Source organism: Nocardia australiensis (assembly GCF_020733705.1).
GTDB classification, from domain to species: Bacteria; Actinomycetota; Actinomycetes; order Mycobacteriales; family Mycobacteriaceae; genus Nocardia; species Nocardia australiensis.
The window spans coordinates 399,365-630,050 of the sequence record NZ_JAJFZM010000002.1 but is presented as its reverse complement, the minus strand read 5'-3'; the positions used below and the strand labels follow the sequence as shown (position 1 = coordinate 630,050).

Annotated in this window: 200 protein-coding genes, 4 pseudogenes and 1 riboswitch (2 of these 205 cut by a window edge); of the genes and pseudogenes, 92 read left to right on the top strand and 112 right to left on the bottom strand. The window is 64.9% G+C overall.

Translation table 11 applies throughout. The features are described from left to right. Window positions 1–2,089 carry the 5' portion of an aminomethyl-transferring glycine dehydrogenase gene (gcvP, locus tag LKE06_RS17690; RefSeq protein WP_228000336.1) on the bottom strand. The gene continues 881 nt to the left of window position 1, outside the view, so 2,089 of the gene's 2,970 nt are visible here — the first part of the coding sequence; it begins with the start codon at window positions 2,087–2,089; its stop codon lies off the left edge, out of view. 124 nt (window positions 2,090–2,213) lie between these two features. Then, a riboswitch (glycine riboswitch) is annotated at window positions 2,214–2,321 on the bottom strand. A 355-nt stretch (window positions 2,322–2,676) separates the two neighbouring features. Here gcvP and lipA point away from each other — a divergent pair. Both lipA and lpdA read left to right on the top strand, forming a co-directional pair. Continuing rightward, a complete protein-coding gene (lipA, locus tag LKE06_RS17685; RefSeq protein WP_228000334.1) occupies window positions 2,677–3,627 on the top strand; it encodes a lipoyl synthase in 951 nt (316 codons plus the stop codon). 56 nt (window positions 3,628–3,683) lie between these two features. Further along, window positions 3,684–5,057 (top strand): dihydrolipoyl dehydrogenase, encoded by a 1,374-nt coding sequence (gene lpdA / locus LKE06_RS17680; RefSeq protein WP_228000333.1) that lies wholly within the window; start codon window positions 3,684–3,686, stop codon window positions 5,055–5,057. 162 nt (window positions 5,058–5,219) lie between these two features. Here lpdA and LKE06_RS17675 read toward each other — a convergent pair whose 3' ends face one another. Beyond that, window positions 5,220–6,758 (bottom strand): PucR family transcriptional regulator, encoded by a 1,539-nt coding sequence (locus LKE06_RS17675; RefSeq protein ID WP_228000332.1) that lies wholly within the window; start codon window positions 6,756–6,758, stop codon window positions 5,220–5,222. Between the two features lie 681 nt (window positions 6,759–7,439). Here LKE06_RS17675 and speB point away from each other — a divergent pair. Continuing rightward, on the top strand, window positions 7,440–8,441 hold the full coding sequence (gene speB / locus LKE06_RS17670; RefSeq protein WP_228000330.1) for an agmatinase: 1,002 nt from the start codon (window positions 7,440–7,442) through the stop codon (window positions 8,439–8,441). A 324-nt stretch (window positions 8,442–8,765) separates the two neighbouring features. Here speB and LKE06_RS17665 read toward each other — a convergent pair whose 3' ends face one another. From LKE06_RS17665 to LKE06_RS17645, 5 genes are all read right to left on the bottom strand, one after another. Continuing rightward, entirely contained in the window at window positions 8,766–10,268 is a 1,503-nt protein-coding gene (locus LKE06_RS17665) for an aldehyde dehydrogenase family protein (protein ID WP_228000328.1), read from the bottom strand. 236 nt (window positions 10,269–10,504) lie between these two features. Beyond that, window positions 10,505–11,938: a purine-cytosine permease family protein gene (locus LKE06_RS17660; RefSeq protein ID WP_228000326.1), complete on the bottom strand. Its 1,434-nt coding sequence runs from the start codon at window positions 11,936–11,938 to the stop codon at window positions 10,505–10,507. A 66-nt stretch (window positions 11,939–12,004) separates the two neighbouring features. Further along, window positions 12,005–12,397 (bottom strand): gluconate 2-dehydrogenase subunit 3 family protein, encoded by a 393-nt coding sequence (locus LKE06_RS17655; RefSeq protein WP_228000325.1) that lies wholly within the window; start codon window positions 12,395–12,397, stop codon window positions 12,005–12,007. Window positions 12,398–12,407: 10 nt separating this feature from the next. Then, entirely contained in the window at window positions 12,408–14,048 is a 1,641-nt protein-coding gene (locus LKE06_RS17650) for a GMC family oxidoreductase (RefSeq protein ID WP_228000323.1), read from the bottom strand. A 354-nt stretch (window positions 14,049–14,402) separates the two neighbouring features. Beyond that, the gene (locus LKE06_RS17645; RefSeq protein WP_228000321.1) at window positions 14,403–14,573 is read right to left on the bottom strand and encodes a hypothetical protein; all 171 of its coding nucleotides are present in this window, start codon (window positions 14,571–14,573) and stop codon (window positions 14,403–14,405) included. A 421-nt stretch (window positions 14,574–14,994) separates the two neighbouring features. Here LKE06_RS17645 and LKE06_RS33235 point away from each other — a divergent pair, with 421 nt between their 5' ends. Further along, the gene (locus LKE06_RS33235) at window positions 14,995–15,090 is read left to right on the top strand and encodes an HAD family hydrolase (protein ID WP_228000319.1); all 96 of its coding nucleotides are present in this window, start codon (window positions 14,995–14,997) and stop codon (window positions 15,088–15,090) included. A 380-nt stretch (window positions 15,091–15,470) separates the two neighbouring features. On the opposite strand, the gene LKE06_RS17635 is transcribed toward LKE06_RS33235, so the two are convergent. Then, window positions 15,471–17,309 (bottom strand): AMP-dependent synthetase/ligase, encoded by a 1,839-nt coding sequence (locus LKE06_RS17635; protein WP_228000318.1) that lies wholly within the window; start codon window positions 17,307–17,309, stop codon window positions 15,471–15,473. A gap of 703 nt (window positions 17,310–18,012) precedes the next feature. Here LKE06_RS17635 and LKE06_RS17630 point away from each other — a divergent pair. Next, window positions 18,013–19,416, top strand: a complete 1,404-nt coding sequence (locus tag LKE06_RS17630) for a wax ester/triacylglycerol synthase domain-containing protein (protein WP_228000316.1) — start codon at window positions 18,013–18,015, stop codon at window positions 19,414–19,416. 292 nt (window positions 19,417–19,708) lie between these two features. On the opposite strand, the gene LKE06_RS17625 is transcribed toward LKE06_RS17630, so the two are convergent. Further along, window positions 19,709–20,911: an IS110 family RNA-guided transposase gene (locus LKE06_RS17625; protein ID WP_228000312.1), complete on the bottom strand. Its 1,203-nt coding sequence runs from the start codon at window positions 20,909–20,911 to the stop codon at window positions 19,709–19,711. A 236-nt stretch (window positions 20,912–21,147) separates the two neighbouring features. Between LKE06_RS17625 and LKE06_RS17620 the strand changes: the two genes are divergently transcribed. From LKE06_RS17620 to LKE06_RS17595, 6 genes are read left to right on the top strand one after another with little or no spacing between them, the layout of a single operon-like run. Continuing rightward, window positions 21,148–22,269 (top strand): 4Fe-4S dicluster domain-containing protein, encoded by a 1,122-nt coding sequence (locus LKE06_RS17620; protein ID WP_228000310.1) that lies wholly within the window; start codon window positions 21,148–21,150, stop codon window positions 22,267–22,269. After that, complete coding sequence (locus LKE06_RS17615) at window positions 22,256–22,762, top strand: Crp/Fnr family transcriptional regulator (protein ID WP_228000308.1); 507 nt, start codon at window positions 22,256–22,258, stop codon at window positions 22,760–22,762. Before LKE06_RS17620 ends, LKE06_RS17615 begins: the two co-directional genes overlap by 14 nt. Continuing rightward, the gene (locus LKE06_RS17610) at window positions 22,759–23,634 is read left to right on the top strand and encodes an FAD/NAD(P)-binding protein (RefSeq protein ID WP_372477375.1); all 876 of its coding nucleotides are present in this window, start codon (window positions 22,759–22,761) and stop codon (window positions 23,632–23,634) included. The genes LKE06_RS17615 and LKE06_RS17610 overlap by 4 nt, the downstream gene beginning before the upstream one ends. Continuing rightward, complete coding sequence (locus LKE06_RS17605; protein WP_228000306.1) at window positions 23,634–24,422, top strand: NADH-quinone oxidoreductase subunit B family protein; 789 nt, start codon at window positions 23,634–23,636, stop codon at window positions 24,420–24,422. Before LKE06_RS17610 ends, LKE06_RS17605 begins: the two co-directional genes overlap by 1 nt. Beyond that, the gene (locus LKE06_RS17600; RefSeq protein ID WP_228000305.1) at window positions 24,406–25,698 is read left to right on the top strand and encodes a Ni/Fe hydrogenase subunit alpha; all 1,293 of its coding nucleotides are present in this window, start codon (window positions 24,406–24,408) and stop codon (window positions 25,696–25,698) included. The genes LKE06_RS17605 and LKE06_RS17600 overlap by 17 nt, the downstream gene beginning before the upstream one ends. Next, window positions 25,695–26,168 carry a hydrogenase maturation protease gene (locus LKE06_RS17595; RefSeq protein WP_228000303.1) on the top strand — a complete coding sequence of 158 codons (474 nt, stop codon included), beginning with the start codon at window positions 25,695–25,697 and terminating at the stop codon, window positions 26,166–26,168. The genes LKE06_RS17600 and LKE06_RS17595 overlap by 4 nt, the downstream gene beginning before the upstream one ends. Before the next feature lie 150 nt (window positions 26,169–26,318). Here the strand turns inward: LKE06_RS17595 and LKE06_RS33230 are convergent, their stop codons facing one another. Continuing rightward, window positions 26,319–26,510, bottom strand: coding sequence for a phosphoribosyltransferase family protein (locus LKE06_RS33230; RefSeq protein ID WP_228000301.1), 192 nt, complete (start codon window positions 26,508–26,510; stop codon window positions 26,319–26,321). A gap of 184 nt (window positions 26,511–26,694) precedes the next feature. Between LKE06_RS33230 and LKE06_RS17585 the strand changes: the two genes are divergently transcribed. Continuing rightward, complete coding sequence (locus LKE06_RS17585) at window positions 26,695–27,549, top strand: universal stress protein (RefSeq protein WP_228000299.1); 855 nt, start codon at window positions 26,695–26,697, stop codon at window positions 27,547–27,549. 234 nt (window positions 27,550–27,783) lie between these two features. Here the strand turns inward: LKE06_RS17585 and ppsA are convergent, their stop codons facing one another. After that, on the bottom strand, window positions 27,784–30,063 hold the full coding sequence (gene ppsA / locus LKE06_RS17580) for a phosphoenolpyruvate synthase (protein WP_228000297.1): 2,280 nt from the start codon (window positions 30,061–30,063) through the stop codon (window positions 27,784–27,786). Window positions 30,064–30,650: 587 nt separating this feature from the next. Between ppsA and LKE06_RS17575 the strand changes: the two genes are divergently transcribed. Beyond that, on the top strand, window positions 30,651–31,628 hold the full coding sequence (locus LKE06_RS17575; RefSeq protein ID WP_228000292.1) for an Acg family FMN-binding oxidoreductase: 978 nt from the start codon (window positions 30,651–30,653) through the stop codon (window positions 31,626–31,628). Window positions 31,629–31,753: 125 nt separating this feature from the next. On the opposite strand, the gene LKE06_RS17570 is transcribed toward LKE06_RS17575, so the two are convergent. The 9 genes from LKE06_RS17570 to LKE06_RS17530 are packed head-to-tail and all read right to left on the bottom strand — an operon-like array spanning window position 31,754 to window position 39,435. Beyond that, window positions 31,754–32,392, bottom strand: a complete 639-nt coding sequence (locus LKE06_RS17570) for a V-type ATP synthase subunit D (RefSeq protein WP_228000291.1) — start codon at window positions 32,390–32,392, stop codon at window positions 31,754–31,756. 20 nt (window positions 32,393–32,412) lie between these two features. Then, window positions 32,413–33,882 (bottom strand): V-type ATP synthase subunit B, encoded by a 1,470-nt coding sequence (locus LKE06_RS17565; protein WP_228000290.1) that lies wholly within the window; start codon window positions 33,880–33,882, stop codon window positions 32,413–32,415. Then, window positions 33,879–35,621 (bottom strand): V-type ATP synthase subunit A, encoded by a 1,743-nt coding sequence (locus LKE06_RS17560; RefSeq protein WP_228000288.1) that lies wholly within the window; start codon window positions 35,619–35,621, stop codon window positions 33,879–33,881. Before LKE06_RS17560 ends, LKE06_RS17565 begins: the two co-directional genes overlap by 4 nt. Continuing rightward, window positions 35,618–36,142, bottom strand: a complete 525-nt coding sequence (locus LKE06_RS17555; protein WP_228000287.1) for a V-type ATP synthase subunit E family protein — start codon at window positions 36,140–36,142, stop codon at window positions 35,618–35,620. Before LKE06_RS17555 ends, LKE06_RS17560 begins: the two co-directional genes overlap by 4 nt. Beyond that, window positions 36,139–36,357, bottom strand: a complete 219-nt coding sequence (locus LKE06_RS17550) for a hypothetical protein (protein ID WP_228000285.1) — start codon at window positions 36,355–36,357, stop codon at window positions 36,139–36,141. The genes LKE06_RS17555 and LKE06_RS17550 overlap by 4 nt, the downstream gene beginning before the upstream one ends. Before the next feature lies 1 nt (window position 36,358). Further along, entirely contained in the window at window positions 36,359–36,778 is a 420-nt protein-coding gene (locus LKE06_RS17545) for an ATP synthase subunit C (protein WP_228000283.1), read from the bottom strand. Next, on the bottom strand, window positions 36,775–38,070 hold the full coding sequence (locus LKE06_RS17540; protein WP_228000281.1) for a V-type ATPase 116kDa subunit family protein: 1,296 nt from the start codon (window positions 38,068–38,070) through the stop codon (window positions 36,775–36,777). Before LKE06_RS17540 ends, LKE06_RS17545 begins: the two co-directional genes overlap by 4 nt. After that, complete coding sequence (locus LKE06_RS17535) at window positions 38,057–38,983, bottom strand: V-type ATPase subunit (protein ID WP_228000279.1); 927 nt, start codon at window positions 38,981–38,983, stop codon at window positions 38,057–38,059. The genes LKE06_RS17540 and LKE06_RS17535 overlap by 14 nt, the downstream gene beginning before the upstream one ends. After that, window positions 38,980–39,435, bottom strand: a complete 456-nt coding sequence (locus LKE06_RS17530; RefSeq protein WP_228000277.1) for a hypothetical protein — start codon at window positions 39,433–39,435, stop codon at window positions 38,980–38,982. The genes LKE06_RS17535 and LKE06_RS17530 overlap by 4 nt, the downstream gene beginning before the upstream one ends. Between LKE06_RS17530 and LKE06_RS17525 the strand changes: the two genes are divergently transcribed. After that, a complete protein-coding gene (locus LKE06_RS17525; RefSeq protein ID WP_228000275.1) occupies window positions 39,426–39,638 on the top strand; it encodes a hypothetical protein in 213 nt (70 codons plus the stop codon). The genes LKE06_RS17530 and LKE06_RS17525 overlap by 10 nt on opposite strands. A gap of 316 nt (window positions 39,639–39,954) precedes the next feature. Here LKE06_RS17525 and LKE06_RS17520 read toward each other — a convergent pair whose 3' ends face one another. After that, window positions 39,955–40,554: an Rv1733c family protein gene (locus tag LKE06_RS17520; protein WP_228000273.1), complete on the bottom strand. Its 600-nt coding sequence runs from the start codon at window positions 40,552–40,554 to the stop codon at window positions 39,955–39,957. A gap of 199 nt (window positions 40,555–40,753) precedes the next feature. Beyond that, window positions 40,754–42,100: a phosphoribosyltransferase gene (locus tag LKE06_RS17515; RefSeq protein WP_228000271.1), complete on the bottom strand. Its 1,347-nt coding sequence runs from the start codon at window positions 42,098–42,100 to the stop codon at window positions 40,754–40,756. 228 nt (window positions 42,101–42,328) lie between these two features. Here LKE06_RS17515 and LKE06_RS17510 point away from each other — a divergent pair, with 228 nt between their 5' ends. Then, window positions 42,329–42,883 carry a DUF2267 domain-containing protein gene (locus tag LKE06_RS17510; protein ID WP_228000269.1) on the top strand — a complete coding sequence of 185 codons (555 nt, stop codon included), beginning with the start codon at window positions 42,329–42,331 and terminating at the stop codon, window positions 42,881–42,883. Window positions 42,884–42,890: 7 nt separating this feature from the next. Beyond that, window positions 42,891–43,226, top strand: coding sequence for an Ig-like domain-containing protein (locus LKE06_RS17505; RefSeq protein ID WP_228000267.1), 336 nt, complete (start codon window positions 42,891–42,893; stop codon window positions 43,224–43,226). A 68-nt stretch (window positions 43,227–43,294) separates the two neighbouring features. Here LKE06_RS17505 and LKE06_RS17500 read toward each other — a convergent pair whose 3' ends face one another. The 3 genes from LKE06_RS17500 to LKE06_RS17490 are packed head-to-tail and all read right to left on the bottom strand — an operon-like array spanning window position 43,295 to window position 44,799. Further along, a complete protein-coding gene (locus LKE06_RS17500) occupies window positions 43,295–43,678 on the bottom strand; it encodes a hypothetical protein (protein ID WP_228000265.1) in 384 nt (127 codons plus the stop codon). A 49-nt stretch (window positions 43,679–43,727) separates the two neighbouring features. Further along, window positions 43,728–43,988, bottom strand: coding sequence for a DUF1918 domain-containing protein (locus LKE06_RS17495; RefSeq protein WP_228000264.1), 261 nt, complete (start codon window positions 43,986–43,988; stop codon window positions 43,728–43,730). A gap of 10 nt (window positions 43,989–43,998) precedes the next feature. After that, entirely contained in the window at window positions 43,999–44,799 is an 801-nt protein-coding gene (locus tag LKE06_RS17490; RefSeq protein WP_228000262.1) for a sigma 54 modulation/S30EA ribosomal C-terminal domain-containing protein, read from the bottom strand. Window positions 44,800–45,317: 518 nt separating this feature from the next. On the opposite strand from LKE06_RS17490, the gene LKE06_RS17485 reads away from it, so the two are divergent. From LKE06_RS17485 to hypE, 7 genes and pseudogenes are all read left to right on the top strand, one after another. Continuing rightward, entirely contained in the window at window positions 45,318–46,295 is a 978-nt protein-coding gene (locus LKE06_RS17485) for a 1-phosphofructokinase family hexose kinase (RefSeq protein ID WP_228000261.1), read from the top strand. A gap of 553 nt (window positions 46,296–46,848) precedes the next feature. Further along, window positions 46,849–47,004 carry a DUF6893 family small protein gene (locus LKE06_RS33225; protein ID WP_372477374.1) on the top strand — a complete coding sequence of 52 codons (156 nt, stop codon included), beginning with the start codon at window positions 46,849–46,851 and terminating at the stop codon, window positions 47,002–47,004. Window positions 47,005–47,021: 17 nt separating this feature from the next. Further along, window positions 47,022–47,233 (top strand): annotated as a pseudogene (locus tag LKE06_RS17475) (hydrogenase maturation protease); the annotation flags it as partial. A gap of 41 nt (window positions 47,234–47,274) precedes the next feature. Next, complete coding sequence (gene hypF, locus LKE06_RS17470) at window positions 47,275–49,548, top strand: carbamoyltransferase HypF (RefSeq protein WP_228000259.1); 2,274 nt, start codon at window positions 47,275–47,277, stop codon at window positions 49,546–49,548. Between the two features lie 16 nt (window positions 49,549–49,564). Continuing rightward, on the top strand, window positions 49,565–49,930 hold the full coding sequence (locus LKE06_RS17465) for a HypC/HybG/HupF family hydrogenase formation chaperone (RefSeq protein ID WP_228000257.1): 366 nt from the start codon (window positions 49,565–49,567) through the stop codon (window positions 49,928–49,930). After that, entirely contained in the window at window positions 49,927–51,039 is a 1,113-nt protein-coding gene (gene hypD, locus LKE06_RS17460) for a hydrogenase formation protein HypD (RefSeq protein WP_228000256.1), read from the top strand. Before LKE06_RS17465 ends, hypD begins: the two co-directional genes overlap by 4 nt. Further along, window positions 51,032–52,120: a hydrogenase expression/formation protein HypE gene (hypE, locus tag LKE06_RS17455; RefSeq protein ID WP_305082806.1), complete on the top strand. Its 1,089-nt coding sequence runs from the start codon at window positions 51,032–51,034 to the stop codon at window positions 52,118–52,120. The genes hypD and hypE overlap by 8 nt, the downstream gene beginning before the upstream one ends. Before the next feature lie 443 nt (window positions 52,121–52,563). Here hypE and LKE06_RS17450 read toward each other — a convergent pair whose 3' ends face one another. The 3 genes from LKE06_RS17450 to LKE06_RS17440 form a co-directional block, all read right to left on the bottom strand. After that, window positions 52,564–53,133 (bottom strand): P-loop nucleotide/nucleoside kinase family protein, encoded by a 570-nt coding sequence (locus tag LKE06_RS17450; protein ID WP_228000254.1) that lies wholly within the window; start codon window positions 53,131–53,133, stop codon window positions 52,564–52,566. A 199-nt stretch (window positions 53,134–53,332) separates the two neighbouring features. Further along, window positions 53,333–54,556 (bottom strand): FAD-dependent monooxygenase, encoded by a 1,224-nt coding sequence (locus tag LKE06_RS17445; RefSeq protein ID WP_228000252.1) that lies wholly within the window; start codon window positions 54,554–54,556, stop codon window positions 53,333–53,335. Beyond that, window positions 54,553–55,947 carry an MFS transporter gene (locus tag LKE06_RS17440; RefSeq protein ID WP_228000250.1) on the bottom strand — a complete coding sequence of 465 codons (1,395 nt, stop codon included), beginning with the start codon at window positions 55,945–55,947 and terminating at the stop codon, window positions 54,553–54,555. The genes LKE06_RS17445 and LKE06_RS17440 overlap by 4 nt, the downstream gene beginning before the upstream one ends. A 144-nt stretch (window positions 55,948–56,091) precedes the next feature. On the opposite strand from LKE06_RS17440, the gene LKE06_RS17435 reads away from it, so the two are divergent. Continuing rightward, the gene (locus LKE06_RS17435; RefSeq protein WP_228000247.1) at window positions 56,092–56,772 is read left to right on the top strand and encodes a TetR/AcrR family transcriptional regulator; all 681 of its coding nucleotides are present in this window, start codon (window positions 56,092–56,094) and stop codon (window positions 56,770–56,772) included. A gap of 55 nt (window positions 56,773–56,827) precedes the next feature. Here the strand turns inward: LKE06_RS17435 and LKE06_RS17430 are convergent, their stop codons facing one another. After that, window positions 56,828–57,004, bottom strand: coding sequence for a group II intron maturase-specific domain-containing protein (locus LKE06_RS17430; RefSeq protein ID WP_228000656.1), 177 nt, complete (start codon window positions 57,002–57,004; stop codon window positions 56,828–56,830). A gap of 176 nt (window positions 57,005–57,180) precedes the next feature. Between LKE06_RS17430 and LKE06_RS17425 the strand changes: the two genes are divergently transcribed. After that, window positions 57,181–58,071 carry a tyrosine-protein phosphatase gene (locus tag LKE06_RS17425; RefSeq protein ID WP_228000245.1) on the top strand — a complete coding sequence of 297 codons (891 nt, stop codon included), beginning with the start codon at window positions 57,181–57,183 and terminating at the stop codon, window positions 58,069–58,071. Between the two features lie 349 nt (window positions 58,072–58,420). Then, window positions 58,421–59,020, top strand: coding sequence for a Uma2 family endonuclease (locus LKE06_RS17420; RefSeq protein WP_228000243.1), 600 nt, complete (start codon window positions 58,421–58,423; stop codon window positions 59,018–59,020). A 278-nt stretch (window positions 59,021–59,298) separates the two neighbouring features. Here LKE06_RS17420 and LKE06_RS17415 read toward each other — a convergent pair whose 3' ends face one another. After that, entirely contained in the window at window positions 59,299–59,922 is a 624-nt protein-coding gene (locus LKE06_RS17415) for a TetR/AcrR family transcriptional regulator (RefSeq protein WP_228000241.1), read from the bottom strand. Window positions 59,923–60,277: 355 nt separating this feature from the next. Here LKE06_RS17415 and LKE06_RS17410 point away from each other — a divergent pair, with 355 nt between their 5' ends. The 3 genes from LKE06_RS17410 to LKE06_RS17400 all read left to right on the top strand — a co-directional run bounded on the left by LKE06_RS17410 (window position 60,278) and on the right by LKE06_RS17400 (window position 64,149). Beyond that, the gene (locus LKE06_RS17410; protein WP_228000655.1) at window positions 60,278–62,269 is read left to right on the top strand and encodes an alkyl/aryl-sulfatase; all 1,992 of its coding nucleotides are present in this window, start codon (window positions 60,278–60,280) and stop codon (window positions 62,267–62,269) included. A gap of 340 nt (window positions 62,270–62,609) precedes the next feature. Next, complete coding sequence (locus LKE06_RS17405; protein WP_228000239.1) at window positions 62,610–63,296, top strand: class I SAM-dependent methyltransferase; 687 nt, start codon at window positions 62,610–62,612, stop codon at window positions 63,294–63,296. Window positions 63,297–63,429: 133 nt separating this feature from the next. After that, the gene (locus tag LKE06_RS17400) at window positions 63,430–64,149 is read left to right on the top strand and encodes a hypothetical protein (RefSeq protein ID WP_228000237.1); all 720 of its coding nucleotides are present in this window, start codon (window positions 63,430–63,432) and stop codon (window positions 64,147–64,149) included. Window positions 64,150–64,899: 750 nt separating this feature from the next. On the opposite strand, the gene LKE06_RS17390 is transcribed toward LKE06_RS17400, so the two are convergent. Beyond that, entirely contained in the window at window positions 64,900–65,778 is an 879-nt protein-coding gene (locus LKE06_RS17390) for an alpha/beta fold hydrolase (protein WP_228000235.1), read from the bottom strand. Window positions 65,779–65,857: 79 nt separating this feature from the next. On the opposite strand from LKE06_RS17390, the gene LKE06_RS17385 reads away from it, so the two are divergent. Continuing rightward, the gene (locus LKE06_RS17385) at window positions 65,858–66,427 is read left to right on the top strand and encodes a TetR/AcrR family transcriptional regulator (protein ID WP_228000234.1); all 570 of its coding nucleotides are present in this window, start codon (window positions 65,858–65,860) and stop codon (window positions 66,425–66,427) included. Between the two features lie 608 nt (window positions 66,428–67,035). On the opposite strand, the gene LKE06_RS17380 is transcribed toward LKE06_RS17385, so the two are convergent. Beyond that, window positions 67,036–67,434, bottom strand: a complete 399-nt coding sequence (locus LKE06_RS17380) for a winged helix-turn-helix transcriptional regulator (RefSeq protein WP_228000233.1) — start codon at window positions 67,432–67,434, stop codon at window positions 67,036–67,038. Window positions 67,435–67,517: 83 nt separating this feature from the next. On the opposite strand from LKE06_RS17380, the gene LKE06_RS17375 reads away from it, so the two are divergent. From LKE06_RS17375 to LKE06_RS17360, 4 genes are read left to right on the top strand one after another with little or no spacing between them, the layout of a single operon-like run. After that, window positions 67,518–67,913 (top strand): PPOX class F420-dependent oxidoreductase, encoded by a 396-nt coding sequence (locus tag LKE06_RS17375; RefSeq protein WP_228000231.1) that lies wholly within the window; start codon window positions 67,518–67,520, stop codon window positions 67,911–67,913. Window positions 67,914–67,948: 35 nt separating this feature from the next. Next, window positions 67,949–68,215 carry an alcohol dehydrogenase catalytic domain-containing protein gene (locus tag LKE06_RS17370; protein WP_228000229.1) on the top strand — a complete coding sequence of 89 codons (267 nt, stop codon included), beginning with the start codon at window positions 67,949–67,951 and terminating at the stop codon, window positions 68,213–68,215. Continuing rightward, window positions 68,194–68,502 carry a transposase gene (locus LKE06_RS17365; RefSeq protein WP_443678133.1) on the top strand — a complete coding sequence of 103 codons (309 nt, stop codon included), beginning with the start codon at window positions 68,194–68,196 and terminating at the stop codon, window positions 68,500–68,502. The genes LKE06_RS17370 and LKE06_RS17365 overlap by 22 nt, the downstream gene beginning before the upstream one ends. A 49-nt stretch (window positions 68,503–68,551) precedes the next feature. Then, a complete protein-coding gene (locus LKE06_RS17360; protein WP_228000228.1) occupies window positions 68,552–69,487 on the top strand; it encodes a hypothetical protein in 936 nt (311 codons plus the stop codon). Window positions 69,488–69,491: 4 nt separating this feature from the next. Here LKE06_RS17360 and LKE06_RS17355 read toward each other — a convergent pair. The 12 genes and pseudogenes from LKE06_RS17355 to LKE06_RS17300 all read right to left on the bottom strand — a co-directional run. After that, window positions 69,492–69,627: pseudogene (locus LKE06_RS17355) on the bottom strand (TetR family transcriptional regulator); the annotation flags it as partial. A gap of 92 nt (window positions 69,628–69,719) precedes the next feature. Beyond that, entirely contained in the window at window positions 69,720–70,670 is a 951-nt protein-coding gene (locus tag LKE06_RS17350) for a hypothetical protein (RefSeq protein WP_228000227.1), read from the bottom strand. A 485-nt stretch (window positions 70,671–71,155) separates the two neighbouring features. Further along, entirely contained in the window at window positions 71,156–72,625 is a 1,470-nt protein-coding gene (locus LKE06_RS17345; protein ID WP_228000226.1) for a beta-ketoacyl [acyl carrier protein] synthase domain-containing protein, read from the bottom strand. Window positions 72,626–72,642: 17 nt separating this feature from the next. After that, the gene (locus tag LKE06_RS17340) at window positions 72,643–78,927 is read right to left on the bottom strand and encodes a type I polyketide synthase (protein ID WP_228000225.1); all 6,285 of its coding nucleotides are present in this window, start codon (window positions 78,925–78,927) and stop codon (window positions 72,643–72,645) included. After that, the gene (locus LKE06_RS17335; protein WP_228000224.1) at window positions 78,924–79,976 is read right to left on the bottom strand and encodes an alpha/beta fold hydrolase; all 1,053 of its coding nucleotides are present in this window, start codon (window positions 79,974–79,976) and stop codon (window positions 78,924–78,926) included. The genes LKE06_RS17340 and LKE06_RS17335 overlap by 4 nt, the downstream gene beginning before the upstream one ends. After that, a complete protein-coding gene (locus LKE06_RS17330) occupies window positions 79,973–81,367 on the bottom strand; it encodes an NAD(P)/FAD-dependent oxidoreductase (RefSeq protein WP_228000222.1) in 1,395 nt (464 codons plus the stop codon). Before LKE06_RS17330 ends, LKE06_RS17335 begins: the two co-directional genes overlap by 4 nt. Further along, window positions 81,364–82,224 (bottom strand): class I SAM-dependent methyltransferase, encoded by an 861-nt coding sequence (locus tag LKE06_RS17325; protein WP_228000221.1) that lies wholly within the window; start codon window positions 82,222–82,224, stop codon window positions 81,364–81,366. The genes LKE06_RS17330 and LKE06_RS17325 overlap by 4 nt, the downstream gene beginning before the upstream one ends. Next, window positions 82,221–83,747 (bottom strand): flavin-containing monooxygenase, encoded by a 1,527-nt coding sequence (locus tag LKE06_RS17320; RefSeq protein WP_228000219.1) that lies wholly within the window; start codon window positions 83,745–83,747, stop codon window positions 82,221–82,223. Before LKE06_RS17320 ends, LKE06_RS17325 begins: the two co-directional genes overlap by 4 nt. After that, window positions 83,744–84,325, bottom strand: coding sequence for a hypothetical protein (locus LKE06_RS17315; protein WP_228000218.1), 582 nt, complete (start codon window positions 84,323–84,325; stop codon window positions 83,744–83,746). The genes LKE06_RS17320 and LKE06_RS17315 overlap by 4 nt, the downstream gene beginning before the upstream one ends. Beyond that, on the bottom strand, window positions 84,322–84,552 hold the full coding sequence (locus LKE06_RS17310) for a hypothetical protein (RefSeq protein WP_228000216.1): 231 nt from the start codon (window positions 84,550–84,552) through the stop codon (window positions 84,322–84,324). The genes LKE06_RS17315 and LKE06_RS17310 overlap by 4 nt, the downstream gene beginning before the upstream one ends. Then, window positions 84,549–85,490 (bottom strand): metallophosphoesterase family protein, encoded by a 942-nt coding sequence (locus LKE06_RS17305; protein ID WP_228000215.1) that lies wholly within the window; start codon window positions 85,488–85,490, stop codon window positions 84,549–84,551. Before LKE06_RS17305 ends, LKE06_RS17310 begins: the two co-directional genes overlap by 4 nt. Continuing rightward, a complete protein-coding gene (locus tag LKE06_RS17300; protein WP_228000213.1) occupies window positions 85,487–91,885 on the bottom strand; it encodes a type I polyketide synthase in 6,399 nt (2,132 codons plus the stop codon). Before LKE06_RS17300 ends, LKE06_RS17305 begins: the two co-directional genes overlap by 4 nt. Before the next feature lie 340 nt (window positions 91,886–92,225). Between LKE06_RS17300 and LKE06_RS17295 the strand changes: the two genes are divergently transcribed. The 5 genes from LKE06_RS17295 to LKE06_RS17275 are packed head-to-tail and all read left to right on the top strand — an operon-like array spanning window position 92,226 to window position 97,056. Further along, on the top strand, window positions 92,226–92,666 hold the full coding sequence (locus LKE06_RS17295) for a type II toxin-antitoxin system Rv0910 family toxin (protein WP_228000211.1): 441 nt from the start codon (window positions 92,226–92,228) through the stop codon (window positions 92,664–92,666). Beyond that, window positions 92,666–93,391: an ABC transporter ATP-binding protein gene (locus LKE06_RS17290; RefSeq protein ID WP_228000210.1), complete on the top strand. Its 726-nt coding sequence runs from the start codon at window positions 92,666–92,668 to the stop codon at window positions 93,389–93,391. Before LKE06_RS17295 ends, LKE06_RS17290 begins: the two co-directional genes overlap by 1 nt. Further along, the gene (locus LKE06_RS17285; RefSeq protein WP_228000208.1) at window positions 93,388–95,880 is read left to right on the top strand and encodes an FtsX-like permease family protein; all 2,493 of its coding nucleotides are present in this window, start codon (window positions 93,388–93,390) and stop codon (window positions 95,878–95,880) included. The genes LKE06_RS17290 and LKE06_RS17285 overlap by 4 nt, the downstream gene beginning before the upstream one ends. A gap of 20 nt (window positions 95,881–95,900) precedes the next feature. Beyond that, window positions 95,901–96,404 (top strand): WKL family lipoprotein, encoded by a 504-nt coding sequence (locus tag LKE06_RS17280; RefSeq protein WP_228000207.1) that lies wholly within the window; start codon window positions 95,901–95,903, stop codon window positions 96,402–96,404. A 16-nt stretch (window positions 96,405–96,420) separates the two neighbouring features. Beyond that, complete coding sequence (locus LKE06_RS17275) at window positions 96,421–97,056, top strand: ester cyclase (RefSeq protein WP_228000205.1); 636 nt, start codon at window positions 96,421–96,423, stop codon at window positions 97,054–97,056. A 101-nt stretch (window positions 97,057–97,157) separates the two neighbouring features. Here the strand turns inward: LKE06_RS17275 and LKE06_RS17270 are convergent, their stop codons facing one another. From LKE06_RS17270 to pruA, 8 genes are all read right to left on the bottom strand, one after another. Next, window positions 97,158–97,841: a GntR family transcriptional regulator gene (locus LKE06_RS17270; protein ID WP_228000204.1), complete on the bottom strand. Its 684-nt coding sequence runs from the start codon at window positions 97,839–97,841 to the stop codon at window positions 97,158–97,160. A 76-nt stretch (window positions 97,842–97,917) separates the two neighbouring features. After that, a complete protein-coding gene (locus tag LKE06_RS17265; protein WP_228000202.1) occupies window positions 97,918–98,874 on the bottom strand; it encodes an ornithine cyclodeaminase family protein in 957 nt (318 codons plus the stop codon). Then, window positions 98,871–99,890: a proline racemase family protein gene (locus tag LKE06_RS17260; RefSeq protein WP_228000201.1), complete on the bottom strand. Its 1,020-nt coding sequence runs from the start codon at window positions 99,888–99,890 to the stop codon at window positions 98,871–98,873. The genes LKE06_RS17265 and LKE06_RS17260 overlap by 4 nt, the downstream gene beginning before the upstream one ends. Before the next feature lie 73 nt (window positions 99,891–99,963). Then, window positions 99,964–100,770, bottom strand: coding sequence for an amino acid ABC transporter ATP-binding protein (locus tag LKE06_RS17255; RefSeq protein WP_228000200.1), 807 nt, complete (start codon window positions 100,768–100,770; stop codon window positions 99,964–99,966). Between the two features lie 68 nt (window positions 100,771–100,838). Then, window positions 100,839–101,567, bottom strand: a complete 729-nt coding sequence (locus tag LKE06_RS17250) for an amino acid ABC transporter permease (RefSeq protein ID WP_228000198.1) — start codon at window positions 101,565–101,567, stop codon at window positions 100,839–100,841. Window positions 101,568–101,573: 6 nt separating this feature from the next. Then, window positions 101,574–102,476: a substrate-binding periplasmic protein gene (locus LKE06_RS17245; protein WP_228000196.1), complete on the bottom strand. Its 903-nt coding sequence runs from the start codon at window positions 102,474–102,476 to the stop codon at window positions 101,574–101,576. A 178-nt stretch (window positions 102,477–102,654) separates the two neighbouring features. Next, window positions 102,655–103,620, bottom strand: a complete 966-nt coding sequence (locus tag LKE06_RS17240; RefSeq protein ID WP_228000194.1) for a proline dehydrogenase family protein — start codon at window positions 103,618–103,620, stop codon at window positions 102,655–102,657. Further along, on the bottom strand, window positions 103,620–105,278 hold the full coding sequence (gene pruA, locus LKE06_RS17235; RefSeq protein ID WP_228000192.1) for an L-glutamate gamma-semialdehyde dehydrogenase: 1,659 nt from the start codon (window positions 105,276–105,278) through the stop codon (window positions 103,620–103,622). Before pruA ends, LKE06_RS17240 begins: the two co-directional genes overlap by 1 nt. 220 nt (window positions 105,279–105,498) lie before the next feature. Between pruA and LKE06_RS33220 the strand changes: the two genes are divergently transcribed. Further along, window positions 105,499–105,807, top strand: coding sequence for a hypothetical protein (locus LKE06_RS33220; protein ID WP_372477389.1), 309 nt, complete (start codon window positions 105,499–105,501; stop codon window positions 105,805–105,807). Here the strand turns inward: LKE06_RS33220 and LKE06_RS17230 are convergent. Next, the gene (locus LKE06_RS17230) at window positions 105,717–106,265 is read right to left on the bottom strand and encodes a TetR/AcrR family transcriptional regulator (RefSeq protein WP_228000653.1); all 549 of its coding nucleotides are present in this window, start codon (window positions 106,263–106,265) and stop codon (window positions 105,717–105,719) included. The two genes, LKE06_RS33220 and LKE06_RS17230, sit on opposite strands and share 91 nt — an antisense overlap. Before the next feature lie 203 nt (window positions 106,266–106,468). On the opposite strand from LKE06_RS17230, the gene LKE06_RS17225 reads away from it, so the two are divergent. From LKE06_RS17225 to LKE06_RS17160, 15 genes are all read left to right on the top strand, one after another. Then, complete coding sequence (locus LKE06_RS17225; protein ID WP_228000190.1) at window positions 106,469–107,611, top strand: acyl-CoA dehydrogenase family protein; 1,143 nt, start codon at window positions 106,469–106,471, stop codon at window positions 107,609–107,611. 68 nt (window positions 107,612–107,679) lie between these two features. Beyond that, on the top strand, window positions 107,680–109,617 hold the full coding sequence (locus LKE06_RS17220; protein WP_228000189.1) for an AMP-binding protein: 1,938 nt from the start codon (window positions 107,680–107,682) through the stop codon (window positions 109,615–109,617). Between the two features lie 70 nt (window positions 109,618–109,687). Continuing rightward, the gene (locus LKE06_RS17215; protein WP_228000652.1) at window positions 109,688–110,167 is read left to right on the top strand and encodes a MaoC family dehydratase; all 480 of its coding nucleotides are present in this window, start codon (window positions 109,688–109,690) and stop codon (window positions 110,165–110,167) included. Beyond that, window positions 110,164–111,699: an acyl-CoA carboxylase subunit beta gene (locus tag LKE06_RS17210; RefSeq protein ID WP_228000187.1), complete on the top strand. Its 1,536-nt coding sequence runs from the start codon at window positions 110,164–110,166 to the stop codon at window positions 111,697–111,699. The genes LKE06_RS17215 and LKE06_RS17210 overlap by 4 nt, the downstream gene beginning before the upstream one ends. A gap of 127 nt (window positions 111,700–111,826) precedes the next feature. Then, window positions 111,827–113,614, top strand: coding sequence for an acetyl/propionyl/methylcrotonyl-CoA carboxylase subunit alpha (locus LKE06_RS17205; RefSeq protein ID WP_228000186.1), 1,788 nt, complete (start codon window positions 111,827–111,829; stop codon window positions 113,612–113,614). Window positions 113,615–113,768: 154 nt separating this feature from the next. Further along, complete coding sequence (locus LKE06_RS17200; protein WP_228000185.1) at window positions 113,769–114,992, top strand: CaiB/BaiF CoA transferase family protein; 1,224 nt, start codon at window positions 113,769–113,771, stop codon at window positions 114,990–114,992. A gap of 264 nt (window positions 114,993–115,256) precedes the next feature. Then, complete coding sequence (locus LKE06_RS17195) at window positions 115,257–115,745, top strand: PaaI family thioesterase (RefSeq protein ID WP_228000184.1); 489 nt, start codon at window positions 115,257–115,259, stop codon at window positions 115,743–115,745. Window positions 115,746–116,858: 1,113 nt separating this feature from the next. After that, window positions 116,859–117,113, top strand: a complete 255-nt coding sequence (locus LKE06_RS17190) for an IS110 family transposase (RefSeq protein ID WP_228000183.1) — start codon at window positions 116,859–116,861, stop codon at window positions 117,111–117,113. 65 nt (window positions 117,114–117,178) lie between these two features. Continuing rightward, complete coding sequence (locus LKE06_RS17185; protein WP_228000182.1) at window positions 117,179–118,522, top strand: DUF4158 domain-containing protein; 1,344 nt, start codon at window positions 117,179–117,181, stop codon at window positions 118,520–118,522. Beyond that, window positions 118,509–118,814: a hypothetical protein gene (locus LKE06_RS17180; protein ID WP_228000180.1), complete on the top strand. Its 306-nt coding sequence runs from the start codon at window positions 118,509–118,511 to the stop codon at window positions 118,812–118,814. Before LKE06_RS17185 ends, LKE06_RS17180 begins: the two co-directional genes overlap by 14 nt. Before the next feature lie 48 nt (window positions 118,815–118,862). Then, window positions 118,863–119,444, top strand: a complete 582-nt coding sequence (locus LKE06_RS32610; RefSeq protein ID WP_255649259.1) for a Tn3 family transposase — start codon at window positions 118,863–118,865, stop codon at window positions 119,442–119,444. Further along, on the top strand, window positions 119,356–120,084 hold the full coding sequence (locus LKE06_RS32605; RefSeq protein WP_255649258.1) for a Tn3 family transposase: 729 nt from the start codon (window positions 119,356–119,358) through the stop codon (window positions 120,082–120,084). The genes LKE06_RS32610 and LKE06_RS32605 overlap by 89 nt, the downstream gene beginning before the upstream one ends. Window positions 120,085–120,299: 215 nt before the next feature. After that, a complete protein-coding gene (locus tag LKE06_RS17170) occupies window positions 120,300–120,689 on the top strand; it encodes a hypothetical protein (RefSeq protein ID WP_228000178.1) in 390 nt (129 codons plus the stop codon). Next, complete coding sequence (locus LKE06_RS17165) at window positions 120,690–123,374, top strand: DUF4132 domain-containing protein (RefSeq protein ID WP_228000176.1); 2,685 nt, start codon at window positions 120,690–120,692, stop codon at window positions 123,372–123,374. Window positions 123,375–123,546: 172 nt separating this feature from the next. Beyond that, entirely contained in the window at window positions 123,547–124,476 is a 930-nt protein-coding gene (locus LKE06_RS17160) for a recombinase family protein (protein ID WP_443678131.1), read from the top strand. Window positions 124,477–124,512: 36 nt separating this feature from the next. Here the strand turns inward: LKE06_RS17160 and LKE06_RS17155 are convergent, their stop codons facing one another. From LKE06_RS17155 to LKE06_RS17125, 7 genes are all read right to left on the bottom strand, one after another. Continuing rightward, window positions 124,513–124,662, bottom strand: a complete 150-nt coding sequence (locus LKE06_RS17155; RefSeq protein ID WP_228000173.1) for a hypothetical protein — start codon at window positions 124,660–124,662, stop codon at window positions 124,513–124,515. Window positions 124,663–125,077: 415 nt separating this feature from the next. Next, window positions 125,078–126,280 (bottom strand): M20 metallopeptidase family protein, encoded by a 1,203-nt coding sequence (locus tag LKE06_RS17150; protein WP_228000171.1) that lies wholly within the window; start codon window positions 126,278–126,280, stop codon window positions 125,078–125,080. A 102-nt stretch (window positions 126,281–126,382) separates the two neighbouring features. Next, window positions 126,383–127,399 carry a succinylglutamate desuccinylase/aspartoacylase family protein gene (locus tag LKE06_RS17145; RefSeq protein WP_228000169.1) on the bottom strand — a complete coding sequence of 339 codons (1,017 nt, stop codon included), beginning with the start codon at window positions 127,397–127,399 and terminating at the stop codon, window positions 126,383–126,385. A 26-nt stretch (window positions 127,400–127,425) separates the two neighbouring features. Then, the gene (locus LKE06_RS17140; RefSeq protein ID WP_228000167.1) at window positions 127,426–129,270 is read right to left on the bottom strand and encodes a hydantoinase B/oxoprolinase family protein; all 1,845 of its coding nucleotides are present in this window, start codon (window positions 129,268–129,270) and stop codon (window positions 127,426–127,428) included. Continuing rightward, window positions 129,263–130,993: a hydantoinase B/oxoprolinase family protein gene (locus LKE06_RS17135; protein ID WP_228000166.1), complete on the bottom strand. Its 1,731-nt coding sequence runs from the start codon at window positions 130,991–130,993 to the stop codon at window positions 129,263–129,265. Before LKE06_RS17135 ends, LKE06_RS17140 begins: the two co-directional genes overlap by 8 nt. Beyond that, entirely contained in the window at window positions 130,990–133,050 is a 2,061-nt protein-coding gene (locus LKE06_RS17130; RefSeq protein WP_228000164.1) for a hydantoinase/oxoprolinase family protein, read from the bottom strand. Before LKE06_RS17130 ends, LKE06_RS17135 begins: the two co-directional genes overlap by 4 nt. A 12-nt stretch (window positions 133,051–133,062) precedes the next feature. Further along, window positions 133,063–133,797: a hypothetical protein gene (locus LKE06_RS17125; RefSeq protein WP_228000162.1), complete on the bottom strand. Its 735-nt coding sequence runs from the start codon at window positions 133,795–133,797 to the stop codon at window positions 133,063–133,065. Between the two features lie 236 nt (window positions 133,798–134,033). Here LKE06_RS17125 and LKE06_RS17120 point away from each other — a divergent pair, with 236 nt between their 5' ends. Further along, window positions 134,034–134,819, top strand: a complete 786-nt coding sequence (locus LKE06_RS17120) for an IclR family transcriptional regulator (RefSeq protein WP_228000161.1) — start codon at window positions 134,034–134,036, stop codon at window positions 134,817–134,819. A gap of 27 nt (window positions 134,820–134,846) precedes the next feature. On the opposite strand, the gene LKE06_RS17115 is transcribed toward LKE06_RS17120, so the two are convergent. The 3 genes from LKE06_RS17115 to LKE06_RS17105 are packed head-to-tail and all read right to left on the bottom strand — an operon-like array spanning window position 134,847 to window position 137,819. Further along, complete coding sequence (locus LKE06_RS17115; RefSeq protein WP_228000159.1) at window positions 134,847–135,749, bottom strand: PaaX family transcriptional regulator; 903 nt, start codon at window positions 135,747–135,749, stop codon at window positions 134,847–134,849. Beyond that, window positions 135,727–136,962, bottom strand: coding sequence for a kynureninase (locus LKE06_RS17110; RefSeq protein WP_228000157.1), 1,236 nt, complete (start codon window positions 136,960–136,962; stop codon window positions 135,727–135,729). The genes LKE06_RS17115 and LKE06_RS17110 overlap by 23 nt, the downstream gene beginning before the upstream one ends. Window positions 136,963–136,964: 2 nt before the next feature. Beyond that, window positions 136,965–137,819 (bottom strand): tryptophan 2,3-dioxygenase, encoded by an 855-nt coding sequence (locus LKE06_RS17105; protein ID WP_228000155.1) that lies wholly within the window; start codon window positions 137,817–137,819, stop codon window positions 136,965–136,967. Between the two features lie 224 nt (window positions 137,820–138,043). Here LKE06_RS17105 and LKE06_RS17100 point away from each other — a divergent pair, with 224 nt between their 5' ends. Beyond that, window positions 138,044–138,301 carry a hypothetical protein gene (locus tag LKE06_RS17100; protein WP_228000154.1) on the top strand — a complete coding sequence of 86 codons (258 nt, stop codon included), beginning with the start codon at window positions 138,044–138,046 and terminating at the stop codon, window positions 138,299–138,301. Then, window positions 138,298–139,095, top strand: coding sequence for an alpha/beta hydrolase (locus tag LKE06_RS17095; RefSeq protein WP_228000152.1), 798 nt, complete (start codon window positions 138,298–138,300; stop codon window positions 139,093–139,095). Before LKE06_RS17100 ends, LKE06_RS17095 begins: the two co-directional genes overlap by 4 nt. Before the next feature lie 91 nt (window positions 139,096–139,186). On the opposite strand, the gene LKE06_RS17090 is transcribed toward LKE06_RS17095, so the two are convergent. After that, complete coding sequence (locus LKE06_RS17090; RefSeq protein ID WP_228000151.1) at window positions 139,187–140,443, bottom strand: NAD(P)/FAD-dependent oxidoreductase; 1,257 nt, start codon at window positions 140,441–140,443, stop codon at window positions 139,187–139,189. A gap of 395 nt (window positions 140,444–140,838) precedes the next feature. Between LKE06_RS17090 and LKE06_RS17085 the strand changes: the two genes are divergently transcribed. Further along, a complete protein-coding gene (locus LKE06_RS17085) occupies window positions 140,839–142,215 on the top strand; it encodes a PucR family transcriptional regulator (RefSeq protein ID WP_228000149.1) in 1,377 nt (458 codons plus the stop codon). Window positions 142,216–142,278: 63 nt separating this feature from the next. Here the strand turns inward: LKE06_RS17085 and LKE06_RS32820 are convergent. From LKE06_RS32820 to LKE06_RS17070, 4 genes and pseudogenes are all read right to left on the bottom strand, one after another. Then, window positions 142,279–142,422 (bottom strand): annotated as a pseudogene (locus tag LKE06_RS32820) (acyl-CoA dehydrogenase family protein); the annotation flags it as partial. A gap of 323 nt (window positions 142,423–142,745) precedes the next feature. Next, window positions 142,746–143,597, bottom strand: coding sequence for an acyl-CoA thioesterase (locus LKE06_RS17080; protein WP_228000147.1), 852 nt, complete (start codon window positions 143,595–143,597; stop codon window positions 142,746–142,748). Then, window positions 143,594–144,034, bottom strand: coding sequence for a cupin domain-containing protein (locus LKE06_RS17075; protein ID WP_228000146.1), 441 nt, complete (start codon window positions 144,032–144,034; stop codon window positions 143,594–143,596). The genes LKE06_RS17080 and LKE06_RS17075 overlap by 4 nt, the downstream gene beginning before the upstream one ends. Then, a complete protein-coding gene (locus LKE06_RS17070; protein WP_228000144.1) occupies window positions 144,031–144,903 on the bottom strand; it encodes a fumarylacetoacetate hydrolase family protein in 873 nt (290 codons plus the stop codon). The genes LKE06_RS17075 and LKE06_RS17070 overlap by 4 nt, the downstream gene beginning before the upstream one ends. A 175-nt stretch (window positions 144,904–145,078) precedes the next feature. On the opposite strand from LKE06_RS17070, the gene LKE06_RS17065 reads away from it, so the two are divergent. Next, window positions 145,079–145,483: a RidA family protein gene (locus LKE06_RS17065; protein ID WP_228000142.1), complete on the top strand. Its 405-nt coding sequence runs from the start codon at window positions 145,079–145,081 to the stop codon at window positions 145,481–145,483. Window positions 145,484–145,510: 27 nt separating this feature from the next. On the opposite strand, the gene LKE06_RS17060 is transcribed toward LKE06_RS17065, so the two are convergent. Next, window positions 145,511–146,365, bottom strand: a complete 855-nt coding sequence (locus tag LKE06_RS17060; protein WP_228000140.1) for a PaaX family transcriptional regulator — start codon at window positions 146,363–146,365, stop codon at window positions 145,511–145,513. A 160-nt stretch (window positions 146,366–146,525) separates the two neighbouring features. On the opposite strand from LKE06_RS17060, the gene LKE06_RS17055 reads away from it, so the two are divergent. From LKE06_RS17055 to LKE06_RS17045, 3 genes are all read left to right on the top strand, one after another. After that, window positions 146,526–148,142 (top strand): AMP-binding protein, encoded by a 1,617-nt coding sequence (locus LKE06_RS17055; RefSeq protein ID WP_228000139.1) that lies wholly within the window; start codon window positions 146,526–146,528, stop codon window positions 148,140–148,142. Then, window positions 148,139–148,633, top strand: a complete 495-nt coding sequence (locus LKE06_RS17050; RefSeq protein ID WP_228000137.1) for an acyl-CoA thioesterase — start codon at window positions 148,139–148,141, stop codon at window positions 148,631–148,633. Before LKE06_RS17055 ends, LKE06_RS17050 begins: the two co-directional genes overlap by 4 nt. A 61-nt stretch (window positions 148,634–148,694) precedes the next feature. Beyond that, window positions 148,695–151,034 carry a bifunctional salicylyl-CoA 5-hydroxylase/oxidoreductase gene (locus tag LKE06_RS17045; protein WP_372477372.1) on the top strand — a complete coding sequence of 780 codons (2,340 nt, stop codon included), beginning with the start codon at window positions 148,695–148,697 and terminating at the stop codon, window positions 151,032–151,034. Window positions 151,035–151,134: 100 nt separating this feature from the next. On the opposite strand, the pseudogene LKE06_RS17040 reads toward LKE06_RS17045, so the two are convergent. The 5 genes and pseudogenes from LKE06_RS17040 to LKE06_RS17020 form a co-directional block, all read right to left on the bottom strand. Then, a pseudogene (locus LKE06_RS17040) lies at window positions 151,135–151,515 on the bottom strand (CoA transferase subunit A); the annotation flags it as partial. Beyond that, the gene (gene fahA, locus LKE06_RS17035; protein ID WP_228000134.1) at window positions 151,512–152,696 is read right to left on the bottom strand and encodes a fumarylacetoacetase; all 1,185 of its coding nucleotides are present in this window, start codon (window positions 152,694–152,696) and stop codon (window positions 151,512–151,514) included. The gene fahA and the pseudogene LKE06_RS17040, both read right to left, overlap by 4 nt. 143 nt (window positions 152,697–152,839) lie before the next feature. Continuing rightward, window positions 152,840–153,757 (bottom strand): hypothetical protein, encoded by a 918-nt coding sequence (locus LKE06_RS17030; protein WP_228000132.1) that lies wholly within the window; start codon window positions 153,755–153,757, stop codon window positions 152,840–152,842. Beyond that, a complete protein-coding gene (locus LKE06_RS17025; RefSeq protein ID WP_228000130.1) occupies window positions 153,754–154,953 on the bottom strand; it encodes a homogentisate 1,2-dioxygenase in 1,200 nt (399 codons plus the stop codon). Before LKE06_RS17025 ends, LKE06_RS17030 begins: the two co-directional genes overlap by 4 nt. Before the next feature lie 282 nt (window positions 154,954–155,235). After that, complete coding sequence (locus LKE06_RS17020) at window positions 155,236–155,799, bottom strand: MarR family winged helix-turn-helix transcriptional regulator (protein ID WP_228000128.1); 564 nt, start codon at window positions 155,797–155,799, stop codon at window positions 155,236–155,238. A 230-nt stretch (window positions 155,800–156,029) separates the two neighbouring features. On the opposite strand from LKE06_RS17020, the gene LKE06_RS17015 reads away from it, so the two are divergent. The 4 genes from LKE06_RS17015 to LKE06_RS17000 all read left to right on the top strand — a co-directional run bounded on the left by LKE06_RS17015 (window position 156,030) and on the right by LKE06_RS17000 (window position 161,273). Then, a complete protein-coding gene (locus LKE06_RS17015; RefSeq protein ID WP_228000126.1) occupies window positions 156,030–156,713 on the top strand; it encodes an IclR family transcriptional regulator in 684 nt (227 codons plus the stop codon). A 237-nt stretch (window positions 156,714–156,950) separates the two neighbouring features. Then, complete coding sequence (locus tag LKE06_RS17010) at window positions 156,951–159,284, top strand: cytochrome P450/oxidoreductase (RefSeq protein ID WP_228000124.1); 2,334 nt, start codon at window positions 156,951–156,953, stop codon at window positions 159,282–159,284. Window positions 159,285–159,322: 38 nt separating this feature from the next. Continuing rightward, a complete protein-coding gene (locus tag LKE06_RS17005; RefSeq protein ID WP_228000122.1) occupies window positions 159,323–160,663 on the top strand; it encodes an MFS transporter in 1,341 nt (446 codons plus the stop codon). A 307-nt stretch (window positions 160,664–160,970) separates the two neighbouring features. Further along, window positions 160,971–161,273, top strand: coding sequence for an alpha/beta fold hydrolase (locus LKE06_RS17000; protein ID WP_228000120.1), 303 nt, complete (start codon window positions 160,971–160,973; stop codon window positions 161,271–161,273). A 78-nt stretch (window positions 161,274–161,351) separates the two neighbouring features. Here the strand turns inward: LKE06_RS17000 and LKE06_RS16995 are convergent, their stop codons facing one another. From LKE06_RS16995 to LKE06_RS16960, 8 genes are all read right to left on the bottom strand, one after another. After that, a complete protein-coding gene (locus tag LKE06_RS16995; protein ID WP_228000651.1) occupies window positions 161,352–161,705 on the bottom strand; it encodes a carboxymuconolactone decarboxylase family protein in 354 nt (117 codons plus the stop codon). 44 nt (window positions 161,706–161,749) lie between these two features. Next, on the bottom strand, window positions 161,750–163,333 hold the full coding sequence (locus tag LKE06_RS16990; protein WP_228000119.1) for a long-chain-fatty-acid--CoA ligase: 1,584 nt from the start codon (window positions 163,331–163,333) through the stop codon (window positions 161,750–161,752). Window positions 163,334–163,376: 43 nt separating this feature from the next. Then, the gene (locus LKE06_RS16985) at window positions 163,377–165,422 is read right to left on the bottom strand and encodes an acetoacetate--CoA ligase (RefSeq protein WP_228000117.1); all 2,046 of its coding nucleotides are present in this window, start codon (window positions 165,420–165,422) and stop codon (window positions 163,377–163,379) included. A gap of 18 nt (window positions 165,423–165,440) precedes the next feature. Beyond that, complete coding sequence (locus LKE06_RS16980) at window positions 165,441–166,028, bottom strand: RBBP9/YdeN family alpha/beta hydrolase (RefSeq protein WP_228000115.1); 588 nt, start codon at window positions 166,026–166,028, stop codon at window positions 165,441–165,443. Beyond that, window positions 166,025–167,365, bottom strand: coding sequence for an MFS transporter (locus LKE06_RS16975; RefSeq protein ID WP_228000113.1), 1,341 nt, complete (start codon window positions 167,363–167,365; stop codon window positions 166,025–166,027). Before LKE06_RS16975 ends, LKE06_RS16980 begins: the two co-directional genes overlap by 4 nt. Before the next feature lie 196 nt (window positions 167,366–167,561). Continuing rightward, a complete protein-coding gene (locus tag LKE06_RS16970) occupies window positions 167,562–168,614 on the bottom strand; it encodes a beta-keto acid cleavage family enzyme (protein ID WP_228000111.1) in 1,053 nt (350 codons plus the stop codon). Window positions 168,615–168,661: 47 nt separating this feature from the next. After that, on the bottom strand, window positions 168,662–169,558 hold the full coding sequence (locus tag LKE06_RS16965) for a TauD/TfdA dioxygenase family protein (protein WP_228000110.1): 897 nt from the start codon (window positions 169,556–169,558) through the stop codon (window positions 168,662–168,664). A gap of 113 nt (window positions 169,559–169,671) precedes the next feature. Continuing rightward, entirely contained in the window at window positions 169,672–170,646 is a 975-nt protein-coding gene (locus LKE06_RS16960) for a quinone oxidoreductase family protein (protein ID WP_228000108.1), read from the bottom strand. A 187-nt stretch (window positions 170,647–170,833) separates the two neighbouring features. Here LKE06_RS16960 and LKE06_RS16955 point away from each other — a divergent pair, with 187 nt between their 5' ends. After that, window positions 170,834–171,862 carry an AraC family transcriptional regulator gene (locus LKE06_RS16955; protein ID WP_228000107.1) on the top strand — a complete coding sequence of 343 codons (1,029 nt, stop codon included), beginning with the start codon at window positions 170,834–170,836 and terminating at the stop codon, window positions 171,860–171,862. Between the two features lie 239 nt (window positions 171,863–172,101). Here the strand turns inward: LKE06_RS16955 and LKE06_RS16950 are convergent, their stop codons facing one another. The 6 genes from LKE06_RS16950 to LKE06_RS16925 all read right to left on the bottom strand — a co-directional run bounded on the left by LKE06_RS16950 (window position 172,102) and on the right by LKE06_RS16925 (window position 177,660). Beyond that, on the bottom strand, window positions 172,102–172,590 hold the full coding sequence (locus LKE06_RS16950; RefSeq protein ID WP_228000106.1) for a nuclear transport factor 2 family protein: 489 nt from the start codon (window positions 172,588–172,590) through the stop codon (window positions 172,102–172,104). A 77-nt stretch (window positions 172,591–172,667) separates the two neighbouring features. Next, on the bottom strand, window positions 172,668–174,017 hold the full coding sequence (locus LKE06_RS16945) for an MFS transporter (protein WP_228000105.1): 1,350 nt from the start codon (window positions 174,015–174,017) through the stop codon (window positions 172,668–172,670). A 13-nt stretch (window positions 174,018–174,030) separates the two neighbouring features. After that, on the bottom strand, window positions 174,031–175,512 hold the full coding sequence (locus LKE06_RS16940; RefSeq protein WP_228000104.1) for an FAD-dependent oxidoreductase: 1,482 nt from the start codon (window positions 175,510–175,512) through the stop codon (window positions 174,031–174,033). Continuing rightward, on the bottom strand, window positions 175,509–176,294 hold the full coding sequence (locus LKE06_RS16935; RefSeq protein WP_228000102.1) for an SDR family NAD(P)-dependent oxidoreductase: 786 nt from the start codon (window positions 176,292–176,294) through the stop codon (window positions 175,509–175,511). The genes LKE06_RS16940 and LKE06_RS16935 overlap by 4 nt, the downstream gene beginning before the upstream one ends. Further along, the gene (locus LKE06_RS16930; protein ID WP_228000100.1) at window positions 176,287–177,123 is read right to left on the bottom strand and encodes an SDR family NAD(P)-dependent oxidoreductase; all 837 of its coding nucleotides are present in this window, start codon (window positions 177,121–177,123) and stop codon (window positions 176,287–176,289) included. Before LKE06_RS16930 ends, LKE06_RS16935 begins: the two co-directional genes overlap by 8 nt. A gap of 81 nt (window positions 177,124–177,204) precedes the next feature. After that, window positions 177,205–177,660, bottom strand: a complete 456-nt coding sequence (locus LKE06_RS16925) for a nuclear transport factor 2 family protein (protein WP_228000098.1) — start codon at window positions 177,658–177,660, stop codon at window positions 177,205–177,207. A gap of 138 nt (window positions 177,661–177,798) precedes the next feature. On the opposite strand from LKE06_RS16925, the gene LKE06_RS16920 reads away from it, so the two are divergent. After that, window positions 177,799–178,539 carry an IclR family transcriptional regulator gene (locus LKE06_RS16920; protein ID WP_228000096.1) on the top strand — a complete coding sequence of 247 codons (741 nt, stop codon included), beginning with the start codon at window positions 177,799–177,801 and terminating at the stop codon, window positions 178,537–178,539. Window positions 178,540–178,993: 454 nt separating this feature from the next. Here the strand turns inward: LKE06_RS16920 and kstD are convergent, their stop codons facing one another. Then, window positions 178,994–180,715, bottom strand: a complete 1,722-nt coding sequence (gene kstD, locus LKE06_RS16915; protein ID WP_228000094.1) for a 3-oxosteroid 1-dehydrogenase — start codon at window positions 180,713–180,715, stop codon at window positions 178,994–178,996. A 358-nt stretch (window positions 180,716–181,073) separates the two neighbouring features. Between kstD and LKE06_RS16910 the strand changes: the two genes are divergently transcribed. Continuing rightward, the gene (locus LKE06_RS16910) at window positions 181,074–182,591 is read left to right on the top strand and encodes an acyl-CoA synthetase (protein ID WP_228000092.1); all 1,518 of its coding nucleotides are present in this window, start codon (window positions 181,074–181,076) and stop codon (window positions 182,589–182,591) included. A 218-nt stretch (window positions 182,592–182,809) separates the two neighbouring features. Here the strand turns inward: LKE06_RS16910 and LKE06_RS16905 are convergent, their stop codons facing one another. From LKE06_RS16905 to LKE06_RS16880, 6 genes are all read right to left on the bottom strand, one after another. Then, entirely contained in the window at window positions 182,810–184,060 is a 1,251-nt protein-coding gene (locus LKE06_RS16905; RefSeq protein ID WP_228000091.1) for a thiolase family protein, read from the bottom strand. Between the two features lie 59 nt (window positions 184,061–184,119). Beyond that, window positions 184,120–185,466 (bottom strand): phenylacetate--CoA ligase family protein, encoded by a 1,347-nt coding sequence (locus tag LKE06_RS16900; RefSeq protein ID WP_228000089.1) that lies wholly within the window; start codon window positions 185,464–185,466, stop codon window positions 184,120–184,122. Between the two features lie 45 nt (window positions 185,467–185,511). Continuing rightward, a complete protein-coding gene (locus LKE06_RS32920) occupies window positions 185,512–186,684 on the bottom strand; it encodes a thiolase family protein (RefSeq protein WP_228000088.1) in 1,173 nt (390 codons plus the stop codon). Continuing rightward, window positions 186,681–187,094 carry a Zn-ribbon domain-containing OB-fold protein gene (locus tag LKE06_RS16890; protein ID WP_228000087.1) on the bottom strand — a complete coding sequence of 138 codons (414 nt, stop codon included), beginning with the start codon at window positions 187,092–187,094 and terminating at the stop codon, window positions 186,681–186,683. The genes LKE06_RS32920 and LKE06_RS16890 overlap by 4 nt, the downstream gene beginning before the upstream one ends. Window positions 187,095–187,161: 67 nt before the next feature. Then, complete coding sequence (locus LKE06_RS16885) at window positions 187,162–188,058, bottom strand: enoyl-CoA hydratase/isomerase family protein (protein WP_228000086.1); 897 nt, start codon at window positions 188,056–188,058, stop codon at window positions 187,162–187,164. A 390-nt stretch (window positions 188,059–188,448) separates the two neighbouring features. Then, a complete protein-coding gene (locus tag LKE06_RS16880; protein WP_228000085.1) occupies window positions 188,449–189,159 on the bottom strand; it encodes an IclR family transcriptional regulator in 711 nt (236 codons plus the stop codon). Window positions 189,160–189,440: 281 nt separating this feature from the next. Here LKE06_RS16880 and LKE06_RS16875 point away from each other — a divergent pair, with 281 nt between their 5' ends. Then, window positions 189,441–190,220: an SDR family NAD(P)-dependent oxidoreductase gene (locus LKE06_RS16875; RefSeq protein WP_228000084.1), complete on the top strand. Its 780-nt coding sequence runs from the start codon at window positions 189,441–189,443 to the stop codon at window positions 190,218–190,220. Window positions 190,221–190,339: 119 nt separating this feature from the next. On the opposite strand, the gene LKE06_RS16870 is transcribed toward LKE06_RS16875, so the two are convergent. After that, window positions 190,340–191,101 (bottom strand): AraC family transcriptional regulator, encoded by a 762-nt coding sequence (locus tag LKE06_RS16870; protein ID WP_228000082.1) that lies wholly within the window; start codon window positions 191,099–191,101, stop codon window positions 190,340–190,342. Window positions 191,102–191,187: 86 nt separating this feature from the next. Here LKE06_RS16870 and LKE06_RS16865 point away from each other — a divergent pair, with 86 nt between their 5' ends. Continuing rightward, window positions 191,188–192,012 carry a sulfite exporter TauE/SafE family protein gene (locus LKE06_RS16865; protein WP_228000080.1) on the top strand — a complete coding sequence of 275 codons (825 nt, stop codon included), beginning with the start codon at window positions 191,188–191,190 and terminating at the stop codon, window positions 192,010–192,012. 160 nt (window positions 192,013–192,172) lie between these two features. Here LKE06_RS16865 and LKE06_RS16860 read toward each other — a convergent pair whose 3' ends face one another. The 4 genes from LKE06_RS16860 to LKE06_RS16845 are packed head-to-tail and all read right to left on the bottom strand — an operon-like array spanning window position 192,173 to window position 197,606. Then, window positions 192,173–193,477, bottom strand: a complete 1,305-nt coding sequence (locus LKE06_RS16860) for an MFS transporter (protein ID WP_228000078.1) — start codon at window positions 193,475–193,477, stop codon at window positions 192,173–192,175. A 30-nt stretch (window positions 193,478–193,507) separates the two neighbouring features. Then, window positions 193,508–194,725, bottom strand: coding sequence for a CaiB/BaiF CoA transferase family protein (locus tag LKE06_RS16855; RefSeq protein WP_228000076.1), 1,218 nt, complete (start codon window positions 194,723–194,725; stop codon window positions 193,508–193,510). Between the two features lie 11 nt (window positions 194,726–194,736). Beyond that, entirely contained in the window at window positions 194,737–196,197 is a 1,461-nt protein-coding gene (locus tag LKE06_RS16850) for a dihydroorotase (RefSeq protein ID WP_228000074.1), read from the bottom strand. A 41-nt stretch (window positions 196,198–196,238) separates the two neighbouring features. Next, window positions 196,239–197,606 (bottom strand): FAD-dependent oxidoreductase, encoded by a 1,368-nt coding sequence (locus tag LKE06_RS16845; RefSeq protein ID WP_228000073.1) that lies wholly within the window; start codon window positions 197,604–197,606, stop codon window positions 196,239–196,241. A gap of 235 nt (window positions 197,607–197,841) precedes the next feature. Between LKE06_RS16845 and LKE06_RS16840 the strand changes: the two genes are divergently transcribed. The 6 genes from LKE06_RS16840 to LKE06_RS16810 all read left to right on the top strand — a co-directional run bounded on the left by LKE06_RS16840 (window position 197,842) and on the right by LKE06_RS16810 (window position 206,924). Then, window positions 197,842–198,636 (top strand): IclR family transcriptional regulator, encoded by a 795-nt coding sequence (locus LKE06_RS16840; RefSeq protein ID WP_228000071.1) that lies wholly within the window; start codon window positions 197,842–197,844, stop codon window positions 198,634–198,636. After that, window positions 198,633–199,475: an HpcH/HpaI aldolase/citrate lyase family protein gene (locus tag LKE06_RS16835; protein WP_228000069.1), complete on the top strand. Its 843-nt coding sequence runs from the start codon at window positions 198,633–198,635 to the stop codon at window positions 199,473–199,475. Before LKE06_RS16840 ends, LKE06_RS16835 begins: the two co-directional genes overlap by 4 nt. Then, window positions 199,472–200,311 (top strand): cyclase family protein, encoded by an 840-nt coding sequence (locus LKE06_RS16830; protein ID WP_228000064.1) that lies wholly within the window; start codon window positions 199,472–199,474, stop codon window positions 200,309–200,311. The genes LKE06_RS16835 and LKE06_RS16830 overlap by 4 nt, the downstream gene beginning before the upstream one ends. Continuing rightward, window positions 200,308–201,744, top strand: coding sequence for an MmgE/PrpD family protein (locus tag LKE06_RS16825; protein ID WP_228000062.1), 1,437 nt, complete (start codon window positions 200,308–200,310; stop codon window positions 201,742–201,744). Before LKE06_RS16830 ends, LKE06_RS16825 begins: the two co-directional genes overlap by 4 nt. 811 nt (window positions 201,745–202,555) lie before the next feature. Then, window positions 202,556–203,407, top strand: a complete 852-nt coding sequence (locus LKE06_RS16815) for an alpha/beta fold hydrolase (protein WP_228000060.1) — start codon at window positions 202,556–202,558, stop codon at window positions 203,405–203,407. Between the two features lie 502 nt (window positions 203,408–203,909). Further along, window positions 203,910–206,924 (top strand): Tn3 family transposase, encoded by a 3,015-nt coding sequence (locus tag LKE06_RS16810; protein ID WP_308188379.1) that lies wholly within the window; start codon window positions 203,910–203,912, stop codon window positions 206,922–206,924. A 191-nt stretch (window positions 206,925–207,115) separates the two neighbouring features. On the opposite strand, the gene LKE06_RS16805 is transcribed toward LKE06_RS16810, so the two are convergent. Genes LKE06_RS16805 through LKE06_RS16795 form a run of 3 tightly spaced genes read right to left on the bottom strand, consistent with a single transcriptional unit; the run spans window position 207,116 to window position 209,676 of the window. Then, window positions 207,116–207,973 (bottom strand): ABC transporter permease, encoded by an 858-nt coding sequence (locus LKE06_RS16805; protein WP_228000059.1) that lies wholly within the window; start codon window positions 207,971–207,973, stop codon window positions 207,116–207,118. Continuing rightward, the gene (locus tag LKE06_RS16800; RefSeq protein ID WP_228000057.1) at window positions 207,970–208,983 is read right to left on the bottom strand and encodes an ATP-binding cassette domain-containing protein; all 1,014 of its coding nucleotides are present in this window, start codon (window positions 208,981–208,983) and stop codon (window positions 207,970–207,972) included. Before LKE06_RS16800 ends, LKE06_RS16805 begins: the two co-directional genes overlap by 4 nt. Before the next feature lie 33 nt (window positions 208,984–209,016). Beyond that, window positions 209,017–209,676 (bottom strand): TetR/AcrR family transcriptional regulator, encoded by a 660-nt coding sequence (locus LKE06_RS16795; RefSeq protein ID WP_228000056.1) that lies wholly within the window; start codon window positions 209,674–209,676, stop codon window positions 209,017–209,019. Window positions 209,677–209,818: 142 nt separating this feature from the next. On the opposite strand from LKE06_RS16795, the gene LKE06_RS16790 reads away from it, so the two are divergent. Together LKE06_RS16790 and LKE06_RS16780 are read left to right on the top strand one after the other, a co-directional pair. After that, entirely contained in the window at window positions 209,819–210,487 is a 669-nt protein-coding gene (locus LKE06_RS16790) for an HXXEE domain-containing protein (protein WP_228000054.1), read from the top strand. A 346-nt stretch (window positions 210,488–210,833) separates the two neighbouring features. Beyond that, on the top strand, window positions 210,834–211,412 hold the full coding sequence (locus LKE06_RS16780; RefSeq protein ID WP_228000052.1) for a recombinase family protein: 579 nt from the start codon (window positions 210,834–210,836) through the stop codon (window positions 211,410–211,412). A 363-nt stretch (window positions 211,413–211,775) separates the two neighbouring features. On the opposite strand, the gene moeZ is transcribed toward LKE06_RS16780, so the two are convergent. Next, window positions 211,776–212,960 (bottom strand): adenylyltransferase/sulfurtransferase MoeZ, encoded by a 1,185-nt coding sequence (moeZ, locus tag LKE06_RS16775; RefSeq protein ID WP_228000047.1) that lies wholly within the window; start codon window positions 212,958–212,960, stop codon window positions 211,776–211,778. 647 nt (window positions 212,961–213,607) lie between these two features. On the opposite strand from moeZ, the gene LKE06_RS16770 reads away from it, so the two are divergent. The 5 genes from LKE06_RS16770 to LKE06_RS16750 all read left to right on the top strand — a co-directional run bounded on the left by LKE06_RS16770 (window position 213,608) and on the right by LKE06_RS16750 (window position 216,667). Continuing rightward, window positions 213,608–214,792 carry an acyl-CoA dehydrogenase family protein gene (locus LKE06_RS16770; RefSeq protein ID WP_228000045.1) on the top strand — a complete coding sequence of 395 codons (1,185 nt, stop codon included), beginning with the start codon at window positions 213,608–213,610 and terminating at the stop codon, window positions 214,790–214,792. A gap of 40 nt (window positions 214,793–214,832) precedes the next feature. Further along, window positions 214,833–215,099, top strand: coding sequence for a MoaD/ThiS family protein (locus tag LKE06_RS16765; protein ID WP_228000044.1), 267 nt, complete (start codon window positions 214,833–214,835; stop codon window positions 215,097–215,099). A gap of 32 nt (window positions 215,100–215,131) precedes the next feature. Beyond that, window positions 215,132–215,926, top strand: coding sequence for a class I SAM-dependent methyltransferase (locus tag LKE06_RS16760; protein ID WP_228000039.1), 795 nt, complete (start codon window positions 215,132–215,134; stop codon window positions 215,924–215,926). A 31-nt stretch (window positions 215,927–215,957) separates the two neighbouring features. Next, window positions 215,958–216,149 carry a hypothetical protein gene (locus LKE06_RS16755; RefSeq protein ID WP_228000038.1) on the top strand — a complete coding sequence of 64 codons (192 nt, stop codon included), beginning with the start codon at window positions 215,958–215,960 and terminating at the stop codon, window positions 216,147–216,149. Window positions 216,150–216,388: 239 nt separating this feature from the next. Beyond that, complete coding sequence (locus LKE06_RS16750; protein ID WP_228000035.1) at window positions 216,389–216,667, top strand: YciI family protein; 279 nt, start codon at window positions 216,389–216,391, stop codon at window positions 216,665–216,667. A 326-nt stretch (window positions 216,668–216,993) separates the two neighbouring features. Here the strand turns inward: LKE06_RS16750 and LKE06_RS16745 are convergent, their stop codons facing one another. From LKE06_RS16745 to LKE06_RS16730, 4 genes are all read right to left on the bottom strand, one after another. Beyond that, window positions 216,994–217,551 carry a GNAT family N-acetyltransferase gene (locus tag LKE06_RS16745; RefSeq protein ID WP_228000034.1) on the bottom strand — a complete coding sequence of 186 codons (558 nt, stop codon included), beginning with the start codon at window positions 217,549–217,551 and terminating at the stop codon, window positions 216,994–216,996. 194 nt (window positions 217,552–217,745) lie between these two features. Continuing rightward, complete coding sequence (locus LKE06_RS16740) at window positions 217,746–219,179, bottom strand: aminobutyraldehyde dehydrogenase (RefSeq protein WP_228000032.1); 1,434 nt, start codon at window positions 219,177–219,179, stop codon at window positions 217,746–217,748. Between the two features lie 574 nt (window positions 219,180–219,753). Further along, window positions 219,754–220,263, bottom strand: coding sequence for a GbsR/MarR family transcriptional regulator (locus LKE06_RS16735; protein WP_228000030.1), 510 nt, complete (start codon window positions 220,261–220,263; stop codon window positions 219,754–219,756). A 47-nt stretch (window positions 220,264–220,310) separates the two neighbouring features. Further along, window positions 220,311–221,180: an alpha/beta fold hydrolase gene (locus LKE06_RS16730; protein ID WP_228000029.1), complete on the bottom strand. Its 870-nt coding sequence runs from the start codon at window positions 221,178–221,180 to the stop codon at window positions 220,311–220,313. Between LKE06_RS16730 and LKE06_RS33215 the strand changes: the two genes are divergently transcribed. From LKE06_RS33215 to LKE06_RS16700, 5 genes are all read left to right on the top strand, one after another. Next, window positions 221,124–221,597 (top strand): transposase domain-containing protein, encoded by a 474-nt coding sequence (locus LKE06_RS33215; protein WP_228000028.1) that lies wholly within the window; start codon window positions 221,124–221,126, stop codon window positions 221,595–221,597. The two genes, LKE06_RS16730 and LKE06_RS33215, sit on opposite strands and share 57 nt — an antisense overlap. Continuing rightward, a complete protein-coding gene (locus LKE06_RS32815; protein ID WP_372477388.1) occupies window positions 221,495–222,481 on the top strand; it encodes a D-arabinono-1,4-lactone oxidase in 987 nt (328 codons plus the stop codon). The genes LKE06_RS33215 and LKE06_RS32815 overlap by 103 nt, the downstream gene beginning before the upstream one ends. Beyond that, window positions 222,478–223,482 (top strand): 1-aminocyclopropane-1-carboxylate deaminase/D-cysteine desulfhydrase, encoded by a 1,005-nt coding sequence (locus LKE06_RS16710; protein ID WP_228000027.1) that lies wholly within the window; start codon window positions 222,478–222,480, stop codon window positions 223,480–223,482. Before LKE06_RS32815 ends, LKE06_RS16710 begins: the two co-directional genes overlap by 4 nt. Next, window positions 223,479–223,907: an STAS domain-containing protein gene (locus LKE06_RS16705; protein WP_228000026.1), complete on the top strand. Its 429-nt coding sequence runs from the start codon at window positions 223,479–223,481 to the stop codon at window positions 223,905–223,907. The genes LKE06_RS16710 and LKE06_RS16705 overlap by 4 nt, the downstream gene beginning before the upstream one ends. 164 nt (window positions 223,908–224,071) lie before the next feature. Beyond that, a complete protein-coding gene (locus tag LKE06_RS16700) occupies window positions 224,072–225,148 on the top strand; it encodes a tetratricopeptide repeat protein (RefSeq protein WP_228000025.1) in 1,077 nt (358 codons plus the stop codon). Here LKE06_RS16700 and ybiA read toward each other — a convergent pair. Beyond that, the gene (ybiA, locus tag LKE06_RS16695) at window positions 225,127–225,552 is read right to left on the bottom strand and encodes a riboflavin biosynthesis intermediates N-glycosidase (RefSeq protein WP_228000648.1); all 426 of its coding nucleotides are present in this window, start codon (window positions 225,550–225,552) and stop codon (window positions 225,127–225,129) included. The genes LKE06_RS16700 and ybiA overlap by 22 nt on opposite strands. A 522-nt stretch (window positions 225,553–226,074) precedes the next feature. Between ybiA and LKE06_RS16690 the strand changes: the two genes are divergently transcribed. Together LKE06_RS16690 and LKE06_RS16685 are read left to right on the top strand one after the other, a co-directional pair. Then, the gene (locus LKE06_RS16690) at window positions 226,075–226,860 is read left to right on the top strand and encodes a ribosomal RNA small subunit methyltransferase A (protein WP_228000023.1); all 786 of its coding nucleotides are present in this window, start codon (window positions 226,075–226,077) and stop codon (window positions 226,858–226,860) included. Between the two features lie 56 nt (window positions 226,861–226,916). Beyond that, window positions 226,917–229,187: a serine/threonine-protein kinase gene (locus tag LKE06_RS16685; protein ID WP_228000021.1), complete on the top strand. Its 2,271-nt coding sequence runs from the start codon at window positions 226,917–226,919 to the stop codon at window positions 229,185–229,187. On the opposite strand, the gene thpD is transcribed toward LKE06_RS16685, so the two are convergent. The 3 genes in view from thpD to ectB are tightly spaced (at most 21 nt apart) and all read right to left on the bottom strand, a layout consistent with a single transcriptional unit that may run on beyond the window. Further along, on the bottom strand, window positions 229,174–230,070 hold the full coding sequence (gene thpD, locus LKE06_RS16680) for an ectoine hydroxylase (protein ID WP_228000647.1): 897 nt from the start codon (window positions 230,068–230,070) through the stop codon (window positions 229,174–229,176). The two genes, LKE06_RS16685 and thpD, sit on opposite strands and share 14 nt — an antisense overlap. A 21-nt stretch (window positions 230,071–230,091) precedes the next feature. Then, window positions 230,092–230,487, bottom strand: coding sequence for an ectoine synthase (locus LKE06_RS16675; RefSeq protein ID WP_228000019.1), 396 nt, complete (start codon window positions 230,485–230,487; stop codon window positions 230,092–230,094). A 1-nt stretch (window position 230,488) separates the two neighbouring features. After that, window positions 230,489–230,686, bottom strand: the final stretch of a protein-coding gene (gene ectB / locus LKE06_RS16670; RefSeq protein WP_228000017.1) for a diaminobutyrate--2-oxoglutarate transaminase. Its footprint extends 1,065 nt past the window's final position; the window shows 198 of its 1,263 coding nt (coding positions 1,066–1,263); its start codon lies beyond the right edge, outside the window; its stop codon occupies window positions 230,489–230,491.

Sequence of the window (230,686 nt, the reverse complement as noted above, 5' to 3'; positions counted from 1 at the left end):
TGAGGTTCGCGCCGTCGACGTACACCTGACCGCCGGCCTGGTGCACCAGGTCGCAGACCGTGCGCACGTCGTTCTCGTATACGCCGTGCGTGGAGGGGTAGGTGAGCATGATCGCGGCGACCTTGCCCTCGTGGAGGGCAATCTTGGCGCGCAGATCGTCGATGTCGATGTTGCCGTTGGCCGCGGTGGCCACCACGACCACCCGCATCCCGGCCAGGACCGCCGAGGCGGCATTCGTTCCGTGTGCGGACTGCGGGATGAGACAGATGTTGCGGCCGCTCTCGCCGCGGGACTCGTGGTATCCGTGGATCGCCAACAGTCCGGCCAGCTCGCCCTGAGATCCGGCGTTGGGCTGCAACGAGACTCGATCGTATCCGGTGATCTCCCCGAGCCACCGCTCGAGGTCGCCGATAAGCTCCAGGTACCCGCCGGTCTGCTCGGAGGGCGCGTACGGGTGGATGCCGGCGAATCCGGGCCAGCTGATGGGCTCCATCTCCACCGCGGAGTTCAGCTTCATCGTGCACGACCCCAGCGGGATCATGGTGCGGTCCAGGGCGAGATCCTTGTCCGAGAGCTTCCGAAGGAACCGCAGCATCGCGGTTTCCGAACGGTGCTCGTGGAATACCGGGTGCTGCAAGAACTTCGAGGTGCGGTCGAGCTCGGTCGGCAGCCCGGAGACCGTGCTCGGCGTTGCCGTCACCGTCGCGCCGAAGGCGGCCACGACGCGACGCACCACGTCGTCGGTGGTGCACTCGTCGCAGGAGATGCCGACGTGGTTGTCGTCCACCAGGCGCAAGTTGATGCCGAAGCGATCGGCGTTGGCGACGAACTCCCTTGCCTGCCCCGGCACCCGGACCTGCACGGTGTCGAAGAAGCTGTCGTGCACGATCTGGTGGTCGGCCGCCCGCAGGCTCTCGGCAATCGTCACGGCATGGCGGTGGACTCGGGTTGCGATGGCGCGCAGACCCTCCGGACCATGGTAGGCCGCGTACATGGCGGCCACGTTGGCGAGCAGTGCCTGCGCGGTGCAGATGTTGCTGGTCGCCTTGTCGCGGCGGATGTGCTGTTCGCGGGTCTGCAACGCGAGCCGGTAGGCGGGCGCTCCGTCGACGTCGACGGAGACCCCGACCAGGCGGCCCGGGAGCATGCGCTCGAGCCCGGTGCGCACGGCCATGTAGCCGGCGTGCGGGCCGCCGAAGAACAGCGGCACGCCGAAGCGCTGCGCGGATCCGACCGCGATGTCGGCGCCCTGTTCTCCGGGCGGCGTCAATATCGTCAACGAGAGCAGGTCAGCGGCCACCGTGGTCAGCGCGCCGCGCTCGCCCGCGGCCGCGATCAGCGGCGACAGGTCGCGCACGGCGCCGCTCGCGCCCGGCGCCTGGAACACGACACCGAATGCGTCGCCATCGGGCAATTCACTGGAGAGATCCGCGACCAGCACCTCGATGCCGACCGACTTGGCACGCCCCTGGACGACCGCGAGGGTCTGCGGAAGGCAGTCCGCGTCGACGATCACTCGGTTTGTGGCGGACTTGGACTTGTTCGCCCGCCGCATGAGCAGCACGGCCTCCGTCACGGCGGTGGCCTCGTCCAGCAGGGAGGCCCCGGCCAGGGGGAGCGCGGTGAGATCCTCGATCAACGTCTGGAAGGTCAGCAACGCCTCGAGCCGACCCTGGGAGATCTCCGGCTGATAGGGCGTGTAGGCGGTGTACCAGGCCGGCGATTCGAGCAGGTTTCGCCGCAAAACCGCAGGTGTGACGGTGTCGTGGTAGCCGAGACCGATCATCTGGACACGGGTCTGATTGCGGTCGGCGAGGACGCGTAGGTCGGCGAGGACCTGCGGCTCGCTCCGGGCCGCCGGCAGGTCCATGGCCTTCTCGCTGCGGATCTGGTCCGGCACCGCGGCGTCGATGAGCTCATCGAGTGTCTCGTAGCCGAGTGCCTCGAGCATGTGCTGTGCTGCGGACGCGTCGGGACCGATGTGGCGCGAGGGAAAGTCGCTGGTAGAGGGCCCACCATTGGAGGCAATGCGGGTTTCAACTGACACGAGGTGACTCCGGTTTCGGTCTGTCCGGACCGCACCGGACATCGACTAAGGGACACCTCCCCGCTCTGTCCTGAAACCTGAGAGTTTGGGCATTGCCGCGGCTACGGCGTTGCTCTTCACCTTCGGTAAGTACCGGCCTGCGACCGTTCCTGTTCTCCAGAGTTGCCTCGGCGCTGCGGTACTGGGGCCTGAGAGATTCCCGGGGAGGAAGTTGCTCCTACGGCGCCTCGGAGTTCAGAAGTCTGAAACTCGGAGGTTCTCCCGCTGCGCGTCATCGGCGTCTTCAGTTGTGATTTGCACAACGATACACACTCCCCCGAGGTTTGTCGCAATCACCTTCTCGCCGATCACTAGCCCGCCGATCACCCTTGCCAAAACGCGGCAGCGTTTGGCATCCTCGGTCTGGAACTCGCTCAGCTGTGACCGCACACACCGAGCATTCGGCGTCCAGATGCCAAGTCCCGCAAAGGTATCGAGGGCCTGCCTCCTTCCCTGCTGACACCGCTTCCTGCGAGCGCTGCTCGGCCATGACCATGCGGGTCTGACATCACCGGCGAGTTCGCGTCGCCGCACAGCAGCCGGTTCCTTCACGCGAGATCTCGTTGGCTCCGGCTATCGAAGGAGTTCCCATGAGCGTCTCACCCCACCCCTCCCCCCTCGCCCCGGACGGGCGTCGACTGCTTCGGCTCGAGGTCCGCAACGCCCAGACTCCGGTCGAACGCAAACCGCCGTGGATGAAGGTGCGGATGCGCACCGGGCCCGAGTACCGAGCGCTCGCCGCCCTCGTCGAACGCGAGAACCTGCACACCGTCTGCCAGGAGGCGGGGTGCCCCAACATCTTCGAGTGCTGGGAGGACCGCGAGGCAACCTTCCTGATCGGCGGAGACCAGTGCACGCGGCGCTGCGACTTCTGCCAGATCGACACAGGCAAACCCGCCGACCTCGACCTCGACGAGCCGCGACGGGTCGCCGAGTCGGTGAGCGCGATGGGCCTCCGGTACGCCACGGTGACCGGTGTCGCGCGCGACGATCTACCGGACGGCGGCTCCTGGCTGTATGCCGAAACGGTGCGCCGGATTCGCCAGCAGAGCCCGGGCACTGGCGTAGAACTGTTGATTCCGGACTTCAACGCGGATCCCGGACAACTGCGTGAGGTCTTTGACACCCGTCCAGAAGTGCTGGCGCACAACGTCGAGACCGTTCCACGCGTGTTTCGCCGGATCCGGCCCGCCTTCACCTATGAGCGGTCGCTCGAGGTAATCACCCGGGCCAGGGCGGATGGTCTGATCACGAAGTCGAACCTTATCCTCGGACTGGGCGAGACCACCGACGAGGTGATCCAGGCACTACGGGACCTGCACGACGCGGGCTGCCAGCTGATCACGATCACCCAGTACCTGCGGCCGTCGTCCCGGCACCATCCCGTCGAGCGGTGGGCCGAGCCCGAGGAGTTCGCGCACCTCGAGCAGGTGGCCCGCGAGATCGGATTCCTCGGCGTCATGTCGGGTCCACTGGTCCGGTCCTCCTACCGTGCAGGCCGCCTGCATGCCGAGGCGATGGCCGCCTCCGATTCCCGGTAGATCCACGAAATGCCTTCATCCGCACAGCTTTCACATTCCACACAAGGAGTTTTCATATGACCTCACGGTCCGCAGACGTGGTCGTTCTCGGCGGCGGTTCCGGCGGGTACGCCGCCGCCATCCGCTCGGCGGAACTCGGCCGCTCGGTCATCCTTGTCGAGGAGAACGAGCTCGGTGGCACCTGCCTGCACCGCGGTTGCATTCCCACCAAGGCGCTACTACATGCCGCCGAGGTGGCCGACAACGCCCGCACGGCTTCGCAATTCGGCGTCGATGCGTCGTTCGGCGGCATCGACGTCGATAAGGTGCTCAGCTACAAGGACGCCATCGTCACCCGGTTGCACAAGGGCCTGCAGGGCCTGATCGATTCGTACGGCATCGACGTGGTCAACGGCCGCGGCCGGTTCGTCGCGCCGAACGGCGTCGAGGTCGACGGCGAGTTGATCACCGGCACCGACGTGATCCTCGCGACCGGGTCGTACCCCAAGTCGCTGCCCGGGATCAGCATCGGCGGCCGGGTGATCACCAGCGACCAAGCCCTGAACCTGCCTGAGGTCCCCGCCAAGGCCGTGATCCTCGGCGGCGGCGTCATCGGCGTCGAGTTCGCCAGTGTCTGGGCGTCCTTCGGCGCCTCGGTGACGATCGTCGAGGCGCTGCCGCGGCTGGTCCCGAACGAGGACGAGGCGCTCTCCAAATACCTCGAACGGGCCTTCCGGCGGCGCAAGATCACCGCCAAGACGGGCGCCCGAGTGACCGAGGTGGCGCAAGACGACGACGGCGTGCGCGTCACCCTCGAGTCCGGCGACGTCCTCGATGCCGACGTCGTGCTGGTCGCGGTGGGTCGAGGTCCGAACACCACGTCGACGGGCTACGAGGAGGCGGGCATCGTCCTCGACCGCGGCTTCGTCACCACCGACGAGCGACTGCGCACCGCGCTACCGAACGTGTACGCGGTCGGCGACATCGTGCCTGGACTCCAGCTGGCCCACCGCGGATTCCAGCAGGGCATCTTCGTCGCCGAGGAGATCGCGGGCCTGAGCCCCGACCCGATCGACGAGACCGGCATCCCGCGCGTGACGTACTCACACCCCGAGGTGGCGTCGGTTGGCCTGACCGAGGCCGCGGCACGGGAGGCGTTCGGCGAGGAGATCAAGACCGTGACCTACGATCTCGCGGGCAACGGCAAGAGCCAGATCCTCAAGACATCGGGAGCAGTCAAACTCGTGGTGGCGCCGGATGATTCGGTGATCGGCGCGCACATGGTCGGCGATCGGGTCGGCGAGCTGATCGGCGAGGCACAGATGCTCTACAACCTGAAGGCGAATGCGGGCGAGGCCGCGAAGTTCGTGCATGCCCATCCCACGCAGGGCGAGGCGCTGGGCGAGGCGTTGCTGGCCGTCTCCGGCAAGCCCCTGCACGTACACGGGTAGCCCTACCACCTCGGTGCGGGGACCCTTCCGCCGGTCAGACCGACTGCAGGGCCCCGCACCTGCGTTCAGCGGTCGGCCGGGTCGGACAGGCCGCCATTCGGATGAGATTGTCGCGGCGTGGCTGAGTGGTGGCCCCGGATCGTGGTGGATGATCCACGCGGGTTACTTCCGATGTCTACTCGGACTTGTCTCGGCCCTGGGAATTGAGAGCAGCTCGGTTGCCCGCACGGCCAGCCATAGCTCTGCCAGTGAGTTCGTGTCCGCCACGTCGCGGTCGGTGAGCGCCTCCACCTTCCGGATTCGGTACATCACCGTCTGCCGGTGGATGTGCATGGCCTGCGCAGTTCGCTGCCACGACCGCTGGTTCTGCAGAAATGTGTCGAGGGTTTCGACGAGTTGCGACTGGTGCTTCTCGTCGTAGTCCAGGACCGGCCGCAGGACGCGGTCGACCAGGGTCTGCGCGTCGGCCACGTCGGACAGGCCGATCCAAGGTACGGCGCTGCCATACCGAGACACGACGGTTCCCCGGCGTTCCGCGATCGACAACGCCCAGGAAGCCTCCCGGGCCGCATCCTGAAACCTGCTGAGCGAACTGATTGTCCCGCTTACTCCGATCCGGGCGGTCGGGCCGAGCGCTCGGATCAGCACGGCCTCGGTGTCGGGGCCATCGGGTACCAGAACATCGGCTGTGTCCATGCGGACCCGGCACAGACCGGGCAGCGAACGCCGCCACAACGAATTGTGCAGGTCCAGCATGCGATTCGCGTCGTCGCTGCGGGCGGCGATGAGCACCGCGGAGGCCGGATCCAGGCCGAGTTCGGCGAGCTGATCGGCGACAGCGGGAATGTCCATCCGCCCTTCGAGCATCTGAGTGAGCAATCCCGACTTGTAACGCCGCTCGTGTTCGAGCATGAGCCGTGTCTGGGAGAGCTCGATCGCTACGACGGTGGCCGCGTGCTGGAGTTGGATCGGGTCGACGCCGACATTCGGATCGCTGAGCGCGACCAACGCGGCCCCCGCGTGCCTAGGGATGTCGGTGAGCATGGCCGCGCGATCACCGATGGACGGAAGGCCGTATGCTCCGCCGGCCACGTTCTTCGACGAGTCCGACAATGCCGCGATGGCGTCGCTGACCGTCGGATCCAGCGGCGGCGAGTCCGGGAACCACGGCTTGCCGGTCGCGCGTTCACATACCTGGATCTCACATCCCAGCTCGCGCGCCAGCGCTGACAGTAGGGCTGCTGGGTCGGCGCCGTGAGCGGTGCGGCGGCGGATCAGGTCATACATCCGGACCGTGCGACTCAGCCGTTGCGACTGGTCGAGGAGGGTGGCCTCCGCGACGGCCCGCGAGATGGCGACGAAGGGCAGCGGATACCGGATCCACAACACCGGAAACCCCAGTTCGTCACTGATCGTCGAAACCGCCCTGGTGAGTGGCGGGCAGTACATGTTCTCGCCGATGCCGAGGCCGGCCACTCCTTTCGCGGCGAGCTGTCGCACCAGGTCGGCCTGCGCTTTCGCTGATTTCGGAAACGACATACCGTTGGTCATGAGGAACTCACCGCCAGTCACCCAGCGCCAGGGTTCAGGGAGATCGGTGACATGTGTCCACGCGACTTCACGTCCGAGACCTGCCGCTCCGGAGTGCACATCGAGTCGGAGATGCGGGATCTCTGCGAGCTCGCCGATAGTTATTGCCACGATCACATCGTAAGCGCCGGTGACCAAGCCATTTGTGCGATCGAATAGGACAGGACGATCAGTTTTGCGTCTTTGCTACTCGCGCCCAGGCGCGAGTCCGAGGCAGTCTGATGGACGTCAGCACTCTGCGCGCCATGTATTGACGCAGCCCAGGAGCCCCAATGGCCAGTACCCGGTCACCTCACCATATTCGTCGCAAGCTTCGTGGACCCAGGGTGATTCCGGCGACGTCGTCCTCGCCTACGTGGGGAGGATCACGATCCTATCCGTCGGCGGAGGAGGTAAACCATCATCCACCGGTCCGGTGTCGGTGGATGTCCGGATCGATGGAGGCAGACCGCCCAGGCCGTTGTCGCCCCCTCCCCGTGACAGCGTTTCCGGGAGGAATTCTTCCTCGGGCGTCATGGTATTCACCATTTGGTTCCGGTACACCACGCATTCTCGACAGGGACTGCCGCCACGATCTCCTCCCTCCCCGAAGTTATGCACGCCACCGCGCTCGGCGCAGGAACGGCGATCAGCCAGGATCATCTGCCGCTGACGTAGCTGGTGTTGACCACGATGAGCTTCCGCGCGGGGGGCGTCCGCCGATCGGTGTCCGCATCGGACCATCCTCGAACCGAAAACCCCAGGCCGTCACCCCTATTTGATCCACCACGTCGAACATAGGAGACAACCGACATGCCCCAACCCAAAGACACCCTCGTCGGTGCACTTCCCGCTACCGAGGTTCCCCGCTATGCGGGGAAGGGCACCTTCGCCCGCATAGCCGACATCCACGAGGTGGGCGACTACGACATCGCCATCCTCGGAGTGCCGTTTGACGGGGGCACCTCGTACCGGCCCGGCGCCCGGTTCGGCCCGATCGGTGTCCGTCAGGCCGCCCGGACACTGCGCCCCGGCTACCACGTCGAACTCGGTGTCGCGCCGCTCCAAGAGGTCCAGGTCGTCGACGCCGGCGACATTACGGTCACCCCGTACGACATCGCCGAGGCCTGCAAGCAGATCGAGGACCATGCCGGCGAGATCCTCCGCGGCGGGGACCGCAGGATCGTCTCAATCGGTGGCGACCACACCATCGCCCTGCCGAATCTTCGTGCGCTGCACGCAAAGCACGGTCCCGTCGCCCTGGTGCACTTCGACGCCCACCTCGACACGTGGGATACGTACTTCAACCAGCCGGTAACCCACGGGACGATCTTCCGCCGGGCGTTCGAGGAAGGGCTGCTCGTCGAGGATCACTCCATTCACGTCGGTATCCGCGGGCCGATCTACGATCAGGCGGACCTGAACGACGACGCGCGGATGGGGTTCCGGATCATCCGCGCCGGCGACCTCGACGTCATGGGCATCGAGGCGGCCGTCGACGTGGTTCGACGTCGAGTCGGTGACGTTCCGGTATATGTGTCGATCGACATCGATGTCCTCGATCCCGCGTTCGCGCCCGGCACCGGCACACCCGAGGCGGGTGGCCTCACCTCCCGCGAGCTGCTGCGGATGCTGCGCCAGTTAACCGGGCTGAACGTCGTCGGCGCCGATGTCGTCGAGGTCGCACCGGCCTATGATCACGCCGAAATAACCTGTGTTGCAGCGGCTACCGTCGTGTTCGACCTGGTCTCGCTGATGGTGTCCGGTTCGGCCCGCGAGTCGGTCGCTGCGGCGGGCGCCCCGCTATTGAGCTGACCCCGCCCGGAACGACGGAGCGGGGTCCCCGGCAGTGCCGGGGACCCCGCTCCAATTTTCTGTGGACTGGAGCTTCAGTGCCGTCTCATCGGCACGGCATCGCTGAGTTCCACACGTGGGCGCGGCGCGATGCTCCCCCTATCCCTCGATCGCCGAGCATTTGTGACGGGCCCGAACACCGGTGTTGCGCAATGGTCGCGGCCCCAGCCGGCCCACGGCACCGCGGTGCCGAACGGAAGGGGAGGAACCGACGCAACGAGCCTCACCGGGACGGCCCGGTGAGGCTGCGGTGTCACTTCCGGCTCCGATGCTGGTATCCAGGGCTCATTCGCTGTGGTTGATCATCACGTGCTTGGTCCGGGAGAAGTCATCGAGCGCGTAGAGCGAGAGGTCGCGCCCGTAGCCCGATCCCTTGAACCCACCCCACGGCACCTCGTTTGCCAACACGAGGTGCGAGTTGACCCAGACGGTGCCGAAGTCAAGCCGCTTGGGCACGCTGAGGGAGAGGCCCGCGTCCCGGGTCCATACCGACGCCGAGAGTCCGTACGGTGTCTCGTTGGCCCTCGCAACCGCCTCGTCGGTGGTGCTGAACGATTCGACCGTGACGACGGGGCCGAAGATTTCCTGCTGGGTGATCGGCGCCCCGGCCGGTACCCCGCTGAACACGGTCGGTTCGATGAAGTAGCCGGGGCCGTCCATGACCGTGCCGCCGATGGCCGCGTGCAGGCCGGCCGCCGTCGCCTCGGCCAGCGAGTCCCGTACGCGCTCGAAGTGCGGGCGGGAAATCATAGGACCGATTTCGACGTCGTCCCCGGCGGCCGGCGCGCCGACTACCAGGCTGCCGACTTCCTGAACCAGGAGTTCGGTGAACTTCTCCGCCACCGATTCGTGCACCAGCACCCGGCAGGCCGCGCCGCAGTCTTGGCCCCCATTCCAGAATCCGGCGTTACGCACTCCGGCCGCGGCCGCACCGAGGTCGGCGTCGGCGAAGACGACGACGGGTGCTTTGCCACCGAGTTCGAGGTGGACGCGTTTGACCGAACGTGAGGCAGTTTCTGCGACTGCCTGGCCGCTGAGAACACTTCCCGTCACCGCGACAAGTGCGATGTCGGGGTGTTCGGCCAGGCGCTGTCCCACTGTCCGGCCCGGGCCGGTCACGATATTGACGATCCCGTCGGGGATGTGTCCGGCGATTAGCTCGGCCAGCTTCAGTGTCGACAGCGGCGTCTGTTCGGAGGGCTTGAGCACCACGCTGTTTCCGGCGGCAAGAATGGGGGCGATCTTCCAGGCAGCCATCAGCAGCGGATAGTTCCAGGGCGTGATCACCCCGACCACTCCAACCGGTTCGCGGAGAATGACCGAAGTGTGTCCCCGCGCGTAGTCTCCACCGGCCAGGGAAGTCATCGTCCGCCCCGCCCCCGCCATGAACCGGAACGTGTCGATGGTGCTGGAGACATCGTCCTCGGCGACGCTGCCGGGCTTTCCGGTATTCGCGGACTCGAGCACTTCGAGTACTTCGCGGTTGGCTTCTACGATGTCCGCGATCCGAGAGAGCACCTCGGATCGTTCCTTCGGTGTGGTGGCGCCCCACGATTTCTGAGCCTCGACGGCCGCCGCCACGGCCGAATCGACATCCAGGACGGTTCCTGCTGGGACGGATCCAAGGACTTTTTCCGTGGTCGGATCGATGACGTCGATGACCTCGGTGGACGAACCCTGGACAAACGATCCCCCGATGAAGTGGCCCGCGGGCGGCACGTCAGCGACCGGGGTCTGATCCGGCGCGGAACGCCGAACGGTGAATCGCCCAATTTCAGTTGATGCCATGATCATTCGCCTGTACTTTCTGCGCCCGGTCCGGCGCCTGTAGGTAGGTTCTTCGTTTCGGTCACGCAGCGGTGGGGTGGTTCATGCCGGTTGCGTGATCGGTTCCATGTTTGGTTCCGGAAGCAAACTGGTGCAGGGCAGGTGGTCTTCCGGAACACGCGTGCGGCCACGTAATACGGCGGACCGACGACGACCAAGCCGACGAGCCACTGCGGGTGAAGCCGTGTAGTGGGTCCCTAGCACTGCTCCACCGCCGAGGCGACAAGTACGGCGGAACGATTGCTGCGGCGGGCAATAGTCGTGGCTGTGAAGTAGTAAAGCGGTGAAACGACAGCCAATCCGACGATGAACGAGATATCTGTGTTGCCAAGCATTTTGGCGATCGGTCCGATGAATTCGGTTCCGATGATCATGAACGGGAGTTGTACAGCGACACCGATGACGTAGCAGCTGACCGCAGGCCAGTTGACCCGGCCGTAGCGACCGCCGTCGCGCTTGTAAAAGTCCTCGACGACGTAGTCCCCATGCCGGACCAGGTAGTAGTCCACCAGATTCACGGCGGTCCACGGGACCAGCGAACCCAGCAGCAGAACCAGGAAGTTGTTGTAGGTCGCGGCGAAGTCGCTGCCCGCGGTGAGCGCGACACACACGGCCAGCGTGCATAGTCCGGTGGCGATCAAAGCACGTTCGCGGCCACGTGGATTGAAGCGCGGCAAAATCGTCTGCGCAATTGTGATCGTGCACAGCGTGCCGCAGTACAGGTTCATCGCGTTCGTAGCGGCGACTCCGATGCTGAAGACCACAACCACCACGACGCTGATCCCGGCGGTGGCTTGGGTCAGGGCGATAACCGGGTTGGTGCCGGGGAACAGCAATCCGACGCCTGCCCCGAGGCACATCGGCAGGATCGAGCCGATGCTGGTGCCCCAGTAGCTCATCCAGAATGCGGGCCTCGAGCCCGTCTTCGCCGGCAGGTAGCGCGAATAGTCAGAAACGTATGGGGCATAGGCGATCTGCCACACCGCACACGCCCCGAAGGTACTCAGGAAGCCGGCCAGCGTCGCGGTGCCCGTGCTGAAGAAGTGAGCGGGCACCGGGTGCACGATGAACGCCCAGATGAACGCCATCAGCAGAACCAGCCCCGACGCCCACGTCATGATGCGCGCGTAGGCGTGGATCAGGGTGTAACCCCAGATGGCCGCGCAGACGCTGATCGCCGCGAGCACCGCGATGCCGGCCTTACCGTTCAGGAACGGTATGACTGACGCGAGGGACTCCCCGCCGAAGACGAGAATCGAGATAAAGAACCCGAGGTACATGCAGACAACGACTGCGACGATGAGAATCGATCCCAGCGAACCGAATTGGCCCTTGGTCTGCACCATCTGTGGAACACCCAGCCGCGGCCCCTGAGCAGAGTGCAGCGCCATGAAGATCGCACCGAAGAGGTTTCCTACGATGATCGCCAGCGCGGCCGACCAGGCGGGCTGCCCGAAGAGGGTCGTCGACAACGCTCCGGTGACGACCGACAGGATCATGATGTTGGTTCCGAACCAGATCGTGAACATGTCCCGGTTACGCCCGTGGCGCTGGTCGACCGGAATCGGTTGGATGGTGGCCGATTCGATGGTGGAGACAGATTCTTCACGCCCGCTGTGATTTTCACTCACTGCTGTTGCCTTTCGCTGGACCCGGGGCAGGTTTGGAGGTTGTGGTTTCAGCCACGACGGGCTTGATCAGCGGATGACGAAGCCGCGCTCGACAACGTTGGCAAGAAGATCAACGTAGGAATCCATGTCATCGCGGGCCGGACGCGGTGCCGCGGCATACGGCATGGCGGCCTTCACGGCGGGGCTGAGGAAGTACGCGCCCGCCGCCAGCACCGTCAGCGCCTCGAACTGGTCGGGCTTGTGCGCGGCGAGCTCATCGAGAGCGGCTTCGGGGTCCTTGCCGGTGCACGAGGCAACGGCGTCGGCGAATACTTCTGCGATATCAGGCCGGTAGCCGAGAACCTGGTCGAGCAACGCGTCGGGTACTCCGGCGGCGCTCGCCGAGGGCATGGAGCCGGACGCGGGAATCAGTGTGTCGGCGAGAAGCGCGAAGGTGCGGCGCTGGTCGGAATCGAGCATCATGCTGTCCTTAAAACGCGGTTTGGATGCTGTGGCGGGTGTCGGCGAGGTGTCGCATCGAGCGCAGGGCAATCGCCATGATGGTCGCGGTCGGGTTCACGCCCGTGGAGGTGACGAAGACACTGCCGTCGATGATGAACAAGTTAGGTACGTCGTGTGCCCGACCCCACTGATCGACGACGGAGGTCGCGGGATCGGTGCCCATGGTGGCCGTCCCGAGCAGGTGCCAGGCGCTGTGGCGTACCACTGGGATCGGGTGGACTTCGACAGCCCCGGCGGCCTGATGCGCCTCGATCGCCCGCTCCACGTTGAATTTGAGCATTCGCTCACAGTTCTCACCGATGGTGTAGCGGATTTTCGCGGCCGGGATCCCGTCGGAGTCTGTGACGTCCGAGTCGAGCACGACCGCGTTGTGCTCGTCCGGCAGGTCTTCGGTGGTGATCCCCCATTCGGTGTAGCGCCCGAACGTGCGCTCGAGGCGGCTGTGAAAGGCGGGTCCGAAACCCCCACGCCAGTCCTCGCCCCGCTCCCACAGGGTGTGGGCGAGCGGGCCACCGGTCGGCATCAGGTTCCACTTCGCGCCCCGCACAAAACCGCGGTCGGTGTCGGTCTCGTAGAACTGCATCGACTGCAGCGCCTGTCCTGCCGGGCCGAGCCAGGTTTCGAGCTCTTCGTCGTAGGCGCCGAATACCGAGGCGTACGGGTGCGTCATCAGACGCTTGCCCACCAGCCCAGAGGAGTTGGCGAGGCCGTTGGGGAAAAGCGACGAGGTCGAGTTCAGCAGCAGGCGCGGTGTGCCTACACCGTTCGCGGCCATCACGGTCACCCGGGCCGCCTGGTGTTTCAGGTTCCCGTCGCGGTCGATGTACTCGGCGCCGGTGACGAGGCCGCGGTCGTTCACGGTGAGCTGGCTGACCCGGGCACCGGTGATCAGCACCGCACCCAGCGCGATCGCGTCACGCCAGTGTGTGAGGTCGGTGCTGGCCTTGGCGCCGGTTGGGCATCCGGATTCACACGCGCCGTAGCGCAGACAGGCCGGGCGGTTCTTGAAGTTGCGCGACGCGATGGCATTCGGTGCCGGCCACCAGTGCCAGCCCAGCTTGTCCATCCCTTTGGCCGCGACCGCACCGTACTTGCCGATCGGCAGCGGCGGCAACGGAAAGGTGTGCGGATCCGGATAGGCGGGGTCGCCCTCCAGCCCGGACGCGCCGATATGGTGGGTGACCTCGTCGTAGAACGGTTGCAGATCCTCATAGGTGAACGGCCAGTCCTCGGCCACGCCGTCGAGTGTCTTGACCCGGAAGTCCGACGGCATCGCGCGAACCCAGTGCCCGGAGAACATGATCGTGCTGCCGCCGACGCCGTTGAACATCAGCGGTTCGACCGGGCTCTCGGTGGCGTCGACCGGATAGTCGGCCGGCTTCTGGCGCACATTCGGGCTGGAGTTCCACTGCTTCAGACGGGTGAGCTCCCACGACGGTTTGTCGCCGGTGAAGTCGTCGGGCAGGTTCCAGTCTCCCTGCTCCAGACACACGACCTTGAGGCCTCTGCCGGCCAACTCGAGTGCTGCCACCCCGCCAGATGCTCCGGCGCCCACGATGAGGACGTCGACTCCTTCGGCGGTGTCGTAGTCGATATGCTGTGTGTTCATCGGCTGTGCTCCTGGTCAGCTCAGGCCCAGCCGAAGCTGGTCGAGCATGGTCCTTCCCCGGATCGGGGTGTCACGAGCAATGATGCGTGGGTCACACCTCGGCCCGCTAGCGTCGATCCGCAACAAACCAGTGAACCTGTCTTGTGCATACGCACAATGAGATTGTACGTAACGCGACTCCGTGGCGGGGGCCACCGCAGTGTCTCTTCGCCCCTCGACCCAACCGAAGTCGGCAACCGGAGAACTCGGCGCCGAATTCACCCTCGGCGCCGGTAGCACCGCACATCTCGACAACGACCGCTGGACTGAAGACGAGATCTGCCGACAGGATTGCTGGGGGCGCGGGCGGAGGCGCTACGGGTCGATGCGGGGCCACAACTCCAGTTCGATGACCCGCAACATGTCGGTGTGGTGGGCCGTGCTGTGGGCATGAGTGCATCGCGTGATATCCAGGCCGTCCACATCCTCGAGGAGGTCCTCGACGCGGGCGAACGTGAGGCGGAACTCGAAGACCAGCTCGGACACGCCGCGCCCAAGGTCGCCACAAGACACGGCTGGACCGGGATCACGTCCGTGCGCAACCAAAGCGACTGTCGACCAACTGAATGGCAGTTTCACCGATCGGTCCATGGCCTCGGGAAGGCGGCGAGAGCACCCCCGGTTGACGAGATTCGGTGAGGCGCAACGACATAACTGCTACAACTAACCGGTGCAGCCTGAATACTCTCCGGTGCCACGCCCTAATCAACGCTCGGTTGTTCACCCGGAGATTCCTCTCCTGGTGGCTTTAGATATCGACGGAACGCTGTGCTGCGACGGTAGCCACGCTGACCGCGCCGCCCACACGGGGTTCGCACCTCCTGGGTTGAGATGTTGGGTATACCCGGAAGAGTCATTCCTCGACGTCACAGCAGCCGGGGTCAGCAAGGCGTCGGCGTTGTAGTCATTGCGTATCGAACTGGGTGTTCCCACCGGTCGTACCCTCGCCGTCGGGGACGGCGCCAACGACGTGGAGATGCTTCGCTGGGCGGGTGGGTCGTAGCGATGGGGCAAGCACCAATGGTGGTTCAGGCGGCCGCGAATGACGGGTGCCCGCCGGTGACTGAGGACATCACAGCTAGCCACAGTGTTAGCGCACTGGTTCTCACACTCAGTGCCCAATCAGTGACGACGATCGAGGACGTACCCGGAGAGATCACACTGGGTTTTGGGCACTAGTTTGACCGAACATCCCGCGGCCGTTAGCTCCCAGCTGGTCGATCAGGCCAACTTGCCGAGGGCGGGACGGTCGGTGAGCGAATCTGTTCAATGCCGAGGCTATGTTCATCGCGTCGCCGTTGCGCTGCAAATCCGGTTCCCACGCGCCGTTGGGGTCGCATCCCGCCTTTCCTCAGACCCGATCTGCACGCTCATCGGCAATATTCAGTCATAAAGGGCGTCGATACGGTCCGCGAGACTGTCGACGACTATTCTGCGGCGCAGCTTCATACTCGGTGTGAGATCACCTGCCTCGACGGACAGTTCGCGGTCGATGATGCCGAATTTCTTGATCTGTTCCCAGCGATTGAGTTGGGCGTTCAGGTCATCGATGTAGCCGGCGATCACGTCGTGGGTCTTCTCGTCCCGCGTGATTTCGGCGAGCGGCATGTCGGCCAGGCCGTGCTTGCCGGCCCACTCGGTGATGGCCTGGGCGTCGAGACCGACCAAGGCGACGCAATAGGGTCGTGTCTCTCCGTAGACGATGAATTCTCCGGCATACGGACAGAGTCCCTTGAACGCCGCGGCAATCGCGGAGGGCGCAACGTACTTGCCTTGCGAGGTCTTGAACAAGTCTTTCTTGCGATCGGTGATGTGCAGGAAGCCATCGGCGTCGATCTCGCCGATGTCGCCGGTGCGGAACCAGCCGTCCGCGTCGAAAGCCTCAGCGGTGGCGTCAGGGCAGTTGTGATAGCCGCTCATCACACCCGGGCTTTTGAGCAGGATCTCGCCGTCCTCGGCGATCTTGACCGCGGTGCCGGGGAACGGTTTGCCGACGGTACCGAATCGGTATGCACCTGGGCGGTTGATGAACGAGGCGGCGGCGGTCTCGGTCAGGCCGTAGCCCTCGAGCACGATGATGCCGATCGCGTCGAACCACTGCGCGACATCGCGGTCCAAGGGGGCCGCTGCCGAAACAAAATACCGCAGCCGACCACCGAAACGTTCACGGATGGTGGACAGCACCAGCCTGTCCGCAACTTTGTGCTGCAATGAAACGAGCGGCGACGGCTCCTCGCCGGCCTGTGTGGCACGTGAGACTTTCAGGCCCACCCCGATCGCCCAGTCGAAGATCTTTTTCTTGATCCCGCCTTCTTCGGCCACCATGCCCTCGATACGCGCATGCGCCTTCTCGAAAATGCGGGGGGCGGCCCCCACGATGGTGGGGTGCAGCATCGCAAGGTTCTCCACGATCTTGTCCACCCGGCCGTCGATTGCCGTGGGAAAGCCGATCAGCGGTGACAGCGCCAACATCACCTTGCCGAACGCGTGGGACAGCGGCAGCCACAAGAAGTTCAGGTCGTCCGGGCCGAGAACGTTCAGGGCATCGATCGCGGCGGCGCTGTACGTCCATGCGGAATGCGGTAGCCGAACCCCCTTCGGGGTGCCGGTCGTCCCGGAGGTGTACATGATGCTGCCCAGATGCTCGGGCCGGATCCCGCATATGCGGTCGACTACCGCATCGGGCGATCGGGCAAGCAATTTCCGCCCGCGCTCTTCGAGGTCGTCGAGAGTGATCACCCAGTTTCCGTCGCCCTCGCCGTCGAAGATCACTACCTGTTGTACGTCAGGCAGCTCGGCGCGGTGCTCGATCAGCTTGTTGACCTGGGTCTGATTCTCGGCAATAACGACACGGCTGCCAGAGTTGGCGACGATGAACGTGACGCCAGTGGCGTTGGTGGTGGGGTAAACGGTGGTGGTGGCCGCACCGGCGCACATCACGGCGAAATCGGCGAGCACCCATTCATACCGTGTGGACGACACAAGCGCTATCCGGTCCTGAGCCTCGACTCCCAGCGTTATCAACCCGGCGGCGAGGATGTTGATTCGGTCACCGACCTGCTGCCAGGACACGCTGGTCCAGCCCTCGCCGTCAGGGAATCGGAACGCCTCCGCGTCTGGAGTCGCGACGATGCGGTCAACCAGCATCTGGGCGACCGACGATGCCCGCTTCTCGATCTTGCTGAGGTCGGGAGGTTCCTCGCACTTCCGGAGGAACGTCATCATTCGATTCTACGGAGTCCCAGGCCGAGGGTCCGTCCAAAGCGGACAGAAACTGACAGACCCGCGTGTGCGGGCCCCATTCGCAGGAGGCGGGTACGTCGTCGTCCTCGATGTCCACGGTCCGGCTGGACTCGTCGCGGGGTTGTCGGCCGGGTTGCGCGCCAGCGTGAACAGTGCCTCGTCCTCCTTCGCGAATTGCAGGATGAGGACCGCGTCGAGCCCGTAGAGGGTGGCTCGGCCATCGTGCGACGCGCACTCGGCCTGCGACCAGCAGTTCGTTCAGGTGCTCAGAATGGCCGAATGAGGAGTCGCGCGCTGGCCGAAACACGCGGCGAAACAGCGGAACCCCCGGACCGCCGGTGATTCCTGGCCCGGCAGCGGTCCAGGGAGAGGACGAAGGGCCTCGACATAAAGGTCTTCGCGATCGGTTGCCTTCGGCCGGGACCGAGCAGGCTTAACGGTATGGATACCGCCCGGCGTGCCGCCCTTCGGGCCCACACAGGCTGCTCGGCTGGGCGGGAAGTGACGTGGGCCGATGCCTGATCATCGCGTGCGGCGATCGACGGTCTGGAAGACAAGATCCGCGCGACACTCTCGGCGGAACCGAGCCACACCGTGGAGGTCTGAAGAAGCAGAAGCGAAGCGGTACGACGTACAACAGCGAAGAAGAAGGCAGCAGGCGATGGGCCCTCGCGAATCTCACATGTCGCAATCGGACCTGTTCTCGTGGAACATGGAGCGGGATCCGATTCTGCGTTCGACCATCGTCTCGGTTCTGATCCTCGATACCGATCCGGACTGGGATCGCTTGGTGGAGACAATCGATCGCGGCACCCGCCTCGTGCCGAGGTTGCGGCATCGGCTGGTCACCGCGCCGTTCGGTCTCGCCCCGCCCAGGTGGGCGCTCGATCCGGGCTTCGACCTGTCCTGGCACCTGCGACGGGTTGTGCTGCCGGAACCGGCGACCAGGTCCGCGGTACTCGAATTCGCACGCACCGAGGCGATGACCGCCTTCGATCCGGCTCGTGCACTGTGGCGCTCGACGTTGCTCAGCGGTTTGTCGGGTGGGGGATGCGCGCTGGTGATGACAGTGCACCACAGCCTCACTGATGGTATCGGCGGCATTCAGATCGCCACAGCGCTGCTCGATTTCGATCGTGCAGGCACCGATCGCGGCCATCCGCCCGAGCCGCCGTACGACCATGACGGCGCGCTGCGCGATATCGTGGCTTGGAACTGGTCGGTCGGTTCGGATCTGCTTCGCGGTGGTATCCGGGCGATACCGCAAACCGCGTGGCGAGCTGTCACTCATCCCGCGCGGGTGGTACGTGACAGCGCCGCGCTCGCGACCTCGGTGGTCCGCCTGGCCAAGCCCGTTACCGCGACGCTGTCGCCGGTGATGATCGAACGCAGTCTCGGTCGCCGACTGGCGATGTTGGATGCACCCATCGAGCAAATGCGCCGCGCCGCGCGCGCTGTGGGCTGCACGATGAACGATGCCTTTCTGACCGCGGTGGTCATCGGACTGCGCAGGTATCACGACCGGCACGGGGCGAAGGTCGACCAGCTACGGCTGACCATGCCGATCAGTCTTCGCACAGCCGATGATCCACTCGGCGGCAACCGGATCACGCTCGTTCGTTTCGCGGTGCCGGTCGACATCGCCGAGACCGAAGACTTGATGTGCGCCGTGGACGCCGTGGTCGGCGGTTGGCGCCGCGAGCCGGCCATACCGCTGTCCGGTGCTGTCGCGGCGGCGTTCAACCGGTTGCCGGTCGGACTGGTCACCGAGATGCTCAAACATGTCGACTTTGTCGCCTCCAACGTCCCGGGTTCCCCGGTGCTCCTCTATATCGCCGGGGCGCGCATCGACCGTATGTACGCTTTCGGCCCCACCATCGGCACAGCCGTCAACGTGACATTGACCTCGTACGCCGGAACCTGCTACGTCGCGGTCAACGCGGACACTGCTGCGATCCCCGACCTCGCGACCCTGACCGAATGCCTCGCCGCAGGCTTGGCTACCGTGCTCCGACTAGGCGGCGAGTGCGCACCGCAAACCGCCGCCGACGCCACAGCCGAAGCAACTCGATCGACACCGGTCTGATCGGTTCCCAAGCGATCAGAACATTGGTCGGCGTATCCGCGGCCCTGTTGGTCGCCGCCAGCCCGACCTGAGAGCGGGACCCTCTTGTCCCCGCGAACCGCAGCTCCACCTGGTCATCTGTGATTCCACCGCAGGTCGCCTTCGACACCGGCCAGTCTCGAGCACAGTGGCCGTTGGCTCGGGGCATCTGCCGACGCGAGTGGTGACCTTCGGCCCTCGTCCCAGCGGCATCCGCTCACAAGACTCGACATCGTACAAATACTGCGATCGGTAGGGCTCTCTAATGCGTTTGTCAAGCAGCGGAAGCGGGGTCGGCAGCCCGGTAGGGCTGGCGGTTTCGCAGGATTGCGTGCAGGACATTGACGCGGCGGCGGGCCAACACGAGGACGGCTTGGTGGTGGGCTTTGCCCTCGGTTCGTTTGCGCCGGTAGTAGATTTTGCTGGCCGGGTCGCGGCTGATCGCGATGAACGCGGATTGGTAGAAGACGCGTTTGAGGACCTTGTCGCCGGCGGTCGGGCGTTGCAGGTAGCGAACCTTGCCGGATTGTTTGAGCACTGGCGCCAGCCCGGCGGCTGCGGCGAGTTTGTCGCCGGTGACGAAGCGGTCGATGCCGCCGGTGACGGACAGGAATTCTGCCGTGAGCGTGGCCCCCATCCCTGGCAGGCTGCGGATGAGGGCTGCGTCAGGGTGGTCGTGCAGGATGACCTCGATCCTGTCGTCGATGGCTTTGAGTTGCTCACGGCCACTGAGTATTTCGGTGGCCAGGCCGCGGATAAGGTCAGCGGCGACGGTTTCGCCGGGTACCGTGATGCGCTGGGCCTGGGCGGCGCTAACGGCTGTGGTGGCCAGCGTTTGCATGGTGGTCTCGCGGAGGTGACCGGCTCTTCGCAGGTGGGCGAGCACTCGGCGCTGGCCCGCGGCACGGATCTCGGCCGGGGTGACATAACGGGTCAGCAGATGGGCTCCGGCCTTGCCGGTCGGGTCGACGACGCGTTCGAGCCCGGGATGGATCGAGGTCAGCAGGTCTCGCAACCGGTTGACTCGTCGGGTTTGGTCGGCGACGACCTCGCTGCGGCGCCCGGCCGGCAGCCGCAGGTCGATGTCGGATTCGCGCTGCCCGATTATCGGTCGCAGGTCATCGCGCATGCGGACCTGATCGGCGATCACCGCGGCGTCTTTGGGGTCGCTCTTGTGCTCGCCGCCGACGGTGCCGCGGCGGGCCCGGTTGACCGCCGACCCCGACACATGCACCACGGTAATGGACGCTTCGAGCAGCATCGCCTCGATCAACGCCGCGATCCCCCCCAGCACGTCGATCCCGACTGTCGCCGGACCGTGTTCAGTTGCGGCAGTCCCGATTTCGTCGATCAGATCGGCAATGTCGGCCGGAGTGTTCTCGACCTTATGATTACTCAGAAGTTTGCCGGTCCCAATGACTTTGAGGCAGGCCCAATGGATTTCTTTGGCGATATCGATGCCCACGGCGACGGCCACGAACACTCTCCCTTCCACGACGACTGTGTCTTATGCACCGTGCAGCCGCTTCCCGCCGTCGTTGCCCTACATAGCGATTCGATATCGCAGTCCCTAATCAGCAGTCAGGAAGAAGCAGCGGGGCAGGGGGCCGAGCCTCCTGTGCCATCGAGTGCAGCCATCATGAAAGCCATCCCTGCCCCGCTCGCACACCCCGATCAAACCCGTTCGGGGGCACAAGAAAAAGGTAGGGCCTCATGAAGCCTGGCGACACCATGGTGATCGACCGCGCGGGACTGGACCGCCTCGTAGAAGTCCTGCACGAGGCGGAGTATCGGGTCATCGGTCCGCAGGAGCGCGACGGTGCGATCGTGCTGGACGACCTTGCGTCCGGAGCACAGCTGCCCGCCGGGTGGAGCGTGGATACCGAGCCCGGACGGTATCGGCTGCGGCGCCGCGACGATGCGGCTGTGTTCGCGCATTCGGCCGGACCCGGCTCGTGGAAGCAGTTCCTGCATCCGCCACACCGCAAGGTGTGGGAGATGGGGCCTGACCTGAACGAGCAACGTGCCGAAGACTCCGCACAACGGTTTGCGTTTATCGGCGTGCGGGGGTGTGATCTCGCCGCGATCGCGATCCTGGGCCGCGTACTCGGCGGTGGGACATACTCCGACACCGGATACACCGGTCGCCGCGCGGGCCTGTTCGTGGTCGCGGTGAACTGCACCGAGCCGGGAGGCGTGTGCTTCTGTGTCTCGATGGGCACCGGGCCCGGCGTCTCCAAAGGATATGACCTCGCGCTCACCGAAACGATCGACGACGCCGGGCATCGCTTCCTGGTCGACATCGGCAGCGAGACCGGAGCAGATGTGCTCGCGCACCTCACCACGCGTCCCGCCGAAACCACTGACGTCACCACTGCCCGGACAGCGGTCGACACTGCTGCCGGACGGATGGGACGGTCGATGCCGGCCGCCGACCTGCCCACCGTCCTTCGCGAATCCCACGAGTCGCCGCAGTGGCAGGACGTGGCATCTCGGTGTCTCACATGTGGCAACTGCACGATGGTGTGCCCTACCTGTTTCTGCACCTCCACCGAGGACGTCACCGATCTGACCGGCGACCACGCCGAACGCTGGGAACGCTGGGTGTCCTGCTTCGAACTGGATTTCTCCTACCAGCACGGCGGCAGTGTCCGGCGGTCCGGCGAGAGCCGGTACCGGCAGTGGCTCACCCACAAGCTCGGCACCTGGCACGACCAGTTCGGCAGCTCCGGCTGCGTCGGCTGCGGACGCTGTATCGCCTGGTGCCCGGCCGAGATCGACATCACCGCCGAAATGGCGGCACTTGCTGAAGGGGGCACCAATGACCGCAGTTGACGAACTGTCGCAGTTCGCACAGCTGGCGTCACTGACCGCAACGGAACTCGCCGTACTCGCCGATGCCGGTCGCGACGTCAGCTATCCCGCCGGGTGGCAGCTGATTACCGAGGGGCAATCGGCCGACCGGTGCTGGCTGATCCGCGACGGCCGAGTCAGGCTCGACGCGCACGTCCCAGGCCGCGGCGATATCGTCGTCCAAACCCTGGGCAGCGGAGAGCTGCTGGGCTGGTCGTGGCTGATGCCGCCGTACCGGTGGCATTTCGGTGCACACACGGTCGAACCGGTACTCGCGATCGAATTCGATTCAGCGCGACTGGCCGAACTCGCTGACCTGGACCCAGTATTCGGCCGCGCCCTGAACCGCATGCTACTCGAGGCTGTGCTGGAACGCCTGCAGGCCACCCGGGCGCGGCTGCTCGATCTGTACCGCAATCCGTGCGACACCTCCCCGTCACTGAGCGGCACCGGCGACAGAGGAAGCAGCCGATGAGCCAGCGCGGCGCCGCTACAAGCGCCACAATCGCGCGGGGTACACCAGCACCGGGCGACACCATGCTGCCCTACCGGGTCGTCGGCCATATCCCACAGAATCGCGACACCGTGACTCTCATGCTCGAACCGGTTCACCAGGCAGCGAAACGGTTTCGGGCCGGGCAGTTCATGATGCTCTACAGCTTCGGCGTCGGCGAGATCGCGATATCAATCAGCGGCAGCCCAGCCGCCGCCGACGGCGTCCTCGAACACACGATCCGCGCCGTCGGCGCGGTCAGCCGCGCGCTACACGACACCATGGTCGGTGGGTTGATCGGCGTGCGCGGGCCATTCGGCAGCGGCTGGGACCCCGAATCCGCGCGCGAGCGCGATCTTGTGATCGTCGGCGGCGGCGTCGGACTGGCGCCGCTGCGGCCGGTTGTACTCACGGCGCTCGCGGCGCGCGACCACTACCGGCGGGTGGTACTGATCACCGGTGCCCGAACCCCGGCCGACATCCTGTTCCGAAACGACCAACAGCAGTGGGCCGCAACCGGTGACGTCGAATTGCAGCAGACTGTCGATCATCCGGCGGTGGGCTGGACCGGCCAGGTCGGGTTCGTCACCGAACCATTGGCCAGGTTCACACTGGATCCCGGTCGCACAACGGCGTTCCTGTGCGGTCCAGAACCGATGATGCGATTCTGCGCGCAAACCTTGCTGCGCAAGGGAATCGCCGCAACCGACATCCGGATCGCGCTCGAACGCAACATGCAGTGCGGCGTCGCCCGCTGCGGGCACTGCCAACTCGGGCCGCTGCTGCTATGCCGCGACGGCCCGGTCGTCGACTACGCGACAGCCCAACCGCTGCTATCGATCCGGGAGCTGTGATGAACACTTCCCAGACGAAGACCCCGACCTTGGCGGTGTGGAAGTTCACCTCGTGCGACGGCTGCCAACTCACCCTGCTCGACTGCGAGGACGAGCTGCTGAGCCTGGCCGGACGCCTCCATATTGCACATTTCACCGAGGCGACCAGCACGGTCGAACCCGGCCCCTACGATGTGTCGCTGGTCGAAGGATCGGTTACCACACCGGAGGAACAGCGCCGCATTATCGAGATCCGGGAGCAGTCACGGATTCTCGTCACCATCGGTGCCTGCGCAACTCACGGCGGCATCCAGGCGCTGCGCAACTTCGCCGATGTCTCCGAGTTCACCTCCGTGGTGTATGCCAGCCCGCAATACATTTCGACGCTGGCCACCTCGACACCGATCTCGGCGCACGTGCCGGTGGATTTCGAGCTGCGCGGCTGCCCGATCGACCGTCGTCAACTGTTGGATACGCTGTGCGCCTTCCTCGCCGGGCGTGCCCCCGACCTGCCGAACACCAGCGTCTGTACCGAGTGCAAGCGCCGCGGTACTACGTGTGTGACTGTCGCACATGGCATTCCGTGCTTGGGCCCGGTCACCCAGGCCGGGTGCGGTGCGTTGTGCCCGGCTTATCATCGCGGCTGCTACGGCTGCTTCGGCCCGATGGCGACTCCGAATATCCGTGCGCTGCTGCCGATTCTGAGTGTCAATGGCATGTCCACCGACGATGTCGACCGAGTGTTTCACACTGTCGCGGCGGCGGCCCCGGCCTTCGCGGAAAGGAGGCACGATGAGTCATCGCAGTAGGCAGTTGCGGGTCAGTTCGCTTGCGCGGGTGGAGGGCGAAGGCGCGCTGCGGATAGTCGTTTCCGACGGTGCCGTCGAGCGTGCCGAGCTGAACATCTACGAGCCGCCCCGCTTCTTCGAGGCGTTCCTGCGCGGTCGCGCCTACACCGAACCGCCCGACATCACTGCCCGCATCTGCGGCATCTGCCCGGTTGCCTATCAAACCAGCGCCTGCAACGCACTCGAGCAGCTGTGCGGCGCCGAGCTCGACCCGCCCCTGGCGCGGCTGCGCCGCCTGTTGTATTGCGGAGAGTGGATCTCCAGCCACTCGTTACACATTTACCTGCTGCATCTACCCGATTTCCTCGGCTATCCCGATGCCATCACCCTCGCCGCCGATCATCGTGAACTCGTCGAACAGGGCCTGGCGATGAAAAAGGCCGGCAACGCCTTGCTCGAACTGATCGGCGGACGGTCCATCCATCCGATCAACGTGCGAGTCGGCGGCTTCTACTCCGTTCCGTCCCCTACCGATTTCGCACCACTGGCCGAACAGTTGCGCCGTGCACTGGATTACGCCGTGCACACCGCGCGCTGGGCTGGTGGCCTCGAATTTCCGGACGCGGAGCTTAACCACGACCTGCTCGCCGTCTCCCACCCGCACCGGTATGCCATCGAATCCGGAGATATCCACAGCAGTACCGGACTCACCTTCTCCGCTGCCGAATTCGCCGACCACGTCGCCGAAGGTCAAGTTCCGCACTCGACCGCTCTGCACGCGACCCTCGACGGCCGCCGCTACCTCACCGGACCGCTGGCCCGGTACACGCTCAACTCCACCCGGTTGTCGCCGATAGCCCGTCAGGTCGCCACCGATAGCGGATTGGGCAGTGAATGCCGCAACCCGTTCCGCAGCATCCTGGTTCGCGCCGTCGAGGTCGTCTATGCCATCGAGGAGGCGCTACAGCTGATCGAAGACTACGAAACACCCGCGCGCGCAGCCGTTCCCGTCACTCCTCGGGCGGGTACCGGTCACGGTGTGAGTGAAGCACCACGGGGTCTGTTGTATCACCGCTACGACGTCGACGCAGACGGCATCATCCGCTCCGCCGACATCGTTCCGCCCACCTCGCAGAACCAGGCCGCCATCGAAGACGACCTGCGTCGTGTCGTCACAAACCACCTCGACCTCGACGACGCGGCACTCACGGCACTGTGCGAACGCACCATCCGTAACTACGACCCGTGTATCTCGTGCTCGGCACACTTCCTCGCGCTCGACGTGGTGCGCCTGTGACTGGGTCGCAGGCTGTCGTTATCGGCGTCGGGAACGAGTTTCGCCGCGACGATGGGATCGGCCCGGCCGTGGCCCGAGACATCGAAGCACTCGATCTGTCCGGTGTTCTCGTCACCGTGCGCGATGGCGAACCGACCGGACTGCTCGATGCGTGGGACGGCGCCGAGCTCGCCGTCGTTGTGGACGCCGTCGAGTGCGAACCGTCCACTCCGGGCCGCGTCTGGCGTACCACTGTCGACGCCCTCCGTGAACTCACCACCGCCACCAGCTCCCATGCCCTCGGCATCCCCGACGCGGTGCCACTCGGCCGAGCGCTCGGCCGCCTCCCCCGCGAGCTTGTCGTCATCGCCGTGGAGGCAGCGACCCTCGACCTCGGCGTTGGTCTGTCCGGCCCCGTCACGGCGGCGCGTCCACGGGTGGTTCAGGCGACCTTGACCGAGCTGGCGCGCGCCGGGATTGCAACCGGATAGTCCGGCGAGTTCGACCTTGCCGGCGATCACCCGCACTTCGTTGTCACGCAGTGGCGGATCACTAGTCGTAACCGTCAACGGCGCGGCGCAGCAGCTCGGGGTAGTACCACTGGCCGACAGCGTGGAACCGCGACGGCTGTTCGAGACAGATCACCTCGTCAGCCTCCTTCGACAGGGCAGCCAGCGCATCCGGGCCCGAACCGGGACCGCCAACAGGATCCGAGCCGCACCCTGTGTCGGCACCATTTGGCAGGCCGCACGAGCTGTGGCCCCGGTGGCGGCACCATCATCGACGATGATCACGGTCCGTCTGCCAACGGAATTCGCGGGCACTCGGGTCATCCGTCGCCTGTGCTGAGCCGCTCCGGCGGATGACATTGGTCAACGCCGCCACTACCCGGTGGCTCTACCCCGTGCACACGGCTCGGCGGATAGTGGGGATACGACCATGATTAGTGCTCCGTACCAGCAGCGCACCTCTGACGAACACAGAGCGGCCGAGTGGGCTGCCCAGGAGTGAGGACCTATGGGTACCAGGGCCGACCACAACACCATCGTCGTCGGCGTAGACGATTCCGCGATGGCGTTGAATGCGGCGCGCTGGGCGGCCTATCTCGCCAGCGCCCTGCACGCGCCACTGTTAATCGCCCACGCGCTGGCGCGCCGGCGCACCGCCGCGCAGCAGCTGGCCGACCTCGTCCATGCACCGCACGCATACGACGCCGCCACTCGAACCCTGGATCGAACCTGCCGACTCGTGCGCACCTGCGACCCGGAGCTGACGGTCGACGCCGCACTGCCCGATGGCCCGCCCGCCAAGGCGCTCGTGCAGCTGAGCGCGCACGCCCGTATCGTCGTGGTGGGTGCGCAGAGCGCCTACGAGGAAAGGCTGATCGGATCGACCACCGTGCATGTCGCCGAGCATGCGCACTGCCCGGTCGGGGTGTGGCGCGGCGAGAACGGCAGGCCTATTCCCCGCGGTAGGCCGGTGGCGGTCGGTGTGGACGGGACCGAGCTCAGCATCCCAGCCATCGCCCACGGTTTCGAGATCGCCGCAGCGCTCGGGGTGCCGCTGACCGCGGTGCACTGCCGGCCCTCGCGCATCGAACCGGTGGGTCACCACCTCGACCGTGGTGAGCAGGAACGTACTCTCCTGGCCGAGTCTTTGGCCGACTGGCGCACGGAATACCCGGATGTCGAGGTCATCGAAATGCCCGTCCCCGGCCTGGCCCGCTCAGTGCTGAACGAGGTAGCGCGGGATGCGCAATTGCTCGTCGTCGGCCGCCACGGCCACTCCACCGCCGCGGCTCTGTTGTTCGGGTCGACCACCCGGGATCTGCTCCACCACGCTGCCTGCCCAGTACTGGTGTGCCAATCCTGATGTGTGTGACCTGTTCGAAGTCAGGCTCACTCGACCGCAGTGAGCGAATCCACACATGAGTCGATCGATTCCATGCGGGCGTAGTCGGCCTCGTTGATCGGTACTCCGGTTGCGCGCGTGAGCTTTTCGACGTCCCCGGGCAGCTCCTTGGACGAACAGCCGCGGGATCGGGTCGTGCTGCTGCCACTGCGCGATCTGGGCTTTGTCGCGGTAGCGGTTGTACGCACCGGCACGTCACCGCCGCGCGTTCAGTGCGGCGTCCAACAGCGCTCGGCGCTCGGCGGCGGCTACGGTGCGGCGGACCGTGTCGATTGCGTCCGGGTTGACCGAGATGGAGGTGATGCCCATGCGGACAAGGTATTCGGCGAAGTCGGGGCGGGTGGAGGGCGCTTGGCCGCACAGCGAGGAGGTGATGCCGTGGGCGCGGGCGGTCTGCACGATCTTTTCAATCGCCGCCAGCACAGCCGGATCGGCCTCGTCGAAAACCTCCGCGCACAACTGCGAATCGCGGTCCACACCGAGAACGAGCTGGGTGAGGTCGTTGCTGCCGATGGAGACGCCGTCGATGCCGAGGCCGACGTATTCGGGTAGCCAGTGCACGACCGAGGGGACCTCGGCCATTACCCAGCGATGCAGGCAGCGGGCCCGTCCGAGCGGGCTGGCGTCGACGAGCTCCAGGCATGCCTCCAGTTCCCAGCGGGTGCGCACGAACGGAATCATCAAGTGCACGTTCGGGTTCTGCTCGCGCACCCGGGCCAGCGCGGCCAGCTCGAGCGTGAACATCTCCGGCTCGCGGATGTAGCGGAAGCAGCCCCGATATCCAATCATCGGGTTGTCCTCCACCGGCTCGTACTGCTCGCCACCGGTCAGTCCGCGGAATTCGTTGCTGCGCAAGTCGGTTGCGCGATAGATCACCGGGCGGGGCGCGAAGGCCGAAGCAATCCCGCCGAGCGAGTCCGCCATCCGGGTGACGAAGGCTTCCTGCTCGCCGCGAGCGATCAGGTCATGTGGGTGCCGCCCGCCGAGTGCACGAGTCAGCAGGAACTCGGCGCGAAGCAGCCCGACTCCGTCGACGTCCTGTGCCGCAACTGCTTCCGCGATATCGGGCATAGCTAGGTTGACGTAGATCTTGGTGGCGGTGGTGACCGTCGCCCGGGGTGCAGTAGCCACCTCGACGGCATGGACCGGCCGGGTGACCGCGCCCGCGACGACCCGGCCCCTTCCGCCGTCGACGGTGACGATCTGCCCGTCCACGAGATCCTTGGTCGCTGTGCGGGTGCCGACTACGCAGGGCACGCCCAGTTCCCGGGCGACGATGGCGGCGTGACAGGTGACTCCGCCGCTGTCGGTGACCAGTGCCGCGGCCTTGCGGATGGTCGGCACCCAGTCCGGCGTCGTCATCTCGGCGACCAGGATCTCTCCGTCGTGCAGCAGATGTCCCTCGGACGGTCCGGCGAGTACCCGAACGGCGCCACTGGCCACACCCGGTGCGGCGGCCAACCCGGTCGCCAGCGCCGCTCCGTCGCCACTGTCGGCATGCGGCGCCTGCACGGTACCGAGGGTGGTGATCGGGCGGGCCTGGACCAGCCACATTCGGTCGCCCTCGATCGCCCACTCCACATCTTGCGGTGTGCCATAGTGCTTTTCGGCTGCCATGGCGAGCCGGGCGATCTGACGTACTTGCTCATCATCGAGTGCCCGCCCCTGGTCGTCCGCATCGACCTCGATGGTCCGGTCGCCAGTTCCGTCCATGCTGCGGACGATCGCGAAGCCCTGTTTTCCGATGTGTGACTCCAGAATTCGCAGATCCTCCTTGGCGAGAACGTAATGGTCGGGCTCTACGGCTCCAGAGACGACGACCTCGCCCTGCCCGCGTGCCGCCTCGATCACGATCCGGCTCTGGTCTCCGGTCCCAGGATCAGCGGTAAACGCCACCCCACTGCGCTCCGCCGCGACCATCACCTGCACCACGACGGCCATGGCCGGTTCACCGGTGAACTTCCGTTCGGCGCGGTAGGTTTCGGCACGCGGGCTGAACAGCGACGCCCAGCAGGAGCGCACCGCCTCGACCACATCCGCAGTGCCGCTCACGTTTGTCGCTGTCACATTCATCCCGGCGAATGAAGCGGAGGCGCTGTCTTCCCCGGTGGCCGAGGAACGAACCGCGACCAGCGCGGGCCCGTCCGCCCCGCCGAGTCCGGCGTAGGTGTGCGCGATCTGTTCTTCGAGGTCCTCGGGCATGCCCGCCTTGGCCACCAGCGCATGCAGCCGATCACAGCGCTGGGCGAGTTCGGCGTGGTCACCGACGGCGGCCAGCGCGGCACGATGCTCCGCGGCCAGATCGTCGGCCACCCCGCTGCGGCGCATTGCTTCCAAATAGCCCGAGCGCAGCACGACGAACGCCGCGGGCACGGGCAGCCGCGCCGCGGTCAGTTCCCCCAGATTGGCGCCTTTTCCGCCCGCCTCGACCTCGTCGGCCAGTCCGATTGCGGCGATGTCACGTACAAAGTCCATGCTTCGACTGTGCGCGGCGCCCGGGACCGGCAGCGAGAGGACAATGCCGACCGACCGGCGGCCGAAAGTCCTTTGTTCCGGTCGGTGCGCCACCCGCAGCCGCTCGGTCGCTCACCGAGACGTGGCGGCGAGAGGCAATCCTCTGCCTCAGCGAGAATCCACCGCACGGACGACGCGAATTCCGTAGTGCACGACTTCGGACTAACCGACAGCCGCCGTGAACCAGCCAGCAGCACATATGCGAGCAGCAGGCCGGTCGTTGTCCACAGGTCCAGTGACCGGAACGAACACAGCCCCGGTCGCCGAGGTAGACGGCTCGGGCCTTGACCTCGGAGTCCATCATCATCTATTTCCTCGAATCTTGTTTCCGCGGTCACGATGTCCGCAGCACCAGACTGCATTTGGTCACCCCGTCCGAAACAGGGCCGGAGTTCCCGGTCGGGCCGGACCTGCGGAAAGGCCACCTCGAACGCACGGTACGGTCATGGCCAGGCCGTCGGTGGGTACCGTCGGCCCAGGGACCAGTAGCGCGGAACCAGGGACCAACGACTCCGGATGCGCGCAGGCGCGCTTCCTACGGTGAAGGTATGAACCGTGTGCTCACCGATGAGGTCATCGAGAAGGCCGTCCTGCTGGCTGGCCGCGCACCGTCGCTGCACAACAGCCAGCCTTGGCGCTGGGAGTTCAACGGCACGTCGCTGCGCTTGTTCTCCGTGCCGGGCCGGATGCTTCCCTCGGCGGACCCCTCCGGCCGAGAAATGCTGATCAGCTGCGGTATCACACTCGATCATCTGCATGCCGCGATGGCGGCCGCAGGTTGGCGAACCATCATCACCAGGTTCCCGGAGCCCACCCGTCTCCGCCATCTGGCCACAGTCACCTTCCGCCCATCCCCGATCGTGACCGAGGGTGAACGCGAACGCGCCGACGCCATCGTCCGGCGGCACTCCGACCGGCTGCCGTTCGCGGCCCCGACCGGGTGGGCCGAATTCGAGACCGTGCTGCGCAGTACCTTCGAACCCGAGGATGCCCTCCTCGACGTGCTATCTGCGGAGGCCCGGACCAGCCTGGCCAGCGCCTCGAGACTCGCCTCATCGCTGCGCCGTTACGACTCCTGGTATCAGGCCGAGCTGCGATGGTGGGCCGGGCATACGGTAGCAGCGGCTGGAATTCCCCGCGCAGCGCTGATCTCGCAGGAGGAATACAAGCGCGTCGACATCGGCCGCAAATTCCCGACTGTCATCGGCGAACCACGGCGTACCGAGGTAACCGCGGACGACTCGGCAGTCCTCGTGCTGTCCACTGACCGTGATACGCCGCAGGAGCTGCTGCGCTGCGGTGAGGTGCTGTCCACAGTTCTGCTCGAATGCACGATCGCCGGATATGCGACCTGCCCGTTGAGTCACCTGACCGAAGTGCCACAGAGCCGCGCGATCGTCCGGCGGCTGACCGGGCGCACCCAACTACCGCAGGTCCTCATCCGGGTCGGCAATGTACCCGAATCCGCCGAGGATGCCCCGCCGACGCCTCGTCTACCGCTGTCCGACATACTCACGAGGTCATGAAGTCGCAGCTGTGACCCTCGATCGTCATCGCCGCGCCAACCATCGGCCCTGCGACGCATAGTTCCACTCGACCGAGTCGGCGTGGTGTCCTGGCGGCCTCGGGTTTCATTTGCTTCGAATCGTTGTCAACATCCCTGAGAATCCGCCCTTCCGACCGTCGCGATACCGTTGTCTCGCGGTGCGGCAGCGAGTTTGCGGTCGATCGCCTCGGCGCGCTCCTGCTCCTCCAGGTGGAGTTCGAGCTGTACCAGCGCGGCGTGTAGGCGCGGCAGCCAACGTTTCCGTAAGGCGCGGGCCCGTAACTGCGTGGCCGCGAATTCGCGCTCGACGATGCGTAATCCGGCAAGGGCGACGGCATGATCCGCGGCCGCGTCGACCGCGTCGCGATGTGCCCGCTGCGCCATGGACACCGCCGAACTGCTTGTCACCGCGGTTGGGTCCGTTTCGGGTGGGAATGTGCACGTGGCCTGTTCCGGATAGCGAATGCCGACCGTCGCCGTGCTCGTCAGCGTGACGGTGGTCGCACGCTCCGGCGCGGCCAGTCGCACCGCGCGCTGACCGCTCAGCAGCGTGGCGCGCACGGTCCAGGTCTGTGCCTCGCGGCAGTGGTGTTGCCAGGCGCGAGCGGTCTCGTGCACCCGGGCGCGTAATCGTTGCCGTTGCGGTCGGAGTATGCGCAGCTTGTCCTCGAGCAGTCCCGCGCCGCGTTCGGCGAGCTCGAGACGTTCGCGCAGCCACTGTCGTCCGGCATGGCCTGGAGGCACCCTTATCGCCGACATCGGGTTCAACCGGTCCCGTCGACGCCAGGTAGTTCTTCGGGTCCGAGATGGGCATTCAGCAGTTCGCTCGGTAGCATGGACAGCTCGCTGCGCGGCAGCCGTCGAACCACGTGCCAGGCTAATTCGAGTGTGGTGTCGAGATCGCGGAGCTCATCGACATGCTGGTCGACGAATTCGTGCGCGAACGCCTCGGCGAATTCGAGATAGCGGCGGTCGACGGGTCGCAGCGCGTCGGCTCCGATCAGCTCCGCCAACTGCTGTAGTTTCCGGGCACTGGCCAGTGCGGCCAATAACTGCCCGGCCAGCGGAAGATGATCGTCGCGGGTGCGGCCGGGGCCGACCCCCTTGTGCATCAGCCGTGACAGCGACGACAGCGCGTCGACCGGCGGGTACACCCCGCGGTCACCCATTTCGGTGGCGAAGACGATCTGCCCCTCGGTGATGTAGCCGGTGAGATCGGGCACCGGATGAGTGATATCGCCACCTGGCATTGTCAGCACCGGTAGTACGGTCACCGAGCCAGGGTGATCGCGGAGCCGACCGCAGCGCTCGTAGAGCGTCGCGAGATCGCTGTACAGATATCCGGGATAGGCGCGGCGCGCGGGAATCTCACCCCGGGCTGCCGACACCTCCCGCAGCGCCTCGGCGTAGCTGGTCATATCGGTCAGCACCACCAGCACATCGCGACCGGATTCGAAGGCGAGATGTTCGGCGATGGTCAAGGCGATCCGCGGTGTCAGTAGGCGTTCGATCACGGGGTCGTCGGCGGAATTCAGCAGCAGGGTGAGTTCGCCTGCGGCACTTCGCTCGTCGAGTACGGAGCGGGCGTAGGCGGCATCGGTGTGGGTGAGGCCTATACCGGCGAAAACGACGCAGAACGGTGCGCCCGCCGCGGTCGCCTGGGCGGCGATCTGGCAGGCCAGTTGCAGATGTGCCAGACCGGGCAGCGAGAACACCGGCAGCTTCTGGCCCCGAACGATGGTCATCAGCGCGTCGACCACCGAAACACCGGTCAGGATCGGCTCGGTCGGCGTCTCGCGCCGCAGCGGGTTCATCGGATCGCCTGACACCGGCACCTGCCGAGGGCCGGTCACCGGGGGCCCGCCGTCGATCGCCTCGCCGCGACCGTTGCAAACCCGGCCCAGCCAACCGTCACCGACCGGAATCCGCAACGGCTGCCCGGTGAACTCGACCCGGGTCTGTCCGATATTCATCCCGGTCGTACTCTCCAAAACCTCGACGACGGCCAGATCACGATTCACCTCTAGCACCAGCCCATGGCGGACGGAACCGTCGCCGAGCCGGATCAGCACGAACTCGTCCCAGCCGACACCGTCAACATCGGCGACCACGATCAGCGGTCCGCGCAACTCCTGGATATGGGTGTATTCGATCCACTGTGGTACGGACGCATCGTGGCCGGCTGCGGCCTGAGCGCCACCTCTCTTCGGATCGCTACACGACGCCACGCTCATAGCAGCTGCTCCAATCGGCCCAGCGCGGCATCGCGGCGTTGCGCGACGGTGGCGGCGAGATCGGGTCCCGCGAGTTCGCGAGCCCGGATCAGCGGGCCGAAATCCAGTGCCTCCACCGCGTCCGCGGTCACCCCGCCCGCGATGACGCCGAGGCAGCGGTCGACGACCGCCAGGATGGCATCGGCCAGCAGTGCGGTCCGCTCCGGCGCACTGTAGACATCGGCGTCTGATAACGCGCTCTGCTGTAGCAGGCCCTCGCGCAGCAGTCGGCTCGCGAACAGCATCATGCGCTCGCGTGGCGGCAACGCCTCTGCGCCGACCAGTTCGCTCAACGCGGCGAGACGATCCGACTCTGCGAGCAGCTCGATCACCCGGGAACGCCTTGCCGCCCAACCGGTGTCGCCTTTTGCGGCATATACGGCGCCGAGCGGTTCGGCGTCCCGGGAGAACGACCCCGACCACGACACCGCCGGATAGTGCCGGGCGTAGGCCAACTCGTGGTCCAGCGTCCACCGGCAACGGACGAAGCGTTCAGTCTGCACCGTGACGGGTTCGGTGAGGTCGCCGCCGGGCGGCGATACCGCCCCGAGCACCGCCACCGATCCGAGTCGGCCCCCCAGAGTCCGCACTGCTCCGGCACGTTCGTAGAAGGCGGCCAATGCGCTCGCGAGGTTCGCCGGATAGCCTTCTTCGGCAGGCAGCTCCCCCGTCCGGGATGCGAACTCGCGCAAGGCTTCTGCCCACCGCGAGGTAGAATCCGCGACGACCACCACGTGATAGCCCATATCGCGGAAGTACTCCGCCACCGTGACGCCGGTATAGATGCTGGCCTCCCTGGCCATCATCGGCATATTCGAGGTGTTGGCGATGATCACCGTCCGATCGGAGAGCTGTCCGCCGGTCCGTGGATCGGACAGCTCGGAGATCTCCGCGACTATCTCGGCCATCTCGTTGCCGCGTTCGCCGCAGCCGATGTAGACGATCACGTCGGCGTCACACCACTTGGCTATCTGCTGCAAGAGCACGGTCTTACCGGTGCCGAATCCGCCTGGGACACAGGCGGTTCCGCCTCGGTCGACCGGAAAGAGCAGATCCAGCACACGAAGTCCGGTGGTGAGCAGTTCGGAATGTTCGAGACGCTGTCGGTAGGGACGCGCGGTGCGGATCGGCCAATGCGTGGCCAGTGGCACCGCGGTGCCACCGACCACGGCCACGCTCGCCTCATCCGGGTAATCGCCCTCGGCGACAATGGTTTCGACGCGGCCACCCGCCGCCGGTGGCACCAGCACACGGTATTCGACCTGCCCGGGACCGGCCACCGTGCCCAGCACCGCCCCGGCTGCCACCTGGTCACCGAGCCGCGCCGTGGGCCGCAACCGCCACCGCCGGGCATCGCGATGCCGGTAGGACCCCGGCGCCAACCAGGTCGGTGCGGTAGACAACGGCCGCAACAGGCCGTCGAATACGCCGCCGAGCAGCCCAGGGCCGAGCCGCGCCGACAGTGGCCTGCCCTGAGCGACCGCCGGATCGCCCGGCCGCAGTCCACCGGTGTATTCGTAGGCCTGCACTATCAGCGTGCCGCCCCGAATAGCGACCACTTCGCCGAATGTCCCACGCACGCCGAGCATTACCAGGTCGTGTACGGCGGCGTCGCCGGAGTTCTCGACCTCGACGAGCGGGCCAGCGACACGTAGCACCCGCGCCGTACCTGCATCATCGACCGGTTGCCGCGCCGTCATGTCCACAGCCCGTCGATCTCGGGCGCGATCCGGTCGAGGGCGCGAGCCGCGAGCGCGGACAACCCGAGATCAAGTCGACGATGGCCCGTTTCGGCGATGATGCCGCCCTCGGCGGGCTCGCGCATCACCGCCCGCGATCCGAGCACCTGTCGCGCGGTGTCGCGCAGGCGATCCCGTAATGCGGGATAGCTCGAATCGGTATGCAACGCAAGGACGGACACCGTGGCTTCGTGGCGCAGTTGGTCATAGGCGAGGCGACGGGCGGTGAGCAGATCGGCTCGCAGTTCCCGGCGGATGCGCGCGTTCTCGGTGTTCCGTAACGCCGCGATCTCGACGACGGCGGCCGATCGCGCGCGGGCGAGCATCTCCTCGGCCTGTGACCGTGCTTCGTCGAGGATTCGGCCTGCGTCGGCCTCGGCCTCAGCGACGATGCGCTGCGCGTCCATGGTGGCGCGGTGCTGGAGTTCGTCGGCCACCGGTGTGAGTGCGGCTCGCGCACGGTCGATGTCCAGCGCGGTCATTCGGGCATCACCACAGTCAACGGCTCATCGGCCGGAAGCCGCGCCGCCAGCGCGGCCGCAGCGGCCGGGGTGAGGATAACCAGTGTCGTATCCGGTTCGAGGGCACGCCACGCGTCGCGCACCGCTTCGACATCCGCCGCCGCGAACACTACCGCCCCGGCGAGCGTATAGCCCTGCACCAGTGCCGGTTCACCGATGACAGCGACGGCTGCCATCTCAGGCCTTCCCGATCAGGATGACCGCGACGATCAAACCGTAGATGGCGATTCCCTCGGCGAGACCGACGATCACCATCGCGCGACCGAACAACTCCGGTCGTTCGCTCAGCGCTGCCAATGCGGCCGCGCCGGTGTAGGAGACGGCGATGGCCGCACCGATCGACGAACCGGCGACCGAGATCGCGGCGCCGAGCAACGCCGCCCAACTCCCGCTCGCGGCGGACGTCCCGGCGGACTCGGCCGCAGCTGTCGCCGGACCCGAGGAGACGGCCGCGGCAACTACGGCCATCCCGGCAAGCAGCAACACCACATTGATCGTGTAGAACAGTCGCTGCGCCAACCGGCCGCCGCGGCGAAGCAGCAATACGCTCATCGTGAATCCGACGAAGAGTACGGGTAGCGTGATGATCCAGGTCATGTCGACTCCTGATGATCGACGGTGGCAATTCGCCAGGGACGGAACGGGATTCCTTCACCGAGGAAGACCCGGGAGAACAGTTCGTAGTACTCGAGCCGCAACGCTTGAATGCCCGCGACCAACGCTTCCAGCGCGAAGGCGAGAACATTGCCGACGGCGAAGACGAGCGCGGCACCCACGATGGCGAATGGCCCACCACGCGCCAGCGAAACCGTGGCGGTCCAGACCACCCAACCCAATGCCGCATGCGTGATCCCGAACGCGGCCAGGCGGGCGAAGGAAACGATACTGGACCCCATCCGCACCAGCAGGTCGAACAGCCCGATACCGGCCTGCGCGACTCCGTCCGCACCGCCACCGGATTCGCCGTACAGTCCGGCTGCCGCGAAAATCAGTCCGGCCGTTGCCAGTACACCTCCTATGATCATCACCGGTACGGTCCCGATGAGTACCGCGCCGACGATGACGGCGATGCCAAGGAATACGGCGGCTCCGGCGATTCCCGTCGATGCGTACAGCGCTAGCCCCAATCCGCCCTCGCGCCAACGGTTCACGATGCCGACCCCGTAGGCCAGGGCGAGCAGCATCGCACCGACCGCGACCGCGGTCGCCATCAGGGCCATCGGCTCATCCAATGGCGCCAGCCACAGCACTGGTAAGAGCCCTGTCGGGCCGAAGAACTCGCCGTACAGCGCACCGAAGACGGTGGCGGCCGCGCCCGCCGCTGCGATAAAAGGCCACACCCGCCGCAACCCGGCCAGGCGTCGAATCCGGCCGCCGCGCACCAGGAGAGCCATCGCGAGCAGGACGAGACCGTGTCCGGCGTCACCGAACATCATCCCGAACATCACCACATAGGCGGTGCCCGCCGGGACGGTCGGATCGATATCACGATACGGGACTGTGCCGTAGGTCCGCACCAGCGGCGTGAACGATTGATCGAGCCGGTTCGTCGCCCCGAGCAGGGTGGGCGGATCGCCTCCCGGCGGATGCGGCAGCACGACCACAGCTGCTGCAGCGGAGCGCAATCGGGTCGCGAGACGGTCCACCGCGGTCGACGGGCACCATCCCGCCAGCGCCACCACCCCGTCGCGGGTTACCGCCTTCGCCGCATAGGCGTGCACCTGTTCCTCGACGGCGAGTGGCTCCGTGCGTCCGGCCTGCTCCGGTGCATCGAATTGAACGATACCGGCCTCCCCGACACCCATCAGCGCATCACGGATCTTGTCCGACGGGGCGACTACCGCGATCCGCTCCATCCGCACCGGGGCTTTCGGCTCAGGCCAGCGCATCGTATGCCTCCAATGGTCGCCCGCCCGCAGCGGCGATCTGCAGTGCGGCCCGGCAGCGCCAGGCGTCGACTGCGAGCAAGGCCACTGTCCCGATCACGGCGGCGGGCCCGAATCCGGATCGCCGCAACAACTCTCGGCCATCGCGCTCCACTTCCGCCCACCATCGCGACTCCGCCCGCCATAGTTCGCCGGGGTCGGTCGTCTCAACAACCGCGAAGCGGGCCCGGGCGGGCAATGCGGCCGCGAACGACGGAAGATCCTTGGCGCGCAATGCGGCTCGGCCCACAAGCCGCTCGGCCCTGGCCTCAACCGCACCGGCCGGTGGGGTAGCTCCTTCCAACAGGAGTCGGCGCGCCAGTAGTAACGCGGCTGCCCTACTCGCCCATCGAGCCGCATCGGGCACACCGTTGGCAACCCGGTCCGCCCAGACCAATTGAACGCCCGCAACGATGTCGGATGGCGTGTCGCCGTTGGGATCCCCCCATGGGGACCGTGCCAGCATCCGGCGTAGTTCGGCGGGTGACGCGGTGGTACGCAGGCGCGACCAAGCGATATCCAATGCCCCGAGCCGGAACGGCGGTCCGGGCATCGCGCCACGCAGCGCGCGGGCATGTTCGGCGATATTTGCCACCTCGAATCCGCCCGCCAGCAACCGGACCATCCGGGCGCCGGTGCGCGGCTGCCAGCCCGCGAGAACTCGTAGGTGCCACAGGACGGCGGCTGCCACCGCGTGTTCGGTGTCCGCCAGGCTCCTGCCGAGTTCGATATCCCGGCGATACGGACTGTTCAGCAGCACCCGCTGGGCGCCGGCAAGCGACGGCAGAGCGGCCAGCTCGCGCGTTCGCCGTGCACCCAGACGGCGCTCCAGCAGCGCTCGCGCGCGCACATCCCCGGCCACCCACGCCGCGGTCACGGCCCGACCTCCGAATTTCGGTTCGAACCGTCGATCAGCGCTCGGGTTTCGCTGCGCACCCTCGCGACATAGTCCGGCATCCGGACGGCCACCGCGGTCCGCATCCGTTCGATCTCCGCTGCCGCGGCATTCCGGAGCGCATCCTGTTCGGCCGCGTTCTGCGCGCGTGCTCGGCCGACAGCCTCGGCCCTGGCTGATTCCGTGTGCTGCCGCGCGGACAACACCATCTCCTCGGCTCGGCCGCGGGCCCGCGCCCGGATCCCGCGCGCCCGTTCGACGGCATCTGCCCGGATCTGCTCGGCCTGTGTTCGGGCGTCGTCGAGCAACGCGAGTAGTAGCCCGAGCTCGGATTCGGCATCGCCGGCCCGATCCGCGGGAACACCACGCAGCGCCGCCGCGCCGGGTGTGCCTGTCGGGCGGAAGCGTTCGAGAAAATCCCGCCATGGTCGCACCAGCCGACTCCTCTCCGTGCCCATCCATCGTCACGTCGCGCGAGCGTGCCGGGCTAGTTGCCGAGGACCCCACTGCGGTGGGACTTTCGGCCGCGCCGGACACTTCCCGGCTTCGAGACGGTCGCTCGGGTTCGGGCTGGGATGCGGCCGATACGGACAGGTTCGCGGTCATCTGCTCGGTGAACCACACTGCCGCCGGATAGGCGGCCTGTCTCGACAGCTGCGGATCGAACGACGGGACACCGGGTGCGATCAGCTCGGTGATGCAGTGCTCATACCGCATCGCGGAGGCGGCTCGATAGTTCTGCGTCCCACTCGCTGATCGTGTCCGCGTCGGTGACGATTGTCTGGAGCAACGGCGACATGTGATACCCGAGGCTGCGACACAGTCGCTGCGAGCCACGCATGAGGAGATCCATCACCGTGGACGACAGGCATTGCTGGTTACTGGCAGATCCGAACCAGTTCGGCGAAGTCTCGTCCTGACCTGACTCCGTTCGAGAAACCGAATGCCCTGCCTCAGTGGGCATTCCATCTGCGATCTGCGGCGAGCGTGGTCCATTCCCGGCCCCATGTCTCGCGCCTGACCCGATCCAACAGCCAGTCGATGCCGCCTCCCGACAGCAGCAGGAGGGTGGACATTCCGACGAAAGCGGCCACCGCGACGGCTATCGAGTCCCGAAGCGCCCCCGACGCACTCGGAGGCGGTGGCACCTGATTGCCATCGGCCGAAACCCAGACCAGAATCCGATCCCCCTGTCTTGCCGACGGTTTCGTGGTGATCTGCCCATTGTGCGAGGTGCCCGAGAATACCCAGTGCCCCTGCACCGAGACGGCAGTGGACGGCGCGTCCATCGGTGCCGTCGCGACCGGCTCCGCATCGGCGTCCAAGGTCGCGTCGACTGTGTGCAGGACCGATCGCAGCTGCTCACTTCGCTCGACTAGCCGGTCGTGCGTCACCATGCCCAGCGTCACCGCGACCGGAATCGCCAGGACGATCGCCGCGACCACGATGCCGTGCAAAACCGACTGCACGCGATAACTGGTCCGCATCAACGGGTTTCGCCGCCATGTGTACATGATCCGCGATTGCCACGGCACCAATCCATTACTGTCCATCGCCCAGCTCTTTCTGCCGTCGTCCCGCGCGCGGATCGGCGTGGGATCAGGGGCTTCCATCAAGCATCGCCGCAGCGCACACCCGTCGGAAGGGCGCAATGGCCAGTCGAGAAGGGCAATCGGTCCCACAATTCAGGACCTTCCGGCCGTCCGGTACAGACCCGTGCGGTCCCCGCGAAGCGGCCGTTACGTAGGACAGTCATTGCGACTCCTTGCCAACCCGCTCCCCGGCCTCGAAGGGGCCCAGTTGGGCGACGAACCAATCGCGTGCCAGTTCGGCGACATTTTCCAGCGCACCGGGTTCGGGGAACAGGTGGGTCGCGCCGGGCACGACCGCCAGCGTGGTCTCGCACGACATGGCCTCCTGTGCGAGCTGATTCAGTTCCAGTACAACGTGATCGTGTCCCCCGACGATCAGCAGCGTCGGTGCGCGCACCCCGGCCAGCGCCGCCCGAGCCAGATCGGGTCGGCCACCGCGCGAGACCACCGCGGCGATATCGACACTGGTGTCGGCCGCGGCCTGCAGTGCCGCGCCGGCGCCGGTACTCGCCCCGAAGTAGCCGATCCGCAACCCCGCCACCTGTTCCTGGAGGGTGAGCCAGCGGGTGACCTCGACCAGCCGACCGGCCAATAGCCCGATATCGAAGACGTTAGCGCGGTCGATTTCCTCCTCCGGTGTGAGCAGGTCGAACAGCAGCGTGCCCAGTCCGGCTCGGTTGAGCACACTCGCGACATAGCGGTTTCGGGGGCTGTGGCGGCTGCTGCCACTGCCGTGCGCGAACACCACCAACCCGATGGGATCCTCCGGAATGGTGAGATGCCCGGCGAGTTCGACCTTTCCGGCTACCACCCGCACTTCGTCGTCACGCAGCAGCGGATCCCCGGCGGGAACCTCCAGGGGGGCCGGGACGCCGTCGCCAGCGCGGCGCAACAGCTCGACCACCTTCTTATCGGAGGTCTGTCCGAAGTGGCGGTACCACAGGCCGACAGCGAGGAAATGGGTGGGCGCCTCGAGAGAGATCACCTCATCGGCTTCTTTCGACAGCGCCGTCAACGAATCCCGCGCACCGACCGGAACAGCAAGCACGACACGCGAAGCCCCCTCGGCCCGAGCGACCTGACATGCCGCGCGCGCGGTCGCGCCGGTCGCGACACCGTCATCGACGATGACGGCGATGCGCCCCGCCAGCGGAATCCGTGCACGACCGGCCCGGAATACCTCCGCCCGCCGGATAAGTTCTGCCCGCTCATGGCTTTCCACCCGAGCCATTTCCGCGGCGGTGAGCCGCGCGTCGGCGACCACGAAGTCATTGATCACCCGGACCTCGCCCTCGCCGATCGCACCGAACGCCAGCTCCGGCTGATACGGCACCCCCAGCTTGCGCACCACGATCACATCCAGCGGCGCACCCAACGCCCGGGCGACCTCGAACGCGACGGGTACACCGCCACGAGGCAAACCGAGAACCACGGCGTCTTCCACACTCACAGTGCGCAGCCGCGCGGCCAGTCGCCGACCGGCATCGCCACGATCGAGAAATAGCATCGGAACCTCCTCGGGAGACACATCCAGATTCGCGTTCGCCTGCGGTCGGCGGCAGATCTCGAGGTCGCCGATCCAAGAGCCGTTGGTCCTCACCGATTCGAACAAGCAACCAGCCGGAGGATCCCGGCTGGAAAGGAAAGTAGGTGCCAGGTGGTGACCTTCGCCCCTGTCGCCCATGCTCCGACCGTCGCACGGTGGACAAGACGGATACGAAAGGCAGGCCCCGCTATGCCTCGTCATGTCGACCCGTTCGCTCCCACAGTCGATCGGGCACACAAATGGTTGGGTGTTATTGCTGGCACGATCGGCACGGACGACCGTGCCTTTACCTATCGAGTCGTCCGCGCTTGGCTGCACACAGTGCGTGACCGCATCGGTGTCGACGCCGCGGCGCACTCGAGCGCACAGCTGCCCGAACTGTTTCGCGGAGTCTTCTTCGAAGGATGGATACCGAGCCGCGTCCCGGTCAACCACCACGTCGATGAATTCATCGAGCAATTCGCCAGCGCCGCCGGGATAGCCGAGGTCGAGGTTCCGGCCCTTGCCGGCAGCATCACCGACGCAATGGACTCGTCGTTCTCCCCCGGCCATCTCCTGCCGGTCTTCGCCGTGCTCCCCGGGCGCTTGGGTGACATCCTCGCGGGCTCTCCAACGACTCGGTCGCAGTCGAGGCAGACGAGGACATCTTCGTCTTCCGGTCGGCGGCACAACAGGAACGGAATTGACGCGAGCAGTATCCGACGCTGCGGAAGACTCCGCCACATTTCTGGCCGCTTCGAATAGGAATCTCATGGCCGAGAGCACATTGACGATCTACGCGGGCGACGACCAGCGAACCCTGGCCGGAACGCCGTTTCCCGAACCTTGCGTCGCTCGGGTCGTCGACCCCGACGGCGCCGGACTCGAGGGCATCGAGGTCTCCTTCACCCTGCGCGGGTCGGCCGCCCCCGTCTTCCCCACACCACCGAGCCTCGACGGCATCAGCTGGCACGCCATCACCAGCTCCGAAGGTATCGCGGCAACTATCCCGATCACCCCGTTCTTCGTCGGGACTGTCGAGGTCCATGTCACTGCGGAGATGATCCCGGGCCCGGATCCCATCGATTTCAACCTCAACGCCACCTGAGCACGCCCAGTGGGGAATGGCGCTCCAGACGGCTCGAAGACCACCACTGCACTGGTCCGGGCCTGCGGTCAGGTCAGCTGGATCGTGTGCTGGTCCGCGTCGATCGCGCGGCGCATGTCGGTTCGCGACAGTTCGTAGCTACCGCATTCACAGTGGGCGGGCACCAAGTCGTCGGTGAAGCGGTCGCCGTCGAGCAGATCGGCGAAGCGGGTGCCGGTCCGACTCGCGTGATGTGGCTCGTCAACGAAATCTCGGTGCCCATGTGCGTGTGGGCCGACCGACGACTCGTATACCGCGCCGACCGTGGTGTCGAAAACGGTCGCGACGTGGTGGCTGCGACCGCAGCGCACACGCAGTACCGCATGGTCGTCGCGCCCCTGCCCGAGGTCGTCTACGGCACGGCGGGCGGCGAGTTGGCGTTCGGCTGGGCTGAGGTCGGCGAGGTTGCTCATGGATTCCTCCAGTGGTGATGTGTGCCCTCTCGAACACGGTCCAGGGGGTCTAGGGGTGTTCGCCGCTCGTGTGCTGCATCGACGAGAAGTGTGCTGCCGCAATGTCTTCCTGCGCTCGCAATTGCTCGGCGGTGAGTACATGGGCGTCGGGACCGGGGTATGTGAGGGCGCGATGGCCGGTGTCGGTCCAGTGCACGAGATACGGTGGCGAACCGTCAGGTGAATGGACCTCCTCGATCAGGCCGCGCCGAGGGGTGTCATCGATCGTGCGTCCCTCGACTAGCAGCCAATTACCCTTTTCGGCGTACATATCTGTCTCCTTAGGTGATGGGAGTGATCAGGCCGTAGTGCCCGTCGTAGCGGTGGTAGAGCACGCAACCGCGGTTCAGGTCGCGGTCGCAGAAGAATACGAACGGCCATCCGGCCAGTTCGAGTCGCTCGATAGCAGTCTCGGTGCTGAGCACCGGAGCCGGTGAAAGGCTGATCGTGATCGGCGTCGTGCCACTGGTGACGGCACGAGGGCGTGGATCGACTTGGGCGAGGCGGTAACCGGTGTCGCCGTTGCGGTAGAGCACGCTGTCCACGTGGCTACCCGATTCGGTGAACAGGTGGAACTCGTAATCCATCAATTCCATATCGAACGCCGCCTCGTCACAGGTTTCGGTGGCCAGCGCGAACGACTTGCGCCGTACCACCTCACGCAGCTCGGCGGGTCGCTGGAAGTACGGTGGCCGCGCGGCAGGGAGGTCACCGTGACGCCACTCGTGCGGTCCGCGAACCGGTCGTCCGCCGCGCACGGCCTCCCAATGCCGTGACAGCCGTTGTAGGCGTGACCGCAGCCGTGTCTGCAGTAGATCGACCGCCTCCAGCGCGGTCGCGGCCGTGACCTGAACTCGCACCGCACGGCCACCCATATTCACGTTCGCCTGGGCCACAATCGGATTCTCGACCGCCGGATCCGCATGCGCGGTCAACCGAACCCGTGCCAAGAGCACCGGTTCGGATGCGTAATCCAATGCGTGGCCGATCTTCTCGCGTGCGTAGTCGACCGCGGCGTCGGGTACGTGTGGGCCTATCGATATCGGTAGGGCGGGCCTTGTATGAGACGGACTTTTGTACATGACATCCTCCTGGTTCAGCCGACGATGTCACCGACCGATCCCCGCCGACAGAGCCGAAAGTCTCCAGCAGCAACCCCGCGCGACCAGGTAGAAGTGCTCTGCGGAGCAGGACCTTCGCCCCTCGCCTCCGCAGTCATATGCCGCCGATGACGGTCAGGGTCTCCTGCTCGACACAACCTGGCTAGGAGGCAGACGTCGCCCGCAGGCTGCCAGAGCCGGTAACCCGGCCCGAGCGGTTCACCTTGATAAAAGCCCTGGTAGAGGTCGAGGATCCCGGTCGCCTTGGCCGCGAAATCGGGGTCACGCCGGAAAATCCACGACTCGTGTCGCCAGGGTTTGATCGGGTTCTCCACCAGGATCCGACCAACGGCCTCGCATCCGGGCCTTTCGGCACTGTAGCGGGCCGTCGGTACCCGGGGACGCTGATTCGAACAGCACCCGTATCAGCAGGATTCGATGCTCGACACTGTGTTCCGTTCACTCCCGCGCGTCAGATCCTGCTCAGAGAAGGAATGAGCGTGTCCGGTATCGAAGGTACCCACGTGTCGACCATATTGACAGTCACGCTGAACCCGACTGTGGACATATACCTGGAGGCGCCGCGGCTGATCAGTGGCGGCAAGAACCGCGCCAAGTTGAGCTCGGTCCAAGGGGGTGGCGGCGGTATCAACGTCGCGCGTTGCATCGGCAGGCTGGGCGGTTCCGCTACCGCATTGCACACCTCCGGCCGCGAGGTCGGCCGACGGCTCGACCGCCTGCTGGATGAGGAGGGTATGGACCATCGCCGGATCGAGATCGGTTCCGATACCCGCGAAGCGATCGTTGTCGCCGAGGAATGGACCGGGCACAGTTACCACATTGTGCCGCCTGGTCCCGAACTCGCCGAGGTTGAAGAAATCCGATGTTTGGAAGAGATCGTCGTCGCGGCACAACACTGCTCCTATGTCGTGATCACCGGCAGCGCCACACCCGGACTCCGCGACGACTTCTGCGCCGAGGTCGCCCACCGCATCCGCCCCTACAGCACCCCGATCGTCCTCGACATCACCGGAATGCAGTTGCGAAAACTACTGCAAGAGCCCGTATTCCTGATTCGCCTCGACCGACGAGAAGCGGCCGACCTCATCGGAAGGCCCATAGCGAACTTCAACGATGCCCGCGCCGCCAACAACTATCTACTCGACCTCGGTACGACCGAGCACGCAGTCACCACGGTCGGCGCACTGGGTGCCGTGTGCTCCGACCGGGACATGCACTACGAGATATCCGCGCCGCCGTTGGCAGGGCCGCCCCGCAGCGACGCGTGCGCTGGCGACAGCTTGGTCGCCGCTGTGACTTATCAACTGGTCCAAGGCAACCCCTGTGTTCGTGCCTGCGAATATGGAGTGGCCGCCGCCGCGGCCACCGTCATGCTGCCCGGTACCGAAGTGTTCGAACGCGCAACCGTCGACGCCCTTCTCCCCGAAGTGCGCACCCATCCAACCAGCCGACGCTGACTCGCGGTCGACGATCGGCCGCACTCCTCTCTCCTACACAAGAACTTGACGCACGTGTCGCGTCTGATTACGGCGAGTCGCCGCGGCTCCCAGCTACGTACCAACCACCAGTAATTTGCGCTGATGGAGTAGGCGGGTGTAGTGGTCATGTCCGCCTCCGAGCTTCTGCGCGAAATCCCGGCACCAGTCCTCGCCATGATGCACGATCAAGCCCTGAGAGATGCCCAACTCGCCTGCGACACCACTGAAGCTGGTCCCGTCGTAGCCCTTCTCGGCGGGATGGCGCGTGAAAATATCGAGAATTGCGCCCGAGGCGAGGCATCCGACAAAACGAAAGCGCGTTCACAAGACAGGAAACCGACGTTGATGTGGAGGATCAGGGCAAGCAGTAGCAGGCAGCCCGCAGCAACGACTCCGCTACATCAGTGCCGCTTGGGGCGAAAATGCGATGACGTGTCGTGGATCGGCGAGTGGGTGGCGACAGATCATTGCCGAGGCGAGTTCGCCCGCGAGGTAAGATTCATCCCGGGGCTTGTCGAAAGGCGAGGTCGGGATGCATGAACTGGCGATAACCCAATGCTTTGTCGACGCTGTTTGTGAGCATGCGAGAGGGCGCGCGGTGCGCAACGTGGCGGTCGAGGTCGGCGCGTATCTCGGTATACGGTCGATCCCCGACCTTCGGCGTTATCCGAAGATTTGCCACATGTGAGATGAGCGTCCACGTGCGTGCTCGTTGCCGGGATCGGCAATATCTTCCTCGGCGACGACGGATTCGGCCCCGAGGTGGTCGGTCGGCTAACCACAGTGTCGGAGGAGAACAGCGGATCGTCGACTACGGCATCCGCGGGTTGCACCTGGCCTACGACCTGCTCGACGGGTGGGATGCGGTGGTGCTGGTGGACACCCTGCCGAATACCGACGCCGATGGCGCGGCGCGGACGCTGGCCGGGCTGCGTCTGCTCGGCAGCGGAGACCAGCCGTGAGCGCCGACCGCGTTCGCCGCCGCCTGCTCGTGCGGGGCGTCGTGCAAGGCGTCGGATTCCGACCATTCGTCTACACCACGGCCGTCGAGCTCGCGCTGACCGGCAGTGTCGCCAACGACAACGACGGCGTTGTCATCGAGGTCGAGGGCGCCGAGGCATCAGTGCGGGAGCTCATTCGCCGGGTGCACGACTCCCCGCCACCGCTGGCCGTCGTCGCTTCAGTCGAGCAGACCGCGGTCGATATTCGCGGCGGTACTGGATTCCTGATCGGGGACACCCTGCGCGGCGGCGCCGGACGCACCCTGGTCTCCCCCGACGTGGCGATCTGTACGGACTGCGCGCGCGAACTGCGCGACCCCGCCGACCGCCGCTACCGCCACCCCTTCGTCAACTGCACCAACTGCGGCCCGCGATTCACCATCATCGCCGGGCTGCCCTACGACCGCAAGCGCACGTCCATGGCCGATTTCGCCATGTGCGCGCGCTGCGACCGCGAATATGCCGACCCCGCCGATCGGAGGTTCCACGCCCAGCCCATCGCGTGCCCGGACTGCGGGCCCATCCTGTCCTACATCGGGCCCGGCGATCCGGCGCGGCCGCTCGCCGCGGCGCGCGAATTGCTGTGCGCCGGAGGCATTCTCGCGGTCAAGGGCATCGGAGGCTACCACCTTGCCTGTGACGCCGACAACGACACGGCCGTGGCCGAATTGCGCCGCCGCAAGCGGCGCGGCAACAAGCCGTTCGCCGTCATGGTCGCCGACCTGGACACCGCAGCGCGGATCGTGACCATCGATCCCACCGGCGCGGCCCTGCTGAGCAGTCCACAGCGGCCGATCGTCCTGCTGCCGCGCGGCGAACGGCCCGTCGTCGGCGCGGTCGCCCCCGGCAACCCCGACCTCGGAGTCATGCTCGCCTACACCCCACTGCACCTGCTGTTGTTCGGCCTGCCCGGCGACTCACCGGGCCCCGGCGTGCTGGTGATGACCTCCGGCAATCTCGGCGGCGAGCCGATCTGTTACGACGACGCCGACGCCCGCACCCGCCTGGCCGGGCTCGCCGACGCTTGGCTCTGCCACAACCGGCGCATTCTCGTCCCGTGCGACGACTCGGTGGTGCGTGTCGTGGACGGCGCCGAACTGCCGGTGCGCCGCTCTCGCGGCTACGCGCCGCTGCCGCTGGCGCTGCCCATCCCGGTTCCCCCGACCCTGGCGGTCGGCGCCGACCTGAAGAACACCTGCGCCGTCGCCGATGGACGTTACGCCTGGCTCAGTCAGCACATCGGCGACATGGACGATCTGGCCACCTTGCGGGCGTTCGACACGGCGCGATCCCACCTGGAGGAACTCACCTGCGTGCACCCGACCCAACTCGCCGCCGATGCTCACCCCGGCTACCGTTCGACCGCGTGGGCCCATGCGCATGCGGCCGACCGACCGGTGCACACCGTGCAACACCACCACGCGCATCTGGCCGCAGTGATGGGCGAGCACGGGATTGATGCGAACGAGATGGTTCTCGGTATCGCCTTCGACGGCACCGGGTACGGGCCCGACGGCGCGGTCTGGGGCGGCGAGGTTCTCGTCGCCGGATACAAGGGCTACCGGCGCTTGGCGCACCTGTCCTATGTGCCCGTGGCGGGCGGCGACCTCAGCGTCCGTAAGCCCTACCGGATGGCACTGTCGCATCTGCGTGCCGCGGGCATCGAGTGGTCCCCCGGCATCGCTTCGGTCGACGAATGCCCGAGAGCCGAGCGTGCCGTACTCGAGCACCAATTCGACACCGGCCTCGGCTGCGTGCCGACCTCGAGCATGGGCAGGCTGTTCGACGCAGTCGCCTCCCTGGCCGGGGTGCGGCACGTCGTCGACTATGAGGCGCAGGCCGCGATTGAACTCGAAGGCATCGCACGCGGGGCCTGCGGTGCCGCGGGCCGGTACCGATTCGCTTGGCGCGACGGCGATCCTGCCCGGGTCGACCCCGCCCCGGTGCTCGCCGATGTCGTCGCCGACGCCGCGGGCGGTACGCCGCCCGCGGTCATCGCCGCCCGATTCCACGCCGCCGTCGCCGACCTCGTAAACGCCGCGGTACGGCGTTTTGCCGCGCCGCAGTCGGTGATCGCGCTGTCAGGCGGTGTGTTCCAGAACGCGCTGTTGTTGTCGAGTTGCACCCGTTTGCTGCGGCGCGACGGATTCCGCGTCATCAGTCATCGCAGACTGCCACCGAACGACGGTGGGATCGCGTTCGGTCAGCTCCTGGTAGTCGGCGCGGTGTGAGCGAAGGAGACAAGCGATGTGTCTTGCGGTTCCAGGAAAGGTCCTCAGCGTCCACGAATGCGACGGCACCTTGATGTCGGAGGTCGACTTCGGCGGCGTGCACAAAGACGTGTGTCTGCAATACATCCCAGACGTGGCGGTGGGCGATTACGTCGTGGTGCACGTCGGGTTCGCGATCCAACGCCTGGATGAAGAATCCGCATTGCGGACGCTGGCCGAGTTCGAACATCTCGGCGTGCTGAAGGAGGAGTTCGGCGACGGTTTCGCGCTCGCGGCGAAGCAGGCCGGTATCGACAACCCCGACGCCCCACAGCCTGGGGCGAGCTATTCCGACGCATCCGCGTCGGGCGCGACCGTCGACGACCAGGAGGCAAAGTCATGAAATACCTGGACGAATTCAGCAATCCCGAGCTGGCGCGACACCTGCTCGACCACATCCGCGCCGCCACCAGCAGGCGGTGGTCGATCATGGAAGTGTGTGGCGGACAGACACATTCGATCATCCGCCACGGCATCGACCAGCTGTTGCCCGATCAGATCGAGATGATCCACGGGCCCGGTTGCCCCGTGTGCGTCACCCCGCTGGAGGTGATCGACAAGGCTCTCGAGATCGCCGCCCGGCCAGGGGTGATCTTCTGCTCCTTCGGCGACATGCTGCGGGTACCCGGCAGCCACAAGGATCTGTTCCGGGTCAAGAGCGAAGGCGGCGACGTGCGGGTGGTCTACTCTCCACTGGACGCGCTGGAACTAGCCAAGAACAACCCGGATCGCCAAGTGGTGTTCTTCGGAATCGGATTCGAGACCACCGCGCCCGCCAACGCGATGACGGTGTACCAGGCCCAACGACTCGGCATCGAGAATTTCTCACTGCTGGTCTCCCACGTGCTCGTCCCACCCGCCATCGCGGCGATCATGGAGTCGCCCAGCTGCCGGGTCCAGGGATTCCTCGCCGCCGGGCACGTCTGCACGGTGATGGGCACTGGCGAATATCCGCCGCTGGCCGAGAAGTACCGGGTTCCGATGGTGGTCACCGGATTCGAGCCGCTGGACATCCTCCAAGGCATCCGGCGCACTGTGCTCCAGCTCGAGCAAGGACGCCATGAGGTCGAGAACGCCTATCCTCGTGCGGTCGCCGCAGCCGGGAATCCGGCGGCCAAGGCGATGCTCGAGGACGTCTTCGAGGTCACCGACCGGGCGTGGCGCGGCATCGGCGTGATCCCCCGCAGCGGCTGGCGACTGTCGCCGCGATACCGCGACTACGACGCCGAACAGCGTTTCTCGGTCGGCGATCTGCACACTGCCGAGTCTTCGGTGTGTCGGTCCGGTGAAGTGCTCCAAGGCTTGATCAAACCTCACGAGTGCGCCGCGTTCGGCACGAAGTGCACCCCGCGAAACCCGTTGGGTGCCACAATGGTCTCCTCCGAAGGCGCCTGTGCCGCGTACTACTTGTACCGGCGTCTCGATCTTCCTGCGGGGGTCGCCCATGCCTGAGACCAATGGCAGTGGGGCAGCCGCATCGCCACCACTTGATATCGATGGTTGGGTCTGCCCCATGCCGCTGCGCGACGCGCCCAATATCGTGATGGGACACGGCGGCGGCGGCGCGATGTCGGGTGAGCTGATCGAGCACCTCTTCCTGCCCGCGTTCGGCGCGGCCGCCGACACCGAGCTCGGCGATTCGGCGGTACTCCCCCTCGCCGGTGTCCGGCTGGCGTTCTCCACCGACTCGTTCGTGGTCAAGCCGCTGGTGTTCCCCGGCGGCTCGATCGGTGACCTCGCGGTAAACGGCACCGTGAACGATCTGGCGATGTCCGGCGCCCGGCCGGTGGCGCTCTCGACCGCGTTCATCCTCGAAGAGGGCACCGCGCTGGCCGCAATCGCCCGCATCGCCGAGGCGGTCGGCACCGCCGCGCTCGCGGCCGGAGTCCGGTTGGTCACCGGCGACACCAAGGTCGTCGACGCCGGGCATGGCGATGGCATCTTCGTCAACACCGCGGGCATCGGACTGGTCCCAGAAGGCGTCGATATCCGGCCCCAGCGGGCAAGGCCCGGCGATATCGTGCTGGTCAGCGGTGAGATCGGACTGCACGGTATCGCGGTACTGAGCTGCCGGGAAGGCCTCGAGTTCAGCACGACCCTGTGCAGCGATACCGCGCCGCTGCACGGATTGGTCGCGGCCATGGTCGCCACCAGCGCGGATGTGCATGTGCTGCGCGATCCCACGCGCGGCGGAATGGCCGCCTCCCTCAACGAGATCGCCCGCGCCGCGCGCGTCGGTGTTGAGCTGGACGAACGGGCGATCCCGGTGCCCGTCGGGGTGCGCGATGCCTGCGGGTTGCTCGGTCTCGACCCGCTGTATATCGCCAACGAAGGCAAACTCGTCGCGTTCGTCCCCCCGGAGGACGCCGACCGCGTCCTTGACGCCATGCGTGCGCATCCGCTCGGCGCCCATGCGGCAGTCGTAGGTCATTGCGTTGCCGAACATCCGGGGATGGTGGTGGCCCGCACGGCCCTCGGCGGTACTCGCGTCGTCGACCTGCCCGCTGGAGAACAGCTACCGCGAATCTGTTGAACATGGCGGTGGCTCCGCCGACAAGTGGGAAAGATGGGACTGTGGGATGGCAACAGTCTGCGAGGTGCCTGGGCCGGATTCGACGGTGGACAGCGGCGCAGCATCCTCGGCATGGCAGCAACGATCGTCATACTGCACATCGTGGGATGGGGACGCTGTTGTTGCCGGTCGTGCCCGACGAATACATGGTGGACGGCGCGATGGCTGGGCCCCGGTGGCAGGTCCACCGGGGCCCAGCCAACGCTGCGCATTCTCGCAACACCCGGGATCGTCGTGCTAACTGCGGCCGATCCATGGTCGGCTCGAGTGCCACTGGATCATCAGGCACCGATTCGCACACCTGAAACCAGGTCCTGCTCACTTCGAACGTGTTCGGTCACAAGGACTGCTCCTCTTATGGGGCAACATCTTCCGTCAGCTCTCGACAAAGCTGACACCCGCCGTCAGTTGGAGATGACGAAATCGACTACGGAGTGAGCGATCTCGCGCACGCCGCTGTCGAGGACATCGGATCGATAGGCTTCCCAGTTGGCGAGTTTGGATGCATCTCGTCCGGCACCGCGAGAGAGCATGCGCGCACGGATGTCGGTGATCGAACTGTCCAACCAGATCGTGGTGACTGACGGAGATAGTGGTCCCTCGTGGAAGGTGTGTAAGTGCTCGCGCAACAGGATGCCGGCGGCGGCGGCCTGTCGGATCGGTGATAAGAACGGGGCGTCGAGCACGATCGGGTGACGGACCGCGATTGTGAGCGCTGTGCGGATGAGGCTGTCGTAGATTCCCGGGGCTACCACCGAACGATATGTATCCGAATCCCGGTCGAAAGGGTCGCCGGTCAACCGCAGCATTACCGACTGCTCGAGGCGTGGCGCCAGGCTGTCTTTGTCCAAGACCGAGGCGCCCGCGCGGGCGGCGAGATAGCGTGCGGCTGTGGACTTTCCGGAGCCTGGGAAACCACACATCACGAGCGCGCCGTGCCCATCCAATCGGCCGACAGCATCAGATAGCGCCAATGTTGCCGATTCTGAAAGCGTGGATACCGGCGGACCCGATTCACGATGCACGCTTGCCAGTCCACCACAGACGTATGACAAATTTTCACACAGTCCTTGACGGATGCGGGGCCGTACCGAGTGAATAGGGAAGGCGCGGCCGGACGGCTGTGTCCGACCGGCAGCCGTTGTCGAGTGCCACCCAGTGGTGCGGTTGCGGTCACGACGAGGGGGTGAATTCGGGCAGGGTTAGGGCCGAGTGGGCCAGGCGTCCTGTCGTGGGGGGCATGGTGGCGAGCTCACGCAGCATGTTGTTGCGCTGCTGCAGGGCTCGAGCCGTGGTGGGGAAGAGTGCGGCGTCACCGTTGCCGATCTGCGCCTGGTTCATGGTCACGAACTCCCGGGTGTTGTTCTCGTAGGCCGCGAAGGCAGCGGTGTGGTCCTGGTTGGTGGTCAGCGAACCTGCGAGCATGTAGGCGCCGACCAGCGCGAGGCTGGAGCCTTGTCCGGTCAGGAACGAGGGTGCGTACGCAGCGTCTCCGACGAGCGCGACGCGGCCCTTCGACCAGCGAGGGATGTGGATCTGGCTGACCACGTCGAAGAACAGATCATCCGCGTCGCGCATGGCGGCGACCATGCGCGGGACTTCCCAGCCCGCGTCGGCGAAGACCGCGGCGACCAGGTCCCGCTGGGCTTCGGGGTTCCGGAAAGCGCCGAACGGCGGTTCTGGTCGGGCGAAGTTCAGCAAGACCTGCAGTTCGTCGTTGTCCCCTACTGCGGCAAGGGCCGCGGCTCTGCCCGGGGTGTTCCACAGCACCACCTCGTGGGAGAGTCCGAAGGTGTTGGGCATGGTGAACCCGGCGAAGCAGTAGCCGAGGTAGCGGTGGAACTGCTCTTCGGGGCCGAACACGGCCTCACGAGTGTGTGAGTGCAGACCGTCGGCGCCGAATACCAGGTCGAACGTGCGCCGGTCGCCGCCGTGGAAGGTGACGTCGACCCCGTGGTGGGACTGGTCGAGCGTGTCGACTGCGTCGTCGAAGACGAAATCCACGTCCTCGCAGACCGCCGCGTGCAGAGCCGCGACCAGATCCCCGCGGCGCACTTCGAGATCCCGTCCAGCAACGCTGCCGGCGACGATATGCGGGTTGAGCGACGCCACCTGGGTGCCATCTGCGTCGAGGAAGGTTATTCGGCCCGAGTTGACGTGCGCGTCGTGCAGTTGCGGCAGTATCCCCATCCGTTGGACGACCTCGAGCGCGGTACCGCGCACGTCGATCGGATAGCCACCGCGACGCGGTGCGCTTGCCTTCTCCACCACCGTGACCGTGAATCCGTACCGGTGCAGCCAGAACGCCAGCGCGACTCCGGCGATACTGGCCCCGGAGATCAGGACCTTGCCTTTCGGCGTAGTACCCACGTCCGCCCGCAGACCTGGAAGTGTCATGCCCGGGCTCCTTTCCTCACGGCAGTGACAACGAGAAGCGACAGCGCGGCGACGACGCCGGCGACGACAAACCCTGTGACGAAAGCCGATTCGGCCGGGACGCCCGACACGGGGTGGGTTCCGGCGGTCAAGATCGCGCCGCTGACCTGGACACCGACGGCGGAGCCGACCACGCGAGTCACGAGGACCAGGCTGGTGGCGATACCGGTGTCGCTGTGATCGACAGCGGGAACAACGCTGGTGAGCAACGCCGTGATGGAGGTGCCGCTCGCCAGTGCGATCAGCGCCTTCGCGACGACCAGGTGCCAGACCGCGGTGTGCGCACACGCCAGGCCGATCAGCGTGGCCGCCATGACGACGATCCCGGCGATGGCCACCGCACGCGCGCCGAAACGCCGCGCCGCGAATCCGCCTACCGGTCCGCTCACCGCGGCGGCGATGGCACCGGGCAACAGGAATCGTCCGATGTCGGTGGCGCTGGCCCCGAACCCGTACCCGTCGCCGGATTCCGCGAACAACTGTGGGACGAGATACATCGACGTCGCGGAACCGATGCAGATGACGAATGTCATCACACACGAGCTCCACACTTCCGGCGTTGCCAGCATGCGCAGATCGACCATCGGCGCGGCCGCTCGACGCTCGACGACGATCCATCCGGACGCGAAGGCGGCCGTGACCACGGCTACGGCGCCCACCGCGAGTGGCTGCGTCCCGACATTGGGTGCCATGGAGAGCCCGGCCATGAGCGACACCAACGTGCCGCTCAAGAACACGACGCCTGGCCAGTCGATACTGCCGTCCGACCAGGCCGGCGGATCAGCAGGCAGCAGCCCGTTCACGGTCACCGTTGCCGCGATGATCGCGATCGTCGGTAGCGCGAACATCCAGTGTCGGGACAGTCCTTCTGCGACAGGACCGGCTAGCAGCGTGCCCGCCATGCCGCCGCCGATGAACAATCCGGAGACCACCCCGATTGCCACCTGCGACTCCCCCGGCGGAAGGTATCGGCGCACCAGGATGAACGAGAGGGGCAATGCGCCCACCATCGCCCCCTGCAGTACCTGGCCGAGCAGCAACATCGGCATGTTCGGTGCCAGGGCGGACAACAGACCACCGACTGAAACCACTGCCATCAGCCGGACCAGGACCCGCTTGCCGCCGTAGCGGTCGCCGAGTTTGCCGGCGATCGGTGTGACGACTGCGCCGGTGATGAGCAACGTGATGCTGAGCAGCGCCCCTTCGGCAGGGGTGATCGCCAGCTCGCGTTGCAGCAGCGGTAGGGCCGGCGTCACCACCGACTCCAAGGTGCCGGCCGCGACGGCGAGCATGCCGAGGGCGGCAACAGCAGACCTCCCGATACGGACCGGGGGAGCAATGATTTCGGACACGGACGTCCTTCCATCGTCGATGGGCGAGCAAAGGTGTGCACCACGCTCGGAGGCGATCCGGCGGCTTCGTCGCCACCCACGATCAAGCTACACCGCGAGTGTAGATTGACTACACTGGGAGTGTAGATCGGCTAGGATCGGACTATGCCGAACACGAAGACGCTGCGTGAGGGTTCCGCCCAGAAGCGAGCCGCCATCCTCTCGGCAGCCCGGGAGCTGTTCCTCACCGACGGATTCGACCAGGCGAGCGTTGACGCGATCGCCGAACGCGCCGGGGTGTCGAAGCGGACGCTCTACGACTACTTCGGCGACAAGCAGACGCTGCTGCAAGCCGTCGTCGAAGCCACTTCCCACTCGCTACTCATCACGGTCCGACGCACCCTCGACGACACCCTCATCAACCTCACCGAAGCCGCCGAGCTGGAGGACGCCCTGGTCACCTTCTCGATGCGGATCGCGACCGACATGCTCGACTCGGCGGAGTACGCCGCACGGCTCCGACTGGTCCGGACCGAATCCGCCCACCTGCCCCACCAGTACGACGACGCCATAACCGCCCAAGTACCCGAGGAAGTCCTCGGCGAGCGGTTCACCGCCCTCGCCGAGGCTGGGCTGCTCGACATCCCCGACGCGCGACTCGCGGCCGACCACTTCATCGCGCTGACCTTCGGGGTCGCCATCAACAGGCTCGGTTCACCGAACGCCGCACAGGACGCCCGCGGCCGACCACTCATCGTCGAGGGGGTACGTGCGTTCCTACGGGCATACCGGCCCAGCGAAGATGCGTCGACCGCAGCGATGCCTGCGCCCAACGCGGGGGCGTGACCGCTGCCGGGCGGGTGCTGGCCGGCTCGACGTGCTCCGGTCAATTCCAGCTTGATCAACTCCCCTGCCCGGAAACGGGCACCTTCTCACACCACTCGGCCAAGCTGTCCTCGCCGCACGCCCCGTAGTACCGCATCCAGCCGCGCGCGATCGGATTGATTCGGTGCGCGAGTTCGGCGAAGTCGAGCCCAATCTTGCGATGCGGTCGCCATCGGCGGTTCTGCTCGCTGATTTTGTTGCGGGCGTCGTCGCTGATCGCCGGTGGCGACTGGGCAGGTGTGCGCGAGCAATGTCCAAGATAGTGTGAATCCCGTTGAGTGGGATAGGAATTCCGTTGAGCGGGTCGGTTGCGGCGAATGCGGGGAAAGGTCGGGCAGCGGATTGGAACGGGTTCTAATGTCGGCCCGCATGAAGAATTCGATTATTTCGCTGATCGGCGCCGCCTTCGCGACCGTCGCGCTGACGGCGGTAACCACACCACTCACCGCCGTTGCCGAACCGAACACCGCGGCAGTTGGCGCCCGGATCGAGTTGCAGGGCGCGGTGAATGTCCGCGATATCGGCGGGTACCGCACCTACGACGGGGAAACGGTCAAGTCCGGCAAGGCGATTCGGGCCGATTCGCTGGAGAAGCTGACCGACGCCGATATGCAGAAGCTGGCGGGCCTGAACTTGCGTACGGCGATCGATCTGCGGACGCCAGCCGAGGTGCAGTTCGCAGGTCAGGACAAACTGCCCAATGGCGTTGCGCCGGTTGTCCGGCCGATCGACGACACCGGGCTGTTCCAGCAGATGATGGCGGCGATTCAGTCGGGGGATCCCCAGCAGCAGGAGGAGTTGCTCGGTAACGGCAAGGCCGAAGAACTCATGGAGCGCGTTTACGGCAGCTTCCTCAGCGCGGGATCCCGCACCGCGTTCGGCCAGACGATCCGCGATCTCGCCGCCACCGATAAGGCGACGCTCTACCACTGCACCGCGGGTAAGGATCGCACCGGTTGGCTCACCTACGTGCTGCTGCGCGCGGTCGGCGTGCCGGAATCCACTGCGCGGCAAGATTATCTGCTGTCGAACCAGTACCGCGCCGCCGCGGATGCGAAGCTGCGCGAGCAGGTGAAGCAGGCCGGCCTGATGGAAAACCCGGATCTGCTCATTCCATTGCAAGAGGTCCGAGATGCATACCTGGACAACGCGATTCAGCAGATGGAGCAGGACTACGGCGACTTCGGAAAGTTCCTGACCAATGGGCTCGGCCTGGACGGTGGAACGATCCTGAAGTTGCGCAAGAACCTCGTCGGCTAGCCGAACCCCCCGGTAGGTTCTGGCCGCTCCGCACTCAGCGGAGTGGCCAGAACCGCATCGTCGGACACCACGACGGCGCGGCAGCATCCAAGACCGGACTCGCGGGGGTCATCGGATTCGCGGCAGTGCGCATGGTGCGCGTCGTGCGCAAGCTGTGGCAGCAGGCAACACCTGCCCGTCGAAATCGGCCTGAACATCCGACGCAACGACAGCGGGGGCTGCACCAACATGCAGATCCCGCAGAGTGGCTGCGGGTAGCCGGCAGTCGGCTTGGTCGCGCGCATCGCGACAAGCGACTACCGGCGCATCGCGGTGGTCCGGCCCGGTTCGGGCTGCAATGATGTCGGGTATGAGCGCTCCCGATGAGCAACAAGTACTGCGTGTAACGGCCGAGGGGTTCGCCGAAGGGGCGACTGCCGAGCTCGGTGACATCGAGATCGTGGACGGGCGCGTGGTCCGACTGATGGCCCAGAGCCCGGTGCACAGCCGTGTGGTCCGGCGGCTGGCTGGGATGCTCGAGGCGGCCCGGCGCGACGGGGGGCCATGCATGGTGGTGGATTCCGACGTAGCCGCACGATTTCCTGATGCGGAATCCGCATCAGCTGATCGTCGATTGAACATCCGCTACCCCGACATCTGGATCCGGGACTGCGAACCTTATGACGTCAACACGGTAAGTGAGCACATTCTGCTGGTGGTCGAAGTCACCTCCGAATCAACCATTGATGTCGATATCACCGACAAGCGAATTCAATTCGCAACCGCGGGCATTCCTCGGTACCTGATCGTCCGGCTGGATCAGAAGGAAGAACGCATCGAGGAGATCGAGGAATACCGCCTCGACTGGTCCGGTCGACGGTACCGAGTACACACGGTCCATCGACGTGTGCTGCTGCTCGACGAGCCGGTCGAGGCGACCATCCCATTTGACGTGCTGGAACAGTCTTAGCGGCCGGTCGGATGTGGGTCCAGATGGCACTGGAGATCGCAAATGCATTGTGTAATCGAGGATTTGGTCACCGGACCGAACCTGCGGTGGAGCCCGACTGTGATCAGAACTCCTCCGGGCCCCTGTCCGTTGTACTGAGCTACTTCGCGCACCTGCGGGTGGACATCGAGTTCGTGGTGCGCCTGACCGGTGGCTCCTGGTGGGCGAGTGAAGCGGACGAACAGAGCGGTCACGCTAGACCGACAGGGCGAGGTAGTGCGGCATGTCATCCGTTTCTGCTACGGACTTCCGGGTGCGCTGCTGTCCAATAGGTTTCGCAGCGAACGGACGATGGCATGCGAGGCCGCGCGCCGCGACAGTCCTCGCCGGTCGACCAGCTGATGCCGGTAAGCCCAGCCCACGATTGCTTCCACGAGGTCGAGGAGTTCCCGGTCCAGCTCGCCGTCGCGCCTGAGCTCGGTACCGAAGGTTTTGATCAGCGCATTCCGAATTCGGTTGTCGGTCAACCGCATTCGCGTGTCGATCTCGGGGATCGACTGTGATTCGAGCAGTCCGAGCAGGCGAGGATTGCGTTGTGCGGCGAAGATCGCCTCGCTCTGCTTCACGACGGCGTCGATCCGTTTGCTCAGCGGCAGCGCGGGATCCGGTGTAGCTATCAGCGTCTCGACATACTCCGACTGTGCCTGCACGGCGGCGATACGCAGGCTGTTGCGCTCGGGAAAATGAACGAAGATGCTGCGCTCGGACACTCCTGCCCGCTCGGCGATAGCCTTAGAGGTGGGAGTAAACGTGCCCTCCCTGAGGGCCGCCAGCAGTGCCTCGACGATCGCCGCGCGGGTCTGCTCGGGATTGCGCCGGCGGCGGCGCACACCCGGAGTGGCCTGACTGGTCCCGTCGGTCATCTCTGCATCCGATCACAGCCCGCGACGAATAGTCCAACTCATGCTAGACGGACGTGCGTCGCCCACCCTGCTATTGCAGTTGCACTGCAATATGATTTATGATGGCTCTCATGGTGACCGATGGGCGATTCAATCGCCTCTCTCCATCAGACCGTGTGTAAGCAGATAAATCGGCCGATTGGCGGATGTGAACGAATCGTTATCGAGAAATCAGAGAACTATCAGCTAACAGTTGCTCGGCTGGGTTCGGTGCTCGATCGATCGAGAACAGGAGATCGAAGTGGTCGACGACAAGGACGGTGTGAACGAGTCAGAGAAGGCAGGTTCTGGCAGGTCACCGGTAACGCGTCGCGGCATGCTCGGTGTCGGCGCGGCGGCATTGGCCGCGGTCGGCGTCAGCGGCGCGTTGAGCGCGTGCGGCTCCTCGGACGAGGTGAGACCCTCCGGTACCCAGACCGATCCCACTGATGCGATCGCCCAGGCGAACAAGAAGCTGGCCGATACCCTCCCGTTCTCCGACACCAGCGACTTCGCCGATGCCGATCGCGGCTTCGTCGCGGCGCTGCAGCCGGGTGTCGTGACAGACGACAAGGGAAAGGTGGTGTGGGACAACGACTCCTACAGTTTCCTGCAGGGCACCTGTCCGTCCTCAGCCAATCCCAGCCTGTGGCGGCAGTCGCAGCTGACCGTCAAGCAGGGCCTGTACGAGGTCGCGCCCGGCTACTACCAGATCCGCGGCCTCGACCTGTCGAACATGACCCTCATCGAGGGCGATACCGGCGTCATCGTCATCGACCCGCTCATCTCCAACGAGACCGCCGCGGCCGGGCTGGCGCTGTATCGCGAGCACCGCGGGAATCGTCCCGTCACCGGACTCATTTTCTCTCACGCGCATGTCGATCACTTCGGCGGTTCGCTGGGCGTGACCACCCGCGAGGATGTGACCGCGGGCCGCTGTCCTGTGGTGGCGCCCTCCGGTTTCCTCGAGCACGCGGTCTCGGAGAACATCTACGCTGGCACCGCAATGGCGCGCCGCGCCGCGTACATGTACGGCGCGGCCCTGCCGCGCGGCCCGAAAGGGCAGATCGGCGCGGGCCTGGGCCAGACCACCTCGGTCGGCACCGTGACGCTGCTGGAGCCCACCGTCACCATCACCACGACCGGGCAGGAAGAGGTGATCGACGGCGTTCGGATGGTGTTCCAGATGACGCCGGGCACCGAGGCGCCGTCGGAGATGAACTTCTACTTCCCGGACCGCCGCATCTTGTGTATGGCGGAGAACGCCACACACACCCTGCACAATCTGCTCACCCTGCGCGGCGCGCTGGTGCGCGATCCGCACGTGTGGTCCAAGTACCTCACCGAATCCATCAATCTGTACGCGCGCCGGTCCGATGTCGTGTTCTCCTCGCATCACTGGCCGATCTGGGGCACCGACAAGATCGTCGAATTCCTTTCCTTGCAACGGGATTTGTACGGGTACCTGAACGATCAAACGCTGCGCGGGCTCAACCTGGGCTTCGTCGGCAGCGAGATCGCCGAAACCTTCCGGATGCCGCCGAACCTCGAAAAGTCCTGGAACACACACGGTTACTACGGTTCGGTCAGCCACAACGTGAAGGCCATCTATCAGCGCTACATGGGCTGGTTCGACGGCAACCCCGCACACTTGTGGGAGCACCCGCCGACGGAGTCGGCCGCGCGGCACGTGGACGCCATGGGTGGGGTGAACGAAGTACTGAAGAAGGCCCAGAAGGCTTACGACGCAGCCGATTATCGCTGGGCCGCCACCCTGACCAACTACGCCGTCTTCGCCGACCCGGACAACAAGAAGGCGAAAGATCTGGAGGCCGCTGTCTTCGAGCAGCTCGGCTACGGCTCGGAGAACGCCACCTGGCGCAACTTCTACCTGTCGGGCGCGCACGAACTGCGCAACGGCTCCTTCGGCACGCCCACCGCCGCCAACTCCAAGGGCCTGCTGGCCGCGCTCACCATGGACCAAGCCTTCGACGCCATCTCGCTGTTCGTCGACGGGCCCAAGGCCTGGGACATGCATGTGGTGACCGACTGGAAGTTCAGCGACGAGAACGATCAGGTGCACCGTGCCGAACTACGCAACGGCGTACTGATCCACTACGACCGCTGGCCTAACGACGGCCTGCCCTCCCCTGACGCCACTATCACCCTCACCCGTGGCGGGTTCATCCAGAACATGATCGGCGGCGGCAATATGCAGGACGCCATCGCCAAGGGCGATATCAAGGTCGACGGCAATTTGACGGTGCTGGCCCAGTTGAAGGGTGTGTTCGGCAAGCCGGATCCCGGATTCGCGATCGTGACGCCGTAATCACTGCCCGTAGGCCTCGGTAGTGTCGGAACAACGGCGGATCTGATCTCGGTCTGAACTGGCCGAACCTGACGGTTCGGCAGGAAGGACCGACTGATGTCGGCGACACTCGACGTGTGGCGAACAACGTCGCGGTCGAGGTGCTCGAGACCACTGGGGTTGGAGGCGGTGACCCGCCGTCGTGGTGGGCGGGCACGGCGGGTTTCGATCCTCGAGCACCCCTGACCGACCGGTGGGCAGCGCACGCGTCTCGCAGCGCTGTCACCGAGGTGCGCAACAGTTGGGCAACCTGGTGCGGAAATCGCCCAGCGACTGATCCTCGAGGCCTAGCATGTCAACTATGACAACTCCTTCTTCTGACGGGGTGTTCGAATCCGCCTATCGCGGCGAGGCCGTCGAGATGGGGCTGGGTAACCGGCCGCCGTGGAGTATCGGCGAACCGCAGCCCGAGATCGCCGCGCTCATCGATGCGGGCGCGTTCCACGGTGACATTCTCGACGCCGGCTGTGGTGAGGCTGCGGTGTCGCTCTACCTCGCGGAGCGGGGCTTCACTACCGTTGGCCTGGATCAATCGACCACCGCTATCCAGCTCGCTCGTGACGAAGCCGCCAAGCGCGGCCTGATCAACGCCAGCTTCGAGGTCGCCGATATCAGCATGTTCACCGGCTACGACGGCCGTTTCGGCACCATCGTCGACAGCACCCTGTTCCACTCGATGCCGGTCGAACTACGCCAGGGCTACCAGGAGTCGATCGTGCGCGCCGCGGCACCCGGCGCGTCCTACTTCGTGCTGGTGTTCGACAGGACGACCGTGCCCGTGGGTCCGATCAACCCCGTCACTGCCGAAGAGTTGCGCAACGTGGTGGGCAACTATTGGGCAATCGACGAGATCCGGCCAGCCCGCATCCACGCCAACCTCCCCGAGGATTTTCTGGGCTTCGAAGACTTCGTCGGCACCGATATTCGGGACGTGAGCAAGGGCCGCAAGTCGATACCGGCCTGGCTGCTGTCAGCGCACTTGGCGTAAAAATTCTACTAACAGTCATCCAGCTGAAATGTTCGAGATCCTGAGCTCGACGACGAAGGCCGACAGCTCGGCGCCCAGCAGGAAGGCCGAAGCGCGGGCACCGGTACGGGTCCACTCGTCGAGGAGGTTGGCGATGACCGACAGCCCACGATCGATCGTCGAAATCAACAAAGCGCTCCCAGCGGGTGAGGATCAGGAGCGATTTGCCGGCTACGGGCTGATGGGGATGCCATTCGCCAGTGGCCACTACTTGGCGCTGCGGCACTTCCCTGCCAGCTCGGTCGGTGCAGGATACGACTCGGTGTGGCATCGAGACCCGGCCGGCGAATGGGTGATCTACAGCAGTGTTTCCCCGGAAGTCAGCTGCGCCCGCTATTTCGGCTCGGCGCTCGAAGACGCACGGGTTGAACACATCTCGGTAACCTGGACGGGGCCCTACGCGTTCACAGTGGAGATGCGGGACAGGCTGGTGTGGGATCTCGAGCTGGGGCGATCGGCGGCGACGGCGGCGATGACGGGTCTCGGTCGCATGCTGCCCGCGGCTTTGTGGAGACGCCCTGCTGTCCTGTCGCTCATGTCGCGGGTTGCGGGTCCGGCGCTGGGCATCGGCCGGGTGCGGCTTACCGGCACTTCCCCGAACGGTCAATGGTTCCAGGCCAATCCGCGGATGTTGTGGACCGTCGAGAAAAGTCGTGCACGGGTCGATGGAATCGATATCGGTCCTCCGGGGCCATTGGCCGAGCAGGCGCGATTGGGGGATTTCTGGCTGCCGCAACGCGGAATGTTCGTCGTGGGCGAGGCATATTTCGAGCAGTACGATGCAGCGCGCCATCGGCCGGCCCACCCCGGCTGATGATGTCCAAGGACGGGACAACGGTTCTCCATCGTGCGAATGGCACAACTACTGAAGGTGTCCACTTCGGGCTACTGCGAGCATGTGAAACGTTGCGTAGCAACGGTTTTGACGGCTCCACAGTGCGTATCGATGCCGCCACCGGGGATGGTCCGGTTGATTGCCCGAGTTGGGGGTGCCGGTAAGAACCGTGTCACCTGGTACATGAGCCCACTGGTTAGGCCCGTGGGGTGGCTCCGCTGATGATGCGGTGAATGGTGGAGCGGCCGACGCTGTATTCGTCGGCGAGGTCGGCGAGGCTGGCGTCGTCGTCGGGTCGTGGAAGCGGCGGTGGATCGTCTTGCGCGCTGCGAGAGGCAGTTTCGGCTGCTTGCCCGGTCGATGAAGATCCGCTCGGTCGGCACGCCGAGCGCCAGTAGTTGCTCGGTCTGGATCTCGACGTCCTCCTCGTCGGTGGAGCAACGCACGTATCCGACACGGAAGGGCCCGATCACGGCCCGATCGTTCCATATGACGGGGGCTCATCGGAACAGTTTTCGGAACACCTCTACGGAACACCGTGACCTGGGGCGGGATCCTTCGGCTGTCAATGTCCGCAGTCGTGTGCACGGATGTCCGAACTCATGTACACATGGGGGCTCGGCAGGCTGAGGATTCGCGCGAGTATGTGACGCTGTGGCCAGCCTCGCGCCAGCGGGGCGAATCGTCATTTCCAGGCGCGATGTTCGTGCAAACGTAGTGGTGAAACAGTCAGTGTTTGGATGATGCTTGCGTGCTCGCGATGAAGCGGAGCACTCGTTCGTTGACCTCGGCGGCGCACTCGCCGGAGATGGCATGCGTTGCGGTGGGCCAAAGTTCCGCCTGGACGTGCGGGATCAGCGCTGCCCTGGCATGCGCGGCGCTCGGGTTGTGGATGACGCTGCGCCCGGCGATGATCGCGAGCACCGGAACCCGAATGGATCGCAGTTGCTCATCGGTAAACGGCTTGGGCGTGGGCAGGGCGATGCTGAAGTCGCGGATACCTGCGTTGATCACCTTGGCCACCGGGTCATCCTTGGGGACCTCGATCCCGCCGGAGATCCAGCTCAGAAAGGCTGGCCTTGCCCAGCGGGAGATGACGGGGAGCAGCGTGAGAGTGGTGCGTAGCAACAGCATCGCCGGGAAGCCGGCCAGCGTGGCGACCGGGTCGAGCAAGCTGCACGACGCGACCCGGGCTGGTGAGCGGACGGCCAGATTGCACGCGAGCCAGCCGCCGAAGGAGACGCCGACCAGGTGCACCCCGGTCAGCCCGAGCGCCGCGAGCACGGCATCCAGCCAGGCCGCCTGGTCTGAAGCATCCCGGATAGACGCGGTCTGGGTGCTGCGCCCTGGTTCGCCGAGCAGGTCCACCGCGTACACCGGATGACGCCGCGCGAAGGCCTCGATGTTGGGCCGCCACATCACCGCGGTACCGGCACGGCCGGGCAACAGCACCATGGGCGCACCCTCGGCCTGCCCGAAACGGTAGGCCCGCACCAAACCGAATTTCGTTGGCACATCGTGGATTTCGTCCGGTTCGGGCAGCGCGCGCAGCCCGGCTTGGTATGCCCTGTCGTACTCGGTCCGCGCCTGCGGCGAGCGAAACCCCATCGAGCACCTCCTTTTTTTACAATACGATCGGATGGTAAACTGTGTGAGCCCAATTGGCAATACGATCGGATGGTGAAAGGTGCCCAAGCAGGTCGATCATGAGCAGCGCCGCCGGGAGCTCACCGAGGCCGTGTGCCGGATCGCTGCGGCCAGCGGACTGGAGGCGGTCAGCCTCGGGCAGGTGGCCACCGAGGCCGGCGTGTCAAAGGGCTTGGTGCAGCACTACTTCCGCTCCAGGGACGAGATGCTGGTCTACGCGACCGGGTACCTACGAGAAGGCCTGGAACGCAGGATCGCGGCCAGGGCAGGCGGTGCCACCCTGCGCAACCTGCTCGCCGCCCTGCTGCCCACCGACGAGGAGGCTCGCACGGAGTCTTTGGTGGCCAACGCCTTCTTAATTCGAGCGCTCAAAGATCAGGCGGTCGCGGACCGCTTCAGTAGGGGTGACGCGCTACTTCGCGAGGCAGTCGCCGCCCGGTTCAGCGCCGCCCAGGAAGCGGGCGAACTCGCCGCCACGCTGAATCCCATGCAGGAGACCGACATCCTGCTGGCCATGGTCGCCGGACTGAGTCAATCCCTGTTGCTCGGGCACCACACGCCAGCCTCCGCGCTGGCAACCCTGGACCATCAACTGGCCAAACTCAGGTAATTGGCGACCAGAGATTTGCGTGCCCTGACGGAAGTTATGTCCGTTTGGGGTAGACCACTAGAGACGACCGACCCACCCCCGGCAGCACCGAACACGGCAGCACCGAACCTGACCAACTGCTCACCCCCACAACAGATCCGGACGCGCCCACCGACGACCAGGACACCACACCGCCGGTAGCCGACGAAACATCCCCGGTGGAAACGGCCCGCTCCTCCCGCCTGCGGACACATCTCCGGGCGAGAGCAGTGGATCCGGAGCTGGTCAGCGTCGACCGCGACCCTGCCGTCGGCGGATATCGAGTCAGTGACCCCGACAGATACCTCGGCCGGGTCGAACGCCAGGTCAAGGTCAGCGGCCCCCGCCAGCACATCCGGTTTCGAACGCCGCCAGCTCCTCCGGGCTCGCCAACTCTCGCCGTTCACGCAGATCCCGCACCGCTGCCAGGCTCAACCCGACACCCTCACCTTCAGCTCAGACCGCAGAACCTCGGACCGGCCGAATCTACTTCAGAAATCCCGAGATCTGATCAAAATTCGAAAACCGGCTCAGGACAAACGAAACCCCCAGCTCCCAGGCCAGACACTCAAGCCGAGGACAGAGGAAACTCAGGGGTTATCTCTTAGTGGGACGGCGTTGTCGTGTGCGGCGCGAGCGCGGGCGATAGTGGCACGGTGTCGTTCGGCCCACTCGGTGAGGCCGAGTAGGTGGTCGTACAGTTCGCGGGCCATGTCGGTGGCAATGTATTCGACTTTGGGTGGCACGGTGGGGTACACGGTGCGCACCAGCAGGCCGTCCCGCTCCAGGTTGCGCAGGGTCAGCGTCAGCATCCGTCGGCTGATGCCTTTGATCGCGCGCTCCAGCTCGGTGAAACGCACTGGTCCGCGAGTCGCCTCCATCAGGATGCCGATGCTCCACTTGCCACTCACCCGGCCGAGGACGTCGAGGACTGTGCACACCTCCCCGCCATTGACCTGGTCGGAAACACAGGTGTTCCGCAGTGACATGAATGTGCCTTCTTCCACGGGGGCTAAGAATCGTGAAGCATGATCACCGTAACAACTCGTGCAGCTATGGAGGTCAGAGCCTTATGCCACTCACGTTCGACGATTCGACGCGGGAGTTGCTCGACGGTACGAACTTCGCCACGGTGGCGACTTTGAATCCCGACGGCGACCCGCAGACTTCGGTGGTGTGGATCCTGCGCGAGGGCGACACGGTGGTGTTCCCCAGCACCACCGACCGGCAGAAGGTCCGCAACCTCACCCGCGATGCGCGGATCAGCCTGACCGTCCTCGACACCATGAACCCGTACCGCACGGTGGAGATCCGCGGCACCGCCGAGCTCGTCGAGGACCGCGACCGTGCCGTCCAGCGTGAGGTCTCGAACAAATACCTGGGAGCGGACTCGCCGCCCGACCCCCAGGGCACGGTACGCGTGATCGTCCGCGTCATCCCGCACAAGGTTCGCGGCTTCTCGAACTGAGACCCCCACACAAGAAGGCATCCACACGCATGCACATGGGGAATGAGGCGAACCGCCGGATGCGCATGGCGACCCAGTTCACCTACGGAAACCCAGACGTCTTGACAGTCGTCGAGACCGATCGGCCCAGCCCGCAGGCCGGCGAGGTCCTGATACAGGTGGCGGCGGCCTCGGTCAACCACGGCGAGACCAAGATACGCGCCGGGCTGATTCCGCAGATCGGCCCGCCGCCGTTCACGCTAGGCTCCGATCTGGCCGGGATCGTCGCCGCAACAGCACCCTGGATGCCAGTCCGGAACTGAAATCACTCGCGAACCACGTCCGCGCGTTTGCCGTCATGATGACCGAACTCGAGGGCCGGGAACTCGAACAATGGATGAGCTGCGCCGATGCCGACGATCAGCCTGCGTTGCACTCGTTCGTCCGTGGTCTGCGTCGCGATCAGGACGCGGTCACCGCGGGTCTGACCATGCGCTGGAACAGCGGGGCGGTCGAAGGGCACGTCAACCGGATCAAGATGCTGAAGCGACAGATGTTCGGCCGGGCCAAGCCCGACCTGCTGAGGAAACGCATCCTGTTGAGTGACTGAGCAACACGGCAATCGATTTCACGAAATCTGGGCCAGATCCAGTTTTCACATGCCGTTGACAGCCGACGGCTGTGTCGTCCATTCCGATTGCGGTTCGAACTACACCTCGTACGTACCGGTGGTCTGCATCACCCTCTCGGCTTACCGTGGAGTAGCGGGGAGTTTCGTTGCGGGCAAGGAGAACCCGATGATCGACATCATCACGTTGCGAGGAACCGGAGAGACACGGGACGCGGACGGAACGCCTGCGGGCACGCTGGCCTCGGTCACCGATCTGCTCTCGAACAGCAGTTTCAGGTTCTTCGAACCGGATTGGCCTGCCTCGGTTGGGCCGGATCCGAGTCTGTGGGGGCCGTCGTTGGACACGGCCGTGCGGCTGGGCACCGCCGCAGGGGTGCAGGCGATCCAGCAATCACCGAATGTCTGTGGGCTGCTGAGTTATTCGCTGGGCGGCATCTGCGCCAGTCAGATCCTCGAGGGGGTGGCGTCGGGACAGTACACCAACACCGACGGCAGCCCACTGGAGATCGCCTTCGCCGTCTTCATCGCCAACCCGCTGCGGAAGGTGGGAGATTCGGTGAACGACCTGTGCCCGTCGACGACGTTCGGACTGCACGGCCAGCACGGGACCTGGCCCACACAGGTGGCGACCCAGGAGTACGCGAATCCGGGCGACATCATCACCGCATCGCCGGCGGATTCGCCGCTACGCCTCATCGACGTGGGAATCTCGCCATTCTCGTTCGTCGAGGGCGCGCGGTTCGGCAATGTGAGCTACCTGATCTTCGCCCAGCTGCTTGAATTCTTGACGCTGAACCCGCTGATCAACCTCGAGCGCTACGCAACTGCGGTCAACGGCGTGATCGGCTACCTCACCCCGTACCCGCAGGGCCAGCACGTGCTGTACTCGGCACAGGATATGCCGGGCACCGACGTGACCTGGACGACCGCGGCGGCGAATTACATCACAGCCGGCTTCGCGTAGAAGCTCAGGACCTGCGCCGCACTGAGGCCTCCACCAAATCCAGTATGGCGTCCAGGTTTTCGTTGGCGTACCCGGGCGACGAGGCCGTCCAGCACCAGGTCGAGATAGCCGACCAGGACGTCGGTCGGCTGCGGCTGTCGCGGCGGCACGGACCCGCAGCACGCAGTCGGTGACCACGAAGAATCGGCCGTTCGTGCTGGCGACTGTGGGTATGCGAATACTCCGATCAGGACTATCGGGTGGGTGGCTGGAAGCCGGCGATGTCGAGTTTCTGTCCGATTGCGGCGATGGCGTCGACAAGGGACCGGCCGCCGAGTTGCGGCCAGCCTTTGCCCTGTTCACCGAGCATCTGGATCCACTCGTCGCGGATGCGGCCATCGGGGTCGCGGGGCAACGGCACCTGTGTCGGCCCCGATGGTGGTGCGAACCCGGGCAGACCCAGGGTCTGGCCGACGGTGGCAACACCGTCGACGAGGGTGTGACCGGCCAGCTGAGGCCAGCCGTTGCCGCCGATGCCCATGAATTGAATCCACAAGTCGGTGATCGGATCCGGCGCGACGACTCCGACGCCGACCTGATTGGCGAAGTCCTCAGGCGAAAAGCCGTCGGCGGAGTTCATATCGCAGTTCCCGAAGGGCGGAGCGCCCTCTGGCAGGCCGCCACCATAACCCTGGCCGTCGGTGTACTGGTGCGCGATCTGGCCGGGCAGGTCAGGGTTGCTGCCGTAGCCGGCGCCGATCATGTTGAGACCGTCCGGGCGCACGGGCCACATGCTGTTGAAATCGGGCAGGTTGGCGTAACCGATGACCCGGCGGGTCGAGCCCAGCCAGTCGGCCAGCCGCCAGTAGGCGCGGTTGATGCCGTCGGATTGGTCCCCACCGGGGCTGCCGCCCGATTCGACATCGATCATGGAGATCATCTTCGGGTGCGGCCCACCCGCTTGGCCGACCATGCTCCTGTGGGTGTCGACGGTGTCGAGCCAGTTCGGTCGCCAGTAGAAGTAGACGATGAAGCAGGCTATTCGCCCGGTGTCGGCGGCTCGGGCAGCCCAGGCATAGTTGGTGGAGAACTTGTGGTCTTGGTAGGTCCCGTCGTTGGAGCGAAACGAGAAGATCTGATACGGGTAAGAGTCGTTGACCGGTACTTGGAACTCGGACACGTCAGCAAAAAGGGAATCGACCATAATCCCCTCCGATGGGTCGACCGGCTCTTGGGCCGGTCCGGATTCGGGTGGTGGCTATCCAATCTTCCGTGGCCGCGCCCGCGACGTCAGGGATAGTGCATTTCTCGTGACCACGTCGTAATCGGCGGTGCCGCAACGAAGCCCGTCGCCGCTTGGCAAATTGCCGCCAGCGCCCGCAACGACGGCATGGAACCTCAGTCGGGTCGTGGTCACCTGCGCACTACTGCACGCTGTCGCGGCGCGCTCGAGGTACCACGATGCGGTGTTGTCGGGCGGGTAGGTCCGTAGCCCGGCGCCGGCACCCGCCGACACTGCTCGGGCGGAATGTTGTGTACATCGACCGCGAAAACCAGCGCCGACGCCTGGCCTCCGGGTGCCAACTGGACCGGACCGGACACGAGCCTGCACAGAAGCGAGATCCAGATGCTGAGATCGTCGCCGGTCCTCAAACCGGGGCGGCTCGCAGATCACTTCTCACGCGAAGGCTATGCGGATACGGTGTATCCGGGCGGAGCGTCACCCAGGAACGCGGGAACACATGGCACACGACGCCACTGTGGTCGGGGTAGAGCTGCCCGAGGCGGTATTCGATCGTCTCCCTGCGGGGCGGGGCCGACCACGATATGGGCATTGGTGCCGATGATCCCGAACGAACTCACTCCGGCCATCGAACCGCATTCGGGCGTCAACCACGGCACGGCCCGGCCCGAAGTGCGAATATCGTGTCCGTTCAACTCGATTCGGGGATTGAGGGTGTCGAAGTGCACCAGCGGCGGGATCATTCGCTCCCGGACCGTCAGCAGGGCCTTCACCAGGCCGACCGCTCCGGACGCCCCTTCCAGATGACCGAAGTTTGTCTTCACCGAGCCGACGTGGAGGGGCCTCGCACCATTGCGGGCGGCGAGCGCCGCCACGATCGCACTCATTTCGATCGGATCGCCCAGCGAGGTTCCCGTGCCATGGGCCTCGACCAGACCGAGATCGGCTGCGCCGCACCCGGCGTCGGCGAGGGCGGCTTCGATCACCCGACGCTGCGCTTCGGCGTTCGGCGCACTGAATCCCGACGTCCGGCCGTCCTGGTTCATCGCGACACCGCGTATCACGCCGAGGATCGAATCGCGGTCACGTTGCGCGTCTGCCAGTCGTTTGAGCACGAGCAGGGAACACCCCTCACCACGCACGAATCCGTTGGCGCGCGCGTCGAAAGTCCGGCACAGGCCGTCCGGTGACAGCGAGCCGGTCCGATCTATCGCGCGGGTGGATCCGGGCGCCAGGATGAGATTGACGCCACCGGCCAATGCGATCTCGACTTCACCGCGCCGCAGCGACTGCACGGCGTGGACGATCGCCACCATCGCGGAGGAGCATGCGGTGTCGAAAGCGACCGCAGGCCCGGTGAATCCGAAGGTGTAGGCGATCCGCCCAGGAGCGAAGCTGTGACCGTTGCCGAGTGCCCAGTGCGCGTCGGCGTACTGCCGGGCCCAGTCGGCGTAGTCCTGACGGCCGGTGATGCCGACAAAGGTACCGACCTGCTCCCCACGCAGCTCGACCGGGTCGATCCTGCTGTCGCACAAGGCTTCCCATGCGACCTCCAGCAGCAGGCGATGCTGCGGGTCGATGGCCTGCGCCGCACGGGGGGTGATGCCGAAGAACTCCGGATCGAAATCGAGAGCGTCGGGGATGAAGCCACCGCGCAGCGGCAGTTGCGCCCACTCGTCCTCGAAGGGCCAGCGGCGGTGCATGGGCATCTCGCCGATCAGGTCGCGACCCTCGAGCAGCGCCGACCAGTAGTCGTCGAGGTTGCCGATCCCGCCCGCGAGCCGCAATCCGGCACCGACGACCGCGATCGGCCCCGTCTCGGAGCGCTGGTCCAGTTCTGCACGCAACCGCTTGATGGTCTCGGTGGCACGGCGCAATGCGGCACCCTGCCGTACGCCAGTATCCGGTTCGTCCATACTGTCTCTCCTGATGTTCATAGGGAGGGCATCAGCTCCCCGTGCACGTGCGCAATTTGGTCTCCCAAGGCGGTGGCGAGCGCTTCGGCCGTACCGTAGGTCCACAGCAGCGTCGGCGAAAGCCGCAGTGCGAAGTTGGATTCGAGTTTGTTGCGCAGTTCCAGGCTCATAAGCGAATCCAGGCCCATCGCTCGCAATGGCGTCTGGGTGTCGAGATCCTCCGGTGCCATTCGCAGTACACCCGCAGCGATTTCGACAACCTTGCCCAGGATCAGGCGGGGCCGTTCGGCTTCGGCGACTTCGGTCAGCGCCGAACGGAACTCGCTGACCGCCATTCGCTTGCCGCCGGTATCGGCCCGGCGCCGCAAGGCTTTCCAGCTGGGCTGCGCGGCGCAGTCGGGATAGGCGTCGAACCATCGGCGCACATCGAAGGACAGGTAGCTGACAACCTGACGATCCTCGGCGAGGAATCCAGCGAGCGCCACCCAAGCCTCGGCCGCTGTGATGCTGTCCATACCGTGAGCGGCCAGCCGGGTTCCTCGATTGTCCTGTGCGGCAGCCAGTCCGATCTCGGCGAATGGTCCCCACTGGATGCTCAGCCCCGGCCGGCCATCGTGGCGACGGGCAACGGCGAGCGCGTCGAGATAGGCGTTCGCGGCGGCGTAGGCCGATTGTCCGGGGTTTCCGATGAGCGCGGCGGCCGAGGAGAACAGGACGAACAGGTCCAGTGGATCGTCCGCGGTCAGCTCGTCCAGGTGGCGCGCACCGTCGATCTTCGGCCGTAGTACGCGTTCCACTTGTCCGGCGGACAGTCCGAGCACGGTGGCGTCGTCGAGGATTCCAGCGGCGTGGAAGATCCCGCGCAATGGCGGTGCTTCGGCCCGAATCGAATCCAATACCACAGCAAGCGATTCCCGATCGGAAACGTCGACACGTCGGCTGACCACCGATGCCCGCTGGTGGAGCGGCAGCTCGAGATCGAAGTCCCGCAGTGGGATCGGCCCGTCGGGGGCGCTGCGCCCGACCAGCACCACGCGTCCGGCACCGTGCATGAGCAACCAGTGTGCGAGGCTGCGTCCCAACGCGCCGTGACCGCCGGTGACGAGATAGGTCCCGTCCGCCCGGAATCGGCCGTCCGGCATAGGTTCGGGAACAATGCGGGATACCGTCGCCGGACGGCTGAGTACGAACTTGCCGATGTGATCTCCACGGGCCATTCGCCGCAGCACCTCCGGTGCCTCGGCTAGGTCGTGCACCGAGGTGGGCAGCGGCGTGAGGCCGCCGTCCAGGATCAGCTGCCAGGCTTCGCGCAAAGCCGCCGCGAACCGATCCGGGCGGCGAATCATCATTCCGGCCAGATCGACTGCCAGAAAGCCGATTCCCTTGGTGAAGGCCCGCGAACCCAGCCACCGATTCGCGTAGATGTCCTTCTTTCCCACTTCGAGGAAGCGGCCGTCCTCGGCGAGCAGCTGGAGACCCAGATCGATGGCGACCCCGGACAGGGAGTTGAGCACGACGTCGACACCCCGCCCGCCGGTCGCGGCCCGAACCTCATCGGCCCAGGTCAGTCCGCGGGAATCGAAGACGTGATCGATGCCATGCACGCGGCGCAGGTAGTCGCGACGTTCAGCCGAACCGGCGGTGGCGAGCACTCGTGCGCCGAGGCGGCGCGCGATCCCGATGGCGGCGAGCCCCAATCCACCCGTCCCGGAATGGATGAGCACCGTCTCGCCTGGAGCTACCCGCCCCAGCGTCGCCAGTGCATACCAGGCCGTGGTCGTCACCATCGGCAGCGCCGCCGCGTTCTCGACCGTCATCTCGGCCGGGATCGGCGCGGTGTGGTCGGCACGAACTGTGAGATGTGAGCCGATCGCACCGAATCCGCACGCGATCACTCGATCGCCGACGGCCCGGTTCGTCACCCCTGGGCCTACCCGGCGGACCACACCCGCTCCTTCGACACCGAACTCCCCCGCCCCGGCCGAGCTGTCCGGATAGGTGCCCGCCGCCTTCATCACGTCGATGAAATTCACTGCCGCCGCATCGATTTCGACTAGCACCTCGCCCGGACCAGGTGGACGCACCGACAGCGGCACGAAGCGCAGACCGTCCCAATGCCGCCCGGTGGCTGACTGCAACCGGAAGGGACAGTGCTGTGCGCGCCATGGACGCAGCCCCGCACTGCCATTGATTTCGCCCTGTTCCAGCCGTCCGATGTAACGACGCCCGGCGCGCAGCACCACCTGATCTTCGCCGGGCGCGGCCAAGAGTTCGGCCGCGCAGTCGTCGATCTCGTGCACACCTGCGATATCGACGACCGTGGCGGACAGTTCAGGGTGTTCGCGCCGCAGGACACGGACGAAGCCCCAGAACATCGCGCTCCCCGGATCCGGGCGATCATCCGGTGTGGCCGATTGGGCGTGCACCGTCATGACGACCAGCCGCAGCGGCGTCGACCCGGTGCTCGTGCCCGCGCGCACTACATCCGCGAGGGCCACGAGCCGATCTCTCTGGGCATCGAGATCACCTGCGGAAACGCAATATACGAGCACGCCGCCCGCGTGGACAGAGCCGCCGGTGTGCACCCGCGCACCGCGCCGACGCAGCGCTTCGGCCAAGGCCGCATGCCAGGTCGCATCACCGTCCAGCACGACGACATCAGCACCGGTCCCGCATGAACCGTCAGCCTCCAAACCAGTCGCCCTCGAGCCGTCGGCCTCGGCCGCACGCAGCACGAACCGAAACTCCCGGTCGAATCGGCGAATCGGCGTGTCGCTGTCGTCGATCGCGGCCAGTTCGAGCCCGCGAATCGTGGCGAGCGGGGTGCGCCGTTCGTCGAACAGATGGATGTCTGCGGAGGTGTCGGAGCGCCGGACCGCGTATACCCGTGCGGTGTCGATGAACTCGTCCGGTTCGGCGTACAGGCGCAGCTCCTCGACCGCCACCGGTACAACGGTGCGTGTGTCGTCGAACAAGGCCAAGGCCGCTTGCATCGCGCTGTCGATCAGCGCCGTGTGCAGCTCGCCCCGATACAACTGTGCCCGACACTGCTCGCCGAGTTCGATCGTGGCGACGACACCACCGTCGACGGGCTGAATCGTCCGTACTCCTTGGAACTCGGGGCCGTAGTTCAGTCCGCGGCGCGCGCACAGCCGGTAGAAGTCCGCGCCGGAGACGGCTGCCCCGGGCACTGCCTCACCGGACACCGCTGCCTCGGGCTGGGTATCGCCGGGCAGCTCTGGCATGTCCACGGGTTCGACGGTGTGCATCACCTGGCCTCGTGCGTGGGTGGTCCAGCTCTCGGCCGTCTCGGCGAGTGACCGGAGTTCGAAACTCGCTCCGCCGGCAATGTCCTCGCGCAGCGCCACGTCGAGGCGCACCGGCGCCGCCGGCAAAGCCAGCGCATCGGTGAACCGGACGACCCGCAGCGCCGCGGGCTGCTGCCCGTATCGGGTCCGAGCGACCGCTATCACGAACGCCATCATCATGGCGGCGGGCACGACGACCGCATCACCGACGCGATGGTCATCGAGCCAGCTGGCGTGGTTGAGCGCTATCGAGGTATTCGCGTGCCACGCACCGATTTCCACGACACTGGGGTACACGGGAACGCGCAGTCCACCCGCTTGCGGCCCGCCGGATTCGGCGGCAGGCAACCAGAACGAGCTGCGCTGCATGGGATACGGCGGCAATGTGACCGAGGCTGTGCCCGAAATGTCGGCGAAGGGATGCAATCCGCTGAGGTAGGCGCGGGCGCGACTGCGCTGCATCTCGGCGAGCGGGTCGCGGTCACGGTACAGCGACGGCACTACCACCGGCGGGTTCGACCGGGTGGCGGCCAGTTGTTCGATGGCCGGGGTCAGCACTGGGTGCGGGCTGATCTCGATCACATGGGTTACGCCCGAGTCGAATGCCGACGCCATGGTGTCGGCGAACAATACAGGGCAGCAGATGTTCTCGACCCAGTAATCACCACCGAGCTCGCCGGGTTCGCACAGCCGCCCGGTCACCGTGGAGCGCATCTCGACCGAACCCGGGCCGGACGTCACCCCGGAGAGCGCCGCCGACAGTGCGGGACGCAACCGGTTCATGTGCGGACCGTGTGAGGCGTAGTCGACCGCGACTATGCGGCAGAACACACCGTCGGCTGACAGGATCTCGTGCAATGCCTCGATCGAATCGGTGTCCCCGGCCAGCACGCACGAGGTCGGGCCGTTGTGCACGGCGAGTGTCACCGAGTCCTCGAAACCGTCTATCCACGAGGGTATTTCGTTGCTTGCGAGTTCTACCGCCAACATCCGGCCGCTTCCCGCCACCGCCCGCAACGCGGCGCTTCGGCGCGCCACTATGAGCGCACCGTCCGTGAGACCCAGTGCACCGGCCAGGGTGGCCGCGGCGATCTCGCCTTGGCTGTGACCGATGACGAGATCAGCAACGATGCCCATGCTGCGCCACATGGCGGCGATACCGAGTGAGAGCGCCCACAGCACCGGCTGTACCTGATCGACGTGGTCGAGCCAATCCGGTCCGGCCGCACCGGCAATGACCGCGAGGGGATCCCAGTCCACGTGCGGTGCGAGCGCGGCGGCGCATTCGTCCACCATCGCGGTGAAAGCCGGGTCGGTGCCGTACAGCGCCGCGCCGACGCCGTGCCATTGCGCGCCTTGCCCTGGGAAGACGAATGCCACGCGACCGGCTTCGCGTATCCGTCCGGCGAGGACCGCGGGCTGTTCGGCGGTGGCGCTGGTGGCGTGCTTCCGCAGCTCCGCCGTCACTCGGCCGGGTTCGGTACCGATCACTGCGATGCGCCGGGGTAGTTGATGGGCCCGCCGGGCAAGGGCCGTGGCCACCGGTCCCACCGCACTGGGGTCGGCATCCAGTAGGTCGGCGATGTCGTGGCAGCGCTGACGCAGCGCGTCGTCGGTGTGCGCGGAGATGGGCACGAAACCGAGCTCAGAACTGGAAATACGGTCCACTGTCGCGCATTTCGCGATCGATCCCGCTGTCGGGGATGCGGTGCGGTGCGGTGTGAGTTCGGCCCGACTCAATACGGCGTGGGCATTGGTCCCGCCCCAGCCGAAGGAGTTGACGCCGAGAAAGACCGGCCCGGCCTCGGGCAGGGCCATCCGCTCGCGCACTACCGCCACATTCAGTGCATCGAAGGCGATCTCGGGATTGAGCTCCCGTGCGTGCAGGCTCGGTGGAATCGCCCCGCGCTCCAGGCACAGCACGCCTTTGATCAGCCCTGCGATACCGGCAGCCGCTTCCAGGTGTCCGATATTTGTCTTGATCGATCCGATCGGTAGCGGACCGACGGCCGATCCGCGTGGCCGCGCCAGTATCTCGCCGATCGCCCTGGCTTCGATGGGATCCCCCCGGCCCGTTCCGGTTCCGTGCGCTTCGACATACGCCAGCCGATCGAGATCGAGTCCCACGTTGTGGTAGGCCCGGTGCAGCAGGTCCCGCTGTCCCGCGTCATTCGGCGTGACCAGGCTTTCGCCACCGCCGTCATTGTTCACCACGGTGGCTGTGATGAGCGCCCGTACCCTGTCACCATCGCGCACCGCCGCGCGCAACGGCTTGAGATACACCGCCGCCACGCCTTCGCCACGCACGAACCCATCCGCACCCGCACCGAACGCAGCACAGCGGCCGACGGAAGACAGCGCCCCGAAATGCGTGAGTCCGATCGAAATATCCGGAGCCAGAATGAGATTCACGCCGCCGACTACGGCCGATTCGATGTCGCCGGTGCGAATGGCCCGTACCGCGAGGTCGAGAGCCACCAGCGCCGACGAACACCCGGTCTCGACAACGAGGCTGGGCCCGGTGAGCCCGAGCCGATACGACAGGCGCGCGGCGATCACATCGAGTGCGGTACCGACCAGGCTGTGTTGGGTGGCGGCGATTCCCCGTTGCTTGCGCAGTGTCTCGTAGTCGTGCCAGGACGCCCCGATGTAGACGCCGGTGCGTGTGCCGCGCAGGGTATGTCCCGGTATACCCGCGTCCTCCAATGCGCGCCACGCGGTTTCGAGCATGAGCCGCTGCTGTGGATCGATGTCTCTGGCCTCGCGCGGGGAGATACCGAACAGTGCGGCGTCGAACTCGTCGATCCCGTCGAGGAATCCGCCCATCGCCGGCACGCGCTTGGCGCCGTCCAGGGGTGTGTCCACGTCCCAGCGCTGGGCAGGTACCGAACGTATCGCCGTACCACCGGAGATCAGGAGGTCCCAGAGAGCGTCGAGGTCGTCGGCGCCGGGGAATCTGCCCGCCATACCGACGATCGCGATGGGTTCGTTCATGGATTTCTTCCCGGCTCCGGCCCGAATCCGGCGACGATCGCCGCCGTGAGCTGCTGCGGGTCGGTGATGGGAGACCAATGGCCGGAGTCGATTTCGGTGAATGCCAAGTGATCGGCCGTGCCCTCGATCGCGCGTGTCTGTACCGCCGCGCCGATATAGGGGTCGCGCGAGCCGTAGATCACGTGGATGTCCGGCACCATGAGCCGGTTGTAGGTCGGCGCGCTGAGCCGTGCGAAGACATTGGCGCGATACCGATTCAGCGAGGCGAGGCCGTCGACAGGCGGAACATGCGGTGGCGGAGCGCCTTCGAACTGGATGAACCCATCCATCATGGCTCCCGTGATGCCACTGTCCCACAGGAGGTCGGTGACGACCGGTACATCCCACAGTGCGATGTACGCCGAGCGCGCGGCTTGGTCGAGAACCGCGGGCACGTCGGCGGGATCGTTCACGGTGCGGCGGATCCACCGTCCCCACAGGTCGAGGTTCAATCCGGATACGGCCGTGAAATCCAGTAGTTTCGTGGCTATCTCAGTGGTGGCGGCAGCTTCCCAGCCCTCAGCTGCTCCCCAGTCCCAGCCGACCAAGTGCACCTGTTGCCCGGCTGCGGTGGCGTCGATGACCGCGGCGATATCGCCGGCCAGGACCGGCAGCGCGTAATCCTGTTGCCCCGGTGGGTGATCGCTCTCGCCATTGCCGCGGGTGTCATAGGTGACGACGTGATAGTCCGTTGCGAGGCGCGCGACGACCTGGTCCCATGCCCGAGCCGTGGACATATAGCCGTGAACCAGCATGACGGTCGGGTCGCCGGAGTGACCATACTCGTGCACCCGCAGTCGGACACCGCCGCCACCGATCGCCCAGCTGTCGGTCGAGGCGGGCACCGGGAGCAGCACAGGATCCGTTGTCGGGGCAATGGATTTCGTCGCTGACGCGACGGCATCCGCCGGTGGAACAGCGGAATCCGCTGACGCCACACCATCGTTCATTCCTAGCGTCGCGACCGACGCCAGCATCCAGGTCACCATCAGCGGGACCGCGCGGTTCATGCGACCCGTCCTCCGGCGAGAAAGCCGCGCTCCCACGTGGTCAGCGGCGGCTTACCCGGCGCGGGCCGCCGTGGTCCCAGCAGTGCTCCGGTGACTACCGCGGGGTGTCCCATCGCCAGTGCGGGGCGTGCCAGGAACATGACCTCCGACACAATGGCCGCCACCGCCGGCCGCGACGACGCCGCCTGGAACACGCGGTCGCCGTAGCGCAGCTGCCAGCGATCCAGCGCTGTCGGTCTGCCGCCCTCGGTGTCCCGGAACTGGAGGTCCTGGCTGGTCGCCATCTGCCAGGGATCCCGCGCCGCACGACAGATCGATCGTTGTATCCGGTCGGCGGCGGTGGGATCGACACCGCGCGCGCCGAACGCCGCACGCAGCACATTCGCGCTTCGGGCCGCCACCGAGAGTCCCTGGCCGTATACGGGGTTCGTCGCCGTGGCGGCATCTCCGGCGACCACGAATCCGCAGGGCCACGCGCGCACCCGGTCGAATCGGTACCGTCGATTGGCCGTGCTGCGGGAACGCATTGTGCCGCTCAGCGGTTCGGCTTCCGCGAGGACCTCGCCGATAAGTGGGTCCGGCACGCGATGGCGAGCGAACTCGAGGAATTCGTCATCACCGCCGGGCATACTCATCCCCCGGGTTCCGCCGACCGCCACGATCCACCGCCCGTCCTCCACGGGCAGCAAGTTGGCATTGCCGCTGGGGTTCCCGGACCGGCCGTCCGCCTGGATCAGGATCAGCGGAAAACCCGATTCGGCCCCCGGGATCGCGCGATACACCCGGGTGGCGTACGCGTGCCCGGAGTCGACGATCTGCGCCGGGGGTACGGCGATTCCCAGGTGGTCGAGCCATTGCCCAGCCTGGGATCCGCGACCGGTGGCATCGATCACCAGATCAGCCTCGAGCAGCTCGGTGGTGCCGGTACGCAGCTCGCGCACCCGCACCCCACGTATGGCGGTGCCGTCGCCGAGCAAGCTCACCGGCTCGCACTCCGACCGGAAGGTCACCCCGCCCCGCTCTCGAATCATCTCGCGTACCACGTGATCGAGAAGTTGCCTGGAGCAGCCGATACCGAAGCGGTCGGTGGCACGGCGGTCCAGCCAGGCACCGACACTCGGGCGGAAGAGCAGATCGGCGCCGACACCGATACGTTTGGCTCCCGCCGCGAGCAGCCGGTCGGTGGTGCCGGGCAGCAACCGCTCGAGTCCGAGCACACCACCTGGTGCCAGGAAGTGCGGATGGCGAGCCTGGGGCTGCCCGCGCCGCAGCTGCGGCCCATCGGGGAATGCATCGCGCTCGACCACAGTGATCTCGCCCGTGTACGGGCTCGCGGCGGCGGCGGCGAGCAGTCCGGCGAAACCGCCACCGAGTACCAGCACCGAACTCATGCCCGGCCCTCCCGGTCACGGGGAGTCAATCGCACCGCGCCACACCACAATAAGGACCGCTCGAGCCGCGGACCCGGCGCGATTTCAGGTAGCAGAGCCGTCACGCGCAATGGCAGCGGTGAACGATTCCAGTCTGCGGCGGCTCGGAAAGTCGAGCGGGCCGTCTCGACCGACCAGCCTCGGAAGAAGTCGAGGGTAGACGCGAACGTCCATCGGGCCGAGCCCAATTCGCGGCCCATGGTGAGATTGACCATCCGCAGCATGGCAGGCGACCAGTGATCCATTACCCACCAATGCATGCCGTCCGCCCGCAGCTGATCGCTCAAGATCCGGACCTGGTGTGCCTCGAGATAGGGCAGCACTCCTTCGGTGATGACCAGCGGCGCGCGGGCTCCCTCGCACGCCTCGGCGAGGAATTCCGCGGTCGCGACGCCGTCGGTGATGTCGACGGGTCGGGCGATCCGCTCACACCGCGCCTGCCGACCCGCGAGCCGCGCTCGCTTGTAGGCGACCGAGTCCGGCAGATCCGCTTCATACCAGCGGATTTCGCCCGGAAGTTCGAGCCGGAAGGGACGGGTGTCCAGGCCCGCCGCCAGATTGATCACGCGGTCACAGCCCCGGTTCAGCGCGTCGAGGATCAGATCGTCGATAAGTCTGGTGCGGACTACCGTCGGCCAATGATCGCGGGCGCCGCGCGGCAGCATCCCTGACGCGGCGAGTGTCGTACCCTGCTCGCCGGCCAGCACAGCGGCGAGTTCGTCGTGGAACAGTGCGTCCGGCCGCTCCGATTCGAGTGCGCGATAGACCGCGACCCAGCGCGCGGTGTCGGAGACGTGCCCGATTGCCGGTGGTGTCATGATGTCTCCCGTTGCCCTGTCTGCTGCTCGGCCGCCGCGCACGTGCTGAAGGCGTAGTCCGCCAGTGGGAATCTGCGCATCCGCCACCAGGCTTCGATGCTGGTCGAGGGCCGGAAGAGCGGCACATCGCCGTGCTGATCGAAGTAGAAGCTGCGGGCGGCCTCGCAGTTCGAGTTGTAGAAGATGGAGGCCGCCTGGCGGGCAATCATTTCCTCGGCGAAGCGGGCGTAGGGTTCGGCCTTCACCGCGACCCGAGTGGCTCCGCGCCGCTGGGCCTCGATGATGCATCGGACGGCGTGTGCGACCGCGTTCTCGATGGTCATGAAGAACGAGCCGGTCATCGAGTACGGGCCGTGAATGATGAAGGCGTTCGGGCACGGTGGCAGGGTGACGCCCTCGTAGCAGACATTGCGATTGTCGTGCAGATAGTCGCCCAGATCCACGCCGACCGTTCCGGTGATCGGGTAGCGAGGCAGACTGGTGCGCTCGAACACCTCGAAACCCGTTGCCATGATGAGGGTGTCGATCTCATGGTGCTGTCCGTCGGCCGTGGTGACGCCGGTCGCGGTGGCGGACTCGATGTTCTCGGAGATCAGGCGGACATTGTCCCGGGCGAATGTCTTGTAATACCGGTTGGACAGCGTCAGGAATTTGCAGCCGAACCGGTAGCGCGGCGAAAGCCGCTCTCGAAGGGCCGGATCGGGCACCTGGGCGCGCAGGGACCTGCCCGCTGCCCACTCCAGGGCTGTCACGGTGAACGGCAGTTTGAACCGAAAGACACCGTTGTACAGCACCTCCAGCCACACGAGCACGATCCAGCGTGGCACGCTCAGTAGTCCCGGAAGCAGTCGGAACGCCATGCGCAGCAATCGCGGAATGCGGAAGTCCGGTTTCGGGATCACCCAGATCGGCGTGCGCTGGAAGACCGTGAGTCGCTCGGCCCGCTCGGCGACCTCGGGAATGATCTGCACTGCCGAGGATCCAGTGCCGATCACCCCAACCCGGCCCATCAGCGGCGTCGTGTTATCCCAACGGGCACTGTGGATCACCGTGCCAGCGAAACTGTTCAGCCCGGTGATGTCGGGCATCTTGGGGCGGCCGAATGCACCGTAGGCATTGATCACAAAGCGGGCGCGCAGTCGGCCTCGGCCGGTCTGTAGGTTCCACTGATCACGCTCGTCGTCGAACCGCATTCCGGTCACCTCGATGCCGAGCCGCAAATGCTCACGCACGCCATACTTTTCTACGCAGTGCGCCGCATACGTCTGCAGCTCGTGACCCTTTGCGTAGGCGTACCGCCAGTCCGGATTCGGTTCGAAGGAGAAGCAGTACCCCCAGATCGGGATATCCACTCCGACATCGGGATAGGTGTTGTCCCGCCAGATACCGCCCACATCGTCGGCCTTGTCGAGCACGACGAAGTCGTGGATTCCAGCCTGTCGCAATCGGATCGCCGCACAGATCCCGGAAAATCCGGCACCCACCACGATGACCTCGAAGTCGGTTCGGTTTGCCGGAATCACGGTCGCCGCCCGATACCACGCAGCAGGCCCCGTACACCCCGTGCGGGCACCCCCTCAGGCTTGGCCGCCGCCGCGGCAGGCCGGCCACCGGTCATGATATGGCTGGTGAAGGTGTCGACGAACAGATCTGCGGTATCGAAGTCGTTGCGCGCCATCAGTTCCGCCATCACGCCGCTGATCAGCTCCGGCGAGGCGAACTCGGCCAGCCGACCCACTACCGCCGGATTAAGGAAGGGCGCGGTGCTGGCGACGACCGCGGGATCGATGGCGGACAGCATGGCCAGCGAGGCGTCACTGCGGCCGTCGAGCAGTCCGGCGCTCAGCGCGCGGCCCAGGATTCGAGGCGGCAGCACACGGATGGCCAACGGCAGCCCGAACCGCAGCGGAACACGCTGGGCCAGTGCCGAATAGCGTCGGTACTCGCGCGGATAGCGGGTGTGCAGCACCCGCAGGATCTCCTCGCACAGCACCGCCAGCCGCTCACCCCCCAGGGAACTCAGGTATTCGATGCGCGTGCTGGGTACATGCAGCGCGGCGGCCAGCTTCTCCAGCTGATCGCGGGTCATTTTCTCGCTCATCGCCGCCTCCTCAGCAGCACCGCGCGTAGCACGAATCGCAGTGCTCGCGGCTCGCGGGCGAGATTGTCCGACAGTTCGGCCTCGGCCAGCGCGCGATCACGCCGGGGCGCGTCGTCGATCAAGGCGAGCAGGTCGGCACACTGGTCATCGGACATCAACTCGACGGCGGCCAGACCCGTACCGAGGGCCTGCTCGAGTTTTTGTCGCCCGGCAATCGGGTCGGTCATCGTGGCAGCGTTCCTTGTTCGTCGGTTACTTGTCGGGTCAGACTCCGCGCCAGCCTCGCGGCGTGTGCGGCGGCCCGCCTGCCCAGCGCAGTGCCTGGGCGCGGCGATTTGCCCAGGTCCGGAAGGATCTTCCGCAGCAGCGGTTCGGGCAGTCCGCGCCGCCGCCATTCCCGGGGATAGCCGATCGATACTTCCTCGAATCGCACACCGTCGAAGTGATCAGTGCGGCGAATGTGCAAGTGCCCGTACACGACACAGCGCACGTTGTACCGGCGATGCCAGTCGGCGGTCAGCTCGGTGCCGCACCATAGGGCGAACTCCGACCGGAACAACCGATCGACCGGCCGGCGCAGCAGCGGGAAGTGGTTGATCAGGATGAGCGGCACCTCCGGATCGAGCGCGTCGAGCCGGGCGCGGGTGTACTCGACGCGCTCGCGGCACCAGTCCTCCCGGGAGGCATACGGGTCGCAGGCGAGCAGATGCTCGTCGGTGGCGACCGCCCCACGGGCCTCGGCGAGCGCGAGCCCTTCCTGTTTCGTGTGCGTCCCCGGCGGCAGGAAGCTGTAGTCGTAGAGCAGGAACATCGGCACCAGTACCGCCGGGCCGCCCTCCCCCTCCCACGTCGGGTAGGGATCTTCGGGCGTGAGGATATCCATGGCCCGGCACACGTCGACCAGATGCCGGTAACATCCCTCACCGCGGCGGTGCAGCGGATCTCGCGCGGTGGTCCACAATTCGTGATTGCCGGGCACCCAGATCACCTTTGCGAACCGTTCGCGCAGCGACCCGAGCGCCCAGCGGATCGCGTCGGTCTTCTCCGCCACATCGCCGGCGACGATCAACCAGTCGTCGGGGGAATCGGGCCGGATCGCTTCGACCACTTCCCGATTCCCCGTATGACTGATGTGCAGGTCGCTCACTGCGAGCAACCGGGTCACGAAACCGCCTCTGGGGTAGCCGATCCGCCCAGCCTGCCGACCGCGAAGGAGAGCCGGGCGAGCAGTTCGCCGGGCATCTCCACCTCGCCGTGGATCGCGGCCAGGCGATCCAGCAGCATTTCCACCTCGGCCACGATCGGATCCGCCAGTTCCGCATCCTGCGGCGTCACCTGGTCGAGCACGTGGCGGGCCAGCAGGTTCACCGTGGGGTATTGGAAAATAACCGAATTGGCCAGTTTCACGCCGGTGATCGCTCGCAGGTGCGCGCCGAGTTCGATGGAGCTGAGCGAGTCGACACCCATCTCGGTGAACTCGCGGTCCGAGAGCACCGCGTCGGGCGAGTTGTAGCCCAATACCATGGAGATCGGGGTCTTGAGCAGGTCCACGATAACCTCATGCTGCTCGGTCGGGCTCAGGCCCGCGAGCCGCTTGGCCAGTTGCGAGGAGTCCCCCATCTGCTGGGTGGCTCGCGGCCGGGTGTGCAGCAGCGCCCGAAAGAACGGCGGCAGTTCGGTCACCTGGGCGGCCACCCGCAGCAGCGACAGATCCATGCCGACAGGTAGCACGTACGGGCGTCCGGTCCGCAGGGCGGCGTCGAACAGATCCAGCGCCTCCTTGGTCGGCATCGGCGTCACACCCATGCGGGTCAGGCGCGCGCGGTCCTTCTCGTCCATGCCACCGGTATTGGAAGTGTCCTCGGCCCACCAGCCCCAGGCCATCGAGGTGGCAGCCAGACCCCGGTGGTAGCGGTGCCGGGCCAGGCTGTCGACGAAGACATTGGCGGCTCCGTAGTTGGCCTGCCCCGCACTACCGAATGTGCCTGCCGCGGAGGAGAACAGCACGAATATCGACAGATCCAGATGCTGGGTCAGCTCATGCAGATGCCACGCGCCGTACGCCTTGGCCGGCAGCACCACATCCAGGTGCTCGGGGGTGAGCGCCGCGAATGTGGCGTCGGCCAGCGATGCGGCCAGATGCACGACGCCGCCGAGCGGGTGCTGCGCCGGTATCGAATCGAGCACGCCCGCCAGCGCGTCCCGGTCACCGACGTCGCAGGCGGCCACCGTGACCTGTGCGCCTGCGGCAGCCAGTTCCGCGATCAGCTCATCGACGCCTGCGGCCTGGCGGCCGCTGCGGCTGGTCAGCAGCAGATGCTTGGCGCCGTAGGCGTTCACGAGGTGGCGCGCGATGATGGCACCGATGGTGCCGGTACCACCGGTGATCAGGATCGTGGACTCCGGGTCGAAAGTCGGCGGCCAGGTGAGCACCACCTTGCCGGTATGGCGTGCCTCCGACAGTAGGCGCAGGGCGGCCGATGCCTGGCGGACATCGAATCGGTGCAAGGGCAGCGGTGCCAGGCCGCCATCCGCGAACAGTTCCGCAAGTTCGGCGAGCAGCCCACCGAGCATGTCTGCGCCGAGCGCGCCGAGTTCGAACGTCGTATAGCTCGCGTCGTGATCGGCGCGCACCTGATCGGCGTCGCGCACCACGTCCCGGGCGATCTCCACGAACCGGCCGCCGGGGACCAGCAGGCCCAGCGAGCTGTCGGTGAAAGTGTCCGGCAGCAGATTCAGCACGATATCGGCAGGCAGGTCCGCGAACCGGGCGGCGAATTCCGTGGACCGGGAGTCGGCCAGGTGATCCTCGGTGAAACCCATGCCGCGCAGAGCGTCCCATTTGCCGCGGGCCGCCGTGGCCAGTACCTCCAGGCCCAGCCGGCGAGCCAGGTTCACTGCCGCGGTGCCGACACCGCCGGTGGCGGCGTGCACGAGCACCCGCTCACCTGGCTGGGCCGCGGCGACCTCGCGCAGTGCGTAGAGCGCAGTCAAATAGGCCACCGGTGCGGCGGCGGCCTGAGCGTACGACCATGCCGTTGGGACCGCGGCGAGCAATCGCCGATCGGTCACGGTGCGCGCGGCGATCTCGTCGAACAGGCCGAACACGCGGTCACCGGGCGCGAGGCCGGTCACGTCGGCAGCGGTGGCGACCACGATGCCCGCCGCCTCGTGCACCAGCCGGGACGGAGTTCCCGAGGTGGCGGCCAACCCCGTGAGCGCTACCGGGAACGACATTCCGGCGGCGCACAGGGCTACCGACACCGTGCCGGGCGGCAGCAGTACGTCGAGCTCCGCGCTCGCCTCGGTCAGGGTGACGTCGTCGAGGTTGCCCGATGCTGGGATGTCGAGTCGCCACGGTCCGGCCAATCGGGCACCGATAGCGGCCGCGCTGTCCAGACCCGAACGCAGGCGGCGGCCGAAGAATTCGCCACGGCGCAAAGCCAATTCGGATTCGTCCAGTTGCACCGCGGTGCTGAGCTGATCGAGGCCGATATCGTCCTCGTCCAGATCGATCTGCTGGATCCGGTCTTGGAACTCCGATTGCGCGCTGCGCACCAGCGCCCATACCGTCGCACCGACCAGATCGGACACGTCCTCGGCCGGGTCGACCGCCTGTACACCGCAGGTGAGCACCACCAGCTTCGTCTCGGCGAATCGCTCATCGGCGAACCAGCCCTGCAGCTGGGTGAGCATGCGGGCCAGTTCATCCCGGACCGCCGCGGTCACGTGCGCGCCCGGCTCACCACCGGCGGAGGCCGCCAACCGCGGCAGCAGCACGACCTTGGGAACCTCGGCCCCGCCCGTGATCGCCGCGCTCAGGGCGTCGAGATCGGGGTAGGTCGCCAATACGGCATCGGCGGCCACCCCGGACGGCTCGCCACCGACCACCACCCACTCGCCTGGCCGTGCCGAATACCGCACGCGCGGTGCGGGAACGGCCAGCCAGTCCACACCGAAGAGCGAGTCCTGACGACCCGACAGACCGCGAGTCGCCAGCTTGCCCATGGAGATCGACCGCACCTGCAGGGTGCCGATCGCGACCACCCGCCCGGTGCTGTCAGCCAGCACCCAGCGCAGGCGATCGTTTCCGGCGGGAGTCAGCTTCACCCGCAGCACCTTCGCGCCCACGGCCCGCAATTCGACCCGCTCCCAAGCGAAGGGCAGCCGGATCGCGCCGGCCTCCGAAGGCATCAGCGCGGCTGCGGCGGCGCCACACTGCATGGCGGCGTCCAGCAGGGCAGGATGCAGACCGTACTTATCGGCGTCAGACACCGAATCCGGCAGTGCGACTTCGGCAAACACGTCCTCGCCGCGCTTCCACACCGCCTTCATGCCCTGGAATACCGGACCATACTGGTAGCCGAGTGCGGCCAGCGTGATGTACGCGTTCTCGGGCTCCATGCCCTGTTCCGCACCCACCGGCGGCCACAATTCGAGGCCCTGGATATCGGCATCGTCGGATTTCGAGGCGGCGGTGAGGAATCCGTCGGCGTGCAGACTCCACTGGCTCGCGCCCGGGGCTTCGTCCTTGACCTCCGGCCGCGAGTAGATGGCCACCTTCCGCCGGCCGTCCCGTTCGGGTTCACCGACCACCACCTGCAGGTGAATGGCCCCGTCCGCGGGCAGGGTGACCGGGGTGTACATGGTCAGCTTCTCCACCCGCGGGCTGCCGAGCTTGTCACCGGCGTGCAGCGCCAGTTCCAGCAGCATCGTGCCGGGGACCAGCACATTGCCGTGCAGGGCGTGATCGGCCAGCCAGGGATGGGTCGCGATCGCCAGCCGGGTGCTGAACTGGTAGCGGTCGGCCCCCGGCAGTTCGGAGATCGCGCCGAGCAGGGGATGTCCCGCTTCGGCAAGGCCGAGGCCGCTGGGCTTACCGCCGCCGGAGCCGGAAACACTTGCCAGCCAGTACTTCTGGCGCTGGAAGGCGTAGGTGGGCAGCGGTACCCGCTGCGCGGTCCCGCGCGGATACAGCGTCGACCAGTCCGGCGAGACACCCTGCACGTGTGCTTCGGCGATCGCGGTCAGGAAGCGGCGGATACCCGCGTCCTCGCGTTTGAGCGAGCCGACGACCAGGCACGAGTCGGCAAAAGCCCCGAACTGTTCGAGGGATTCGTGCATGGACGAGGTGAGTACCGGGTTCACGCTCATTTCGAGGAAGGCGTTGTAGCCGGATTGAACGGCGGCCTGGAAGCCCGCCTCGAAGTCGACCGGCTCCCGCAGATTCCGGAACCAGTAGTCCGGACCCAGCTGCTCGCCCGGTAGCACATCACCGGTGACGGTGGAGAAGAACACTACGTCGGTGGCCTGCGGCACGATCGGCGCGACCGCAGCCCGCAGCTCCTCGCGCAGCGGGTCGAGGTGCGGGGTGTGTGCAGCGTAATCCACCGGAATTCTCTTGGCACGCACACTGTTTTGCTCGGCCAGCTCGACGATGGCGGTGACCGAGTCCACGCCCCCCGCGACGACCGTCGTGGACGGCGAGTTGATGGCGGCGATGTACAGATCCTCGAGCCCGACCATCAGTTCACGCACCCGGGCGACCGGGGCATTTATGGAGGCCATACCGCCGGAACCGGGCACGCTGCGCAGCGGCTTGCTGCGCATGGTCACGATCCGGGCGGCATCGGCAAGCGACAGCGCGCCCGCCACGTACGCCGCCGCGACCTCACCCTGCGAGTGCCCGAGCACCGCTGCGGGCTCGACACCGTACGAACGCCACAGTGCCGCAAGGGAAACCATGGTGGCGAACAGTGCGGGCTGGACGACATCGACGCGTTCGATGGACGGTGCACCATCCGTCTGCCGCAGCACATCGGTCAGCGACCAGTCCACGTATTCGGCGAAGGCCTCTTCGCAGTCACGAATCCGTTCGCCGAAGAATGGGGATTCCTCCATCAACTGCGCTGCCATGCCCGCGTATTGGGCGCCCTGACCCGGAAATACGAACACCACTTGGCGGTCCACGGCGTGCCCGCGAATCGGCCCGACCGGCTTGTTCTCGGCAACCTCGGCCAGACCGGCGAGCAGATCGACGCGATTGCTGCCAAGCACCACCGCGCGATGCTCGAAGCTCGCGCGGGTCGTCCCCAGCGCACAGCCCACATCGCGCAGGGTGAACTCCGGGTTGGCCTTGACATGGTCGGCCAGGCGAACGGCCTGATCGATCAGCGCCTCGGCGGTCCGGCCCGAGATCGGCCATACCGCCACGGGCACTACCGATTCCGTGGACACCGGGGCCGACTCGGCGACGATCTCTGGAACCTGCTCGAGAATCACGTGCGCGTTGGTTCCCGCGATACCGAACGAGGACACACCAGCCCGGCGCGGGCGGCCCTGCTCCGGCCACGCGCCGCGTTCGGTCACCAGTTCCACCCCACCGCGCGACCAATCCACCGCCCCCGTGGGTTCGTTCACGTTGACGGTGGCGGGCAGCTCGCCGTGGCGCATGGCCTGAATCATCTTGATGACACCGGCCGCGCCGGCCGCCGCCTGGGTGTGGCCGAAGTTGCCCTTGATGGAGCCCAGCTTCAGCGGCTGCCCCCCGGCGCGATCCTGGCCGTAGGTGTCGAGCAGTGCCCGCAGTTCGATGGGATCGCCTACGGGAGTGCCTGTTCCATGACCCTCGACCGCGTCGACATCGGCAGCGGTCAGGCCGGAGTTGGCCAGCGCGGCCCGAATCAGCTTCTGCTGCGCGTGCTCGCTCGGCACGGTCAGACCCTTGGTAGCGCCGTCCTGATTGACCGCCCCGCCACGGATGACGGCCAGCACGCGGTGACCGTTGCGACGCGCATCCGACAGCCGCTCCAATACCAGCATCGCCACGCCCTCGGACATGCAGAAGCCGTCGGCGTCGACCGAATACGGCTTGCTGCGGCCCGCTTTCGAGATGGCTCCGTGCTGGCCGAGCGCGAAGAATCCGGTCAGCGTGGACATGATCGAGACACCGCCGACCAACGCCAGGGAGCATTCTCCGGCCTGTAGCGCCCGGCCGCCCAGATGCATGGCCACCAGCGAGGACGAGCAGGCGGTGTCGATGCTCATGGTAGGGCCCTGCAAGCCGAGGATGTACGATATCCGCCCGGACAGCACGCTCTGGCTCACACCGAGCGAGACGTACCCGGGATCCAGATCCTTCTGTCCGGGAATCAGATAGGCGTAGTCGCCGCCCATGGCACCGACGTAGACGCCGGTATCACTGTCGCGCAGTGTATTCGGGTCGATGCCCGCGTCTTCGAGTGCCTGCCAGGTGGATTCGAGTACCAGCCGCTGTTGTGGATCCATAGCCTTGGCCTCGCGGGGACTGATCCCGAAGAATTCCGGATCGAACAGGCCCGGTTCGTCGATGAATCCACCCATGGGCGCCATGGCCGCCGCTACCTCGGGCGATGCCATATCGGCCAATTCCGTCATGGACCGATCGGAAGGAAATTTGCTGGAAACATGACTGCCTTCGGAAAGGAAGCGCCACAACGAGTCCGGAGAATGTATTCCTCCGGGAAAACGACAGGCCATTCCAACAATGGCGACAGAATCCGGCAAGAGATTTTCGTCCATCGCGAACCCCCCCTTCTCCAGCATGCGAAAACGACATGCAGATAGAATTCGTTCTTATAGACTTCGACCGAAGAGGTCGTGAATGAGTCTGTATGCGTGATTCCCCGGTGACTTCGCTGTCCAGGTCAGCGTAACCGACACCCGAATATGGATGCAATACGTTTCAGTTGTAAAGTTTATGTGACACTTGGTTACTTGCAATTTTCCGGCGAGTCATGGACGCTCACAGCCACATTCACGCCAAGTAACACTCCTAGGGGGAGTCGGGGCCGCCGTCCCGTTGATCTGCTGAGCCGATTCAGGAAATGAGTTTGCTGCGAAATTACGAGAAGGGCACTTCATGGCCAAGTTCGAGGTCACCAATGCATTGGAAGTCAACCCGATGCGGCTTTACACCATCATCGCGGATACCTCCACCTGGGGAGATTGGTTCCAGTTGCACGGCGGGTTTGCCGAGATTCCGCCCGAGCACATCGGCGTGAACTCGATGCTGGCGCAGAATATCCGGATGCTCGGCATGACACAGCGGTTGGACCTGACCATCACCGCCTTCAAACCCCCCATGGAACTGACCCTTTCGGGCAGTAGCCCGGCCGGGATCACCTGCGAGTTCACCTTCGCTATAGAACGCCGCCCGGGCGGGTGCCAGCTCACCATCTCCGGTGACTTCACCGGCCCGGTACTGACCGGGCAGCTGTCGCAGGTGATCGAGCACGATGCCCAGAAACAGCTGACCAAGTCCATGGCCAAGCTACGTGAGATCACCGGATCGGCCGTCTGATGCTCGAACTCACCGGAGTCATCCGGACCTATCGGATCGGCAGGCAGGATGTGCGCGCCCTCGACGGCATCGATCTGACGATCGAAGCGGGCCAGTTCGTCTCGGTGGTCGGCCCGTCCGGGGCCGGCAAAAGCACACTGCTGCACCTGCTCGGTGCACTGGATCTCCCTGACAGCGGCTCGATCCGGTTCCGCGGCGACGAAATCGGAAAACTGAACGACGATCAGCAGTCCGAGTTCCGGCGTCACCACGTCGGATTCGTATTCCAGTTCTTCAACCTGCTGCCCACCCTGTCGGCGTGGGAAAACGTCGCGGTGCCGAAGCTGTTGGACGGCACCGGGCTTCGCGTCACTAAAGCACGCGCGCTCGAGCTGCTCGCGTTGGTCGGCCTGAGTGACCGCGCCGAACATCGGCCCGCGGAACTGTCGGGAGGGCAGATGCAGCGCGTCGCGCTGGCGCGCGCCCTGCTGATGGACCCACCGCTCATCCTCGCCGACGAACCCACCGGCAATCTCGATTCCAAGACCGGCGCGGACATCATGGCTCTGCTCGCCCAGATCGCCCACGAGGCGGGGCGGGAACGCGCGGTCATCATGGTCACCCACAACACCGAGGCCGCCAACACCACCGACCGGGTGCTCACCCTCGCCGACGGCCGCATCGTGCGTGATGAAACAACCGGTGCCACTATGGTTTCCGGGGAATTCGCCAGGGAACCCAGGTGACGGCACTGATCGACCGCTGGCGTCTGTTCAGCCTGCGGGAATTCGCGACCCACCGCGGCCGCACCTTCGCCTCGGTGATCGTGATGGCGGTATCGGCAGCCTTCCTGGTGTCGGTCTTCGGCATCTTCGGCTCGCTCACCGGCTCGGTGGACCGGCTGGTCGGCGGACTCGCCGGTAATGCGGCGCTCGAGGTCACCGGGGTCACCGACTCCGGATTCCCGACCTCGATTCGTGACGAGATCGCCGAGACTTCCGGTGTCGATCAGGCCGTCCCGATGGTCCGAACCCAAATCGATTCCGCCACTGGCCCTTTGCTGCTACTGGGGGCCGACGCATCGGCCGCGGCGCTCGGCAGTGACCTGCAGGGCGCCGTTGAGCAACAACTCGCGGCCCTGGTCTCGACCATCAATGGCGTCCTGGTCGGTCCCGGTGTCGGCGCGAACACCGGCGACACCTTGCGCTTGGGTTTCCACCAGGTCAAGGTCGCGGGCGTGATCCACGGCGGCACTGCGGCGCGGCTCAACGAAGGCCACTACGTCCTCACCACCCTCGCCATCGCACAACAGATCAGCGAGCATCCCGGACGGCTGGATTCGGTGCTGATCGTTGCCGCACCGGACACCGAGGCAGGCGCGCTGCGCAGCGCCGTCGACGGCGTAGTGAACGGCCGGGCCCTGGTCGCCGAACCCAGCGTCCGGGCGGTGCAGACCGGCAACGGCGTGCGCATTCTGCAGTACATGACGCTGATGGGCGCCGCACTCGCGTTTATCGTGGCGGCCTTCCTGATCTACACGACCATGACGATGGCGATCGCCCAACGTCGGCCGACGATTTCGATGCTGCGCGCGGTCGGCGGCCGTCGCCGGACTATCGTCACAGATCTGCTCACCGAGTCCGCCATCGTCGGATTCGTCGGCGGCGCGTTGGGATCGCTGATCGGAATCGGGTTCGGCCACATAGCCATTCGCACCCTGCCCGTTGCGCTCATGCAGTCGGTGGAAGCCCGAACCGTGTATTCGCTACCCGTGTACGCGATTCCGATCGCCATCGGGGCCGCGGTGTGCACAAGCGTCGCGGCCTCCGCGGTGGCCGCCTACCAGGTGTACAAGGTTTCGCCGATCGAAGCCCTCGCGCCGGTCGGTGCGTCCGCCGCCGATCAGGTCCGGCCGTGGCTGCGCCTGGCCGCGATCTGCGTGACTATTGGCGGCATCACCGTCGCGGTCGGCCTGGTGTGGCTGCACCTCGGCAACTTCCTCTGGTCCGGAATCGCACTGTCGATGTTCTTCGGAGCTGGAATCGCGGGGTGCTTCGCCTCCATCGGTGGTCTGGTCCGGGCTGCGGCCTGGGTGGCACAGCGATGCGGTCGCGCCGGCAACCTCGCCGCAGCGACCCTGAGGCGTGCACCGCGACGGGTCTGGGCGACCATGATGACCGTCTTCATGGCGGTCGCGGTGACCGTCACCATCACCGGCGCGAACAACGACCTGCTCAACGCGGTGCGGACCTCGCTCGGCGCGGTCGAAGACGTGGACGTGTGGGTGGCATCCCATCCGCCGGAAGAGTTTCCGACCAGTGTCTTGCCGTCCGGGCTCACCGCCGATGTCGCGGGGCTGCCGGGCGTCGCGCATGTCACCGAGGGACAACTCGCCTACGCCACGCTCGGCGACGAGAAGATCATTCTGTACGGCCTGCAGGACGGGAGCGTCAGTCCGCTATACCAGCAGGTGTCCGCGCAGACCCGGGCAGAGGTCATCGCCGGGCGCGGGATGGTGCTCTCACGTGACCTCAGCCGCGCCCTCGGCGTGGACACCGGCGACGAACTCACCATCCGCACACCGCGTGGCCTGCAACGCATCCGGGTGCTGGAGGTGGTGTCCTACTTCTCGGCGCTGACCGGGACCGCGGGCATCGGCCTGAATATGATGCGAGACTGGTTCGACCGACCGGGGTCTACGCTGCTGCAGATCGACGGCGCTCCCGGTGTGGACAAAGCGGAACTGCTGCAATCGATTCGGGACGCAACTCCGGCCGAGGTGCACGTCTACTCCGGCGCGGAATCGCTGACCAGCGTCGAGGGGGCCATCCGGCAGGGCATGGGCGTAGCGAATGCCGTCTGGGTAATCGTCGTGCTGATCGCCGCAGTCGCGCTGCTGAACACCCTGACACTTTCGGTCTTGGAGCGGCGCCGGGAAATCGGCGTGCTGCGGGCGATGGGCGCGAGCCGCCGTGTCACCTTACGGATGATCCTCGCCGAAGCGGCGGGAATCGGCGGCGTCGGAGGCAGCTTGGGGTTGCTGTTCGGGCTGGCCAGCCAGTACTTCTTCGACAGCGTCACCCCGGACATCATGAACATCGACGTCGCCTACTCCCCCAGCGCGATGGCACTCGTATTCGCCGGGGCCGCAGTGGGTCTCAGCCTGCTCGGTTCCATTCCCCCCGCGGTCCGAGCGTCACGGCTGAACATCATCGACGCCATCACCATCGAATGACGAAGCAGGAGAACGTATCCATGAAGTGGACCAATCGCAGCCGAGTGGCGGCGATAATTCTCGGCGCCGTCATGGCGCTAACCACGGCCGCCTGCGGCAACTCCGACACCCCCAGTGCGAAACATGTTGCGGCACAATCGACGACGAAAGCCGCGATCGACCAGCCGCCGATCCCCTTGCCCGGCCCGGGTGATCTCAACGCGGGTCTGATGATGGCCCTGGACCCGAACACCTCCCGCGAGCAGAAGGAAGGCGCAGTACAGGGTGCGGATATCGATCCCGACTTGGTCGACAAGATGACCCAGGCCGGGACGGCCAACAAGGTGACAATGACCGTGACCGCGGTCGAGTACGTGGGCAATGGCGTGATGCAGGCCAGCGCGACGCTCACCCTCAACGGCAAACCGGTGGACGGTCAGGCATCGATCCCCTTCGTCGCTGAGGGCGGTCGCTGGAAACTCCAGAAAGCCTGGGCCTGCCAGATGCTCATGAACGCACAACTCACATCGACGGCCTGCAACTGACCACGGGGGCACCACCATGACAAACCTCGAGCCCACCCTCGTCGACGGCATGACCTCGCACGAGCTCGCTGCGGCCATGCCCGAGCTGGTATCGACCTTCACCGAGCGCGCTGCCGATCAAGCCATCATGTGGCGAGATTGGTCCGTACGCTGGCTCGACGCGTGGGACCGGCACGACCTCGACACCGTAATGGCACTGGTGACCGACGATGTCCGCTACGAGGATCCGTCCCTGTTCGGTGAACACCTCGTCGGGAAGGCCGCGCTCCGCGAGGTTGTCACCATGACTTGGCAGGCCTTCCCCGATGTCCGATTCGAGCTCGCGGGCACCCCCTACCTCGCGATCCTCGGCACCGGAATGGCCGCGCCCTGGCGCATGCGCGGCACCTTCGCGGGCGATATGGGTGGCGGCCCTTCCCCTTTGGGGATCGCCCCCACCGGCCGCGATTTCGATACCCGCGGCATCGACATCTACGCGCTACGAGACGGTCTGCTCAGCCACTGGTCCACCACCACCGACCTATTCGACCTAGCCCGGCAAGTCGGCCTGCTCCCCGCTCCCCGTACCCGACTGTTCCAACTCGTGATTCGCCTGCAACGCGTTGCTGCCCCACTGCTGCGCGTCCTGCACCGACACCGCGGCCGGAGCTGATGCCGCCAGCTCGGCCTCGACTCCGCCGAGCCACTGGGGATTTCTCGCTATTTTCCCGGGCTGCTGCCCCTATCGTATTTGCCGCGATCGTTCACGGCGTCCTATGACGAGCCGTGCATGGCCCATTCGCGGCGTACGTGGCCGATGTGTGTGCGGACCAGCGTCTCCATCCCCGCACGATCCCGCGCCAGTGCGAGGTCGATCATCTGTTCGTGTTCGGCGGTCGTTGTTACGAGATTGCTTGTAGCAGCGAGTGATTCGAGACCATAGAGGCGGCTGTAGCTGCGGAGTCGGCGCACTTCGTCGACGATCTTGGAATTTCCGTGTAGTGCTAGGAAACGAGTGTGAAATTCCGTGTCCAGCTGGACATAGGTGCCGAGGTCGACCTCCTCGGCGGCCTCGACGAGTTGGCGTGCGAGAGGACGGAGCTCGGCGACGTCGAGCGCCATCTGTCCCTCGCACGCTTCGGCGACGGCTCCCATGATCGGCACTTCGATCAGCAAGCGCAGTTCCGCGAGGTTGTCGAGTTCGGCGTTGGTCAACTCGGTGACCCGGAACCCGGTGTTCCGGACGACCTCGACCATCCCTTCGCGCACCAGATCGAGCATGGCTTCACGAACCGGAGTGGCCGACACACCCAGCTGCGCGGCAATGACCGGCGCGGGATACACCATCCCGGGCTTCATCTCGCCGGTGATCAAAGCCGAGCGCAACGCTTCGGCCACCTGCCCACGCAACGTCGTCCTCGAAGGTACGGACTTCAAGGTCAACTCGCCGATTGCCATCTGCCCACCCGCTTCCTGGTGCTAACGAGGCACAACTCATACAACTTCATATTGTAATAGCAGGTTCAGGTGAGGCTTACATCCGCTGGATCGACAACTGATCACATACCGCCTGCGCGACCACCAGATCCTCCCACGACATGCCGGAGCCCTTGAAGAAGACCGGCCGGTCATCGGCGAGCGTGATCTGCCCGGTGACGACATCACGCATCGGCAAAAGCTGCTCAGCTGTGATGGCGTGCTCATCGATCGCCATGACGATGTCACCGCATTCTCGCAGGGCTGTGTCGACGTCTTCGACGACGACCTGTGCCCGACCGCACAGCGCGGAGTCGATCTCTCGGACACCCGGCTCATGCGACCCGACGGCGATCACCACCGCGTCATCCCGGATCAATGCGGAATCGAACAGGGGCTCGCTGGCGGTGGTCGCGCACACGATCACATCCGCTTCCCGTACCGCGGTCCGGGATTCGCTCGAATCGCTACCCACCACGGCTACACCAGAAGTGATGAGGCCGGAATAGTTCAGCGGGCGGCGCACGACGTAGGTGATGCCTGCCATGCCGCGGACTCCCGCGAGTGCTGCGGTGACCGTTTCGGCGTGTCCGACTGCTTGCGGACCCGCGCCGAAGACCACCATCTTCACCGGTGTCGTCCTTCGTGTGAGCGCGGACTTCACCGCGGCGACAGACACGGCGGGCGTTCTCGAGGTTGTGAGTGCCGGCCCGTCGAGCAGTGCGGTCGGAGTCAGGGTGGTGGAGTCGCACAGCACATAGAGGCCCTGGATGCGCGGCAGCCCGGAGCCCGGGTTGTTCGGTGCGACGGTCGCGATCTTGACCCCCGCGCTCACGCCGATGTCGGACGGCATGGTCAGGAACTGGCCGTTGCGGACCTCGGTCATGGTGCGAGGGGGATCCTCGGCCGGGTTCACACCGTTGTGCAGTGCCGCTTCGATTGCTTCGACAGCTTTCGCCGGAGGGAGGAGTTCGAAGATCTCATCTGGTCCGACGTAGGTGATGGCCGCGCTCATCGCAGCACGAAACCCGTGCCGAGCTCGTCGGCAGGGTCGATTTCGAAGCGGTGTTCTCCAGTCCGGTATGCCATCCCGGTGACTTCGGGGATGACGGCCGGGTGGCCGGCCACGGTCGATTCCTCGACGATGCGGGCGTGGAAGCGGGTGCCGACGATCGAATCGTGGATGAACTTCTGACCGGGTTTGAGCGCTCCGGTCGAGGCCAGGGTCGCCACGCGGGCGCAGGTTCCCGAGCCGCATGGTGAGCGGTCGACCTCGCCGTCGGCGAAGACGGTGATATTGCGCTGGTGGGGGTTGCCCTCGTGGTCGGTGCCGAGATCGTCGAACAGGATGGTGCCGTAGATTCCGCTGAGCCGATCGTCGACCGGGTGGCGGGCGTGTTCGGTGTCGTTCAATGCCCACTTCACTTCTCGACCGATCGCGATCAGGTCCGAGTAGTGTTCGGGTCGCACAGCCAGACCGACACTTGCCGCGTCCAGTTGCGCGTAAATCGCACCTCCGAAGCTGATGTCCACGGCTACCTCTCCTCTGGAGGTGGACACCGTGACCTGCTCGTCGAGCCGATAACTGGGAACGTTCACGAAGTCGACTCCGGTGATCTGTTGACCGGTGGAGTACACGCGGGCGGTCACTCGTCCGGACGGGACATCGATCACGACGTCGGTCGTTCCGGACGGATCGAGAGCGACGCGACCGGTCTGTATCGCCCAGACGCCCAGGGCGATCGTTCCGTGCCCGCAGGCGGTCGAGAATCCGTCCTTGTGCCAGAACAGCACCCCGAGGTCGGCGCCGGGGTCGTCGGGTGGGGTGATGAATCCGCCGTACATATCCGCGTGCCCGCGCGGCTCGAAGCACAGTAGCTTGCGCAGATTGTCCACCTCCGAGTTGTCGATGGCGAACATTCGGCGGTCGGCGACAGTGGCGCCCTCGATAGCGACGGAAGGATCGGCGACGATCCGGAAGGGTTCACCGCCGGTGTGGTAATCGACGGTCGAAATCGTGAAGTTGCTCATGCTGTACTCGACTCGATTCTCGGAGTTTTTGCAGGGTGGGACACGTTGTGCACCAAGCTTTCTGTGTGGATTGTCAGAAGCGCACCGCATCGACGAACTTGGCGAGTTCGGGGTCGTCACAGGAGTTGAAGGCAAGATCCGGGGTGGTGTCCACGCGGATCCGGCCGTTGGAGAAGAACACCAGCCGGTCGGCCGCCTTGGAGGCGAACGCCATGTCGTGGGTGACGAGGGCGACAGCGATCCCCTCCTCCTGCTTGAGCCGGGTCAGGACACCGAGGACTTCGGCAGCGACAGGGGGATCGAGAGCCGAGGTAATCTCGTCGCACAGGATGAGTTTCGGCTTCATCATCAACGCGCGAGCGATCGCGACACGTTGACGCTCGCCACCCGACAGTTCGGTACACCGGCTGTCGATATGGTCGGCCATTCCGACCTCGCTGAGCGCGGCCTCCGCGCGGGCACGCAACTCGTCCTTCTTCTGACGCAAGACCTTTCGCGGCGCGAGGGTAAGGTTCTGGAAGACATTCATGTGCGGCCAGAGGGTGTAGGTCTGGAACACCATCCCGACCTCGGCGCTTTCTTTCTTCCACGCTTCGGTGCGGTGACCGTTCTCGAAAACGGTGGTGCCGTCGATGGTCATGAGCCCGGAATCCGGGTCGGTCAGGCCGGCCATCGCACGCAACAGAGTGCTCTTCCCGGATCCGCTCTTGCCGATCACGACGGTGATGTCGCCACGACGCATGTCGAAATCGACACCGTCGAGGATGGTCCGACCGAAGTAGCTCTTGGTCAGTCCGCGAGCGGACACAAGCGCATTCGCGGCGGGCTCTGGTGACACATCGCCGTTCGTCAGGTGCGCAACGGTGGAAATGGTGGTCATGTCGTCCTCCTGCGGAGTCACGGTGGCCGTGGCCGGAAAGAGTCGTTGTGCCGGGTCGGATGAGGTACTCACGATGCGGTCGCCAGCATGTTCGCGGTGGCAACGGTCGACTTCGGCTTCGGTGCGCGACGAACCGGTGAATTCATGCGCCGTTCCAGGTAGCTGGTGAACAGCGAGATCGGGAAAGCGATGCCGAAGTACATCAACGCGGCCAGCGTGAGGATCTCCACGGGCCGGTAGGTCAAGGCTGCCTGGGTGTTGGCCGTGAACATCAGATCTGCCACGCCGATCGTGGACACCAGAGCCGAGTCCTTGAAGATGGAGATATTGAGCGAAAGGATGACGGGGACCTGCTGACGCAGTGCCTGCGGAACGACGATGTGAACCAATTGGTCAAGCGGCGAAAGACGCAGCATTTTCGCGGCCTCGACCTGTTCTTTGGGAACAGACTGGAACCCACTGCGGTAGGCCTCGGCCATGAAGGCGGTGAGGTTGAGCGTCAACGCGATCACAGCTGAGACGAACCCGGTGAACTTGCCGCCGGTGATGATCGGGAGCCCGAAGAAGATCCAGAACAACTGGACCAGCAGCGGCGTGCAACGGAAGATCTCGATGTAGGCCTGGGCGGTGTACCGAACGAGCCGGGTTTCCGACATTCGCGCCACGGCGACCGGGATCGCGATGATCATGCTGAGCACGATGGTCGTCACGGTGATCTTCAGGGTGAGCCAAAGTCCGTCGAGCATGAACGGGAACGCGGAAGAGACCGTGCCCCAGTCGATTGAATACGATCCCATGGGAGATCACGATCCTTTCTGCATGGAGCCGAGGTTGTCGACCTCGAAGTAGCCCACGGCCGTCATAGCCTCGGTCAGACTGCTGTCCGCGCGAGCTGCGGAAATCGCCGCATCGATACGCTCGCGTGAGGATTGATCGACTTGTTTGACGATGCCGTAATTGCATTGCGCGTCGTAGATGGGAGGATCCGGAACGATGATCTTGAACCTGGTGTCCTGCTGCACTTGAGATTCCGCGGTTGGCAGATCGACGAATTCGGCAACCGCACGACCGGCGATGACCGCCTGAATGGAATTCGCCGATGAATCGAAGGGCAGGATGTTTCCCCCGGTGTCGCGCAACGCATTCTCCGACGCATTGCCTTGAATGGTCGCGACGAGCCGGCCCGAGGCGAGGACATCGGCGGAGGCGTTCTGCGGGGCATCGGCCCTGATCACGAATACGCCTTGGTAGGTGTACACCGGCTCGGTGAAATCGATGGCACGAGAACGGCGTTCGGTCTTGTCCAAGTTGGCGGCGAAATCGTATTGGCCGGCCAATAGTCCCGGAATGATGCTGTTCCATGTGGTGGGCACGGTTCGCATCGTGACGCCCAGTTCGTCGGCGAGGTTTTGCAGGGGAATCAGATTCGGTCCCCCATAGGTCCCATCGGGCAGGATGACAGTCATCGGCGCGGCGATGGCGACACCGACGCGTAGTTCACCGCGATCCTGGATCTCGGCGAGGAATCCCCCCGGCGATAACGGGCCCGGATCCTTGAAGAATGCGCATCCGCTGGTTACGGCGACGAATATCGCCGCCAGTGTTGCGAACAGAACGTGGGCGCGAGGCCTGGGCGCTACTTCTGTGCTTATCGCTGCCGCACATCGGGCAGGTCGTGCATGCGCGTTGTGTTCGTCAGTGGCCATGGCCAACGACCTTCCTGCGGAAATGGGGGTGTATAGCATCGGCTGAAGGGGAGAACCGGTGCGACACCGTCTCGAGCCGTGATGCGCACCACACTAGCAATTGCAATTGCACATTGCAATGCTTATTGGGGCGTTCGAGTAAATCGGTGGACCCCTCGCCCGCCGTACCAGAATCGCGCTATGTTCTCGAGGCCACGGACCTGAGGAAGAAGCCCAGGTTGGCGGGGCGCTCAGCGAGCCGGCGCATGAAATAGCCGTACCACTGCTGCCCGTAAGGCAGGTAGACCCGCAGATGCTGTTGGTCATTGATCAGGCGAAGTTGTTCGCGGTCACGAATGCCATAGAGCATTTGCAGTTCGAATTGGTCGGCCGTGCGTCCCGTGGCAGCGGCCTGCCGCGAGGCAGCGTCCACCATGCGCGGGTCGTGGGAGGCGACCATCGGGTACCCATACCCGTTCATCAGGATTCGCAGGCAACGCAGGTATGCCTCATCGACGTCCGCTTTGTCCTGATAGGCCACCGATGCGGGCTCCTTGTAGGCGCCTTTGCACAGCCGGATCCGCGACCCCGGTCCGGACAGATCCTTGCAGTCGGCTTCGGTGCGTTTGAGGTAGGCCTGCAAGACGGTGCCGAGGCTGGGAAAGTCTTGGCGCAGTTCCCGCACGATCGACAGCGTCGAGTCGGTGGTCGTATGATCCTCCGCGTCCACGGTGACCCAGGCACCGGCTACTTCGGCCGCAGTGCAAATCTTGTGGGCGTTGTCGTAGGCGACCTTGTGCCCGTCGTGGGAAAGGAACTGGCCGAGGGCAGACAGTTTCAACGAGACTTCGATGCTGCGCGGTGTGCTGTTGCCCTCGGCGGACGGTGCGAGCTCCGCCAGCGATGACAGCAGTGTCAAGTAGTGCGTGACCGTGTCGTTGGCCTGGTCGAGATCGGTGGTGTCCTCGCCGAGGTAGTCGATGCTGATGTAGCGACCGGAACTCAGGATGGACCGGGTGGCCGCGATTGCCTGGGCTTCGGTCTCCCCGGCGACGAACCGGTCCACAAGAGTCTTGGTCACCGGAAGCTTGGTCACGGTGCGCTCCATGCGCGGTGAGCGCGCCGCGGCCAGTAACGCTGGCCGGAGCAGGGCGGAAAATGCCATCACTGGTCCTCGATATCGGTCTCGGCTGCCTGGTGCGGGTAGAAGTGATCCGTCGGCGGCACGAACGTCTCCTTGATGGTGCGCGCGGAGGTCCAGCGCAACAGGTTCTGCGGGGATCCGGCCTTGTCGTTGGTGCCCGAGGCGCGGGCACCGCCGAACGGCTGCTGGCCGACGACGGCGCCGGTGGGCTTGTCGTTGATGTAGAAGTTGCCGGCCGCGAAACGCAGGCGCTCTGCGGCCTGGGCGATGGCGGTTCGGTCGTCGGCAATGATCGATCCGGTCAGCGCGTAGGCCGAGCCCTTATCGACGAGTTCGAGCGCGTCGTCGAACGCACCCGAGGTGGAGTCGTCGTACACGTGCACGGCAAGTATCGGCCCGAAGTACTCGGTCCGGAACGCGTCATCGGTCGGGTCGTCGCCGAGCAGAATGGTCGGATCGACGAAGTAGCCGACGCTGTCGTCGACATCCCCGCCTGCGGCGATTGTCAGGCTCGACGTGGACTTCGCGCGCGCGATGGCGGCGGCGTTGCGGTCGAAGGCTCGCTTGTCGATGACCGCGCCACCGAATTTCGAAAAGTCGGTGACGTCGCCGTAGCACAGCGCGGACGCCTTATCGATCAGGTCGCTGCCCATCTTCGCCCACACCGACGAGGGAATGAAGGCTCGTGAGGCAGCCGAGCACTTCTGCCCCTGGTAGTCGAAGGCGCCCCGCAGCAGGGCGGTGGTCAGCGTATCGGGGTCGGCGGAGCTGTGTGCCAGGACGAAGTCCTTGCCGCCGGTCTCGCCGACCAGGCGTGGGTAGGTGTGGTACAGGGAGATGTTGCTGCCGACCTGCTGCCACAGATGTTGGAAGGTCGCTGTCGATCCGGTGAAATGGATCCCTGCCAGGCGGGGGTCGGCCAGCACGACGTCGGATACCTCGGCGCCGGATCCGTTGACAAGGTTGATCACGCCCGCAGGCAGGCCGGCGGCTTCGAGGAGCTTGATCGTCCAGTACGCGGCGATTGCCTGGGTCTGCGAGGGCTTCCACACCACGGTGTTTCCCATCAGGGCCGGGGCTGTCGGCAGGTTACCGGCGATGGCGGAGAAATTGAACGGCGTGACGGCGTATACGAAGCCCTCTAGAGGGCGATATTCGAGTTTGTTCCACACCCCAGGCGAGGAGATCGGCTGGTCGGCGAGGATCTGGCGAGCGAAGTGGACGTTGAACCGCCAGAAGTCGATCAGCTCGCACGGGGTGTCGATCTCCGCTTGATAGGCCGTCTTCGACTGGCCGAGCATCGTCGCCGCGGAGAGGGTTTCACGCCACGGCCCGGACAACAAGTCGGCCGCACGGAGGAATACCGCGGCCCGATCCTCGAACGGCAGCGCCCGCCAGGCCGGAGCGGCGTTGGTCGCGGCGGCTACCGCGTCCTGAATGTCCTGCGCGCTGGCTTTGGTGAAAGTGCCGAGGACGGCAGCGTGCTGGTGCGGCTGAACCACGTCGATGGCCGGGCCGACGCTGCGCCGGTGCTCACCGCCGATGACATGGTGGACCTCGGTCGGATTCGAGCTCAGTTCAGCCAGCTTCGCCCGCAGCCTCGCACGTTCGGCGCTGCCCGGGGCGAACGATCCGACCGGCTCGTTGACCGGTCGAGGAGTGGTCGTGACGGCGTCCATGGTGCCTCCTGGCTGATGGGGTGATGCGGGGCGGCGAGACGAAGAGCCGCGACTGACTACGCAGCAGTCAACGCCAGCGAAAGCCATCAGCAATGAGCCGAGCGCACTAATTTCGACCCAATGTGTTTGTACGGTTGGCCAAACCCGTTCGTTCCCGATCCCTTGGAGATGGATCCATTGCCTCGCTCGATACACGTCAGCGAGCAGCGTCGCGGCGTTGGTGACGTCCGCGACGCCGCCGCAGCGTTGCGGATCGCCCGAATATGCTGTGGCGCTGCTCGAGCTCGTCCAGGACTACCCGCGCCCGGAACTGTTCGCCATCGACACCGACGCCCTGTTCCGCACTCTCGTTTCCGTCGTCGCCATTGGCGACACCCTCGAGGGCGCCGACAGCCCGCTGGCGCTACTGGACAACCATCGACTGTGTGTCCGTAACCGTCAGGTCAACAGTGGTAGCAGAACCAGCTCAGCCACGTCCTGCCCCAATTGTGCGGGCTCGAGCGGGCCGGCGGGGTCGTACCATTTATAGACCCAGTTGGCCGCTCCGAGGCACGTATTCACGTAGACGGTCTTCGAGACATTCAAGGACCGGCCGGTGCTTTCGAGGTGCCGACTGACCAGGCTCTTCATCACGTCCTCGAACTGTGTGCGCATATCGAGAACGGAGTGGAGCAACTCGGGCGGCAATTCCTCCTCTTCCTCGAAGAAGACCTTATGAATCGCCTGGTTCTCGCACGTGTAGCGGACTCGGTAGGCGATGAGTTCTCGAAGTGCGCCCAGTGGATCCGCAACCGTGCTCTCGATGCGGTGGGCGTTCGAGAGGGACTCGTTCATCACGTCCTCGTACAGGCGGCTGAGCAGCTCTTCCTTGTTGCGGAAGTAGTGGTACAGCGTGGGCTTGGAGAGTCCCACCACCTTTGCGATCTCACTCATTGTGGTAGCGCGGTACCCCTGTCGACTGAAGATCTCCGCGGCTCCTGCGAGCACCCGCTCGCGTTGCTCAGCGGCGTGACTTGGTCTTCCCAACGTCGCCACTAATCACCTTTCCTCTATACGTCACTGCCCTCTGTACCGCTCAGCGTAATGATCCTGACGATGCAGGCACTCACAACCCGAACAGGCCTTGACCATGTGGGCGTCATCACTTACGGTGACTTTACCGACCGGTCGGGAAATTAGGAGAGATGGCCTTGACTTTAACGCCCGAGTACCGCGCCTTCCAGGAATCGTGTGAAGGCTTCACCCGCAAGTACGTCCGCCCTGTGGTGGCCGAGGCCGAGGCGCAGGGGCACCCACCGAAGGCTCTATGGTCCGAGATGGGCAAAGCCCGTCTGCTCGGGCTGATGACACCGGAGGAATACGGTGGAAGCGGCCAGGATGAACTCGCTGTCGCACTCGTAGCCGAGGAGCTCAGTCGCGCCAGCGGCGGGATTGCGGTGAGCGCCCACGTGAGCGCTTACATGGCAGGGACACATATTGTCCACTACGGCACACCCGAACAGCTCGACACATATGCCGCGGCCATTGCCGCGGGACAGAAGATCGCTGCCATCGCGGTAACTGAGCCGGGTGCAGGCTCGGATGTCGCGGGAATCTCGTCACGGGCAATCCGCACGGACTCCGGCTTCCGCATCAACGGCCGGAAGATGTTTATCACGAACGCCGGTATCGCCGACGTGATTATCGTCGCGGCAAAGACCGATCCTGAGGCGGGGCATCGGGGTATCACGACTTTCCTGGTCGAGGCCGGAACGCCCGGCCTTTCCGTCGGTGCCCCGCTGCCCAAGATGGGCTGGCACTCGTCGGATACTCGTGAGGTCATTCTCGATGATGTCGAGGTACCGGAGAGCGCCGTCCTGGGTCAGACCGGGCGCGGCTTCTATCAGATCATGGGTGCGTTCCAGTTGGAGCGCATCGTTCTCGCTGCGATGGGCTTGGGGCATGCGGTCGAGAGCATCCGGATCGCCACCGACTACGTGACCAATCGAACCGCTTTCGGTGGGCGTCTCATCGACCGTCAGGCCGTTCGCCACCGCCTCGCCCAGATGCACATCGATCTCGAGACCGCTCGCCTGTTGACCTACCACGCAGCCGAACAGCTGCGTGACCGGAATCCCGAATCGGCGAACACGGTCGCGATGGCCAAGTACTACGTTCCGAACACCACCTCTCGGATCGTTGACAACGCGGTTCAACTACTCGGGGGTTCAGGCTTCGTCGAGGAGTCCGAGGTGGCCCGCCACTACCGCGACATGCGCATCCTCCGTATCGGAGGCGGTGCCGACGAGATTCAGCTCGACATCATCGCCAAGCAGACGCTGGCACGCGCCTGACGCCAAACCGCACTCGGGGCGCTTCAGGCACTTCGACGTCCACAATCCGACGCATCAAGGAGGCAGCAATGTCGGACAACCTCAACGAGCTGATCTCATCACCTGTGGTTCCCCTTACGCCCGAGTGGCAATCGCCGACGTACCAGGCGGAGGCGAAGCATGCCCGCGCGTTACACGACGAGAGCTCCGAGCGCTACTGGTCGTGGGTCGGAGAACAGCTCCGCTGGATTCGTCGGTACGACACCTTGGTCGAGGGTGACCTCAGCGACTTCCGCTACTACGGCGGCGGCGCAATCAACGTCGCCGACAACTGCGTCAACAGGTGGGCGGAGAACCCCGCGACCAGGGACAAGTACGCCGTTGTCTGGGAGGGAGAGCCCGGCGACATCCGGAAAGTCACCTACGCGGAGCTTGCTGACGAGGTGGGTCGGCTCGCCGCAGGGCTGGCCGAACTGGGCGTCGAACGAGGCGATGTGGTCGCCATCTATCTACCGAACATGGTCGAGGCCTTCGCGGCCATTCATGCCTGCAACCATATCGGCGCAATCTACACCGTCATCTTCGCCGGCTTCAGCGAGGAAGCCAGCCGATCGCGGCTCGAGCAGGCCGAACCGAAGGTTGTAGTAGTCGCGGACGCGAGTTACCGGCGAACCAAGCTCGTCCCGCTGCTGGACACGCTGCGCCGAGCTCGCAGGTCGGTTCCCAGCGTGCAGAACACGATCGTCGTCGACCGGACGGGTCGCGGCGTCGCGTTGGAGGAGGGCGAGATCGATTACCGCGAGCTGGTCCAACGCCAGCCCGGACCGGCCCCGATGGCCGAGATGGATGCCAACGACCCTGCCTTCCTGATATTCACCAGCGGAACCGAGTCGAAGCCCAAGGGCATCGTGCACAGTGCGGGCGGCTTCCTCGCCGGCACCTGGTCGAACGTGCACTGGCAGGTCGGCCCCGAACAGGACGACGTCTATTGGGTCGCGGCAGACGTAGGATGGCTGACCTTCCCCATCCAAGCCGTCGTCGGTGGTCTAGCCAATGGAATGACGATTGCATGTTATGAGGGGGCACTCGACACTCCAACCCAGGATCGCTTCTACGAGATCTGCGAAAAGCACTCCGTCACAAAAATTTTGGCCGCCCCTACGGTCTTGCGGATGCTGCGCCAGTTCGGAGACGAGCTGATGGCGCGCCACCCACTGCCCCAGCTGAAGCTGGTGACTACTCAGGGTGAGCTACTCGACAGTGACACCTTCGGTTGGACCAACACCCGCTTCGCCGGTGGTGTCCCCGTGGTCAACGCGTACGGCCAGACCGAGACCGGATCCACGTGGACGTATCCGATTTACGGGGTGGACGATATGAAGGCAGGCTCGGTTGGCGTCCCTACGCCGGGCCATCTTTGCCTGGTCGTCGACGACAGCGGCAATCCGGTTCCTCCCGGCATCAAGGGCAATCTGGTTCTCACTCATCCGTTTCCGACGCTGGCCCGAACCGTGTGGAAGGACCACCAGCGCTTCCTGGACACCTACTTCTCCCGCTTCCCCGGCTACTACGCGACCAGCGACGAGGCGGTGATCGACCACGACGGGCACATCTGGATCCTGGGACGGTCCGACGACGTTATAAACATCGCCGCGCATCGTATCTCGACGATGGAGATCGAGGAGATCGTCAATTCTCACCCGCAGGTGATCGAAGCTGCCGTCGTCGGTGTGCCCCACGCCACCAAGGGAACTGTCCCGGCGGCATTCATCGTCATCAAGGATGATGATCAGGAGCGAATCATCGAGCAAATACGTGTCGCGGTGTCCGATCAGCTCGGGAGATATGCCGCCCTCGAGCACATCTACGTCACGGCGAACGTACCCAAGACCCGCACCGGCAAGTTGATGCGCAGGCTGCTGCGTGACGTGGCCACCTACGGCGAGCCCCGCGGAGACACCTCCTCCGTGGAAGACCACAGCGCGATCGAGGCAGTCACACAGGCAGTCGCTGCCGTCGATGCCTGACGCCCGCACATCACATGCCCGACCATTCAGACAGGTTGCAGGAGAGCAGATGACCTCCCCGACACGGCCGATCTCCGGCCGCTGGTTCGACGATCTCGCCGTGGGCACCATCGTGCAGCACGTGAACCGCCGGACCGTTACCGAGACCGACAACGTGCTCTTCAGCACGATGACCATGAACCCCGCGCCGCTCCATCTGGACGCCGAGTACGCCGCGCAAACAGAGTTCAAGCGGCCCCTGATGAACAGCATGTTCACGGTTGCGCTGGTGGTCGGGATCTCCGTACCGGAGCTCACCCTCGGCACCATCGTGGCCCAACTCGGGCTGTCCGAGGCGGAGTTCCCGGCACCGGTGTTCGCCGGCGACACCATCCGCGTCGAAACCGAAATCGTCAGCACCCGCCCATCTAGCACCCGGCCGGACACCGGCCTCGTCGTGTTCGAGCATCGGGCTTTCAACCAGAACGACACCCTCGTGTGCAAGGTCAGACGTACCGGCCTGATGCACCGCGCACCGAGCGGGCAGGCCCAGGAGCGTGGTGAGGCATGAGCGCGACAATCAGCCCCACCGCGGTGCGCTCGGAACTCGAATCAGCGATCACCTCTGCCCTTGCCGGTGGAGACTCGTCCCGCTGGCCCACGAAGCTGCCCGTGCGCGAGCGAATCTCGCTGCTACTCGACCCTGGCAGCTGGGTGGAGGACGGTCTTCTCGCAGACGCCGCCGGCAACAGACTGCCCGCGGACGGCGTGCTGACCGGTGTCGGGCGCATCAACGGCCGCCCGGTCGCGGTGATCGCCCACGATTTCAGTGTCAAAGCAGGCTCGTGGGGTGAACTCACCTGTGAGAAACAGGTTCGAATCCTCGAGCGGGCCGATCGAGACCTGTTGCCAGTGATCTACCTGGTCGACTCCGCAGGTGGCCGCCTCACCGACCAGCTCGGGTTCTACCCCGGCCGACGCGGGGCATCGAAGATCTTTCAGCTGCAGATTCGGCTCTCCGGCCGTGTCCCACAGATCTGCTGCCTGCATGGTCCGTCCGCCGCCGGTGGCGCATACATGCCTGCCTTCACCGATTGGGTCGGGATGGTCAAAGGTAATGCGTCGATGTACCTTGCTTCCCCGCGCGTAGCGGAGAAGGTCACCGGCGAACGCACCACCCTCGAGGAGATGGGTGGGGCAACGATGCATGCCACGGTGTCCGGTTGTGGGGACGAAGTTTTCGATCACGACTGGCAGGTCATCGCCGCCGCACGGCTGCTGTTGTCGTACCTTCCGAACGATTGGCGGGCGGCGCCCGAACTCGTGGCACCGAGCGAACCGGAGATCACTACGTGGGAGCCCGACCTCATTCCCGAAGATCCCAACCAGTCCTATGACGTTCGTGATGTGATCACGCGCGTCGTCGATGCCGCCAGCTTTTTCGAGATCAAGTCGGCGTGGGCCACCGAGATCGTCACCGGGTTTGCGAGATTGGACGGGCGCACCGTCGGGCTCATCGCCAACCAGCCCTCGGTCCGCAGTGGCGCGATCTTCGTCGACTCCGCGGACAAGGCGGCCAGGTTCATCTCGATGTGCGACGCATACAACATCCCGTTGATCTTCTTCCAGGACGTGCCCGGTTTCATGGTCGGTGTGGCAATCGAACGCCAAGGAATTATCCGTCACGGCGCGAAAATGGTCACGGCCATGGCAAGTGCCGAGGTGCCCAAGTTCAGTGTGGTCCTCCGCAAGGCCAACGCTGCCGGGTTCTACGCGATGTGCGCACCCGGATTCGAGCCTCGAGCCACGATCGCGCTTCCCACCGCGACTATCGGGCCGATGTCACCGGAAGCATCCGTCAATGCCGTGTATGCCAACAAGATCGCCGAGATCGAGGATCCAACCGAGCGGGAGAGCTACATCGCCGCACGTACTGCGGAGCAGGCTGCCGACATCAGCCTGCTGAGGATGGGCAGTCATCTGGTAGTCGACACGGTTGTGCAGCCCGAACAGTTGCGAGCCGAACTGATCGAGCGTCTCGCCCACGCCGGAGAGTGGGAGCGCCGTCCACCTTCGCGCCATCACGTGATCAGCCCGGTATGACACGGTTCCGGCGGTGCGTCGACCAGCCGACGCACCGCATCAATTTCGGCACCGCCACATATGGGGATCACACCAGAAGTCAATACGTCGGAGCATCCCCGTCGGACCCAAGAATGAAAGGGTAATCGTGTTGAAACCGTTCGACAGTGTTCTCATCGCCAACCGAGGCGAGATTGCCGTCCGCATCATCGGGGCCGCCCACGACGCCGGCCTCCGCGCTGTCGCTGTCTATGCCGACTCCGACGCGGACGCGCCCCACGTCAAACTCGCCGACGAGGCCTACGCACTGCATGGCACCAACGCGGCCGAAACCTACCTCGACGCGCAGAAGATCCTGGACGTCGCATTGGCGTCAGAGACGCAAGCGGTTCACCCTGGCTACGGCTTTCTTTCCGAGAACCCCCATTTCGCACAGTCGGTCATCGATGCGGGGCTGGTGTGGATCGGGCCGCATCCGGACACGATTCGCGTTCTCGGCGACAAGGTCACGGCACGCGAGATCGCAGCAAAGGTCGGTGCTCCCCTCGTGCCCGGCACCAGCGCTCCCATCGGCGACGTCTCGGAGATCGAAAAATTCGCGGACGAATACGGCATGCCCATCGCAATCAAGGCGGCACACGGAGGTGGCGGGCGTGGTCTACGTGTCGTCCATGACGCCGATCTGATCGCCGAAGCATTCGCCGCGGCCACCCGCGAATCGGTTGCCGCATTCGGCCGAGGCGAGTGCTTCGTGGAGCGCTATCTCGACAAACCGCGCCACGTAGAAGCCCAGGTAATCGCCGACAGCCATGGAACGGTGGTCGTCGTAGGCACGCGCGACTGCACTTTGCAGCGTCGCCACCAGAAACTGGTGGAAGAGGCACCGGCGCCCTTTCTCACCGCAGAGCAGGAAACCTCCATCCGGGATGCGGCTCGCGCTATTTGCCAAGAGAGCGGCTATCTCGGAGTGGGAACCGTGGAGTTCCTGGTTGGCTCCGACGGCACGGTGTCGTTCCTCGAGGTCAACACACGCTTGCAGGTCGAACACCCGGTCACCGAGGAGACCACCGGTATCGACCTTGTCCTGGAACAATTCCGGATCGCACGCGGCGAGCCGCTGAGCATTTCCCGCGACCCCGAGGCTATCGGTCACGCCTTCGAGTTCCGGATCAACTGCGAGGACCCGACCCGTAGCTTCGTCCCCAGTCCCGGGACCATCGTTGAATGGACCTTGCCCCAAGGACCTGGCATCCGAGTCGACTCGGGTGTCGAAGCGGGCACCATCGTCGGTGGCCAGTTCGATTCGATGCTCGCCAAACTCATCGTGTCAGGACCCAACCGCGCTACCGCGTTGGCCCGCAGTCGCCGCGCCCTCGCGGAGATGCGCGTCGAGGGCTTGCCGACTGTCCTCCCGTTCCACCGGGCCGTGACTCGGTCGTCGGAGTTCACGGCCGAAAACACCGAGTTCGGGGTGCATACCACCTGGATCGAATCAGACGGAAGCGGGTTGCTCGAGACCGCACCGGAGCGCTCCGAGGTATCGGTCAGCGATCAGTCCTCGACGGGGGAACCACATACCGTCCCCATCCTGATCGGTGGACGTGTGCACCACGTAAACCTGCCCGGCCTCGCGGGACTGGGCACGCACGCCGAGACTATCCGCGCACAGGCAGCCGAGATCTCCTCCACCCTCGAGCCCGCGAAACACAACGGCGACGACGTCACTGCCCCCATGCAGGGAACCGTGACGAAACTACTGGTCGCCGAGGGGCAGGAGGTGGCCGCAGGTGACCTCATCGCCGTGGTCGAGGCCATGAAAATGGAAAACCCGGTGCGCGCACACAAGGACGGCCGTATCGACGGCATCAGTGTGGTTCAGGGCGACACTCGCGCCGGTGGCGAACTGATCTGCCACATCCGCTCTCAGGGTGCCTGAACCCTGTTCTGTTCCGGCATGAACTGGGCCCGCCGACGCTCGGCCGCCTCGACAGGCTCGACAAGGAGAACAAAATGATGCGGCACACCGGTCAAGATCAGAGGCGAGTAGCAGCACACTCCCCCTCCCCCGCGGCGCAGAACGGGGACATCGCATGAGTACCGACGAACGAACGGTCGATGCCGCGAAGACGCAATCGCCCGGTCCCCTCGCAGGAATCCGCATCGTTGAGTTCGCCGGAATCGGACCAGTTCCGTACGCGTGCTTGATTCTTGCTGAGCTGGGCGCAGACGTGATCCGAGTTGACCGAGTCGGGGGCACGGGACGCGCAATCGCGCCGTCCTTCGGTCTCGAGCGCAGTCGTCCCAACGTAATCGTCGATCTCAAGTCCCAACGGGGACGTGAGGTGGCACTCCGACTCGCCGATGAGGCGGACGTACTCATAGAGGGCTTCCGCCCCGGAGTCACGGAACGACTCGGCATCGGCCCGGACATCTGTCGAGGCCGTAACCCCCGACTGATCTATGCCCGCACGACGGGCTGGGGTCAATCAGGCCCGCTTCGCGATCGCGCAGGCCATGACATCAACTACGCATCGCTCACCGGCGCGCTGCACACGGTCGGAACCCGGGACAAGCCCATGCAGGCGGTCAACATGATCGCCGATTTCGCCGGTGGGTCCCTCTTCCTCGTCATCGGTGTTCTGGCCGCTCTGCAGGAGCGAGCCCAGAGCGGGGTCGGTCAAGTCGTAGACGCAGCAATGGTCGACGGTGCCAGTTCGCTGGTCACGATGATCTACGGGATGTTCGCAACAGGGTTGTGGACAGATGATCGACAGTCGAACTTGCTGGATGGCGATGCCCCGTTCTACGACACGTATCGGTGCGCCGACGGCGCCTTCGTCGCAGTGGGCGCACTCGAGCCGCAGTTCTACTCCCAACTGCTCGATGGCCTGGGGTTGGCGGGAAAACTCGTTGGGAATCAACACGATCGAGCACAATGGCCCGAGCACAGAAAGGCATTCACGCGAGCATTCGCCGCACGCACGCGGGACGAATGGGAAGAGCACTTCGCCGATAGTGACGCCTGTGTGACACCCGTGCTGAGTCTTGCCGAGGCTCCGCGCCATCCGCACAATGTGGCGCGCGGCATCTTTGCCATGGTCGACGGGGCACCTCAGCCGCGGGTTGCACCGCGATTCTCGAGAACCCCGGTCCTCGAACCCCGGTCGGCAAGTCTCCCCGGCGCAGATACAGCAACAGCCCTGCAAGCGTGGGGCTTCACGGGCGAAGAAGTCGCAGCTCTACACGAATCCGGTGACATACACCAAAGCGTTCGCGGAACGTCCGAAGGCGATCCTGCGACTGCACGGTCGTGACTTGGGTACCGGGAACGCATGAACAGCAGACCTTCCAGCCATGCAAGGTCGTCGACAATCAACCGAAGGCTCGAGGTGCTAGACCAGTCGCCGTCCGCGCACTCGCGGACTCATACAACTGAATCCTTGGCGCAGAGTCTCCGACGACTGATCGATGAAGTCGTCAGCTCCGATGCTCCAACGGAGCTGATCGAGCAGGCCGCCGTCTCGATTCGCCACGCACTCGCCACTCTCGACGGATTTCGGCGTCCAGCTGATCGGGTCGTGTCGGTCGACGCTCTGCGGAAGGGCTTGCCCCTGAACGGCCCGGCCACCGGCCGCGCTAATCCACTCGCACCACACGTCGAGATCGAGACGACGACTGAGGAAGTGATCGCTCGCCTCACTCTCGGGCAAGCTTACGAGGGACTACCCGGATTCGCCCATGGCGGCGTCACATCACTGCTCTTTGACGAACTCCTCGGACGCGCGGTCGAGGCACGCGGCCGATGGGGTATGACCGTGGCTCTCACCGTCGAGTACCTCAAGCCTGTCCCGCTCCATACACCACTGGTAATGCGCGGAAGAATCGGCACACCGGGCGAGCGGAGCATGACTGCGCTCGGAACACTATGCCCAGCTGACGATCCGACGATCACATTCGTAAAGGCACACGGGACATTCGTGCAACCACAACTCCATGTGCTGAGGACGTACTTCGGGGGCCTGACTGACACCGCGGGACACCCAGTGACAGATGTCTTCGACACCTGAGCCCCACGACGCCGGCCAACCCCAGAGGGTTCAGCCGAGGTGGTCGTTCGCTCCGCTGACCCAGGCGATGGCTCAACTGAAGGTGAGCCCGAAACGCTTGCCCAGCCGGTTGAGCGCCTCCGGGTCGCCGAAAACAGCTTCTCCGCTACAGTCCTCGTCCACGGGATACACGGAACAAAAGCGCTCCGCTGCGCCTGCGTCCATCCCCCCGTGCTGAAGGTGAGCGTGGCTTCGAAAGCTTCCTCCTCGTCGCCGGGTTCGACCGGCCACGACATGGTCTCGTCGTTCCAATCGAACCGAAGCTCCCATTCCGTGTCGGCCTCGACCAATCGGACATTGGAGACGGTCACCAAACCTCGGGTGTGGGAAGCGATAGTCTCCAACTCACTTCGATAACACTCCAGCCGCTCGGCGTCATCCCGATCGCCGATGTCACGGAATGTCTTGTGGTTCACCGTGTATCGGATCTCGAGATAGCTGAGCAGAGTGCACACGGCATGCTGAGTGGGCTGACCGTAATAGCTCAGTGGCTTGTCCAGTTGGTCCGGTGCCAAGGTCCGCCGGGGAGTCGACTGATCGACAAGACCGAGTTCGACGATCAGATTCACCACCTCGCGGGCGGTGGTTTCGGAATTCAACGAGTCGCCTCCAGGCTTTGTTTTCGAGCAATCGATGTCGGCACAGTACCGACATCCAGCAGGCTCCCCATCCCGACTCGTATCCATAGCGGCGCGCACAGTTCCCTAAGCTTGAGTCCAGCAAAGATGGTGTACCAGCTCGTAGCTCGGCTGCGGTTTCGAGCCGTTCGCGGACTGCGTTGCCACCTGTCGAGCTCGACCATCGCGGAATCACATTGGAGCAGAACTGGATTGGATCCAGCCCGATCAGACCGCCCCCGGGAAGGAACGGTGCGTCCACAACTAACATCAGTGATTCCTTCGGCGCGAAGACGGAGTCCGTGATCTGCCTACTCAGGCTGTCTATGGAGCTCTCGTCGGTCGAGGTGCACGGGGTTGTGACCTGATAGGAGCATGTCGCGCCGAGATCGCCGTCTCTTGACTGGCCTGTCCGCCCCCTGCACGTGGTTTCGGAGTCAGGAAGGACGAAACCCCAGTGACGAGCACCACCGCCCGGCCAACGATCTTCGTCGGAGTCGACACCCACGCTGACACCCATCACGTCGGGATCGTCAACGAGCACGGCAAGAAGTTCGATGATCGCGAATTCGACACGACAGCAACGGGTTACGCGGAAACCGAGAAGTGGATCCGCAGCAGTGGCCTCGTCGCCCGAGTCGGAATAGAAGGCACCGGATCCTATGGAGAGGGTCGACCGGAATACGGCAGAAGTCTGCCGTTGAGGCCATAGTGGCCGGTGGGAGACCCGATGTCGGTGTGGCGGGTGGTGCCGATTAAGGTTCGGGTCCTCTGCTGATGTTCTTGTTCCGGGTGGGTTCGTGGCTTCGATCGATCGATCGCACCGCGTATCCGCGGTTCAAGCGTGTGGTGTCGGCACGGGAGATCGCGGAGTCGTTCACTCCGTCCGAAGACGAGACCGGGTGGGCACGGTCGAAGACCACGTCTGATGGTCACTTGCTGGCGTTGGTGGTGCTGCTGAAGTGCTATCAGCGACTGGGGTATTTCCCGAAGCTGGCCGATGTGCCTGATGCCGTGGTTTCCTACGTGCGCAGCATGCTCCGTGTCGCGGATTCGGTTGTGGCCGCCCACGAGTCGGAGCGGACGTTGTGGCGGCACCGCGAGTTCGTCCGTACTCGGTTGGGGGTGGTGTACGAGCCGGCGCGGGTGCGGGCGGTGGCGGAGAAGGCTATTCGGGCGGCGGCGCTGACGAAGGACAATCCGGCGGACCTGATCAACGTCGCGTTGGAGGAGCTTGTCCGGCAGTCGTGCGAACTGCCCGGGTACACCACCCTGGACGCGATGACAACCAGCATCCGCACGGAGGTGAACTCCGGCTTTTTCTCGACGGTGGCGAACCGGATCCCGATCACGGACCGGGCCCGGATGGCGCGGCTGCTGCTGGTGGATCCGGTGGCGCGGCGCAGCGGGTTCGATCGGTTGAAGACTCCGGCGAAGGCGGCGTCGCTGGGCAAGTTCCGGCAGCGTCTGGAGCATCTGGTCACGCTGGACGCGCTGGGGGCGACCGAGGTGTGGTTGGCGGGGGTGCCGCCGGGCAAGGTCGGGCATTTCGCCGGTGAGGCTCGGGTGACCGATGTGGCTGATCTGCGCAAGTACGGCGAGGACAAGCGGTTGACGTTGCTGGTGAGCATGATTCACGTGTTGCGGACCGAGGCCCGCGACGAGGTGTGTGACATGTTCTGCAAAAGGATCTCTGCGATACACAAGCGTGGCCGTGAACGCCTCGAGGATCTGCGGGAGGCCCATCGTGCCGAGTCCGAGCGGCTGCTCGGGGTGTTCGGTGACGTGCTGGGTGCCGCCCGTGAGGTCGTCGGTCCCGCCGATGTGCCGGGTGACGGCGCTGGTGTGTTCGAGCGGGCCGGGCAGTTGATGTTGCAGGTGCTCGACGCCGGTGGCGGGGTCGAGCGGCTGAGCACGGCGCACGAGGCGGTGGCGGCGCATCACGGCAACAACTATCTGCCGTTGCTGGAGCGATCCTACCGCTCGCACCGCAAAGCGCTGTTCACGCTGGTCGATTCGATCGAGTTGGAGCCGGTCACCGCGGAGCGCAGTGTGGCCGGCGCGGTGGGGTTCGTGCGCGCGGTCCGGGACCGGCGCGGGGCAGTTGATGAGCTGGGATGAGTGCGCGCCGCTGGTCGAGGGGTTCTGCACCCAGGCCGGTATCCCGGCTGAGGCGAGCGAGCTGGTCGCGTTCTACAAGCGGCGCTTGACCGGTACCGCGGCGCGGGTGGATGCGGGGTATCCGTCGAACACCGATCTTGTGCTCGACGGCGGCACACCGGTGTTGAAGCGGCGGGTCGGCGCGGACCGGCGGCCCGAGGCGCTGAACCTGGAGGCGGCGATTCACGAGCGGCTGCCGCAGCGCAGCCTGCTGGACGTGCTGACCCGGGCTGCGTATCTGACAGGTTGGTAGCGGCACCTCGGGCCGGCGTCGGGCTCGGATCCGAAGATCCGTGACGCGATGGGCCGGTATGTGATCACCGCGTTCACCTACGGCGGGAACCTGACCGCCGCCGAGGTGGCCCGGCACATGGAACACACTTCGGCGCACGAGATCTACACCGCTGGCAACAAGCACGCCGATGCCGGGAAGATCCACAAGGCGTCCGCGGCGGTGATCAACGCGTTCGCGACTCTGGATGTGGCGGGGGTGTGGGGTGACGGGCAGGTGGTGGCCGCCGACGGCTCCCAGATCGACACGTGGGAGAACAACCTGCTCGCAGAGAGCCACATCCGCTACGGCGGGTTCGGCGGCATCGCCCAACGCCTGATCTCCGACACCTACATCGCGTTGTTCTCGCATTTCATCCCGTGCGGGGTGTGGGAGGCGGTGTACATCATCGATGGGCTGCTGCAGAACACCTCTGATGCGCAGCCGGACGTGGTTCATGCGGATACGCAAGGTCAATCGTTTGCCGGTGTTCGGCCTGGCGACCTTGTTGGGGTTCGAGTTGTTGCCGCGGATACGGCACTGGCACGATCTGATCTTCTACCGGCCCGACCTCGGGGTCCGGTATTCCCACATCGATGCGCTGTTCGGTGACCACGCCATCGACTGGGACCTCATCGAGAAACACTGGCAGGACCTGCTGCGGACCGGGATCTCGATCCGGGAAGGACGATTGTCGTCGGTGACGCTGCTGCGCCGGCTCGGTAACCATTCCCGGAAGAACCGCTTGTACAAGGCGTTCCGGGAATTGGGTCGCGTCATCAGGACGATCACGCTGCTGCGGTTTCTGTCCGAACCCGAGCTGCGGCAGCAGATCACGGCGATCACGAACCGGGTGGAGGCGTTCCACGGGTTCGCTGCCTGGCTGATGTTCGGCGGCAAGCTGATCGGTCACAACGATCCCGTTCACCAGGAACGGGTGGTGAAGTTCAACGAGCTGGTCGCCAATTGCGCAATCTACTCCACCGCCCTGGACATCACCGATGCTGCGAACGCGCTGGCCGCCGAAGGGCATCCGGTCGACCCCGACGACCTGGCCACCATCACTCCGTACATCACGCGCACGATCCGCCGCTTCGGCGACTGGGTGCTCAACCTCACCCCACCCGAGGGGGAGCCGGTCACGCGCCTGGACCTCGAACCCCGCGCCCTGTTCCCCACCGGCACAGTCCGACATGGCCCGCCAACGCCGTTCTTCGGGAAACCTCACCGGCCAGCTTCCGGCTCGACATGACTACCCGCCTGGATCTGAATCGAGAGCGGGAGGCTTATTCGCAAGTATCTTGATGGCCTCTGTCCGGGGTGTAAACGCTGTCCCAGCGGCCATCAGCCGTGGCGCGCGTTCGACCTCGGCCGAGCCGGCACCGGGGCAGCGACGAATTCTTGGAGCAGGCCACTGGTGGGAAACTGCTCTCGAGTTCTGTCAGGGGTCGTGCCTACCCTATCGTCATGGTGAGTGTGAAGGTCGTCGACGAAACGGCATCCGGGGGTCGCGACGACGGCTGGATGTTCGAGGTGACCGAGGAGCGGCTGTCACTGCGGGAGATCATCCGGCGGCGGGTATTCCAGGAGGTCGCCGAACACAATGGCGGCGCGTCTCGTGGTGCCTTTCGTGGTCTGGTACGGCCGGCAGATGCCGAGGTGGTGCGCGGCGGGTTCCGCACGACTGGTCGTGTCGATCCGGAACGCCAGTGCGAGGCGGCGTTGCAGGCTTTCGGGCGCAACGGTTTCGTGGTCCTGGTCGGTGATCGACAGATCGAGGAGTTGGACGAGGTGGTCGCGCTGCCACTGGGTGTGGAAATCACATTCCTGAAGCTCGTCGCATTGGTGGGTGGCTGAATGTCGAGGTCCGAGTACGAGACCGCGGCGCGGTCCGCCATCGCCGCGGACGATATGGACGCCTTCTTCGACGCATATCTGCAGGCGTATCAGACGAAGACCGACAAATACGTGTGGGGTGCGGTATCGAACATGGCACGCGTCTTGCCAGACGAGACCTCCGAGCGGTTGGCTCGCGTTTGCGCCGCAGCGGCCCCGGCCGCTTCCGAGCACATCCGACACGGGATCAACTATCTGCAGGGGAGCATCGTCCCTTCCAAGTACAAGACAGCGGTCCTCGATGCCATCGCTGCGGACGATATGGGCAGGTTGTGCGCCGAGATTGTGCGGGTACACCAGATCGCCGAGTCCTCCCATATGGCGTCCGACAATGCCTTATGGCATGCCCTGTTCGCCAAGGTGCGTGAACTGCCGACCGAGACGGTCGAACGGCTTGCTCGCGCTTGCGCGGTTGCGTTCCCTACCGCTTCGGAGCGCGAGCAGCACTCTCTGCTGCTCCTGGCGTCGACCGTCGCACCCACCTTGCCGATCCTGGTCGAAGAACGGCGAGCAGTGCTGGAAACCCTGTCGAACCACCACGGCAGGTTAAGCCTTTTCGCGATCGACTCATCTCTGGCCCTAGCGGAACTGGCGTCAGGACGTATCTTGAGCCCTGAGGTCGTCGCGGTGTACCGCCGCGGAGCCTGCGAGAGGTACCAGGACTCTCGTGTTGCAGAGGTCGCCCGGCAATGCCCCGAACCAGTGGTCAATGTGGGTGAGCAATGGGCGGACCGAGCACTGGAGTTGGCGTGCTCGTCTCCGGGTTGGCACGACCTGCTGGCCTTCGCCACAACCGCCACGATGGGAAGACCGAACGCCAAGTGGGAAAAGACCGGTCGAGCGCTGCTGGCGAAGGTGGATTCCTTCGACGAGAAGGTGCTCTCGTTGTTGGAACTGGTGGGCCGACCCAGGACATTACCGCTGCGGCATCGTCTCGCCGAAGATCCCGGCCTCAACGATGAGTACGACCCGTTCAACGCGAACGCGGTGCGCGGTCTGCTGTGGCTGCTGACGTATCGGCCCCCGCAGCCGACGACTGCCCGCATCCTGGGCGGCCTGGTGGAAACGTCGCTGCGCAAAATCAAGGGTCTGGGACCACGTAACCCGAAGATGGCCAACGCCGGTGTTTACGCTCTGAGCCAGGTGAGCAGCGAGGCGGCGCTGGGTGAGCTGGCCCGCCTGGCCGCCACTGTGACTTACAAGGGCACGTTGAAGCTGATCAACGCCGCGCTGGAGACCAAGGCACACGCGCTCGGGCTGACCCGCACTCAGATCGAGGAGATGGCCGTGCCCACCTACGGCCTGACGTCGGTAGGCACGGCGGAATTCGCATTCGGCGCCGTGTCGGCGACGGTGACCGTGGACGGCACCAAGGCGGTGCTGTGCTGGTTCACGAGCAAACCGGTGAAAAGCGTCCCGGCCGCGGTGAAACGCGACCATGCCGAGGAATTGAAAGAACTCGAGGCGGCGGCCAAGGACATCGGCAAGATGCTGACCGCCCAAGTCGAACGGCTGGATCGCCAGTTCCTGGAGCGCCGCACCTGGGATTACCCCTCGTGGCGGGAGTATTACATCGACCACCCCTTGGTGGGCACGATCGCCCGCCGTTTGTTGTGGACAGTCGACGGGGTCACTTGCGGCTACGCAGACGGCGCGCTGCGCGACGTGGCGGACAACCCGGTGGGTGGTGACGTCGTGGAGCTGTGGCACCCGCTCGGTCGCTCGACGGAGGAGATCCTCGCATGGCGAGACTGGTTGGAATGCAAGAATATCCGGCAGCCGTTCAAACAAACCCATCGCGAGGTCTACCTACTCACCGATGCAGAACGCCACACCGGTACCTACTCGAACCGCTTCGCGGCGCACATCCTGCGCCAACACCAGTTCCACGCGTTGGCCGCTGTCCGGGGCTGGCGCAACAAGCTCTTGCTGGATGCCGACACCTCCGTGCCGCCACCGACCCGTGAACTGCCGCAGTGGGGTGTGCGCGCGGAATACTGGGTGGAGGGCGACCGCGACGACATTGGGGACGTCGACATCACGGAGTCCAGCAGCTACCTACGCCTGCGCACCGACCAGGTGCGGTTCTACCCGATCGACGCACCACAGAACCTTGCCAACAGCGCTTTCCATGGCGGCTTCCATGGGTCGGCCGAGCCACTGCCACTGTCGGACGTGCCCGAACTGGTCCTGAGCGAAGTACTGCGCGACGTGGACCTGTTCGTCGGTGTGGCCAGCATCGGCAACGATCCGACATGGTACGACGGTGGTCCGAACGGCAGGTTCGCCGACTACTGGACCGACTACAGTTTCGGCGACCTGAACCAGACTGCACAAACCAGACGTGACCTGCTGACCAGGCTGCTGCCCCGACTGGCCATCGGCCACCAATGCACCGTGGAAGACAGATTCCTGCACGTGCGAGGTACTAAGCATTCGTATCGGATCCACCTGGGCTCAGGAAACGTCCTGATCGACCCCAATAACCGCTACCTGTGCATCGTCCCCTCGGCGCGAACAACCGAACCGGACTCGTTCCTGCCGTTCGACGGTGACCGGATTCTGTCGGTGATCCTCAGCAAAGCCCTGCTTCTGGCCAACGACACAAAAATCGCCGACCCAACCGTCCTGAGCCAACTCCCGTGACAATGCTTCAGGCGTGACAGTTGGTCGAACTCAGTGCACCGATTGCCATCTCGTGGCGCACTTCCGCTCCTACACGATCCTTACCTCACCCAAGACGAGGATGGGGCGGGGGCGTTTCATAGGCGGTCACCTATGAAACAGGGCCCCGACCTGGGAATGTCCGGGGCGTTCCGTGTTTCATAGGCCGTTTCATCTGACTTGCAGCGTGAAACACATACATGAAACTATTCCGAGGGCGACCGATGACGATTTCCTCTTGGTGGAAGCCCACGACTGTCCCATGTCGACCTGCGCCGCCCCGGCCGGGTCCGCGTGTCGGACCGGTAGGGGCAAAGTCGCCGCCCAGTACCACACCGCCCGGTTCCGTCTCGTGCTCTCGCTGGCCAAGGTTCTCAACGTCCCCACCCCGGCACTGCGCAAGCCCGGATCCGCCTGGGTCGAGCTGCCGCGCCCACCCGCGGCCGGGACAGAGCCGGCTCGGCACGTGCGAATCGGCTACGCCCGCGCCTCCACCGCCCGCCAATCCCTGGACACCCAGCTGGATTTCCTGCGGGCTGCCGACGTCGGCCGGGTCTTCGCCGAGAAGGTCTCCACCCGCGCCACCACCCGCCCCGAACTGGACAACGCCGTCGCCCTCGCTCGGGAACTGCGCGCCTCCGGTGTCGCGGTTACCCTCGTCGTGCACGAACACAAACGCCTCGGCCGCGGAATCGAGCTCGTCGCCCTCGCCGAGCAATTGAAAGCCTCCGGCATCGGCCTGGAATTCCTCACCGGCGAGCTGCAAGGCTCCCACGACCCGTCCGGGGTCGTGTTCACCGTGCTGGCAGCCCTGTCCGGCATGGAACGCGAATACATCCGCGACCGCACCCTCGAACGCCATGAATCCGCCCGCAAACGCGGCAAGGCCATCGGCGGCGCCGCCGTCGCCGACGACGCAATGCTGTCCATGGCACTGCACCTGCGCGAGCACAACCACAGCCTCCGCGAGATCGCCACCCGCCTCGTCATCGCTAAGGGCAAGAAGAAAGGCCAGCACCCCTCCCCAGCCACAGTCCTGCGGCTACTGCGAGACCACGACCAAGCCGCATCGAGAGCGGGCTGATTCTCATCGTTACTTCCCACGCCGACGCGGCAGGCTTCAGCCGCGAGGTATCCCGAGCGCTTCCAGTCCCGCTTCCAAGTCGGACTTGGCCAAGAGTTTCTCGATGGTCTGGCCCGCCAGCATGGAGCACATCTTCAGAACATCATCGGTGAGCCGGTCGAGCTCATCGAGCGCGGCCACATACATTGCCAGCGCTCCCTTTCCTGAGTCGTGGCCACTTCACCGGCCCAGCGTTCGGCCTGGTTGCGGAACAGCACCTGGTCCTCGCGCTGTTCTCATCGACCTGCATCGCGTGGTCCACCGTTGCGTCGTCCAACCGGTACGGCTGCGCGACCGCAGGCTCGAACAGTTCGATCTGGCCGACCGTGATCGAGATCCCTTCACGCACAATGTCGGTGAAGTATCCGATCTCGGAAGTCGGGTACCAGTTCTGCCACCGCCGTCGCTCACCCCGCCGAGGCTAGCCCCTTCCGGTGGGAACCGCCCGCCGATCCACCGACCGCATCACAGACCGGCTCAGTGCTGTCCGCCGCATCGGCACCGGGTCTCACCGGATAATGGTCTGACGGCAGGTTTCTGCCGTATTCCGGTCGCATCCCAACTACCGCTTGTCGGGGGCGCGAAGTCTTCCGATGGCAAGTTGTGTGTAGAGCGCAACCCCTCGCGACAGAACGCCTTCGTCGAAGATCGCCTCGGGAGAGTGGTTGCTCGCGGTCGTTGCTGGATCACGATTGGCAGGCGTGGCCCCCAGCAGCGCGACAGCACCGGGAATCTCCTGCAGAATGCGGGAAAAGTCCTCCGACGCGGTGTAAGGATTATCGAGGATTTTCACCGCGCCACTGCCAAACAGTTCGACGGCAGCGTCTGCGAGGAATGTGGCCTCGTCAGGGTCATTGACGGTAACTGGGTAAAGGGTTTCCCAGTCGACATCTGTGTGAAGACCGTGGGCATCGGCGATACCGCGACACAGCCGAATTGCGCGATCCGCGATAGCCTTCTGGTTCGCGGGAGAAAAGGTTCGAACGGTGGCCTCGAACGTGGCACTTACCGGGATGATGTTCTGTTGAGTGCCGCTGTGGAAACTACCGACGGTCAGAATGACGGGGTCGAACGCATCGAATTGACGGGTAATCAGACTCTGGAGTGCGGTCACGATCTCGGCCGCGACTACGATCGGGTCCTTCGCTAGATGGGGACTGGACCCGTGCCCACCTGCACCAACGACTGTGACACGGAGGCTGTCGGCAGCAGATAACATTGGGCCGGGACGAACGGTGACCATTCCGCTCGGATATGTCGAAGTAATCACGTGCAGGAAGTAGGCGGCCTCGGGTCGTTGGCCCGCAGCGTCCAATACACCAGCGTCGAGCATACGGCCCGCACCGTCGAACCCCTCTTCGCCAGGCTGGAACATGAATATGACGTCGCCGTCGAGCTCGTCGCGACGAGCGGAAAGTAACCGGGCCGCACCGACTAGCATGGCACAGTGCAGATCGTGCCCGCACGCATGCATCGCCCCATTAGTGGAGGCAAAGTCAAGACCGGTCCGCTCGGTCATGGGCAATGCGTCCATGTCGGCCCTCAACAACACCGATCGATCGCGCGACCTTCCGCGTAGCACGCCGACAATCGATGTCAATCCGGCTGCACCAGAGGTTATTTCGAGCGGCAACCCATGCAGGGCTGCTAGTAGCTTCTCTTGAGTACGCGGTAAGTCTAGGCCGATTTCGGCATCTCGATGAATTGCCCGACGTAATTCGATGAGCTCGGATTTCAAAGTATCTGCGTCTTCCAACAGGCCCATGTGGTCCACCTCAGTCGGTTAGTGTGTTGTCCTGCCTTTGGCCGCGCGCATGTCCTCAGCTATCCGGCCTGTCGACGCGCTTATGTCAGGTTGGTCGTGAATTCACATGGCCGCAGCAGAGAAGCCGATGAGACTGCCCTCCGGAAGTGCCATCGTCACGTCGCCGTAGAGCGTGCCCAGATATCCCCAGACAAAGCCGGTGGCAGGAATTGTTACCTGCTCCACTCGTTCTCCCCATACGTCCGTAATTTCGCCGATCACCGTGCCGGCTTCGACCAATGTGCCAGGACTGTGCTTTGGCCAAAACAGGCCGGCATTGTTGTTCACGACGCCGCCGCGATATTCGAATTCGCCGTCGAGCTTTGGTGTCGGCTGCGCCTCAGCCTCAGTGTCAAGCATGCCGAGGACACGCATGACGTTCATCACCGCGACCCGACCCAACTCCGCGGCGGATGTCGACTGGCGTGAGACTAGTTCGAGCATGAGACCTGCAACGTTGTGTGCGGAGGCCGTCGCTGCCGGTTGTCCGGCTATGGAGCCGACCAATGACCCGCTGCTATCCGGTGGTTCGCGCATGATGACCTGGGTCAGACCCGTAGCGTCGGCCATCCGCCGTTGTTCAGCGCGGATTGTGTCGTCGGCTGCTTGGTCTGGATACAGCATCACGATGGGGAAGGAGGGGTCTGCATTTCCATGCAGATCTAGGTAATGAGTAGCTTGGTCGAATGCCACCTTGTGGCTTGCCGCCAACCGCTGCGTGATCATTCCGTCAGGCATACTCGGCCAGAGCAGCGGCATCGCCATGTGGAGTTGATCGTACGGCGACGCGTACGTAGCGTTTTCGAAGGCAAGCGGATTCGCCACCGTGATCGCGATAAGGGTGCCTCGCAACCGGGTCACGTCTATGTGCTTCAGAGTTGCCAACAGGGCGGCCGTGCCAACAACCTCGTTTCCGTGCACCGCCCCTGTCGCAAGCAAGACCGGCCCCGGCTCGGTACCATGTGCCACGACCACCGGAGACCCGACTTTCGTCCCGGCCGCCAATCTGACGTTGCCGAGCGTTCCCTTGGCGATCGTGCCGGGTGCGACCGACAACCCTCCAAGAATAAATTCTTCCATCTACTCGCCCTTCGTTCTGATCCGTGTCAGTTGACGCGGTGCGCTATTCCTGTTCGTTGGATCGTCCACTCCCGACCGACACCGCGACGCGTCCGTGGAGTCGTCGCGGAACGTTGCCTACTGCGCTCTGCGGCGGTCGCTTCGGCGTCGACGATCCACATCTGGGTGTCGACTACCACTCCGTAGTCACGACGGGCGCCGTCGACAGAGACATACTCGTCAAGAACGTCGTCCAAGACGGATTGCGGGGCGCGGTCGAGCGGATTGCCCCACCCTCCACCTCCGCCGCTCTGTGAGAAAATGACGCCTTCGGGGTCATATGGCTGAGCGACTGGGAACTCGCCGCAGATCGCCTCGTCCGGGCGCCCTTCACCTATTACGCAGAAGTTTCCGGACCCTTCAAAGCCCCCTACATAACCGGGTAATGGATGTATGAGTGATTGCGAGTTAAAGATCGCAAAGGTTCCGCTGGCCCCTCGCTCGACCCTTCGCATCACATAGGCCGGACTACCACGCCACTGTCCAGGAGCTGCTGAGTCCGTGGAGTATTCGGCTTGCGTATACAGCGTGGGGTACTGGACCTCGCTGAACTCGTGATTTACCGGGCTGGCGACACTGAACGGCGTTGCCCATCCTCCCCAGCCATCGACTCCATAGGTCGCACTGTTGTCCATCGCGACCATCGAGGAGTCCCAGAAGAGAAAGTTTCTCGGGTTCTTCGACGAATGGGTAAGAAAGCGATGCTCACGCTCGTCGATACCCAGAACGTACGTATTCGCCGTATCGAGGGAGACATTCCCAACTCGTTCCGGAATGAATTGTTCGCAGGCCTTCATTACTACCTGCGCGACTTGGCCGCCGGCCACAATAGTACCAAGTGTAGTTGCCGCCGGGGATCTCGGATTTACCAACGACCCCTCGGGCAGGTTAATAGCGATGGATTCGAACAGCCCCGAGTTGATCGGGACATCAGGGCACAGCACTGAAAGTGCAACGCAGATGTTGGCAATCGTGTTCGCTGCAACGCTATTGACCACGCCATCCGTTTGAGGATCTGTGCCTGTGAAATCGAACGACATCTGGTCACCGTCGATACTTACGGCCACACTGATCTTGAGATCGCGCCGATCCGCATAATCGGTATCAACGAAGAAGTCAGCTGAGTACACGCCATCGGGCCAGGACCGAACTTGATCGCGGAACTTGCGCTCCGAGTAGCTGAAGACCCACTCCAGGGAGTCCTCGACGATATCAAGGCTGTACCGGTCAACCAGCTCCCTAACACGGTGCTCACCGATGCGACAGGCGCCGATCATGGCCTCGATATCGGCCTCGAGCACATCGGGCAGCCGATTGTTGGCTAGGAGCCAATCCCAGACTTCGCGACGGCGTTCTCCTCGCTCGTATAGCTTCAGCGGAGACAGACGCAGACCCTCGTGCCAGATTTCGCGGCACAGCGGGTTCGCGGCGCCGGGAGCTGGACCCCCTTGGTCCATCACGTGCAGACGACCGGCGGCGAGAAAACGTGGTCGGCCGTTGAAGAACATCGGAACCACAACAGTCCAGCAGCCGAGATGACTACCCCCGTGATATGAGTCTGCCACCAGGAGTGCGTCGCCCGCGGACAGATCACCACGGAAGAAATATAGACAGGCCTGGGCCGAGGAAACACCAGCGAACGAATGTGCGACCACGCCTGCCCTGGATACCAGCTTTGCCGGGGTGCCATCGTAGCTGTAAAGCCCGGCGCCGCAGTCCTTCCCTTCGTTAACTCCGGGATTCGGCGACGTTCGACACATGCTTTCATAAACCTGATCGGCTATCGCGTCGAAACAATTGCGGATGATCTCTGCGGTGATGACGTCAGTCATTGTGATCGCTTCCTTCCATCGGCGCGCCGACACCATCTGGATGGTTGAGCGCCAACTGATAGATCTCTCGCGCACTGGTTTCAGAAATGAGTCCGTCTGCCAAGTCGTCTTCGATTGAGGCGGGCGCGCGATCCCGGGGGGATCCGTACCCACCGCCGCCAGCGAGGCGCAGGCGGAGGAAGTCTGCGGAGATGGTGCTTTCGCTGGCGGACGGCGGGGCGGGAATCCACCCGTCGGTAGTGTGAAACGCGATCTCCATACCGCCTCCAGGCAACCCCCCGGCTACCCCTCTTACCGGAGAGGAAGCGTCGGTCCACAGCGTGTACAAGCGGTCACCAGCGAGGGCAATCACTGTATCCACGCCAGGCGCACCGACGTGCTCACCCGCGCCACCACTGTCCTGCGCGAATTCTTGACACTGGACCTGCAGACCCAGCCCCGTTTCTGTCTCCCACTGCTCAATCGATTGGAGTTGCGCCCGTGCTGACAGACGCGGTGGTCCCCAGCCGCTGCCTTGGGCCGACGCGCTGGCGCCACCAATTCCCCAAACACCGAGATCTGTCTGATCGCTTCGGTTGTCTTTCTGCCGGCACAGTATGAGTGGGCGCGGAACACTGAGCGATCCCAATGCTTGTTCGGATGCGTGTGATAACGCTTCGGCGACCGCATCAGCAATCTCGTTGCCGCAGTGAATGTTTCCCCAACCACAGGGGGCGGGAAAAACTGGATGGACAACGGATCCCGGCCGCGTGCGTACGTGTACAACTCGCGATAATCCGCTGTTAGGTGGGACTCCACCGGCCAACATGGTCAGTATTACGGAATAGGACCGTGACGCAGTCACGCCCACCGGACAATTGACGAACATGGGACGCTGATCGTCGGAGTCGCTAAAGTCCAACGTCACCGTTCCATCCTCGACAGTGGCGGTGAGCCGGACATTAATGGGAGTGTCCGACGTACCTGACAATGACAGGCACCTACCACCGTCGTGGGATCCCGGTGTCCACGTGGTGAACACACGCCTGGCGAGGCGCTCCGTGTAATCCTGGCTGTACTGGAGTGCCTCGACCACCGCATTGTGCCCGTAGCTCGAGACTAGGTCGCCCAATCGTTGCTGTCCGAGTTCGAGAGTCGCGATCGCGGTCCGCAACGACGACCGCGTTTCATCAGGGCGGCGCCCGTTCAGCAGGAATACGCCGAGTACGTCGCGGACAGGACGGCCCATTCGCTGAACCTTCATCGGCGTTACCAGGACGCCCTCGGCAAGAATCTCGGTGGCGTCCGGGTAAAGGTTCCCACCAAGCTGGCCACCCATATCGCGTAAGTGAACACCCACCGCGAGATAGAGCACGAGCTCTCCCCCGATGATGAGTGGCGCGACAAGGGTGACTTCTTGAACCCTCGTACCGCCTATGTATGGGTCGTTGGTCAAGACCACGTCGCCGTCGCCCAAGTCGAATTTGAAATATTCGATCACGTGCCCGACTGTTCGCTCGATGGAGCCGAGCTGCTGAGCGTCGTCGATGGCCGCGACGTTGCCGTCCGTGTCGGCGATCGCAACGACGAACTGGCTCGCCTGACTCATCTCGGAGATCGGTGCCGCGGAAGCCAAACTCGCTGCGAGCTCCTCAGTGCAGGCGATGATTCGCGTCCGTAGAATTTCGAGATCGATCTGGGACGTCGCCAGCGCCGGCCGACTGTCCCCAATGGCGGCCATCATTGCACAACCTCAATGACGTAAGTCTCGAACTGATCCAGTATTGCTTCCTGCCCGTCGCCAACGACAATGGTTGTCCCCGGCTCGTGCACCACAGCGGGGCCGGTGATTACATTTCCGGGCTGCACCAGCGGTCCGTCGTAAATCGGGGTACGAGTGAACCCCCCGCGACGCTCGAAGTACACCTCACGGTGGCCTATCAACGCGAAAGAAGCATCGTCATCCTCGAACTTGCGAGGATTGGCGAGCCCCGCCACGTTGCGCAGTCCGGTAACCTCAACTCGGATTGATACGATCTGAACCGGTTGATCGGGTTGGTTGTGGCCGTACAGCTGTCGGTGGAGTTCGTGAAACTCCGCAATCGCGCGGGAAATACTGACTTCAGAAACCTTTCGCGTTCTCGTCGGCAGCGGGACGATAACCTCCCGCGTTTGCCCTTCGTAGCGAATGTCGAGAGAGCGCTCGAGCCTGGTCGTCTCTGCTGTTGGCAGGGCACCTTCGGCTTCATCGTGCATATGTTGAAATGCCTCCGTCAGCTCTACCGGATCGACAGATTCGGCGGAGCGGATAAAGGACTTCACGCGAGAGACCTTGAAGTCGGCGACCATTCCTCCGAACGCGCTGAGCACAGCAGCATTGCGTGGCACGAGAACGGTTTTGATTCCGAGATCACCGGCCTGGATCCCCGCATGAATCGCGCCTGCCCCACCGAATGCCATCAGGGCGAAATCTCTGGGATCACGGCCTCTCTTCACTGATACGTAACGCAAAGCGTTGGACATGTCGCTATTCGCGATCCGGTACACGCCGATTGCGGCATCGATGACCGATAGTCCAAGGGGTTTCGCTACATGTTCTTCGAATGCCGCCTCGGATGCCGCTCGGTCCAACGTCGCCTTTCCGCCCATGAAATGGTCCGGATCCATAAAACCAAGCAGGAGGTTGGCGTCGGTCACTGTTGGGCGTGTACCGCCCCGGCCGTAGCAGGCCGGTCCGGGCTGAGCGCCTGCGCTTTCGGGCCCGACTCGCAACGCGCCACCGCTATCGACCCAGGCGATGGATCCTCCACCGGAACCGATTGTGTGAATGTCGACCAACGGTACGTCGACCCGGTAGCGGCTGATCCAGTTCTCAACGCCTATCTCGGGTTTACCGTCGTGGATCAGACAGACATCGTAGCTGGTGCCACCCATATCGGCGGTCATGATGTTGCGGTAGCCGGAGCGCTCGCCGAGAGCGACCGCCGCCACCACTCCTCCGGCCGGACCGGAGAGCACTGCGTCGACCCCATGCTCGGTCGAATAGCCAACGTCCATAATGCCGCCGTTGGATTGCATGACGACCAGTTCGCCAGCGAAACCTGCGGAACGCAGACCCACATCGAGTTTCCCCAGATACTCCTTCAACAATGGACTCGTATACGCATTGACGACCGTCGTGCTGACGCGCTCGAATTCTCGGATCTGAGGTAACACGTCGCAGGAGAGGGTCACGAAGCACTTTGGATGCTCCTCACCGATTATCTCCGCGATCCGGCGCTCGTGAACGTCGTTTGTGAAAGAGAACAGGAGGCATACCGCGACGGATTCGATGCCCTCGGCTTTCAGTTCCCTGACCGCCTCACGCACCTCTTCCTCATCGAGCGGAACTACGACCTGCCCGGTGTAGTCGATGCGCTCCGCAACACCCTTGCGGTGACGCCGCCGGACGATGGGGTGTGGTGCCGGCAGAGACAGATCGAATAAGCTTTCCTTGTACCCGCGACGTATTTCTAGAACGTCGCGGAAACCTTTCGTCGTGATCAGACCAGTCGGAACGCCGCTGTACTCCAGCATCGCGTTGGTGACAACGGTCGTTCCGAGGATCAGGAATTCAGTGTTCTGAAGCAGATCCGTCTGAGACCGCCCGTAGTGCTCTGCGGCGATCTTGACCGCCTCGAGTACGGCGGTCGACTCGTCGTGTGGGCGAGAAGGCACCTTCCCGGTAAAGACTCCGTTACCATCCGTGGCAACCACATCGGTAAAGGTTCCGCCGACATCGACGGCTATGGTGTGCCCCATTGTGATGCCCTCTCAGCGTTCTGTACTCGTGGCTGCATAATCAGCGTCCGATACGAATCGAATACGGCCAGAAGTCAATTCGATATCGACATCCACTCGTGGCACGGAGAGCGTTAGAGCGATTTCTGTGCTGAGTCCGGTCTCCTGCTCGAAGATCAACTCGGTCGGGCCTGCGTGCAGGACGCCATCTCGCTCCGGCAAGGAAAAGAGTTCTTCGTGCCGAGTTCGCCAGCTTTCAGCGTCTGGGCCAGTGACGGTGATCCGACTGATCCGCGGTGCGGTATCGGCTACTTCGAGATAAGGAGGGGGAAACATGAAGCTGTCGCGGAGGCCGAAGAATATCTCGCCTACCGGAGGGGTTGGCGCGACTCCCAGGTAGTGCCCCATTGTGCCGTCCTCACGTTTCCACGAGCCGACTTGCGCGCTCGCGTGTTCGAGTCCGGGCAACTGACGCCATCGAGCGAGTTCGCCGCCCGCATCGTCTGTCGTGTATGTAACGGCAAAGATCCGCGGTGTTCGGTCAAAAACCTTGCCCTTTAGAAACGAACCCGGTGATAGTTCGCTGGCGAGTTCGATAAATCCGCCGCCGTGGATTGGCAGCATCCGTGACTTGATCCCGGCAACCTGCTCGACAACCTCATTCCCGAATGAGAAACCAACTTTCTCCAAGCGGTCCGATATTTCGATCATCTCTGTCGGCGACGTGAGCACGATGACGTGGCCGATCATTCTGTTGACTGAACTCATGTTTCACATTTCCTCGGTAGTCGACTGGTGTGTGAGATGGCTGTTGACAAGGGCCAGCCAAATCGTTGATGGCTCTCACCACGAACCTCCAGATCGAGTGGCGAGAGTAAGAGAACTTCATCGGCGGCGTGTTTCCTGTGGGCCAACGTCTGTTGCGACAGTAACAACATCGTATGATGGCGTCAAGGAAAACGAACGCCAAAATGGAACTCGTTCATGGATGAGGAGTACGACGGATGCCGACAGATGCCAGTTCGAGCCAAGGGAAGGGCTCGGCCGTCGACAAGGCCCTCGACATCGTCGAGGCCGTGGCGACAGCCGATGGACCGCTGAGGCTTATCGATCTGGCCAACCTCGTGGGCCTCCACCGCGCCACTGCGTACAAGGTTGTCCTCGACCTGGTGCGCCGCGGCTGGGTGCTACGCGATGGCGACCATTACTTGCCTGGCACCGCGCTTCTCCACTTGTCCTTCGCCGCAGGAGTGAACGCTCTTCTGGTACTCAGCCGACCTGTCCTGCAGAGCCTGGCCGACCGAACATCGATGATGGTCAACCTGCAGATCCTTACCATTGACCGGGCACGGATCATCGATGTCGTACGACCCCCTCGACTTCAGTCGATAGTGGACCGGCACGGACAGCTTCTTCGAGTTGACGAGTCTGCCGGCGCACTGGCTCTCGTCGCCGCACTTGACGACATTGCTGCGACTCCATACCTGCGCATGGCCGAGACCTCGAGTCGTGAGTCGGAACATGGCACCGAGCTCCGCAGGAGGATCGAGGCTGCACGAAAAGCCGGCTTCGCCGAGCAGCGAGGCTCTGCGACCGTGATTGCCGATGTAGGTCGTGCCGTCCTGGCACCAGGCGGGCGCCCGACCTGCGCGTTGACTGTAGTCAGTCTCGCGAGCGAGTTCGATGAGGTCACCATGTCGAAGGTTGAGGCTGAGTTGATGACGGCCACCCAGGAACTCGAAAGGATATTGAATGGGGCGACCCGCGGCGCCGTAGAGAATCAGCCGTGAGTGAGTTGTTCGTGCTGCGTACCGCGGCTACCGACTGATGACCAACGTCCGCACCCACTGTCGACTCGGTTCGAGGTACCGCCGCCGCGCGTCGGTGAAGAGCTGGACACTGTCAGGTCCGGGCCAATCAGAGGGCAGCATCTCGTCGGGCAGGCCCGGGTCCACGTACGGGATGATCCGCCATTCGTCCAGGAGGGGAACGAAACGAGCGAACGCGTCGCGCCCGTCGGTCGAGTCGTCGTCGATAGCGTGGCCGCGATGATCGAGGAAGGTGCGGTGACGTTCAGCGAGGCTGTCTAAGTCCCACCACTGCGAGACCGCATCCCGCAGCGTGCCGGGCACGTCGAATTCGGTGGCGAGGAAAGTGGTGATGTGCGCGTCGAGTCCGAGGGCGGTCACGATCGCTGCCGCCTCCACCGCGAGGTACTCGGGGCAGATCCATAACCCCGCCGAGACAGTGCCGCATCCGATCGACGCCAGCCGACGCCGAAGCTGATGTCGGGCAGCACGTTCAGACTCCGGGATACCGAACGAGATCAGCCGCCAGGCGTCGCCCGGGGCCATCTGCCGGAACCCGAAGATTCGCGAATCCCCGCGCACGAACATCGCCTCCGCCGCGGCGGTGAGGCCGTAGCCATTGTTCCCATCGCGGCACTCCGAGTGCAGCACCCGCTTGCTTTTGAGCCTGGTCACCGCGGTCCTGGTGCTCTGCGCCGGCACCCCGAGTGCCGACAACAGCATGGTGAGATCCGCGATCGCGATCCAGCCACCGAGATCGCGGACGTAAGCGCCGAGCACCGTGCGTACCAGCGATGTCGCACTCCCAGCTCTGGAGTCGATGTCGTCTAGTACGGCGCCCGCAACGGCGGGCCACCCCCGGTCAGGGACCCCCGAGCTGAACCGGCCGTCAGGATGCTGTGAGTTCGTCACCGATCGCCACCACCCCGGCGAGTACTTCACTGAAGGTGGTACTCAGCGGGCTCATCCCCAGCCGAATTCCCTCGGGCCCACGGAAGTCGGGGATGACCCCGCGCTGCCAGAGCCGTGCGGTGATATCGCGGAACTGCGGGTGGTCAATCGTCACGTGCCCGCCCCGGCGGGCGGACTCCAGCGGCGACGACACCGCGACACCGAATGGAACCAGGCAGTCTTGCACCAGGTCCAGCGCGTACTCGGTGAGCGACACCGACTTCGCACGGATCGCGGGCATACCGGCATCCTCGATCATTTCGAGGGTGTCCTGGATCGGGATCATCCCGAGAATCGCGGGGGTGCCGCTGATCACCCGGCGGATCCCCGCAGCCGGAACGTACCCTTGCGCCATGTCAAACGGGGTGTCGCGGCCCATCCAGCCCCAAATCGGCTGCACGAAGTTGTCGAGGTGCGCAGCGGCAACGTAGGCGAACGCCGGCGAGCCGGGACCGCCACTGAGGTACTTGTACGTGCACCCTACCGCGAAATCCACACTCCACGAGTCGAGTTCAATCTCCACCGAGCCCGCCGAATGGCAGAGATCGAGCAGCAGCAGCGCCCCCGAGCTGTGTGTCGCCGCACCGATCGCAGGGACGTCGAGGAGATACCCGGACCGGTAGGCGACGTGACTGAGCACCACCAGCGCAGTTCGCTCACACACCGCGTCGGCCACCTCGGCGGCGGTGACACCGCCGCGGAAGTCGGGCTCGATCCACCGCAACGTCAACCCATGGTCTTCGGCGATCGACTCGAGCAGGTATCGGTCGGTGGGGAAGTTATCGCGGTCGAGGACGATCTCGGTTCGATCCGGGCGCATAGCGAGGGCGCCGCGGACCAGCTTGTACAGCAGGACCGTCGTCGAATCTCCGATCGTGGTCTGACCTGCGGCCGCCCCCAGCACTGCCGCCCCGAGCCGGTCGCCGAGCCTCAGCGGCATGTCGAACCAATCCTCGTCCCAACCCCGGATCAGCCTTCGCCCCCACGCGTCGGAGACGAACGTGGCGAGTCGGTCCGCGCTCGCCCGTGTGGGCCGGCCCAGGGAGTTGCCGTCCAGATACGCGACGACCTCCGGGTCGTCGCTTCCGAGGAATTGGGCCGGGTACTCGCTCAGGGGGTCAGCCGCGTCGAGTTCATCGGCACGTTTGACGAGGGCGGCAGACGCGATGGTCATGATCAACGTCCGATCTCTGTGCGTACGGCGAAAAGTTCCGGGAAGAAAGTGAGGTCGAGTGCGCTTTGCAAGAACCCGACACCGCTCGACCCGCCGGTACCGGTCTTCATGCCTATCGTGCGCAGCACCGTACGCATATGGCGGAACCGCCACAGCTGGAAGTTCTCCTCGAGGTCGACGAGTTCTTCCAACGCCTCATACACCGACCAGTATTTGTTCGGGGTCTCGTAGATCTCTTTGACGAGTGGAAGCAGATTCGGGTCGAGAACGTAGGCCTGACTAACGTCGCGGGCGAGCGTCGAGTGGGGGACATCGAGGCCGGCGCGGGACAAGTAACGCCAGAACGCGTCATAAAGACTCGGCTCGTGGAGGAGTGTTTCGAGTTCGTCGTGGGCCGCGGGGTCCGATTCGAACACCCTCAGCATGCCCGCGTTCTTGTTACCGAGGATGAACTCCACCGCTCTGTACTGGTGCGACTGGAAGCCCGACGAGTTCCCCAGGAACTCCCGGAACTCGGTGTACTCGGTGGGAGTGAGCGTTGCCAGTACCGACCACTGCTCGGTAAGGGTCTTCTGGATGTGCTTGACCCTCGCGACGCACTTCAGCGCCACCCCGATGTCATCGTTGTCGAGTGCCGCTCGCGCCGCGCGCGTTTCATGCAGCACCAACTTCAGCCACAGCTCGGTGGTCTGGTGCTGAATGATGAACAGGAGCTCGTCGTGATGCTCTGGGCGACTGACCGGGCGCTGGGCGCTCAGCAGCGTGTCCAGGTGAAGGTAGGCGTCGTAACTCATACGCGAGGAGAAGTCGGTCACGATCTCCTGCTCGAGTGGGCGGGTGTTGCCTTCGACTGCCATGGTGATTCCTCGTCATCTCTCATCTAAGTCATCAAGTCGTCTTCGGCATCGAACACGGTATTACAAAATATTGACGCCCGCTAGAGTTGTGACACGACTTCCAGGTCGTGGCGGCGGACTGTCACCGCTTTGCGCGACTTCCACTCGCATCTATCGTTCCATTGACGTCAGTACGTAATCCGCCATACGGTAAGGATGTCAGTGTCTAGCACTCGGGAGATCTCATGTCGGCACTTGGCCTCACTGTGCTGGCCGGCCGTGCCGACCTGGTCGCACTCGGTCGCCCCCATCTCTACGACCCGCAGTGGACGTTGCATGCCGCCGCAGACCAGGAGTGCACCGGTCCCGAGGCGCAGTGGCCGCAACAGTTTCAGGGCGGCAGCTGGAAACCGCCGACGGGACGCACCGACGGACCCCGACCCCGCCTCGAACTGATTCGGGAAGGAGCCCCGGTCACCGCACATCGGCGATGGAAGCCATGAGCACCCTGGCGGACCTGCTTAGACGCGCCGTGCCACCGCCGCAACAGACGCTGCGGTACGGCTACCAAGAGCAGCAGCTCGCGGACGTCTGGCTGCCCGAGCAGACGCCGAGCGCGGTCGTCTTGTTCCTGCACGGTGGGTTCTGGCGCGGCGCATACGATCGGCACCACACCGAACCACTCGCCGCTGCCCTGGCACAGGAGGGTTACGCCGTGGCCAACGTGGAATACCGACGCGGCGGCGAATACCCGGAGACCTTCGACGACATCGCGCGGGCCATGGATTCGTTGCCTCGGCTCGTCTCCGAGGGCTGCGGGATCACCACCACGACACCGATCATCAGCGCCGGGCACTCCGCAGGCGGCCACCTCGCGCTCTGGGCGTCGGCCCGCCACCGCCTGCCAGACACGTCGCCCTGGTACCGTGCCGATCCGGCGCTCGCCGGCGTGCTCTCACTCGCCGGGGTCGGCAGCATCGCTGATGCCCTGTCCAACCGGATCGGCGGTGACGCGGCCGCGGAGCTGCTGGGCGCGCATCCATACACCACCGAAATCGATCCGGCCGCCCTCGGTTCCACCTACATCCCGACCGCCCTCGTGCACGGTCACCAGGACGATGATGTTCCCTTCGCCTACAGCGAAGCGCATCGTAACCTGCTCGACCATGGCGGCACGAATGTGCACCTGTGGTCGATTCCCGCTGCCGGTCACTTCGAACTCATCGACCCGCACACCGATGCCTGGCGCACCGTCGTAGACGCCCTGAACTGGTTGGTCGTCCACTCGGGCCGATGACGCGCGGCCGTATGTGCTCGAAGATCAGAGATGCTGTTCGGCAGCGGCGAATCAGGCGAACGTCGACACTCTGGGAGAAGCACGGTGCTCGTCATCGCAGCGGGTCGAAGGGCACAAGTTCCGTGGGAAGGTGACCGGTGACGATGGATTCCGCGAGCAGTCGTCCGGTGGCCGGCCCCAGCGTGATGCCCCACATGCCGTGCCCACCCGCGACAAAGACCCTAGGTGATCGGGTGGCGCCGATCAACGGGAGCCCGTCCGGAGTGCAGGGCCGCGAACCCACCCACTCGTCTGTGCGGGAGTCGAGGTCGGCGCCCCGCAGCAGTGGCCGCGCGGCGTCCACAATCGCCCCGATGCGGCGCTGGTCCAGCGCTGCCTCCGGCTTGCGAAACTCCATCATTCCGGCGACGCGCAGACGGCCCAGCAAGGGAGTGCAGGCCACCCGTTGTGAGGGGAAGTAGACAGGTCCGGACGGGACGTGCTCCATCGCGACGCTGAAACTGTAGCCGCGACCAGCCTGGACGACGGTTTTGACCCCGAACTGCCTGGCCAGATCGCCCAGCCAGGTACCGGTGGCGAGGACGATCGCGTCGAACGATTCCGTCGAGCCGTCGCCTATGCCGACCTGCAAGGTCCGGCCATCGTCCTCGACGGACGTCACTTCGGCGTCCTCACGGATGGTCCCGCCACGTTGCCGGACCGCATCAGCAAGCCGATGCACGAAATCACCCGGATTGATGAATCGCTGGCCGCGCAGTCGGATTGCCGCGCCGACCTCATCCGATAATGACGGTTCTACCTCGCGCGCGTCATCGCCGGACAAAACGTCGAACGCGATCTGCTGGCCAGCGGCCTGGATATGTTCCAACTCCTCGAGGAGGACGGCACGTTCTTCCGTCGTGCGGTATGCGGCGAGGAACGACTCGGCCTCCTCCGTCTGCCCTCTCACTCCGCCGTCCACGAGAGAATCGAAGCTGGACAGGGCGCAGCGGTTGATGGCGACCAAGGATTCCATGGCGGCGCGCCAGCGTTTGGTCGTGCTATGCCGCGCGAAGGAGGCCAGAAACTTGATGAGCCGCACGTTGCCGGTCGGTGGGACGTACACCGGCGAAGTAGCGCTTAGTGCGGCGCGCAAACCGTAGCGCAGAACGGCCGGCTCCGGTAGCGGTGTGCTGATACCGGGCGTGAGCCAGCCAGCGTTTCCCCACGACGCCCCTGCCGCAATACCCTTGCGATCCAGGACGGTGACCTCGACTCCGCGCTCCTGTAGGAACCATGCGGTCGACAGCCCGACCATTCCGGCGCCGACAACGACGACTCGCCTGGGCGCGTTGATCTCCTGGAACATTGCCTACCTCTTCTAGCTATGTTTGCGACCACTCGATCATCAGGCACACCGGCGTCGCTGGCATCGTTGCATCAGGCCAATCCACCGCACCCAAATTGTGTTCACGCCACAACGGGTATGTAGCACAATAGAAGTGATCCGGGCCGAAACGTGGACCGTGGGAGGGAAATATCGCCATGATGCGTACCGCCGATTTGATCGACGCGCTGGGCGGGACGCTGCTGCGCGCAATCGTTTCCGGACCTCGTGAGTACGTCAGTGACGTGATACTCGATGGATGCAACGAAATACCATTCGGGCAACCCGACAACTTGCTCCTGGGTGTCGGCACCGGCGACGCGGCCGCCGCGGTAGTCCTGCTCCGGCGGGCGGCCGATGCGAGCGTCGGTGCAGTCGTGCTGAAAGGCTCGATCGCCGCCGATCCATCGGTGCGCGAAATCGCCGGGGAAGTCGGAGTCGGTGTGATCGAGCTGCAACCGCAGGCGTCGTGGACTCACCTCGTGTGGTTGTTGCGCAGCGTTCTCGACCGCGCCATCGGCACGACAGACGTTGAGAATTCAAGCGCGTACAGCGATCTCTTTTCATTCGCCGATGCTGTGGCCGCGACCGTCGGCGCTCCAGTAACCATCGAGGACGCCCACTCGCGGGTACTGGCATACTCGGCGGTCCAGGACATATCCGACCCAGCGCGCGTCTCGACCATTATCGGACGCCGCGTCCCTGAAGATGTGGTCAACTATTTCCGGTCCCGCGGAATTTTCCGACGAATGAGGAAGTCCAGCGAGCCGATTTGGATCGAGCATGGCCCCGATGGCGCACTCCCCCGCCTGATCATCCCCGTTCGCGCAGGTGGTGAGTTCTTGGGTTCAATCTGGGCCGTTACCCCGAAGCCGGTGCTGCCAGATCAGATAGGCGAATTAAAGCGGGCGGCCACCATACTCGCGCTACACCTATTACGTCTGCGTGCCCAAACCGAGGCGGCCAGGAGACTGTCGGCCGAACGCCTCCGCACCGTCTTGCTAGTTTCGACAGACACCGCCGACACCGGGAACTGGTTGTACGGCGGTCCCTGGAGAGTAGTCGCCCTGAATGCGTCAGGGGCGGGCGACGATCCACACCGTCAACTGGACCTGTGGGAGTCTATCCTGCGGCGATACGGCTGGTCGCAACCGCTACTCACCGAAGTTGACGGAGCAGCGTTGACCGTCGTGTCATCGGAGGAGACCGGACGGACTGCGGGAAGTTGGCCGTGGCTACGCACGGTCGTCGACGAGGTGTACACGCATGACGACACGGTCTACGCCGTCGCCGGAAGTCGCACGCAAGTCCCGAACGCCCTTCCACAGTCTCGCGCCGAGGCTATCGAGTTGGACAGACTAGCGCGCGCCGGCCGACTGCCCGGCCCCACCGTAGCGATCGAGTCGGTTTGGCACCAACTGATCATCGAGCGTGCTCGAACCGCGGTGCGGGTGGACGCAGGCTTCCTTGGCGGGCCACTGCCCGATCTGCTCGCGCACGATCGAAGTCACGGAACTGAATACATCACAACGCTCGATGCGTATCTCCAACACCACGGTGAACCGACCCAGGCCGCACGCATCCTGAATATTCACCCAAATACATTGCGTTACAGGATGCGCCAGATTCGCGCTATAGCGGGCACCGACCTGATTAACCCACGTGTTCGTCTCGCCTTACAGCTGCAACTGCTCGCCAGTCAAGGGCTTTCAAACCCGATTTCCAACGACAGACACAACAATCCATCACAATGACCGTTTGAACCTGAGCAATACACCTCGACGCGTTGACCGAGCGGTTGATCGAAGCCAGCATCGATTGGTCCAGGCGGCCACCACCACTACGTCGGCTGTGTAGCCGTTGGTTCGGCTGTTGGTGATGAAGGTCTTCGAGCCGTTCAGGATCCAGTCGGACCCGCCCCGCACAGCGGTGGTCTTGAGATTCGCCAGGTCAGACCCGCCGATGGCTCCAGAACTCAACGCCCCTCCCCGCGTAGTGGCCGAACGCGGCGACGCGGCGCAGCATGCGATCGGCGATCGGATCGTCACAGACCTTGCCGGTATTGCGGTTACTGACTCGGGTCGCCGGCTGGTGGGCCTCGGCCCATCCGACTCATGCATGGCAGCCTGACGGCCAGCCGATCGAACCGCGATCGATTGCTCCCTCTTCCGGCCGCGCCTGGACGGCCTCCAAGATGGCGACGCTGTTGAGCCTCGTCATGGGGCGAACACTGTGTTTTCAATGGAAGAGGGAGCAACGCCGCGAGCGCCGCGAGTGGGTGGCCTCAGGCGGGAAGTTGAACGAGCCCGTGTTGGGCGATTGTGGCCAGCAGTCGGCCTTCGCGGGAGAACAAGGATGCCCTGGTGGTGGCGAGTCCAGCATCGGTGTGCGGGCTGTCTTGAACCAGTGCGATCCATTCGTCCGCGCGCCCCTGTTCATGCCACCACATCGCGTGGTCGAGACTGGCGGTGATGACGCCGTCCTGTGCCCACGCTGCCCCGTGTCGGCGCAACGCCGGTTCGAGCAGGGTGTAATCGCAGACGTAGGCGAGCGCGAGGCGATGTGCGGCGGGATCGTCGGGCAGGCGGTCGAACGCCTTGACCCACACGACTTGTCGGGACTGCCGCTGCTCCGCTGGTTCGGTGTAAACGGGTGGGTCGACGTGTCGTATATCGAAGTGTCGGCCGTGCGCCCAGTACTCGGTGTCGCGAACCGAGGTCCCCGCAACTGCCTCGGCCGAGGTCGGCAGGGATTCCGGGTCAGGGAGGTCGGGCATCTCAATCGTGTGCCGAACGGGAGTGTCTGACGGTACGTGGCAGGAGGCGAATCCGTGGAAGGTCACACGGTCTCCTTGGCGCCCGACGATCGACCGCGCTGAGAAGTTCCGTCCGTCACGCACACGAGTCACGTCGTAGGTGCTCGGTACCGCGACGTCCGCCGCCCGAAGGAAGAACCCGTGGAACGAGTGCAGGACCCGCTCGTCGTCGACGGTCTGCAGTACCGCGGCCAACGCGTGCGCCAGGGTTTCGCCGCCGTAGGCGCGTCCGGAGGGAATGGGCTGATGCGAGGCATCGAACGAGTCGGGCCGGTTTTCACGGACCTGCAGCCAGTCCAGAAGAGAGATCGCAGTGCTCATGCGCGCCGATACCCCACGAGGGTCGAGTCGTCCACTTCCTGGAGGTTGACGACAATGTTGTCAGGGGTGCGGCAGGTCAGCCACACCAGTTCTTCGGTGGTACTCATGTTCACCTCAACGTGCGGCATGAACGGCGGCACGAACACGAAATCGCCCTCACTCATGTCGACGTATTCCCGGTAGTTCTCGCCGTAGTAGATGCGCGCCACGCCAGTGAGCACGTAGCCGCCGGTCTCGGCCTCACCGTGGTGGTGGGGCAGTGAGCGGTAGCCGGGCTCGTTGGTCACTTTCCCGAACCAGATTCGGGTAGCGGGCGTGTGCTGCGGTCCGACCCCCGACACGCGTACGGCGCCGCCGGACTGGGTGGTTCCGTGATGTTCGTGTCCTGCCCGGGTGACGACCGGGACTACCCGGGTGTTGGCGATCTCGCTGGTCATTGCCTTTCCTTTCCGACCCGCTGCACGGCGTCGATCTTGTTGGGATAGTGGGTGATTTGGTTGCGCAACAGGCCGATCCCTTCGATCTCCGTTTCCACGACGTCACCGTCGCGAAGGAACCTGGGCGGATCGGCGGCGATACCGACGCCGCCCGGCGTTCCGGTCAGCACGACATCACCCGCCCGCAAAGTGGTGAATTCGGAGATGTAGGCGAGCAGCGTCGCTGGGTCGAACAGCAGATCGTCTGTCGACCCGACCTGTTCGTCGATGCCGTTGACCCGGCAGACGATGCGCAGGCCGTTGCCGGGGTCGACTTCGTCGGGGGTGACCAATTCCGGTCCCAGCGGCGTGGTGGCATCGAATGCCTTGCCCTGCAACCACTGTGAGGTTCTGCGCTGCCAGGCGCGGACGGAGAAGTCGTTGGCGACGGTGTATCCGGCAATGCCGGCCCGCGCGGTGTCGCGATCGGCATGCCGGAGCACGGTGCCGACCACGATCGCGAGTTCGGCCTCCCAGTCGAGAGCTACCGTCTCGGCGGGGCCCGGCAGCGCGATGTCGGCGTTCCATGCGGTGAGGGTGTCGGCGAATTTCGCGAAGAGGGTGGGGAATTCGGGTTCCGACTGGGCCATCTCGCCGATGTGGGCGCGATAGTTATGGCCGCAGCACACGATCTTGCCCGGTGTGGTCACGACGGGAGCCGGTCGCTCAGGGGCGTTCTGCTGCCGGTCGGAATGGGCCTGGGCTGAGCGCCAGCCCGGGGTTGCGAGCAGGGCTCCGACGTCTGCGGCGGCGGTCGCGTACCACTGTCCATCGAGGCAGACTTCGGCGCGGCTGCCGCCGTCGGCGGCAAGAACTGTTCGCAAACGCATGGCAGGGCCTCCATAGATCGGCCGGGTCTGTATTGAATGTCGAACACAGGAAGAGCATCTCTGCCATATCGCGTTCTATTGACGATAGCTACGTTAGCACCATATTGTGGTCCGAACCACCCTGAGATGAAATCGGCTCGCCGACCGTGCCGGCCCGATCGAGAAAAGAGGCACCATGTCCATCGAGCGAATCAACCCATCAGCGCTGGCGAAGCCGTCCGGATTCGCACACGCGACCTGCTATCGCAACATCGTTCACCTGGCCGGCCAGACGGCCTTGACGCCGGAGGGGAAGATCATCGACGGCGGGATCGTCGCCCAGTTCCGTCAGGCGTTCTCCAATGTGCTTGCTGCGCTCGAAGCGGCTGGGGGCCGGCCCGAGAACCTGCTCAGTGTCACGATCTACCTGCTCGACATTCCCGACTATCAGGCCAACGGCAAAGAGATCGGCCGGATCTGGCGTGAACTGGCCGGTACCGAGTATCCGGCGATGGCTGGCGTCGGCGTTACGGCGCTGTGGCAGCCCGAGGCGCTGGTCGAGATCCAGGCCGTGGCAGCGCTGGACGCCGAACAGGCCTGAGCCTGCGGCGATGTCGACGCCGCGGGCTTACGCTGCCGGTCCGGTTCCGTGCATGATCTCTCGTGCGTGCCGTCCGGCCGGTCCGGCGAGCGCGTGATCGAGGTCGGCGAACAGCTGCTCGGCGGCCAGCCCGTTCCAGCCGTCGGGTAGCAGCTCGACCGGGAGTCCCGGATCGAGGTACGGCAGCCGCCGCCATTCGGTCAGCATCGGTACATAGGTGGCGAACGCCTTTTGCTGCTCGGCGGCCAGCGCGTCGGCGGCATCGAGTGCGGGCCGGTACCGGCGCTGGAAGTCTGCGTACAGCTGCGACAATTCGTCGAAGTCCCACCAGGATTCGACCGCCTGGCGGATGGGCCGCACGCCGACATGTACGCCCTCGAACAGCTCCACGTAGTTGGTGAATCCCTTGCGCTCCAGGACGATGCGCACTTCATTGGTCATATTCCCGGGTGCGATCCACGTGCCGGGGCTGACTGTTCCGAACCCTAGCCTGGTCAGCGAGCTGCGCAAGGCGTGCCGCTTGTCGCGTTCCGACTCCGGTACCGAGAACACCAGCATCAGCCAACCGTCGTCGAGCTCGGCTCGGCGGCGGTGGAAGATGCGTGCATCGCCCTCGGACAGTGCCGCCATCGCCGACAGCGAGAGCTCGTACCCGGCGGCTCCGCCGCGTCGGACGCTGTGCAGGATGTTGCGTCGCTTCAGGCGGGAAACCGACGAACGAACTGCTGGGCCGTCCACGCCGATCTCGGCCATCAGTCGGACCAACGCCGAGACAGCGAGCCAATTGCCTTCCCCGCGGGCGTAGAGCCCGAATAACGACACGATCAACTCTCGCGGTTGCGTCTCCTGGCTATCCGGAAGCAACTCGCCGAGATCAATCATGAATTCAGCCTACGGCCGCAGCCGCGAGTTTCGCGATTCCACTAGCACATCGGGCTACAGCTGTGTTTAATTAATATGTTGCCTCTGCAACGATCGTCACAAATAGACGATATCGGCTGGGGTTCCTCTCCGTTCTCAGCCTCCGAAAGGGCCGAAAACAATGCTTACACCCTCAGCGCACACGGACACGTTCTGTCGGGACAACCTCCCTCCCGAAGCGGAGTGGCCCGAGTTCGTCTTCGATCTGCCCGCGCTGCACTACCCCGATCGCTTGAACTGCGCGACCGCCTTGCTCGATGGCGCAGTGGCCAGGCACGGGCGTGACCGGCCGTGCCTTCTCACCAGCGAGGAGTCCTGGACCTACGGCGAACTCCTCCACCGCGCAAATCAGATTGCGCACGTGCTGACCGATGACTACGGCCTGGTTCCCGGTAACCGCGTACTGCTGCGCGGCCCCACCACCCCGTGGCTGGTGGCATGCTGGCTCGGCGTTGTCAAGGCAGGCGGGGTGGTGGTGACGACGATGCCGCTGCTGCGTGCACCCGAGCTGTCGAAGCTGATCGAGCTCACCCGCCCGGTCTTCGCGCTCTGTGACAGTCGGCTGCTCGACGAACTGGCCGCCGCAGATCCTTCGCTGATGATGGTCCCGGTCGGCGGATCGACCGCAGCCGACCTCACCACCTGCGCCGCGGCCAAACCGGTGGTCTTCGACGACATTCAGACCGCCGCTGACGACGTCGTGCTGCTTGCGCCGACTTCCGGTACGACTGGCGTACCGAAGGCGACGATGCATTTCCATCGCGACGTGCTCGCCAACGCCGATACCTTCTCCGAACACATCGTCGCCCCACGCGCGGACGACGTCTTTATTGGAACCCCTCCGCTGGCCTTCACCTTCGGCCTCGGAGCGCTGGTGATCTTCCCGTTGCGGATCGGAGCGTCGGTCGTGCTGCTCGAGAAAGCCGATCCGGACACGCTCGTCGACCCGATCGAGAAGTTCTCGGTGACGGTGCTGTTCACCGCACCGACTGCCTACAAGGCATTGCTAAAACGTGACGATCTCGGGCGATTGAAGTCATTGCGCCGTTGCGTGTCGGCAGGTGAACACCTGCCTGAGGCCGTGTTCACCAAGTTCCACGAAAATACCGGATTGAAGATCATCAACGGGCTCGGCGGCACCGAGCTGTTGCATGTGTTCATCTCCGCCGCCGACGACGACATCCGGCCGGGCTCCACCGGCCGAGTCGTTCCCGGCTACCGGGCTGAGATCCAGGACGAGGATGGCCGCCCGGTGCTGGATGGCACCCCTGGAATTCTGGCGGTCAAGGGGCCCACCGGCTGCCGGTACCTCGCTGACCCCCGCCAGCTTGACTACGTTCGCAACGGCTGGAACTTGACCGGAGACACCTACACCCGCGATACCGACGGGTACTTCTGGTACCACGCGCGCAGCGACGACATGATCGTCTCCGCGGGCTACAACATCGCAGCTCCGGAGGTCGAAGGTATCCTCGACCTGCACCCGGACGTGGTCGAGAGCGCGGTCATCGGCGTGCCGGACGAGGATCGCGGCATGATCGTGCACGCTGTGGTCGTGCTGCGCCCCGGCGTGCCTGGCGACACGGCCAAGATCCGCGAGTTGCAGGATTTCGTCAAACGAACCGCGGCACCGTACAAATACCCGCGCAGCATCGAAATCGTCGACGCATTGCCCCGCAACCCGAGCGGCAAGTTGCAGCGGTACAAGATCCGCGAGCACTGGAACTCTGCACGATGACCGGCGTCGTCATCGAGCGTCTGGTCGACTGGCAGGATACCGACGCGGCCGGGCACTACCACCACAGCACGGTCATCCGCTGGGTCGAGGCCGCCGAAGCCGCCCTGCTGGACCGGGTCGGGCTCCTCTCGCTGTTCGGGCAGATTCCGCGCGTTCGATACGAAGTCGACTACCTCGACCGGCTGTGGTTCGGCGACACCGCTTCCATCGAACTGTCCTTGGGCAAAGTCGGCAGGTCGTCGATGCAATACGACTTCGTCGTCACCAGGCGTCCCGCCCCGGCACGGCCAACCGAACCGGATACCTCGACAATCGCGGCCCGCGGAACTTTGACCGTGGTCTACGCGCCCGACACCGCCGACGGTTCCCAGGCATGGCCAACGAATATCGCTGCCGCGCTCCGCAGCACGTGGACACCGGCACCCGACGCGATCAACTCCGGTCGCCGCTCGACCGAATTTCGACCGACGACTCCAATCCAAGAAGTGTGAGGCTTCCATGCGTATAGCTGTGATCGGCGGAGGCCCTGCGGGTCTGTACTTTTCCGCCCTGATGAAACAACTCGACCCGGCGAACGAGGTCACGATCTGGGAGCGTAACGCCCCGGACGACACATTCGGATTCGGTGTCGTGTTCTCCGACGAGACACTCGGCGGCATCGAGCACGCCGACGAGCACGTCTATCGGACTATGACCGAGCAGTTCGCCCGTTGGAGCGATATCGACATCCAGTACCGTGGCGAGATCCGGACCTCGGGTGGGCAGGGTTTCGCGGCGATGAGCCGCAAGGAGCTACTGCACATCCTCCAACAACGGTGCACCGAGCTGGGTGTCACCATTCATTACCGTCAGCTTGCGCCGGACGTCGAAGAACTCGCGGCAACGCATGATCTTGTCCTCGCCGCCGACGGTCTCAACTCCACGGTGCGCACCCGGTACGCCGGCGTCTTCCGCCCGACGCTCGACCGCCGGCACAACAAGTACATGTGGCTGGGCACCGATCGGGTGTTCGAGGCGTTCGAATTCTTCGTCAAGCACACGCCGTACGGAATCATGCAGGTGCACGCCTACCCGTACAGCGCTGGCGGGAGCACCTTTATCGTCGAGATGCACGAATCCGTCTGGCGCAACGCGGGTTTCCACGACTTCGCCGATCGCGAGTTCGCGCCCGGCGAGAACGACGAGAAGTCCATCGCCCAGTTATCGGAGATCTTCGCCGATGAGCTCGACGGGCACGTGTTGCAGGCCAACAACTCCAAGTGGATCGAGTTCACCACGGTCCGCAATGAGGGCTGGCTGCACGGAAACATCGTTCTCATCGGCGACGCGGCGCACACCGCACACTTTTCGATCGGCTCGGGCACCAAACTGGCGATGGAGGATGCCCTCGCCCTCGCCGCCTGCCTGCACGAAAACGATTCCGTTGCCGCCGGACTCGACGCGTACGAGGCGGAGCGGCGGCCTGTGGTCGAATCGGTGCAACGTGCCGCCCAGGCCAGCCTCGAGTGGTTCGAATCGATCGCCAAGTACACCGACCAGCCCCCCGATCAGTTCGCCTTCAATCTGCTGACCCGCAGCCGCCGGATCACCTACGACAACCTGCGGCTGCGTGACGACGGTTTCGTCGACTCGATTGACGGCTGGTACCTGTCCACCCAGGCCGACGCCACCGGTGCAGTCACCTCAACCCGCCCGCCGATGTTCTACCCGCTGCGGATCAAGGGTGTCGAGCTACCGAACCGAATCCTGGTCTCGCCCATGGACATGTACGCCGCGACCGACGGGGTTCCCAGCGATTTCCACCTGGTTCACCTCGGCAGCAAGGCACTCGGCGGCGCCGGTCTGGTGATGACCGAAATGGTCTGCGTGTCGCCTGAAGGCCGCATCACACCGGGATGCGCCGGCCTCTATACCGAGGAACAGGAGAAGTCCTGGTCCCGCATTGTCGACTTCGTCCACACCAGCACGAGGTCGAAGATCGGAGTGCAGCTCGGGCACTCCGGACGCAAGGGCGCCACCAAGGTCATGTGGGAGGGAATCGACGATCCTCTGGAGACCGGCGGTTGGGAAACCGTCAGTCCGTCGGCAATCCCCTACGGACCAGGCAACCGGACACCCCGCGAAATCACCACCGTCGAACTCGGTGAGGTCACAACACAATTCGTCGATGCTGCGCAGGCCGCGGCGCGCGCCGGTTTCGATATTCTCGAGCTGCATTGCGCGCACGGTTATCTGCTCTCGTCGTTCCTGTCTCCGCTTGCCAACCGCCGTACCGACGAATTCGGCGGTTCGCTGGAAAACCGGCTTCGTTTCCCGCTGCGCGTCTTCGACGCGATCCGTGAAGTCTGGCCCGCGGATCGCCCGCTGTCGGTGCGCATCTCGGCCACCGACTGGGCCGACGACGGCAACACGATCGACGACGCAATCGCGATCGCGCGTGCCTTCGCCGAACACGGCGTAGACGTGTTGCACGTGTCCACCGGGCAGGTGGTCAAACACGAAAAACCTGCCTTCGGCCGCAGTTATCAAACACCTTTCGCGGACCGCATCCGGCAGGAGGTTGGCGTTCCGCACGGTGTCGCAGTGGTGGCGGTCGGCGCGATATCGTCGCACGACGATGTCAACTCGGTGCTCCTCGCCGGCCGCGCCGACCTGGTCGCCATCGGCCGAGCGCACTTGTGGGACCCGCAATGGACACTGCATGCGGCAGTGGAACAGGGCTACCGCGGAACGGCCGCCGAATGGCCGGCGCCGTTCCGCGCAGGCAGCCGAAAGCCCCCGGCGGGCCGCACCGACGGCCCGCCACCGCGACTCCAACTGGTGCGTGCCGCCGCGCGACCGTCCGAGCTCAGCAGACGCTGGCGGCCACCGCTGGCCGTGGAGAGTCACTGACACAGGCTGAGAACCGCTGAGAGCGCCAGATGTCCGAGGATTCGGGCACGAGGAGGCGCTCAGCGGTTCTACTGCGCCCGCACAGATGTTGTCGGAGGGTAACCGGGGTGTCGACTCCGGCCGGAGTGTAGAACGCGGGGATACCGGCGCCACCGGCCCGCAACCGTTCGGCCAGCGTGCCCTGCGGCGTCAGCTCCACCTCCAGCTCACCCGAGAGGTACTGCCGCGCGAACTCCTTGTTCTCACCGACATACGACGCCGTCACCCGACGAATCTGACCGGCCGACAACAGAATTCCCAGACCATAGTCGTCCACGCCGCAGTTGTTGGAGAACACGTCGAGACTCGACACACCGCTCTCGGCGATACCACCGATCAGCTCGGTCGGGATGCCGCACAGACCGAACCCACCGACCGCGAGCGACGACCCGTCGACAATGTCGGCGACCGCCTCCGCCGCGGTAGCGAATACCTTGCTTATCGCGCATCGCCGGTGGCGGGCAGGATGCGGCCGCGCACCTCGCCGAAGCCGATGCGGCCGCCGCTCGCGCCGGGCGCGGTCGCCGAGATCGAGATCTCGTCGCCGTCCTCGATGAACGTGCGCTGCCTGTCACCGACGGTGACGGGTTCGGCGCCACCCCAGGTCAATTCGATGAAGGCACCGCGCTGTGCCTTCTCGGGACCCGAGATGGTGCCGGAACCGAACAGGTCGCCCGTGCTGGCGGCGGCACCGTTGACGGTGGTGTGCGCCAGCATCTGCGCGGGCGACCAGTACATCTGCGCGTACGGCGGGCGGGAGACGACGTGACCGTTCCACTCGACCTCGAGGTCGATGTCCAGGCCCCACTTCTCCTCGCCCCGCAGGTATGGCAGCGGAGTCGGGTCCTGGACCGGGGTGTCGATGCGGGCGGCCTCGAGCGCCAGCAGCGGAACCACCCACGGGGAGATGGAAGTCGCGAAGCTCTTGCCGAGGTTCGGGCCCAGCGGGGCATACTCCCACGCCTGGATGTCGCGCGCCGACCAATCGTTGAGGACCACGGCACCGAAGCAGTGCTCGGTGAACTGATCCGGGGTGATCGAGGAGCCCATCGGCGAACCGACGCCGACGATGAAGCCGATCTCGGCCTCGATGTCGAGGCGGATCGACGGACCGAACGTCGGTGCCGCGTCGGCGGGGGCCTTGCGCTGACCGCACGGGCGCACGATGTCGGTGCCCGACACGACGACGGTGCTGGAGCGGCCGTGGTACCCGACCGGCAGGTGCTTCCAATTCGGCATCAGCGCAACCGAATCCGGACGGAACAGCCTGCCCAGATTGGTCGCGTGGTTCTCCGACGCGTAGAAGTCGACGTAGTCCGCGACCGCGATGGGCAGGTGCATCGTGACATCGTCGATCGAGAAGACTGCGTCGTCGGCGACCGCACCGGACACGAGTTCGGTGAGCTGCGCGCGAACCTCGACCCACCGCTTGCGGCCCTGAGCCATGAACGCGTTGAGGGCCGGCTGCGCGAACACGTTGTCGCCGAGCGCCGTTGTGAGGTCGACGACGCTGTCGCCGACACGCACACCCACCCGCGGGCCCGCGTCAGCAGTCGAGAACACGCCGTAGGGCAGGTTGTCGAGACCGAACAGGGAGTCGGTAGGAATCGAGATGACGGTCATCGGATGTTCGGCGCGGATACTCCCTCGTTCACGGAGGGAAACGAAGCGCCATCCTCCTGTCTCAGGTTGTGTCGGGAAGGTTTGTCGGTGGCTTTGGCTGCGTTGTCCGAGCTTGAAATCACCTACATCAGGCAAGGGAAGCGTTAAGCGAGGGGGCCTTCGTCGATCGAGGTGAGAGCTACCGGACCCTTAGGCGCGGAGGGCCCGGCGGATGATTGGAGCACCAGGCCGAGGCCGACGAGTTCGGTCAGCGGGTCACTGATGCTGCAGGTGCCGAAGGACAGGAAGTTCGCGCGCAGCGCGTCCACCGCCTCGGCCGACAGCCCTGCCAGATTCTCGGCGAGGCTCGTTCCGTCACGGTCGGCGAGCGTCGCGGCGATCTCCTCGACGTCCGCGCCGACGGCGGCCTGATGGGTCGCCAGCATGACGTTGAGGAAGCCGTGCTGCTCGAATCCCGTGTCGGGGTCCGTGTTCCGTACCGCATGGTGCAGTCCGGCGGTCGCCTTGAAGCGCACACCCGCCGTCGCCACGGCGCGGATGGCTGCGGCCAGTTCGGCCTCGTCAGGGTACGCGGTCGCGACGATCCCGCCGGTGCGGAACTTCGCCGCGTACGGCGTCCCCGCGAGCCCGGCGAGAATCTCTGGGCGGCGCGCGTCGCGCGGCACCTCGACGAAGAGCTCGACGCCCGTTGCCGTGGCGGCGATCTCGTCGAGCGCAGCGAACAACTCGGCCGCGGACTGGCCCTCGGGAACCCCGATCTCGATCGCGACGAGCACGACGCCGTCGATTGTCCGCAACTGCTCGAGCGCGGCCGGCACGGCGGCGGTGCCGGCGGGCACGGTCAGGCTGATAGCGAGCGTCTGGCCGTCCTGCTCCGCGACGATCGCGGGCAGCTCACCCAGCCGCGGTGCGGGGAAGACGAACAAACCCACCAGTGCGGCATGGTCACTGCGTTCGTGTCCGAAATGGTCCGGCACCGCGTTCGCGAGCGGTGCGTTGCCCGGGGGGAACAAGGCGGCATCGTCGCACAGACCAACCAGGAGCGGGGAAATAACCGTCACTTGTTCGGCCCCCGCCCGGACCAGGACCAGGCGTAGGCCTCGTCCTCGCACGCCAACGCGCCCTCACCGAGTTCGAGCGGACGGAACGTGTCGACCATGACCGCGAGCTCGTCGAAGAACTCGACGCCGATGCTGCGCTCGTACGCGCCCGGCTGCGGGCCGTGGGCGTGGCCGCCGGGGTGGATCGAGATCGACCCCTGGCCGATGCCCGAGCCCTTGCGGGCCTCGTAGTCGCCGCCGCAGTAGAACATGATCTCGTCGGAGTCCACGTTCGAGTGGTAGTACGGCACGGGGATCGAGAGCGGGTGGTAGTCGACCTTGCGCGGCACGAAGTTACAGATCACGAAGTTGTTGCCCTCGAACGCCTGGTGTGCCGGCGGGGGCTGATGCACGCGGCCGGTGATGGGCTCGTAGTCGGAGATGTTGAACGTGTACGGGTACAGGCAACCGTCCCAGCCGACGACGTCGAACGGATGGTTCGGGTACACCATGCGGGTGCCGACGATCTCGCCGCCGGCACGATGCTTCACCAACACCTCGACGTCCGTGCCCTCGGCGACCAGCGGCTCGGTGGGGCCGTGGAGGTCGCGCTCACAGAACGGCGCATTCTCGAGCAGCTGACCATACTTGGACAGGTAGCGCTTCGGCGGAACGATGTGGCTGTTGGCCTCGATTGCGTACGCGCGCAACGGCTCCGACCCCTGCGGCACCCAGCGGTGGGTGGTCGACATCGGGATGAGGACGTAGTCGCCCGAACGCGCGTGCAGCGCACCGAAGACGGTCTCGACGATCGCTTCACCGGACTCGACGTACACCATCTCGTCGCCGAGCGAGTTGCGGTACAGCGGCGACTCCTTGGCCGCGACCACATACGACAGCCGCACGTCGGCGTTGCCGAGGATCAGTCGGCGGCCGGTGACGATGTCGGTCTCGGCCCACGTCTCCTCCGGAAAGAGGTCGTGCAGCGCGAGGTGTCGCGGTTTGAGCGGATGGTTGGGGGTGGTGCTCTGGTCACGCAGCTCCCACACCGTCGCGTCGACGATGGCCGACGGGATGTGACGGTGGTACAGCAGCGACGAATCCGACGAGAAGCCCTCCTCGCCCATCAACTCCTCGAAGTAGAGCCTGCCGTCCTCGTCCCGGTGCTGAGTGTGGCGCTTCGGCGGAATGTTGCCGAGCTGTCGGTAGAACGCCATGACCGGCCTCCTGATGTGCTCGCGCCCGGATCGCTGCCGGGCTGTGGTCGTCACCTTCGGTGGAACTGCGGCGCGGTATCGATCACCGCTACCAACTCACTCCGAGGTTAGTAAATAGATTAACTAATTTCGGGGCGTGAGCGCAACCATATGAGCGGTCCGATCCGCGCACGGCACCCGTCCCCTCCCCCACGCTTTGCGCACTTGTCGCCGATCCTGGGCGCCCCCGGTCGCGACGAGTGCGCGAAACGCGCGCCGGGGAGGAGGCCCTACGGGAGTGGGTCAGTTCCGTCCGCGGACGTCGAACTGGCTGCGGTTGGTGATCAACTTGTCGAGCAGCATCACGAGAATGTGCTGCTCAGCCTCGGTGAGTACGCTTGCCCACGCGTACTCGCGCTCGTTGTGTTCCCGGTAGGTGGCAGCCATCTCGGCGCGCCCCTTCTCGGTGAGCGACAGCTGCACCGAGCGCCCGTCGTGCCCATTCGGCGTCCGCTCGAGTAGGCCGCCCGCTTCCAGCGTCTTCGTCAGGTTCGACACGGCCGCGCGGCTCATACCGGTGAGCTTGGCGGCGCTCTTCGGCTCGATCGGGCCAGCGAGCCAGGTTACGAACATCAGCCGGAACGTCGACCACGACAGCCCACGTGGCCGGTGCACCGAGGATTCCAGGTCGTAGGTGACCACGTTCGCCGCCCGGTTCAGGGTCAGCAGAACCTGCGTGGCCAGCTGGTGCGTGGAGCCGAACTCGGTGCTCAGCCGCCGATTCGCGAGGTCGATGAACGACCAGAAGTCGAGCGAGCCGGGCGTCGTCGAATGCTCCACCGCGCTGCGTCTTTCGTCCCCGCTCATGCAGCCGACCCTATCGCGGCCGGTGGTGGAAGCATGCAGCGCGGGCGGTCCCGAATGCTCACCCAACTAGTATATCTGTGAATTATTCACGAATGCCTGATCGCTGTCCGTCGATCATGCCGATCGACCACGGCGAACATTGCGCCCCAACGGGTTACCGCTCCGCGCCGGAAATTCTGTACAAAGGATTCGAACCGACGAACCCGCGCGACGACACCGAAAGGACGCACATGAGCACACTGCAGACACTCGACCGTGGGCTACGCGCGCTCGACATCGTCGCGCAGTCGCCGGCCGGAATCTCGGTGGCCGACCTGTCCAAGGAACTCGAGGTCCACCGGGCCATCTGCTACCGGATCGTGGCCACCCTCGAAGCGCACTCACTGGTCACCCGTACCGCCGACGGCCGGATCCGACTGGGTGTCGCCGCTGCTGTGCTCGCCTCGCGGTTCGAACCGCAGTTCGCGAGAGACGTTCAGCCCGTCCTGCACGCGCTCGCCGACGAAACGCGCGCGACCGCGTTCGTCTCCGCAGCCCAGGGTCGGAACTGTGTCGTGATCATGGTCGCCGAACCGGAGGACACCCTGCTGCGGGTCGGTTACCGCGTGGGCAGCAGCCACCCGCTCGAGCGCGGCGCCGCCGGCATTGCGATACTCGCGCTGCGCCCGGAAGCGCCCGGCGACTCCGATGCCGTCCGCCAGGCCCGCGCCGACGGCTACAGTCTCACCCGCGGGCAGCTCGAGCACGGCGCCGTCGGCATCGCGTCCGGCATCGCCCTCCCGGACGGGGTCAGCTCGAATACCGGTCTCGAACGCAGCGTCGGCGTCGTCGCGATAGACGGGCTCGATACCGGCCGGGCCGCGGACGCCGTGAGGCGCACCGCCCGCAAGGTCGAGCACCTCATCAGCGTCTGACGCTCCCCCTTTCCCGCTCTTTCGTGAGCCTGCCACGCGACTGGTGCGCGAATCGCGAACCGGGCGATTAGGCCATCCCGAGGAGCTCGGAGCAGGCCACCTGCGTCGTTATCCAATCCGTACTTGACCTCGAATGTGACCGCACTTACTCTGTCCGAAGTTCGCTCACCGATACACGATGTGCGTTATTAGTAACTTCGCATTTCAGCGCAGTTTGGACAGACGGAGATGCAAGTCATGAGCGTGTGCCCGATCGACCACACAGCCCTGCAGAACACCGGCCGCTCCGCGGCCGTGCCGACCACGGGTTGCCCGGTTTCCGCGAATGCCGGCGCCTTCGATCCCTTCACCGGCCCGTACCAGAAGGATCCGGCGGCGTCGCTGCGCTGGTCGCGCGACGAGGAACCGGTGTTCTACAGCCCCGAGATCGGCTACTGGGTCGTCACCCGGTACGAGGACGTCAAGGCGGTCTTCCGCGACAACATCCTGTTCTCGCCGTCGATCGCACTCGAGAAGATCACCCCGGTCTCCGACGAGGCGACCACGACGCTGGCCAAGTACGACTACGCGATGTCGCGCACCCTCGTGAACGAGGATGAGCCCGCACACATGCCGCGCCGCCGCCTGCTGATGGACCCGTTCACCCCCAAGGAACTCGTCCACCACGAGCCAATGGTCCGACGCCTCACCCGCGAGTACGTGGACCGGTTCGTGGAGACCGGCCGCGCCGATCTGGTCGACGAGATGCTGTGGGAGGTCCCGCTCACCGTCGCCCTCCACTTCCTCGGCGTGCCCGAAGAGGACATGGACGAGCTGCGCAGCTACTCGATCGCGCACACCGTCAACACGTGGGGCCGGCCCGCGGTCGAGGAACAGGTCGCGGTCGCCGAGGCGGTCGGCAAGTTCTGGCAGTACGCCGGCCAGGTGCTCGACAAGATGCGCAAGGACCCGTCGGGCCACGGCTGGATGCCGTTCGGCATCCGCATGCAGCAGGAGCAGCCCGACGTCGTCACCGACTCGTACCTGCACTCGATGATGATGGCGGGAATCGTTGCGGCACACGAGACCACGGCCAACGCGTCGGCCAACGCCTTCCGCCTACTGCTCGAGAACCGCAGCGTGTGGGAGGAGATCTGCGCCGACCCGAGCCTGATCCCCAACGCCGTCGAGGAGTGCCTGCGCCACTCCGGTTCGGTCGCGGCGTGGCGCCGCCTGGTCACCGCCGACACCACCATCGGTGGCATCGACATCCCCAAGGGTTCGAAGCTGCTGATCGTCACGTCGTCGGCGAACCACGACGAGCGCCACTTCGACAACGGCGACGACTTCGACATCCGCCGCGAGAACTCGAGTGATCACCTCACTTTCGGCTACGGCAGCCATCAGTGCATGGGCAAGAACCTCGCCCGCATGGAGATGCAGATCTTCCTCGAGGAGTTCACCAAGCGCCTCCCACACATGGAACTGGTCCCCGACCAGGAGTTCGCCTACCTGCCCAACACATCGTTCCGCGGACCGGATCACGTGTGGGTGCAATGGGATCCGGAGAAGAATCCGGAGGGCGCCGATCCATCGATCCTCGAGAACCGCCAGCCGGTGAAGATCGGCGAGCCGTCGAAGACCAACATCTCGCGGACCGTCGCGGTGGACGCGATCACCCCGGCCGCCGACGGTGTCGTGCGCGTGCGGTTGTCCGATCCGTCGGGCAAGCTGCTGCCCAAGTGGACCCCGGGCTCGCACGTCGATGTCGAACTCGGCGAACTGTCGCGGCAGTACTCGCTGTGCGGCAACCCAAACGACCTGTCGCACTATGAGATCGCGGTGCTCGAGGAGCCCGAGAGCCGCGGCGGCTCGCGCTACGTGCATCGCACCCTGAAGGCCGGCGACATGCTGAAGATGCGCGGACCGCGCAGCCACTTCAAGCTCGACCCGGACGCCGAGCGCTACGTCTTCGTCGCGGGCGGTATCGGCATCACCCCGATCGTCGCGATGGCCGACCACGCGAAGGCCGCCGACAAGGACTACGAGATCCACTACTGCGGACGCGATGTCGCGACGATGGCGCTGCTCGACCGGCTGGCGGCCGATCACGTCGACAAGCTAGAGGTGCACTCCAGCGCGGCGGGCAACCGGCTCGACATCCCGGCCCTGCTCGACGTCCCCGTCGCCGGGACGCAAATCTACTCGTGCGGCCCGGAGCGACTACTCGCCGCGCTCGAGGAGGCCACCGCGCACTGGCCGGAAGATTCCCTTCACGTCGAGCACTTCACGTCCAACCTGGCGACGCTCGACCCGGCCAACGAGCACGCGTTCGAGGTCGAACTGCGTGACTCCGGTCTGACTATCCAGGTGGCCGCAGACCAGACGGTGCTCGACGCCCTTCGTGCGTCGAACATCGACATCCAGAGCGACTGCGAGGAGGGGCTGTGCGGATCGTGCGAAGCCCCCATCCTCGACGGCGAGGTGGATCACCGCGACATGGTGCTCACCAAAACCGAACGGGCTCAGAACAAGTCGATGATGACCTGCTGCTCTCGCGCATGCGGCACCAAGATCACCCTCGCGCTCTGACCCACCGCCCCTCTCCTTCAGCACCGAAAGGATCCGTAATGGGATCACCGACAGTCTCTGCGCCGACCGGCCCGGCCGGTAGCGACCAGCCGCCCAAGTCCAGCTTCAAGCGCGTCCTCACCGGCAGTATGGCCGGTGCCGTGCTCGAGTGGTACGACTTCGCGATCTACGGCATCCTCGCCGCGACCGTCCTCGGTCCGCTGTTCTTCCCCGGCGACAGCGGCGTCGCGAAGCTGCTGCTGGCCCTGGCCACGCAGGGCCTCGGCTTCGTCGCCCGCCCGTTGGGCGGCATCGTCTTCGGCCACCTCGGTGACAAGTTCGGGCGCAAGCCGATGCTGGTCACGACGTTCATCATGCTGGGCACCGCGACGGCCGCGATCGGTCTGCTGCCGACCTACGACCAGATCGGCATCTGGGCGACGGTCATGCTTGTGGTGCTGCGCATGATTCAGGGCTTCGCCCTCGGCGGCGAGTTCGGTGCCGCGGTGCTGCTTGTCAGCGAGTACGGCGAACCGAAGAAGCGTGGATTCTGGGCGTCGTGGCCGCAGGCCGGCGCGCCGATGGGCACGGTCCTCGCGACCATCGTGGTCTCGGTCATCGCGTTCTTCCTCTCTGACGACGCGTTCGACCAGTGGGGCTGGCGCGTGGCCTTCCTGTTCGCGATCCCGCTGCTGATCATCGGCTTCTGGGTGCGTCGCGGTGTCGAGGAGTCCCCGGTCTTCAAAGCCGCTCAGGAGCAGGCCGCCAAGGCCCCGCAGACCGAGGAACGCTCGAGCATCCTCGAGGCACTGCGCCGCCCGCGGGCCGTCCTGACCGGTCTCGGCATGCGCCTGGGCGAGAACATCGCGTTCTACGTCTACACCGTGTTCGTGATCGCCTACGCCACCACGTATTTCGACTTCCACCGCGGCGATGTCATCATGGCCGTGACGTTCGCATCGCTGTTCCAGTTCGTCGGCATGATCGGCGGCGGCGCGTGGTCCGACCGTATCGGCCGCAAGAAGGCCATGCTCGTGCCCGCGATCGTCCTCGTGGTGTGGGCGCCGGTGTTCTTCTGGCTGGTCCAGCTCGAGAGCCTGCCGATGCTGTGGCTCGGCGTGTGCGTCGGCGCGTTCTTCCACGGCATGCTCGCCGGTCCGGAGGCCGCGTGGATCACGGAGCTGTTCCCGACCCGCTACCGCTACGCCGGCTCGTCGCTGGTGTTCCAGGGCTCGTCGATCATCGCCGGCGCCCCCGCGCCGTTCATCGCGGTCTGGCTCATCGACAACTACGGCGTCGGCATGGTGGTCGGATACCTGGTGATCACGATGGCGATCACGGTGATCGCCCTCTCGTTCAGCCGGGAGACGAAGGGCGTGGATCTCGACGAAGTCGCGTAATCGTGCTGATCCGGTCCGTGAAGGACCTGAGCATCCGGGCCCCGGCCCCGATCCCGGCAGGGGTCGGGGCCGGGGCCCGGCTCGTTCACCGCACCACTATAGACAGGAGAAGTCGAATGACGGTCGCACACAAGCTGGTCGGACACGCCCCCGTGCGGGTGACCGCGGTGATAGGCATCAGCCCGGTGCCCGCGTCTGGCGTCCCGTTCGACGCGGACAGCGAGGCGCTGTTCACCGGTGCCGAGAACGAGGACGGCAACCGCTACGCGATCCTCGACTTCACCACCGGAAACCGACAGTCCGCGACGTGGCTGCGGCAGATGACGCGTTCTCGGTGGACTTCACCACCCGTCCGGCGTTCGGCGTCTACCTGCGCGCGTGGGCCGGCGCCGACTTCGTCGACGAACTGCCGACGACCACCATCCCGGTCAAGACCATTGTCGGCGAGCATGATCCGGCGATCGGTGCCGAGACGATGAAGGCCACGTGGATGGAGCAGCTGCCGCAGTGCGAGCTGGACGTCCTGCCGAACGCTGGGCACTACGCGATGTTCGAGGCGCCAGTCGCGCTGATCACCAGCGTCGAGAAGGTGCTCACCGAGCTGAACTGAGCGCCAGCCTCCGACGCTCGGCAGCGCCGACACCCGCAGACGGGGTGTCGGCGCTGTCGTTCTCCACTGGATTCGGCGCTAGGTTTCGTCCACCGATTCGACAGGGCTGCCTGCGGCAATCTCTTCATGAAGGATGGGGAGGCCGATGTTGAAGGAGTGAATCCCCACTGTGGTAGCAATTTTCAGCACCTCGAGAATCTCCTGAGTCGTTACTCCAAGGTCGAGGGCTGCGCGAATGTGCCGACGAACGCCAGGCGCGTACAGGTGAGTGCAGGACGCGTCGATAGCGATGCACAACATCTGGACCACTTGCGGCGAGAGCATCCCGCTTTCGTACGGCTGCATCGTTGCAGTCATGTACTGTTCTGCCCACTCCGGATCGAGTTCCTCGAGCCCATTCCACAACGGGTTCCACGTCCCGGCTTCCTTCATACGCCCAATGACCCCTGGCGCGCCGCCATCGCGCTGCGCCGGATTCACTGGCGTCGCCCGGAGTCAACTGTTGCAGCAGGGGCGGAGGAGAGCTCGCGCTTGAGCAGCTTGCCCGTGGCGGTCATCGGCAATACGGCAGCGAACTCGACAGCACGAGGGTACTTGTAGCTGGCCATTCTTTCTCTGCACCAGTTGATCAGTTCCGACTCGGTGATCTGCGCAGCGGATTCGGGGATGACGAACGCCTTGATCTCCTCGCCGTACTGTTCGTCCGGGACACCGACGACGGCGGCGAGGGACACTGCGGGGTGAGTGATGAGCACCTCTTCGATCTCGCGGGGGTAAACGTTGAACCCACCGCGGACGATCATGTCCTTGGCGCGGTCGACGATGTAGTAGAAGCCGTCGGCGTCGCGGCGGGCGAGATCGCCCGTGCGGAACCAACCGTCGCGCTTTGCTTCGGCGGTTGCTTCGGGACGGCCGTAGTAGCCCTTCATGATGTTGTGGCCGCGGATCGCGATCTCACCGACCGTGTCGGCGCCCTCGATGGCGTTCCAGTCGCTGTCGATCAGCTTCACCTGCACGCCCCAGATCGGGATGCCGATCGAGCCAGGGCGTGGGGCGCGTTCAGGGTCGCTGAAGAGGGCGATCGGCGACGTCTCCGACAGCCCGTAGGCCTCCAGAATCTGGACGCCGAATCGGTTTGCGAATCGGTCGAGGATCTCCACAGGTAGGGCGGCACCACCGGAGATGGCCTTACGGAGGTTGGCGGCGATCCTGCTGACATCGACCGAATCGTTGACCGCTCCCAGCAGGCCCCAGTACATCGTCGGAACACCCGCGAACATCGTGATCGACTCACGTTCCATGATCTCCAGCGCCGCACCGGCTTCGAAGCGCGGCAACAGAACCAACGTCGCACCCACCGCGAACCCGGCGTTCATGTTGACCGTTTGCCCGAACGAATGGAACAGAGGGAGGGTCACCAGATGGGTATCCGGCCGACTGGAGGTGCTATCGAACAACCTGTTGGACGCGATGGCGTTCATCACCATGTTCGAATGGGTCAACTCGGCGCCCTTCGGCCGGCCGGTTGTTCCGCTCGTGTAGAGGATGACCGCAGTGTCGGTGGCCTCACGCACCACCGACTCAAATGCCGTGGGCTGGCTGGGAAGCACGGTCGACAGAGGCGTGATCCCCTCTACGTCGGTGCTGTCGTCTCCGCCGATCACGAACATCGTTCGGCACGAAGGTGCCTCGTGGAAGGCCTCTCGTCCATACGTACCGATCGGTAAGTCAACCCCGCCCTCGAAGCAAATGTAGGCAGTGGCTCCACAGTCCTGCAGGTGATAGCCGATCTCGGCGCCCTTCAACAGAATATTCAGCGGCACGACCACTGCGCCCGCCTTGAGAATCCCGTAGTAGACGATCGGAAACCACGGCAGGTTGGGACAGGAAATCGCAACCCGGTCGCCGGGCTCGATCCCGGACGCCACAAGAAGGTTCGCGATCTGATTCGAGAGCGCGTCGGTCTCGGCGTAGGTGAACCGGTCTTCGCCCGACACCAGCGCGTCACGGCTGGGGTACTTACGGGCGGAGTCTTCCAGGAACATAGACAGATTGAGCATCAGTTTCTCTCAGTGCCGTTGAAGTAGAAGTGGATTCGACCGATCAATGCGCCGAGGCATAGTTGAGCTGGCGTTGTTCCGCGAGGCGTTCAAAGAATTCGAGTAGCGATGGGTCATCGATGCCGTCGCGGTTCACCACGTCTTCGACACCTGCGCCCTGGAGCACCCGCTTGAGTGGCACCTCGATCTTCTTTCCGGTCCGAGTGTGCGGAATCCCGGCAACGTCGAAGACGTCGTCCGGAACGTGGCGTGGGGATACGCGCTCGCGAATGGCCGAGCTGATCTTGCCGATCAGGACATCGTCGAGGGTATGACCCTCGTGGAGGACGACGAACAGGGGCATCCAGTACGAGCCATCGACCTCTTCGACACCGACGACCAGGGCTTCTGCAATCTCCGGGAGCGCTTCGACGGCGGAGTAGATATCCGAGCTTCCCATCCGGACACCGTTGCGGTTCAGGGTCGAGTCCGAACGTCCGTGTACTGCGACAGTTCCGTCGTCGTAAATGGTGGCCCAGTCACCTTGCCGCCAGACGCCGGGGTAGGTGTCGAAGTATGCGTCGTGGTACTTCGTCCCGTCGGGGTCGTTCCACAGCGCGACGGGCATATTCGGAAGGGGCCTGGTTACAACGAGGTCACCCACAGTCCCTCGCACCGGATTACCGTGTATATCCCATGTTTCGACAGCGACACCGAGGCATCGCCCGGAGATCCGTCCGACGCGGACCGGGCGAGTTGGAACGGCACCGACGAGGGCTCCGGCGATGTCGGTGCCACCGCTCATCGACCACAGAGGAATGTCACCGACTTGGTCGTGTGCCCACCGGTACAGGTGCTCGCTCAACGGGGCACCGGTGCTGCCGATTGCACGAAGGCTCGATAGCGGGTGGTCGGTCTTCGGATGTACGTCGGCGTCGGCACACGCCTGGAGGTAACCGGGGCTCGTGCCGAGGAAGGTGGTGCCAGTGTCCGCGACGAGTTCCCACAGCGAGTCCGTGCGAGGGTAGGTCGGGGCGCCGTCGTAGCACACGATCGACGCTCCCGCGAGCAGGACAGCGACCTGCATGTTCCACATCATCCAGCTCGGCGAGGTGTACCAGAGCACTCGGTCGTCCGACGTGAGGTTCCAGTGCAGACCCATCTGTTTGACGGTTTCGACCAGGATGCCGCCGTGGCCGTGCACGAGCCCTTTCGGTCTGCCTGTCGTACCGGAGGAGAACAGCACCCACAGCGGGTGGTCGAAGTCGACGTCGACGAAACCCGAGCGGGGCTCCCGTCCGGAAGTCGCCGCGGTCCAGTCGTGCCACGTCTGCGCCGAGTCGCCGGTTCGAGTACCGACGAGGTCGTGCTCCGGAGAGATACTCTGTACAACAATGACATCCGTGACGGATGGCAGCCCGGCCGCGATCTGCGCGACGGCGTCGATGCGAGAATGCCGACGGCCGGCGTAGGTGTATCCGTCAGCAGCGATCATGACCTTCGGTGAAAGTTGCGCGAACCGGTCGATGACAGCATCCGGTGCATAGTCTTGCCCGACCGATGCCCAGGTTGCTCCGAGTGTCGCCGCGGCCAGGAAAGCGATGACGGATTCGGCGGTGTTGGGTAGGTACCCCACAACCACGTCGTTACTGCCGACTCCGAGCGCCTCGAGTTCGGCCGCCAGTACCAGCACCCGCTCACGCAGTTCCGACCTGGTCAGTGTCCGGACACCGCCCGACTCCCCGGCAGCCACGATTGCGACGGCATCCGGATCTCCCCTGTCGAGCAAGGCCCGCGCAAAGTTGACTCGAGCACCCGGGAACCAGCGCGCCCCGGGCATTTGCTCATCGACAAGTACTGCGTCGTAGCCACTCTCACTATCGAGACCGAAGAACTCCCACACCGAGGACCAGAACGCCTCGAGGTCGGTGACGGACCACTGCCAGAGCTCCTCGTAGTCTTCGACCTCGACGCCCCGGGCGCCGCGAACGTACTCGATGAACCGCGTCAGGGTGGTGTCGGCGCGATCGGTTGAGTCGGGGCTCCACAGGATTCCACCTGATGAATCAGTGGGCTGCATGGGTGTCCTTTCCAGATGAGGTCGTTTCATCGTTGTGTCCTGTGGGTACTACGAGCCGACGGTCGCCGCAGCTACAAGTTCTTCGATCAGTTCGATGGCGGCGGGCCATTCGCCGTATCCCGAAGCGGGATTGAGGTGCCCGACCTCTCCGAGGCTGACCAGTCGGCTACCCCAAGAATCGGCAAGTTGGGCCACGGCCGCGTAACTGGCGAGCGGGTCGTTCGTGCTGGCGGCGACGATGCTCGGGAACGAAAGTGCTCCGCGGGGTATCGGGGTCCAGCCCAATTCCGAGAGAGCTTGGGGGGACAGGTTGCCGGCAGGAAGGGGGGTCTCTAGGTCCGGCGGCGCGGCAAGCAGTGCACCCGCAATGCGATCGGTGTCGGGGTGGCGTTGTGCCCAGTGGGCGGTGATCACCACGCCGGCGCTGTGGGCCACGAGGAGTGCACGCCCAGTTACGGTTGCCAAGGTCTGGTCCAGCGCTGCCAGGCGTTCGCCCAAACTGGGGTTGCTGCCACTGTTCACCGGGACGGTTCGCGTGTCAGCAAACCTGGTGGCAAGGATCGTCTGCCAGTGTTCTTCGACGTGTCCCCGAAGTCCGGGCACGATCACGATGGTCAGGTCGTTCGCAGTAGTCACGTTGCGTTTCCTGTCCGGTTGGCGGCTGTGTTCTGAGTTGTTTCGTTTAGCTGCTGCAATCCTGTTGCGTAGTAGCGCTTTCCGATGACCAGTGCGACGGAGGCAAGTACGGATGCAACGGGAACGATCTGCAGCGCCGCGTTAAGGCCCAGCCGATCAGCCAACATGCCGACAACTACGGGTGCTGGAGCCAGACCGATCAGATTATTGGAGAGCGTTACCGTTCCGATGGCGGTCGCCCTGATCGATGCATGGGTGAGGTTCGCGACCATGGCGCCCGCAGGTCCGGCGATCCCCGCGGCGAAGAACGCCCCGAACCCCAGGAAGATCAACTGCAGCACGCCGGGTGTGAGAGTGAATGCGGTGAGAAGGAGAATCGCAGAAGCCAGGCAGAACGCGATCGAGGACGTCCACCTCTTGCTGTGATCGAGGCGGCTCACCCTGTCGGTGACCATCCCGCAGCCGGCCATGCCAATGCCGATGACCAGCACGAAGACAGCTGCGAGCAGAGCTGCCTTGTCCGGGGCGAGATCGTAGTATCGATTGACGTAGCTCGGCAACCAGGTCAACAATGCACCGGCGACGAACATTTGCAGGCCACTACCGATGTATGCGGCGATAACCGAGACGCCTTTGAACAGACTCGAGAGCGGAACCCGGACATCACCTGCATCATTTGGTGTTTGCGCGCCATCGTCTGGATGCTGGTACAGGGCGAGGCACCGTTCATTCACGACTGATCGAAAGACGACTACGAGGACCAGCCCAACAATGGCCATGACTCCGAAAGTCCAGCGCCATCCGAAGTTGACGGCAATCACACCACCGAGCGACACGCCCGCGACAGATCCGAACATGGCACCGGACATGAACGTTCCTGTCAGCGCAGCCCGCCGGTCGGGTGCGAACAAGCCCAGGATGACGGCAGCACCGATGCCGCCGTAAGCAGCTTCACCGACCCCGACGAAGAACCGTCCGACCAGCATTTGGCTGTAGCTGCCTGCAAACGCGCAGAACAACGTGGCAACACTCCACAGCAGTGCCGACCCAACCAGCAATCGGACACGGCCCCATCGGTCAGCAGCAACCGACAACGGGAAGATCAGTACACCGACCATCAATGCGACGATGCCGGTGAGGGAACCGAGGTGCGTGTCGGATAGACCCCAGTCCGCCTTGATCATCGGGAACACGGCGCTGATGACCTGCCGCGACATGTAGTCCGACAGCATCAGGGCGAAGATCAGTATGAAGACGGCCAAAGGGTAGAGCTTGGACAATTTGGGCGGCGGAGCCAGATCGTCCGCTGCCTCGAAATCTACGGTTGGAAGGCCCATAACTGGTTCTCCTCAATGTTTGGACCGTCTGGATATCGGAGCTGATCAGGGCTTTGGTGATGAGGGATCTGGTCGTCGCTCGAAGGGCGCGACGACATCAGTTGTCCGGGGCACTTGCGTGAACGACCCCGGGCGGCGCGAGTGGTGCTCGCGCCGCCCGGGAGTGCCCGAGTCGGTCAGGCGTGTCCGGAGTCGGTCAGGCGTGTCCGGTGAAGCCGAGCTGGCCGGGACGGCGGTTCGGCGCGTAGCCGAGCTTGGCAAGCGTCTCGTCGGCGTCGCGGTAAGCCTCGCCGATCTTGTAGATTTCGCGGGCTTCCTTACCCGTAGCCACCTCTCGGCCCAGTTCGTTCGCGATCCGCACCAACTGTTTAACCTGGTCGACCGAGGTCATCTTCTCGCCCTTGCGTCCCCACAGGGTGTCCTCGTTGCCGCAGCGGGTGTGCAGGCCCATCGCGATTCCCATCGCGTTGACCGGCAACACGCTGCGCATGAGAGTCTCGAGGGTGAGGATCGCCCCGTCCGGGACCCGCTGGACGAAATTCGTGATGTTGTACGGGTTCGGGCCTTCCTGTCCGCCGCCGATGGCCACCCAGGTCAGGTTCAGCGGACCGGTGTAGACGCCGCGACGAATCAGTCGCTCCACCGTTTCCAACTGCGCGAGCGAACCGAGCTGGAACTGCGGCTGGATCCCCGCAGCCTGCAGGCGACGCAGGTGTTCCTCGACCCATTCCGGGCCTGCCGGCACCGTCATCTCCCGGTACGCCGCCGCCAGCTCGGGACGCTCCATCGAGGTGCCCGCGAGGTCGTCCGCGGTCATCAGCTCCATGAGATTCATCTGGCTGGTGTTGATCGCGATCGTCACCTGGTCGGGCTTCGGATCGAGCTCGGCGAGCATATGCCGGGTGTCGTCCGACAGCCACTTCGCGTCAGAGCTGTCGCCTTCCGGCGAGAACGAGATCGATCCACCGACCTGCAGGATCATGTCCGGTACGGCCTCGCGGAGTCCGGCGAGGAGTTCGTTGAACTTCGACAGCCGCTTAGAGCCCTTGCCGTCGAGCTCGCGGACGTGGATGTGCAGCACCGTGGCGCCGGCCTCGTAGCAGTCCACCGCCTTCTGGACGTGCTCCTCCATCGTCAGCGGCAGATCCTCACGGAAGTCGTCCGGCTCCCACTCCGGACCGTAGGGCGCCACCGTGATGACCAGCTTCTCCTGGGTCTCCGGGAACAACGAATCGTCATGGAAATGCATTGCGTAACTCCGTTTCTCGATATCGGGCGTGATGTGTGGGTGCTAGCTCAGAAGGGGCGATCGCCGACGATCCCGGCGCGCTCCATCTTTCGGACCGCCGGCCAGTAGTCCTGTACGGCGTAGTGCTGGGTCGACCTGTTGTCCCAGATGGCGACACTGTTCTTCGTCCACCGCCAGCGCACCTGGTACTCCGGGATCGAGGCTTGGCTGATCAAGTAGCGCAACAGGTCTCCGGCGCCGGGGGCGTAGTCGATCCCACAGCGCACGTTCTCGGGAGTGTGAAAATTGGTGAAGTGGGTGGCGAAGCAATTGACGAACAGGACCTTCTCGCCCGTCTCCGGGTGAGTGCGGACCACGGGATGCTCAGCGTCGGGGAACCGTTCCTTGAGTTCGAGTCGCTGCTCGATCGGCATACGGGCACCGAAGGTCGCCTCGATGCTGTGGCGCGCACGCAGTCCGGCGATCTGCTCCTTGATACGTTCGGGGAGGCGCTCGTAGGCGAGCGCCATGTTCACCCAGATCGTGTCGCCACCGACCTCCGGGCCGTCGACGCAGCGGAGCACGCATCCCATCGGCGGGTTGTCGCGCCAGGTCGCGTCGCAGTGGTAGGCGTTCTCGTAGTGCTCCGGGGGACTGTCGAGGTCCTTGTAGATCCGGACCAGACCTGCGTGTTCGGGGTCGCTGCCGACTACCGGATGGTCCTCGAGCGAGCCGAACCGTTGGGCCAATGCGACGTGCTCGGCCTGGCTCATGTCCTGGTCGCGGAAGAAGAGCACTTTGTGCTTCAGCAATAGCGACTTCAGTTCGGCGAACAGATCGTCGTCGCGGGAGACCGCAGCAAGGTCGACTCCGTGGAGTTCGGCGCCGATGCTGCAGGTCAACGGCCGCGCGTCCATCGGGGTTGCGGTCGCCGCTCGGCTGGGCGCGAATTCAACGGTGGTCATGACGCTCTCCTGTGCAAGCTGGAAGTAGTGAGTGACGTGGGAATGATGGGTGGCAGGACCGTCGCCGCGCTCGCGGCGCGCGCCGACTACGTTGCGAAGCAGGGTGTTCGGGTTCAGAAGGAGAACACCGACGAGCCGATGGTCTTGCCCGCTTCGAGGTCGCGGTGCGCCTGCTCGGCTTCTTTGAGCGCGTAGTGCTGGTTGATCTCGATCTTGATCCGGCCGGCCGCGACGTGCCCGAACAGCTCATTGGCAAGATCGGCACGTTCGGCCGGTTCGGCGATGTAGTCCGCGAGAGCCGGACGCGTGAGGAAAAGAGATCCCTTCAGCGCCAACTTCATCGGGTCGACGGGAGGTAACGGGCCGGAGGCAGTCCCGAACGCCACGAGAAGCCCCCGGCGTGCGAGGGAATCCAGTGAGGCCTCGAACGTCGAAGCCCCGATGCTGTCGTAGACAACGGGGACCCCAGCCCCGTCAGTCAGCTCGCGCACCCGCTCCGCCACGTCCTCACGGGTGTACACGATCACGTGGTCACATCCGTGCGCACGGGCGACATCGGCCTTCCGATCGCTGGATACCGTGCCGATTACGTTGACACCCAGCAACTTTGCCCACTGACAGAAGATGAGGCCGACACCTCCGGCGGCGGCGTGCAGCAGCACCGTGTCCCCCGCCCGCAATGGGTGTATCCGACGCAACAGGTAGGAGGTCGTCAGTCCGCGCATCGTCATCGCAGCAGCGGTCTCGAACTCGATGCCGTCCGGTAGGGAGATCAGATGCTCCGCGGGCATGACCCGATCGGTGCTATAGGCGCCGAGCGGGCTACCCGTGTACGTGACGCGGTCCCCCTCCCGGAATCGGGTCACCCCGGGGCCGACCGCTTCGATGACACCCGCCGCTTCGACACCCATCCCGGCCGGAAGCGGCGCGGGGTACAAACCGGTGCGGAAGTACGTGTCGGCGAAGTTCAAACCGACCGCCTCGTGACGGATCCGCACCTCCCCATGGCCCGGATCGCCTACCTCCACGGTCTCCCACTTCAGAACCTCGGGTCCGCCGGTCTCGTAGAAGCGAATCGCATTCGCCATTGTCCTGACTCCTCACTCATTGACGCATCCCGAGGGGCGCCCCTACCTGCGGGTCGGCATTCACATTCCCTCGAACAAACATTTGCCTCGCAAGCAAACATGTGATGCAGATGACATAAAGCTATCGGCAAGCTCGGCGTCACGCATACCCTTATGTGGCATTCGACTTACCATTTGGAGGCACCTCTTGGACACCCGTCCGCTCGCGCGTAACGCGGCGCTTCACGGCTACATCGAACTCGGAGAGTCGTTGGGGATCGATTCGATCAAGCTCCTGCGCGCCGCCGGACTCGACCCGGCGGGGATGGATGTCCAAGACCGGTGGGTGCCTGCCGCGGCCATCTCTCACGTGCTCGAGGCGTCGGCCGCGGCCGCCCGGCGGGAGGATTTCGCACTTCTCCTTGCGCAACACCGCCGGTTCTCCAACCTCGGCCCGCTCAGCGTGAGCATCAGGGAGGCCCCGGATGCACGGAGCGCCTTCGAAACTCTCGTCCGCTACCAGCACATGTACAACGAGGCTCTACATGTCCGCCTGTCCGAGCGACGAGATCTGACGACAATCATCGTCGACTACGACACGAAGACCGATGCGGGAACCCGGCAAGCCCTCGAACTGGCGACAACGGTGGGCTATCAACTGCTACGAACGATCCTCGGAGATGCGTGGCGCCCCGTCGCGGTCTGCTTCCAGCATGGACCGCCCAGCGATACCAGCACTCACCGAAAGATCTTCGATTCAGACGTCCGGTTCAATCAACACTTCACTGGAATAGTTTCCACCACAAGCGATCTAAGGAAACCGAACCGTATGTCGGATCCAATGCTGCGGTCATACGCGCGCGCACTGCTCGAATCCGTCGAGACCGCCGACCCGCCAACCGTCCTGACACGAGTCCGTGAACTCATCGAACTCCTGCTCCCCACGGGACGATGCTCTCTCGACCAGGTGTCACGCAGCCTCGGCGTCCACCGAAAGACCGTGCACCGCCATCTCGCCCAATCAGGCGAGACATTTACCTCTGTGCTCAACTCGACCAGAGTCGAACTCGCTGAACGCCTGGTCGCAGACAATCGCTACTCGCTGACCGAGATCTCCGAGATGCTCGCCTTCTCCACCCCCAACGGTTTCTCCCGCTGGTTCCGAGAACACTTCGGCGTCAGCGCCCGCGCCTGGAGGATTACCGTGCGGCAGGGGACAGAACCCGCCTCGCAATGATCCTTAGGACCGGCGATGCGGCCGGCATCAGAAGGCGCAGGCGCGCGTGGGGGCAAGGGTCGACGCCGACAGGCACGGCACACGAAAGACCTGATGCAGCCAGTCTCCTCGTGACTGGCGATTCGCGGCCTCGACGTTCGGTGGGTGCCCAGGTTTCGAGACCGACGCACGGCAGCGCCGGCACCCCCGCAGACGGGGTGCCGGCGCTGCCGTCTCTGCGGACCAGGAGCTGTTGCTGGTCAGGGCTTCCCGGTGAACACTGGATCCTCCTGGGACCGACGTGATCGGACCCAGAAGGAGGCCAGGCCGTCCACGATCTCGTCGGTCACGGACTCGTCGAACACGACGATGCGGTCCGCGATGCGCCACTGCCCGTCGCGCCGCTCGAAGCGGTCGACGTAGCGGCACTTGATGGTTGCGCGCGACTGCGGGCCGCCCGGCACGGCCGGGGCCTGCCGCAGGTAGCACAGGCAGTACGACTCCACATTCGCCGTGTCGCCGTCGAGGTCGATCAGCACGTTGGTGATGTAGTGCAGCGACGAATCGATCGTGGCGTGCCGGGACTTCATGTCCTCGATCAGGCCGTCCACGGTGCCGACGTAGCCACCGTGGTTGTCGATCGCGTCGGGGAAGTAGCAGTCGGCCACGCGGTCGAAGTCCTTGCGGTCCACCGCCCGTGCGTAGCGGTAGAGGACTTCGGTGATCTCCTGCTTGTCGTGCAAAGACATTGGCATCTCCTGTCGAACGAACGGGCCCTGCCGGTGACGCCACCGGCAGGGCCCGACCGAGCTGTACTAGTCGAGTACTAGTCGGCGCGGAGCTCGATGCCCTTGGTCTCCTTGACGAAGAACACCGCACCGAGGGTGAGCAGCGCGCAGAACACGAAGTAGCCGGCCGGCGCGAGTCTGTTACCGGTGATGTCGATCAGCCACGTCGCGATGAACGGCGCCGTGCCACCGAGGGCCATGTTGGTGATGTTGTTGCCCAGGGCGAGACCGCTGTAGCGGACCGACGCCTTGAGCATCTCGACGTACGTCACGTACGACGCACCGTTGACCACCGACACCGCGATGAACAGCACCGACTGGCCGAGGACCGCCTGCCAGATGCTCCCGCCCGCCATCAGCATGAACATCGGGACACCCAGCACCACGGCGGCGATACTGCCGACGAACAGCACCGGCTTGCGGCCGTAGCGGTCGGCCAGGTAGCCCGCGATCGGCAGCGTGATGACACCGAGGACCAGCGCCAGGGACGTGGACAGGAACGCGACCGTAGAGGACTGCCCACCGGCCTTCTGCAGGTAGGTCGCCGCGTACACCGAGGCGATGTAGTAACCGCCGGTGATGAGCGCACCGAGGAAGATGATCTTCACGAGCGCACCGCCGGAGCTGGTGAGCAGCTCCTTGACCGGGACCTTCGCGGTCTCGCCCTTGTCCTCGAGCTCCTTGAACTGCGGGGTGTCCTCCATGTGGTTCCGGATCCAGATGCCGACCACACCGATCACAACACTGAGCAGGAACGGAATTCGCCACGCCCACGACATGATCTGGTCGTGCGAGAACACCGAGGTGAGACCGAGCGCGATCAGCGACGCGATGAGCGAACCGAGGTAGGTGCCCGAGTTGACCATCGAGGTCTGCAAGGCGCGCCACTTCGCCGGAGCGGACTCGGACACAAACGCGTTGGCACCGCCCAGTTCACCGCCGGCCGCGAAGCCCTGGAGGCAGCGAGCCAGCACCAGGATCGCCGTCGCCCACACGCCGAGCGTGACGTAGGTCGGCATCAGCCCCATCGCCGCGGTCGCGACGACCATCAGCAGGATCGTCCAGGAGAGGGCGTTCTTGCGGCCGTACTTGTCGCCGATGTGGCCGAAGAAGATGCCACCCGGCACGCGCAGGAAGAAGGCGACGGCGAACGTCGCGAACGTACCGAGCAGCGCGGCGGTGTCGTTCTCCGAGACGAAGAACAGCGACGCGATGATCGTGGCCATGTAGCCGTAGATACCGAAGTCGTAGTACTCGACGACGGTCCCGACGATGGCGGCCCGAACCACCTTGACGGTGGACTGCTTCTGCTCGGCCGGCACGGGAGCCGATCCGCGGGCGGGCTCGGAGTTACGAACCGCAGGCTCCACAGTGTCGTTTATTGGCATGGGTGGTCCTTTGTCAGTGTCTGGCACGCAACACGCTCGGTGCTGCGGTTGTTATTGCCGTTGATGTCGTCAACTCGCCGCGTGCGGTGCGTGCAGCGTTGATTCCGGCGATTCGGCCCATCGTGAGGGCGTTCGCCACGGCGTTGCCGCCGCCAACGTATCGGAGGCCGAGGATTCCGGCTCCGGCTTCTCCGGCCGCGAACAGTCCGTCGATCGGACGACCGGTCCGGTCCAATGCGGACGCGTTGCTGTCGATCTCGACGCCCGCGTGCGTGCATACGAGTTCGGCAGGCAGCAAACGCGCGGCATAGAACGGACCCTGATCGATCGGATCCGGGTCGGCGGTGGAGCCCTTGTTCGCCATCGTGCGGTGACGCAGGAAGTCGTCGTCCACGCCGTTCGGGAGCTGCGCATTCCATCGCGCGACGGCCGCATCTAGAGCATCGGCCGGCACGCCCATCTTCCGGGCGAGTTCCGCGACGGAATCGGCTCGGAGCGTCCGTCCGGAATCGGCCTCTTCGAGAATCCGACCGGAATCCCAATCGGCATATCCGGCAGGAAGATTCAGGCGAGCCCTGTCGTCGAACACGACCCAGGCGCCCCCCTCCTGTGCGTCGATGATCCCGGTCGAGACCGCGTACGACGCGTCCTCGTCCATGAACCGCCGACCCTGGCCGTTGACGTAGATCCGCGACTTGGGCGGGAAGCCCGACTGCCAGTGGTGGTACCGCTGGAAGTAAACCGTCGGCAGCATCAGGCCCCAGCCCGCACCGGTGACGGCCGCGCCGACCTGCTCGCCGAAGGTCAGGTGATCACCCTGGCTGCCCGGGGCGGCCACGACGAACAGGGAGTCCCCGCCCCTGTTCGCGAACGGGTACAGCTGGTCGACCAGGCCCTTGTTCCGCGCGAACCCACCGCTCGCGATCACGACCGCCGACGCTCGGACCTCGATGTCGTCGGCGACGACACCGACCGCCCGGCCGTCCTCGACGACCAGCGACTGCACACGAGTGTTCATGACGACCTCGACGCCGCGCGCTCGGCGCGCCTTGTCGAGCGCCTGGACCAGCCCGTAGCCCTGGTCCTTCGGCACGTGGCCGCGCCAGACGTCCTCGACGCCAGCCTGACACAGGCCCGGCATGTGCGCGTTGGCCGATTCCCGAGCGGGGATCTCCACGCCCAGGCTGATGAGCCAGTCGAGCGTCGGCCCGGTGTTCTCGCAGAACGCCCGAACCAGGCCCGGCTTGAGCATCCAGTGGTTGAGGTCCATGTAGTGCTGGAAGAACTTCTCGGCGGAGTCCTCGATGCCGAGACCGCGCTGCACGCTGGTCCCGGCCGCGGTGAACAGACCCGCCGACAGTTGCGTCGAGCCGCCCAGTTCGGTCTGCGACTCGAACAGCAGCACCGACGCGCCCCGCTCCGCCGCGGATACCGCGGCCGCGAGTCCCGCTCCGCCCCCGCCGATGACGACGACGTCCCAGTTGTCTTCACTCATGAGAGGACACCCCCCGTTTCACCGATGATGCGGTGGTACAGCCCGTTGGACACCAGGCCACCATCCACCGTCACCTCACTGCCGGTCATGTATGTGGACCGGTCCGACAGCAGGAACAGCACCGCGTTCGTGATCTCGTCGACGGTGCCCATGCGTCCGGCCGGAATGCTGTCCAGTGAGGCCTTGATGAAGGCATCCGCTCCCCCGACGAGAGCGGTGCCGACCAGTCCGGGATGCACGGAGTTCACCCGGATGCCCCATGTCGCGAACTGTCCCGCCGCCGACTTGGACAGCCCGGTCAGGCCCCACTTGCTCGACGCGTACGCCGGCGAGAAGTACCCAACCTGTCCGGAGATCGACGAGATGTTCACGATCGATCCGCCGCCGCTCCCCCTCATTAATGGAGCGGCGGCCTTGATCCCGTAGAACGGTCCGAACAGGTTGATCCGCATGGTCAGCTCCCAGACGTCGTCCGGGGTGTCCATGAACTCGCGTCGACGGCTGATACCGGCGTTGTTGACCAGACCGCCGAGTTCTCCTTTGGTGGAACGGATCTCGTCGATCACGCGGGTCCACGCGGCAGAGTCCGCGACGTCGAGTTCGTGCGCCGACGCACTGCCACCGGCGGCCTCGATCTCGGCGAGCACCGCGGAGGTGTCCGCGATGTCGGCCAGACACACGTGCACACCGCGCTCGGCGAGCGCCTTGGCGTGGTTGGCTCCCATGCCGGCGGCAGCGCCGGTGACGAGCACGACGCCCGGGTAGGCGATGGACTCAGACATGGCGCGAACCACCGTCGACAGCGATGGAGTGCCCGGTGACGTAGCGGGCGCTGTCCGAGAGCAGGAACAGCAGCGGGCCGAAGACCTCTTCCGGCGAGCCGAGGCGGTGCAGCGGTACGACGTTCAGTGCGTGCTCGAGCGCGGCAGGGTCCTCGCGGACCCAGCGGGTCATCTCGGTGTCGACGTAGCCGGGGGCGATCGCGTTGACGCGAATTCCCTTGTCTCCGAGCTCGACCGCGAGCGACTCGGTGAGGTGCGCGACAGCGGCCTTGGACGTGCAGTACGCGCCGCGACCTCGTCGGACGCGCAGCGCCGACACCGACGACATGTTCACGATCGCGCTGCCCGGGGCCATGTGCCGCGCCGCCGCCTGCGAACCGAACAGCACGCCCTCGACGTTGACGTCGAGCACGGCGGCGATCTGCTCCGGGGAGATCTCCTCGACCAGGGCGAACGGGAAGATGCCCGCGTTGTTGATCCAGAAGTCGATGCGGCCGAACTCCTTGCGCGCCGTCTGCGCGAGGGCCTCGTGCTCGTCGGCCTTGGTCACGTCGACGCGGGCACCGACCACGCGGCCCGGCGCCTCGGCGAGCGAGTTCGCGGCGAGTGCGTCGCCTATCTCCTGCGCGGTCGCGGCCATCTGCTCTCCATTGATGTCGGCACCCACGACGTTCACGCCGCGGGTCGCGAGGCCGGCGGCGAAGACCGCGCCCATGCCGCGGGCGGCGCCGGTGACGACGGCGACCTTGCCGGCCATCTCCGGGTAGAGCGCCGTCATCTGCGATGCATCGGTGCGGCCCGGATTCTGGGTGTCAGCGGTGTCGGTCATGATCGGGTTTTTCCTCCAAAAGTAATGTTCTGCATAAGATTTGAGGTTCTCGTTTGTCGAGGCCTCGCGGGGACGAGATGGTCAGGCCGGTCGGCTCTGATCGTCCCGGTGGACGGCCCGGCGCGCGATGCGCCATTGCTCGTTCTCTCGCACCACGCGGTCGGTGACGGTCGTGAACCGCACGAGGCGGGACTCGCCGCCGATCCGTGTCGCGACGATCTGCAGGTAGGCGCGGACCTCGAGTTCGTCCTCGCCAGTGTGGTCGACGACGATGTTGGTGAGCACGTGCCGGTGCGCCTCCCCCGCCACGGACGCGTTCGTGAAGAACCCGTTCGCGAACTCGGTGAGCGCGACCGTCCCCACGACTGGCTCCGGATAGCTGGGCGAGTGGAACTCGCCCTCTGCCGTGAAGGTGGCCGCCCACGCCGCGGCCGAGCCTTCGTCGATGAGGTGGCTCTGACGGCCGTACAGCTGGTGGATCTCCACCAATGTCGCCGCACCGATGTCGGCAGCGCCGTTGATACCGGTCCCGGTCATGAAACGAACTCCTCGGTCACTCTCCGGTGCACCCCGATCGGGATTGCACCGCCTCGTCATGTGTGCGATAATCGAACGCATAGTGCGATTATGGTGAATAGTAAGTGGCTCGCCTCACACACGTCAAGGGAGGGATGCATGACATCGGTCCGATCCGATGAGAAAACGAGCGAAACCCCTGGAAATACCAGCGGTATCCAACTCGATTCACGAATGTCGAAAACGCTGCACAATGGGCTCGAAATCCTCGAGTTGCTGACGCAGCACAAGTACGGGCTGACGATCACCGAGATCGCGGCCGGAGTCGGCGTGCATCGGACCGTCGCGGACCGTCTCGTACGCACCCTCGAGGCGCACCGCCTGTGCCGACGCACCGAGAACAAGCGCATCCTGCTGGGCTCAGGGCTTGTCTCGCTCGCGGGTTCGGTGGAGCAGGATCTGCGCGAACTCGCGCGGCCGGTACTCGAGGAACTCGCGGACTCGGTCGAGGCGACTACGCACCTCGCGGTCCGGGAGGGCGAGGACGCGGTCCGCGCCATGATGGTCATCGAGCCGCGGAACTCGCGCGTTCACGTCGGCTTCCAGCCGGGTCAGGTCGATCCGATCAACCGTGGGTCGGCGGGGCTGGCGATGCTCGCGGCCCTACCGCCGCGCGAAGGGGAACGCCCCGAGGTCACTCGCGCGCGCGAGCGCGGGTTCGCGGTGACGTCCGGGGAGGTGACTCACTCGGTCACGGGTATCTCGGCCGCGGTGCCGAACCGGCGCCCCACAGACCTCGTCAGCATCGGTGTCTCGGTGTTCGGCTCGTCGGACGAGCAGAAGCTGGGCGAGGCCGTCATGAGTGCGGCCCGGCGACTGGGAGCGCTACTCCTCCGCTGACCGGCGCGGTGCGGGTCAGCGAGAATTCCTGGCCCGCACCGCGAGACCGGCACCGAAGCACCTGGTGGCGATGGCCCCACGATCGAGCCCGTATCTCGGGGACGTGACGAGTCTCCTCGAGGTCCCCCAGAACGCCTTCAGGCCCTTCGCCTAGCAGTCGTCGCCAAATTCCGTCGTACTGAGCGCCTGATCGTGATCTTTTCACTGGTATTCGTGAGCGCCATTGCCGCACTATTCCCGTGCGACGCCCTGATGGGAAGATTCAGTGTCAAGTCAGATTTGAACGTCACCGCAAATTCGTAAAACTTTCGAATATCGGCTATTGCCACCATCGGGGTGTTTCTGTATGGGTTCTCAATGGTCGCATAATCGGCAGACAAAGAACCGATCGTGGATATACCGCTGCAATGCGGCCAGCATTTAATAATCGGATGACATCTCACTCTTTCCGGGCTCACCGATCCGAAACGGTCTTCCTTTTGGCGGCCTGCTCGGCAATATTCAGGGCGGCAAGATAACCGAATACCATGGCCGGACCGATCGTCGCGCCCGGGCCGGCGTAGGTGTGCCCCATCACCGGAGCGCTGGTGTTCCCGGCGGCATATAGACCCGGGATAACTGTGCCATCCGGACGGAGCGCGCGCGCCGCGGGGTCGGTTTTGACCCCACCCTTGGTACCGAGGTCGCCCGGTACCATTTTCGCCGCATAGAATGGCCCCTTCGCCAAGGCGCCCAGGCTGGGATTCGGCTTGTTGGTGATATCACCGTAATAGTGGTCGTACTCGCTCTCACCCCGGTGAAAGTCCTCGTCGAGACCTGAGCGCGCAAAACCGTTGAACCGGTCCACCGTGGCGGTCAGCCGATCGACCGGCACGCCGAGCTTGTCCGCCAACCCGCTCACGGTGGCTGCCTTGACCAGCACTCCGCTCTTGAACCAGCTGGCCGGCAACGGAGCCCCGCCCGTCACCGAAATGAACATGTAGCGGCTGCGGTAGGTCTGATCGAAGATCAACCACGCTGGGATGTTCTCGCCCGGCCCCTCCCCCTGGCCGAATTCACCGCCGTACATCCTGTGCACGGCTTCCACGTAAGGCAACGACTCATTCATGAATCGCTCGCCACGATCATTGACCATGATGCTTCCCGGCAGCGACCGCTCCGACAGCGCGAACCACGGGCCCTTGGGAAGTGGGATCGTTGGGCCCCACCAGGCGTCGTCCATGAAATCGACTGCGGCGCCGATCTTCAGTGCGGCATTGATGCCGTCGCCGGTATTGGTCGGGGCCCCGGTGGTCCAGTCGGACCCGATCGGCGCCCGCTGGTACTTCTGGCGCATTTCGGCATTGTTCTCGAATCCGCCGCACGCCAGCACAACTCCGTGCTCGGCATGCCAAACGCTCGTTCGACCATCGATCTCCACCTCGACACCGACGACACGACCGTCCTCGATGACCAGATCCCGCAACGTCACGCCGAGTTTCACCGGCACGCCTGCGTTACGAACGCCCACCATCAGCCGACCCATCAACGATGCCCCGAACCCGAGCAATCGCTGCCGCCGTATCTTGGCGAGCAGGTACCTGCCGGCTACCCGGGCCGCCTTGACCGGTCCGCGCCAGTGCCGCAATCCGGTACTCAACCAGCGGTAGTCGGACTGTTTTATCACGATGTTCAATGGGTTCTTGCTGTACGGCGGGTGCAGCGTGGCCAAATCGGCACCCAGCTTTCGCCCGTCGAACGGTTTGGGTTCGCAGGACCGGCCCGATGCCTGGCCGCCGGACGCTTCGGGATAGTAGTCCGAATAGTTCTCGACCCATTCCAGCTGCAATGGAGCATGCTGCATCAGGAATTCCAGGGCCTCGGGACCACGATCGATATATCGATCGATCAACGCCTCGTCCACACACGGTCCCACAATGGTGCGGACATATCTGCGTGCCGCCTCCAGGTCGTCGGCCGGTGCCTGCCGACGGAGTACGGAGTTACCCGGAATCCATACCCCGCCGCCGGATCTCGAGGACGATCCACCCCAATACTGTGACTTTTCAATGATGACGGTTCGGAGGCCGCTCTTCGCCGCGGTGATCGCCGCGCTCATACCGGCGGCACCGGACCCTACAACGATTACGTCGAATGCATTTCCGTCACTCGATCCAGGTGTGCGCGAACTGCTCACCGCGGCAGCCTCCCCTAGCTTAAAATTAGAACGTGTTACACCCAATTTCTAGAACACGTTACAGTACGGTCGTGCGCGCTGCCACCCCGTCGCCGACAGGGTTCACCACCGGTCAGTCGAGCCTGACCAAGCTTTCCCACATAGGCTGGATTCGCGCGTTGACACCGTCTATGAACTCGGCAGGAGGGTGTTCGAACTCGGCACCGCAGTCGTCCAGAACAACCAGTTCTGCCGTTCGGTGACGCCACATCCGATCGAGTTACGGCGACGCACCCGGATGGTGGTGCATCTGGCATATCTCGACTGAACGAACGTGGTCTACCTCCGAAATACTTGGACGACCTATAATCTAGTGTCCATGAGTCTCGATCCCCGCACCCATACCATCGACGGTGTGCTGCGCCGCTCGGCGGCGAAGGTCCCCGACCGCACCGCGCTGACCTTCGAAGGTCGGGTACGCACCTACCGCGAACTCGACGCCGCGGTCACCCGCGCCGCCGCGCACCTGCTCGGCCTCGGCCTGGTCGCCGGCGATCGAGTCGCCGCCTACGGCACCAACTCCGACGCCTACGTGATCGGATTCCTGGCCTGCGCCCGCGCCGGGTTGGTCCACGTCCCGGTGAACTACGCCCTCACCGGCGAAGAACTGACCTATCTGGTGTCCCAGTCGGGGGCACGGGCGGTGCTGGTCGATCCCGCCCTCAGCGCGACTCTCGGTTCGGTGCGCGACAACCTCTCCACCGTCGAGCACATCGTGAGATTGCATGACGCCGACGGATCACTACTCGATGTCGCCGACGCGGGCGAGGTGCCGGAGCTGTCACCACAGGCCACCGCAACCGACCTCGCCCAACTCCTTTACACCTCGGGCACCACGTCGAAACCCAAGGGCGCCATGATGACTCACGCCGCCCTCATCTGCGAGTACGTCTCCTCGGTGATCGCGCTCGATCTGACCGCCGATGACAACCCGCTCATCGCGATGCCGCTGTACCACTCGGCCGGCATGCACGTATTCATGCTGCCCTACCTGTCGGTCGGCGCGACCGTGAACCTGATGGCCACACCCGATATCCCCGAAATCCTGCGCCGCGTCGAACAAGACCGGATCGGATCGCTATTCCTCGCACCAACCGTGTGGGTGCCGCTGTCGAATCACCCCGACCTCGACCACCACGACCTATCCTCGCTACACAAAGCCCAATACGGCGCGTCGATCATGCCGGTGACCGTGCTCAACCGGCTCCGCGAACGCTACCCTGACCTCGGCTTCTACAACTGCTTCGGCCAATCCGAGATCGGACCGCTCGCCACGGTCCTACGTCCTGAAGACCACGCCGACCGGCCTTCCTCATGCGGACGCCCGGTGTTCTTCGTCGAAACCCGTGTCATCGACACCGACGGCAACGACGTCGCCGACGGCGAATCCGGAGAAGTCCTCTACCGATCACCGCAGCTCTGTCAGGGCTACTGGAACAACCCCGACGCAACCGCAGAAGCGTTCCGCGACGGCTGGTTCCACTCCGGCGACCTCGTCACCCGCGACCAAGAAGGCTTCATCACCGTCGTCGACCGCATCAAAGACGTCATCAATACCGGCGGCATCCTGGTCGCCTCACGGGAAGTCGAAGACGCCCTCTACACCCACCCCGCAGTCGCCGAGGTTGCCGTCATCGGCACCCCGGACGAAAAATGGATCGAAGCCATCACCGCCGTAGTCGTGCTGCGCGACGGCCTGCAAGTGACCGCCGAAGCATTGACCGCGCACGTCAAAGAGCGAATCGCGCCGTTCAAGGTTCCCAAGCGGATCCACTTCGTCGACGTACTACCACGCAATCAAAGCGGCAAACTGCTTAAACGTGAACTACGCCAATAGACATGCACGGCCTAGGTGTACTGACCACGGACGTTGGTGACGGCGTGGCTGGGAGAACGTATAGGTCCTTCCGCCGCGCGTTATCGAATCCGGTGCTCGCAGCCAGCCCGTTGAGCGCCCACTGGGCGAGATCGACCATGAATCCATTGCGGGTGCGGTAGGCCTGGACCGGGGGCGCGTATGCGGACCCACAGCGACGGCCCCGTACGCACGCGATGTCACCGGCCGGAGCCTGTCCGCGACAGGATACTCACAACGGTGACCGCGGCATCCAGTCCGATACTGCCGCCACCGTTCTCCTGGATCGCGTATCTCGCATTGTCGACCTGCCGGTCGTCGCACTCACCGCGCAGCTGTGCGGTCAGCTCGAAGATCTGACCGAGTCCGGTCGCCGCGATCGGGTGGCCTTTGGATTCGAGTCCGCCCGACGGGTTGACCGGGATCCGGCCTCCGATCGACGTGTCGCCGCGTTCACTCAGGGCGGCTGCTTCACCGAAGCCGCAGAGACCGAGGTTCTCGATCTCGCGGATCTCACCGATCGCGGCCGCGTCGTGCACCTCGGCGACGTCGATATCTTCCGGTCCGATGCCGGCCTGATCGTAGGCACGGCGTGCGGCGAGGTAGGTGGGCTGGTTCTCGACTTCTTCCGCCTGTCGCGGCACTGCGCTCACGAGTACGCATGCCTCGACCTTGACCGCCCGGGAACGATCGAAGCCGTACCGCGCCATCGCTTCTTCCGAGCAGACGATCGCGGCGGCGCCACCGTCGGTGACCGGCGCGCACATGGGAACCGTCAGCGGATACACGACCGGCTTGGCCGCCAGCACATCGTCGATGCTGAACTCTTTGTGGAAGAACGCCCGCGGATTGTGCACCGAGTGCGCATGGTTCTTCGCCGACACGGCCGCGATCTGGCGTTGTGTGACGCCGTATTCCCGCATGTGACGGCGAGCGTAGGCGGCATAGACGTCCATGAAACGGCTACGCGCGTCCGGGCTTTCGCTACCGGGCGGGACGTCGACCCCGGCGCCGTAAGCTATCAGCTCGGCGTAGTTCTCGTCCGCGGTCTCGATCTCCCAGCCGCTGTCGAAGATCGCGAGTTGGCGTTGTTTGTCGCCGACGTTCATCTTCTCGGCCCCCACTGCGAGGGCGACGTCGCCGGAACCGCTGCGCACGAAGTTGATCGCTTCCCACAGCGCGGTCGAGCCGCTGGCACAGGCATTTTCGACCGTGAGGATGGGTATCTCCTCGAATCCCATGGCACGCAATGCGATCGGGCCCGGAATGAAGATCTGATTCTCCAGGTAACCCATCACCGTATTGGCGAAAAAGGCCGCATCCACGGCCGACTTGCCGCACCCGGCGTCGGTGAGTGCATCGGTGACGGCCCGCTGAGCGAGGTCCTTCACTCCCCACTCGGGGAACCTTCCGAACGGCGTCATCCCGACACCGACGATATATATATCCACCTGTCCTCCAGGGCATCTCGGCCGCTCGCGCCGAACACGCGCGGGCGGGCCGTCTCTGATCAGTACCTGCGCTCGAAGAAGTTGGTTTTCCCGCCCGTTCGCTCGAACGAATAGGGCGCGACCCACTCGATGCGAGGGCTGATCTTCAGCGTGGACCGCATGTGGCTTTCGATCTCGCCCGCCAGCGCCGGCAGTTGCTCCGGCGAGACGTGCTCGTCGTACTCGACTCGCAGCACCAGCGGCGGGACGACCCGCGGCGGCGGGTTGTCGAGCACGATCCGGAATTCGCCGGTCACCTGCGGTGCGAAGCCCGTGATCACACCGTCGATGGCCGCCGGATAAACCATGACGCCCTTGACCTTGAGCATGTCGTCGGCGCGGCCGACGACTTTGAACCGGAACCCTGACATCCCGCAGGGGCACGGTTCGGTGAACACCTGGACGATATCGCCGAAGGTCTCCCGCATCCATAACATTCCCTCGGCCTCCAGGCTGGTCTGCACCGCCAAGCCCTTCGCGCCGTGCTCGAACGGGATCGGTTCACGGGTGTCCGGATCGACCAGTTCGAAGATCATCTTGTCGTCGGCGACATGATGCATGCCCTGGTACTCCGCATGGCCACACGAAATGCCGTAGCCGCCGCCATGGTCGTACAACGTTGCACCGTACGAACTTTCGATGCGGTTACGAACTTCGGCGATGCCGGCTCCTGGTTCGCCGGCGCACAGGATGGTCTTGATGCCGAGGTCGCTGACGGGCATGCCGATCAGATCGGGCGCCTTCTCGATGAGATGCTCGACCAACGAGGGGGTCGCGAACAAGGCGGTGGCCTGAAACTGCTTGGCGAACCGCAGAATTCGCTCCGATCCGCCTTCGGCGCCCACTGGCAGCATGCAGACGCCGCTGTTCTGCATGCGCTGAACATACGGCACACCGGCCAGCCACATACTGAGCCCGAAGGCATGGACCACCCGGTCACCGCGCCGCAGTCCGGCCCGCCAGAGAATGCGCGCGAAAACCTCGGCGTTGATCTCGTTGTCGCGTTCGGTGTGCGGGTAGGGCGTCGGCTCTCCGGTGGTACCGGAGGTGGCGGCCATCAGCACGACGTCGTCCACCGGTACCGCGATCGATTGATCGACGGCGCGAATCACATCGCCGTCGCAGTCCAGTACCAGCTGGCGCCGCTGAGCTTTGTCCATGATCGGCATCCGACGACTGAAATCCTCGAGGCTTTTCAGGTCCTGCGGCCGCGCGTCGGCGGTATCCATCCGCTCTCGCCAAAACGGTTTACTGTCGTACAGACGCGTGAGCAACTGCTGGAGCTTGCCCCACTGCACGTCTTTGATTTCCGGAGTATTGAGCAGTGGCTCGATCTCCATGTCCCAGTATTCGCGACCGGCATCCATTGTCTGTCTTCTTACCTTTCGCTCGGCCCACGCCGTGGGTCGATTTCACACCGTCAGGATGTTGATCGCGCACGAGCAGAATTCGGTGTGCACATATCCGCCAGAATTGTGCTGTAACCCGACCTTGGCGCCATCGACCTGACGGTCGCCCGCGGAACCCCGTAACTGCTTGACCAATTCACCGATCTGCGAGATTCCGGTCGCGCCGATGATGTGCCCCTTCGCCAGGAGACCCCCGCTGGTGTTGACCGCGATGTCGCCACCCATGTCGGAGCGCCCTTCCTCGATAAACCGCCCACCGTCGCCTCGCGCACAGAAACCCAGATCCTCATAGTGCTTGATCTCGGCCGGCGCGAAACTGTCGTGGATCTCAGCTATATCGAGATCCTCTGGGCCTATGCCCGCCATTTCGTATGCCTGGGCCGCGGCCCGCACATCGCCGTCGAAGGTGACGAAGTCGAGGTCGTCGAGGTAAGAGCCGGAGGTCAAGACGTTGGCAGCGACCCGAACGTGTGGGACGCCGTGCCTTCGAGCGGTCGCCGCGTCCATCAGCACGGCCGCAGCGGCACCGTCGCCACGGCCGCAGCACATGTACAGCGTGAGCGGATCGGAGATCATGCGCCCGTTCAAGACCTGCTCGAGCGTGACAGGATCGCCGAACTGCGCCAACGGATTTCGAGATCCGAACCGCCTGTTCTTCACCACGACCTGCGCCAGTTGTTCTCGGGTGACGCCGTTCTGTTCCATCATCCGCCGAGCCATCAGTCCGTAGATTCCGGCGGCTGTCAGGCCGAAGTCGCCGTCGCGCTCCGGAATGTGATCGGAAATCTGGTGGAGAATGCTGCTGGAGTCGGCCACATTCATCTGCTCGAGACCGAACGCGAGACCGACGTCGTATTCTCCGGTCGCTATGCGGTACCAAATATCACGGAACGCGACCGAACCTGTCGCACAACCACATTCGGTGCGCATTACCGGAATGTCGGTGATCCCGATTTCGCGCAGCACGATCTGTGGTAGCGCGAAGTACTGACCCAACGGCGCATTCCACTGGCAGGCGTAGCCCCCGGTGGCGACCTGCACCTGCTTGTGCCCGACGCCGGCATCCTTGATGGCCTTGATGCATGCCTCGGCACCGATGTCGGTGATCGCTCTGCCCATGTGCTTGCCGAACTTCGTCTCGCCGATCCCGGCGACGACGACTTCCCTGAGCGTCACGAGTCCGTCCTCTCCTGTACGACGGGCCGGAACTTGTAGGTGTAGAGGTCCTCGCCCGTGGCGTCCTGCATCAGCGGCCGCATCACCAGCTCCATCGGCATACCGACCCGCAACATGTCCTCCCAGGGATCGCAGTCGGTCAGAAGCGACAGCAACCGCACCCCTTCGGGAACGTCGACGAAACCGAGCAGATACGGCTTCGGCAGATGCGGAGCACCGACATGTGTGCAGGTAAAGGTGTGCAGCACACCGGTGGTACTCAACAGCTGCTCATCGAGGGTCTCCCCGAAACAGTTGGGGCACACCCGCTTTCGCGGGAACGCGACCTTGCCGCAGTCTCGGCACCGCTGGCCGGCCAGCACCGGGCCGCGATCGGTCTCGGCGAACATCGCCGCGTTGTGCAGTTTCACGGGACCACACCCAACACCGATGCGGGGATCCGATGCGGCCGGTGACACCGCGGTCTCCGGGCCGGGGTCACCATTCCGGGATCTCGACGCCGCACTGCTTCCACATCTCCGCGAGGTAGTCGTCGTCGTGGCTGACGCCCGGATCGGCCATGTAGCCGTACATCTCGGCAGCGAAGGCGCCGAAGAAGTCCTCCGACATCCGCGTCTTCCACGGCTTGCGCATCACCTCGGTCATCATCCGTCGGAACACCCGCCGATCGTTCCGGCCCTCCACGACCTTGGCGCCGATTTCCCAGGCACGCTCGTAGATCCGCTCTCGGGACACGACCTCATTCACCAGCCCCCAGTCCAGGGCCTGCTCGGCGGTCACCGGAGTCCCCAGCAGCATGGCGTAGTTGGCCCGCTTGGTACCCATCAATTCCTGGTAGGCGATGTTGACGCCGTCACCGGATACGAAGCCCATCCACTTGTGGACATCGACCATGACCGTGTCTTCGGTACAGATGGTCAGATCGCACATCAGTGCCATCTCCATGTGGTACCCGGGACCAGTAACCGCGGCGATGGTGGGAATGCGGACATCGAAGATCAAATTCTCCTGCAACGGCATACCGTCGCCGACGAAGAAATTCATGCTCGCCGCGGACCGCTGCTCGGTGGTCTGCTCGACCAGGTGGCTGCCCTCGTCCTTGTTGGCGACGCCGTAGGCCACCCAGAAATCGCCGGTCGCCGTCAGGATCAACGCATCGTTCTCGGGATCCGCAGCGGCCTCGCGCACCGCCTGATGAATCGCTCGATGCAGTTGCGGGCTCCAAACCAGGGCCTTGTCCTGCGTGTGCATCCGAAGCATGATCACGCCGTCACGACGCTCCATGATGATGTGGTCTTTGTATTTTTCGCTGTAATCCTCGAATTTCGGAGGATCGATGAAATTCGAGATGTGTCCAGCCGCAACGCTCGCCACAACGCACTCCTTCTCGTTCAGATGCTCACCGTGGTCGATGACAGCTGGTCGTCGACCACCCTGTGCTCAGCCCACGGCACCCGTTTCGGGGACGCCGTATCGCCGGTCTCGCCCGGGCCCGATGATTGCAGTGGAACGCTCACTGAATGAGCGTTAATGCCACACAATGACATCGTCTGATTGACGCTAGCCCTCGCCGACCGACCTGTCCAGAGTTTCGAGAAATTTGGGTCACCCAAGACCGGCCGTCCGATGAGTCCAACCACACCGATAGCCGAATGCGGCGGCCCGAGGGGTGGTCGCATCAACCTCGCATGCGAGTAGTGGCGCGACGACAGGAAGGCGTCACGAATTTGCCGCAGAGCCCGCCGCTCGGGCCGGTGCGAGCCGTCAGTCGGATTCCATCCAGGGCTCGAGACGTTTTGCCGCAGTGCGCATATCGGAATGCCAGGACTCTGCGAGCTCCACCGAGAATCGACTCGTCGGCCCGGATATCGCCAGGGCGGCCCGGATTTCGTTACCGAAACACACCGGCACCGCGATACCGGTGAGGCCGAGACGCTCCACGCTGTAGGCCGAATAACCGTGGTCGGCGGCGAAGCGCATCCTGTCGAGTTGCGACGACCGCGCGCGGCCCGACAGCGTCTCGGATACTACGGCGTCCCGCTCAGCATCCGATGCCTGCGAAAGCAGGATGTCGCCGGGTACCGTGCCGACGAGATTGACCGAGTCACCCACGGGAATCACGCGGCGCAACTGATGCCTACTGCTCACCGAAGCCACGCAGACACGCTGGTCACCGCGTCGAATATGTAACGAAGTCGTTTCGCCTGTGAGATCGCGCAGGTCCTGTAGCACCTGATTGATTGCCGAGCCGCGGTCGCCTCGCCCGGCCGCCACGAGATTGAAGACGCGTGTACCGAGTAGGTAGCTGCCGTCGGTGTTGCGGTCCAGCATTTCCTCCATCGCCAGCTCGCGCATGATTCTCGAAACCGTCGACAGCGACAGCGACGTCTCCTCGGCCACTCGCGCCGCCGTGGTCGGCGTACCCGCCCGGGCGACGCTCTCGAGAATCGCGACCACGCGCTGCATCGACCTCATGCTCAGATCCTCCCGCAGTCCTGTGTTCTGACGCAAAACATCACCCGAACGCCACTACTGCCTCCAGGCGGCGACATACCTCGGCTCGACGCCTTCCAGAGAACAACCTTGACTGTCATTCTGTAAAAGGTACGCTCATGCGGTGAGCGTTGTCTTGCTCGCATAAGTCGAACGGTGTCACGGGGCGCTCATATCCGTACGGCAGGACGCCGCGACAAGTCGGGGAGATCAGCGATCCGGCCCGCCGTCACTGGGACGGCCCTGTTGAAAGGAATCAGGATATGAGGCTTGCAGGAAAGACCGCGGTGATTACCGGCGCCGCCAGCGGCATGGGCGCCGCCGAAACCGAGATGTTCGCACTCGAAGGCGCGCGTGTCTATGCATGCGATATTCAAGACGAGCCCGGCCGCGAGCTGGTCGAGCAGATCAGATCCCACGGCGGCAACGCCACGTACCACCACCTCGACGTGACCGATGAGAGTGCCTGGGCCGAGCTCGCGGCCACGATCCGGTCCACCGACTCCGGAGACCTCCAAGTGCTGGTCAACAATGCGGGCATTCAGGTCCGCCACGGCCTGATGGACATGGCTATGGAAGATCTCGACCGCATTCTTTCGGTCAACCTGAAAGGCCCAATGTTCGGCATGCGAGCTTGTGCTCCTCTCATGCGGGACAGCGGAGGAGGCTCCATCATCAACATCGGCTCGCTCGCCGGGATGATGGGCCATCCCATCGCGGCCTACACCGCGAGCAAATGGGCGTTGCGCGGCGTATCCAAAACCGCTGCAATGGAATTCGCGAACTGGGGCATCCGCGTCAACACCATTCACCCCGGCCTCGTTAACACGCCGCTCATCGCCGGCACCCCGTCCTACGACGCAATGGAATCGATGACTCCGATGGGACGAGCGGCCGCAGCCGACGAGTTCGCGCGTGTCGCACTGTTTCTCGCCAGCGACGATTCATCGTTCATGACCGGCGTAGACGTGCCCGTCGACGGAGGCTTCGAGGCCGTCAGCTCCTACCGGCGCGTCTGGCAAACCGTCCAGGGCATCGCGTAACCGGAGCGGGCGCATCAACCCCTATGTCACACACAAGGAGTCAGCCGCGTTGAAGCTCGTCCGTATGTGCCCGTAGAAAACGTCTCCCCTCGCTTCGAAAGCGATGGACGAGGGACTCGCTACCGGCGACCGGTCACCGACGGTGCCATGCCGAACTCGCGACTGAAGGCGAAGGAGAATGCCGCCGGGGATGCGTAACCGAGGACTGCGGCGACTCGAGCGACCGGATGTGCACGCAGCATCGGGATGGCGGCCAACAGCCGAGCCCGCAAACGCCAGGCAGCCGGACTGGTGCCGACCTCGCGGTGAAATCGTCGGGTGAAGGCACGTTCGCTCATGGTCACACGGCGTGCCCACTCGGCGTTCGTCATTCCGACCTCCGGTTCGCTGAAATAGGCTCGGCACAGCGCGGCCAAGTCCGCCGACCTCGGCAGATCGATATGCAGCGGTAGCGGTCCGAGGGACGCCAGCTCATACAGCAGGAGCGATGTGATGGCGCCTTCGCGTCCATTGTGGTCGTACTCGGCCGATAGTTCGGCGGCGGCGAGCAGCAGCTCGCGAACCAGCGATGTCACCTCGACCACAACGCATGAGACGGGCCACCAGGGCACCGCGGCCGGCTCGATGTAGAGACTGCTCGTACTCACATCGAGCATTCGCACCCGATGCGGCGTGGCCGGCGGGATCATGACGCCCTGGGCGGTAGGGACTGTCCAGGTGCCGTCGTCGGTCTCGACGACCATCGTTCCGGTCGCGCCGTAAAGGAACTGCGCACGACGGTGTTCGTGCCAGTCCAAGAGGAAGCCGGGAGTGTAGTCGGTCGCGATCGGCAGCACGTCCCGCTCGACAGCGTCGACCTCGTGCAGCGGAACATTCCTCATAACCCGGCAGCCTAGTGGCCGACTATCGAATGAAATCGACTGATTGTCGATTGCGGGACGTTCATCGGTGCGATGAACTGGACCCGGTGAGCCTCGTAGTTTTTGTTCTCATCGGCCTGCTGACCGGTCTGACCACAGTCCTGTTCGGATTCGGTGGCGGGTTCGTCACCGTACCTGTCGTCGTCTGGGCGAATGCCGCTCTCGGCGCGGACGCGGCGCAGGTGGCGGTGGCGACTTCGGCAGCGGTGATGGTGGTGAACGCCGCCGTGGCCACCGCCGCCACTTCGTGCACGATTCTGCATCGACTGCGCGAAGCTCGCTGCCTCCTCGCGCTGCTCGGGGTCGGTGGCATCGCCGGCGCGCTGCTGGCCCGGCTTGTCCCTGGCGTACTCATCCAGTGGGGCTTCGTGGCCTACCTTGCGGTGACGATCGTCGACGTACTGCTCCGGCCAGGTTTCCTACACCGTCACCGTGCGGAATCGGACTCTCCCGCTTCGCGGCAATTCGCGATCCCCGCGTCACTCGGCCTGCCGATCGGCGCGAGCGCAGCGTTCCTGGGAGTCGGCGGCAGTGTCATGACGGTGCCCCTGCTACGTCGTGCCGGTCATGGGATGGGTGTCGCCGCCACCCTCGCCAATCCATTGACACTCGCAATCAGCCTGCCGGCAGCCCTCACTTTCCTCATCGACAGCGCCCCGGGCCGGGCAGCGGGAGCCACGCTGGTCGGCTCGGTCGATGTGGCGGCGGCAGCGGCGCTACTCGTCGGCGCGCTCCCGGTGATCGTGCTGCTGCGGCGGCATCCCCCGCGCCTGCCCGATCGCCCGCACGCGATCAGCTACGTCCTGCTCCTCGTTGTGGTCATGCTGGCCATGGGATCGACTGCGGTAACCACATCGGTTGGCCATCCGTAGTCGGTCCACAGCGCGGAATGGTGCGAGCTCCCCGACGTTGATCGGCGAGTGCGAGTCGCACACGCGCAACTCGCCTCGGACTCGGACGCGGACCAAAATTCATCACGTGACGGGTACCGGCGTCCTGCTTCGAGTCGGACGCCGGTCGTCAGCGCAGCTGCTATGTCGCGGTGAGTTCGTCCTCGATCCCTGGTAGGTGCTGTTGCTCGGTCGCCTGCTGACGCGGGGGCTCCTTGGCGAACAGCAGCATCGCTGTCGAACCGATCAGGCACAGTGCCGCCATAACGATGAATCCGCCGTCGTAGGTGCCCGTTCGAGTGACGATGAACCCCATGACCGAAGGTGCGATGATCCCGGCGAGCGCGAAACACGCGTCCGCGAATCCTGCCGCTGTGCCGGGCTGAGTAGGTGCGGCGTCGATCGAGGCCACCCACCATATTCCGCCGGTGATGAATCCGAAGCCGACGCCCGCCGAAATACAGATCAGTGCGACTGTGAGATTACCGGGGACGAACAGAATCGGGACGATCGAAGCGCCTGCGAGAAGCAGCGCCACACCGATGATGACGAATCGCGACCGGATGCTGTGTGTGCGCTTGTAAACCCGGTCGACGATGACTCCGCCGGCGAGTGCTCCGACGACACCAGCTGCCCAGGGCGCGACCGAGAATGCGCCGACCGCCTTGATGGACAGACCGAATGCGCCTTGCAGGTATTGCGGGAGCCAATACATGAATGCCCAGAACATGAACCCCCAGGAGAAATAGCCGAAGCCGACCAGCCAGAGGTTGCGGTTACGCAGGATCTCGCCCCAGTCGACCTTCGACTCATGACCGCTGTCTTCGCCATCGGTCTGCCCTGCTCGGATATAGCGCAACTCTTCGTCCGAGACGAATGAGGCCTCGCTCGGTGAGTTCTTCAGAGAAGGGAATGCCACAAGCACCCAAACGATTCCGGCGAGCGCGAGAACCCAGAACATCCCCTTCCAGCCGGTGAGGGCGATTAGTTGGGTGAGAATGGGGCCGCCGACGAGCAGGCTGCCGGAGACGGCTACACCACCGATGAGCGCGAGCGCTTTTCCCCGCTCATGCGCGGGCAGCCACCGACTGGCAATCCGGGTCGCGGCCGGGAAACAGGGAGCTTCACCCGCTCCGAGGAGGATGCGCAGCAGAATGAGGCCGATGAATCCACCAGCGAACGGGGTCAATGCTGTTGCCGCGGCCCAGATGAACATTCCCACGATGAGGACACGTCGTGAGCCGAAACGATCGACCAGCGGTCCGGAGAGCAGGGCGAAAAGCATGTAACCGACTGAGAATGCGGAACTGATGAAGCCATATTGGCCGGGAGTGATCCCGAACTCTTCCCGCAGATCAGTGACAGCGAACGAGATGGCGCTGCGATCAATATAATTCACCACCACTAGGCCCAGAATTATGGTGATGGTCAACCAACGCGATTTCATAGCGAACTCCTCGGATAAAACTGTGCGCGGTCAGATAACGCCGCGCAGGCGCAGGCTGTCGATGTCCTCGGTGCTGCGCCCGAGGCTGGTGAGGACCTTGTCGGTATCGGCACCTGCGGGTCGTCCGGTGTGCCGGATCGAGCCAGGGGAATGTCCCATGCGCCACATGACGTTTTGCATGCGCACCGGACCTAGTTCGTCGTCCTCGACGGTGGTGATCATGTCGGTTTCGACTACTTGCGGATCGGTCAGGAGATCACTCGGCCGGTAGACCGGCGCGACCGCGGCGCCGGCTTCTTCGAAAACAGAGGTGACTTCGTCGCGGGTACGTTCGGCGATCCAGTCGCCGACATAGCGATCCAGCAGATCCGCGTGCTGCGCACGTTCACGTCCGGTCGCGAACCACTTCTCGTCGAGGACTTCGGGATGCCCAACGATCCTCATAACGCGTTCCGCGATCGCCTGCGCGCTGGTCGAGATCGCCACCCAGTGGTCGTCTTTGGTGCGGTAGAGGTTTCGCGGTGCGTTGTTCTGCGATCTGTTGCCGGTCCGCTCCTGGTCGATGCCGAGTTGGTCGGCATAGATCACCCCGGGGCCGACCGCGGTCATGATCGGTGTGAGCAAGTCGAGATCGATCGTTTGCCCGGTTCCGCCGTTGCGTTCGCGGTCGAGGAGGGCCATCGATATCGCGGAGGAGCCGGCGATGCCGGCGATGGAGTCGGCGAGCCCGAAAGCCGGGAGGGTGGGCGGCCCGTCGGGCTGACCGGTGAGGTAGGCGAATCCGCTCATCGACTCGACCAGCGTGCCGAACGCCGGCCGTTTGGCATAGGGACCTTGTTGTCCGAAACCCGTGACGCGCAGCATGATCAGACCGGGATTGGTCGAGGAGAGTTCCGCATAGGACAGGCCCCAGCGTTCGAACGTTCCCGGTCGGAAGTTCTCGATGACAACGTCTGCTTCGGCTGCCAGCTCTCGGAAGATCGCCTGCCCGTCCGCGGTACCCAGGTTCAGGGTGATCGTCTGCTTGTTGCGGCTGACCATCGTCCACCACAACGGAACACCCTCCTTGTCGAGTCCGTGGCCGCGCATTCCGTCCAGCTTCTGCGGGTGTTCGATTTTGATTACTTCCGCGCCGAAGTCGCCCAGAATCTGGGCCGTCAGCGGACCGGCCAGGATGGTGGAAGCATCCAGAACTTTGATTCCACGAAGTGGGCCGGACGGCTCGCCGGCGTTCGTATCGTCCTTCACCTGGAATCTCCTCAGTACGGCCGGGACAGGTAGCGACCCATGGGGTTGCCCGTGACGGTGCCGTTGGACAACACGCGATTGCCTCGGACGAAGGTGTCGGTTACCGCGGCGGTCAGTTCGAACCCTTCGAACGGCGTGTACTCCTGCGTGGACTCGGAGTCTTCGGCGTGTACGGTCCACGTCTTGTTCGGGTCGACGATCGCGATGTCCGCGTCGACGCCCTCGGCGATTCTGCCCTTGCCAGGGAGCCCGTAACGATCGGCCGGGTTCGATGCCGTGAGTTGCGCGATCCGGCGCAGCGACAGGCCGCGCTTGCGGCCCTCGGTGATCAGGCCGGGCAGCAGGTACTCGGTGCCACCGAAGCCGGACTTCGCGGCGAACACATCGGCGCGATCCTCGCCGAACTTGACCTCGTCCTTGCAGCATGCGTGATCGGAGACCACCCAGTCGATGTTGCCGGCGAGCAGGTGTTCCCACAGCGCTTCGACATCCTCGCGCGGACGGATCGGTGGGTTCACCTTCGCGCCGAGCCCGTTTGCGGTGTCGATGTCGGCGAGCAGGTGTCCGATCGTGACCTCGCGGCGGAAGTTCACATGGGGGAAGGCATCGGCCATCTTCATCGCGGCCTTCAGCGCCTTTGCCGAACTCAGGTGCAGCAGGTTGATATTCGGCAGCCCCGTTTCGTCGGCGAGGAAGGACGCGATGGTGACTGCCAGTCCCTCGGAGTGCTGCGGACGGGACGCGCTATATGCGGCGAGCCCGCTGAGCTTGCCCTCTTGTTCGACGATCTTGGTGTAGGCGCTCATGATTTCAGCGGTCTCACAGTGCAGTGAGAGTGAAATGTGTGGCGCGAGTTCGGGGAACTGTTCGCGCGCCCGCTGGATTCCGCGCATGACGAACTCGAAGTGGGCGATATCGTAGCGCTCGTCCTCCGGGATCATCAGGAAGTCGCTCTGCGAGGTGGAGCGTCCGTGCAGGCCGTGGCTGCCGTAGAACATGAAGATCTTGAACGAGGTCACACCCTGGTCGGATGCGAGGTCGCCGATCTCGCCGATGTGTTGCTTGGACATCGGTGCCAGATGGAAGGCGTAGTCGATGTAGCTGCGCCCCGCCGAGGCATCGAGGACTTCCGGGAAGAAGTCGGCGTAGGCGCCTCCCTTGTTGAGGTAGTACTGCCCGGTCCGCATGTACGTCAGCGCGGTGGTGACGCCACCTTGCGCGCTCGCGCGGGACTCGGTGCTCGTGTCTTCGGGCAGTGCGTTGTAGATCCCCCAGTGCTGGTGCGCATCCACCACGCCGGGGAAGACGAGTTTGTCGGTGGCATCGACGATCTCGGCTTCCTCGGACCGAAGGTCGGGGCCGATGGCCGCGATTTTGCCGTCGACGATAAGAATGTCCGCGGACTCGCCCCCTTCGGGCGCCTCGTTGTCCGTGCGCACGACGGTGCCGTTCTTGATCAGGTACGTAGTCATGACTCTCTCCTGGCGAATATCTGGATAAGTGATGTCGGTGGTCAGGCCGCGACGGGGCTGCTGACGTGCTCGGCGGCGAGGAAGGCGAGCCCGAGCGCCGCGATGAGGCCGTTACCCGCGAGATAGCCGCCCGCTCCGTGGCCGGAGATACCGATGGCTGCTCCACCCGCCGCGTACAGACCGGGGATCGGCGAGCGGTCGGCGAGGACGCGCGCGTGTTCGTCGACGACGAGGCCCCCCTGTGTGTGGAACAGGGCGGGAGTGATGGCGATGGCGATGTACGGTCCGGTCAGGGGATGGCGCTCGTCCGCGCGGCCTTGGCGGTCTGGTTCCTGTCCGGCGGCAGAGCGCCGGGCTGCTGCCAGTTCGTCCTCGAGCGCGTCCGAGGGAACCCCGAGACGCACAGCCAGGTCCGTGGCGGTTTCGGCCCGGACGAGGGCCCCGCCGGCGGCGACCGCGCAGAAGTCGTCGAAGGCCGAGCACAGTGCTTCGATGTGCTCATCGATGACGATCCAGCCCATACCGCCGGGTTGTCCGGCGAGGATGGCCGCAAATTCGGAGTATCCGGTCGATTCGGGTGCGAAGCGCCTGCCGTCGCTGTTGACGACTATTCCCCCATGCATGACTGTCGCCCAGCCGACGAGCGTCTGACTGCGGGACGACAGTGCGGCGTGGCCCTGATAGGCGTCGAGGTACGCGCTGTCGGCTCCCAGGCCGCGCCCGATGCGCAGGGCGTCTCCTTTACTGAATTGGCCGCCGTGGTAATGGGAGTCGGCGATCTCGGGAATCCACTGACGCACGAGTGCGCGATCGGCTCCGAAGCCGTTGGTGGCCAACAACACCGCAGGTGTGGCCAGATGCTCGGAATGTCCGTCGGGAGTGGCGATCTCGACCCCGGAAACACGCCTGTCGGTGGTGCACACCTCGCGCAAACTCATCGGTGCGATCACCTCGATCCGAGGATGCGCGTGTGCGCGCTGTACGAGGTGGCGCAGGATGCGGGATCCGTGGCGACCGGTGATGGTGTGGCAGCGGTCGGCACTGTGTCCGGGGTACCGGAAGTCGGTGACGAGTTCGAGGTCGATGGCCTGCGAGTCGGCCAGCCAGGTGACCAGGCGTGCGCTCACCTCGGCGAGTGCACGGGCCAGTCGCCGATCGGCCGTACCGGCGGTTTTGCGATCGATGTCGGCGATGAACCGGTCCGGGCTGTCGGCCACACCCGCCTCGCGCTGCCAGCGGGTTCCGGCGGCGGGGATCATCGCGGTGCACATCGACGTGTTGTTGCCGCGCTGGAAGTGCTCGTCGGCGTCGACTACCAGCACGTTCGAGCCGAGTTCGGCTGCTCGCAGGGCGGCGACGAGCCCACCGCCCGCACCGGCGACAACGAGTTCGAAATCCGAGCCATCCACGCTTCCTCCAATCATGTTCCGCCTAGCGGAACGAGGGAATGTGATCCCCTGCACTATGCACGTTTGGCTTTCTGTGCGCAAGTGCCTGCACGGGTGATTAACCTCAGGGAACTCTGAATTCCAATCCATCAGAGCCGTTGGACAATCGTTTCGCTAAGCGGTACAAATTGTCTTGGGTTACGGCGGCTGTAGCGCCGTACGAAACAACGAATCGACCCCGGAGAACGGAGCCACGATGGAGTCCTCCAGTGGAGGCACCACCTCTGCCGCTCGGGCAGCGGATGTTCTGCTCGAATTCGGCCGCCGGTCGAGCGCACTCGGCGTCTCCGAGATCGCCCGCGCGACCGGTATGTCCAAGGCGGTTGCCCACCGCATCCTCACGACATTCGTCGAGTGCGGTCTCCTGCTGTACGAGCCCTCGACGCGTCGATACCTTCTCGGTCCTGCGGCGGCGACGCTCGGCGCGCGCGCATTGGATGTGTCGCCGCTGCGACGGGTGGCACGTGAGGCGTTGGTCGATCTGCAGCGAGCCACAGGTGAGACCGCGACGGTATCCGGTCGACTGCCCGGGGGGCGGGTCTATCTCGACCAGGTCGAGAGCACGCAGGAAATCAAGATGACCGTTGACCTGGGCAAACGGTTCGATCTGCACAGCGGCTCGTCGGGTCGCATCATCCTGGCCTATCTCTCCGAGGAAGAGCAGGAAGATCTGCTGTCCCGGCCGCTCCCCCGCCTCACCTCCACCACGATCATTGACCCAGCGGCACTGCGTGCCACGCTGCGTGAAGCGCGCGAGCGAGGGGTATGTCGATCGACCGGAGAACGACAGGAAGGGGCCGGATCGATCGCTGCCCCGGTATTCGGCGCGGATGGCACCGTAATCGGGTCGGTATCGGTGTGCGGTCCCAGCTATCGAATGACCGACGACGCCTGTGACCGTCACGAAAACTCACTCGTGGAGGCCGCGCAGCGGGTCTCGCGCGCCCTCGGCTACCGGGCATCGGGTCCCACAGCCGCGGAGACGATGTGACTCCGCGCAGCTGGCTGTACGTGCCCGGACATCGTGACGATCGCATCGGCAGAGCGCTCGACAGCGCCGCCGACGCCATCGTCATCGATCTGGAGGACGCGGTCCCGGTCGGGGCGAAGGACCGTGCGCTGGCGAACGCACTCGACACCCTGCGTGCCGCATCACCGGGTCGTGAAATCTGGTTGCGGCTCAATGCCATCGGATCCGAGTGGCTCGAGCATGAACTGTGCGCATTGGCGTCGGCCGGAAGTATGCCCGCTGGAGTCCGGTTGCCGAAAGCCGAGCAGCTCGAGTCGGTCTCGGCGACAGTGAATCGGCTCGCGTGCGATGTCCATGCCATCATCGAATCCGCGGCGGGGCTCCTCGCGGCACCCCAGATCGCGCGGTGTCATCCGCGAGTGACGGGCATCGCGCTCGGTGAGGCAGATCTTGCTGCCGATATGCGCACAGAATCGAGTGGCCTCGCGTGGGCACGTGGCTGGATCGTCGCCGCAGCGCGGGCCGCCGGGCTATCTTCGCCCATCCAGAGCGTCTGGACCGCCGTCGACGACCCGGCAGGTCTCGCGGAGACGTCGCGTACCGGACGCGCCCAGGGGTTCTTCGGGCGGTCGGTCATACACCCGAACCAAATCGACATCGTCAACGAGGCATACACGCCATCGCCGGACGAGCAGAGCAGGGCTCGACGGATCGTGGACTGCGCGGCCGTAGCAATGGAAGCGGGTGAATCCGCCGTGCTCGACGAGGACGGCAGATTCATCGATCCCGCCGTCGTCGCCAACGCACGCTTAGTCCTCGACCGAGCCGACGCCATAGCAGCACGAGGAGTAAAAGCATGACCGAACACACCGTCACCGCTGGACCGGACGCACTGTTGAATGCCGTGGTGGCCACCGAAGCCGACATCATCGAGCTCGGGCACCCGCATACGACGGGAATGCCGTGTTCGCCCAACCATCCGGGGTTTCGGATGACATTGATCCGGCGGCACGGCGACATGGTCCGTCCGGATGGCGGATCGGCATCCAACGAGATCATCGTGACCGGCGGGCACGTCGGTACGCACGTGGACGCTCTCTCGCACGTCAGTCACGAGGGCAAGCTTCATGGGGGTGTCGACGCGGAGGAGGCGCAACGCGGCGGGAGGTTCTCGAAGTTGGGCGCGGAATCCATCCCGTTCCTACTTCGTCGCGGTGTCCTTCTCGATGTGGCACGCGTCCATGGGGTCGATGCCCTCGACGCCGGTTACGCAGTCACCGAGCAGGATCTGCGTGACGCGGCCGATGACGCGGGTGTGGCTCCGCGGCGCGGGGATGTCGTGCTCATCCGCACCGGCTGGGCCAGGCACTTCGAGGACCCCCAGCACTATCTCGGTCAGCAGGACGGGGTTCCCGGCGCCGATGTCGGCGCGGCGCGCTGGCTCGCTGACGCGGGCATCGTGGCCGCGGGCGCGGATACCACCGCGTTCGAGCACATTCCGGCGGGCAAGGGCCACAGCGTGCTTCCGGTGCATCGAGTCTTGCTCGTGGAGAACGGAATCCACATCATCGAGCACCTGAATCTCGAGGCGGCGAGCGAGCGCGGGCTCACCGAGTTCACCTTCGTCATGGCTGCCCTGCGGATCACCGGTGGGACCGGATCGCCGGTACGCCCCGTCGCGGTGGTGGCCGCATGAGCCGCCCCGAGAGCGCGTCCCGACACGATATGCGGGGCACGGTCGTCGGTCGTCTCGCCGCGCTGGCCGACCACACCCGCACCGCCGGACTCGCCGAGGAACTGCGCAAAGACGTCGCCCGCCGGGTCCTCGACGTGCTCGGCAACTCCCTCGCCGCGCAGGGGCAGCCATCCGCGCGCGCCGTCGCCGCTGTGGCCCGTGGCTGGGCAGGCGCCCCCGCGGCTACCGGCATCGGTACCGGCGAACGCTTCCCCGCCGCCACAGCCGCCCTGGTGAACGGCACGCTCGCGCACTCGATGGACTCGGATGACACCCACCTTCCTTCGGTGTTGCATCCGTCCGCATCGGTGGTGCCGACCGCGCTCGCAGTCGGTGAGGCAACCGCCGCGTCGGGAGCCTCGGTCCTCGACGCGGCGGGCGTGGGTATCGAAATCGCGGTGCGTTTGGGTATGGGCGGCTACGACGAGGACCTGGGCAACTCCGAGTTCTTCGAACGCGGCCAGCACGCGACGTCGATCTGTGGCGCGGTTGGGTCCGCTGCCGCGGCGGCGATGCTGTACGGCCTGGACGCCGACGGCATTGCCGACGCGATGGGGATCGCCGCCAGCTTCGGTGCGGGGTTGCTCGAGGCGAACAGGACCGGCGGCACGGTCAAGCGCGTGCACTGTGGTTGGGCAGCGCATTCGGGTGTGACCGCGGCGGAATTCGCCCGTCACGGACTCACCGGACCGCCCACGGTGATCGAAGGCAGATTCGGTTTCCTGCACGCGTTCTGCGGTGACCGGGCCGACGCGGCGAAGGTGGTCGAAGGGATCGGCGAGCACTGGGAATTGCCAGGCATCTTCTTCAAACCGTATCCGTGCAACCACTTCACCCACGCCGGCATCGACGCCGCGCGCGCACTTCGACGTGACGGACTCGACCCCGCCGAGATAGTGGAGATCGATCTCGGCGTACCGAAGCCGGTGCTGCGCACCATCGCTGAGCCACCCGCCGCCAAGGCCGCCCCGGAATCCGGGTACCACGCGGCATTCTCGGGCCCGTTCACCGTGGCACGTGCGCTGCTGGGGGGTTCGGGACTCGGTGTCGGGCACGCCGATTTCACGGACGAGGCGGCGAAAGACCCTCGTACGCTGGCGCTGGCATCGCTCGTGGTCAGTCATAGCGACGACCGTTGCGACGAGCTCTACCCGCACCAGTTCCCCGCCGTCCTCCGAGTGCGTACCCGCGACGGCGTATGGCATGAGGCTCGCGTCGACCACAACCGCGGCGGTCCTGCGAATCCGCTCTCGGACGACGAACTCATCCTGAAATTCGATCTCAACGTCGAAGGGCGTTTGCCCTCGGATACGGCGCGCACCGTCGCCGAACGGGCTCTCGGGCTCTCGTCGGCCGACGCGCTCGACGACCTGATGTCGAGCGTCCGTGGCTGACGATCCCGGAGGCGGACGAAACGAGCCGTCCGTCAACTGGGTCCTCAGGTCGTCCAGAAACCCGGACGTCCCGAGCTCCTCGCCGTCGTAGGCTGCGGTCCAGATGTTTTCGGCACCGTATCGATGGCTTCGACCATTGCGTCGGTGAGGGTGATGCCGAGTGAGTACTGCAGTTGGCCACGAACTCGTGGGTGCCGCCACCAGTATCGGTGCGCACCAGCACCTTTCGCCCGACCCGATACCTGGGCCGCCACGGCAACTGCGGTATCGCTTCGGCGAGCACCTTCTTGTGGTCGGCGGCGGTGTTCGCGCCGGCGTTACCTGCCCGCAGTGTCAGCACCGCCGGTTCCCCTGTGCCCGTTTCGCCGTGGTCGATGAACGCGTGGAGGCGCTCGTCGCGGGATATCCTGCACCACAACCAGTTCGGTGTCGCACGACATTCAATTGCCGGTGCGAATCCTTTCGGTCACGCGTGTCTGTCGGCGCGGCGTCGCCGACTTGTCGCCTGCGCGTCATCCGAGGTGGATGTGTCGGGTGGGCCGGTTCACGTCGCTCGTCCGCAGGGCCCTCGATCACGTCTCCGGACAGCGTCGGCAACTCCTGGTCGGATGCTTGAACACAGATCCGGCCGATTCTCGGCAAGGGATGGAGCGCGGTCCTATGTTGCCCTATGCTTGCTACTTGTCGCGATCTAGGCAGTCGGATGTAGCCGGCCTTGGTGCATGATCTCTGATCGACCGATGATTTCACATCAACCCGCGTTGCTTGCTGTGTATTTGCAGTCATCGGCCACAAATTCGGGAGGTTTGTCATGAACGACGCGCGCGACGAGTTCGCTGAGCTGTCCGAGGTCAGGATGTGTTTCCGCGACGAGGGTGATGAGTCGGGGAAACCGCTGCTGTTGATCATGGGGCTCAGCTCGCAACTGATCCACTGGCCTCAAGAAATCGTCGACCGCCTCGTTGAGCGCGGCTACCGGGTGATCCGTCCCGACAACCGCGACAGCGGTCTGACCGAATGGAAGACCGCACCGAGCCAGTACTACCTGCGGGCGGTCGCCCGGGACGCTGTCGAGCTGCTCGATCATCTCGGCATCGAGCAGGCGCACGTCGTCGGCGCCTCGCTGGGCGGGATGGTCGCCCAGCTACTCGCGATCGAGCACCCCCAGCGGGTGCTATCGCTGTGCTCGATCATGAGCACGCCGCACTTCCTCATCGGCATGGCCGATGGTGAAGTGCTCGGGGAGCTGACGAAAAAGCCGCCGCCGGATCGTGACGAGGCGATCGAGCAGATCGCCAACCTGTACGCGATCATCGGCTCGAAGACCTACGCCGAGCATGAGCGCGAGCGCCGCTACGCGCTCGCGACCCACGCCTACGACCGTGCGCAGCACCCTGACGGCCCCTCACGTCAGGTGGTCGCGGCCCTCATCGCTCCCGACCGCAGGAGTCGCCTCAAGCAGCTGCGGCTGCCCGCGCTGGTCATCCACGGCGCGGAGGACTCGCTCATCAAGATCGCTGGCGGCGAGGCGACCCATGCCGCGATCCCCGACTCGGTCTACCTACCACTCGACACGATGGGCCACGACCTACCCGAGCCGCTGTTCGATGAGATCGTCGCGGCCATCGCTGAAAACGCGTCCCGGCGACCTGCGGTCGTGTGAGGCACTAACCGCACCCGAAATTGCGGGGTGCCTGCGCCGGATCCCATCCGTTTGAGAGATCGGCGGCCGGTTCTCGATGCGGAATACCGTGATGCGAAGGACGGCGGCGACGACCGCGTCCGGGCCGGGGCGTCGACCGGTCCGGTGGTCACGAGCCGCCGTCCGAGTTGCGACGGGCTAGCTGCGACGCGACTGTGCAGCGCCAATACTTTCCGTCCGACCCGCCACGACGGTGTCCACGCCAGCCGCGCCAGAGCCTCACCCAACACCTGCTTATGGTCGGCGGCGGTGCCACTGCGTGCGTTGCCCGGTCGCGAAGATCGCGTTCGCCAGTTCGATCCTGGTCCTCCATCTTGGGGTCCCGGTAGTAACCGTGCGAAAAACAACGACAATGGCTTGACCAGTGGTGATGTCGGGCTTCCGGTTCGGGCTGCAGGGCATCGTGATTGGTGCTTGGCTTGGCTGCCGATGAGGTTGGTCGGCGTGCTGGAGGTCGGGTTTCGTGGCGATGCAGGTGTTCGCGGACGAGGAGTTGGCGCGTCTGCGGGAGTTCCCGGATATCAGCCGCGAGGAGTTGTTCCGGTACTTCACGCTCACCCCGACCGATATCGCGTTCATCACGCCGGGCCGCGGTCGCGGCCCAGCGGAGCGGCTCGGTTTGTCGGTGGCGTTGTGCGCGCTGCCGTGGCTGGGATTCGTGCCAGACAAGGTGGCCGCCGCGCCGGCGGTGGCGGTGGCCCGGTTGGCGGAGCAACTGAAAGTCGATGCGACGCTGATCCGTTCGTACGGTAAGCGGGCGCAGACGCGCACCGAGCATCTGCGGTTGGCGGCCCAGTATCTGGGGTGGCGATCAGCAGGATCGATGGAGCTGAAGGAGATGGACGAGTTCCTGTTGGCGCGGGCCATGGAGCATGATTCGCCGACATTGCTGTTCCGGTTGGGGTGTGAGTATCTGCTCTCGGCGCGGGTGATCCGGCCCAGCCCCGACACTGTCGTTCGTCGCGTCGTGCACGCGCGCGAGCGCGCGCAACAGGAGACCTACGACCGGTTGGCGCACGAACTGACTGCACAACGACGCTCGGAGTTGGATGCGCTGCTGGCCACTGATGCCTCGATCCGGATGTCGCGGTTGCGGTGGTTGTCCATCGGCCCGGTGGAGGCGTCAGCGGCCGCCGTGCGCAACGAGGTTGAGAAGCTGGGGTTTGTGCGTGGTCTGGGCGCGGACACCCTGGACATGTCAGTGCTCCCAGCGGAGCGCCGCCGTTTCCTGGCCACGCTGGGCCGCCGCCTGACCGGTCAAGCTCTGGAACGGCGTGATCCGGAGCGTCGGTATCCGATCTTGTTGACAGTGCTGGCGCAGTCCGCGGCCGATGTGCTCGATGAGGTGGTGGCACTGTTCGACCAGTCGCTGTCGGCGAAGTTCAGTGCCGCCGAGAACCGGATGCGTGAGGAACTCGCTGAACGCGGCAAGACCGGGGATGACCGGCAAGCGCTGCTGGATGACCTGCTCTCGATCATTATCGACCCGCAGACCCCCGACGAGGATGTCGGCGGATTGATCCGGGGCGAGGGCATCGGGTGGGAACGGTTGCGGGCGGCGAAAGCCCAAGCCCGCCCGCGGCTTCCGCGCGATCACGGGCACTTGGCCGCTCTCGATAGTTCGTATTCGTATCTGCGGAAGTTCACTCCGGCGGTGTTGTCGGCGGTGCGGTTCGCCGGCGGTACCGCGGCGACCGAGTTGCTGATCGCGGTGGACATGTTGCGCGAGCTGAACGCGACTGGTCGCCGGAAGGTGTTCGACGATGCGCCGACCGGGTTCGTGCCGACGAAGTGGCGCGGCTACCTCGACGAGGCCCACAAGAGCGGCAATGCCGTTGCCTACCGGCATTATTGGGAATTGTGTGTGCTGCTGGGCCTGCGGGACGGGTTGCGCGCCGGGGACGTGTTCGTGCCGGGGTCGCGGCGCTATGCCGATCCGGCCGCCTACCTGCTCACCGGTGAGCAGTGGGAGCCGCAACGCACCGAGTTCTGCCGTCTGGTCGGCAAATCCGCCGATGCGGCTCATGCACTGGCGGCGCTCACCGACGAGTGGCATGAGGCGATCGGCGAGTTAGAGCAGGTGCTCGCCGCCGGTGACGGGCCGGTGCGCCTGGATGATGTCGGGGATCTGGTGATCTCACCGCTGACCGCCGAGGATATCCCGACCGCGGCAATCGCGTTGAAGGCCGAACTGACCGAGATGCTGCCGTTCGTGCCGATCGTGTCGCTGTTGATCGAGCTGGACAACCGCACCGGATATCTGGGCTGTTTCACCCACGCGGGCGGCAAGCAGGCCCGCAGCCCGGAGCTGAAACGCAATCTGATCGCGGTGCTGCTGGCGTATTCCACGAATCTGGGGCTTACGCGGATGGCCGAAGCGTCCGGCATCTCCTACGACATCCTCGCGTGGACATCGGAGTGGTACGTGCGGGAGGAGACGCTGCGCGCGGCGAATCTGGCGATTATCGGTTACCACCAAAGACTGCCGCTGACAGCGGCTTTCGGCACCGGCACCCTGTCGTCCTCGGATGGGCAGCGGTTCCCGACGCGCGGCAAATCGCTGACCGCTCGCGCGGTCAACCTGTGGTTCGCCGAGGAGGGCCTGTCGACGTATAGCCATGTGACCGATCAGCACACCACCTACGGCACCAAGGTCATCGTCACCACCCGACGCGAAGCCCACTACGTGCTCGATGAAATTCTCGGTAACGCAACCGATCTCCCGATCACCGAGCATGCGACAGATACCCATGGCGTCACCTTGGTGAACTTCGCGCTGTTCGACCTGCTCGGGATGCAGCTCTCACCGCGCATCCGGGACCTGGGCAGGATCACCTTCTACCGGCCGACACCACGCGCCGACGCCGAGGCGCGGTTTCCGCACGCGGGCCCGTTGCTGACCCGCAAGCTGAATCTGGACCTGATCGCCGAGCACTATGACGATCTGCTGCGGCTTGCTGGGTCGTTGAAGTTCGGGCACGCCACCGCGTCCCTGCTGGTCGGCAAGCTGTCGGCGTCGGGTCGGCAGAACGCGCTTGCCGCGGCGCTGAAGGAATACGGTGCCATGCGCCGCACCATCTACGCCTGCCGGTACCTGACCGACCCTGACTACCGGCGCAAGATCACCCGCCAGCTCAACAAGGGCGAATCCATCCACGCGCTCAAGCGCGGCCTCATCTACGCCCACGAAGGAGCCTTCCGCGCCCGCCACCTGGAAGCACAAACCGAACAAGCCTGGTGCCTGACCCTGGCCACCAACGCGGTGATCGTCTGGACCACAGAGTATTACGGGCTCGCGGTAGAGCAGATGCGCCGTGAGGGCCGACGCATCGATGACGGCGTGCTGGCACATATCTCTCCGGCACACAGCGAGAACATCAACTTCTTCGGTGCGATCGAGGTCGACATCGACGCTGAACTCGCCCATCTCGGGCCGACCGGGTACCAGCCGCTCCGCGTCCGCGACACCCTCTTTTGACCGCGCTCCCAGCGGGCGCCTCTCGTCTCGTCTACGTCCTGTAAGGGGCCGATTTCCGGTTGGTTGGGTGAGCAGCAGTTGGGGCATGCGATCTCGCTGAACTGTGCCCGGACAGTCGCAAGCTCTGATCCGTTTCCGTCGAGGGCAACCCTGGCCGGACGGTGCGGGTTCTCGGGTGCGGTACCCCGGCGTTATTGGGTGGTCTTGCGTTTGAAGAAGCCGATTGCCGCTGGTGCTGCGATGACCAGGATCAGGGTCGACCAGATCAGTGCGGCGGGGATCGGGTGTTGCATGGGCCAGGCGTGGATGGTGTGGGATGGGTTGGGGTTGCCCCAGAGTGTGCGGGTTGCGGCTACGACCGAGCTGACGGGGTTCCAGGTGGTGATCGTTTGGAGCCAGCCGGGCATGTTCTGGGTGGGGACGATCGCGTTGGAGACGAAGGTCAGGGGCAGGAGCAGGATGAGCCCGAAGGAGGCGGCTGTTTCGGGGTTGTCGGCGTTGAGGCCCAGGCAGGCCGATACCCAGGAGACCGCGTAGGAGAAGAACAGCATCAGCGCGAATCCCGCGATGATCGAGGCGATGCTGGTTTCGGGGCGCCATCCCAGGGCCAGGCCGGTCAGTGCGACGATGAGGGCACACAGCAGCGCGGTGAGCAGGTCGGCGAGTGATCGCCCGACCAGGATGGCCGAGCGCCACATGGGCAGGGTGCGGAAGCGGTCCATCATGCCCTCGTGCAGATCGGTGCTCAGACCGACCGCGGTGCCGGTGGTGGAGCTGACGAGGTTCAGTACCAGAACTCCGGCCAGGACGTAGTCGACGTAGCGTCCGCCGCCGGGGATCGGGATGCCGCTGCCGAAGATGTAGACGAACAGCAGGGTGAACACCAGCGGCTGAATGGTCACGTCGGAGAGCTGCATAGGCGCGCGGGAGATGTGAATCAGATTGCGGCGGGTCATGGCCCAGGTGTGCCACAGCGCACCGGCCACACTCGCCGACGAGCGCCGCGGCTCGTCGCCGGTCTTGGACGCAGCGGTCGCGATCGCGGTCATGCCCGCACCTCCAGCTCGTGGTCGGCACGGGCGCGGCGGGAACCCTCGTCGGTCTCGGTGGTTTGTGTGCCGGTGAGGGCGAGGAACACGTCGTCGAGCGAGGGGCGTCGTACTTCGATGTTGTCCACGAGGGCACCGGCGTCGTCGAGTGCGCGTACGAGGGCGGTGGCCAGGCCCGAGGTGGCGTCCACGCTCGCGCTCAGGCGCCGGGGGTCCTCTCCGGTGTGGACGGGCCCGGTCACCAGCGGTGTGATGGCATCGATCGCGCCTGGGTGTGGTTCGGCGAGGGTGAGTTCGACGTGCGCGGTGCCGCTGGCCTCCTTGAGTTCTTGCGCGGTCCCTTCGGCGATCACGGTGCCGTGGTCGAGGACGACGATACGGTCGGCCAGGGCGTCGGCCTCCTCGAGGTATTGCGTGGTCAGCAGGACCGTGACTCCCTCGCCGCGAAGGGCACGGATCGTGTCCCATGTTCGTTGGCGGCCGGTGGGATCCAGGCCGGTGGTCGGTTCGTCGAGGAACAGCACCGGCGGTCGCGTCATTAGCGATGCCGCGAGGTCGAGGCGGCGGCGCATGCCGCCGGAGTAGCCCGTCACCACTCGGTCGGCGGCCTCGGCCAGGTCGAACTGGGCCAGCAGCTCCCTCGCCCGGGTCCGTGACGCGGCTCGTCCCATGCCGGAGAGTTCCCCGACGATCACCAGGTTCTGGCGCCCGGACAGCAGGGGGTCGAGGGTGGCTTCCTGCCCGGTGACACCGATGTAGCGTCGCACCCGCTCGGGATGTGCGACTACGTCGATGCCCGCCACGGTGGCGCGTCCGGCGTCGGGTCGGGCCAGGGTGGTCAGGATCCGCAGCGCGGTGGTCTTGCCGGCGCCGTTCGGGCCGAGCAGGCCCAGGATCGTCGCGGCGGGCACAGCGAAGTCCACACCGGCCAACGCTTGTGTGCGCCCGTAACGTTTGGTCAGCCCCTGGGCCTGGATCATCGGGCCGGTTCCTGCACGATCGTCATCCATGTGGCTCGCCTCCTGCGGTGGTATCCGGGTCGGTCAGGTTCTCAGCGGCGGTGCGGTGGCCAGGCGATAGACGACCTGGTCCATGAGACGGCAGGCGATGCGAGTATCGGGGAGTTCGCCGGAGGTCACCAGCTGCTGCAGTGCCAGCGCCGGGAAAAGCCCCGCCAGCAGGTCCAGGTCGTGACCCTCGGGTATCTCGCCTCGGGACACCGCGCGCTCGAACACCGTGCGGAATCCGGCCCTCCGCGGCGCGATGAACTTGTCCTCGAACACCTGCCGTAATTCAGCATCGCGAGCCAGGGCGTTGAGCATGCCGATCGTCACTCGGGCCCCGAACCGGCCCTCTGCGCTCGTGATCGACTCCGCCAGGGCCCGCAGGTCTTCGCGCAGCGATCCGGTGTCGGCGATATCGGGGGCACCCTTGAGGCTGTTCAGCGCATCGACGACAAGTTCTGCCTTGCCCGGCCAGCGCCGGTAGATCGTGGTCTTGGCCGCGCGGGCGCGGGTAGCCACGGCGTCCATGGTGAGCCGGTCGTAGCCCACCTCGGCCAGCAGCGCCAGCGCCGCCTCCCGCAAAACCAGGTCACGCGAGCTGTCGAGGGGACGACCGCCCCGGGGGCGGGTGCTCTGTGCGTCACCGTCTCGGCTCACGCTGGCCTCCTCCTCGCAATCCTGCTCAATTGCCCTGTTCATATGCGCCTGCATATTTCCGCTACGAAGCCGTTTCGATACGCTAGTGTAGCGCTATTGGAGTCGGTGGACTCGATATCGGGTACGTGCGGTGTCGTACCGATCCAGCTGGGCCGATGACATCAGCGGGAAGGGAGAGTAAGCCGTGAAGAAGACCGAGTTGCTGAACATCTACCGCAGAGAATGGCCTCGGGTAGCCGCGGTGCAGGCGATGGCGCTGGGTGGGGCGAGTCTGCTGGCCGGGCGTAAATCGCAGACCAATCTGCGCGCCCTGTCGGTGATGAACGCCATGACGATGTGCGCACACCAGTACGAGGAATACGTCGACCCGGGTTACTTCCCGGGCATGGTCAACGTCGGCATCTTCCACAGCGACCAGCCCGAGAACTACCCGTTCAACGCGCACTCGGCGATGTGCGCCAACATCTCCTTCCGCGCACTCTACGTGCCGCCGATGCTCCTCCCGGAAGTCAAGTGGCTGGGCCTGCCGCCCGTGCTGCTGGGCATAGTGCAAGCGATCGCCCACGGCGTTCTGATGCCCCGCATACTGCACACCAAGTACACCCCCGGCGCGCTGACCGCGGCGCTGCTGCACGTCCCGATCGGCATCACCTATCTCTCGGCGTTGCGTGCGCAGGGCCCGATCGAGCGCAGCGACTGGCTCAAAACCCTTGGCGTCCTGGTCGTTTTCGGGGTCCTTGGGGTGGCCGCGCCCAACGTGCGCGGCGCGGACAAGGACAGCCCTTATGCCTTCACCGCTCATCAGATGGGCCCCTTCGGCGCACCGCAGGCACCGGGAGATGGCGAGCTGTGATGGGTGATGCGCAGCAGTCGGCGCCACCGATCGCCACGATGCCACCCGGTGGTCCCGGGGCGTTGTGGCTGGATCGCCGGTCGCAGACCGATGAGCTGGAATACCTGACCGCGCAGGGGACCTGGGAACCACCCAAGCGCACGTACCCAGCGCATCGACACCACCGCGATCGACGCACGCGACAGGTACGACCTGACGGGTAGTCCGGTCATGAATCAGTAACGTTCGTTCACGAGACACTTTGGGCCTCCGGGGATTCCCGCAGGTCGGATCCCACCGAATCTGTAAAGGTTGCCGTGTACGCGCCAACGTCAACCTGTCGGGGGTTCCGATACACTCCCGGGCCATGCGAATCGGCTACGGGCGAGTCTCCACCCGCGACCAGCACCCCGAAGCCCAACACGACGCGCTCACCGCGGCCGGCTGCGAGCAGATCTTCATCGACAAGGCCTCCGCCAAGCTCGCCTCCCGCCCCGAGCTGAACAAGGCGCTGCTGGTCGCCAACCGGCCCAAAGACCAACTGGTGGTGACCAAGCTCGACCGGCTCGGCCGCTCCCTCGAGCACCTGATCGAACTGTCGAAGACCTTGCAGGAACGGAGCGTGGACCTGGTAGTCCTGGATCAGGGCATCGACACCTCCACCGCCGTCGGGCGGATGTTCTTCCAAATCCTCGGCGCGATAGCCGAATTCGAACACGCTCTGATGTCCGAACGCACCCGCGACGGCCTGGCCGCGGCCCGCGCTCGCGGACGCACCGGCGGGCAGAAGCCGAAACTTGGGCCCCGGCAGGTGGATCTGGCGCGGCAGATGTACGACGAACTCGATGAGCGGGGCGAACGTCGATACACCGTCGAGCAGATCGCCGCCGAGTTCGGCGTCACCCGTCCAACCATCTACCGCCACCTCGGCAAGACAACCCCATAGCTGACCACGACCGCGGTCCGACAATCATTGCTGGTCAAGCCATTGTCGTTGTTTTTCGCACGGTTACTACCGGGACCCCATCTTTGCCGGTTGAGCGGCTCGGTTTGCGTTCTGCCCCAGAAGGATTCGATGACTGCGTTGTCGTGGCAGTCCCCTATCGACCCCATCGAGGGCGCCAGCCTGGCCGTGGCCGACCGCGATACCCCGGCCCAGAGTCAGCTCGGCGTGCCCGCGCTCGCGCCGTAGGTGCCGCGCGAGGCGGCGCAGCGGGCGCGGTGGCGTAGTTCCAGGTCCGGCGACTGGCGAACGCGGTCAACCGAAGCCCGTCGCGGTCGGTGAACCGCAGTACGGATTGGTCACACGTCAATAGGTCGGCAGTGACGGATCGACCTGGTTGGCCCAGGCTATGACTCCGCCTTGTAGATGAGTGGCATCGGAGAAGCCCGCTCGTTTCAGAGCGGCGAGGGCTTCGGCCGAGCGGATTCCGGTCTTGCAATGCAGCACGATGGGGCGATTCTGCGGCAGTTCGGAGAGCGCCTCACCGGAGAGGATCCGATCCTTCGGGATCAGCTTGGCGCCCTCGATGTGCACGATGTCCCACTCGACGGGCTCGCGTACATCGATGATCTCGATGTCCTTGCCCGCGTCGATCAGGTCTTTCAGTTCGCGCGCGGTGATGGTGGAGCCGGCCGCGGCGGCCTGGCCCTCCTCCGACACCACACCGCAGAACGCCTCGTAGTCGATCAGCTCGGTGATGGGCTGCCGCTGCGGGTCTCGACGCAGCTTGATGGTGCGGTAGTTCATGTTCAGTGCGTCGTACACCATCAGGCGGCCGAGCAGCGGTTCGCCGACGCCGGTGATCAGCTTGATCGCCTCGGTGACCATGACGGAGCCGATGGACGCGCAGAGCACGCCGAGCACGCCGCCCTCGGCGCAGGACGGCACCATGCCGGCCGGCGGAGCCTCCGGGTACAGGTCGCGGTAGTTGATGCCGCGGCCGTCCGGTGCGTCTTCCCAGAACACCGAGACCTGGCCTTCGAAACGGTAGATGGAGCCCGACACATACGGCTTTCCCGCCAGTACCGCGGCATCGTTGACCAAATAGCGGGTGGCGAAGTTGTCAGTGCCGTCGACGATGAGGTCGTACTCGCCGAACAACTCGACCGCGTTCTCTGGCTCCAGCCGGATCTTGTGCAGCCGCACATCGATACCGGAGTTGATCTCCAGGATCGAGTCGCGGGCACTGTCGGCCTTGGGACGGCCGATATCGGACTCGCCGTGGATGATCTGGCGCTGCAGGTTGGAGGCATCCACCTCGTCGAACTCGACGATGCCGAGGGTACCGACACCCGCCGCGGCCAGGTACAGCAGCGCCGGGGATCCGAGCCCGCCCGCACCGATCACCAGCACCTTGGCGTTCTTCAACCGTTTCTGGCCGTCCACGCCGAGATCCGGGATGATCAGGTGGCGACTGTAGCGCGCGACCTCATCCTTGGTCAGCTCCGCGGCCGGCTCGACCAGCGGCGGGAGGGACTTTGGTGATGGCACGTCCAGGACTCCTCGAATCGAATGGGTCGATCGCAATGGGTGCGCTCATGTGATGGCCGTATTCGATGACAGTAAGCCCGCGACTGCAAGGTGGTGGCAACCTGGTTTGGTCGGACGATCATGCCGGAAACAGGGACCAACGTTGTTTGGAGCACTCCGGACATCCGAGGGCGCGGAGTCCCGTTCCGACCTGTCACCACAGGTATCAGGACGGGGTCGACGGTGGCGTGATCACGGCAGGTGATCAACGCGATCTCGGGGAAGCTGTGGACCGGTGCGCCGTGGCGTGACCTGCCCGAACGCTATGGTCGGTAGAAGGCCGCACACGAACGGCTGCTTCCGTGGACCGCTGTGTCGCCCTGGACTGGTTCGATTTCCCTTGGGCAGCACCAGATTTGCCGGTCATCGAGGTCCAAATGGAGTTGGCCCTCCCCGGAGATCAGCCCCATACGCTGGCAGGCATGCAGGCCGTTACAAACACTGGAAATGCCGGCGAGTCGAAGACAGGCTCGCAGACGCGCGGGCAACCGGATGCGCTCGATGCATCCGCATGTTGCCCAGGCTGCCAGGCGGTGGCAAGGTACCGCCGCGCGGCGGAGACGGAAGCAGTTGGACACCTTCCTGCGTGCCCAACGCGAGTTCGTCCGATGGACCGCCGAGCCGAGGTCGCCGAGCTTGTCCGCGACCGTTGGGGCGGACTGCTGGCCGAGATCAACAAGACTGTCGTCGAGCGTGATGACGCGAGGCTCCCGCCACCACCGGAGTTGATGGCCGCGACCGGCGCAACCGGACTGCAAGCGCTGTCATTGCCGCCGGTGGCGGGTGGCGAGAATGTTGATGCCTTGACTTGGGGCATGGTGCTCGAGCAGGTTGGTTACTACTGCGAAGACTCGGCCCTTCCATTGATAATGAATCATCAGGTCGATATTGCGCGGCTGGTATGTGAGTCGGGACGCGCGGACCTGATCGAGAGGTATGCGGTTCCGATTGCCCAGGGCCGCTCCGGAGCCGGCATCGCCTACACCGAGGATGCCGACGCCTTCTCATTCCGCACTGTGCTGCGGCGCAAAGGCGATGACCATATCCTCTCCGGCCACAAGTCATACATCACCGGCGGCCTGATGAGCGATGTGTTCCTGACCTATGTGATGGACGAGGCCGGGGATATGCAGGCATGCATGGTGGAACGTAATGATCCCGGTGTGACGGTGACGCCCTCGCAACCGCTGGGAATGCGGACTGCCGGTGCGGCCTCCGTGACCTTCGAGGACGTTCTGCTGCCCGCCGACCGAATTCTGGAGGCGACAGACGGTCTCACCCACGCCCAGCGGTTCCTCAGTAATCAGCGACTGTGGATCGCGTGCGCCCCGCTCGGTCGCGCCCAAGCGGTCCTGGAGGAGTGCGCGACACACCTGATCACCAGCACGCGATACGGCGAACCCGTTGCCGAGTTGAAGAATGTGGAGGCGTCGCTGGGCCGTATGTACGTCGCGGTCGAATCGGCTCGGAGCATGCTCTATCACGCACTCGCCCGCGTCGCCGACGGCCGCAACGAGCTGGTCTTCGACCCGGTGGTCGCGGCGGCCAAATACGCTGCCGTCGAGCAGATCCGTTTCGTCCTCGAACGTGCACTCGGCATCCTGGGCGGCCATGCCTTTTACGGAACCCCGCACCTGGGGAGATACATGCGCGACTTCGCGGGACTGTCCCTCGCCGCTGGTACCCAGGACATCCTCGAGGCCAATCTGGGGGCAGGTGTGGTCGCCCGGGCGCGGCAACTCATGACCTCAGTTATTCCAGCTCCGCCGAACAACCCGGAATCCCTCGTATAACCCTGAGTCCAGGGAAAATCAAGAGATATGGAGAACGGCCATGATCTTCGACTTCCATGGCATTTTGCTGCGCTCTGCCAACAATCAGCGTTCGATCTCGATCGCGGCGTCGACGCTCGACACGGCCTTGGACGAGCTGACGCGCCAGTTCCCCGACCTCAAGCGGATCTTGCTAGACAACTCGGGCCGCCTCCGGCGTGCCCACCGGGTATGCCTGAACGGTCAAGTCCTCGCACAGCCCGACAATGCGATGTCTCTGTCCGAGGATGATCGCGTTGAGTTCCTTACCGCGATCGCCGGCGGTTGACATCGGACCAGCAACCCACGGAGTGATGCATAATGCAACCCGCGGAACACCAGGGTGCGCTATGGGGGGCACATCCTCTCGATTGGGCCGAAATCCAGGAACCGATGATGTGGCCGGTCTTCTCGGACGTGCTCGGCAGGCTGTCGCCCTGGCCAGGACAGACACTCTTGGATATCGGCTGCGGCGCAGGCGCTTTCGTTCGCCTCGCTGACGCGCTGGGTGCGCGAGCCAGCGGGCTGGACCCGTCCACCGCTCTGGTTCGGATCGCCCGCGAGCAGGCACCCCGGGCGGCCTTCTATATCGGCGGTATGGAGGACCTGCCGTTCCCCGACAACCAGTTCGCAGTCGTAACTGCCTTCAACTGCCTTCACTTCGCCACCAACCCCGGCCTGGCCATCGCTGAGGCGATCAGAGTCACCCGGCCGGGAGGCCGCATCGTAGTCGCGACCTGGGGTCCGCCGTCCGAATGCGATGCCGTCACGTATCTGCTCGATCTCGGCGCCCTCATGCCGCCACCGCAGCCGGAGCCACCGACTCGGCCGGATCTCACCGACCCCACAACGCTGGAAGCCTTGTTAACCAGCGCGGGGGCGGTCCCCGGCCGATGGTGGGTTGTACCCTGCCCTTGGGAATACCCCGACCTGAGCACAGCTCTGCGTGGCCTGCTATCGACCGGACCTGCGGCACTGGCGATCGCTCACTCAGGAGCAGCCGAGGTGGCCGACGCCGTCGCTGAATCAATCTCGCCCTACCGTCGCGACGACGGTTCGTATCTACTCGACAACACCTCGCACTACCTCGTCGCAGCCGTCGTTGCAGAGGGTTAGTCCCCCGCTCACATACGGCTCGTCAAGTTGGGTGACAGCTGACGACATCGTCGCCCAGCACGGTCTACCCGAAGCCTCGACGGAGGACGGCCCATTCGCGAAGTCATCCGGCTGGGCATACCACGTGGCCGCCCACGGTTCATGGTTCGGGGAACAGGCGCTCGCATGGCAGTCGCGGCAAACCTGTTGCGTCACCGACGATTACATCATCGCACTGGTGTAGCCGAAGATCCCGCTGGTGTGGTTGAGCAGCTGCCGGATGTTGATCTTGCGGCCGTCGTGACCGTTGCTATGTACCAGTCTTGGTAGCCACTTTATGGGCGAGTTCCTGAATCAGGTTTGTCAGGACTTGATCCGCGCCGCCGAGCACTGGCGGCAGACAGCGGTGGCGCGACCCGAGCCAGAGCGACCGGCGTGCGGACAGGGGCGCATGCGGTAGCGTGCGCTATGGCCTACTTCGTCTTGAAGTTTGTTCCACACCGGCTGGACTTCCCGGCCAACCTCACCGATGCCGAATCCGCGGTGATGACCGACCACTTCGCCTACTGGCGCAGGAACGCGGATGCCGGTGTCGCGATCGTCTACGGTCCGGTCGGCGACCCAACGGGCGTATGGGGGCTGGCGGTCGTCGAGGTCGCGACCGAAGCCGATGCGCAAGTACTGCGCGCTGACGACCCGGTGATCCGGGGCGACCTCGGCCAGTTTCATATCTACCCGATGCTCGACGCGGTCGTCCGCTGACCGACACCGAGTGATCGCCCGCACGCTGGTGCGGACGTCCACCGTACACATCCGCACCGGCGATCACGAATAACGCCCCGATCAGGCCCTGCACCCGACCGCGCCACTCGACGGGATACAACTCCGAGATCGCGATGGACGGCGCCACGAACAGAGCCCCGCCGCCGATGCCCCGCACCGCGTGTAGCGATCAGCTGTGGAAGTGTCTGCGCGGCACCGGAGAAGACCGAGGCGATGACGAATACTGTTACTGCGGTGAGGAATACAGGTTTTTGAACGGGCTGGGTTGCGCTGTCTTCACTGTGGCTGTGGGCAGGTTTGTTGGGTCATTTGTCGAGGAATCGTGCGAGAAGCATGGTGGCGGGGCCGAATTTTGCTTGTCTGTAGAAAGGCAGTGAGCGGTCGGTCGGGGAAAGCACGATGCGGACGCAGCCGGTGCCTTGTGCGTGTGCGATGAGCGCGTCGAGCAGCGATGTGCCGATTCCTTGGTTTCTGTGTGCGGGGAGGACGAACGCGTTGCCGAGGTAGCCCCATCGTGAGGCGGGCTGTCCGGGCCGGGGCATTCGTTCGAAGATGGCGAGGTTCACCATTCCGACTGCGTTGCTGTTGATCTGAGCCAGGAAGGTGACGCGGCGCGCCGATTCCGTCGCGTACCACTGGGCAAACTGGTCCTCGAAGGTATCGTCCCCGAGCGTTCGGCCATCTTGTTCCTCTGACCACAGTCGGCGCAGTGCCGCCAGCGCTGGAACGTCGCGATCATCAGCTTGGCGGATCGAAACAGGGTGGGTGAGAGTCACGTTCCTATCTTCGCGGATTGCGGGAATCGCCTTGTTGTCCATCGCCTTTGCATTGGCTGACCTCGGCTGCTCAGCCGGTCCAGTCACCGGCGGACAGTCGTTGCCGCCTGAGCCATTACCTGACGTGCTGGCGCGACGGGCTCCGCGCAAGCGACTGGTACGCAGCGGCGCCGATGGCCGACAGGGATTCCATGGCAACGCAACGTGACCGCTCCTCTGGTGATCAATGACGGTTTTCGGGCGGCCGGGTTCTGGGATGGAGATTGCTCGCGGAGAACTAGCTAGTCGATCTTGGCCATCACATGTTTGACGCGGGTGTAGTCCTCCAGCCCGTACATCGACAGGTCCTTGCCGTGCCCGGACGACTTGAACCCGCCGTGCGGCATCTCGGCGATCAGCGCAGTGTGGGTGTTAATCCATACGCAGCCGAAGTCAAGCGCGGCCGACACGCGAAGCGCCCTCGACAGATCCTTGGTCCACAACGAGGACGCCAGCCCGTATTCGACGCCGTTGGCCCACCGGATCGCCTCGTCTTCGTCGGTGAACGACTGCACGGTGATCACCGGGCCGAAGATCTCGTTCTGGCTCAGCCGGTCATATTGCAGCAGCCCGCCGATGACCGTCGGCTCGACGTAATACCCGTGGTCGCCCTGCCGGTGCCCACCGGCCAGGACCGAAGCGTGATCGGGCACCTCATCGAGGAATGCGAGCACCCGCCGTAGTTGGTTGGCGTTGTTGACCGGTGGCACCCAGGCGTCCTCGTCATCCGCGGCCTTACCGAACGTCGTTGTTGCACTGCCGGCCTGCTCGGCCAGCGCGGCGGTCAAATCATCAGCCACCGACGCGTGACCCAGCACCCGAGTGGCCGCAGTGCAATCCTGCCCGGCGTTGAAATAGCCCGAGGCCGCGATGCCCTTGGCGGCAGCAGCGATATCGGCGTCGGGGAACACAATTACCGGCGCCTTGCCGCCCAACTCCAGATGCGTGCGCTTCAGGCGGCCTCCCGCCGACTCCGCGATCGCACGTCCCGCAGCCACCGAACCGGTGATCGATACCATCTCCGGGGTCGGATGCGCCACCACCGCCGCGCCGGTCACCCGATTACCGGTGACCACGTTGAGCACGCCTGGCGGCAGGTGCTTGGAGGCCAGTTCCGCCAGCATCACCGTCGTCACCGGGGTGGTGTCGCTCGGCTTGATCACCACGGTGTTGCCCGCCGCGATCGCGGGAACAAACTTCCAAATTGCCATCATCATCGGGTAATTCCACGGCGTCACCTGCCCGATGACGCCGACCGGCTCCCGGCGGATCCACGATGTATGTCCAGCCAGGTACTCGCATGCCGACTTACCCTCGAGTACCCGTGCCGCCCCCGCGAAGAATCGGGTCTGGTCCAGCATCTGCGGGATCTCGGCGGCCAAGGTGAGGTGGTTTGGCTTGCCGGTGTTGCGGCCCTCGGCCTCAACAAGCGCGTCGGCGGCATTCTCCAACTCGTCGGCGAAATCTAACAGCGCCTTCTGGCGGTGCGACGGCGTCGTGCGCTTCCAGTCGCAGAACGCCCTGGCCGCCGCTGCGTACGCGTTGTCGATGTCCTGTTCGTTGGACGCCGGGGCGGTGCCGTACTGATCGCCGGTCGCAGGGTCGACGAGCGCCATCGTCGCACCGCCGACCGAGTCGACGAGCTTGCCGTCGATGAAGTTCTTGACCACTGTCATGGTGCCTCCTCGGGTGCTCTGTTCAGTCGACAATTCTCTGGCGTGGGATATTCGGTTGATTTAGCGATCTGATCGCCTGCTATTACTTGTCCATAAACACTTCGGTTTTATCGACACCGAATGGATTGATCTTACTCTTTTTGTTGCCGCTGAGGACGACGCAGCCGGAACCTTGCACATTGCGGTGAAAAGCATCGTTTTGTCTTCCGTTGCAACGACTTTCGCCTTCGTTTGAATGTTGTCATTCAAGTTTTCGGATAAGCTGTGTACCATTTCATTCTCCTTCCATGCGCGAAACCTCCTGCCTTACGGCAATTGTGGAATCGAGCCAATGCCTATGGTCCAGCACGACCTGTTTCGCCTTCACCAGCTTTGTCAATCTTGACGCAAGATCTGCTCACCGACGCGCCGCATACGGACCATTTCTTGGTCGCCCCTGGGCGTCGGGTCGGATGGTGTTATGCGACCGCCTGCCCGATCAGCGGGCGGGGAGCACGAAAGCGACTGGGCGGCAACCTGGCGGGCGTCGTGACCGGCGACGAGTGGGAACGAATCGTCGAACGGGACGGCGTGGTCACGATGATGGACGACTCTCCCCTAGACCTTTCCTGCGGTCCGGACCGATTCGGTGTTGTTCCCATCTGGCCCAGATCGTCGGTAACTCACCTTCGAGGAATCGATACAGCTCGGCGACGTTGGACAGTCGCTCGCGCCGTTGCGGCGACGCGCCGTCGAGCACCTCTAGCCCGCGCTCGGTCACATGACGGAACGCGGTCGTCTTCGCGTAGCGGCTCTCGAGCATTCGACTCCAGCCGTCCGCGGCGATGCGGAAGTACTCCTGGCGCTCGCCGCGTTTACGCACACCTTCGACCAATCCGCTCGGGGTCAGCATCCGGGTGGCGGTGCTGATCGAACTTCGGCTCACCGCGAGCGCGTCGGCGAGCTCGGCCGCGCTCTGTTCGGCGGGCTCGCAAATGAGGAGCCAACCGATGACGCGCCCGGAGATCAGGGGCAGTCCCTCGCGGGCGAAGAATGCCGCGACTTCATCGACGAAGTCGAGTTCGCTGTCGGTCGGATCAGACATCGGTCCATTCTGACCACCACCGTGGGGAGAACCGGAGACCGGTCTCGTCATCGGAGAAACTCGGCGATCATGGTGTTCACCTTCTCGGGCTCCTGCCGATTCGACCAGTGACCCGCACCATCGATCAATTGGTATCGCGCACCGGGGATCTGGTCTGCGGCGGCACGCGAGTGCTTCGGGTCGACACCCACATCCCGGCCGCCCTGGATGATGAGCGCGGGTGACTTGATCTCGTGCAGCCGTGGACGTAGGTCGACGCGCATCGCCCGGAATCCGATCGAAGCGTTCTGCCAGTCGGACGATCCAGCCCCGTTGCGCACTACGCCCGCGTGGTATTCGTCGACGATCTGATCGAAGTCGTCGACGGGCCCGGCGAACAGTGCCTTCCGGGCGAACCGCGCGCACATGGCACGACTACGAAATATCAGGGTCGGCAAGGTGCGTGCGAGGAATCGAGACTTCGCGACCAGCCACAGCAGTTGGTGCACTCCGACTGGGAACGAAATGATCCCAGCGGGTGCCAGGACCGCAAGTCTGTCGACCCGCCCCGGATGCTCGATCGCGTAGGCGAGCGCGAGCGCACCGCCTTGCGAAAGTCCCACGAGCGAAACCTTTTCCAATGCGAAGTGATCAAGCACGGCGGTGATACAGCCGAGCATTCGTTCATGATCGGCCACGCCGTTCCAGGGTCGGCTGCTGCCCTGCTTCGGCCAGTCCAGAGCGAGGACGCGGTGTTCATCGGCGAGTGCGGGAATCATGCGACGCCAACTGAGCGACACGTTGTCGTTGCCCGCGCCGCTGAGCAACAGGACCGGCGAACCATCGGCGCCTCGCTGCAGGACCCGCAGCTCACCTTCGGGTTGTTCGATGTAGACGCTGTCTCCGAGATCAGCGGCCGTGTCGATGGGAGGAGCCATGCCATCGACATTACAGTTGTTGCAGTAATTACTGCAACAACTGCGTCACGGGTTCGTGATTTGCCGTCACGGGTGGTGGTATATCTGCTGCTGGCCGGAGGTTTGTTCGCTGGACTGGGATATCGGCAGGTGTGGGCTCGGATGGTGTGTGGGCTCGGCGCTGGTGTAGCAGCCCTGACGTCATCGGCGTTGATGCAGGCGCGTCGGAGGATCGGTGCGGGGCCGTTGCGGGAGTTGTTCGGCTTCCTGGCCGGCCCCACGGCCGGAGCGGTGCGGTGGAGGGGCTGCTGGTATGCGCGATCGACGCGACCACGATGTATATCCCCGACAGCACGGCCAACCGGGCCGTCTACGGCCTCCATGGTGCTGGCCACGCAGTGGCCGGCTACCCGATGTTGCGGCTACTCACCGTCGTAGCCACCGGCTGTCGTCATGGCGTTCCACGTGGATGGGCGGGTCTCTCGGCCGATCCCGATCAACTCCGTCGGTACTCTCCGGGGGTGGATGTGCATACGCGACACTTGCGCTATTTCGTGGCGGTCGCCGAGGAGCTCAACCTCACACGGGCCGCCGGGCGGCTGCATGTTGCTCAGCAGGCGCTGAGTGCACAGGTCAAGCAGTTGGAGAAGGATTTGGGGCTGCATCGGTCCACCCGCAGTGTCGATCTGACGGCGGCCGGCTCGGCCATTTTGGAGGTTGCGCGGAGTTTGTTGTCGGCGCTGAATATTGGGGCGGCAGATGCTCGGCGTATCCAGGAGTCCGAAACCTCGACGTTGACGCTGGGGCTCGGTGACGGGGCGGCATTGACACTGACTGAGCCTGATTGCAACCGGCATTTCGAATTCTTCACCTTCCCGCACAGCCATCTCGCTATGACCAAGACCAGCAATCCGGTGGATGCGGCGGTAGCGCTCGGCCGGGCGGCTTCGCGGACGATTCCGCTGCTCAATCGGGTCGTCTCCCGTGCCGGTGGCTACGCGCATCGGCTCGATCGATCCGGCCGGATCTTCGCCACACCGCGGCGTGTGCGATTCAACGAGATGGGGTACGCGATCCCCCATGAGCATTCGGCCGCCGCCGTACGCGCCGTCCGGGATGTCGCTCAGCGACGGGAATTCGAGGTATTCAATTCCTTTGCCGGACACCCACATTGGAGCAAGCATCACTCGCAGACGGCCGAGACCCCGCGTCCCCGGTATCTCGAGTGGGATAAGTTCGCCGCAGTACGTGGCTGTCTCGATCCCAAGGACATGTTCACCAACGGCTACATCGGCCGCGTTCTCGGACAGGCATGCTCATGACAGAACCATTGCTGCACAAGCTGTTTCCCGAAGTGTTGGCGACACTGCCATTCCACCCGCTCGGCGAGCGCCCCACTCCGGTGCGCGAACTCACCGCCCTGTCGACCCGAAGCCCGCTGTGGTGCAAAGATGAAAGCGGATTCGGGTGGGGCGGCTGGAGCGGCAACAAGATTCGCAAACTGGAGTGGATTCTCCCCGATGTGCTTCGGCGTGGCTCGGACACCATGCTCACCGTCGGCGGCCTCGGCACCAACTGGGGTCTGGCAGCAGCGCTGTACGGGCGAGACCTCGGACTGCGGACTGTGCTGGCGCTGATCGACCAACCCGTCGACGATCACGTGCGGCAGCAATTGGACCGGCTCCACGATTCCGGCGCGATCATTCATCGGACCCACACCAAGGCGCGCACCATCGCGATGGCGCCGTGGCTGTTACTGCGGCACAGCAGAAATGGACGTCTCCCCTACCTGCTGCCCGCTGGGGGATCCTCGCCGATCGGCGTACTGGGTTATGTCGAAACCGCCCTCGAACTCGCTGAACAGGTCGCTGCGGGGGCATTGCCGGAACCTTCGCACATCGTCACCGCGGTGGGGTCCGGTGGGACAGCGGCGGGATTGGCCCTGGGACTGCGGCTGGCCGGACTGCGCACGCGAGTGGTCGGCGTCATCGTGAATGACACACTGCCGCTGGACGCGCGGCATATCGTGCAGCTCGCAGAGAAGGGCGAGCGCCTGCTCCGTAGCCGAGGCGCGCAGCTACCCCGGGTGGGGCTCGAGCCCGGCGACATCACCATGGTCCGTGATTGGCTCGGCGACGGGTACGGCGTTGTCACCCCGGAAGCTCTGGCAGCACAACAGCTCACGGCGCGCGAGGGTCTCGACCTCGAACCTGTGTACACCGCGAAGGCGATAGCCGGTCTACTCGCCATGGACGCACGACAGCGATTCGGTGCAGGCCCGGTCCTGTTCCTGAACACCTACGGACCCAAGGATTCCGCATGACCCTCGCTGAACGCTCCGCCACCGACCTGGCGTACGCGATTTTCACCCGCGAGACGTGGGCGTACAGCAGGTCCCGCCGCAGCGCGTGCAGGGATTCGCCCTTGTTGAGCTGGCAGGCGATGCGCCGCAGCCGGGCGGTGGTTCTCGACATCTCCGGCGTGCCTGCGGTCGACTCCCCGGTCGCCGACCACCTGGTCGAGACAAGTGGAGGAATGCCGGCCAATTGGCGCTGTATGCTCTTTTGCATCGGCTGCCGTTCTTCGCGCAGATCGGCCATCAGGGTCATCCAATTCTCAGCGAATAGACAAAGTGTCTGTAACAGTGAATTCAGACACTTTGTTGTCTCTGGCCGTGCGCCGCAAAACGCCACCCGCGGCCCGAGCGGCGCGTTTGCAGAAATCTTGATGAACTCGACTTCTGCCTGATTGAACATCGGCGGATCGGGTAGTAGGACAACCGGAGAACTCTTCGGCGGCACGGCATGCGATCGGGCGGGGAATGAGACGCCGAACACATCCGGGACCGGTACGGTATACCCGCGCCCGCGCAGGACGTGGGCGATGAGCATCACGGGAAAGGCGGGCGCGCGATGAATCAGCCGTATTCGCAGTGGCATACACAGAATTCGGCCGAGAACCTACCGCTGGCCGCCCGCTACCAAACCGCCGATCCGATCCGCTGGAACGGCAGCATGGTCTATCCGATGTACACCGAGCGCGTCGGACCGGTACCGATCTGGGTGAGCATGATGCTGTTGTCCGCCGCACCGCCCACCGGGCTTCGTGGACACGGGATCGGTCTGTCGGTGATCGATGGATACATCGGACTCGCGGGTAAGCAATTGGGCGGTGTCGATGTCTGGAGCGATGCGCTGACATCGGGCATCACCTTCGAGGTTTTCCCGAACGCTGCGGATGCGCTGTTCAGTCTCACTCCGGTGTGGGTCGATCCCTTCGGAATCGAACAGTCGTGGTCGGGCAACTACGGCATGCTGATCGAACAGCCACCCAGTGGCCAACTCGTGCTGTGGTGCAGCGTCGGTGAAGGGCCGCCGAATTTCGCGAACCTGGTTGTCGAACTCACGGTCGAGGCCGCGCCCGCTGAATCAGCCCCGCAGCCAAGCATTTCCGTGCCAAACATGCCGGTGCCACCCCTTCCGGGTCCACACGTTCCGGCACCCACCGCGTCGACACTGAGCCCAGCGGCAACGACTCGATCGGCCACGAGCCAACCGTCTCCGAGCCAACCGGTGTCGAGCCGGTACGAACCCGATCCTTTGGACTCGCCCTTCGGGGCACCGACCCAGCCGGTCGCCGTTACCGGAGCCGACGAGCCGGGCGGCGCGCCGGGACGCGACTATCGCAGCGCTCTCTATGAGCTGGCCGTGGCCATGTATCGCCGTGGCGAGGTGGAGCAAGCGTGCAGCCTGTGGGTGCAGGCCGCCGACGCTGGACATGCCACGGCGGCCTACGACCTGGGCGTGGTCAGCTTTCGCCGCGGCGATATGCCCGCCGCCGAACGATGGTGGCGGTCGGCGGCCGATCGTCGCGAGTCACGCGCCATGATCGGCCTTGCCGAATTGCTGGAACGCCGGGGCAATCCGTCGGAAGCACAGCTGTGGCGTGCCCGTGCCGCCGACGGTAATCATTCCCTCAGCTCGGGGTGAGCCCTACGCAGTTCGTCGCGCACGGCCATCAGCGCGAATCCGAGCAGGTTGAGGCCGCGCCACCACGCCGGATTTTCGGCGCGGGGATCGTTGGCGGCCAGTCCGATCCCCCAGATCCGGTCCACCGGACTGGCTACCATGAGCACTCGATTGCCGGTGCCGAGCAGATACTCACGTAAGTCTTGATGTTGCCCGAATTTCGCGACATTGCCGGTCACGACGATATCGAACCGTTTTGCTTCCCAGATGATTCGATGAAATCCGTGCACTTTTCGCCCGAGGTCCTTCGCATGCTTGGGATGTCCGGCCGCGAGTACCCGCCCGGCGATCTCGGTATCACCGAACAACATGGCCTTTCCCCACATCATGTAGTGCTCAGCGGTATCGAACCGTAGGCCGGACAGTCTGCCGGACCAACCACCGCGCTTGCCCGCCGGTTTTCACGACGCTTACCGGTGGGGTCCCGCAACGGCCAACCACACAGCACGTCGGCACGAATTGCGTCTGCGCACAAGCCGGTCCAGCCCATTGCGAACTTGCACTGGTGTCGAGCTCAGCGAGGTGACCACACTTTCCGCTTCCAGGCGCGATAAATCCCTCGCGCACACCGACTCGATGTCGTAGGTTCTAGCACTATGAATGGCAGTCCTGGCATGAACGGAGCATGCGCGGTCGGCGCGTACTTCATCCGTCTGCGCGCGGAGGCTCGGACTCTGCCAGCGCATCACACGGGGGCTCCGACTCCCCGGCACTTCTGATCGAGATCATCGCGCGTGGTTACTGAATCACCGCTGATACCGATACCGCGGAGGCGCTGAGCTTCTCCAGCCGCTGAACGCTCGCTGAAGCGCTGAGGTGCTGTGTTCTGGCATGGGTCCGGGCGAATCACACATTCCTGATTCGACCACTCCGTTCGGAGGACACCCATGTCCCGCAATCGTTCTATTCCGCGCGCCCGCGACTCGCGAAACCGCCCCGGCAGCACTCGCAAGCGACTGTCCCAGAACTTCCTGACCAATCCGGGCGTCGCACGCATGCTGACGCGCTCGTCCGGTGTCGGCCCCACCGACCTCGTTGTCGAGATCGGCCCCGGTGACGGGATGCTGACCAGGCAACTGTTGAGCGCGGGCGCACAGGTGCTTGCCTACGAAAAGGATCGTCACTACGCCGACGATAAGCGAATCTGCTGCTTGCCCTTGGACTTTCGTGATGTCGTGGCACCGCGGGAACCTTTCTCGGTGGTAGCGAATATTCCGTTCGCGAGCACCACCGATATCGTTCGCTGGTGCCTGGCGGCGCGTTATCTCACCTCGGCGACCCTTCTTGTCCAGCGGGAGTTCGCGCGCAAGCAGTCGGGCGACTACGGCCGGTGGACAAAACTCTCGGTATCCCATTGGCCCACTGCGACAATGGAATTGGGCGCCAGGGTTGGCCGCCACAACTTTCATCCGGTCCCGAGCGTCGACTCGGCGGTGCTGCGGCTGACGCGCCGGTCTCAGCCATTGCTCTCGGTGCGAGAAATGCCCGGCTACCGATACTTTGTCGAACTCGGTTACTCCGGTCTGGGCGGATCGCTCGCCGCGTCACTGACACGCGCTTTTCCCGCCAAAACCGTGCGCATGGCCTGCGCAATCGCGGAAATCGACACCGGTCTACCGGTGGGTTTTCTACCACCTGATCGCTGGATCGCTCTGTATCGGGCAATGCGATAGCGACTTCCCGGCTCAACCGTCCGCCGAGACCGGCGCGGCGGGGATACGATGCGCGGATGGCGTACCCCGCACCACCGGTTCCGGGGGCGACGGCCGCTCCGGACCGCTCGCCGGATGGCCCGCGTGGTCTTGCCGAGGTCGTCGAGCGCTTCGCCGAAGCATGGCGCAGCGCCGAAGTGCCGCCGGACCTGCCCGCCTATCTGCCCGACTCCCCCGCTGTCCGCCGCGTGTCATTGATCGAATTGATCAAGGTGGATCTCGCGAACCGGTGGTTACGGGGGGACGCGCCCAAGCGTCTGGCGGAGTACATAGTGGACCTGCCGGAGTTGCGCACCTGGCCGTTACCGCCCGATCTGATCTACGAGGAGTTCCATGTTCGCCGCCGGGCGGGCGGCTCGGTGGAGGTCGAGGAATACACAGCGGCGTATCCCGAACAGGCCGAACAACTTTCGGAGATGCTCGCGACCGACGACTATCGCAGCACGCTGATGGCGACCGCGACCGCGACCGAGCCCGCGACCGAGCCCGCGAACCTCGATGATCTCGATGTCGGTCATCAGGTCGATGACTTCGACCTGATGATGGGGCTCGGACGCGGTGGATTCGCCCGAGTTTTCCTCGCCCACCAGCGATCCATGCAGCGCCTGGTCGCGGTGAAGATCTCACAGGACAAGAGTGCCGAACCACAGACCTTGGCACAGCTCGACCACGACTACATCGTGCGCGTCTTCGATCAGCGAGTGCTGCCAGAGCGGCGCCTGCGGTTGCTCTATATGCAGTACGTTCCGGGCGGCACCCTGTTCACTGTGCTCGAGCGGGTTCGGACGACGCCGCTCGACCAGCGCGATGGCGCCCTACTGCTGGATGTCATAGACACGGTGCTCGCCGACAAGGGCGAAATACGGCCGAGCGAGTCCACCGCCCGCGCCGAACTGGCGGACCTGTCGTGGCCGGAGACGATCGCCTGGCTCGGTCGCAGGCTGGCTCAGGCGCTGGACTACGCGGGTCGCTGCGGAGTGCTGCACCGCGATATCAAACCCGCCAACGTGCTGCTCACCGCTGAAGGCATCCCGAAACTCGCCGACTTCAACATCAGTTTCAGCGGCAATGTGTCCGGCGACAGCCCGGTCGCCTACTTCGGCGGATCGCTGGCCTATATGTCTCCAGAGCAGTTGGCGGTCGTGCATCCGGACAGGTCGACCTCCGCAGCCGACCTCGACACTCGCAGCGACCTCTACGCATTGGCCGTAATGCTGTGGGAACTGCTCACCGGCCGAAAGCCATTCCCCGACGACGCGGTAACCGGCGGCGACCGCACCGCACTCGACGAAATGCTCGCACGCCGCTCGGGCTCCCCGCAATCGCTGCCGTACCAGGATCTTCCGGCCGACTGCCCGGCCGCGTTACGCCGCGCTCTGGTCCGCGCGCTCGACCCCGATCCCAACAAGCGCTGGCCGCGCGGCGCCGATATGGCCCAGCAACTCGATGTGAGTCTCGATGCGCGCGCCCGCGATCTTGTCGACCCACCACCGCACAGTTGGCGCCTGCGCGCCCGGCCGCTGATGCATCCGATCATGGCGCTGTCCATCGGGGTGCCGAACGGGCTGGCAATCCTCTACAGCTACAACCACAATCGCACGCTCATCATCGACAAGTTGGACGAGCAGGCCCAGCACCGCTTCGATCAGGTCGCGCTCGCCGCGTACGGCATCGGCTTTCTCATCGGATTCGTGGTGACGAATCTGCTGTTGTGGAACCTGTGGTCGGTCTCGCACGGCCTGCGCAAGGGGAGGTCCTACGACGCGGCCACGCTCGCGCATGCCCGATCCGACACCCTACAGCTCGGTCGGCGAAATGTACTGACCTGCTTCGCATTATGGGCGCTGGCGGGCATCGTGGTACCCGTCTCGGTACAGCTGACAGGCAACCATCTCAGCGCCTCGGCCTACGTGCACTTCTTCATTACCCAAATAGTTTGTGGCGCGATCGCAATGGCCTATCCGTACTTCCTGGTCACCTTCTACGCCGTGCGCAGCCTGTACCCGATATTCCTGCCGCACGGTGGATTGAACGCCGGCGACGCGCGCGAATTCGACCGGGTGGACCGTCGCAGCACCTATTTCCTTGTGATCGCCGCGGCGGTCCCATTGCTCGGGGTCGCGGGCGCGACATTCATACCGCCCGAAGATATCTCGACCGTCTTCGTCGCGCTGCGCGTGCTGTGCGTGGGCAGTGCGCTGGCCTTCATCGGCATCTATTTGCTGTTCCGCATGTTGGAGAAGGACCTGACCGCCCTGGCGCGCATCGTTTCGTCTAGACCGGCGTGAAGTCGTGGCTGCCGATATAGCCGGGACGCGGCGCAGGCGCCGCGAACGGTTCCTGCGCGGTGTTTTCGACGCTGTTGAACACCACGAAGATATTCGACCGCGGATAGGGCGTGATGTTGTTCGATGACCCATGCATGATGTTCGAGTCGAACAGCAACGCCGACCCGGCGGCACCGGTGAACTGGGTGATCCCGCACTCATTCGCCAAAGCGGTGATATCTGCGCGGGTGGGCACGCCGATCTCCTGCTCCTGCAACGACTCTCGATAATGCTCGGCCGGGGTGCTGCCCGCACACGGCACGAACGTGCGATGCGAACCGGGCATCACCATAAGGCTGCCGTTGACCGGGTAGTTATCGGTCAGCGCGATCGACAGGCTCACCGCACGCGGCGCGGGCAGGCCGTCCTCCGCATGCCAAGTCTCGAAATCGGAATGCCAGTAGAACCCGGTGCCGCGGAATCCCGGCATGTAGTTGACCCGACTCTGATGGATGTAGACATCGGAACCGAGCACCTGCCTTGCCAATCCGACGATCCTGGGTTGGGAAACCAAATCAGCGATCGCGGCGCTGAGCCGATGCACCTCGAAAATCGAACGCACCCTGTTCGACGCCTTCTCCACGATGCAGCGGTCGTCCTCGCGGAGCGCCGGGTCCCCGGCGAGGCGGTCGATTTCGGCGCTGAAATCGGCCACCTCGTCGGGAGTCAGCAGCGCATCGAGGATGGCGAAGCCATCCGCGTCGAAGTTTGCCAGGCCCTCGTGCTCGATCCGGCCCCACACCGTGGGATCGGTGCGATCCAGGTGTGACGACGGGCCGACGAGCCGGGTCGGGTAACGGTCAACGCGACTGTCGATGTAGATATCGGAATCGGTATACGCCACCACGAGTGCGTGTCCTTTCAGCTAGCTGGTGGGGACGGCAACCAGAGGGTAGACGCCGTCGCTGTCGTGGACCTCCTGCCCGGTGACCGGAGGATTGAAGACACACATCATCCGCATCTGCGTGCGAGCCTGCAGGCGGTGACGCTCATGCCCGTCGAGCAGATACATCGAACCGGGTGCGAGCTCGTAGGTGACGTTGTTGTCCAGATCGGTCAGCGTCCCCTCGCCCTCGACCAGCCACACCGCCTCCACGTGATTGCGGTAGTGGAATTCGTGCTCGCTGTTCGCGTCGATGGTGGTCTCGTGAAAGGAGAAGCCGACTCCGTCGCCGCCGAGGATGATGCGCTTGCTACGCCAGCCGGTGCCCGCGACGTCACGTTCGGTGCCGGTGATGGCGGCAGTGGTTCGTACGATCATGTCAGCAACCTCCGACGGTATCGATAGCAGTACTCAGCAGGTCAAGGCCGAGATCAAGTTCCTCATCGGTCACGGTCAATGGTGGCAGCAACTTCACCACTTCGTCCATGGAGCCCGATGTCTCCACCAGCAGGCCGCGCTCGAATGCGACCTGGCAGACCTTGCCCGCCTGGGACGGATCCTCGAACACGACGCCCTG

What these genes read in the sequence shown, in the direction of transcription:
- LKE06_RS16925 (WP_228000098.1), bottom strand. Translation starts at nt 177,660, where the DNA reads ATGACCGGGACCGGTATCAACGGCGCTGCCGACATCGGTGCGGCGACA.
- LKE06_RS17445 (WP_228000252.1), bottom strand. Translation starts at nt 54,556, where the DNA reads ATGACACTTCCAGGTCTGCGGGCGGACGTGGGTACTACGCCGAAAGGC.
- hypD (WP_228000256.1), top strand. Translation starts at nt 49,927, where the DNA reads ATGAAATACCTGGACGAATTCAGCAATCCCGAGCTGGCGCGACACCTG.
- LKE06_RS17170 (WP_228000178.1), top strand. Translation starts at nt 120,300, where the DNA reads ATGGTGAGTGTGAAGGTCGTCGACGAAACGGCATCCGGGGGTCGCGAC.
- LKE06_RS16815 (WP_228000060.1), top strand. Translation starts at nt 202,556, where the DNA reads ATGAACGACGCGCGCGACGAGTTCGCTGAGCTGTCCGAGGTCAGGATG.
- LKE06_RS17420 (WP_228000243.1), top strand. Translation starts at nt 58,421, where the DNA reads ATGAGCGCTCCCGATGAGCAACAAGTACTGCGTGTAACGGCCGAGGGG.
- LKE06_RS17550 (WP_228000285.1), bottom strand. Translation starts at nt 36,357, where the DNA reads ATGGCAGCCGTCGCTGTCATCGGTGAACCGGCACTGGTGCAGGGCTAT.
- LKE06_RS17080 (WP_228000147.1), bottom strand. Translation starts at nt 143,597, where the DNA reads ATGAGCACTGCGATCTCTCTTCTGGACTGGCTGCAGGTCCGTGAAAAC.
- LKE06_RS16875 (WP_228000084.1), top strand. Translation starts at nt 189,441, where the DNA reads ATGAGGCTTGCAGGAAAGACCGCGGTGATTACCGGCGCCGCCAGCGGC.
- LKE06_RS17200 (WP_228000185.1), top strand. Translation starts at nt 113,769, where the DNA reads ATGAGTACCGACGAACGAACGGTCGATGCCGCGAAGACGCAATCGCCC.
- LKE06_RS17650 (WP_228000323.1), bottom strand. Translation starts at nt 14,048, where the DNA reads ATGAACACACAGCATATCGACTACGACACCGCCGAAGGAGTCGACGTC.
- LKE06_RS16880 (WP_228000085.1), bottom strand. Translation starts at nt 189,159, where the DNA reads ATGAGGTCGATGCAGCGCGTGGTCGCGATTCTCGAGAGCGTCGCCCGG.
- LKE06_RS33230 (WP_228000301.1), bottom strand. Translation starts at nt 26,510, where the DNA reads ATGACCCGAGTGCCCGCGAATTCCGTTGGCAGACGGACCGTGATCATC.
- LKE06_RS17155 (WP_228000173.1), bottom strand. Translation starts at nt 124,662, where the DNA reads ATGTATGTGGCCGCGCTCGATGAGCTCGACCGGCTCACCGATGATGTT.
- LKE06_RS17665 (WP_228000328.1), bottom strand. Translation starts at nt 10,268, where the DNA reads ATGGCATCAACTGAAATTGGGCGATTCACCGTTCGGCGTTCCGCGCCG.
- LKE06_RS17250 (WP_228000198.1), bottom strand. Translation starts at nt 101,567, where the DNA reads ATGGGATCGTATTCAATCGACTGGGGCACGGTCTCTTCCGCGTTCCCG.
- LKE06_RS17435 (WP_228000247.1), top strand. Translation starts at nt 56,092, where the DNA reads ATGCCGAACACGAAGACGCTGCGTGAGGGTTCCGCCCAGAAGCGAGCC.
- LKE06_RS17165 (WP_228000176.1), top strand. Translation starts at nt 120,690, where the DNA reads ATGTCGAGGTCCGAGTACGAGACCGCGGCGCGGTCCGCCATCGCCGCG.
- LKE06_RS17330 (WP_228000222.1), bottom strand. Translation starts at nt 81,367, where the DNA reads ATGAGTTCGGTGCTGGTACTCGGTGGCGGTTTCGCCGGACTGCTCGCC.
- LKE06_RS17350 (WP_228000227.1), bottom strand. Translation starts at nt 70,670, where the DNA reads ATGGTCGATTCCCTTTTTGCTGACGTGTCCGAGTTCCAAGTACCGGTC.
- LKE06_RS17245 (WP_228000196.1), bottom strand. Translation starts at nt 102,476, where the DNA reads ATGGCCACTGACGAACACAACGCGCATGCACGACCTGCCCGATGTGCG.
- LKE06_RS16840 (WP_228000071.1), top strand. Translation starts at nt 197,842, where the DNA reads ATGGAGTCCTCCAGTGGAGGCACCACCTCTGCCGCTCGGGCAGCGGAT.
- LKE06_RS17065 (WP_228000142.1), top strand. Translation starts at nt 145,079, where the DNA reads ATGTCCATCGAGCGAATCAACCCATCAGCGCTGGCGAAGCCGTCCGGA.
- LKE06_RS16830 (WP_228000064.1), top strand. Translation starts at nt 199,472, where the DNA reads ATGACCGAACACACCGTCACCGCTGGACCGGACGCACTGTTGAATGCC.
- LKE06_RS16710 (WP_228000027.1), top strand. Translation starts at nt 222,478, where the DNA reads ATGACAGAACCATTGCTGCACAAGCTGTTTCCCGAAGTGTTGGCGACA.
- LKE06_RS17615 (WP_228000308.1), top strand. Translation starts at nt 22,256, where the DNA reads ATGACCGCAGTTGACGAACTGTCGCAGTTCGCACAGCTGGCGTCACTG.
- LKE06_RS17410 (WP_228000655.1), top strand. Translation starts at nt 60,278, where the DNA reads ATGCTCGGTGTCGGCGCGGCGGCATTGGCCGCGGTCGGCGTCAGCGGC.
- LKE06_RS16730 (WP_228000029.1), bottom strand. Translation starts at nt 221,180, where the DNA reads ATGGCTCCTCCCATCGACACGGCCGCTGATCTCGGAGACAGCGTCTAC.
- LKE06_RS16975 (WP_228000113.1), bottom strand. Translation starts at nt 167,365, where the DNA reads ATGGGCCTTCCAACCGTAGATTTCGAGGCAGCGGACGATCTGGCTCCG.
- LKE06_RS16700 (WP_228000025.1), top strand. Translation starts at nt 224,072, where the DNA reads ATGAATCAGCCGTATTCGCAGTGGCATACACAGAATTCGGCCGAGAAC.
- LKE06_RS17555 (WP_228000287.1), bottom strand. Translation starts at nt 36,142, where the DNA reads ATGACCGCGCTGGACATCGACCGTGCGCGAGCCGCACTCACACCGGTG.
- LKE06_RS16800 (WP_228000057.1), bottom strand. Translation starts at nt 208,983, where the DNA reads ATGGATGACGATCGTGCAGGAACCGGCCCGATGATCCAGGCCCAGGGG.
- LKE06_RS17390 (WP_228000235.1), bottom strand. Translation starts at nt 65,778, where the DNA reads ATGGGGTTTCGCTCGCCGCAGGCGCGGACCGAGTACGACAGGGCATAC.
- LKE06_RS17500 (WP_228000265.1), bottom strand. Translation starts at nt 43,678, where the DNA reads ATGAGCAACCTCGCCGACCTCAGCCCAGCCGAACGCCAACTCGCCGCC.
- LKE06_RS17610 (WP_372477375.1), top strand. Translation starts at nt 22,759, where the DNA reads ATGAGCCAGCGCGGCGCCGCTACAAGCGCCACAATCGCGCGGGGTACA.
- hypE (WP_305082806.1), top strand. Translation starts at nt 51,032, where the DNA reads ATGCCTGAGACCAATGGCAGTGGGGCAGCCGCATCGCCACCACTTGAT.
- LKE06_RS17045 (WP_372477372.1), top strand. Translation starts at nt 148,695, where the DNA reads ATGAAACAACTCGACCCGGCGAACGAGGTCACGATCTGGGAGCGTAAC.
- LKE06_RS17075 (WP_228000146.1), bottom strand. Translation starts at nt 144,034, where the DNA reads ATGACCAGCGAGATCGCCAACACCCGGGTAGTCCCGGTCGTCACCCGG.
- speB (WP_228000330.1), top strand. Translation starts at nt 7,440, where the DNA reads ATGCCCCAACCCAAAGACACCCTCGTCGGTGCACTTCCCGCTACCGAG.
- LKE06_RS17345 (WP_228000226.1), bottom strand. Translation starts at nt 72,625, where the DNA reads ATGGACGAACCGGATACTGGCGTACGGCAGGGTGCCGCATTGCGCCGT.
- LKE06_RS32815 (WP_372477388.1), top strand. Translation starts at nt 221,495, where the DNA reads ATGTATATCCCCGACAGCACGGCCAACCGGGCCGTCTACGGCCTCCAT.
- LKE06_RS16690 (WP_228000023.1), top strand. Translation starts at nt 226,075, where the DNA reads ATGTCCCGCAATCGTTCTATTCCGCGCGCCCGCGACTCGCGAAACCGC.
- LKE06_RS16740 (WP_228000032.1), bottom strand. Translation starts at nt 219,179, where the DNA reads ATGACAGTGGTCAAGAACTTCATCGACGGCAAGCTCGTCGACTCGGTC.
- LKE06_RS17210 (WP_228000187.1), top strand. Translation starts at nt 110,164, where the DNA reads ATGAGCGCGACAATCAGCCCCACCGCGGTGCGCTCGGAACTCGAATCA.
- LKE06_RS17490 (WP_228000262.1), bottom strand. Translation starts at nt 44,799, where the DNA reads ATGTACAAAAGTCCGTCTCATACAAGGCCCGCCCTACCGATATCGATA.
- LKE06_RS17300 (WP_228000213.1), bottom strand. Translation starts at nt 91,885, where the DNA reads ATGGACGAAAATCTCTTGCCGGATTCTGTCGCCATTGTTGGAATGGCC.
- LKE06_RS17520 (WP_228000273.1), bottom strand. Translation starts at nt 40,554, where the DNA reads ATGGACAGTAATGGATTGGTGCCGTGGCAATCGCGGATCATGTACACA.
- LKE06_RS16920 (WP_228000096.1), top strand. Translation starts at nt 177,799, where the DNA reads ATGACATCGGTCCGATCCGATGAGAAAACGAGCGAAACCCCTGGAAAT.
- LKE06_RS17335 (WP_228000224.1), bottom strand. Translation starts at nt 79,976, where the DNA reads ATGAACCGCGCGGTCCCGCTGATGGTGACCTGGATGCTGGCGTCGGTC.
- LKE06_RS17270 (WP_228000204.1), bottom strand. Translation starts at nt 97,841, where the DNA reads ATGGCAATCGGCGAGTTGACCTTGAAGTCCGTACCTTCGAGGACGACG.
- LKE06_RS16990 (WP_228000119.1), bottom strand. Translation starts at nt 163,333, where the DNA reads ATGCTCAATCTGTCTATGTTCCTGGAAGACTCCGCCCGTAAGTACCCC.
- LKE06_RS17525 (WP_228000275.1), top strand. Translation starts at nt 39,426, where the DNA reads ATGGTCGCACCAGCCGACTCCTCTCCGTGCCCATCCATCGTCACGTCG.
- LKE06_RS16970 (WP_228000111.1), bottom strand. Translation starts at nt 168,614, where the DNA reads ATGCATTTCCATGACGATTCGTTGTTCCCGGAGACCCAGGAGAAGCTG.
- LKE06_RS17180 (WP_228000180.1), top strand. Translation starts at nt 118,509, where the DNA reads ATGAGCTGGGATGAGTGCGCGCCGCTGGTCGAGGGGTTCTGCACCCAG.
- LKE06_RS17110 (WP_228000157.1), bottom strand. Translation starts at nt 136,962, where the DNA reads ATGACCATCGCGTCTGCCGCCCTCGTCAAACGTGCCGATGAACTCGAC.
- LKE06_RS17295 (WP_228000211.1), top strand. Translation starts at nt 92,226, where the DNA reads ATGGCCAAGTTCGAGGTCACCAATGCATTGGAAGTCAACCCGATGCGG.
- LKE06_RS17135 (WP_228000166.1), bottom strand. Translation starts at nt 130,993, where the DNA reads ATGATGGCCGCCATTGGGGACAGTCGGCCGGCGCTGGCGACGTCCCAG.
- LKE06_RS16965 (WP_228000110.1), bottom strand. Translation starts at nt 169,558, where the DNA reads ATGACCACCGTTGAATTCGCGCCCAGCCGAGCGGCGACCGCAACCCCG.
- LKE06_RS17025 (WP_228000130.1), bottom strand. Translation starts at nt 154,953, where the DNA reads ATGGCGTTCTACCGACAGCTCGGCAACATTCCGCCGAAGCGCCACACT.
- LKE06_RS17360 (WP_228000228.1), top strand. Translation starts at nt 68,552, where the DNA reads ATGCCGTTGACAGCCGACGGCTGTGTCGTCCATTCCGATTGCGGTTCG.
- LKE06_RS16850 (WP_228000074.1), bottom strand. Translation starts at nt 196,197, where the DNA reads ATGACTACGTACCTGATCAAGAACGGCACCGTCGTGCGCACGGACAAC.
- LKE06_RS17185 (WP_228000182.1), top strand. Translation starts at nt 117,179, where the DNA reads ATGTTCTTGTTCCGGGTGGGTTCGTGGCTTCGATCGATCGATCGCACC.
- LKE06_RS17565 (WP_228000290.1), bottom strand. Translation starts at nt 33,882, where the DNA reads ATGAGCGTGGCGTCGTGTAGCGATCCGAAGAGAGGTGGCGCTCAGGCC.
- LKE06_RS16860 (WP_228000078.1), bottom strand. Translation starts at nt 193,477, where the DNA reads ATGAAATCGCGTTGGTTGACCATCACCATAATTCTGGGCCTAGTGGTG.
- LKE06_RS17495 (WP_228000264.1), bottom strand. Translation starts at nt 43,988, where the DNA reads ATGTACGCCGAAAAGGGTAATTGGCTGCTAGTCGAGGGACGCACGATC.
- LKE06_RS17635 (WP_228000318.1), bottom strand. Translation starts at nt 17,309, where the DNA reads ATGACGTTCCTCCGGAAGTGCGAGGAACCTCCCGACCTCAGCAAGATC.
- LKE06_RS16940 (WP_228000104.1), bottom strand. Translation starts at nt 175,512, where the DNA reads ATGAGTGAAGACAACTGGGACGTCGTCGTCATCGGCGGGGGCGGAGCG.
- LKE06_RS17125 (WP_228000162.1), bottom strand. Translation starts at nt 133,797, where the DNA reads ATGAGTTCAGTCAACAGAATGATCGGCCACGTCATCGTGCTCACGTCG.
- LKE06_RS17240 (WP_228000194.1), bottom strand. Translation starts at nt 103,620, where the DNA reads ATGGCATTTTCCGCCCTGCTCCGGCCAGCGTTACTGGCCGCGGCGCGC.
- LKE06_RS16770 (WP_228000045.1), top strand. Translation starts at nt 213,608, where the DNA reads ATGGACCGCCGAGCCGAGGTCGCCGAGCTTGTCCGCGACCGTTGGGGC.
- LKE06_RS17340 (WP_228000225.1), bottom strand. Translation starts at nt 78,927, where the DNA reads ATGAACGAACCCATCGCGATCGTCGGTATGGCGGGCAGATTCCCCGGC.
- LKE06_RS16705 (WP_228000026.1), top strand. Translation starts at nt 223,479, where the DNA reads ATGACCCTCGCTGAACGCTCCGCCACCGACCTGGCGTACGCGATTTTC.
- LKE06_RS17020 (WP_228000128.1), bottom strand. Translation starts at nt 155,799, where the DNA reads ATGAGCGGGGACGAAAGACGCAGCGCGGTGGAGCATTCGACGACGCCC.
- LKE06_RS16870 (WP_228000082.1), bottom strand. Translation starts at nt 191,101, where the DNA reads ATGAGGAATGTTCCGCTGCACGAGGTCGACGCTGTCGAGCGGGACGTG.
- LKE06_RS16765 (WP_228000044.1), top strand. Translation starts at nt 214,833, where the DNA reads ATGATCTTCGACTTCCATGGCATTTTGCTGCGCTCTGCCAACAATCAG.
- LKE06_RS17280 (WP_228000207.1), top strand. Translation starts at nt 95,901, where the DNA reads ATGAAGTGGACCAATCGCAGCCGAGTGGCGGCGATAATTCTCGGCGCC.
- LKE06_RS17100 (WP_228000154.1), top strand. Translation starts at nt 138,044, where the DNA reads ATGTCGGCACTTGGCCTCACTGTGCTGGCCGGCCGTGCCGACCTGGTC.
- LKE06_RS17265 (WP_228000202.1), bottom strand. Translation starts at nt 98,874, where the DNA reads ATGAGCGCGGCCATCACCTACGTCGGACCAGATGAGATCTTCGAACTC.
- LKE06_RS17560 (WP_228000288.1), bottom strand. Translation starts at nt 35,621, where the DNA reads ATGACGGCGCGGCAACCGGTCGATGATGCAGGTACGGCGCGGGTGCTA.
- LKE06_RS16900 (WP_228000089.1), bottom strand. Translation starts at nt 185,466, where the DNA reads ATGGATGCCGGTCGCGAATACTGGGACATGGAGATCGAGCCACTGCTC.
- LKE06_RS16825 (WP_228000062.1), top strand. Translation starts at nt 200,308, where the DNA reads ATGAGCCGCCCCGAGAGCGCGTCCCGACACGATATGCGGGGCACGGTC.
- ppsA (WP_228000297.1), bottom strand. Translation starts at nt 30,063, where the DNA reads ATGGACTTTGTACGTGACATCGCCGCAATCGGACTGGCCGACGAGGTC.
- LKE06_RS17060 (WP_228000140.1), bottom strand. Translation starts at nt 146,365, where the DNA reads ATGATTGATCTCGGCGAGTTGCTTCCGGATAGCCAGGAGACGCAACCG.
- LKE06_RS17005 (WP_228000122.1), top strand. Translation starts at nt 159,323, where the DNA reads ATGGGATCACCGACAGTCTCTGCGCCGACCGGCCCGGCCGGTAGCGAC.
- LKE06_RS17220 (WP_228000189.1), top strand. Translation starts at nt 107,680, where the DNA reads ATGTCGGACAACCTCAACGAGCTGATCTCATCACCTGTGGTTCCCCTT.
- LKE06_RS17380 (WP_228000233.1), bottom strand. Translation starts at nt 67,434, where the DNA reads ATGTCACTGCGGAACACCTGTGTTTCCGACCAGGTCAATGGCGGGGAG.
- LKE06_RS17140 (WP_228000167.1), bottom strand. Translation starts at nt 129,270, where the DNA reads ATGACTGACGTCATCACCGCAGAGATCATCCGCAATTGTTTCGACGCG.
- LKE06_RS17405 (WP_228000239.1), top strand. Translation starts at nt 62,610, where the DNA reads ATGACAACTCCTTCTTCTGACGGGGTGTTCGAATCCGCCTATCGCGGC.
- LKE06_RS17540 (WP_228000281.1), bottom strand. Translation starts at nt 38,070, where the DNA reads ATGCGCTGGCCTGAGCCGAAAGCCCCGGTGCGGATGGAGCGGATCGCG.
- LKE06_RS16780 (WP_228000052.1), top strand. Translation starts at nt 210,834, where the DNA reads ATGCGAATCGGCTACGGGCGAGTCTCCACCCGCGACCAGCACCCCGAA.
- LKE06_RS17515 (WP_228000271.1), bottom strand. Translation starts at nt 42,100, where the DNA reads ATGCTATTTCTCGATCGTGGCGATGCCGGTCGGCGACTGGCCGCGCGG.
- LKE06_RS17630 (WP_228000316.1), top strand. Translation starts at nt 18,013, where the DNA reads ATGTCGCAATCGGACCTGTTCTCGTGGAACATGGAGCGGGATCCGATT.
- fahA (WP_228000134.1), bottom strand. Translation starts at nt 152,696, where the DNA reads ATGACCGTCATCTCGATTCCTACCGACTCCCTGTTCGGTCTCGACAAC.
- LKE06_RS16985 (WP_228000117.1), bottom strand. Translation starts at nt 165,422, where the DNA reads ATGAAACGACCTCATCTGGAAAGGACACCCATGCAGCCCACTGATTCA.
- LKE06_RS17095 (WP_228000152.1), top strand. Translation starts at nt 138,298, where the DNA reads ATGAGCACCCTGGCGGACCTGCTTAGACGCGCCGTGCCACCGCCGCAA.
- LKE06_RS17315 (WP_228000218.1), bottom strand. Translation starts at nt 84,325, where the DNA reads ATGAGCGAGAAAATGACCCGCGATCAGCTGGAGAAGCTGGCCGCCGCG.
- LKE06_RS17600 (WP_228000305.1), top strand. Translation starts at nt 24,406, where the DNA reads ATGAGTCATCGCAGTAGGCAGTTGCGGGTCAGTTCGCTTGCGCGGGTG.
- LKE06_RS17575 (WP_228000292.1), top strand. Translation starts at nt 30,651, where the DNA reads ATGAACCGTGTGCTCACCGATGAGGTCATCGAGAAGGCCGTCCTGCTG.
- LKE06_RS17145 (WP_228000169.1), bottom strand. Translation starts at nt 127,399, where the DNA reads ATGGAAGAATTTATTCTTGGAGGGTTGTCGGTCGCACCCGGCACGATC.
- LKE06_RS17505 (WP_228000267.1), top strand. Translation starts at nt 42,891, where the DNA reads ATGGCCGAGAGCACATTGACGATCTACGCGGGCGACGACCAGCGAACC.
- pruA (WP_228000192.1), bottom strand. Translation starts at nt 105,278, where the DNA reads ATGGACGCCGTCACGACCACTCCTCGACCGGTCAACGAGCCGGTCGGA.
- LKE06_RS17070 (WP_228000144.1), bottom strand. Translation starts at nt 144,903, where the DNA reads ATGCGTTTGCGAACAGTTCTTGCCGCCGACGGCGGCAGCCGCGCCGAA.
- LKE06_RS17010 (WP_228000124.1), top strand. Translation starts at nt 156,951, where the DNA reads ATGAGCGTGTGCCCGATCGACCACACAGCCCTGCAGAACACCGGCCGC.
- LKE06_RS17415 (WP_228000241.1), bottom strand. Translation starts at nt 59,922, where the DNA reads ATGACCGACGGGACCAGTCAGGCCACTCCGGGTGTGCGCCGCCGCCGG.
- LKE06_RS16675 (WP_228000019.1), bottom strand. Translation starts at nt 230,487, where the DNA reads ATGATCGTACGAACCACTGCCGCCATCACCGGCACCGAACGTGACGTC.
- LKE06_RS17290 (WP_228000210.1), top strand. Translation starts at nt 92,666, where the DNA reads ATGCTCGAACTCACCGGAGTCATCCGGACCTATCGGATCGGCAGGCAG.
- LKE06_RS17605 (WP_228000306.1), top strand. Translation starts at nt 23,634, where the DNA reads ATGAACACTTCCCAGACGAAGACCCCGACCTTGGCGGTGTGGAAGTTC.
- LKE06_RS17260 (WP_228000201.1), bottom strand. Translation starts at nt 99,890, where the DNA reads ATGAGCAACTTCACGATTTCGACCGTCGATTACCACACCGGCGGTGAA.
- LKE06_RS16945 (WP_228000105.1), bottom strand. Translation starts at nt 174,017, where the DNA reads ATGCCAATAAACGACACTGTGGAGCCTGCGGTTCGTAACTCCGAGCCC.
- LKE06_RS17275 (WP_228000205.1), top strand. Translation starts at nt 96,421, where the DNA reads ATGACAAACCTCGAGCCCACCCTCGTCGACGGCATGACCTCGCACGAG.
- LKE06_RS17150 (WP_228000171.1), bottom strand. Translation starts at nt 126,280, where the DNA reads ATGGGCCTGTTGGAAGACGCAGATACTTTGAAATCCGAGCTCATCGAA.
- LKE06_RS17425 (WP_228000245.1), top strand. Translation starts at nt 57,181, where the DNA reads ATGAAGAATTCGATTATTTCGCTGATCGGCGCCGCCTTCGCGACCGTC.
- LKE06_RS17465 (WP_228000257.1), top strand. Translation starts at nt 49,565, where the DNA reads ATGTGTCTTGCGGTTCCAGGAAAGGTCCTCAGCGTCCACGAATGCGAC.
- LKE06_RS17310 (WP_228000216.1), bottom strand. Translation starts at nt 84,552, where the DNA reads ATGACCGACCCGATTGCCGGGCGACAAAAACTCGAGCAGGCCCTCGGT.
- LKE06_RS16960 (WP_228000108.1), bottom strand. Translation starts at nt 170,646, where the DNA reads ATGGCGAATGCGATTCGCTTCTACGAGACCGGCGGACCCGAGGTTCTG.
- LKE06_RS33225 (WP_372477374.1), top strand. Translation starts at nt 46,849, where the DNA reads ATGCATGAACTGGCGATAACCCAATGCTTTGTCGACGCTGTTTGTGAG.
- LKE06_RS17050 (WP_228000137.1), top strand. Translation starts at nt 148,139, where the DNA reads ATGACCGGCGTCGTCATCGAGCGTCTGGTCGACTGGCAGGATACCGAC.
- LKE06_RS17130 (WP_228000164.1), bottom strand. Translation starts at nt 133,050, where the DNA reads ATGGGGCACACCATAGCCGTCGATGTCGGCGGAACCTTTACCGATGTG.
- LKE06_RS17325 (WP_228000221.1), bottom strand. Translation starts at nt 82,224, where the DNA reads ATGACACCACCGGCAATCGGGCACGTCTCCGACACCGCGCGCTGGGTC.
- LKE06_RS17375 (WP_228000231.1), top strand. Translation starts at nt 67,518, where the DNA reads ATGCCACTCACGTTCGACGATTCGACGCGGGAGTTGCTCGACGGTACG.
- LKE06_RS17655 (WP_228000325.1), bottom strand. Translation starts at nt 12,397, where the DNA reads ATGCTCGATTCCGACCAGCGCCGCACCTTCGCGCTTCTCGCCGACACA.
- lipA (WP_228000334.1), top strand. Translation starts at nt 2,677, where the DNA reads ATGAGCGTCTCACCCCACCCCTCCCCCCTCGCCCCGGACGGGCGTCGA.
- LKE06_RS17015 (WP_228000126.1), top strand. Translation starts at nt 156,030, where the DNA reads ATGAGCACACTGCAGACACTCGACCGTGGGCTACGCGCGCTCGACATC.
- LKE06_RS17055 (WP_228000139.1), top strand. Translation starts at nt 146,526, where the DNA reads ATGCTTACACCCTCAGCGCACACGGACACGTTCTGTCGGGACAACCTC.
- LKE06_RS16685 (WP_228000021.1), top strand. Translation starts at nt 226,917, where the DNA reads ATGGCGTACCCCGCACCACCGGTTCCGGGGGCGACGGCCGCTCCGGAC.
- LKE06_RS16795 (WP_228000056.1), bottom strand. Translation starts at nt 209,676, where the DNA reads ATGAACAGGGCAATTGAGCAGGATTGCGAGGAGGAGGCCAGCGTGAGC.
- LKE06_RS16935 (WP_228000102.1), bottom strand. Translation starts at nt 176,294, where the DNA reads ATGTCTGAGTCCATCGCCTACCCGGGCGTCGTGCTCGTCACCGGCGCT.
- LKE06_RS17120 (WP_228000161.1), top strand. Translation starts at nt 134,034, where the DNA reads ATGCCGACAGATGCCAGTTCGAGCCAAGGGAAGGGCTCGGCCGTCGAC.
- LKE06_RS16760 (WP_228000039.1), top strand. Translation starts at nt 215,132, where the DNA reads ATGCAACCCGCGGAACACCAGGGTGCGCTATGGGGGGCACATCCTCTC.
- LKE06_RS16995 (WP_228000651.1), bottom strand. Translation starts at nt 161,705, where the DNA reads ATGAAGGAAGCCGGGACGTGGAACCCGTTGTGGAATGGGCTCGAGGAA.
- LKE06_RS16735 (WP_228000030.1), bottom strand. Translation starts at nt 220,263, where the DNA reads ATGTCTGATCCGACCGACAGCGAACTCGACTTCGTCGATGAAGTCGCG.
- LKE06_RS32610 (WP_255649259.1), top strand. Translation starts at nt 118,863, where the DNA reads ATGGGCCGGTATGTGATCACCGCGTTCACCTACGGCGGGAACCTGACC.
- LKE06_RS17400 (WP_228000237.1), top strand. Translation starts at nt 63,430, where the DNA reads ATGACCGACAGCCCACGATCGATCGTCGAAATCAACAAAGCGCTCCCA.
- LKE06_RS16950 (WP_228000106.1), bottom strand. Translation starts at nt 172,590, where the DNA reads ATGTCTTTGCACGACAAGCAGGAGATCACCGAAGTCCTCTACCGCTAC.
- lpdA (WP_228000333.1), top strand. Translation starts at nt 3,684, where the DNA reads ATGACCTCACGGTCCGCAGACGTGGTCGTTCTCGGCGGCGGTTCCGGC.
- LKE06_RS17370 (WP_228000229.1), top strand. Translation starts at nt 67,949, where the DNA reads ATGGGGAATGAGGCGAACCGCCGGATGCGCATGGCGACCCAGTTCACC.
- LKE06_RS16910 (WP_228000092.1), top strand. Translation starts at nt 181,074, where the DNA reads ATGAGTCTCGATCCCCGCACCCATACCATCGACGGTGTGCTGCGCCGC.
- LKE06_RS17585 (WP_228000299.1), top strand. Translation starts at nt 26,695, where the DNA reads ATGGGTACCAGGGCCGACCACAACACCATCGTCGTCGGCGTAGACGAT.
- LKE06_RS17545 (WP_228000283.1), bottom strand. Translation starts at nt 36,778, where the DNA reads ATGACCTGGATCATCACGCTACCCGTACTCTTCGTCGGATTCACGATG.
- LKE06_RS17255 (WP_228000200.1), bottom strand. Translation starts at nt 100,770, where the DNA reads ATGACCACCATTTCCACCGTTGCGCACCTGACGAACGGCGATGTGTCA.
- LKE06_RS17510 (WP_228000269.1), top strand. Translation starts at nt 42,329, where the DNA reads ATGCCTCGTCATGTCGACCCGTTCGCTCCCACAGTCGATCGGGCACAC.
- LKE06_RS17105 (WP_228000155.1), bottom strand. Translation starts at nt 137,819, where the DNA reads ATGGCAGTCGAAGGCAACACCCGCCCACTCGAGCAGGAGATCGTGACC.
- LKE06_RS17090 (WP_228000151.1), bottom strand. Translation starts at nt 140,443, where the DNA reads ATGTTCCAGGAGATCAACGCGCCCAGGCGAGTCGTCGTTGTCGGCGCC.
- LKE06_RS16930 (WP_228000100.1), bottom strand. Translation starts at nt 177,123, where the DNA reads ATGACCGACACCGCTGACACCCAGAATCCGGGCCGCACCGATGCATCG.
- LKE06_RS17620 (WP_228000310.1), top strand. Translation starts at nt 21,148, where the DNA reads ATGAAGCCTGGCGACACCATGGTGATCGACCGCGCGGGACTGGACCGC.
- LKE06_RS16805 (WP_228000059.1), bottom strand. Translation starts at nt 207,973, where the DNA reads ATGACCGCGATCGCGACCGCTGCGTCCAAGACCGGCGACGAGCCGCGG.